General features: G+C 28.9%; 192 protein-coding genes, 1 tRNA gene, 3 rRNA genes, 3 pseudogenes and 1 riboswitch (1 of these 200 cut by a window edge). Of the genes and pseudogenes, 52 read left to right on the top strand and 147 right to left on the bottom strand.

What is annotated here, in order from left to right; genetic code table 11:
- On the top strand, positions 1 to 285 hold the 3' portion of the coding sequence (locus WFJ11_RS06460) for a hypothetical protein (protein WP_338817241.1). 63 nt of this gene lie to the left of the window's left edge; only the last 285 of its 348 coding nucleotides appear in the window; its start codon lies beyond the left edge, outside the window; it ends in the stop codon at positions 283 to 285.
- Between the two features lie 124 nt (positions 286 to 409).
- The gene (locus WFJ11_RS06465; RefSeq protein ID WP_338817242.1) at positions 410 to 619 is read left to right on the top strand and encodes a hypothetical protein; all 210 of its coding nucleotides are present in this window, start codon (positions 410 to 412) and stop codon (positions 617 to 619) included.
- Positions 620 to 704: 85 nt separating this feature from the next.
- On the opposite strand, the gene WFJ11_RS06470 is transcribed toward WFJ11_RS06465, so the two are convergent.
- The 37 genes from WFJ11_RS06470 to WFJ11_RS06650 all read right to left on the bottom strand — a co-directional run bounded on the left by WFJ11_RS06470 (position 705) and on the right by WFJ11_RS06650 (position 40,000).
- Positions 705 to 2,750: a TcaA second domain-containing protein gene (locus WFJ11_RS06470; protein ID WP_338817243.1), complete on the bottom strand. Its 2,046-nt coding sequence runs from the start codon at positions 2,748 to 2,750 to the stop codon at positions 705 to 707.
- A 24-nt stretch (positions 2,751 to 2,774) separates the two neighbouring features.
- Positions 2,775 to 4,523, bottom strand: coding sequence for an oligoendopeptidase F (gene pepF / locus WFJ11_RS06475; RefSeq protein ID WP_338817244.1), 1,749 nt, complete (start codon positions 4,521 to 4,523; stop codon positions 2,775 to 2,777).
- Positions 4,524 to 4,639: 116 nt separating this feature from the next.
- The gene (locus WFJ11_RS06480; protein ID WP_009355095.1) at positions 4,640 to 4,963 is read right to left on the bottom strand and encodes a hypothetical protein; all 324 of its coding nucleotides are present in this window, start codon (positions 4,961 to 4,963) and stop codon (positions 4,640 to 4,642) included.
- 8 nt (positions 4,964 to 4,971) lie between these two features.
- Positions 4,972 to 6,372, bottom strand: a complete 1,401-nt coding sequence (locus WFJ11_RS06485) for a peptidoglycan D,D-transpeptidase FtsI family protein (protein WP_338817245.1) — start codon at positions 6,370 to 6,372, stop codon at positions 4,972 to 4,974.
- Between the two features lie 9 nt (positions 6,373 to 6,381).
- Positions 6,382 to 7,641, bottom strand: a complete 1,260-nt coding sequence (locus tag WFJ11_RS06490) for an FtsW/RodA/SpoVE family cell cycle protein (RefSeq protein WP_293440363.1) — start codon at positions 7,639 to 7,641, stop codon at positions 6,382 to 6,384.
- Complete coding sequence (locus WFJ11_RS06495; protein ID WP_004831845.1) at positions 7,634 to 8,140, bottom strand: FHA domain-containing protein; 507 nt, start codon at positions 8,138 to 8,140, stop codon at positions 7,634 to 7,636. Before WFJ11_RS06495 ends, WFJ11_RS06490 begins: the two co-directional genes overlap by 8 nt.
- 98 nt (positions 8,141 to 8,238) lie before the next feature.
- On the bottom strand, positions 8,239 to 9,759 hold the full coding sequence (locus WFJ11_RS06500; protein ID WP_338817246.1) for an ATP-binding cassette domain-containing protein: 1,521 nt from the start codon (positions 9,757 to 9,759) through the stop codon (positions 8,239 to 8,241).
- A gap of 297 nt (positions 9,760 to 10,056) precedes the next feature.
- Positions 10,057 to 10,995 carry an ATP-binding cassette domain-containing protein gene (locus WFJ11_RS06505; protein ID WP_338817247.1) on the bottom strand — a complete coding sequence of 313 codons (939 nt, stop codon included), beginning with the start codon at positions 10,993 to 10,995 and terminating at the stop codon, positions 10,057 to 10,059.
- A gap of 11 nt (positions 10,996 to 11,006) precedes the next feature.
- A complete protein-coding gene (locus WFJ11_RS06510) occupies positions 11,007 to 11,813 on the bottom strand; it encodes an ABC-2 family transporter protein (RefSeq protein WP_323988195.1) in 807 nt (268 codons plus the stop codon).
- A gap of 1 nt (position 11,814) precedes the next feature.
- Entirely contained in the window at positions 11,815 to 12,573 is a 759-nt protein-coding gene (locus tag WFJ11_RS06515) for an ABC-2 family transporter protein (protein WP_338817248.1), read from the bottom strand.
- A gap of 205 nt (positions 12,574 to 12,778) precedes the next feature.
- Positions 12,779 to 13,708, bottom strand: a complete 930-nt coding sequence (locus tag WFJ11_RS06520; protein ID WP_338817249.1) for a hypothetical protein — start codon at positions 13,706 to 13,708, stop codon at positions 12,779 to 12,781.
- A gap of 179 nt (positions 13,709 to 13,887) precedes the next feature.
- Positions 13,888 to 14,844 carry a hypothetical protein gene (locus WFJ11_RS06525; protein ID WP_338817250.1) on the bottom strand — a complete coding sequence of 319 codons (957 nt, stop codon included), beginning with the start codon at positions 14,842 to 14,844 and terminating at the stop codon, positions 13,888 to 13,890.
- A 65-nt stretch (positions 14,845 to 14,909) separates the two neighbouring features.
- Positions 14,910 to 15,545 carry a hypothetical protein gene (locus tag WFJ11_RS06530; protein ID WP_338817251.1) on the bottom strand — a complete coding sequence of 212 codons (636 nt, stop codon included), beginning with the start codon at positions 15,543 to 15,545 and terminating at the stop codon, positions 14,910 to 14,912.
- Between the two features lie 206 nt (positions 15,546 to 15,751).
- Positions 15,752 to 16,402 (bottom strand): hypothetical protein, encoded by a 651-nt coding sequence (locus WFJ11_RS06535; RefSeq protein WP_323988190.1) that lies wholly within the window; start codon positions 16,400 to 16,402, stop codon positions 15,752 to 15,754.
- On the bottom strand, positions 16,402 to 16,899 hold the full coding sequence (locus WFJ11_RS06540; RefSeq protein ID WP_009354923.1) for a tRNA (cytidine(34)-2'-O)-methyltransferase: 498 nt from the start codon (positions 16,897 to 16,899) through the stop codon (positions 16,402 to 16,404). Before WFJ11_RS06540 ends, WFJ11_RS06535 begins: the two co-directional genes overlap by 1 nt.
- A gap of 10 nt (positions 16,900 to 16,909) precedes the next feature.
- Positions 16,910 to 17,566: a YoaK family protein gene (locus tag WFJ11_RS06545; protein WP_009354553.1), complete on the bottom strand. Its 657-nt coding sequence runs from the start codon at positions 17,564 to 17,566 to the stop codon at positions 16,910 to 16,912.
- A 127-nt stretch (positions 17,567 to 17,693) separates the two neighbouring features.
- Positions 17,694 to 18,872 carry a DUF819 domain-containing protein gene (locus WFJ11_RS06550; RefSeq protein ID WP_009355067.1) on the bottom strand — a complete coding sequence of 393 codons (1,179 nt, stop codon included), beginning with the start codon at positions 18,870 to 18,872 and terminating at the stop codon, positions 17,694 to 17,696.
- Positions 18,873 to 19,059: 187 nt separating this feature from the next.
- Positions 19,060 to 19,572 carry a GNAT family N-acetyltransferase gene (locus WFJ11_RS06555; protein WP_338817253.1) on the bottom strand — a complete coding sequence of 171 codons (513 nt, stop codon included), beginning with the start codon at positions 19,570 to 19,572 and terminating at the stop codon, positions 19,060 to 19,062.
- A 37-nt stretch (positions 19,573 to 19,609) separates the two neighbouring features.
- Entirely contained in the window at positions 19,610 to 21,142 is a 1,533-nt protein-coding gene (locus WFJ11_RS06560; protein ID WP_338817254.1) for a ClC family H(+)/Cl(-) exchange transporter, read from the bottom strand.
- 80 nt (positions 21,143 to 21,222) lie between these two features.
- Positions 21,223 to 21,930: a pseudouridine synthase gene (locus WFJ11_RS06565; protein WP_313961186.1), complete on the bottom strand. Its 708-nt coding sequence runs from the start codon at positions 21,928 to 21,930 to the stop codon at positions 21,223 to 21,225.
- A 1-nt stretch (position 21,931) separates the two neighbouring features.
- Entirely contained in the window at positions 21,932 to 22,522 is a 591-nt protein-coding gene (locus WFJ11_RS06570) for a hypothetical protein (protein ID WP_313961187.1), read from the bottom strand.
- Positions 22,522 to 23,403, bottom strand: a complete 882-nt coding sequence (locus tag WFJ11_RS06575; RefSeq protein ID WP_313961188.1) for a DMT family transporter — start codon at positions 23,401 to 23,403, stop codon at positions 22,522 to 22,524. Before WFJ11_RS06575 ends, WFJ11_RS06570 begins: the two co-directional genes overlap by 1 nt.
- A gap of 33 nt (positions 23,404 to 23,436) precedes the next feature.
- A complete protein-coding gene (locus WFJ11_RS06580) occupies positions 23,437 to 23,901 on the bottom strand; it encodes an 8-oxo-dGTP diphosphatase (protein WP_009354402.1) in 465 nt (154 codons plus the stop codon).
- A gap of 210 nt (positions 23,902 to 24,111) precedes the next feature.
- Entirely contained in the window at positions 24,112 to 25,287 is a 1,176-nt protein-coding gene (locus tag WFJ11_RS06585) for a D-alanyl-D-alanine carboxypeptidase family protein (protein WP_338817256.1), read from the bottom strand.
- Positions 25,288 to 25,296: 9 nt separating this feature from the next.
- Complete coding sequence (gene serS / locus WFJ11_RS06590; RefSeq protein WP_338817257.1) at positions 25,297 to 26,562, bottom strand: serine--tRNA ligase; 1,266 nt, start codon at positions 26,560 to 26,562, stop codon at positions 25,297 to 25,299.
- Between the two features lie 2 nt (positions 26,563 to 26,564).
- Entirely contained in the window at positions 26,565 to 27,749 is a 1,185-nt protein-coding gene (locus tag WFJ11_RS06595; RefSeq protein WP_009355015.1) for an AI-2E family transporter, read from the bottom strand.
- A 9-nt stretch (positions 27,750 to 27,758) separates the two neighbouring features.
- Complete coding sequence (locus WFJ11_RS06600) at positions 27,759 to 28,739, bottom strand: ATP-binding protein (protein WP_313961191.1); 981 nt, start codon at positions 28,737 to 28,739, stop codon at positions 27,759 to 27,761.
- Positions 28,740 to 28,741: 2 nt separating this feature from the next.
- Positions 28,742 to 29,497, bottom strand: a complete 756-nt coding sequence (locus WFJ11_RS06605; protein WP_313961192.1) for a DnaD domain-containing protein — start codon at positions 29,495 to 29,497, stop codon at positions 28,742 to 28,744.
- Positions 29,481 to 30,092, bottom strand: a complete 612-nt coding sequence (locus tag WFJ11_RS06610; protein ID WP_338817258.1) for a GNAT family N-acetyltransferase — start codon at positions 30,090 to 30,092, stop codon at positions 29,481 to 29,483. The genes WFJ11_RS06605 and WFJ11_RS06610 overlap by 17 nt, the downstream gene beginning before the upstream one ends.
- Positions 30,085 to 31,413: a replicative DNA helicase gene (gene dnaB / locus WFJ11_RS06615; protein WP_009354899.1), complete on the bottom strand. Its 1,329-nt coding sequence runs from the start codon at positions 31,411 to 31,413 to the stop codon at positions 30,085 to 30,087. Before dnaB ends, WFJ11_RS06610 begins: the two co-directional genes overlap by 8 nt.
- 3 nt (positions 31,414 to 31,416) lie before the next feature.
- Complete coding sequence (gene rplI / locus WFJ11_RS06620; RefSeq protein WP_338817259.1) at positions 31,417 to 31,863, bottom strand: 50S ribosomal protein L9; 447 nt, start codon at positions 31,861 to 31,863, stop codon at positions 31,417 to 31,419.
- Complete coding sequence (locus WFJ11_RS06625) at positions 31,844 to 33,841, bottom strand: DHH family phosphoesterase (protein WP_338817260.1); 1,998 nt, start codon at positions 33,839 to 33,841, stop codon at positions 31,844 to 31,846. Before WFJ11_RS06625 ends, rplI begins: the two co-directional genes overlap by 20 nt.
- Positions 33,826 to 34,683, bottom strand: coding sequence for a hypothetical protein (locus tag WFJ11_RS06630; RefSeq protein WP_338817261.1), 858 nt, complete (start codon positions 34,681 to 34,683; stop codon positions 33,826 to 33,828). The genes WFJ11_RS06625 and WFJ11_RS06630 overlap by 16 nt, the downstream gene beginning before the upstream one ends.
- 218 nt (positions 34,684 to 34,901) lie before the next feature.
- Positions 34,902 to 35,357 carry a GNAT family N-acetyltransferase gene (locus tag WFJ11_RS06635; RefSeq protein WP_293440409.1) on the bottom strand — a complete coding sequence of 152 codons (456 nt, stop codon included), beginning with the start codon at positions 35,355 to 35,357 and terminating at the stop codon, positions 34,902 to 34,904.
- A gap of 26 nt (positions 35,358 to 35,383) precedes the next feature.
- On the bottom strand, positions 35,384 to 35,779 hold the full coding sequence (locus WFJ11_RS06640) for a hypothetical protein (protein ID WP_338817262.1): 396 nt from the start codon (positions 35,777 to 35,779) through the stop codon (positions 35,384 to 35,386).
- A 5-nt stretch (positions 35,780 to 35,784) separates the two neighbouring features.
- Entirely contained in the window at positions 35,785 to 36,267 is a 483-nt protein-coding gene (locus tag WFJ11_RS06645) for a GNAT family N-acetyltransferase (protein WP_009354972.1), read from the bottom strand.
- A gap of 196 nt (positions 36,268 to 36,463) precedes the next feature.
- Positions 36,464 to 40,000, bottom strand: coding sequence for a hypothetical protein (locus WFJ11_RS06650; protein ID WP_338817263.1), 3,537 nt, complete (start codon positions 39,998 to 40,000; stop codon positions 36,464 to 36,466).
- 235 nt (positions 40,001 to 40,235) lie between these two features.
- On the opposite strand from WFJ11_RS06650, the gene WFJ11_RS06655 reads away from it, so the two are divergent.
- The gene (locus WFJ11_RS06655; protein WP_338817264.1) at positions 40,236 to 40,883 is read left to right on the top strand and encodes a TetR/AcrR family transcriptional regulator; all 648 of its coding nucleotides are present in this window, start codon (positions 40,236 to 40,238) and stop codon (positions 40,881 to 40,883) included.
- A gap of 9 nt (positions 40,884 to 40,892) precedes the next feature.
- Positions 40,893 to 41,900, top strand: coding sequence for an alpha/beta hydrolase (locus tag WFJ11_RS06660; protein WP_338817265.1), 1,008 nt, complete (start codon positions 40,893 to 40,895; stop codon positions 41,898 to 41,900).
- Between the two features lie 277 nt (positions 41,901 to 42,177).
- On the opposite strand, the gene WFJ11_RS06665 is transcribed toward WFJ11_RS06660, so the two are convergent.
- Positions 42,178 to 42,567, bottom strand: a complete 390-nt coding sequence (locus WFJ11_RS06665) for a nuclear transport factor 2 family protein (protein ID WP_009354622.1) — start codon at positions 42,565 to 42,567, stop codon at positions 42,178 to 42,180.
- A 137-nt stretch (positions 42,568 to 42,704) separates the two neighbouring features.
- Between WFJ11_RS06665 and WFJ11_RS06670 the strand changes: the two genes are divergently transcribed.
- Together WFJ11_RS06670 and WFJ11_RS06675 are read left to right on the top strand one after the other, a co-directional pair.
- The gene (locus WFJ11_RS06670; RefSeq protein ID WP_009354538.1) at positions 42,705 to 43,049 is read left to right on the top strand and encodes a winged helix-turn-helix transcriptional regulator; all 345 of its coding nucleotides are present in this window, start codon (positions 42,705 to 42,707) and stop codon (positions 43,047 to 43,049) included.
- 94 nt (positions 43,050 to 43,143) lie between these two features.
- Positions 43,144 to 43,284: a hypothetical protein gene (locus tag WFJ11_RS06675; protein WP_338817266.1), complete on the top strand. Its 141-nt coding sequence runs from the start codon at positions 43,144 to 43,146 to the stop codon at positions 43,282 to 43,284.
- Positions 43,285 to 43,368: 84 nt separating this feature from the next.
- On the opposite strand, the gene WFJ11_RS06680 is transcribed toward WFJ11_RS06675, so the two are convergent.
- Together WFJ11_RS06680 and WFJ11_RS06685 are read right to left on the bottom strand one after the other, a co-directional pair.
- On the bottom strand, positions 43,369 to 44,082 hold the full coding sequence (locus WFJ11_RS06680; protein WP_338817267.1) for a carbon-nitrogen hydrolase family protein: 714 nt from the start codon (positions 44,080 to 44,082) through the stop codon (positions 43,369 to 43,371).
- Between the two features lie 10 nt (positions 44,083 to 44,092).
- Positions 44,093 to 44,578 (bottom strand): GNAT family N-acetyltransferase, encoded by a 486-nt coding sequence (locus WFJ11_RS06685; protein WP_338817268.1) that lies wholly within the window; start codon positions 44,576 to 44,578, stop codon positions 44,093 to 44,095.
- 176 nt (positions 44,579 to 44,754) lie between these two features.
- Between WFJ11_RS06685 and WFJ11_RS06690 the strand changes: the two genes are divergently transcribed.
- Complete coding sequence (locus WFJ11_RS06690; protein ID WP_338817269.1) at positions 44,755 to 46,734, top strand: S9 family peptidase; 1,980 nt, start codon at positions 44,755 to 44,757, stop codon at positions 46,732 to 46,734.
- 64 nt (positions 46,735 to 46,798) lie between these two features.
- On the opposite strand, the gene WFJ11_RS06695 is transcribed toward WFJ11_RS06690, so the two are convergent.
- Together WFJ11_RS06695 and WFJ11_RS06700 are read right to left on the bottom strand one after the other, a co-directional pair.
- Entirely contained in the window at positions 46,799 to 47,449 is a 651-nt protein-coding gene (locus WFJ11_RS06695) for an HAD family hydrolase (protein WP_313961204.1), read from the bottom strand.
- 115 nt (positions 47,450 to 47,564) lie between these two features.
- Complete coding sequence (locus tag WFJ11_RS06700; RefSeq protein ID WP_293440296.1) at positions 47,565 to 48,122, bottom strand: TetR/AcrR family transcriptional regulator; 558 nt, start codon at positions 48,120 to 48,122, stop codon at positions 47,565 to 47,567.
- 159 nt (positions 48,123 to 48,281) lie between these two features.
- On the opposite strand from WFJ11_RS06700, the gene WFJ11_RS06705 reads away from it, so the two are divergent.
- Positions 48,282 to 50,165: a cation-translocating P-type ATPase gene (locus tag WFJ11_RS06705; protein ID WP_338817271.1), complete on the top strand. Its 1,884-nt coding sequence runs from the start codon at positions 48,282 to 48,284 to the stop codon at positions 50,163 to 50,165.
- Between the two features lie 102 nt (positions 50,166 to 50,267).
- Positions 50,268 to 51,644 carry an MATE family efflux transporter gene (locus WFJ11_RS06710; RefSeq protein WP_338817273.1) on the top strand — a complete coding sequence of 459 codons (1,377 nt, stop codon included), beginning with the start codon at positions 50,268 to 50,270 and terminating at the stop codon, positions 51,642 to 51,644.
- A gap of 249 nt (positions 51,645 to 51,893) precedes the next feature.
- On the opposite strand, the gene WFJ11_RS06715 is transcribed toward WFJ11_RS06710, so the two are convergent.
- From WFJ11_RS06715 to WFJ11_RS06820, 22 genes and pseudogenes are all read right to left on the bottom strand, one after another.
- Entirely contained in the window at positions 51,894 to 53,225 is a 1,332-nt protein-coding gene (locus tag WFJ11_RS06715; RefSeq protein ID WP_293440312.1) for a sensor histidine kinase, read from the bottom strand.
- Positions 53,222 to 53,878, bottom strand: a complete 657-nt coding sequence (locus WFJ11_RS06720) for a response regulator transcription factor (protein ID WP_338817274.1) — start codon at positions 53,876 to 53,878, stop codon at positions 53,222 to 53,224. The genes WFJ11_RS06715 and WFJ11_RS06720 overlap by 4 nt, the downstream gene beginning before the upstream one ends.
- A gap of 133 nt (positions 53,879 to 54,011) precedes the next feature.
- Positions 54,012 to 55,391, bottom strand: a complete 1,380-nt coding sequence (locus tag WFJ11_RS06725) for an ABC transporter permease (RefSeq protein WP_293440316.1) — start codon at positions 55,389 to 55,391, stop codon at positions 54,012 to 54,014.
- A gap of 10 nt (positions 55,392 to 55,401) precedes the next feature.
- Positions 55,402 to 56,046, bottom strand: coding sequence for an ABC transporter ATP-binding protein (locus tag WFJ11_RS06730; RefSeq protein ID WP_009354939.1), 645 nt, complete (start codon positions 56,044 to 56,046; stop codon positions 55,402 to 55,404).
- A gap of 10 nt (positions 56,047 to 56,056) precedes the next feature.
- On the bottom strand, positions 56,057 to 57,343 hold the full coding sequence (locus WFJ11_RS06735; RefSeq protein WP_338817275.1) for an ABC transporter permease: 1,287 nt from the start codon (positions 57,341 to 57,343) through the stop codon (positions 56,057 to 56,059).
- A 745-nt stretch (positions 57,344 to 58,088) separates the two neighbouring features.
- Positions 58,089 to 59,078: a hypothetical protein gene (locus tag WFJ11_RS06740; RefSeq protein ID WP_338817276.1), complete on the bottom strand. Its 990-nt coding sequence runs from the start codon at positions 59,076 to 59,078 to the stop codon at positions 58,089 to 58,091.
- 7 nt (positions 59,079 to 59,085) lie between these two features.
- Positions 59,086 to 59,871 (bottom strand): hypothetical protein, encoded by a 786-nt coding sequence (locus WFJ11_RS06745; protein ID WP_338817278.1) that lies wholly within the window; start codon positions 59,869 to 59,871, stop codon positions 59,086 to 59,088.
- Positions 59,872 to 59,901: 30 nt separating this feature from the next.
- Positions 59,902 to 60,699, bottom strand: a complete 798-nt coding sequence (locus WFJ11_RS06750; RefSeq protein ID WP_338817279.1) for a protein-ADP-ribose hydrolase — start codon at positions 60,697 to 60,699, stop codon at positions 59,902 to 59,904.
- Between the two features lie 439 nt (positions 60,700 to 61,138).
- Positions 61,139 to 62,014 carry an SPL family radical SAM protein gene (locus WFJ11_RS06755; protein ID WP_338817280.1) on the bottom strand — a complete coding sequence of 292 codons (876 nt, stop codon included), beginning with the start codon at positions 62,012 to 62,014 and terminating at the stop codon, positions 61,139 to 61,141.
- A gap of 23 nt (positions 62,015 to 62,037) precedes the next feature.
- Positions 62,038 to 62,577, bottom strand: coding sequence for a ClbS/DfsB family four-helix bundle protein (locus WFJ11_RS06760; protein WP_338817281.1), 540 nt, complete (start codon positions 62,575 to 62,577; stop codon positions 62,038 to 62,040).
- Between the two features lie 11 nt (positions 62,578 to 62,588).
- Entirely contained in the window at positions 62,589 to 63,197 is a 609-nt protein-coding gene (locus WFJ11_RS06765) for a GyrI-like domain-containing protein (RefSeq protein ID WP_338817282.1), read from the bottom strand.
- A 59-nt stretch (positions 63,198 to 63,256) separates the two neighbouring features.
- Complete coding sequence (locus tag WFJ11_RS06770; protein ID WP_338817284.1) at positions 63,257 to 64,153, bottom strand: YafY family protein; 897 nt, start codon at positions 64,151 to 64,153, stop codon at positions 63,257 to 63,259.
- 145 nt (positions 64,154 to 64,298) lie between these two features.
- Positions 64,299 to 64,862 carry a flavin reductase family protein gene (locus WFJ11_RS06775; RefSeq protein ID WP_293440335.1) on the bottom strand — a complete coding sequence of 188 codons (564 nt, stop codon included), beginning with the start codon at positions 64,860 to 64,862 and terminating at the stop codon, positions 64,299 to 64,301.
- Positions 64,863 to 64,985: 123 nt separating this feature from the next.
- Complete coding sequence (locus WFJ11_RS06780; RefSeq protein ID WP_338817286.1) at positions 64,986 to 65,450, bottom strand: hypothetical protein; 465 nt, start codon at positions 65,448 to 65,450, stop codon at positions 64,986 to 64,988.
- A gap of 10 nt (positions 65,451 to 65,460) precedes the next feature.
- A complete protein-coding gene (locus WFJ11_RS06785) occupies positions 65,461 to 66,267 on the bottom strand; it encodes a class I SAM-dependent methyltransferase (RefSeq protein ID WP_338817287.1) in 807 nt (268 codons plus the stop codon).
- Positions 66,268 to 66,484: 217 nt separating this feature from the next.
- Positions 66,485 to 69,574, bottom strand: coding sequence for a Cna B-type domain-containing protein (locus WFJ11_RS06790; protein WP_338817288.1), 3,090 nt, complete (start codon positions 69,572 to 69,574; stop codon positions 66,485 to 66,487).
- A 466-nt stretch (positions 69,575 to 70,040) separates the two neighbouring features.
- A complete protein-coding gene (locus tag WFJ11_RS06795) occupies positions 70,041 to 78,482 on the bottom strand; it encodes a GbpC/Spa domain-containing protein (RefSeq protein WP_338817289.1) in 8,442 nt (2,813 codons plus the stop codon).
- A gap of 368 nt (positions 78,483 to 78,850) precedes the next feature.
- Complete coding sequence (locus WFJ11_RS06800) at positions 78,851 to 79,543, bottom strand: cytochrome c biogenesis CcdA family protein (RefSeq protein WP_338817290.1); 693 nt, start codon at positions 79,541 to 79,543, stop codon at positions 78,851 to 78,853.
- Positions 79,533 to 79,832 (bottom strand): annotated as a pseudogene (locus tag WFJ11_RS06805) (thioredoxin family protein); the annotation flags it as partial. The pseudogene WFJ11_RS06805 and the gene WFJ11_RS06800, both read right to left, overlap by 11 nt.
- A gap of 18 nt (positions 79,833 to 79,850) precedes the next feature.
- Positions 79,851 to 80,141, bottom strand: a complete 291-nt coding sequence (locus tag WFJ11_RS06810; RefSeq protein ID WP_425334773.1) for a hypothetical protein — start codon at positions 80,139 to 80,141, stop codon at positions 79,851 to 79,853.
- A gap of 589 nt (positions 80,142 to 80,730) precedes the next feature.
- Positions 80,731 to 81,516 carry a bifunctional hydroxymethylpyrimidine kinase/phosphomethylpyrimidine kinase gene (locus tag WFJ11_RS06815; RefSeq protein WP_338817291.1) on the bottom strand — a complete coding sequence of 262 codons (786 nt, stop codon included), beginning with the start codon at positions 81,514 to 81,516 and terminating at the stop codon, positions 80,731 to 80,733.
- Positions 81,517 to 82,068 carry an ECF transporter S component gene (locus tag WFJ11_RS06820; RefSeq protein ID WP_338817292.1) on the bottom strand — a complete coding sequence of 184 codons (552 nt, stop codon included), beginning with the start codon at positions 82,066 to 82,068 and terminating at the stop codon, positions 81,517 to 81,519.
- A 96-nt stretch (positions 82,069 to 82,164) separates the two neighbouring features.
- On the opposite strand from WFJ11_RS06820, the gene WFJ11_RS06825 reads away from it, so the two are divergent.
- Both WFJ11_RS06825 and WFJ11_RS06830 read left to right on the top strand, forming a co-directional pair.
- Entirely contained in the window at positions 82,165 to 83,487 is a 1,323-nt protein-coding gene (locus tag WFJ11_RS06825; RefSeq protein WP_338817293.1) for a PLP-dependent aminotransferase family protein, read from the top strand.
- Between the two features lie 8 nt (positions 83,488 to 83,495).
- On the top strand, positions 83,496 to 83,900 hold the full coding sequence (locus tag WFJ11_RS06830) for a GNAT family N-acetyltransferase (protein WP_338817294.1): 405 nt from the start codon (positions 83,496 to 83,498) through the stop codon (positions 83,898 to 83,900).
- A 78-nt stretch (positions 83,901 to 83,978) separates the two neighbouring features.
- Here the strand turns inward: WFJ11_RS06830 and WFJ11_RS06835 are convergent, their stop codons facing one another.
- The 21 genes from WFJ11_RS06835 to adhP all read right to left on the bottom strand — a co-directional run bounded on the left by WFJ11_RS06835 (position 83,979) and on the right by adhP (position 108,523).
- Positions 83,979 to 85,406, bottom strand: a complete 1,428-nt coding sequence (locus tag WFJ11_RS06835) for a carbohydrate-binding domain-containing protein (RefSeq protein WP_338817296.1) — start codon at positions 85,404 to 85,406, stop codon at positions 83,979 to 83,981.
- Positions 85,407 to 86,324: 918 nt separating this feature from the next.
- The gene (locus tag WFJ11_RS06840) at positions 86,325 to 87,539 is read right to left on the bottom strand and encodes a HAMP domain-containing sensor histidine kinase (protein WP_338817297.1); all 1,215 of its coding nucleotides are present in this window, start codon (positions 87,537 to 87,539) and stop codon (positions 86,325 to 86,327) included.
- Entirely contained in the window at positions 87,529 to 88,209 is a 681-nt protein-coding gene (locus tag WFJ11_RS06845; protein ID WP_009354435.1) for a response regulator transcription factor, read from the bottom strand. The genes WFJ11_RS06840 and WFJ11_RS06845 overlap by 11 nt, the downstream gene beginning before the upstream one ends.
- Before the next feature lie 146 nt (positions 88,210 to 88,355).
- Positions 88,356 to 89,759, bottom strand: coding sequence for an oligosaccharide flippase family protein (locus tag WFJ11_RS06850; RefSeq protein ID WP_338817298.1), 1,404 nt, complete (start codon positions 89,757 to 89,759; stop codon positions 88,356 to 88,358).
- Positions 89,735 to 91,036 carry an O-antigen ligase family protein gene (locus WFJ11_RS06855; protein WP_338817299.1) on the bottom strand — a complete coding sequence of 434 codons (1,302 nt, stop codon included), beginning with the start codon at positions 91,034 to 91,036 and terminating at the stop codon, positions 89,735 to 89,737. Before WFJ11_RS06855 ends, WFJ11_RS06850 begins: the two co-directional genes overlap by 25 nt.
- Positions 91,020 to 92,057, bottom strand: coding sequence for a threonine aldolase family protein (locus WFJ11_RS06860; protein WP_338817300.1), 1,038 nt, complete (start codon positions 92,055 to 92,057; stop codon positions 91,020 to 91,022). Before WFJ11_RS06860 ends, WFJ11_RS06855 begins: the two co-directional genes overlap by 17 nt.
- A 14-nt stretch (positions 92,058 to 92,071) precedes the next feature.
- Positions 92,072 to 93,061, bottom strand: a complete 990-nt coding sequence (locus tag WFJ11_RS06865) for a sugar-transfer associated ATP-grasp domain-containing protein (protein ID WP_338817301.1) — start codon at positions 93,059 to 93,061, stop codon at positions 92,072 to 92,074.
- A gap of 16 nt (positions 93,062 to 93,077) precedes the next feature.
- Complete coding sequence (locus tag WFJ11_RS06870; protein WP_218015457.1) at positions 93,078 to 93,632, bottom strand: acyltransferase; 555 nt, start codon at positions 93,630 to 93,632, stop codon at positions 93,078 to 93,080.
- A gap of 28 nt (positions 93,633 to 93,660) precedes the next feature.
- Entirely contained in the window at positions 93,661 to 94,764 is a 1,104-nt protein-coding gene (locus tag WFJ11_RS06875) for an NAD/NADP octopine/nopaline dehydrogenase family protein (RefSeq protein WP_338817302.1), read from the bottom strand.
- 9 nt (positions 94,765 to 94,773) lie between these two features.
- Entirely contained in the window at positions 94,774 to 95,835 is a 1,062-nt protein-coding gene (locus WFJ11_RS06880) for a sugar-transfer associated ATP-grasp domain-containing protein (protein WP_338817304.1), read from the bottom strand.
- A 39-nt stretch (positions 95,836 to 95,874) separates the two neighbouring features.
- On the bottom strand, positions 95,875 to 96,855 hold the full coding sequence (locus WFJ11_RS06885) for an ATP-grasp domain-containing protein (RefSeq protein WP_338817306.1): 981 nt from the start codon (positions 96,853 to 96,855) through the stop codon (positions 95,875 to 95,877).
- 15 nt (positions 96,856 to 96,870) lie between these two features.
- Entirely contained in the window at positions 96,871 to 97,809 is a 939-nt protein-coding gene (locus WFJ11_RS06890; protein WP_338817308.1) for a 1-aminocyclopropane-1-carboxylate deaminase/D-cysteine desulfhydrase, read from the bottom strand.
- 1 nt (position 97,810) lies between these two features.
- Positions 97,811 to 99,106 carry an ATP-grasp domain-containing protein gene (locus WFJ11_RS06895; RefSeq protein ID WP_338817310.1) on the bottom strand — a complete coding sequence of 432 codons (1,296 nt, stop codon included), beginning with the start codon at positions 99,104 to 99,106 and terminating at the stop codon, positions 97,811 to 97,813.
- Between the two features lie 22 nt (positions 99,107 to 99,128).
- On the bottom strand, positions 99,129 to 99,767 hold the full coding sequence (locus WFJ11_RS06900) for a sugar transferase (protein ID WP_338817311.1): 639 nt from the start codon (positions 99,765 to 99,767) through the stop codon (positions 99,129 to 99,131).
- 14 nt (positions 99,768 to 99,781) lie between these two features.
- Positions 99,782 to 100,996, bottom strand: coding sequence for a DegT/DnrJ/EryC1/StrS family aminotransferase (locus tag WFJ11_RS06905; protein WP_338817312.1), 1,215 nt, complete (start codon positions 100,994 to 100,996; stop codon positions 99,782 to 99,784).
- Positions 100,997 to 101,040: 44 nt separating this feature from the next.
- Entirely contained in the window at positions 101,041 to 101,679 is a 639-nt protein-coding gene (locus tag WFJ11_RS06910; RefSeq protein WP_313961573.1) for a polysaccharide biosynthesis tyrosine autokinase, read from the bottom strand.
- Between the two features lie 16 nt (positions 101,680 to 101,695).
- Complete coding sequence (locus tag WFJ11_RS06915) at positions 101,696 to 102,364, bottom strand: Wzz/FepE/Etk N-terminal domain-containing protein (protein ID WP_009354758.1); 669 nt, start codon at positions 102,362 to 102,364, stop codon at positions 101,696 to 101,698.
- A gap of 16 nt (positions 102,365 to 102,380) precedes the next feature.
- On the bottom strand, positions 102,381 to 103,679 hold the full coding sequence (locus WFJ11_RS06920) for an LCP family protein (RefSeq protein WP_338817313.1): 1,299 nt from the start codon (positions 103,677 to 103,679) through the stop codon (positions 102,381 to 102,383).
- A gap of 385 nt (positions 103,680 to 104,064) precedes the next feature.
- Positions 104,065 to 104,793 (bottom strand): pyruvate formate-lyase-activating protein, encoded by a 729-nt coding sequence (gene pflA / locus WFJ11_RS06925; RefSeq protein ID WP_338817314.1) that lies wholly within the window; start codon positions 104,791 to 104,793, stop codon positions 104,065 to 104,067.
- A gap of 90 nt (positions 104,794 to 104,883) precedes the next feature.
- On the bottom strand, positions 104,884 to 107,130 hold the full coding sequence (gene pflB, locus WFJ11_RS06930) for a formate C-acetyltransferase (RefSeq protein WP_338817315.1): 2,247 nt from the start codon (positions 107,128 to 107,130) through the stop codon (positions 104,884 to 104,886).
- Positions 107,131 to 107,509: 379 nt separating this feature from the next.
- A complete protein-coding gene (adhP, locus tag WFJ11_RS06935; protein ID WP_338817316.1) occupies positions 107,510 to 108,523 on the bottom strand; it encodes an alcohol dehydrogenase AdhP in 1,014 nt (337 codons plus the stop codon).
- Positions 108,524 to 108,928: 405 nt separating this feature from the next.
- Here adhP and WFJ11_RS06940 point away from each other — a divergent pair, with 405 nt between their 5' ends.
- Entirely contained in the window at positions 108,929 to 109,804 is an 876-nt protein-coding gene (locus WFJ11_RS06940) for a 5'-nucleotidase, lipoprotein e(P4) family (RefSeq protein WP_313961577.1), read from the top strand.
- 187 nt (positions 109,805 to 109,991) lie between these two features.
- Here WFJ11_RS06940 and WFJ11_RS06945 read toward each other — a convergent pair whose 3' ends face one another.
- The 13 genes from WFJ11_RS06945 to WFJ11_RS07005 form a co-directional block, all read right to left on the bottom strand.
- Positions 109,992 to 111,365, bottom strand: a complete 1,374-nt coding sequence (locus WFJ11_RS06945; RefSeq protein WP_338817317.1) for an aminopeptidase — start codon at positions 111,363 to 111,365, stop codon at positions 109,992 to 109,994.
- 72 nt (positions 111,366 to 111,437) lie between these two features.
- Positions 111,438 to 112,739 carry an HAAS signaling domain-containing protein gene (locus WFJ11_RS06950; RefSeq protein WP_338817318.1) on the bottom strand — a complete coding sequence of 434 codons (1,302 nt, stop codon included), beginning with the start codon at positions 112,737 to 112,739 and terminating at the stop codon, positions 111,438 to 111,440.
- Positions 112,732 to 113,043 (bottom strand): PadR family transcriptional regulator, encoded by a 312-nt coding sequence (locus WFJ11_RS06955; protein WP_009354874.1) that lies wholly within the window; start codon positions 113,041 to 113,043, stop codon positions 112,732 to 112,734. Before WFJ11_RS06955 ends, WFJ11_RS06950 begins: the two co-directional genes overlap by 8 nt.
- An 867-nt stretch (positions 113,044 to 113,910) precedes the next feature.
- Positions 113,911 to 114,828, bottom strand: a complete 918-nt coding sequence (locus WFJ11_RS06960; protein WP_009354776.1) for a tRNA 2-thiocytidine(32) synthetase TtcA — start codon at positions 114,826 to 114,828, stop codon at positions 113,911 to 113,913.
- Positions 114,829 to 114,835: 7 nt separating this feature from the next.
- Positions 114,836 to 115,318 carry a 23S rRNA (pseudouridine(1915)-N(3))-methyltransferase RlmH gene (rlmH, locus tag WFJ11_RS06965; protein WP_269752528.1) on the bottom strand — a complete coding sequence of 161 codons (483 nt, stop codon included), beginning with the start codon at positions 115,316 to 115,318 and terminating at the stop codon, positions 114,836 to 114,838.
- A 1-nt stretch (position 115,319) separates the two neighbouring features.
- Entirely contained in the window at positions 115,320 to 116,108 is a 789-nt protein-coding gene (locus tag WFJ11_RS06970) for an MBL fold metallo-hydrolase (RefSeq protein WP_338817321.1), read from the bottom strand.
- Positions 116,109 to 116,191: 83 nt separating this feature from the next.
- Positions 116,192 to 117,298: an acyltransferase family protein gene (locus WFJ11_RS06975; RefSeq protein ID WP_338817323.1), complete on the bottom strand. Its 1,107-nt coding sequence runs from the start codon at positions 117,296 to 117,298 to the stop codon at positions 116,192 to 116,194.
- 68 nt (positions 117,299 to 117,366) lie between these two features.
- Complete coding sequence (locus WFJ11_RS06980) at positions 117,367 to 117,657, bottom strand: hypothetical protein (protein ID WP_338817324.1); 291 nt, start codon at positions 117,655 to 117,657, stop codon at positions 117,367 to 117,369.
- Between the two features lie 124 nt (positions 117,658 to 117,781).
- Complete coding sequence (locus WFJ11_RS06985) at positions 117,782 to 119,791, bottom strand: hypothetical protein (protein WP_338817325.1); 2,010 nt, start codon at positions 119,789 to 119,791, stop codon at positions 117,782 to 117,784.
- 146 nt (positions 119,792 to 119,937) lie between these two features.
- Positions 119,938 to 120,162 carry a putative Se/S carrier-like protein gene (locus WFJ11_RS06990; protein WP_039868584.1) on the bottom strand — a complete coding sequence of 75 codons (225 nt, stop codon included), beginning with the start codon at positions 120,160 to 120,162 and terminating at the stop codon, positions 119,938 to 119,940.
- Positions 120,162 to 120,368, bottom strand: coding sequence for a sulfurtransferase TusA family protein (locus WFJ11_RS06995; protein ID WP_004831973.1), 207 nt, complete (start codon positions 120,366 to 120,368; stop codon positions 120,162 to 120,164). Before WFJ11_RS06995 ends, WFJ11_RS06990 begins: the two co-directional genes overlap by 1 nt.
- 17 nt (positions 120,369 to 120,385) lie before the next feature.
- Positions 120,386 to 121,489, bottom strand: coding sequence for a YedE family putative selenium transporter (gene yedE / locus WFJ11_RS07000; RefSeq protein WP_338817327.1), 1,104 nt, complete (start codon positions 121,487 to 121,489; stop codon positions 120,386 to 120,388).
- 4 nt (positions 121,490 to 121,493) lie between these two features.
- Positions 121,494 to 122,636, bottom strand: coding sequence for an aminotransferase class V-fold PLP-dependent enzyme (locus WFJ11_RS07005; RefSeq protein ID WP_009355060.1), 1,143 nt, complete (start codon positions 122,634 to 122,636; stop codon positions 121,494 to 121,496).
- Between the two features lie 693 nt (positions 122,637 to 123,329).
- Between WFJ11_RS07005 and WFJ11_RS07010 the strand changes: the two genes are divergently transcribed.
- From WFJ11_RS07010 to pcp, 3 genes are read left to right on the top strand one after another with little or no spacing between them, the layout of a single operon-like run.
- Positions 123,330 to 124,019: a DUF969 domain-containing protein gene (locus tag WFJ11_RS07010; protein ID WP_009447684.1), complete on the top strand. Its 690-nt coding sequence runs from the start codon at positions 123,330 to 123,332 to the stop codon at positions 124,017 to 124,019.
- Positions 124,000 to 125,001, top strand: a complete 1,002-nt coding sequence (locus WFJ11_RS07015; RefSeq protein WP_009447583.1) for a DUF979 domain-containing protein — start codon at positions 124,000 to 124,002, stop codon at positions 124,999 to 125,001. Before WFJ11_RS07010 ends, WFJ11_RS07015 begins: the two co-directional genes overlap by 20 nt.
- An 11-nt stretch (positions 125,002 to 125,012) precedes the next feature.
- Positions 125,013 to 125,654, top strand: coding sequence for a pyroglutamyl-peptidase I (pcp, locus tag WFJ11_RS07020; protein ID WP_009447689.1), 642 nt, complete (start codon positions 125,013 to 125,015; stop codon positions 125,652 to 125,654).
- A 621-nt stretch (positions 125,655 to 126,275) separates the two neighbouring features.
- On the opposite strand, the gene WFJ11_RS07025 is transcribed toward pcp, so the two are convergent.
- Both WFJ11_RS07025 and WFJ11_RS07030 read right to left on the bottom strand, forming a co-directional pair.
- Positions 126,276 to 127,163: a GNAT family N-acetyltransferase gene (locus WFJ11_RS07025; RefSeq protein WP_338817328.1), complete on the bottom strand. Its 888-nt coding sequence runs from the start codon at positions 127,161 to 127,163 to the stop codon at positions 126,276 to 126,278.
- Positions 127,163 to 127,534 carry a nuclear transport factor 2 family protein gene (locus WFJ11_RS07030; RefSeq protein WP_338817329.1) on the bottom strand — a complete coding sequence of 124 codons (372 nt, stop codon included), beginning with the start codon at positions 127,532 to 127,534 and terminating at the stop codon, positions 127,163 to 127,165. The genes WFJ11_RS07025 and WFJ11_RS07030 overlap by 1 nt, the downstream gene beginning before the upstream one ends.
- Before the next feature lie 321 nt (positions 127,535 to 127,855).
- On the opposite strand from WFJ11_RS07030, the gene WFJ11_RS07035 reads away from it, so the two are divergent.
- Positions 127,856 to 129,058 (top strand): MFS transporter, encoded by a 1,203-nt coding sequence (locus WFJ11_RS07035; protein WP_338817331.1) that lies wholly within the window; start codon positions 127,856 to 127,858, stop codon positions 129,056 to 129,058.
- Positions 129,059 to 129,397: 339 nt separating this feature from the next.
- Here the strand turns inward: WFJ11_RS07035 and rrf are convergent.
- The 4 genes from rrf to WFJ11_RS07055 form a co-directional block, all read right to left on the bottom strand.
- Positions 129,398 to 129,513: ribosomal RNA gene (rrf, locus tag WFJ11_RS07040) — 5S ribosomal RNA — on the bottom strand.
- A 69-nt stretch (positions 129,514 to 129,582) separates the two neighbouring features.
- A 23S ribosomal RNA gene (locus WFJ11_RS07045) occupies positions 129,583 to 132,483 on the bottom strand.
- Between the two features lie 33 nt (positions 132,484 to 132,516).
- Positions 132,517 to 132,592 (bottom strand) — tRNA-Ala (locus WFJ11_RS07050).
- Positions 132,593 to 132,791: 199 nt separating this feature from the next.
- Positions 132,792 to 134,317, bottom strand: a 16S ribosomal RNA gene (locus WFJ11_RS07055).
- Together the 16S, 23S and 5S rRNA genes with 1 tRNA gene alongside form the textbook arrangement of a ribosomal RNA operon.
- A gap of 183 nt (positions 134,318 to 134,500) precedes the next feature.
- Between WFJ11_RS07055 and WFJ11_RS07060 the strand changes: the two are divergent.
- From WFJ11_RS07060 to WFJ11_RS07085, 6 genes and pseudogenes are all read left to right on the top strand, one after another.
- Positions 134,501 to 135,745 (top strand): annotated as a pseudogene (locus WFJ11_RS07060) (DUF4368 domain-containing protein); the annotation flags it as partial.
- Between the two features lie 80 nt (positions 135,746 to 135,825).
- Entirely contained in the window at positions 135,826 to 136,023 is a 198-nt protein-coding gene (locus tag WFJ11_RS07065) for a hypothetical protein (protein WP_338817333.1), read from the top strand.
- 81 nt (positions 136,024 to 136,104) lie between these two features.
- Positions 136,105 to 136,476, top strand: a complete 372-nt coding sequence (locus tag WFJ11_RS07070; protein ID WP_003030991.1) for an EXLDI protein — start codon at positions 136,105 to 136,107, stop codon at positions 136,474 to 136,476.
- A 169-nt stretch (positions 136,477 to 136,645) separates the two neighbouring features.
- On the top strand, positions 136,646 to 136,984 hold the full coding sequence (locus WFJ11_RS07075) for a hypothetical protein (protein ID WP_051346961.1): 339 nt from the start codon (positions 136,646 to 136,648) through the stop codon (positions 136,982 to 136,984).
- Positions 136,882 to 137,775: pseudogene (locus WFJ11_RS07080) on the top strand (MobA/MobL family protein); the annotation flags it as partial. The gene WFJ11_RS07075 and the pseudogene WFJ11_RS07080, both read left to right, overlap by 103 nt.
- Positions 137,776 to 137,857: 82 nt before the next feature.
- Entirely contained in the window at positions 137,858 to 138,667 is an 810-nt protein-coding gene (locus tag WFJ11_RS07085) for a class I SAM-dependent methyltransferase (protein WP_235048329.1), read from the top strand.
- On the opposite strand, the gene WFJ11_RS07090 is transcribed toward WFJ11_RS07085, so the two are convergent.
- The 11 genes from WFJ11_RS07090 to WFJ11_RS07140 form a co-directional block, all read right to left on the bottom strand.
- Positions 138,606 to 138,854 (bottom strand): hypothetical protein, encoded by a 249-nt coding sequence (locus tag WFJ11_RS07090; protein WP_029950529.1) that lies wholly within the window; start codon positions 138,852 to 138,854, stop codon positions 138,606 to 138,608. The genes WFJ11_RS07085 and WFJ11_RS07090 overlap by 62 nt on opposite strands.
- 87 nt (positions 138,855 to 138,941) lie before the next feature.
- On the bottom strand, positions 138,942 to 139,094 hold the full coding sequence (locus WFJ11_RS07095; protein WP_269721150.1) for an acyl-CoA dehydrogenase family protein: 153 nt from the start codon (positions 139,092 to 139,094) through the stop codon (positions 138,942 to 138,944).
- Positions 139,095 to 139,246: 152 nt separating this feature from the next.
- The gene (gene glpK, locus WFJ11_RS07100; protein WP_338817334.1) at positions 139,247 to 140,749 is read right to left on the bottom strand and encodes a glycerol kinase GlpK; all 1,503 of its coding nucleotides are present in this window, start codon (positions 140,747 to 140,749) and stop codon (positions 139,247 to 139,249) included.
- A 9-nt stretch (positions 140,750 to 140,758) separates the two neighbouring features.
- Positions 140,759 to 141,418, bottom strand: coding sequence for a hypothetical protein (locus WFJ11_RS07105; RefSeq protein WP_313961498.1), 660 nt, complete (start codon positions 141,416 to 141,418; stop codon positions 140,759 to 140,761).
- A gap of 1 nt (position 141,419) precedes the next feature.
- Positions 141,420 to 142,271 carry a hypothetical protein gene (locus tag WFJ11_RS07110; protein WP_338817335.1) on the bottom strand — a complete coding sequence of 284 codons (852 nt, stop codon included), beginning with the start codon at positions 142,269 to 142,271 and terminating at the stop codon, positions 141,420 to 141,422.
- Positions 142,272 to 142,961 carry a 5'-methylthioadenosine/adenosylhomocysteine nucleosidase gene (locus tag WFJ11_RS07115; RefSeq protein WP_338817336.1) on the bottom strand — a complete coding sequence of 230 codons (690 nt, stop codon included), beginning with the start codon at positions 142,959 to 142,961 and terminating at the stop codon, positions 142,272 to 142,274.
- 666 nt (positions 142,962 to 143,627) lie between these two features.
- On the bottom strand, positions 143,628 to 145,391 hold the full coding sequence (locus WFJ11_RS07120; RefSeq protein ID WP_338817337.1) for an oligopeptide ABC transporter substrate-binding protein: 1,764 nt from the start codon (positions 145,389 to 145,391) through the stop codon (positions 143,628 to 143,630).
- Between the two features lie 496 nt (positions 145,392 to 145,887).
- Positions 145,888 to 147,651, bottom strand: a complete 1,764-nt coding sequence (locus WFJ11_RS07125; protein WP_338817338.1) for an oligopeptide ABC transporter substrate-binding protein — start codon at positions 147,649 to 147,651, stop codon at positions 145,888 to 145,890.
- A 379-nt stretch (positions 147,652 to 148,030) separates the two neighbouring features.
- On the bottom strand, positions 148,031 to 149,101 hold the full coding sequence (locus WFJ11_RS07130) for a hypothetical protein (RefSeq protein ID WP_338817339.1): 1,071 nt from the start codon (positions 149,099 to 149,101) through the stop codon (positions 148,031 to 148,033).
- Complete coding sequence (locus WFJ11_RS07135) at positions 149,091 to 150,080, bottom strand: DUF1700 domain-containing protein (RefSeq protein WP_338817341.1); 990 nt, start codon at positions 150,078 to 150,080, stop codon at positions 149,091 to 149,093. Before WFJ11_RS07135 ends, WFJ11_RS07130 begins: the two co-directional genes overlap by 11 nt.
- A complete protein-coding gene (locus WFJ11_RS07140) occupies positions 150,073 to 150,396 on the bottom strand; it encodes a PadR family transcriptional regulator (RefSeq protein WP_293439880.1) in 324 nt (107 codons plus the stop codon). Before WFJ11_RS07140 ends, WFJ11_RS07135 begins: the two co-directional genes overlap by 8 nt.
- Before the next feature lie 423 nt (positions 150,397 to 150,819).
- Between WFJ11_RS07140 and WFJ11_RS07145 the strand changes: the two genes are divergently transcribed.
- The 3 genes from WFJ11_RS07145 (at position 150,820) to WFJ11_RS07155 (ending at position 154,362) form a co-directional block, all read left to right on the top strand.
- On the top strand, positions 150,820 to 151,176 hold the full coding sequence (locus tag WFJ11_RS07145) for a Spx/MgsR family RNA polymerase-binding regulatory protein (RefSeq protein WP_009354935.1): 357 nt from the start codon (positions 150,820 to 150,822) through the stop codon (positions 151,174 to 151,176).
- An 18-nt stretch (positions 151,177 to 151,194) separates the two neighbouring features.
- Positions 151,195 to 152,931 carry a M3 family oligoendopeptidase gene (locus WFJ11_RS07150; protein WP_338817342.1) on the top strand — a complete coding sequence of 579 codons (1,737 nt, stop codon included), beginning with the start codon at positions 151,195 to 151,197 and terminating at the stop codon, positions 152,929 to 152,931.
- 186 nt (positions 152,932 to 153,117) lie between these two features.
- Positions 153,118 to 154,362: a hypothetical protein gene (locus tag WFJ11_RS07155; protein WP_338817343.1), complete on the top strand. Its 1,245-nt coding sequence runs from the start codon at positions 153,118 to 153,120 to the stop codon at positions 154,360 to 154,362.
- A 171-nt stretch (positions 154,363 to 154,533) separates the two neighbouring features.
- Here the strand turns inward: WFJ11_RS07155 and WFJ11_RS07160 are convergent, their stop codons facing one another.
- The 3 genes from WFJ11_RS07160 to WFJ11_RS07170 form a co-directional block, all read right to left on the bottom strand.
- Entirely contained in the window at positions 154,534 to 155,946 is a 1,413-nt protein-coding gene (locus tag WFJ11_RS07160; protein ID WP_009354392.1) for an aspartate ammonia-lyase, read from the bottom strand.
- Between the two features lie 35 nt (positions 155,947 to 155,981).
- Positions 155,982 to 157,346 (bottom strand): class II fumarate hydratase, encoded by a 1,365-nt coding sequence (fumC, locus tag WFJ11_RS07165; RefSeq protein ID WP_338817344.1) that lies wholly within the window; start codon positions 157,344 to 157,346, stop codon positions 155,982 to 155,984.
- Between the two features lie 937 nt (positions 157,347 to 158,283).
- Positions 158,284 to 158,700, bottom strand: coding sequence for a hypothetical protein (locus tag WFJ11_RS07170; protein WP_009354952.1), 417 nt, complete (start codon positions 158,698 to 158,700; stop codon positions 158,284 to 158,286).
- Between the two features lie 197 nt (positions 158,701 to 158,897).
- Here WFJ11_RS07170 and WFJ11_RS07175 point away from each other — a divergent pair, with 197 nt between their 5' ends.
- Complete coding sequence (locus WFJ11_RS07175; protein WP_009354437.1) at positions 158,898 to 159,482, top strand: Ltp family lipoprotein; 585 nt, start codon at positions 158,898 to 158,900, stop codon at positions 159,480 to 159,482.
- Between the two features lie 261 nt (positions 159,483 to 159,743).
- On the opposite strand, the gene rpsI is transcribed toward WFJ11_RS07175, so the two are convergent.
- From rpsI to WFJ11_RS07190, 3 genes are all read right to left on the bottom strand, one after another.
- Positions 159,744 to 160,133 (bottom strand): 30S ribosomal protein S9, encoded by a 390-nt coding sequence (gene rpsI, locus WFJ11_RS07180; protein WP_313961509.1) that lies wholly within the window; start codon positions 160,131 to 160,133, stop codon positions 159,744 to 159,746.
- Positions 160,134 to 160,156: 23 nt separating this feature from the next.
- Positions 160,157 to 160,591, bottom strand: coding sequence for a 50S ribosomal protein L13 (gene rplM, locus WFJ11_RS07185; protein ID WP_009354317.1), 435 nt, complete (start codon positions 160,589 to 160,591; stop codon positions 160,157 to 160,159).
- A 211-nt stretch (positions 160,592 to 160,802) separates the two neighbouring features.
- Positions 160,803 to 161,546: a glycerophosphodiester phosphodiesterase gene (locus tag WFJ11_RS07190; RefSeq protein WP_009354547.1), complete on the bottom strand. Its 744-nt coding sequence runs from the start codon at positions 161,544 to 161,546 to the stop codon at positions 160,803 to 160,805.
- A gap of 128 nt (positions 161,547 to 161,674) precedes the next feature.
- Positions 161,675 to 161,763, top strand: a riboswitch (TPP riboswitch).
- Positions 161,764 to 161,802: 39 nt separating this feature from the next.
- On the opposite strand from WFJ11_RS07190, the gene WFJ11_RS07195 reads away from it, so the two are divergent.
- A complete protein-coding gene (locus WFJ11_RS07195; protein ID WP_338817346.1) occupies positions 161,803 to 162,450 on the top strand; it encodes an energy-coupled thiamine transporter ThiT in 648 nt (215 codons plus the stop codon).
- Positions 162,451 to 162,620: 170 nt separating this feature from the next.
- Here the strand turns inward: WFJ11_RS07195 and WFJ11_RS07200 are convergent, their stop codons facing one another.
- The 3 genes from WFJ11_RS07200 to WFJ11_RS07210 all read right to left on the bottom strand — a co-directional run bounded on the left by WFJ11_RS07200 (position 162,621) and on the right by WFJ11_RS07210 (position 167,448).
- Positions 162,621 to 163,865 (bottom strand): SHIRT domain-containing protein, encoded by a 1,245-nt coding sequence (locus WFJ11_RS07200; RefSeq protein ID WP_338817347.1) that lies wholly within the window; start codon positions 163,863 to 163,865, stop codon positions 162,621 to 162,623.
- A 268-nt stretch (positions 163,866 to 164,133) separates the two neighbouring features.
- Entirely contained in the window at positions 164,134 to 165,327 is a 1,194-nt protein-coding gene (locus tag WFJ11_RS07205) for an MSCRAMM family protein (protein ID WP_338817348.1), read from the bottom strand.
- Positions 165,328 to 165,396: 69 nt separating this feature from the next.
- On the bottom strand, positions 165,397 to 167,448 hold the full coding sequence (locus tag WFJ11_RS07210; RefSeq protein ID WP_338817349.1) for a pilin N-terminal domain-containing protein: 2,052 nt from the start codon (positions 167,446 to 167,448) through the stop codon (positions 165,397 to 165,399).
- A gap of 402 nt (positions 167,449 to 167,850) precedes the next feature.
- Between WFJ11_RS07210 and WFJ11_RS07215 the strand changes: the two genes are divergently transcribed.
- Complete coding sequence (locus WFJ11_RS07215; protein ID WP_338817350.1) at positions 167,851 to 170,463, top strand: SpaA isopeptide-forming pilin-related protein; 2,613 nt, start codon at positions 167,851 to 167,853, stop codon at positions 170,461 to 170,463.
- 120 nt (positions 170,464 to 170,583) lie between these two features.
- On the opposite strand, the gene WFJ11_RS07220 is transcribed toward WFJ11_RS07215, so the two are convergent.
- The 9 genes from WFJ11_RS07220 to WFJ11_RS07260 form a co-directional block, all read right to left on the bottom strand.
- On the bottom strand, positions 170,584 to 171,417 hold the full coding sequence (locus WFJ11_RS07220; protein ID WP_338817351.1) for a class C sortase: 834 nt from the start codon (positions 171,415 to 171,417) through the stop codon (positions 170,584 to 170,586).
- Between the two features lie 17 nt (positions 171,418 to 171,434).
- Entirely contained in the window at positions 171,435 to 172,313 is an 879-nt protein-coding gene (locus WFJ11_RS07225; protein ID WP_338817352.1) for a class C sortase, read from the bottom strand.
- A gap of 8 nt (positions 172,314 to 172,321) precedes the next feature.
- Positions 172,322 to 173,221: a class C sortase gene (locus tag WFJ11_RS07230; protein ID WP_338817353.1), complete on the bottom strand. Its 900-nt coding sequence runs from the start codon at positions 173,219 to 173,221 to the stop codon at positions 172,322 to 172,324.
- Between the two features lie 148 nt (positions 173,222 to 173,369).
- Complete coding sequence (locus WFJ11_RS07235; RefSeq protein ID WP_338817354.1) at positions 173,370 to 174,908, bottom strand: ABC-F family ATP-binding cassette domain-containing protein; 1,539 nt, start codon at positions 174,906 to 174,908, stop codon at positions 173,370 to 173,372.
- A 141-nt stretch (positions 174,909 to 175,049) separates the two neighbouring features.
- Complete coding sequence (locus WFJ11_RS07240; RefSeq protein ID WP_338817356.1) at positions 175,050 to 176,567, bottom strand: C69 family dipeptidase; 1,518 nt, start codon at positions 176,565 to 176,567, stop codon at positions 175,050 to 175,052.
- 365 nt (positions 176,568 to 176,932) lie between these two features.
- Positions 176,933 to 177,721: a peptidoglycan amidohydrolase family protein gene (locus WFJ11_RS07245; RefSeq protein WP_338817357.1), complete on the bottom strand. Its 789-nt coding sequence runs from the start codon at positions 177,719 to 177,721 to the stop codon at positions 176,933 to 176,935.
- Between the two features lie 8 nt (positions 177,722 to 177,729).
- A complete protein-coding gene (locus WFJ11_RS07250) occupies positions 177,730 to 177,864 on the bottom strand; it encodes a YvrJ family protein (RefSeq protein ID WP_009354656.1) in 135 nt (44 codons plus the stop codon).
- A 48-nt stretch (positions 177,865 to 177,912) separates the two neighbouring features.
- A complete protein-coding gene (locus tag WFJ11_RS07255) occupies positions 177,913 to 178,128 on the bottom strand; it encodes a DUF2922 family protein (RefSeq protein WP_009354829.1) in 216 nt (71 codons plus the stop codon).
- A 10-nt stretch (positions 178,129 to 178,138) separates the two neighbouring features.
- Entirely contained in the window at positions 178,139 to 178,324 is a 186-nt protein-coding gene (locus WFJ11_RS07260; RefSeq protein ID WP_009354849.1) for a hypothetical protein, read from the bottom strand.
- A gap of 156 nt (positions 178,325 to 178,480) precedes the next feature.
- Here WFJ11_RS07260 and WFJ11_RS07265 point away from each other — a divergent pair, with 156 nt between their 5' ends.
- From WFJ11_RS07265 to WFJ11_RS07275, 3 genes are all read left to right on the top strand, one after another.
- Positions 178,481 to 179,167: a lysoplasmalogenase family protein gene (locus WFJ11_RS07265; protein ID WP_338817358.1), complete on the top strand. Its 687-nt coding sequence runs from the start codon at positions 178,481 to 178,483 to the stop codon at positions 179,165 to 179,167.
- Between the two features lie 254 nt (positions 179,168 to 179,421).
- Positions 179,422 to 180,582: a CD0519/CD1768 family membrane protein gene (locus tag WFJ11_RS07270; protein WP_293439898.1), complete on the top strand. Its 1,161-nt coding sequence runs from the start codon at positions 179,422 to 179,424 to the stop codon at positions 180,580 to 180,582.
- Between the two features lie 126 nt (positions 180,583 to 180,708).
- Positions 180,709 to 183,099: a KAP family P-loop NTPase fold protein gene (locus WFJ11_RS07275; protein WP_338817359.1), complete on the top strand. Its 2,391-nt coding sequence runs from the start codon at positions 180,709 to 180,711 to the stop codon at positions 183,097 to 183,099.
- Positions 183,100 to 183,133: 34 nt separating this feature from the next.
- On the opposite strand, the gene WFJ11_RS07280 is transcribed toward WFJ11_RS07275, so the two are convergent.
- Genes WFJ11_RS07280 through rpiB form a run of 3 tightly spaced genes read right to left on the bottom strand, consistent with a single transcriptional unit; the run spans position 183,134 to position 184,971 of the window.
- Positions 183,134 to 183,562, bottom strand: a complete 429-nt coding sequence (locus WFJ11_RS07280; protein ID WP_338817360.1) for a hypothetical protein — start codon at positions 183,560 to 183,562, stop codon at positions 183,134 to 183,136.
- A 9-nt stretch (positions 183,563 to 183,571) separates the two neighbouring features.
- A complete protein-coding gene (locus tag WFJ11_RS07285; RefSeq protein WP_338817362.1) occupies positions 183,572 to 184,531 on the bottom strand; it encodes an NAD(P)H-dependent glycerol-3-phosphate dehydrogenase in 960 nt (319 codons plus the stop codon).
- Between the two features lie 8 nt (positions 184,532 to 184,539).
- The gene (rpiB, locus tag WFJ11_RS07290) at positions 184,540 to 184,971 is read right to left on the bottom strand and encodes a ribose 5-phosphate isomerase B (RefSeq protein ID WP_338817363.1); all 432 of its coding nucleotides are present in this window, start codon (positions 184,969 to 184,971) and stop codon (positions 184,540 to 184,542) included.
- A 222-nt stretch (positions 184,972 to 185,193) separates the two neighbouring features.
- Here rpiB and WFJ11_RS07295 point away from each other — a divergent pair, with 222 nt between their 5' ends.
- The 3 genes from WFJ11_RS07295 (at position 185,194) to rsmG (ending at position 188,954) form a co-directional block, all read left to right on the top strand.
- A complete protein-coding gene (locus WFJ11_RS07295; RefSeq protein WP_338817364.1) occupies positions 185,194 to 185,748 on the top strand; it encodes a sigma-70 family RNA polymerase sigma factor in 555 nt (184 codons plus the stop codon).
- 613 nt (positions 185,749 to 186,361) lie between these two features.
- Positions 186,362 to 188,248, top strand: coding sequence for a tRNA uridine-5-carboxymethylaminomethyl(34) synthesis enzyme MnmG (gene mnmG / locus WFJ11_RS07300; RefSeq protein WP_338817365.1), 1,887 nt, complete (start codon positions 186,362 to 186,364; stop codon positions 188,246 to 188,248).
- The gene (rsmG, locus tag WFJ11_RS07305; protein ID WP_338817366.1) at positions 188,241 to 188,954 is read left to right on the top strand and encodes a 16S rRNA (guanine(527)-N(7))-methyltransferase RsmG; all 714 of its coding nucleotides are present in this window, start codon (positions 188,241 to 188,243) and stop codon (positions 188,952 to 188,954) included. The genes mnmG and rsmG overlap by 8 nt, the downstream gene beginning before the upstream one ends.
- Positions 188,955 to 189,763: 809 nt before the next feature.
- On the opposite strand, the gene WFJ11_RS07310 is transcribed toward rsmG, so the two are convergent.
- Both WFJ11_RS07310 and WFJ11_RS07315 read right to left on the bottom strand, forming a co-directional pair.
- Complete coding sequence (locus WFJ11_RS07310) at positions 189,764 to 194,941, bottom strand: VaFE repeat-containing surface-anchored protein (RefSeq protein ID WP_338817367.1); 5,178 nt, start codon at positions 194,939 to 194,941, stop codon at positions 189,764 to 189,766.
- A 450-nt stretch (positions 194,942 to 195,391) separates the two neighbouring features.
- Complete coding sequence (locus WFJ11_RS07315) at positions 195,392 to 196,675, bottom strand: SH3 domain-containing C40 family peptidase (RefSeq protein ID WP_009354815.1); 1,284 nt, start codon at positions 196,673 to 196,675, stop codon at positions 195,392 to 195,394.
- Positions 196,676 to 196,980: 305 nt separating this feature from the next.
- Between WFJ11_RS07315 and WFJ11_RS07320 the strand changes: the two genes are divergently transcribed.
- From WFJ11_RS07320 to WFJ11_RS07350, 7 genes are all read left to right on the top strand, one after another.
- Positions 196,981 to 197,775 (top strand): ParA family protein, encoded by a 795-nt coding sequence (locus WFJ11_RS07320; protein WP_338817368.1) that lies wholly within the window; start codon positions 196,981 to 196,983, stop codon positions 197,773 to 197,775.
- Positions 197,775 to 198,605: a ParB/RepB/Spo0J family partition protein gene (locus WFJ11_RS07325; protein ID WP_293439767.1), complete on the top strand. Its 831-nt coding sequence runs from the start codon at positions 197,775 to 197,777 to the stop codon at positions 198,603 to 198,605. The genes WFJ11_RS07320 and WFJ11_RS07325 overlap by 1 nt, the downstream gene beginning before the upstream one ends.
- 4 nt (positions 198,606 to 198,609) lie before the next feature.
- Positions 198,610 to 199,758 (top strand): aminotransferase class V-fold PLP-dependent enzyme, encoded by a 1,149-nt coding sequence (locus WFJ11_RS07330; RefSeq protein ID WP_338817369.1) that lies wholly within the window; start codon positions 198,610 to 198,612, stop codon positions 199,756 to 199,758.
- On the top strand, positions 199,758 to 200,255 hold the full coding sequence (locus WFJ11_RS07335) for a DUF4446 family protein (protein WP_338817370.1): 498 nt from the start codon (positions 199,758 to 199,760) through the stop codon (positions 200,253 to 200,255). Before WFJ11_RS07330 ends, WFJ11_RS07335 begins: the two co-directional genes overlap by 1 nt.
- A complete protein-coding gene (locus WFJ11_RS07340) occupies positions 200,255 to 201,133 on the top strand; it encodes a diacylglycerol/lipid kinase family protein (RefSeq protein ID WP_338817371.1) in 879 nt (292 codons plus the stop codon). The genes WFJ11_RS07335 and WFJ11_RS07340 overlap by 1 nt, the downstream gene beginning before the upstream one ends.
- A gap of 9 nt (positions 201,134 to 201,142) precedes the next feature.
- On the top strand, positions 201,143 to 202,114 hold the full coding sequence (pta, locus tag WFJ11_RS07345) for a phosphate acetyltransferase (RefSeq protein ID WP_338817372.1): 972 nt from the start codon (positions 201,143 to 201,145) through the stop codon (positions 202,112 to 202,114).
- A 193-nt stretch (positions 202,115 to 202,307) separates the two neighbouring features.
- On the top strand, positions 202,308 to 202,754 hold the full coding sequence (locus WFJ11_RS07350; RefSeq protein ID WP_338817373.1) for a GNAT family N-acetyltransferase: 447 nt from the start codon (positions 202,308 to 202,310) through the stop codon (positions 202,752 to 202,754).
- A 3-nt stretch (positions 202,755 to 202,757) separates the two neighbouring features.
- On the opposite strand, the gene WFJ11_RS07355 is transcribed toward WFJ11_RS07350, so the two are convergent.
- Positions 202,758 to 203,231: a hypothetical protein gene (locus tag WFJ11_RS07355; RefSeq protein ID WP_338817374.1), complete on the bottom strand. Its 474-nt coding sequence runs from the start codon at positions 203,229 to 203,231 to the stop codon at positions 202,758 to 202,760.
- A 153-nt stretch (positions 203,232 to 203,384) separates the two neighbouring features.
- Between WFJ11_RS07355 and WFJ11_RS07360 the strand changes: the two genes are divergently transcribed.
- From WFJ11_RS07360 to WFJ11_RS07390, 7 genes are all read left to right on the top strand, one after another.
- Positions 203,385 to 204,065: a response regulator transcription factor gene (locus WFJ11_RS07360; RefSeq protein WP_338817375.1), complete on the top strand. Its 681-nt coding sequence runs from the start codon at positions 203,385 to 203,387 to the stop codon at positions 204,063 to 204,065.
- A gap of 2 nt (positions 204,066 to 204,067) precedes the next feature.
- Positions 204,068 to 204,970 carry a sensor histidine kinase gene (locus tag WFJ11_RS07365; RefSeq protein ID WP_338817376.1) on the top strand — a complete coding sequence of 301 codons (903 nt, stop codon included), beginning with the start codon at positions 204,068 to 204,070 and terminating at the stop codon, positions 204,968 to 204,970.
- Between the two features lie 9 nt (positions 204,971 to 204,979).
- On the top strand, positions 204,980 to 205,258 hold the full coding sequence (locus tag WFJ11_RS07370) for a GIY-YIG nuclease family protein (RefSeq protein ID WP_269722541.1): 279 nt from the start codon (positions 204,980 to 204,982) through the stop codon (positions 205,256 to 205,258).
- Between the two features lie 525 nt (positions 205,259 to 205,783).
- On the top strand, positions 205,784 to 206,389 hold the full coding sequence (locus tag WFJ11_RS07375) for a hypothetical protein (RefSeq protein WP_338817377.1): 606 nt from the start codon (positions 205,784 to 205,786) through the stop codon (positions 206,387 to 206,389).
- A gap of 640 nt (positions 206,390 to 207,029) precedes the next feature.
- On the top strand, positions 207,030 to 207,680 hold the full coding sequence (locus tag WFJ11_RS07380) for an MmcQ/YjbR family DNA-binding protein (RefSeq protein ID WP_338817378.1): 651 nt from the start codon (positions 207,030 to 207,032) through the stop codon (positions 207,678 to 207,680).
- A 163-nt stretch (positions 207,681 to 207,843) separates the two neighbouring features.
- Positions 207,844 to 208,608: an ABC transporter ATP-binding protein gene (locus tag WFJ11_RS07385; protein WP_269754182.1), complete on the top strand. Its 765-nt coding sequence runs from the start codon at positions 207,844 to 207,846 to the stop codon at positions 208,606 to 208,608.
- A complete protein-coding gene (locus WFJ11_RS07390; RefSeq protein WP_338817380.1) occupies positions 208,598 to 210,589 on the top strand; it encodes an ABC transporter permease in 1,992 nt (663 codons plus the stop codon). Before WFJ11_RS07385 ends, WFJ11_RS07390 begins: the two co-directional genes overlap by 11 nt.
- Positions 210,590 to 210,664: 75 nt before the next feature.
- Here WFJ11_RS07390 and WFJ11_RS07395 read toward each other — a convergent pair whose 3' ends face one another.
- On the bottom strand, positions 210,665 to 211,702 hold the full coding sequence (locus tag WFJ11_RS07395) for a choline kinase family protein (RefSeq protein ID WP_338817381.1): 1,038 nt from the start codon (positions 211,700 to 211,702) through the stop codon (positions 210,665 to 210,667).
- A 427-nt stretch (positions 211,703 to 212,129) separates the two neighbouring features.
- Here WFJ11_RS07395 and WFJ11_RS07400 point away from each other — a divergent pair, with 427 nt between their 5' ends.
- From WFJ11_RS07400 to fni, 3 genes are read left to right on the top strand one after another with little or no spacing between them, the layout of a single operon-like run.
- Entirely contained in the window at positions 212,130 to 212,672 is a 543-nt protein-coding gene (locus WFJ11_RS07400) for an isochorismatase family protein (RefSeq protein WP_338817382.1), read from the top strand.
- Positions 212,673 to 212,683: 11 nt separating this feature from the next.
- A complete protein-coding gene (locus tag WFJ11_RS07405) occupies positions 212,684 to 213,745 on the top strand; it encodes an LCP family protein (RefSeq protein WP_338817383.1) in 1,062 nt (353 codons plus the stop codon).
- 11 nt (positions 213,746 to 213,756) lie between these two features.
- Positions 213,757 to 214,773: a type 2 isopentenyl-diphosphate Delta-isomerase gene (gene fni / locus WFJ11_RS07410; protein ID WP_338817384.1), complete on the top strand. Its 1,017-nt coding sequence runs from the start codon at positions 213,757 to 213,759 to the stop codon at positions 214,771 to 214,773.
- Between the two features lie 56 nt (positions 214,774 to 214,829).
- On the opposite strand, the gene WFJ11_RS07415 is transcribed toward fni, so the two are convergent.
- The 7 genes from WFJ11_RS07415 to rpmH form a co-directional block, all read right to left on the bottom strand.
- Positions 214,830 to 216,074, bottom strand: coding sequence for an MFS transporter (locus WFJ11_RS07415; protein ID WP_338817385.1), 1,245 nt, complete (start codon positions 216,072 to 216,074; stop codon positions 214,830 to 214,832).
- 403 nt (positions 216,075 to 216,477) lie between these two features.
- Entirely contained in the window at positions 216,478 to 217,848 is a 1,371-nt protein-coding gene (mnmE, locus tag WFJ11_RS07420) for a tRNA uridine-5-carboxymethylaminomethyl(34) synthesis GTPase MnmE (protein WP_293439785.1), read from the bottom strand.
- Between the two features lie 119 nt (positions 217,849 to 217,967).
- Positions 217,968 to 218,678: an RNA-binding cell elongation regulator Jag/EloR gene (jag, locus tag WFJ11_RS07425; RefSeq protein ID WP_009354566.1), complete on the bottom strand. Its 711-nt coding sequence runs from the start codon at positions 218,676 to 218,678 to the stop codon at positions 217,968 to 217,970.
- A gap of 17 nt (positions 218,679 to 218,695) precedes the next feature.
- Positions 218,696 to 219,394, bottom strand: coding sequence for a YidC/Oxa1 family membrane protein insertase (locus tag WFJ11_RS07430; protein ID WP_009354979.1), 699 nt, complete (start codon positions 219,392 to 219,394; stop codon positions 218,696 to 218,698).
- Positions 219,395 to 219,403: 9 nt separating this feature from the next.
- Positions 219,404 to 219,616, bottom strand: a complete 213-nt coding sequence (gene yidD / locus WFJ11_RS07435) for a membrane protein insertion efficiency factor YidD (protein ID WP_009355122.1) — start codon at positions 219,614 to 219,616, stop codon at positions 219,404 to 219,406.
- Positions 219,613 to 219,954 carry a ribonuclease P protein component gene (gene rnpA / locus WFJ11_RS07440; RefSeq protein WP_293439786.1) on the bottom strand — a complete coding sequence of 114 codons (342 nt, stop codon included), beginning with the start codon at positions 219,952 to 219,954 and terminating at the stop codon, positions 219,613 to 219,615. Before rnpA ends, yidD begins: the two co-directional genes overlap by 4 nt.
- Before the next feature lie 70 nt (positions 219,955 to 220,024).
- Positions 220,025 to 220,159 (bottom strand): 50S ribosomal protein L34, encoded by a 135-nt coding sequence (rpmH, locus tag WFJ11_RS07445; protein WP_004832453.1) that lies wholly within the window; start codon positions 220,157 to 220,159, stop codon positions 220,025 to 220,027.
- A 402-nt stretch (positions 220,160 to 220,561) separates the two neighbouring features.
- Here rpmH and WFJ11_RS07450 point away from each other — a divergent pair, with 402 nt between their 5' ends.
- Positions 220,562 to 222,109, top strand: coding sequence for an ABC transporter ATP-binding protein (locus tag WFJ11_RS07450; protein WP_323988763.1), 1,548 nt, complete (start codon positions 220,562 to 220,564; stop codon positions 222,107 to 222,109).
- Positions 222,110 to 222,594: the final 485 nt, after the last annotated feature.

Here is a 222,594-nt window from a genome sequence, read left to right on the forward strand (position 1 = left end):
TCAGCAAAAGGAGTAAAAATAGAACAACTAAGCGATAAATCTTTTATCTCAAAAGAAAAGGCATTTACCATTAAAGAAACTAAGGATAATGAAAATTCTTCTAATTCAAAAAAATATCATTTAGTTATGTATGAGAAAATAAACTCTGGTGCTGGTTATATGATATATGAAAATGCAAAAATATCTAAAAAAGATGGAAAAGAATTTATTACAGCTGATAATTTGGATTTAGATTTAGAAATAATAAATGACAAAACGATAAAAGACACAAAAAAACAATCTTGAATATAAAGAATCTAAGCAAGGAGAATTCCCTGATAATTTAGATTCAGTTAATAAGATAAAAATTACAGAAGATATAAAAAATATTTCCAATAAAAGTTTTATTTCTGATTCAGGAGTTCAGATTGTGTTCGCTGTAACAGAAAATGGACAGGCTAATTTATTTATTAAAGAAAACGGAAAAGAAACCCACTATTCAAATGCTAATTTAAAACAAGAAAATGGAAAAACTTATATTACTGCTAATGATTTAAAAAATAAATTTGTTTACTCGTCAATCAGTAAAATCATTGATGAAGACACAAAAGTCGAATATAAATTGAACACTAAAAAATAAAACACAAAAAAACTTAAAGCTCATCTAATTAACTTAGATGAGCTTTTTGTAAACTTTCAGAGATTATATCAATTCAACAGTTTTTCTATCTTGCAATCATATCTTTTGATAAGTCAACACTTTTTATATTATTTCTTGTAATTGTCCTTGTTGTGAAACCCCAAATATTACTGTACCAATTTTTCTTTTCTTTATCATAGATAAAATGGAACCCTACTGTAGATTCTACAGGAGTAATTGATGACAGTTGTGGTGGTTTATTATTTTGAGGATAAGTTGTCTCTTGAACTAATAGATGTCCACCTATATACATTTCATAAGTGTCACCATGTTCTCTAATTTCAAAAGAATTGAGGTCAAATTCCATTGATGGATAGCCTCCGACATATTCCCTTCCACTATTTATCAATGACTCTACTCTTCTCTTTTCAACTCCTAATGATGGATCTGTCATTATAGTCAATAAACTTGCATCTTTCTTACCTCTTGATTGAACATCTTCTCTCAACAATTCAATAGTCCTTGAAATTGCAACATTTAAAAGTCTTTTATCTGTAAGAGATGTGCTTACATTTATTTTACCTTCACCAGAATAAGTTACTCCTTCTGATATAGTATAACCCCAAGGCATTTTTGTTACTACTTTTAAAACATCTCCCTCTTTTATATTAGTTCCTGATAATTTATTAAATTCTTTTACAGTTAACTCTGTATTTTTATCATTTACAAATAAAATACTATTTTCATCTCTTGTTAAAATTTTAAATGAACTTTCTTTTGAATTGGTATCTAGTTTTTCAACTTCATTCGCTAATTGATATTCCGTTCCAGCTCCATAGGACACAGTTTTAACGCTAGACTTTTCATCATAGAAAAGAGAAAATTCTTCTTTTAATTTCACATTATTATCATAATAGAAAACTGTATATTTGCCAGGAAATAGTTCATATTCCTTATCTGAAATAGCCTCTTCTTTACCATTTAACAAAATAGAAGTTTGAACCTCTTCATTTTTTTCGACTTTCAACTTTATCGGATCTAAACAAATTTTATAATCATCAAAAAGTCCTAAAACTTTTCCACTTTTTTGAAGTCTAACAGGTCTATTACTCTTGTAATTTTCATCTTTCTTTAGATTTTCAGCATCCTCTTTAAGCCATTTTGTAATTGTAGCTAACTTCGTTTCATCTTCTTCAAACATAGAAATCAAATTTTCTGCCTGATTCTTATCTATGACTTTATCATTAAAAACAAAGTTTGATGTGTAAAATCCTATTTTTTTAGATTCAACTCCTGATAAAATACCAGGAAGTTTAACTCCAAGTGAATGATATGCCTTAAGTCCAAAGAAACCAACAGTTGAAATTGCCAAAATTATAGTAAAAGCAAAAATCATCTTTAAAATCTTTGGCACTTTTGGCATATCATACTTAATTGTCTCTTTTTTCTCTTTATTATCTACTGCCTGATAATACTCTTTTTCTTTAGGTTTATCTTCTGGCTCAGGAGTTTCAATAGGCTTTTCTACTTCATTTTGTTCAACACTTTGGATTGGTTTTTGAGAAATTTCTTCCTCTTGAGAAATTTCTTTTTCTTCACCATCAGTATCTTTTAAAACTTCTACATTTTTTTCCTTATGAGTCTCTTTATTTTTATGTTTAGAGGATTTACTCCCTCTACGACGTCTTTCATGTAGAGGAACGACATTCCCATAAATTAGTTGAAGCCTTTGTGTTTCTGTTAAAATCGCATCTTCGTCATCTTTATCTTTTTCTTTATTGTTTTCTTCTTTATCTTTTTCTTCGTACTTTTCTTCCTTGTTCTCTTTTTCTTTTTCAGCCTTTGATGTAATTTCTGCTTTTTCTTCATCGGTTGAAAAAGTATGGTCTTCCACTTCTGAATTAATAAGATTTGATTTAAAGTCTAAATCATCGACTTTGTCCGTTTCTTGAACTATATTATCCTCTGGTTCTGTAGTGGATTCGAGAACATCTTCTTCAGAAATTTCTTTTTCGGAATATTCTTCTCTCCATTGAGAATAGTCTGATAAAATAGACTTGTCAAATCCCCCCTCTGAAAAATTTGAAGAATTTTTTTCAATTTTATTCTTTTTATTATTTTTCTTAGACACGAAAAAAACCCTCCTTAAATCTTTCTAAGCTTCTAATTCTTTTTCTAGTTCGTCAACTAAACCTTTGAAAACATCTAGAGCTTTATTGATAGAATTTTTATCTTCCATATCTATTCCTGCGGCTCTTAATTGTTCTATTGGTTGATGTCTACATCCGTCTTTTAAGAAATTTCTATAACTCTTTAATGCTTCTTTATCTCCCTTAACTACTCTGCTTGATAAGAAACTTGCAGCACAGAAACTTGTTGCATATTTATATACATAGAAATTAGTGTAGAAATGAGGAATTCTCGCCCATAAGTAATTAGCTAATTCACTCTTTTCAACATTTTCTCCATAATATTTGTCATTTAATTCACCCATGATTCTTGTGAAATCATCAGCAGTTAAGGCATTTCCTGCTTCAACTTCTAAATGTGTATTCTTTTCAAACTCACCAAACATAGTTTGTCTAAATACTGTTCCTATAAACATATTTATATAATAGTTTAAAATATAAATTTTTTCGTGTTTATCTTTAACATTTTTCAACATATAGTCTAATAAAGTTAATTCATTAAAAGTTGATGCAACTTCTGCAACGAAAATCTTATATTGAGCATATAGATAGTCATTGTCTGATTTTGAATAATAACTATGCATTGAATGTCCAAATTCATGAGCTAATGTAAACATACTATCTAAAGTATCTGTATAATTCATTAGGATATATGGATCTGTATCAAAGCTTCCCCATGAATATGCTCCACCAGCTTTTCCTTCTCTTGGATAAACGTCAACCCAACGATCATCAAAGCCTCTATTTAGAACTTCAATATAGTCTTCTCCCAATGGTTTAAGACCTTCAGTTATTAGTTCTCTTGCCTTTTCATAAGGATATTTTTGGTCAAATTCTTTTTCTAAATTGATAGAAACATCCCACATATATTGTTTATCTTTCTTTAATGCTTTCTTTCTTAATCCATAATATTTATGAAGAGATGGCAAATATTCTTCAATACTTTCTATCAAAGAATCATAAACTTTTTCAGGAACACAATCTTGGAATAATTCCATATATCTAGCTGAAGGATAGTGTTTAACCTTAGCAAGTATTGTTAAATTCTTAATTGCACTATATAGTGTTGTTGCATAAGTATTTTTGAAACTTGAAATAGTTCCATACATTTTATCAAATGCTTCTTTTCTTACTTCTTCGTTTTCATCTAAAAGGAAAGTATTATAATTTCCAGGAGTTAATTTTTCTCCATCTTTGCTATCAATTTTACCATAATCAATATCAGCAAAACTTAACATATAAAAAGAGCTTTGACCTGTTCCCATCATTTCACTAGTATTTGCAAGAAGCTTTTCTTCATCTGCACTTAATGTATGAGGTTTAAATCTTAAAATATTATCAAAAAACACTCTATACTTTTCGTTATCTCCCTCTTTGTAAAAGTTTTCTAATTCTTCATCAGATAAACTCATTAAGAAAGGATCAAAAAATGCCATAGCTGAACCTACTCTTGTTCCTAGTGAATTTACTTCTAAAGCTAATTTTTGAGATTCAGGAACTCTACTATCTTCATCTCTTTTCATATATGAATAAGTATATAATTTTTCTAAAAGTCTATTAGCCTTTTCAGATAATTCCATTATATTTTTTAAGTTTTTAATAGTTTTTTCTTCTTTTAATATTTTTTCAACATATTCGTCACAAAGTTTTATCTCTGCTCTTGCTTCATCTGAATTCTTGTAAATCTTTTCCAAAGACCAATTATATTTTTCCATCATATCCTCCAAATAAAAAAATTAAAATTTCACACATTAATTTTACCACTTTTTTCACTTTTTATCAATATTTTTATAAAAAAAAGAATGTTTGCACATTCTTTTTCAAAAAATTTTTATTCTATTGTATATTCAATCCAGCCTTCAGATTTTCTTTTGATTACCTCTCCAATTCCTGCTGAAACTATTTGAATATTTTTCTGTTCATAATTTGGTTTTAATCCATTTAAAGCATTTTTACATAGTTTAACTTGTAAACTCTCATCTTTAAAAAACTCATCTTCCTCTAAAAAATGTGTAACAACATTTCCGGCACAAACTATTTCAATCTCGCAAGTATCTCCCATTTCTTCACAATATCTTCTGTAATTTACTATTTTTGCCTTTAGTTTGTCTATAAGTTTTAACCTTTCAATTCTAAATAGCACCTTATAATTCATTCTTACTCCTAATATCCAAGTTCTATAGCTTTATTTACAAGTTTTTTTACAAGAGGAATCATTTCAGCAGCAATTTTGTTTTCTTCTTCAAAAAATGCAGTACAAACAATTGTAGGATTATCTACCGGATAAAAAACTGTTACCCAAGAGTGAATTTTATCCTTTGTTTTTTCTGCAGTTCCTGTCTTACCAGCAACTTTCTTTCCTTTTACAAATCCAACGAAATTTTTATCTCCTGAAGATTTCAAATAATCTTTCATTGTATCCATTACTTGTTTATCAGCAACTTTTGATAAAACTTCTGGTGAAATTTTTTCAATTATTTTTCCGCTTGGATCTAAAATTTCACTTACAATATGAGGCTTCATCATATTTCCACCATTGGCAATTGCACTTGTATACATAGCAACATGTAATGGAGTAACTAAGTCTTTTCCTTGACCAAAAGCACCAGTAGCAAGCTCTAAAGCTGTTGATTTCTCATTGTATGGTATTGGAGAAATTGCAGTTTTTAATTCAAAAGGAATTTCTTGACCAAACATAAATCTTTTACTTACATCAATCATTGAATCAACACCAATTTTTTGTACTTGATCTGCAAAATATGTGTTTGAGGATTTTACCAAAGCTTTTCTCAAATCTATATTTCCATTAGCTTCCTTTGCATAGTTATTTATTTTGTAATGGTCGATAGTTGTTGACCCCTTATCATTGTAATTTAAATCTTTTCCACTAAGCTTTTCAAGTAATGCCGTTCCTGTTATTAGTTTATAAACAGAACCTGGTGTAAAAAGGCCAGAAGTACTTCTTGCTAAAAGTGGAGCATTTTCTTCATCAGCAATAATATTTGCCCAATTAGATTCTATTGTATTCGGATCAAAAGTCGGCATATCAGCCATTGTAATTATTGATCCTGTTTGTGGATTCATCAAAATCATTGAGCCCTTATGACCCTTCAAAAGAGAAAGAGCATATTGTTGTAATTCCGTATTTGTAGTCAATTTTACTGAATTACCCTCTTTTTGATCAACCAAGATTTTCTTTAATTCTCCGATAGGAGTTTTATCTTGTTTATTTAAAAGAGTTGTATTAAATTTCTTTTCGATTCCCGTCTTTCCATACTTCTTACTATTATATCCAACAATATGGGCATAAGCTTCCCCATAAGGAAAGTATCTATATTTATCTCCTTTATCATCAGTTTTAGTTTCTGCTAAAATATTTCCATTAGAATCGAGAATATTTCCTCTTTTTAATTTATTATCATCAACCCAATTTCTTTTATTATCTTCATCATTTTTAAGTTTATCTGCTTTTGCAACTTGAAAATAAGTCATATATCCAAGAATTAAAATAAATAATAAACTTATAAATGTTAAAACTCTTTTATATCTTTTTATTTCAATCATAATATTCTCCTATATATTCTCTTCAGAGGCATACTGTAAAATTCCCAGAGCGATGAAACTTGAAAGAATTGAAGAACCTCCATAGCTGACAAAAGGAATTGTTATTCCTGTAAGAGGAATAAGCTTTAGAATTCCTCCGAACATTATCAAAGACTGAAAAGCGAAAATTAATGAAAGACAAAAAGCTACATATTTGTAGAATTTATTATGTTGTTCCATAGAAGTTTTTAAGCCTCTATATGTTAAGATTAAGAACAACATAACTACTCCCATTCCCATTAAAATTCCCATTTCTTCACAAATACTTGCAAATATATAGTCACTTTCTGCAAATGGAATATAATCAGGTCTTCCAAGTCCAAGACCTTTTCCAAAAAATCCACCACTTGCAATCGCATAGAAACCTTGAATTATTTGATAGCCCATTCCGTCGGCATATTTAAAAGGATCTAGCCAGATTTTTACTCTTACCTTAACATGAGTAAACAAAACATACCCCAAAATTGCTCCAAAAGAAAGAACTAAAAGATTCGCAAGTATATACTTTCTATGTGGTTCGTACATATACTGTGCAAAGATAAACACCCCTGAAAACACAAGTACAGTCCCTAAGTCTTTTTGTAAAAATAGAAATCCTAAAAATGTGTAGAAAAAGAAATGTAAACTATATTTTTTAAAAATATCTTTTTCAAACTTTTCTCTATTTTTATAATAAGCTGCAATGAGGAAAACAAAAGCAATCTTTATAAGCTCAGATGGTTGGAAAGCAAAATTTTTCCCCAATCTTATCCAGTTTTTTGCCCCATTAATTCTACTGCCCAATAGGAATGTTGCAATAAATAAAAGATACGAAATTCCAGCATAAAAATAGTACATTTTGCTCCAGATTCTTATATATTTTAAAATTAAATATATAACCCAAAAGGCTACAATGCCTATACAAAACCAAATAATTTGTCTATATGCCAATTTATTATTCAGCCTGTAAATTTCTAAAATTCCAATAGAAAAAAGCATATTTGCAATAAGCATTATATAATAATCGCCTCTAGTAAACTTTTGTACCAATTTTCCAGAAATATATACAAAACCAATCAAGGCAATCATAAAAAACAACTTAGTTTTGTCAAAATTCGCAAAATCCCTAGCCATAATTAGAAATAGCCCTAAAATCTGAAAGAACAACAATAGTCCCTGAATGCTCTTTGTGCTGACATAGGAATTTACATTTAAAGTTCTAAATCTTGACTTTAATTTTTTACTAATCATCATCAACTTCCTCATTTACAAATAAGAACTCAATTCGACCAACGTCAATCAAATCCTTATCTTTAAGTTCAATAGCCTCTGTAATTGGTTCTCCATTAAGTAAAGTCCCATTTGCAGAGCCTAAATCTTCAATATAATAAATTCCGTCTTCTTTAATAATTCTCATATGTTTCTTAGAAATAAATTTATCATTTATTACAATATCATTAGAATCACCACGACCTAAAGTTGTCTCATTATTTATATAATAATGTTCATGAACTTTAAAAGGAAGACTTTCCTTTCTGTTTATAAGTTTTAGATAGGTATTAGAAACCTCACTCATTTCACTTGTTGTGCTAATATCAAAATATATCATTTTAATTATATTATAAATAAAATAATAGATAATAATTACAAAAATATATTTAAAAATAATTGCCATTAAATCATATAGCTTTAAATTTCCAAAGGTTTCAACTGAAAAAATACCCTCCAAAATATCAAAAATTTTATCCATATATCCTCCGCTTTTATGTTAAAATCTGATTTTATCAAACTTTATTTTACCATAAATACAAAAAGTAGTCAAAATTTTGCTAAAATGTATTTTCTCTTTTAAATTACTAGTTCCAATCCATTTTTGGTAAGTTTGTAAACTTTATCACAAACCTCATTAATATATTTTTTATCGTGAGAAACTGAAATTATTGAACCTTTATATGATTTTAATAATTTTCTGATTTCAACTGAGGAAAAAGGAGATAAATTTCTCGTAGGTTCATCTAAAATCAAAACTTCAGGATTTTCTAAAATCATTTTTAAAAAGTAAATTTTCGCCTTTTGTCCTCCTGAAAGTGATTTTAAATTGTGAAACATCTCATCAGGAGTAAACTTCATTGAACCCAAAAATGTTCTAATCTTTGTAGTTTCTTCCTTTTCATAAGTCTTACTCAAATAATCTATAATACTCATATCAACATTCATTTTATCATCATAATTCTGAGGCATATAGGCAATCTTTACATTTTTCTTTACATTTTTCAAAATTATCTTTAAAAGAGTTGTCTTTCCTATTCCATTTTCTCCGATTATACAGATTTTATCAGTACCAAATACCTTTAATTCCAAATTTTCACTCAAAATTTTAGAACCGATGACAAGTTTTTCCAAATTCAAATCTAAAATTTCCTTTTTTGTTGAATAATTTACATTTTCATCAAATTTTACAAAAATAGATTCTTCATAATCGGGAAAATCAAGTAAATTCTCCTTTTCTTTTTCAAGTTTTCTACCGATAGATTTTACAGTATGCATTTTTATTTTCAGCTCTGTCCCCCAAAAATCATTTTTTGTACTTCTGATTTCATGTTGCACTCTTTCATATATTTTCTGATATTTTCTTTGTTTCTTATCAAATTCTTCTCTTTGTTTTTTTGCAATTCTCTCCTGTCTTTCAATAGCATTACCTCTGTTTTCAACATAATTTTCATAATCCAACTTTTCAATTGAAATCTTTGGCTTTTTCTTTCTCATAAGTTGCTCAATATGAATAATTACATTTGCACAATTTTCAATCAAATCCTCATCGTGAGAAATAAAAATTATTGGAATATCAATATTTTTTATAAAATTCTTAAGCCATTCAATAGAATTTATATCCAAATCATTACTAGGCTCATCCAATAAAAGACAAGTCGGTTCTTTCATAAGTTCGCAAAGCAAAATAAATTTAATTCTTTCTCCACCTGATAATTCACTTATCTTTTGCTTTTCATTTATTAAATTTTCATCAAAATTTAACTCCTTTAACAATTTATAAAATAAATTGTAGTCAAAAAATTCTTCTTTAATCTTATTTTCAAGATAATACTTTGTTGAAAAATCTAAAATATTGGTTTCCAAAATCTGTGGTAAATATCCAATAACTTCATTAGACTTATTTATATATCCACTTATTTCTGCATATTCTTTTAAGCCCTCATCATCAACTATCGCCTTTAAAATACTGGACTTTCCATTTCCCTCTTCTCCGATTATACAAACTTTCATTCCATTTTCTAAAGAAAAACTAAAATTTTCAATTACTGTTCTTAAATCTTTCACTAAATATATCGTTAAATTTTTTATACTAAGCATATATCCTCCTAAATTAAGCCACAAAAAAATGGCAATCTACTTATTGCCATTTCAACATTCATTTTGCAACTCAAAAAGGAGTCCTACAAAGAACACAAAAAGGAATGCATAACTAAAATGGCAACAAAAAACTAAGCTCTAAAAAGCTATTAAATTTCTGTCTCATAATAGTTATCTAATTAACATTCCTTCCTCCTGAATTTTTTATTAATTTTTGATATATCTCTACATCACTTAAATTTTAACACAAACAAATTAAAGTGTCAAATTATTTTTTATTTTTATCTATTAAATCCTCTACTTTACTATTTGTAACAAGACATTTTCTAAACTATTCTGACTAAATTCTATATTCAACAAGTTATTGTCATTAGCCAAAAGTCTAATTAAATTTGATCGACTAAAAGATGCAATCACTGATAATTCTATAAAATTCTCAGCCTGTTTTATAATAATTATCTCATTTCCTATATATTCTTTTATATTATCAAATTTAAACATCCCATAAAAGTTTATTTTAACATTGGTTCTTTCTAAATCCTTATTAATAATATTTTTTATTTTATCTCTTAAGATAACTCTTCCCTTTTCTAAAAAAAGCATCTCATCACACATTTGAACCAAATCTTCAATATCATGACTAATCAAGAATAAAGTAACGTCATTTTCTTCTATATATCTATTCAGATATTCTATAATTTTGGCTTTAGATTTAAAGTCTAAACCTAAAAAAGCTTCATCATAAAATAAAATTTTTGGACTATGAATTAATGATGCAATTATTTCAATTTTAATTCTTTGTCCCAAACTAAGTTTTCTAACTTGTCTATTAACAAAACTCTCACAATTTAATTCAGCTATACTCTTATCTATAATCTTTTTTGCCTCGAATTTATTTACTCTGTATAACTTAGAAAAAACTTCAAAATTTTCCAAAGGAGTTAAATCCTGCCACAATCCACTTCTTTGTCCCCAAATCACTGAAATATTTTTTACATATTCCTTTCTATCTTTAATAGGATTAAATCCCATAACATTTATCTTTCCCTCATTTGCACTCAAAACTCCTGATAACAATTTAATAAATGTTGATTTTCCCGAACCATTTAATCCACAAATTGTAATTTTTGAACCTTTTTTAATGGATAAATTTTCTATTTCAATATTATAATTTGATAATTTTTTTCTAAAAAAAGATTTATCATATGAATACTTTAAATTGTTTATTTCAATCATAATGCTAACTCCTAATTTCCTTTACTAACATAAAATCTTCTTAAAATTTTTATAAATATTTTTTTTATGATATACAAATAACTTATCGAAATCAACAATGAAATAAAAATCGAAAGAATAATACTTCCATAAAAATCACAAGCAAAAATTTTATTCATTGGTATATAATAACAAAAATATATTGGTATAAAATAAATCAAAAAAGTTTGTACCATCTTATTCAACATATTTGTAGGTATATAAGAAATAAAAGCTGTCTTATCTACAAGTATTTCTGATATTAAATTCCTTTTTTTAAAAATAAGTGTAAAAATTGAAGAAAAAATAAGTAAAGAAATGAAAAGTAAAACAACGGATATTACTATAAATAGTATAAAAACACTAACATATAATTTATTCATTTCAATATTTAATTTTGAGATAGATAAAACAAGTAAAAATATGTAAGAAATAATTCCAGAAAGTCTTCTCAAGAAAAATTCGTTACCCATAATCTGTAAAAAAACACCTAAAGGTTTAACAAGAATTATGTCTAAAGAACCATTTTCAATATAATTGTGAAAATTATCAAATCCTCTTGCAATCATTCTTGCAAAATCATAAGATAACATAATAATCGCATACCCTATAAAAATATTATATTGAGTCCAATTTCCTAAATTTCCAAATTTTTTTATTAGTATATCAACAGCAATTATAGGAATAAAGGCATATATAGACCAAATTATTAACTGAACAAAAAAATCCAGCTTGTACTTTAATTGGCATTTTATACTAATTTTTATTAAAATAAAATAATCTTTTAATGCCTGTAACATCTTAACCCCCTATATGTCTTTGAAATTTTAATATTTTTTCACTTATAATTAAATTAACTACATAGAATAACAAAATCCATATAATTTGACAAAGCATCAAATTATTTCCGTTTTGTGAACCAAATAATAATTGAATTGGCGTATTTACTATTGATGCGAAAGGTAAATATTGTATAATTCTTATATATGCATCAGGCAAAAAAACAATTGGAATCATACTACCTGAAAGCAATGCACATACCGAATGAAATAAGGCTTTTATTGCACTATTTTTTTGTGTAAAAACAGTTAAACTATATATAAAAATTGTAAATTCTGTCGCTAAAATTAAACTTAATATATAACTTAACAAAAATATAATATAATTCAAATGTATTCCTGAATTCAAAAAAAACAAAGCACAAACAATTGGAATAAAGCTATAAATTACTCCAAAACTTACCGAAAAAGATAATTCTTCAAAAATGAATTGTGATATATATCTCAAAGGTCTAATTGCATATACTATGTAATCTCCATTAATAATTTTATCAGAAAATATGGGTGTACGATATATTGAACATGTGATAGAAATATATGATGAAAAAACAACATATATAATAATTTTAAAATCACTATACATATTATTTTGAAATGCATAAATAACTGATAATTGTAAAAAAACATTTACAAAAATCATCAAAAAAGCAAAAAAATACATTCTCTTATAATTTTTAATTGTTAAAATTGATGCTAAAAAATATCCCCTCAAAATTTCCACTCCAATTATAAAAAAATTGAGACCTAATCATAGCCTCATTTTTAGTGTTTATATATAATTGCTAATGACATAGAATTATGTTCTTTACACTAATATCAAGCTAAATTATACAATTTATTAATATGAAAGTCAATACATAATAATATTAGAATCTGTAATAATGATTATACAAAAAAATGGCAATCATTAAATTGCCATTCTATAATTATTTTTTAGGAACTTCAACAGTTGATGAAGATTTGATAGTTTTAATAGCTTGTTTTGCTATTTCAATCATATCTTGTTCTGTTAGATATCTTGCCTTTCCAGTCTTTTCATATGGACCATAAGGAAAAACTTTATATTCAAAACGCATTTTTAAAAGTGCTTTATCACTGATTTCATATGTCAAGCTAAATTCTGAATCATATCTTTCTTTAGGCTTGTATTTATTATATGATTGATATGATATTGAAGCTCTATGTTCTCCGCTTTCAACAATAGGAACTCTAACCCATTCTTTGCGTGCTTCTAGAATTTTATCACTTTCTTCTAGATGGACATCATATGCATTTTTATCTACTGTTCTATGAATTGAAATACCATGAGTAATTTGCGCATTCATTTCTTTATTTCCTGTATAAAAATATCCTTCTCCGCCACCGCCTGGACTAGAAAAAACATATTCATTTTCTTTAATTAAAGGTGCAATATCTTTAATAAGGACATCCGCTTTTCTATCTTTACTTGGGTCAATTTGCTCTCTAACTGTTTTACCTTCATTTGTATTTTGTACAATAAAATGATTGTTAGTAATAGTGTCATTAGGTAATTCAATTTCGACAGTAGCTACAAAATTTCCCGGAATAACATTTCCTGCAATATTGTCATGATAACCCAATCTAATAACTGATGTTTCTGTTTTGTTAAAAGGCCATTCTTTTTCGTTTTTTTCAAATGTTGAACCTTCTTTTTTAACTTTAACAGCATTTTTTTCATCATCATCTAATTCTTGTTCGTTTTTACTTTTAGAATCATCTTTTTTTGTTTCTTCTTTTTGAGTAGAATTTTCAGAAGCTTTTTCTTTTGGTTTTGAACAGCCTACAAATGCTAATAAGGCTAATCCACAAATAAGTATTTTTCTAAAATTTTTCATATAATACCTCCGTTATTTTAATATTATAATCTAAAAAAAAATTATAGCACAAAAGAAATAAAGTGTCAAAATAAACTTTAAATATAATTATTTTATATTTAGTATTAAATTTTTAGAAAAATAAACACAAAAAATGGCAATCATTAAATTGCCATTCTATAATTAGTTTACATCGTATTTTATTTATAATCAACTTTTGTAGTTGATGTGGATTTGATAGTTTTAATAACCTGTTTGCCTATTTCAATCATATCTTGTTCAGTTAAATGTCTAGTCTTTCCTCGATCGTGATATAGACCTGTTGGTAGTAATTGATACCAAAATTCAAGATGTAAAGTTGAAATATCATCAATTTCATATGCAAAATAAAAATGTGAATCTGTTCTTACTTCGGGATTAACTTCATTATAAGCCTTATAGTATATTGATGCTCTATGCTCTCCACTTTCTACAACATGTGCTAATGCCCACTGTTTTTCTTTTTTCATCTCTTCAGCACAATCCGCAAGATAAGTATCATAAGCATTTTTATCTTTGGTCCTATTAATAAAAATACCATAATCAACCATAGCATTAAGTTTATCATTCCCAGTAAAAAACGAATGTGATGGTAAACCTCCAGTTGCAGGCGAATCAATATACTCATCAGGCTTTATTACAGATGCAATATCTTTCACAGTAACAGCATCGTCTTTACCTTTACTATCATCAATGTCATCTCTACCTAATTCATGTTTGCTTTTTTTTAGAATATCAGTTGAATTGTACATTAATGTATCATTAGGCAATTCAATATCTACAGTTACTAAATATTTTCCATCTATAACTTTGCTTGCACTATTAAAATCATATCCAAATGTAAGAACAGATGTTTCAGTTTGATTAAAAGGCCATTCTTTTTCGTTTTTTTCAAATGTTGAGCCTTCCTTTTGCACTTTTACAGCATTTTTTGCGTATTCATCCATTTTCTTTTCTTCTTCAGTTTTTTCTTCATCTTTTTTTGCTTCTTCTTTTGTTTCTTCTTTTGTCTCTTCTTTTTGTGTAGAATTTTCAGAAGCTTTTTCCTTTGGTTTTGAACAGCCTGCAAATACTAATAAGGCTAATACACAAATAAGAATTTTTTCAAAATTTTTCATATAATACCCCCGTAATTTTAATATTATATTTTACAAAAAAATTATAGCATAAATGAAATAAAGTGTCAAAATGAATTAAAGCAAATAAGTATTCCTGCTATTATAAGCACTAAAAAGATTACCAAAATAATATTTTTTCTTTTGGTTTTTTTATCTTCGTATTCATCAGCAGATTTTTCAAAATCTTTAAGTATATCTCTAGGAATTGAAATTCTATTTACTTCTTTTTTTGCTCCGTCTTTATAAGTATAGTAAAGTTGTTCTCCATCTATCATTTCATAGGAATAGTTTCCAATACTATAACCACTTGTATAATCAGACAAACTAGAATTTGATTCAGGGATAATACTTTTTTCTGTAAACATCTCTGGATCTAAATTATCAACTAAAGTTTTTGCTTTTTCTAAATCAAAATTATATTTGTTTTTTACATACTTTACAGCTTCTTCTTTTCTATTTTCTCTTATCAAAGCATATAAATCATTATCATATATCCTAGAAATAATTGAATTTTTAAACATATCGTGAAAGTCTTCTTTTGATAATCCATGGTTTTTTCCTTCAAAATATTCCAAGGTTTTTGTCATCTTGTCAACTGTTTCTTTTGCGTCTTTAAAATCCATATTATATTTATTTTTAACATACTTTACAGCTTCTTCTTTTCTTTTTTGTTTTAATAAATCATATAATACTTTGTCCATTACTCACTCCGATATAATCTAAGTAAATTTTCAAACTTTTTAAATTTCGAAAAATATTCTACATTATCGTAGGTTATTTTTACTTTTTGTATTTGCAAAATAAATATTTGAATTTGGATTTTTTCGTAAAAAACTTTGATTTCTTCAGACAAAAAGTTTTAACTTATCTTAATAATCAAAGCTTATTCTTTTTAGAATGTCAAATTTTAATTAAAGTAAATAAGTATTCCTGCTATTACTATAATTAACAGAATCCCCAAAATAATATTTTTTCTTTTTGTTTTTCTATCTTCATATTCTTCTGAGGATTTTTCAAAGTTTTGTTCAAAGCCTTTTAGTATATCTCTAGGAATTGCAGTCCTATTGACTTCTCTTTTTTCTCCATCTTTATATACATAGTAATGTTGTTCTCCATTTCTCATTTCATAGGAATAGCCTTCACTAGTATAATCATTTCCATAATTAGAATTTATTGACTTTGATGCAGAAATGATATTTTTTTCTGTAAATGTCTTTGGATCATTTATATCTAAACTATCAACTATATTTTTTGATATTTTTAAATCAAAATTATATTTTTCTCTTACGTATTTTATAGCATCTACTTTTCTATTTTCCTTTACCAAAGCATATAAGTCATCATCAGATATTTCAGATTCCTCTAAACTTCTATTTTTATACAATAAATCTTCTTCTGATAATTCAAGATTTTTCTCATCAAAATATTCAACTTTTTCTATCAACTTATCAACTGTTTCTTTTGCACTTTTAAAGTCCATATCATATTTATTTCTAACGTACTTTACAGCTTCTACTTTTCTTTTTTGTTTTAATAATTCATATAATTCTTCGTCCATTATTCACTCCAATTTAATCTATGTAGATTCCCAAACTTTTCAAGTTCTGAGAAATCTTGTTGCCTTAGCGCTTCATATAAAACTATTCCAACCGAATTTGATAAATTTAGGGAACGAATTTCTCCCCACATCGGTATCCTTACACAATGTCCTTCGTTTTTAACTAAAATTTCTTCAGGTATTCCTTTACTCTCTTTCCCAAACATAATATAATCATTTGGAGAATATTCTACCTTATCATAGGTTCTTTTTGCCTTTGTGGTTGCAAAATAGATATTCGCATTCGGATTTTTTTCATAAAAATCTTCAATATTTTCATAGACAAAAAGTTTTAACTTATCCCAATAGTCAAGTCCTGATCTCTTTACCATTTTGTCATCAAGTGAAAAACCTAAAGGCTTTATCAAATGTAATTTAGTGTCGGTTGCGACACAAGTTCTTCCAATAGCTCCAGTATTAAAAGGAATTTCCGGTTCTAATAAAACTATATTAAACAAAATATCCTCCTTATTTTTCTCTATCTATAAACATAATAAATACACAAATAATAAGCGAAAAAGCACTTAGTAAAATAGTTTTAAATCCTAAAATATTACTAAATTTACTACCTATAATCGCCCCAATAATAAAACATAATATAACTCCAAAATACATTAAACTATATTCTAAAAACTTTTTATTTTTTGTATAAAAATACTCAGCTAAATTGTGAGTTCCACCTCTTAAATTTCCAATACACATTGTTGTAGAAAAATCTATTCCACGTACTTTTTTAAAACTTTGAACTTGTATTCCACAAGCAAAAGATGTCATTGCATTTGCTGTTTCGTTCATATTTTCGGGAATAAAAGCCACACAAATAAGTAAAAATATCTCAAAAATAACGGCATTTTGTCGCCAATGTAATTTATAATCCCCTTTTTTTCTAAATAAATCAGCTAAAAAAATTCCAAGAGTAAAAAATGATATTGGAAAAGCATATTTTAAGCACATTGCCCAATTTCCTTGAGAAGCATGAACACCTAATAACAGCATATTTCCAGTTTGTGCATTTGCAAAAACTTGTCCTCTTAAAAGGTATGAATATGCATCCATAAGTCCACCGCTTAATGCTAAAAATATTGCAACTTCAATCGATTCGGACATTTGTATTGCTTTTTTCATATAAAACTCCTTCTCAAACATTCACAAAATAGTATATACCAAAAAAACTTTTTTTACAAGTTTTTATTATCTGTATTTTCACAAAAAAGAATGGTCTATAAAATAGACCATTCCATTAAAACAATTTTTAAGCTAACATCGTCAAGAATTTTGCAACTCCTATACCAAAGAAAGTTCCCGTTATAACCCCAATTAATGCCATTAATACAGCTATTGGAACCAATGATTGTGAATATGCCGCTGCAAGTACTGGTGAAGAAGCTACTCCACCTATATTTGAAAGAGAAGCTATACCACAAGTAAATAAATCAAGTTTGAATACTTTTCCAATTATAGCCATCAAAATTCCATGAATTATAAGGATTACAAAACCTGCTAAAATATATGCTGGAGCTTGAGTAAGTTCTAAGAAATTTGCATTTGATGCAATTAATCCTATTAGCATATATAATAGGACATTTGAAACTTCAGGAGAACCTGGAATTCTTGCAAGTGGTGTCATTGCGAAAATAACTCCTAAGATTGTAGTTATGATTATAGTCCAACCTGTTGCTCCCATAAATGCAAGTGCAGGAATTTTTACCAATTCATTTCCCATTATTGTTGTAACTGCTGTAACTCCAAGTGCAACACTCAATAAGAAAAATATATCTTGGAAAGTTATCTCTTTACTTATTGATGAAAATTTTGCAGTTAAATGTTCATTAATATTATCAATTTTTGAAGTATCAGCCTTTGTCCACTTGTTAAATTTATCTGCAAATGGAACTAAGAATAATAGGAACATTATCCATATTGAATAATCTATTGAGTCAATCAATAGTGTATAACCCATTCCTGAGCCTTCAAGTCCTACTGCCTGTTGTACCGCAACCATATTTTGTGTTCCACCAACCCAACTTCCAGCTAGTGCTCCAAAAGTTAAAGGTGCATTTGATGCTAGGTTTCCCTTGAATATAAGAAATGCCACAACAAAACCAATCATTATAGTAAATGTTGCAGTAAAAAATGAAATTATCATTCTAGGGCCTAATTTTGCTATATCTCTAAGGTCAGCTCTCAACAACATTAAAAATATCATTGAAGGTAATATTGCATCTTTTAAAACACTTCTAGCTTTAGATACACTTTCTACGTTCATATCCCATACACCTAATGTTGATAAAATCATAGCACCAAAATAGATTATAACCAATGCAGGAATATATTTAAAAAATACTCCATTTTTAAACTTCTTTTCCAAGTAAATCACTATACCTGAAACAAAAAATAACAGTGCAACAAATTGAAATCCATCTGTAATCATAAAAAACCTCCTAAAATATATTTTCAATAAGAAAAAACCAAAAAATATTTTTGATGATTATTTTCTTATTAATTTTATTTTATCACTATAGGCAATCGTTGTCAAATATTTGATAATAAATATCTATTCTCGTTTTGCTTTACTGCACAAAAAAATGATTAGACTTTAATCTAATCATTTTAAAAAACTATTTATTTAAACATAATATAATTGACGTTTCATAGTCTCCATTAGGATATTCAAATGGATTTATTAAATCTTTAAATCCTAGTTTATGATAAAAATTAATTATTTTATCATTATTAAATTTCTTAGTGGATAATAAAATTTTATCTCCTTCAAAATTTTCAATAAGACATTTCATCAATTTTTTCCCATATCCTTTACCTTGATATTTTTCAATAACTGCTAATTCATTAAGTTCAAAAGTGCCTTTATACCAATCAATTCCACTTGGTAACTGTGAATCCACTTGCATTGCCCACCAATTTTCTTTTAAAAAGTCAAAGCCATATACAAATCCGATTAACTTATCATCCTCAAAGGCTCCAACAATTTTTATATTATTTTTTAAACTACCGTCAATTCTAGTAATTAAAAAATTAGCAGAAAAATCATCAGTTTTAAAAACTTCTTTGTATATATCGGAAATTTCTCTTTTATATTTTTCAATTTCTTCTAAAGTTAATAATTTAATCATAAGACCCCCTAACAATTCTAAAAGTATTCTTTATTTTTTAATTATTTTGGCAAATTTTTTGTAATGCGTTAAATGTATCAAATAATTTATTTTCACTTACGAGTACATTTATAACATCCCCATTTATTATTGTAGTTTCCCCATTTGGTATTATTTCTTCAACTCCTCTGTCAATATTTACAATTAACATTCCCTTTGGAAATTCTACTTCTTTTATTTTCTTGTTTTCTATCTCACTTCCGATTTCAACAACTATACTCATAGTCATTTTTTCTCCATCTTTTGAACTTGCAATATGTTCTCTTTCCATTAATCTTTCTAAAAGATATTCATAAATAGGTAATGATTTTAAATAATTAGGTATGGAATAAGTTATAAGACAAACTATTGAAAGAGGCAATAAATAGGAAAGATTACCAGTCATTTCAAAGATTAAAATTATTGAAGTAAGTGGTGCTCTAACTATTGCAGTCAAATATCCTGCCATTCCAAGAATAATAAAACTATTTATATAAATTGGATCTATGATTTTCCCAAAAATTGTTCCGATTGTAGCTCCTAAAACTAATATCGGAAAGAAAATTCCACCTGGAACTCCTGAACTAAAGCAAATTATTGAGAATAATAATTTTACTATAAAAAGTAAAATCAACATATAAATTGGAAAATCAACAGTTTGTAACTCTTTCATCAAGAAACCGCCACCACCTAATAAATTAGGTGTAAATATTAAAATTACTATAGGTAATAGAAAATATGGAATTAATTTAAATTCTTTCCTTAACTTAAGTCCGTCTTGAACTTTCATAAAAAATTCCATCAAAAATATATAGAGAACTCCTAAAAGTGATAATACCACTGCAAATAAAATCAAAGTCCAGTAATTTACTAATGGCAATTTTTCAGACAAATTAAAATTAAAGACAGTTTCTGTTCCATATAGTATTTTTGAAACTAAATCCGAAGTTATTGTTGCTGCCATACAAACTACTAAAAGTTTTTTACTAATATGTCGATGTACTTCTTCAACTGCAAATAAAATTCCTGCAACAGGTGCATTAAATGCAGCAGCAAGTCCTGCACTTGCTCCACAAGTTATTAAAAACTTTTCAACTGTTTTGTTTTTCTTTAATTTTCTTGAAACTAATTTTCCACTCATTGCCCCTATTTGAATTGATGGACCTTCACGACCAACTGAAAAACCTGCCAAAGCAGTTAAAGCTCCTCCAAAAATTTTTGCCAATAAAACTCTTACTGGATTAGGATTAATATATCCCTTTATTTCCGCTTCAACTTGTGGTATTCCTGAACCCCCACAAAATCTTGACATACTCTTAATCTTTGTAACTAAAAAAGAAATAAATATAAGTGCTATAAAGATAATCGGATAAATATAAAAATGACTTCTACTTATATTTATGATTCCTCCTATAATTATTTCTATTCCATGAATAACATAACGATAGAAGCTGGAAAATCCACCCGCAACAATCCCTACTAAAATTCCATAAAACAGTAATTTTAAATCCTCTTGTCTATGATTATTACTAACATTCTCTATACTTTTCATAAAAACTCCTAAAATAAATATCTTATAATTATTTTATCACAAAAATAACAATAAAAAAAGTTTTGACAACAATCAAAACTTTATCTAAATATTTCTTCTAATTCGCTATTTGTAATTTCTCGATACTCTCCAAGTTTAAGACTATCGTCTAAATTCAAATTTCCAATGCACACTCTTTTGAGTTCAACAACTTCATTTCCCACATATTCCAACATTCTTTTTACTTGATGAAATTTTCCTTCGGAAATAGTAAGGTAAATTTCTTTTTCTGAAATTTTTTCAACCTTTGCATTTTCTGTTGTAAAATCTTCTTTTTCAAAGTAAATTCCATTTTCAAGACTTTCAATCTGTTCACTTGTAATATCATCTCTTAAAGTAACAAAATATTTTTTATTTACTTTTTTCTTTGGATTTGTTACATTGTAGGAAAATTTGCCGTCATTTGTTAAAATCAAAAATCCTGTCGTATCTATGTCAAGTCGTCCAACGGGAAATAATTCCATATTAGAGTACGGAAATTCTAATAAATCTAAAACTGTAGGAAGTTTTGTATCAAAGGTTGCACTGATAAAGTCCTTTGGTTTATTCAACATCAAATAAGTAAATTCCTTATAGATTACTCTTTCATCATCAAACAAAATTTCATCTTTTTCAATGTCAACCTGTGTATTTGGATTTTTTTCAATCTTTCCATTCAGCTTAACTCTACAAGTTTTTAAAAACTTTTTAACTTCACTTCTTGAGCCAATTCCCATATGACAAAGGAATCTATCAATTCTAATCTTCATTTTATCTTGTAATTAGCTTATTGCTATCGGTAATATTTTTATATTTTAGTGAATATTTTTCAAAAAGACCATTTACAAAAGCCTCTCTAAGTTCGTGATATACAGAAACTTCCATATCAAATTCATTAAAATATTGTTTGTGAATATCATTATATAGTACGAATTCCAATTCGTTTTCTTCTTCTCTAATTACAGAAATTGAAACATCACAAGGAAGTCCGTCAAGTAAAGTATCCATTAGCAATTCATAAGCATCTTGTAAGGTTGAAATTTCATATTCTGGAAAACTTGTTCCATATTCAAAAGCAACTTTTTTAATTTCTTCAAGAGAAACTCCCTTATCTAAAAGTTTTTTTACAACATAAGCAAATCTTATTTCAACATTTGAAACCGCTGTATGTAACCAACCATGAATATTACTTTGATCGATTACTTCTTCTAAGTCTTCAGAAATCAAAGCAGGAAATAGACTTTCTACTTCGTCTCTCTCTTCTTTATTCAAAAATTTTTCTTCAACTGCAAAAGTTAATTTTTGTGCAATTAAAATCTTATCATACATCCAAAAATGTATTGGTGCTAAAAATGCGCTCATTATTTTTTTCTCCTTCTCAAATCATTGTTTATAGATAATAGCAACACAGCTAAAACTATCAATCCACAACCTATAACTTTAAAAATAGTCATAGATTCGTTAAGAAAGATTATACCCAAAATTACACTTGTTATCGGTTCAAATGTACATAAAATGGAAGCAGTTGTAGCTCCACAATATTTAACCCCTAGTTGCAAAAAAGCATTCCCAAAAATTGAAGTTAAAAATGAAATTAAGATTGTAAGTCCCCAAGCCATTGGTGTAAGTGCAAAAGTAAGTTGTCCACTAAACTTTCCAAGGGCAAAAAGACCTACGATATTAAATAAACTGATATATAAGGTGCATTTAAAAGGATCCATATGTTTAAAACCACTTTTATCCAAATATACCAAGAATAAACTATATGTTACACCTGATAAAGCAGCTAAAAATATTCCTATTGCACTTCCTCCAGTAACTTCATCAACCAACAATACAATACCTATCATTGAAAAAACAAGTGCTGACATCTTCTTTAAAGTAACTTTTTCTTTAAAAAATAAAATACAAATAAAATAAACAACGCAAGGATAGATAAAATGTATAGTCGTTGCCATTCCTACAGAAATATAATTATAGGAACCATAAAGTGCTGTTGTGGTAATTCCTATACCTAAAAATGAAAGCACAATAAAATGAAGAAATTCTCTTTTAGTAATCTTCATAGGAGTTTGATTTTTTCGCATCCCTGCATATAAAAATGGCAATCCAAGCAAAGCTCTTAAGAAGGTAAGGGTAATTGCATTGTTCCCTCCGTCATAAGTAAGTTTTGCAAGTATTGGTGTAAAACCAAAAACAAATGCAGAAATAATTGTAAAAATAATGCCTTTAATAAAATTCATAACTACCTCCTAACTTTATAATATTTACTTTCTCTAAAAAAATATTTCAGATACAATTTCGTCATTTTGACCCCATTTTACCATCAATTCCGTATAATCATCATTTAAATATAAATCAAAAATTTTATCTATACAATAGCTCTTTCCATCAGCATTTTTAAACTCTTCTATTCCCATCCAAAAGAGTTTTCCTTCAACATTGTTTTCGATTAATTCTCCTGAAAAATCTTCTGTATAGTATAAAAAACCTAATTCTCTTACATCATTAATTTCGTCAATCCAACTGACAGTTCCCTTTAATTTAAGATTTTTTACATTTAATCCCGTCTCTTCAAAAACTTCTCTTACACATGAATCATATAGAACTTCACCTTTTTCAACATGTCCACCAACAAAAGTAAGACCTTCCCAACCATGTTTTTTTACTTTATCTAAAATTAAAATTTTATCATTATCTCTATCATAAATCATACACATATTTACTAAAACTGTTTTCATAAATCCTCCAATAATAATATGGTACAAAATCACCACTTTATTATTATATCATTTAATACAGTAAACATACAATAGATAACTTTATCGAGATAATAAAAAGTTCAAAATTAATTAATAATTAAGAATAATAACAAAAATTTAATTTAGACATTATTGCAAGATTTTGCACAAAAAAAATCCGACTTTAAAGTCGGATTTGTCTTAAAATTTTTATGGTAAAATTGTTTCTACTACTTCAAAAACTGTTTTGAATAATCTTCCAACTCTTTTAACCATACCTGCTTTTGAATAGTCTTCTTTAGCAACTAAATCAACTGTTGCAACTACTTCTTTAGAATTTTTAATTTTTATTTCTCCAACCTTATCACCTTTTTTCAATGGAAGTTTAACATCTCCTACATTTACTTCAGTTTCGTAGTTTATGCCTTTCATTGATACTCTTTCAAGATCTTCTTTAGCTACTAACTCGATATAACCTTGATTTGCTGATTTTACTTCAACTTTTTTTACAAATTTTTCAGCGTCCACAAGTTTTCTAGTTTCTATATTTTGTTTTGCAAAATTTAGCATATCTTTCATATATTGAGCTCTATCAGCTTTTGTTTTTGCTCCCATTAATACAGAAATTATTCTAAATTCAGATTCACCCTTTGTGATTTTCATAGTAGAAACTAAACAATATCCAGCTTCATCAGTATGTCCTGTTTTTAAACCATCTACACCTTCAACTTGTCCAACTAGAGGAATAGTACTTTCTTTTTTAAAGTTTCTTGCTGGTTGTTCTAAAACAGTAGTCTTAGCATATTCTAAAACTTCAGGATATTTTTCAATTATAGTTTTTGCTAAAGTAAAAATATCTCTTGTTGACATTTTATTATCTTGTCCGTTTTTTGTAAGACCAGAAGCATTTGTAAAAGTAGAATTTTCAAGACCAAGTTCCTTTGCCTTTTCATTCATCATTGTTACGAATTTACTTTCAGTTTCTCCAACAGCTTCAGATAATGCAACCGCTGAGTCATTTCCTGAGACAATCATTAATCCATCAAGTAAATCTTTAATAGTGATTTCTTCGCCTGCTTTTAAATTCAAACTAGATCCTTCTTCAGCACTTGCAGTTGTAGATATTTTAACTTTATCTTCTAATTTAAGTTTTCCTTCAGCGATTTTTTCTTTAACTAAATAAAAAGTCATAAGTTTAGAAATACTCGCTACTGGTAAGGCTTCATCAACATTTTCCGCAACAAATAAAGCTCCTGATTTTGCATCTCCAATTAAGGATGCAGTAGTTTTATTTTCAATTCCAAATATTGCATAGGACTTAGCTGTCCCTACAAAGCAAATCGAAAAAATTAATATTAAACTTAGTAGTGTTTTTTTTAATTTCATAATACTCACCTATTTTCTTATCTCATCCAAACCCATATATTTTCTTAAAACATGTGGAATTTCTACACTTCCGTCTTCTCTTTGATAATTTTCCAAAACAGCTGCAAAAGTTCTTCCCACAGCTAATCCTGAGCCATTCAAAGTATGAACAAATTTAACTTTTCCATCTGTATCTCTATATCTAATATTAGCACGTCTAGCTTGAAAATCTTCAAAATTTGAGCAAGAAGAAATTTCTACATATCTTCCATAACTTGGCATCCAAACTTCTATATCATAAGTCTTTGCACTTGTAAAACCAATATCTCCAGTGCATAAACAAACCACTCTGTATGGAATTTCTAAGAGCTTTAGAATTTCTTCGGCATCATTTGTAAGTTTTTCCAATTCATCATAACTATTTTCAGGATTTACAAATTTAACCATTTCAACTTTATCAAATTGGTGATTTCTGATTAAACCCCTTGTATCTCTACCTGCTGAGCCCGCTTCTTGTCTAAAACAATAAGTAAAAGCTGTATAGTAAGTTGGAAGTTTTTCAAACTCTAAAATTTCATTTGATAAAAGATTTGTAACAGGAACTTCAGCAGTTGGTGCTAAGAACATATCCTTTGAAGGAACATGGAACATATCATCTTCAAACTTTGGTAATTGTCCTGTTCCATACATTGAATTTCTGTTAATCAAAACAGGAACTCCAACTTCTTCATAACCTTGTTCACTGTGTAAATCAAGCATAAAATTTATTAGTGCTCTTTCAAGTTTTGCACCCAAACCTTTAAATACTGAAAATCTTGATCCAGATATTTTAACTGCTCTTTCAAAATCCAAAATATCTAAATCTACACCCAAATCCCAATGAGCTTTAACTTCAAAATCAAATTTTTTAGGTTCTAAAAATTTTCTAATTTCAACATTATCTTCATCACTTTTTCCAATTGGAATTTCTTTATTTGGTGTGTTTGGAATACTCATAAGTTCTTTTCTAATTTCTTCGTCCAAATCTTTAACTTTAACATCAAGTTCTTTAATTTCATCAGAAAGTGCTTTCATTTCCTTGAAAAGTTCAGAAACATCTACTCCCTCTTTTTTCAATTTTGGAACTTGTTTTGAAACTTCATTTTGTCTTGCTTTTTTATTTTCAACTTCAAAAATTATTTCTCTTCTCTTTTCATCAAGTTCAAGAACCTTATCAATATTGTAATTTCCAAAACGAGAATTCAAGCTTTCGATAATTTCTTCTTTATTAGTTCTTATTCTCTTTATATCTAACATAATTAAACCTCTTTCTTTTCAAACTCTTCCGCAGGATTTTTTATAGAGTATCCTTTTTTAATCAACCTAGCTTCTATATATTCCTTTAATGTTGTATAAATTACAACAAAAACTGGTACGGAAAGTAAAAATCCTAAAACTCCAAATAAACTTCCCCCAAGTACCAATGCAAATATAACCCAAAACGAGCTTATTCCTAAACTCTTTCCTGATACTCTTGGTGATATTACATTCGCATCTATCATCGACACAATTACTACAATTACCATAAACCATAAAACTGTATTGAAAGTCGATGTAAAAAGTAATACGATAACTATTGGTACAGCTCCAAGATAACAACCAAACCATGGAATTAAGTTTGTAAAACCAAGTATAAATGCAAATAATAAAGCATAATCAATCTTCATAAATAATAAAATTATGTAAAAAGATATACCAACTATTATTGCTCCAATACCCTTTGCTAAAAGATAAGACCTTAAAGTATAATCAAATCTCTTAACAATCTTAAAAGTTGCCCTGTTTGTTCTTTCAGGAAAAACTGCTATCATAAATTTTTTCAAAATTCTTGAAAAGTTTTCTTTATCATATAATAGATAGCCTGATATTATTATAGCTAAAATTATATTTAAAAACAAGGATATAACTCTAGTTGCAAAAGTTGCAACCCAAGAAATCATATTTGTCAAAAATGTTGTTGAAAAAGCTGCGAACTCTGTCAATTTACCATTGATAAAAGTCCTAATTTCTGAACTTATCTCAATATTTTGTAACATATATTTTGCCTTTTCCACACCCATATCTATAAAAGCTGGAGTTCTTTCAACAAAAAGCGTTATATTAGAATAAAATTGTGGGATAATATATTTTAAAAGTAGAATTATAAAAGCAAAAAATACAAAATAAGTTATAATCATTGCGAACATTCTAACATATTTAGCTTTTAATTTCTTAAAAATTTCAATTTTCAAAATATATTTTTCAAAAAACTTTACAAAAAAGTTTAGAACATATGCTATTGCTCCACCTATTATAAATGGCATCAAAATATATTTTATATTAGAAGTATATGAAATTATGGATTTCATATTAGAAAATATAAAATAACAAAGTATTGAAATAGCAAATATTAAAACTCCGGTTATAACATTTACTGTATTCTTTTGTTCCCAGTTAAATCTCATAACTACCTCCTATAATTTTATATTCTTACCAATTTTATCTCTTAAGTCAAAAGGTGGAAAAACAAAGAATTTAAAATTTCCCCTAATTCTACTTGCCACTCTTGAATCGTAGTATTCTGCTAAGTCATATTCTAAAAGATTTGATGTTATTACTGTATTCAAGCCATTTTCAAATCTATAATCTAAAAGCGAACTCAAAAAACTATTATTATTTTTATTAGTAATTTCATTTCCAAGGTCATCAATCACTAAGAAATCAACATTTCTTATAAAATCAATTCTATCCTGTAATTCCTTTTTGTCTCTATAAAAACTGTAACTGTAATTAGACATGAGCTCAAAAAATTCAGTTGCAGTAACAAAACAAGCTCTCTTACCCTTATCCAACATATAGTTTACCATTGCCGATGCGAAATAAGTCTTTCCAGCACCACTTTTACCATAAAAGAAAATTCCATAATCTTTTATTGTAAAATTATCACAGTATTCTTTTGAAAAAGAAATTAATTTTTCTATATATTCTCTGGAATTTACAAGCCTATTTGCATGCTCAAAATTGCCTTCAAAGAGAGAAAAATCAAAATTAGAAAAATTTTGCTCTCTTTTCTTGCTTGAAAAGCCACTTTCTAAAACTCTATCCTCAACTAAGTCATTCATTATACAGCTACAGACAGAGCCATTATAATATCCTGTATCTTTACATTTTTCACAGCAATAGAATTTATTTAGATAATCTTTTGAGAAGCCATTTTTCAAGAGTAATTCATTGATATTTTTTTCTAGTATATCAAATTCTTTTCTTTCTTCTATACAATCAATATTAGCTAGTGTTGACTTCATAATTTTTGTGGCTAAATCATTTCTCTTCGATATTAAATTTTCAATATTGTCAATGGAAGAATAGACTTTTTTTTGTCTTTTTTCTTTTATTTTCTCTCTTAATAAAGGTCTTTTACTAAGACTTTTTAAAACTAATTCATCTAAATTCATAATTAATACCTATCGAGTAATTCTGTTGTATCCGAATTCTTATTTTCTTTAAGTTTTTCTCTTTTCTCTTCTTCTGTTAAAATATCTTCTTTTTCGATATATTTTTTAGTGTTTTTACTGTATCTCTTAATTTTATTTTTATCTTTATTTTCAAGGAAATACTTCAAATCTTCTACAGTTGAAATATTATTATCTCTCTTCCAAGCTCTTAGAATTCCAATAACATATTTTACAGACATACTCTTTCCCATGTTATTAGCATATTCATAAGCCTTATAAACTAAATCCATACCATGACCAGTTTCTTCAATATGTGAAATGATTTCAGTTATTTCGTGAGGCTTTAAACTTAAACCTGTAAGTTTTTCAATTTTATTGAAATATTCTTTATTATCAATCATTGGTTTTTCTTTTTCTTTTTCTACATTGTCGTCATAGACTCCACCTGCATAAAGAGCAAAATTGTTTACAAATTCAATCTTTTCTACATTTCCTTTTTTATCCAAAGTATAATCTAAAAGTTGATTATTTTTCCAATATTTTAAAGAATTCATAACTTGAACTTCGGAAAATCTAAGTTCTTCTGCTATACATTTTATAGACAATTCGCTTTTATATGATCCAAAAAGTCTTTTATATAAAAACAAATAAACCTTTAAGGAAATTTCATCAACTATTGGCAAGTAGTTATCCAAAAACATATTCTCAATAGGAGTTACTCCGGGTTGAATTATTGACTTTTTAAAACTTATTTCCACTCCTATCCCACCTTTCTAAAAATTTTAATCTATCTAATTTCATAGTGAAAATTTTTGAATAAATTATATTATTTTTTTCTTCAAAATATTCCTTAGTTTCTTCATATCTCTTTAATTTTTGCATTTTTTGAACTTCAAAATCTCCAAGAAATTCACTTATTTTTTCAAAGCCAATTTTTTCATATAAATGTATTGCTCTTTGATTAAAAGCATTTACATTTAGCCAAATAGAATATTTATCAAAATTTTCAAAATAGTATTCTAAAAACAGTCTAAGAGATTTAAATCCATATCCTTTAGAGCAATATCTTTCATCAAAAGACAAAGAAAGCTCATAATTACTGTTTAAAAAACTAATTTTACTTATAGAAATATATCCTATCATAGTATCTTGTAAAAAAATAGCAAAATAATTGTTCTTTTTCGATTTTATTTTCTTTTCCCATTTTTTAATTTCTGATTCAGTCAAAAAACAGAGATTATAATCAGTTAGCAATATATCCTCATAAGGAGAGAAATTTTTGAAACCTTGAATATTGTTCTTTTCAAATTTTTTAATCTTAATGTCATCATCTTCAATTAAAAAATTATTCATTGAAAAGCTCCTTATCTCTATCAGTTTGTAAATCCAAAAATCTTGAGTACTCTTTAATAAAGTTAAGTTTAATACTTCCAATTTCACCATTTCTATGCTTTGCTATAATCAATTCAATTTCATTTTGTACTTCTTCTTCTTTTTCTTTATCTTGATAATCTTCTCTGTTAAGTAAAATTACAACGTCAGCATCTTGTTCGATTGCCCCTGATTCTCTTAAATCACTAAGTTTCGGCTTTCTACCACTTTTTTCACTATCACGAGATAACTGACTCAATGCTAGAATAGGAACGTCCAATTCCTTTGCTAATGCTTTTAAATTTCTTGAAATAGTAGAAATTTCTTGTTGTCTATTTTCATTTCTTCCCTCAGAAGTCATAAGTTGTAAATAGTCTATCATAATAAAGTCAAGACCGCTATCAGCTTTAAGTCTTCTACATTTACTTCTTAGTTCAGTTATAGAAATTCCTGCAGTGTCATCCATATAAATAGATTTCCCAGCTATAATAGAGCTCGCTTCAAAGACATCTTCCCATTCAGTTATATCTCCACTCATAAATTGTTTTGAATTTACAAGAGAAAGAGAACTTAACATTCTTTGAGCTAATTGTGTTTTACTCATTTCCAAAGAAAAAATTGCTACTTTATAATCCTTTAGGGCAGCATTTAAAGCTATATTTCCTGCCAATGCTGTCTTCCCTACAGATGGTCTTGCTGCAAGTAAAATTAAGTCTTTTTTTTGCATTCCAAGTAATATCCTGTCCAAGTCTGCGAATCCTGTAGGAACGCCGGTCAAAGAACCTTTTATTTTACTTCTTTCATCAAGTAGTTCAATAACCTCTTTTAGAGTATCTTTTATATGAGTAAGTCCTGTTCTACTTTCATTTTGTGACAATTCAAAAATTTGACCTTCAATTGACTCTAAAACTTTGTCATAATCTTCATTTTTATATGCTCTATCTTTTATACTATCAAGAATAAAAAGTAGATTTCTAGTATCTGATTTATCCTTTACAATCTTACAATAATTTTCTATATTTGAAGGAAAAGCAACAGCATTTACAATTTCAACAACTCCAACAATTCCATTATTTGATTCTGTATCAAAACCCATTGCTTCCATTTTATTGATTACTGTAATTGGATCTACATTTGTATTTTCTCTTGATAATTCCAAGATTGCACTAAATATATCTCTATGCCAACCTAAATAAAAATCTTTTCTCTTTAATTTTTCAAAAACAAACTCTCTTTTATTTGGCTCTGTAATCATTATCGACAAGACGCATTTTTCAGCTTCTAAGTCGTAAATATTATGCATAAATTACTCCTTTTCAATAGAAACCTTAACAGTTGCAACTATTTCAGGATAAACTCTAACTGGAACTGTCAAAGTGCAAAGTGATTTAATATTTTCCTTTAATTCTATTTTTCTTTTGTCAATTTCAATTTTATGTTGTTTTTTCAAGGCATCACTAATATCTTGAGAAGTTATTGAACCGAAAAGCTTATCTCCACTTCCTGTTTTAGTCTTTATAACTACTTCCAATTTTTCTAAAACATCTTTTAATTCTTTTGCATTTTTTATGTTTTCAGCTTCTATTCTCTTTAATTCAGCTTGTTCTTTTTCCCAGATTTCAAGATTTTCTTTTGTGGCTTCTTTAGCTAAGCCATTAGGAATCAAAAAGTTCCTAGCATATCCTGTCTTAGCATTAACAAGCTCACCAGCTTTCCCAAAACTCTTTACATCTTTAATCAAAATTACTTTCATCTATATCTTCCTCCAATAAATACTCATCTATCGCTTTCTTTAATTTTTCAATTGCTTCGTCCATTGAACAATCAAGTCTAGCACCAGCAGAAGTATAATGTCCACCTCCACCAAGTTTTTCTAAAATTAATTGAACAGAAATTTTTCCTAAACTTCTTCCACTTATATGAATTTGTCCAGAAACAATAGTTAAAACGAAACTACATTCAATGTCTAAAACTCCAAGCAAATCATCCGCTGCCTCTGCCGCAATTAGCATTGACTCTTCAATTTCTTCTGGAAATACACCAATACAGATATAATTTCTATATGATATTGCATTGGATAAAACATTTGATTTTAATTTTATAGTATTAAAATTATCCTTGAACAAATGTTTTACAGCGATACTATCCGCTCCAAATCTCTTCAAATAGGATGCCATTTCAAAAGTTCTTACTCCAGTTTGGTAATAGAAATTTTTAGTATCGACTACAATTCCTGCAAGCAGTGATTCTGCAATTACTTTATCCAAATCAATTTTTTCAAACATATAGTAAATTATTTCAGTTACAAGTTCACAAGCTGATGATGCATAAGGTTCAAGATATGTTAACATAGGATTTTCAACAAAATCTTTTCCAATTCTATGATGATCAATAACTACAATTTTTGAAGTTACATCTAATAGGTATGGAGCTTCTGTTGAAACAGTCCTTGAATTGTCAACCAGTATAACTAAACTTGTATCCTTACATATATCATATGCTTTTTCTGGAGAAATCATCATTTCTACATAGCTAGGTTCAGTATTACTAATCCTATCATAAATATTTCTAATTGTAACAGGAACATCCTCTAAAACCATATAACAATCTTTTTTCAACTCTTTACAAATTCCCATAACACCAAGAGCAGCCCCAAAACAGTCCATATCAGGATTCTTATGTCCCATTACAAAAACTTCTGAAGATTCTCTAATTATATTTTCAAGTGCTTGGGAAATAACTCTTGCCTTTACTTTATTTCTTTCAACACCTTTATTATTTTTTCCACCATAAAATTCTAAATCTTCTCCATTTTTAAAGACAACTTGAGCTCCACCACGTCCTAAAGCCATGTCAAGAGCGGTTTGAGCTTCCTTATATCTTTCAAAAGGATTATTTCCACCAAGACCAATACCAATACTTAAAGTGGGTTTTATATTACCTGTAATTTCTAGTTCTCTTAATGTTTCTATTATACTGAATCTATCGTTTCTAATTTTTTCTAAAATAGAATTACTTGAAATAACTATATATTTCCCAGAATCATATTTTCTTACAATTGCTCCTAGATTTGAAAAATAACTTATAATAAGTTTATCCATTTCAGCAGTCAACAATGTCTTAAAATCTTCATTTGTGTTATTACGAACATCTTCGTAATTATCTATATAGATTAAAATAGAATTTAAAGTATCATCTTCATATTGCTTTTGCAATTTTGAAAATTCTAAATTATCTATTAGATAAATTATTACATTAACCTCTCCATTGTCCTCGTCTTTTACAACATTATAGTAAACTAAGTAATCAAATTTTTCTGTTTTCCAATTAACCTTTCCTGATACAGTTTTTAAAACTTCGGAAATATTAAAACTTGAAATTTTAGAATTAATATCTATTCCAATAACATCTTTTCCTGAAAAAAGCACTGAAAACTCTGGACTATACCATTTAACTCTACCTTTGTTGTTAAGAACAGCAATAGGAAATGGCATTTTGTAAACTACTTCACTTGCAATATTATCCAAGGAATCTCTATGCTTCTTCATATCTTCATCATATTCTAGATTTTTATTCTTTACATAGTATAAAACTAAAATAAATGAAATAAAAGTTAATATAAAAGATACAATCCCAAATATAAATTGAAAATAAAGAACAAAAGCTGAGATTAAAACCATAAATAAAAATAAAATATAAAAATCTGATAATTTAACTATTTTCTTTCCCATTTCATACCTCTCTTAATTGAACTATAAATTCCATATATGAAATAACCTAAATACACAATAGCAAAAAATATTGAAATAATACTAATAGAATTTGCTAAAATAGCACTATATTTCGATTTTAAAAACACATTAAATTTTATAAATCCTTGAACTATCATAATTTCTATAAACATTAGCATTAAATTATACGTAATCAAAAAAACTTTATAGTATTTTTCAATTCCAAAAATACTAGCAAAAAAGATTGCTAATGAAACACATATACCAAATAATGGAAATTTAGAAGAATATATCATAATCATATCATCCGAATCTCTATTTAATTTATAAATCTTTTTAGATAAAAATGAATACCCTAAAGAGCAAAAAACAAAAGAAATCCCAAATGAAATTGCAGGGTAAATTGTCTTCATGGTTTCAACAAAAGCTTCTACACTTCCTATTCTTAAAATTTCTTTGTAATCCTTAAAATTATCTAATAATTCTGCCATTGTCTTTAAAAATGCCTCATAAGCATTTGAGTTTAATTCTAAAAGCATAAAATCACTTACTAGAAGCATTGCCATAGCAATTGCGCTTCCAAACATAATTTTATAGCCGTCTACACCTTTATCCATTCCTTTTATAAATATGAAAGAAATAATTACAGGAATGAGCGCAGTGAAATTTCCTAAAATCATAATAGATAATATTGAATACATTCCAGCCGATAAGATATACATCCTTAGATTTGATTTTTTATATAAAATTACCATTGGAACAAAACTTAATAAATTTAAGATAGGAAACAAAACCATTCCTATAGCCAAAAAATAATATAAAAATACTTTTTTATCTTGCATTTTAAACCTCTATTTCATAAACTAACTTTAATAAATTTTCATTTATTAATTCTCTATAACACATATTTTTTAAAATAATATAGTCTTTATACAAATGCATAAAGTTACTAATATTATACCATATTTCCGATTATAAATAAATGCGTTGAAAATTTAATTTTGACAAAGAAAAACAGCAAATCTTTTGAATTGCTGTTAAAAAAGTTTCACGATAAAATTTATCTATATTTTTTCATTATATACTTAAGTTTTGGCGTTTCAATAACTTCATCAATTTCAAATCCAAGTTTAGTATAAAGATTTTTTGCATTTTTATTAGAATCGAAAACATTTAAAGAAATACTTTTTATATTTTCATCTTTAAAAATCAAATCTATAAAACTCCTTATTGCCTCTTTTCCAAAACCCATTCCTTGCTTTTTAGGATTTATTATAATTCTACCAATATGTATATTATCTTTTTCAATTCTTATTTGCTGAATCATTCCTAAAAATTCATCTTCATTGAATATGGAAAACACATTTTCCATTTCTTTAATTTTATCATAAGTCAAAGGATATGAAATTTTTAGTCCCATCCATTGTTCTTGAAAAGCCTCTCCTCTTTCATTTGACCATTCACATAATAGTGTGGCATTTTCTTTTCTTAATCCTCTTTCAAATCTAATAACCATATAAAACCTCAATTTTATTATAATTTTTATTTTCTATACAAATAATTTTCTGCTTTAGATTTAATATATTTATTTCTAAAAGTAATAGATATAGCTAGTGGTAAAATTATAAGAGGTAGACAAAAAGCAACTCCCGCAATAGCTAAAGTTTTATATTGACCTCTCCCGTGTAAATCCTTCTTCATTCCGTTCAAAGAATCTGCAAAATAATTTAAAATTGATCCATTATTTACCATTGATAACAAAACAAACTCTACTATAACTAATGCTATAAATATAAGAGCTGTCCATCTTGCAGCAACATTGCATATCTCTATTCTTTTTTCTATACTTATATCTTCTGCATTTTGAATATTCTTAAACCATTTTTTTGCTCTTTCTTCCTTTGTCATATCTATTTCTCCTATAAATTTAAATTTCATCTATCTTAAAGTTTTAGTATTGCAATAACTTCATCTCCATCCATATCTCCATTTTCTACAAAACCAAATGAATGATACAACTCTTTAGCAATTTTATTTTCAGGTTCATAAGATAGCCAACAATACTCCGCTTTACCACAAGGAAATGATTTAATAAAATCTAAAGCAAGTTTCATAGCTTCTTTTCCAAAGCCTTTTTGTTGATAAGTCTCATCAATCATCAAACGCCACAGATTATAGTTTTCCTTTGCTATATTCGGAACATTTTCCCAAGTTTCATCCACATCATATCCAATCATCAGAAAACCAACAGGTCTATCGCCATCATAGATTCCAAACGGAAAAACAACACCATTTGATGTAATAGTTAAATATGCTTCAATAATACTTACGTCATTAGATGCTACAAAATTTTTTTGCGATTTAGACACTTTTAATTTAAGTATCTCCCATATATTTTTCCTATTTATTTTTTCTAAATGAAGCATATTACCTCCAAATTTTTTTAATTTATTTTACTTTTATTATAACACAAGATTATTTATTTATATATCTATAATAGTTATTATACTATATTTTCAATTATAAATAAATGCGTTGTAAATTTAATTTTGACAAAGAAAAACCCCAAATCTTTTGTTCTGATTTGGGGATTTACATTATAAGCTAATTACATTTTGTTATCTATTTTTTCTTTTTTGAATAAAGAAAACCTACTAAACTTGTTACTGCTAACAATATACTTGAATTTGAAATATTAGTTTTTGGAATACCTTTGTTACTTTTTGTATTTTTTTGTTTTGTTTGTTTAACTTCACTCTTATCTTTTTTATCGTCTTCCTTCTTATTTAAAACATGAATTTGTGTTTTGGCATAACCATTTTTAAATTTAAACTCAAGATTATGATTTCCTTCTGCTAAAGAATTTTTAAATTCATTAGCAAACTCTACGATTGTACTACCTGATTTTAAAGTGTACATTGATGGGTCAACAAGCTTGCCATCTAAATATACATTTTCAAAATTTTTAACATCTTCATCCAATCTAAAGTATAATTTATGGCCATCATTTTTCGTTACAGTTTGATTTTTACCATATAAAAATTCAATTACCTTAGGATTGTTGTTATTTTGTTTATCTGATGAATTATTATTCTTTCCTTTTTCGAGCTTAGCTTTTAAAGAATTAACTTTTTCTTCAAGTTCTTTTATTTTTTTGTTAAGATCATCAATTTCATTTTGTTTTTTACTTCCGGATTGCTTTGCCTTTTCTAATTTTTGCTTGGTTTCTTCAAGCTCTTTTTTAGTTTTTTCTAAATCTTGGCTAGTTTTTTCAAATTCCTGTTCAATTTTTTCAAGCTCTTTTATCTTTTTGCTAAGCTGATCAATTTCATTTTGCTTTTTACTTCCAGATTGTTTTGCACTTTCTAACTCTTGCTTAGCTTTTTCTAATTCTTGCTTGATTTTTTCAAGTTCTTTTTTAGTTTTTTCTGAATCTTGTTTGGCTTTTTCAAATTCTTTTTTAGTTTTTTCAAGCTCTTTTTTAGTTTTTTCAAACTCATTTTTTGTTTTTTCTGAATCTTCCTTAGCTTTTTTAAATTCCTGTTCAATTTTTTCAAGTTCTTTTATCTTTTTGTTAAGCTCATCAATTTCATTTTGTTTTTTACTTCCGGATTGTTTTGCACTTTCTAACTCTTGTTTGATTTTTTCAAGTTCGTTTTTAGTTTTTTCTGATTTTTGCTTAGCTTTTTCAAATTCCTGTTCAATTTTTTCAAGCTCTTTTATCTTTTTGCTAAGCTCATCAATTTTATTTTCTTTTTTACTTCCAGATTGTTTTGCATTTTCTAACTCTTGCTTAGCTTTTTCAAGTTCTTGTTTAATTTTTTCAAGTTCTTTTCTAGTTTTTTCTGAATCTTGTTTTGATTTTTCAAGCTCTTGTTTGATTTTTTCAAGTTCTTTTTTTGTGTTTTCTAAAATTCTTTCAAGTTCTTTTTTTTCTCTTTCTCCAACTATTGATGGAGCATTTTCTGTACTTAATTTATCTAATAAGTCTTTATTCGGAGCAGTATATCCATTCCAATTTGGTGTTTCATTTTGAAGTTTAGAGTCTTCAATCGAATTTGTAGATTTTTTACCATCTATTGCATATCCTTTTGTTTTTTTGTCAATAGTTATTGAGTCAAGTACAGCTTTTCCACCTTCATTCTTACTCATATAACTATTTCCACCATGCAAATATGCATTATCAACAGTAATTGTTCCATTACCTGAAACTCCATTTCCACCTTTGCCTGAAAATCTACCATTTCCTCCAACAGCAATTAAAGTTCCTTTTCCTGCTACTGTTCCCTCTAATTTTAAAGCATCTCCTCCATTACTTGTAAGAGCATAGCGACCGCCTGCAAAAAGTCCAAGTTTTGCATCTTTTTCAATAGTTAATGTTTTACCTTTTGCAATCTCCATTGCTCCTTGTCCTTTATATTGTTCACCTGTAGGAGCTTCATCTCCACGTATAAATACATTACCTTTTATAGTTGCATTACCTTGAACACTCACAACTGGAGTTTGTATATGTTTTGCATTTTTTCCATCAGTTAAATAATTGGCATTTGAATAAATAACAGAGTTTTGTAATGTTGCACCATCTTTTAAAATAATTTGACCATTTATAGAAGATCCACTTGCAAAACTCTTATGATAGTCATCATAATTTACTTCAAGAGTTCCACCATTTTCAACTGTTATTTTTCCATATAATGATGAATCCGAAAGATTAAGTTTACCACCGTCTTTTACTACAATATTTACAGAACTTAAAATTTTCATATTTATAAGATAAAGTTCACCCGTAACAATTAAAGTTTGAGTGGTAGCTTTATTTTCTTCAATTGGATAGCCTAGTTCAGAATATTTTCCACTCTCTCTTGAGCCAAACCAAAGTTTTAAATTTTTTGGAACAGTTACTTCTTCTTTATCTTTTCCAAACTTTTTGATTACCCAAGGTTTCATATCCCATTCTTTTTTTGTAGTAGGGTTTTTTAAAGTTTTAAATTCTTTGTCTACCAATCTTTCTTCAAGTGTAACTTCATTAGAATCAAATACTTCAAAATCTAATTCATTTGATTTTAGCTTTCCATCTTTTGATTGTACAAAAACCTTATAATTTCCTTTTTTAGAAGGAATTCCAGATAATTTGATACTATTGTCCATTTTTGAATATTTTGCTATCATACCGGAATCATCAGAAATAATTTTTGCTTCTAATTCTAAATCATGTTTTAATTCTTTTGCATCTTTAAAGTCTGAATCTGCTGGTGTTTCTTTTTCAGTATAAGCAATTTGTAATTTTACATTACTGTTTTTATTTGAATTTACTCCACCACCAGTAGCAGATGAAATAGCATCATATTTTTGTTGCCCAATAATTGCCGCTTCAAATGAGCCTACAATTCTTAAATGATATTTTTTAGAATAATTATTATCTTTTTTAACAAAAGAATTTCCATTTCTTTCAAATGAAACAGAAGATTCATCATTGAAAACAAATTTAACTATATGTCCGTCTGGCACTTTTTGTCCAAGATACAAAACTTTATTTTCTTCATCTATAAAGTAATTATTTCCAAAAACAGCTGATTTGCTACTTGTCTTCCAATATTCAACATTATTCACAAAAATCTGCTTAATTTGTGTAATCTTATCTTTTAACTCAAGAGAATATTTATTTTCAAAGTTTGATTCATTAATTGCTTTTAATGAAAATTCATTATTTTCTTTATTATCAGGAGTTTCATTTGGTGTAGAAGGTTTTTTATTGTTATTTTCTTCTATTTTTATAAAATTATCTCCATCTTTTTTAAATGAAATAGTACTTTTATCTTTAAACTCAATTTTTATAACTTCTTTATCCTTTGGATTAAGACCAAGGTATAAACAGTTATCTGATAAATCAACAAAAAATGTCTTTCCAAATACTGCAGTTTTATAATCTTTTTTTACATATTCATTATTTTCTACAAAAATTTTTGTTATTTCCTTTAATTTATCTTTAGGCGTAATTTCATATTTATCACTACTTCCAAATCTACCTTTGATAAATTTTAAAGAAATATCATCTTTTTGTTCTTGTGTTGTCGTTTTTGCATTTAAAACTTGCATTTGACTAATTGGAATTAAGCACATTGAAAGGCTTAAAACAATTGCCGTAAATTTTTTCTTCATATAAACCTCCAAATTTTTAATATAGATTGATTTGCAATATCGTTTAAATTATATTATATAATTATATTTGAAGTCAAGATATTTTTATAATTTTTTTAATAAACCTTTTGAAGGGATTTAATTATACACATTTTTAAAATTTTTAATTTAGTTTAATTAGCATTGACTAATTAGTCAAATGATGATATAATTTTATTGAACGAAATTGACTATTGAGTCAACAAAGGAGGCGTTTATGGTTACTAAAAATTTTGAAAAAATTTCAGAAGATAAAAAACAAATGATAATAAATAAAGGGATAAAAATTTTCTCAGAGTTTTCATTTGTGGAGGCAAAAACTGATTTAATAGTTAAGGAAGCTGGTATTTCTAAGGGTTTATTATTTTACTATTTTGATAATAAAAAGAATTTTTATCTATATCTACTTAATTATGCAGTAGATTTATTGACACAGAATTTAGAATGTAAGACATATTATGATTTTTTCGATAACATTTTTAGTATTATGGATAAAAAATGTAATTTAATAAAAAAATATCCTAATGAAACTAAATTTTTAAATATGGCTTCTAAGGAAACAAGCAAAGAAGTTGACAAAGAAATTAAGGATATTTTTAGTGAATATCACAAAAAATCAAATGAAAAATTAAAAAAACAAATTTCTAATTCTATTAAAATATTTAACTTAAGAAAAGATATTGATCATGAATTAGTTGTGGATGCTTTATCTTTATATATTGATGCGATTGTTATAAAACATCTCAATCTATATCAAGATAATCCAATGGATTTATTCGACAATTATGATGAATTTAAAAATAGTATTAGTAAATATCTAGGTTTAATGCTTAATGGATTTCTTAATACAGATTGTTTAAGATAGGAGGATAAAATGTTTTATAAAAATCCTTATGAATACTTATCTGGAAAACTTGAAAATAAAAAGCTAATTAATGCTGGTTTTTCAGAAAAAACTTATGACACAGGTACTGTTAAACTTAACTATGTAATTGGTCCAAAAAACGGACCAAGTTTGTTGCTAATTCCTGCTCAAATAGGAATGTGGGAGAGTTATAAAAAAGTACTAATACCTTTATCTAAAATTTTTCAAGTTTATTCAATAGATATAAGAGGACATGGAAAATCTACTTGGACACCTGGTTATTATTCTTGGGAAATTGTAGGTGAAGACTTAAAAATGTTTATCAAAAATGTAATAAAAGAAAAAGTACTTATAAGCGGAAATTCATCTGGGGGTATTCTTGCCCTATGGTGTGCAGTTAATATTCCTGAATATGTTTCTGGAATTGTTCTCGAGGATGCCCCAATTTTTTCTACGGAGATGCCAAGATTTAAAGAACAAGATAAATTTGTTTACAATGGATTAAAACATCTTGTTGACAAAATTGGAAATATTGAAGACAGAGATTTGGCGGATTATTTTAGAGATATAGAAACACCCGCATCTGATAAGAGAATTAAAAAAATTCCAAACTGGTTTGCTAATTGTTTATCAAAAAAGATAAAAAAATTTCAAAATAAATACCCTGATAAACCCATTACAGTAGGATTCCCAGATAGTTTACGACTACTTATTAAATCATTGTCTATGTTTGATCCCGATTTTGCTAGAGCTTTTGTTGATGGAAGATTTTATGATGGGATTAACCACGAAGAAGCCTTTAAAAAAACAAAATGTCCAATAATGCTTATTCACGCTGACTGGAAAAGATATGAAAATTTTGGACTTGTAGGAGCTTTTGATGAAGATGATGCTAAACATGCAATTTCTTTAGCTCCACAAATTATATATAAAAAAGTTTCTGCTAATCATGTAATTCACGCTTTTAAACCTAAAAAATTTATTGAATTATTAACTGAATTTAAAGAAAGTATATAAATTTATTAATCTATTTAGAATAAAAAGAGCTGATAGCTAAGATTTAAAATCTATAATCAGTTCTTTTTCTAAAATTCAGTATAAATTTTTATTGTGAAACAACAAGGTTCTCGGTACCCACCCGATGCAAAGCATCGTGAAAGGCTGGGGTTCTTATTGCGAAACAACAAAAGAGAAGACTTATATATTTTGATATAAAATCTTCTCTTTTTAAAAATTTGACATTCATTATTTTATTTTACATACCTCTTACATTTTGTTATAAAAATAAATTCACCTATTTCCAAAATTTATCTTCTTCCTCTTGTTGTTCTGCAAAAGTCCATACTTCTTGTATTTTTCCATTCTCTATTCTAAATAAATCAATACCAGGGTCATTTAGTTTTTCATCTTCTTTTTCAGCTAAAGAAACAACACTTGCAACAACAAAACAATCATTACTTGCAGCCCAATTTGTAATTACTCTAAATGTCCCATTGCTTCTTTTGGTAAATTCTCCTAAACGTTCTCCCAATGCCTCTTTTCCTTTAACAATTCCTGAAAGTGGACCTTCTCCTCCCATATGCCATACAATATTATCAGACATTGTTTCAAAAACCGATTTAAAATCTCCCTTCAATAATGCTTCTGTATAAGCATTGTATACTTTCATAATTTCACTTTTCATAGCCAATCTCCTTTCTTTTTGAGGATTGAATTTCCTCTTACTATTATTATACTTTTTAAGTCTTGACTTTAAAAGTACGAACATTTATAATACATAGTATCTGATTCGATACTATAACACATGTTAAGGAGGTTTTTATGTCAACTATTTATGATAAATGCCCTTATGTTACTACTCAGAAGGTTTTACAAGGAAAATGGGCAATTGTAGTTTTATATCATTTAAGTACAGGTACTAAAAGATTTAATGAACTTGAAAGATTAATTCCTGAAGTTACTCGAACTGTTTTAACAAGGCAATTGCGTCAATTAGAACAAGATAAATTAATCAAAAGAAAAGTTTTTGCTGAAGTACCTCCTCATGTTGAATACTCTTTAAGTACATTAGGTACTAAATTTCAGAAAGTTTTGAACGAAATAGAAATTTTTGGACTAGATTATATTTCTGAACTTAACAAAATTAATAATCTAAAAAATAAATAAACTTATATATACTTAATTTTGTCGTTGATTTATTTACATGAGATTTATAATATAAATCAAGTTCTCATGTTTTCTTATAATACTGTTTTTTATTATGGATAAAAAATGCAATTTCATTATCTCCACAAAATCTCCACAAATTATATGTAAAAAAGTTTCTACTAATCATCTAATTCACGCTTTTAAACCTAAAAAATCTACTGAATTATTAACAGAATTTAAAGAAAATATCTAACTATTTTAAAAGAAAAAAGAGCTGATAGCTAAGATTTAAAATCTCTAGTCAGCTCTTTATCTAAATTTCATAATATTTTTTGCTTTATATTTCTACAAATAAAATATCTTCTTTATCCAACTCTAAACTCTTTTCAATTTTTCCATTTTTAAAATAATATGCCCCACCAACGCTTATTGGCTCTTCTTTTGTGATTGAATTTACCAAAAGGACATTATCTGATACCAATTTAGATTGCTTTGCATAATCGGATTGTTCAGTATTTTCCCATTCCTCTTTTGTGAAATTACAATACACAGGCCAAAGTAAAATTCCATTTGTTTTAAATTTTTCAGGACAAATCCACATATCGCCACATAGTGCAATTTTAAATTCTCTATTCTTATAGATAAAAGATGCTGAAATCTTTCCTTCACAATAATGTTCATCGGTAATTGAATATTCTTTCCAATTTTTAGTAATTCTTCTATAGTTGTGAATTATTTTTCCTTTTTCAATTACTACAAAAGAAGAAAAAATTTGCTCTCTTTCTCTTTCGATATATCCGATACCAAGATCAATATTATATTTTTCACTAAGATTTTTTAGTTTATCCATTATAAAAGAATCTTTTGTAATTGCAATATTTTTATCTATTTCATAATTCCAAGAAAGCGAGTCAAATCCTTGTAAAAAAGTTTCTCCAAAACAAAGCAAATCAGCTTTTCCATTATCAGAGATAATCGCCTTTTCTATTTTTTTAATATTATATTCAATTTCTCCATTGTTAAATTCGTAAGAAACCAATCCTATTTTCATAATATCTCCATTAAAATATTTTTGACATCATATACTCATCTACATATTTTCCATTTACATACATTGTCTTTTTCTTAGTGCCTTCAATAGAAAATCCCATTTTTTCATATAATTTTATTGCCGACACATTTTCACATTCAACAGTAAGTTCTAATCTTATAATTTTGTTTTTAACCGCCCAATCATCAAGCATTTGAAAAAGTTTTGTTCCAATTTTTCTATTTTGGTAATCTTTTTGTATTCCAATTACAATATAAGCAATATGTCTAATTCTCCTAAAAGCTCCTCTTTCCGCTGATAAAAAGCCTACTATTTTATCATCCTCTATTGCTCCTAAAAATAAATTATTTTCATCTTTTAAATTTTTTACAAGTTTTTCCTCATTCCAAACTCTTTCGTCAGGTTCAAACATCATAAAATTTGTTTCGCTGTCAATAATTTTTAGACAATTATAAAACTCTCTAACATCTGTATCTATCAATCTTCTAATTTCCATAATAATCTCCATTTTTAATTTCATTTAATATATTTATTTTATCATATAATTATAATTTATCAAAAATTATTTTTTTGTAATTTTTTTCTTTTTGTAGTATAATCAAACTGCAAGGATTATACATTAAAATTTTTTAATTAATGTTAATCATTGTGAATTTAGCTTAAGGAGGCAATATGAAAAGTATAAAAATTGATGAATTTAAAAACTTTAAATTTTTAGGAAATTTACATTTAAGTAAAGATGAAAAAAATCTATTTTATTCCGTTTCTAATATGAATTTAGAAAAAAATTCTTATGAACACAGAATATATAAAATGGACTTGGAAACTAAAAAGTCCTTCGTTTTTACTAATGGTGCTAAGGAAAGTTCTTTTATTGAACTTTTAGACGGTTCTATTCTTTTTGCAAGTGATAGAGAAGACAAAAAAGAAGACTCAGATATAACTAAATTTTATAGAATATGCCCTTTAGGTGGCGAAGCTGTTTTAGACTTTACTATTCCTGCTTTGGTAAATAGAATAAAACAAATAAATGACGATGAATTTTTAGTTTTGGCTAATTTTAATAGAACAAAAGAATTAGAAAAAATTGAAAAAGAAGAAGAAAAGGAAGATAGTAAAGAAAAAACTTATGACGATTCTAAGGATTATCTTGTTGCAACTGAAATTCCTTTCTGGGGAAATAATATTGGCTTTACAAATGAAGACAGAAGTAGGCTTTATCTTTTTAATAAAAATACTTCTGAATTAATTCCTTTAAGTGATGATATCACTGATATTTATGGTTTAGAAATAAATGAAAATAAAACTAAAGCTGTATTTATAGCAACATCTTATACAGGAAAAATGCCTCTTGTAAATGAAGTTAAAATTTTAGATATTAGTTCTAAAGCAGTAGATATTTTAGCAAAAGACTATTCTTTCGAATATGCTAACTTTATAGATAATGAAAATATTGTAGTTAAAGCTTCAGATATGCAAGAATATGGTTTAAATGAAAATTCAAATATTTATATTATAAATATTAACAATAAGTCATTTGAAAAGATTGTAAATGATAATTTTGATATGTGTATGCATAATTCTGTTGGTACTGATATGAGATTAACTGGCGGAAAAAGTACTTTAGTAAAAGACGGATTTATGTACTTCATAAATACTGAGGTAAATAGTTCATATATTTATAGAATTGACAAAAATGGAAATCTCGAAAGATTAAACGAAAAATCAGGTTCTATAGATTGTATTGACGTTTCTAAAGATGGCAAAATTTATGCCATTGCATTAAAAGACTCTAATTTACAAGATGTTTATGAAATTTCTAGAGAAGAAGAAAATAGAATTTCTTTCCATAATGATACTACTGAATATTCTCTTTCAGAAATTGAAGAAATTACTTTTACTAATGACGGAATTGGTTTTATCGGATATGTTATGAAACCTGTTGACTATGATCCAGAGAAAAAATATCCAGGTGTACTTCATGTTCATGGTGGTCCTAAAACAGTTTTTGGAAAAGTATTCCATCACGAAATGCAATTTTTAGCAAATAATGGCTACTTTGTATTTTTTACAAATCCTAGAGGTTCAGATGGTAGAGGTAAAGAATTTGCTGATATTCGTGGAAAATATGGAGAAATTGACTTTGATGACCTAATGAAATTTACTGATTCTGTAATTAAAAATTACCCTGCACTTGATGAAGAAAGACTTGCAATCATGGGTGGAAGCTATGGTGGTTTTATGACAAATTGGGCTATCGGACATACAAATAGATTTAAAGCTGCTTGTTCACAACGTTCAATTTCAAATATGACTTCTGAATTTTTACTTACAGATATTGGATATTATTTCATAGATGACCAAATCTCTGCAACTCCTTGGAATAATTATGAAAAATTATGGTATCATTCCCCACTTAAATATGCAAATAAGGCACAAACACCAACTCTTTTCATTCATTCAGATGAAGATTATAGATGTTGGATACCAGAAGGAATTCAAATGTTCTCTGCACTAAAATATCATAATATACCTGCGAGACTTGTAATGTTTAAAGGTGAAAATCATGAACTATCAAGAAGTGGTAAACCAATGCATAGAATAAGAAGATTAAAAGAAATATTAGAATGGTTTGATAATTATTTAAAATAATTTAGAAACTTTAAAGAGCTATGTTAAATTTTTCAACATAGCTCTTTTTTCATCATAATTTTATTTAAAGTCCAATTTTTTTCAAATTTTCAACGGAAATTGTATCCATTTTATAGTCAAAGTCTGTTGTTCTTTCAAAAAATTCTCCATTAGTCAAAGGTTCATAAACCAAAACTGTTTTTATTCCCCTTTTCTTTGCCGTTTTTAATGGAGCTTCGGTATCATCAAAAAATATTATGTCGTCAACATCTGCATTGTGTTTTTTTACTGCCCAATCATAATATCTTTCATCATCTTTTAAATATCCACAATCATCGCAGGTTTGGATATAGTTAAAATACTTCATAAGTCCTGTTCTTTCTAAACAATTTTTACAAAGTCCTATATTTGTAGCCGTATTCAAAGAAATCTTATAGCCTTTTTCTTTTAAGTAATCTAAGGCATTCATTACATTTTCTTTTGCTCCGTAAATTTCATCATATCCTTCTTTTACATATTTTAAATTTCTGGCATAAATTTCATCCGGAGTTAAATCAAGATTGAAATAATTTTTAATTGCTATTCCTCTTGCATAAAGTTTTTTTCCTTTAAACAACTCTTTTAGTTCATCAGTTTCTTCTAAATTCATCTCTTTAAGAAAATATTTACAACTTCCGAACCAACCCCCAATAGAATCAATTAAAGTTCCGTCCATATCAAACATTACACACTTCATAACTTCCTCCTGATATTAAATATATAATTATGATAAAACAAATATTGATTTATCACAATACGCAAAGCTCTATTCATTTTATCATATTTTAGCTAATTCCTCAAATCATTATATACTAAATTATAGGATCTACTACTCTAAAAAAGTAATCTGCAATTTCTTCTGGACTATCTTCCATTTGATCTTTAATCCACCATTTTACTGTTTCCACAAATGAACAACAAATATGATTTTTCAAGAATTTCTTAAACTTCTTATCTTCAATATTATCGATAAAAATATATTCATCTATTACCTTAAATAGATAAGTTTTAAAATATTCTAAAAACAATTCATTACTTTCACAACTTAAAACCTTTATAAACTCTTCCTTATTTTCCTTTAAATGATAAAGTATATGTGTAATTAAAATTTTAGGATTTTTGTTTGAATTTTCAAAAATTTTTGAACATTCTCTACTTAAATCATTAGAAAATATATGTTCAAACAACTCACGACAAATTTCTTTTAATAAATCATCTTTTGTTTCAAAATGAGAATAAAAAGTACTCCTACCTATATCTGCCAAATCAATAATTTCTTGAACTGTTATTTTATTATAATTTTTCTTGGATAAAAGCTCAGTAAAAGCCATAAAAATTGCTTTTCTAGTTTTAATTTGCTGTCTATTCATAAAATCCTCCATACATTTTTAAAAAAATGTTCAAAGTATTACTATTTTAATTAATTGCTTATTGATATATAATATCTATAGTGATACAATTAAATCAAACAAAGTGTTCGTTATTAAATTAATTGTAGCATTATAAACAGAAAAAATCAAGGAGGACTTATGATAAATAAAATTTCAAAATTATTCAGTGGTTTACACTTTACTATCATTTCAATAGTATTTTTTATACTAAATGTTGTCTTAAATCTTTTAAAGATAGAAACTGCATTTAAACCGGTATGGATAAGTATTGTTATATCTGCTTTCCCTTTTTTAGTTGGGGCTATTAAAAATATAGTAAAATTTAAAATAAAAAATTCACTTTTAATCACAATTGCAGTAATCGCATCCGTATTTGTTGGAGAATATTTTGCAGCAGCTGAAATCGCAATTCTTATGGCAATCGGAGAACTTTTAGAAGACTATACAGTTGACAGAGCCAAAAAAGGTCTTAATGATTTAATTTCTTCCGCTCCAAAAAAAGCAAAGAAACTCATTAAAACTAATGATTCTTATACTGTTAAAGAAGTTCCGATTGAAGAAATTGAAAATGGAGATATAATCAGAGTTATGCCTGGGGAAATAATTTCAGTTGATGGAATTATAAAAGAGGGTTTTTCTTCTATTGACCAATCAATTCTAACAGGAGAAAGTTTACCTGTAGATAAAACTGTTGGAGACGAAGTTTTCTGTGGTTCTATGAACTGTTTTGGAAGTATTGACATCATAGCAAAAGATGTTGAAAATTCTTCCTTACAAAAATTTATCGACTTGGTTGAAAGAGCAGAAAAAGAACAAACTCCTATGCAAACAGTAATTGACAGACTTGCAGTTAAACTCGTTCCGACTGCACTTTTAATTGCAATTGCAACTTTTGCAATAATGATGTTATCTAATTTTGATTTATACACTTCAATAAATAGAGCAGTTACGGTTTTAGTTGTATTTTGTCCTTGTGCCCTATTCTTATCAACTCCAACTGCTGTTATGGCTTCAATCGGTCAAGCAAGTAAACATGGTGTTATAATAAAAACATTTAATGCCCTTGAAAAACTAGCAAAAGTTAATAAAATAGCTTTTGACAAAACTGGAACCTTAACTTATGGGAAGTTAAATGTAAATGATATAGAAAATTTTTCAGAGTTTTCCGATGAAACAATAATGTCCTTAATTTCAAGTTTAGAATCAAAAAGCGAACATCCTATTGCAAAATCAGTAACAGAATATCTAGATGAAAAAAATATAAAAAAAGAAAATGTTGAAAATTTTAAAATGAAAATTGCAAGAGGAATCGAAGGAGAGATTTTAGGAAATAAATATTTCTGCGGAAATGAAAAATACTTTAGAGAAAATAATATAAATGTCAAAGACAATATAAAAGAAAAAATTGAAAAATACTCAAATGAAGCTAAAAATATAATTCTTTTTGGAGATGAAAAAGAAGTTTTATCAATCGTAACTCTATCAGACACTCTAAGAGAAAATGCTAAAGAAATGGTAGAAAATTTAAAAAGCTTTGAAATTGAGCCACTACTTCTAACTGGAGACAATCTTTTAACTGCAAAATACTTTTCAGACAAAGTTGGAATAACAGAAGTAAAGGCCGAACTTTCTCCCGAAGAAAAGTTTGAACATATAAAAAATCTAAAAGAAAATAATGTCGTTTGTATGATTGGAGACGGAATCAACGACGCTCCCGCTCTTAAACTTGCAGATGTTTCGGTTGCAATGGGAAAAACAGGAAGCGACATTTCAATCGAAAGTGCTAATATTGTACTAATGGGACATGATGTTTCAAAAATAGTTTATCTAAAAAAACTCGCCAATGCAACAGTTAAGACGATAAAATTCAACATAATAATATCACTTTTAATTAACTTTGTAGCCGTAATCTTATCTGTACTTGGAGTTTTAAATCCATTAGTTGGTGCAATAGTACACAATCTAGGTTCAATACTCGTAATTTTAAATGCGTCATTACTATACGATAGAAAATTTAATTAGAAACCTTTAAGAGAAGCAATTTTGCTTCTCTTTTATCATTGCAAAAAGACTAAAAATATGTTATTATTTTAGAATGATTTTAGACTTTTTACGGAGGATATAATGGTTAAAAGCAATGAAATAGATATGATAAATGGAAAGACCTTGAAAAAAATGATATTTTTTTCAATTCCAATTATTTTTACAAGTGTTTTTCAATTACTTTTTAATACAATAGATATAATTGTTGTTGGACGTTTTTCTGGAAGTGCTGCACTTGCAGGAGTTGGAGCAACTTCATCATTAATAAATTTACTCGTAAGTTTATTAATTGGAATTTCTATGGGAATAAGTGTAACGATGGGAAAATATTGTGGTGCAAGAGATTATAAAAATGCATCCGATACTGTTCATAATGCAATCGGACTTGCAATTGTTTCTGGAACAATTTTACTTTTTGTAGGGCTTATCGCTTCAAGACCTATGTTACATCTAATGGGAACACCTGATGAAATTATTGATTTATCAGCAATTTATATGAGAATAATCTTTTTAGGAAGTCCCGCAGCTGCCATTTATAATTTCGGAGCGGCACTTTTAAGATCCATTGGAGATACAAAAAGACCTCTTTTCTTTTTAATAGTTTCAGGTATTTTAAATGTTTTTTTAAATTTATTTTTTGTTATAGTACTAAATATGAGCGTTGATGGAGTAGCAATAGCAACAATAATTTCTCAATATGTTTCAGCTATTATGATGATATTATTTTTAACAAAAAATGTAGGTTATATGCATCTAGATTTGAGAAAAATAAAATTGCAAAAAGATAAAGTTATTAGTATTTTAAGAATAGGACTTCCAGCTGGACTTCAAGGCATTGTATTTAGCATATCAAATGTGTTAATTCAATCTTCTATAAATACATTTGGAAAGCTCGTTATCGCAGGAAATACAGCAGCAATAAATATTGAAGGCTTCGTATATATGTCAATGAATTCAATTTATCAGTCAACACTTAGTTTTACAAGTCAAAATATGGGAGCAAAAAAATATCATAGAATAGATAAGATTTTATTGCAAGGTCTTGGAATTGTTGCAGTAGTTGGTCTTGTACTAGGTGTTGGTGCATATTCTTTAGGAAATATTCTACTTGGAATATTTACAGATGACCCAGAAGTAATTATGTATGGACTTAACAGAATGAAAATTGTTTCAGCAACATACCTACTATGTGGACTAATGGACGTAACAGTTGGTTCCTTAAGAGGAATGGGATACTCCATTTTACCAATGATTGTGTCTTTAACGGGCGCTTGCCTATTCAGAGTAATTTGGATATTTACTATATTTCAAATTTATAGAACTCAAGAATCACTTTACATTTCTTATCCGATTTCATGGATATTGACAACTGCAGCACATATATGTTGCTACTTAGTGATAAGAAAAAAATTATTAAAACAAAATAATGAAAACAAAAAAGGAGCTCTCGCTCCTTAAGAGTACAGATATTATCTGTACTTTTTTTGTATAAAATTTGAACTTCATAATATTTTTAAATAAAAATAATTTTGCTGTTTTAATAGTGTATGTATCTACGATACATTTACTTTTGCTAAAGCAAAAGTATGAGATCTTTCGACTCCGTTTCACTACGCTCAAGATGACGTATAAAGAAGAACCCTTGTTTAATAGCTAGACGTGAAAAGTATATAAACTTATAATGATATACATATAAAATCAAAAATCTTATTTATCCATATTCCCGGATAATTCTATTAAAAATACAATTCCTATTTCATTTTTTTCTACTTTGTATTTTATTCCGTAGTTTAATAAGATGTTTTTTACAATGTATAATCCTAAACCATTGCTGTTTTCTTTGTTTAGGTTGAAATTTATTTCAAATATTTTATTTACATCTAAATCTTTATTGTCTTTGTAGGAATTTTCAACATAAAGCCAGTCATCTTTAGTTCCGATGTTTATTACCCCATCTTCGTCGGAGTATTTAACTGCATTGTTTATCAAATTGGATAGAACAATTTTAAGTGCAGTCATTCCTATATAGATTTTTTCGTTTTTCAAATTATTATTGACTTTGATATTTCTATTATTTGCAAGTAGTATATATTGTTTTAGAACATCTTCTAATACGTCATTAACAACTATTATTTCTTCATCATCTTTTAAATGTTCAAAGGAAGAAACTGATAGCATTTGCGAAATACTTCTTGTTAAATGGTCAACTATATCTATACAATTATCAATGTATAAATCTCTATTTTTATATTTTCCAATATTGTATTTCATATTTTCTAAAATTATTTTTAAGCTAGCTAGAGGTGTTTTTAATTCATGGGATGTTCCTCTAAAAAAATCATATTTTAGTTTTTCCAATTTTACTATTTCTTCATTTTTAAGTTCTAAATCATCTATCAATTTTAAAAGAGTATTATACAAATCATTAATCTGTTCTTTTAATTCCCCAACTTCGTTTGTAGAATTAATATTCAAATATGCCGTTCTGTCTAGTCGCATCATCTTTTTTGTCACATTTTTTATTTCATTTATGTTATTGGTTATCGCCTTTGCATATATAAGTGAAATTATTATTGAAAATATAAAAGAAATAAATAAAGAATATGGTAAAAATTTAAAGCTAAGTTCTTTTGCATCTTTTTTCATATCAGCAGTAGAAATAAATTGAATGGATATTTTTTTACCATCTTTTAATTCTATTTCTCTTTCTTCAATGATTAAAGAATTGTTGCCACTCTTTAAATCAACATTGATGTCATCACCAATTTGTAATTCATTGTCCTCACCTTGTCCCTTTATTACAGCTTTTATATCACTACTTTTTGAGTAAAAGTCCAAAGATTGTTCAACAAACTTCATATCTTTTCCTTTAATATTCTCGGAAATTTCGTCAGCTTTTGCATAGAGCTCTTGCTTTCTAGTTTCCAAATAAGTTCTAGGAAAAATAAAAAATACCAGCAAATGTATTAAAACTATTACAGTCCCAAGAATTCCAAATGTCTGTAGAAACATTTTTGGAAATATTTTTAAATTCTTCATTTTCTCTCCAATTTATAACCTACGTTCCTAATTGTTACAATACAATCTAAACCTAGTTTTTTTCTCAATTCTTTTATATATACATCTATAACTCTATCAAAAGGAATTTCATCAGTTTCTTTCCACACATTATCTATTATTTGCGCCCTAGTCAAAGCATGTCCTTCATTTTCCAATAAATATTTTAATATTTCAAGTTCCTTTGCATTTATGTCTATATCTTCTCCGTTAAATTTTGCGGTATAACTTGCAAAATTAACCTCTGCACCTTTATATTCAAATTTTTCTTGTCCACCATAATGTCTTTTAATTAAGGAATCAATTCTAACTTTTAAAACCGGTAATGAAAAAGGCTTTTCCATATACCCATCTGCTAAACTTGAAAAAGCATTTATCTTATATTCTTCATCATTAAATGCCGTCAACATCAGAACAGGTAATTTACTTTTTTTTCTGATTTCTTTTAAAACTTCCAATCCGTTTAGAAAAGGAATTTGAATATCTAAGATTACTAAATTAATTTCATTGTTATTAAAATATTTTAAGGCTTCCTGTCCATCTTTTGCTTGAATGATGTCATAACCGAATTCAGATAAATATTCAGAAATTCCTTCTCTGATTATTTGATCATCTTCGACAACAAGTATTCTCATAAGCCCTCCTTTTTATATAAAAATATCCTTATACTATTTTACCATAAAAAGCAAAAATTATCGATGTATATACATCGATAATTTCTGTTTCTTGTACAATAATATTGTAAAATTCCTCCCATAGGATAATAAGCTATTTTGTATCTATTAATAATTCTTTTGGTTTCTTTCTTAAGATATTTGAAGAAGAGATTACCAAAGCTATCGCAAGTACTATTGTCATGAACAATACTACATAAAGAAGTGCTCTTGGATTAATTACTACATCTAAACTTGATAATGTTTTATTAAATCCGTCAACTTCTGCACCACCACCTAATTTTGTAGTTGATGATTGTTTTGCAATTTGTTTTGCAATACCTCCTGTAACTTTCTTTAATATACTATTTCCTAAAATTTTTCCTGTATATCCAGCTAAGAAATATGACCCTATGAATGCTGGTATTGCAACGAAAAGTAATTCTACTGCAAATTGTCCAAATATCTTTGTTTTAGAAATTCCTATTGATAACAATACTGCAATTTCTTTCTTTCTAGCATTCATCCACAAGAATAATAATAATGTAACTACTATACCCGCAAATACTAGAGAACCAATGAATAATTGATTTGCAATTGAATATATTCCTGAAATAGATTTTTGTAATGCAGGGAAGTTTGAAGAACTCTTAATTAGATTATAAGATTTCCAGTTAATATCTAACTTTTTAAGATCTTTTATTACTTGATCTAAATTTCTATTCCCTTTTATAAAGAATGTTGCATCTTGGTATGTCGCTGTATCTTCTGTATTTCCATATACTTTAGCTGCTGTATGAACATCTGTAATTAAAGTATTTTCATAAAGTTCTTGTGAGTAAGTTACTCTACCTTTTCCATGTCCATCAAAAAGACCTTTAATTTCTACTTCTACAGTTTCATTAGCTTTCTTTTCATTATCTGCATCATATAAATTGGATTTTAATTTAATTTTATCTCCAACTTTTAAATTATTCTTTGCAGCTAAATCTTTATGCATTAAAATTTTATTTTTATCTTCACTAGTTAAATGTTCACCTTCAACTAATTTATACGCTCCTGAAACAAATTTTGTCTCTTTTTCAGAACTATTTACACCTGTTAACATAACTGCTCTTTTAAAATTCTTAGCTCTTTCAGCAGATTCGTTTTGAGCAGCTCCCGGTGCTTCAACTATATCTAAATTGTCATCAAGGTTAGCAACACTATTGATTCTCTTAACAAAATTATCCACATGTCCTGAATCAACAATTTTCTTTATGTCTTGACCTCTTACATTACCACCACCTCTGGCAGTCCCTTGATTTACTCTTCTATTTATTTCCATTGTAAAACTATTTGTAATATTTTTAAAAGTTTCTTCTGATGCCTTATTTGTAGCATCTTTTATAGATAAACTTATCAAGCTAAGTGCTGACATTGATAAGATAATTAGTAATATAATTAATGATTTTAAACTCTTTCTTGTTACATACGCAAAAGCATTTTTAAACATCGCCTACCTCCTACTTACTTTTTGTTACTTCTTTTAATCTCTTATTATTAAGCTCAAGTACCGTATCAGCTGCACTTGCAACTTCTTTACTATGAGTTACTACTATTACACATTTATTTCTTTCTTTAGCTAATTTCTTTAAAACTGCAATTATTTCTCCAGCAGTAGTTTCATCCAAGTTTCCTGTAGGTTCGTCTGCCAAAATAACTGGAGCTTCTGATACTAAAGCTCTTGCTATAGCAACTCTTTGTTGTTGTCCACCTGATAATTTCATAACATTTCTTCTAACTTGAGTCTTATCAAGTCCTAACTCAAGTAATATATCTTCAGAGGCTTTACTATTTACTAATCTAATATTTTCTAATGGTGATAGATAATCTATAAGATTATAGTTTTGGAATACAAGAGAGATATTATTCTTTCTGTGATTACTATAACCTGCTTTTTCTATATTTTCATCTTTGAACAAAATTTCTCCGCTGTTAGGTTTGTCCAATCCCGCTAATAACGAAAGTAATGTTGACTTTCCTGTTCCGGATTTACCTATAATTGCATAAAATTTTCCAAGTTCAAATCCTTGATTTATTAATGATAAAACTTTTTCTTTTGAATTTGCATAACTATATGTTACATTTTTAATTTCTAATATGTTCATTTACTTCCTCCTAACTAATTTGTGATAAAATTTCTTTCGGTTTCTTAATTAAAATCAATCCTGATGCAAAAACTACTGATAAAAGTATAATTAGCACCAATATTCCATAACTTTGTGCAAAAGTTATTAAGCTTTCAACATTATATCCATTACTTACAAAATTAGAAGTAATTGATGTTGTATCCTCAGAACTAATCAATCCACCAATAATTTGATTTACTACCAGATTTCCAAATATCAAAGATACAAGAATTGCTGGAAGTGATATAAATATTAATTCCAATATAAATTGACCAACAATTTTAGATTTACTAACCCCAATGGATAATAAAATTCCAATTTCGTAAATTCTTTCTCTTAACCATAGTATTAGTATTAATGAAAGAACTACAGAACCACCAATCATAATTGCAAAAGTCATTATTCTAATAATATGTTTAACACCGTTTAATGACTCAAGAGCATCTTTAAAGGCATTTGCTTCCTTATCAACTGTATAAGATTTTTCCCAATCGACATTAAGTTTTTTAACTTTATTTATAGCCTCGTCCATACTTTCAGGAGTTCCTGAGAAAAATGTCAACTTATTTACTAGTTGTTTATCTCCTTCGGCATTTAAAGCTTTTTGAGCAGAATCATAATCAGTAAACATTGTGTTTTCGCTTAAGTCTGAAGTTAATCCAGTTTGTTTTTCCTGTTTCTTTCCTGAAAAAATCCCAACAATTTCAAATTCATGTTTCTTGTTACTCTTGTCAGTTTGATTAGGATCTATAAATTCTAAACTAATTTTGTCACCTATTTTTAATTTGTTTTTTTCGGCAAACTCTTCATGAACTAATATCTTGTCTTTATCATTTTTTTCAATATTTCTTCCCTCTTTTATTGAAAAAACTCCACTGTTAAATAAAACATTCCTTTTTACATTGCTTGTAGCTTGTATTGATACAACATTTTTTAAATAACTTGGAATATCATCTCTAGTGATTTGTTGTCCACTATCTACAGCATTTGTATTTGACAATTTTGCTAGACCTTCATATTGAGAAACAACTTCTTCAATTTCCTTTATATTTTCTAGTCCTTTAAAATCATTTTTGTCAAAATATCCTTGACTATCTTTTTTGGCTATAGTTGATGAAGAATTTGAAGATTTATATAAAGACTTCTCCATACTAGAACCCGATTTCAAAATATTTAAACATGCATACAAGCAAGAAAGCACTACTGTCAAAATAATAAAAACAATAAAAGTTCTATTCTTTTTTCTTAAAACATATGCTATCGCATTTTTTACCACTTTCTTATTCAGCTCCCCTCTCTCAAATTTATTTTATATTTTAGGATGTCCCCCTTAAATTCTAAGTAATTAGAAATTTATCATTCCTCCTTAACACTATGTATTTTCTTTACAGTAGCTATTTTAAACTAGATTTATGAAATATTTATGAAATGAAAATGAAATATTTATGAAATGAAAAAAATTTTTAATTTTTTTGTAAATTTAATGGCAAAGGGGCTTTATGAGGTCTTCAGAGGCTATTGTATCAAATAACACAATGACTCCGTCAGGCCTAGTTTTGTTTGCAAGCACTGGGCTTTAGGAGATCTCCAGAGTCATTGTATCAAAGATACAACGACTCCGTCAGACCTACTTTTGTTTACAAGTAAATAAAGTTAGGGCTAGATTGACTCCGTTACACTATGCTCGAGATGACGTGTTAGATGCTTTCCCTATGCAACATACTATGACGTGAAGTCTTTTATTTTTATATAAAATTTTCAATTATTTTTTTGATACCTTTTATTTTTTTTAAAATATTTCTTTTGAAATTTGAAGCTTATTTACTTTTAACGGTAAGCTCTTAAACGAAGATTCTTACTTATACGTCATTTTGAGCGAAGCCGAGAAATCTCACACTTTTGTTGCAAACAAAAGTGAATGTATCGTAGATACATCCAAAAAACATCCTAACTTTACTTCTTATTTACACAAAAAAAGAATACTCTTAAAAAGAATATTCCTTCGTAAAACTATTAACTTATTATTTCATAATTTTCTTTAGTATTTCTCCAATATCTCCGTCAATACAAATACTTCTGTCTTTTATTTGTTCAGGACAAAAAGCTTCTTTATAATTAATACAAGCATAAATTGAATTTTTATTTTCCATAGTCATTTGCCAGAAAGGATATTTTATTATTACAGGAGTATTATTTCCAACACCCAACTCTAAAAAGAGTATATGTTTATCTTTATACTTTTCAAGAAAATTATAATATTCTCTTGATGCTCTATGCCATCCTTCATCTTCGACAAATGAACTATCAGCACGAAGATTCATTGTAACATCAGAGCCATCATAAGGACATTTTGGAATTAAATCAGTTGGAATTTTCATTAAAATCTCCTTATTTTCTGGCACTTCAAAAAATCCTTCTGTATTTTTCTTAAATCCTTGAACTTCTATCGCCTTTAGAACCCATTCTTCATTATCATAGGTCTTTTGGTTTTGTGGATTTACACTTTGAAATAATCCATAATCACCTTGAGTATAGAAAAGACGTTTTTTATCAAATCCTGCCCTTTGAAATTGATGATCTACATTTGTCGTAATAACAAAATATTCTTTGTCCTTTATAATGGAAAACAAATCCCTGTAAACAGGTTTTAGTGGTTCGATATATCTATTAAAATATATATGTCTTGCCCACCAAGCCCAAAGTGTTTCTCTATTCGGAAAAGAATAAAATCCACCTGAATACATATTACTTATTCCAAATTTTTTTGAAAAATCAAAGAAATATTTTTCAAATCTCTCTCCACTATAAGTCAAACCTGCCGAAGTTGAAAGTCCTGCTCCTGCGCCTATAACAATCGCATCAGCATTTTCTATTTCATTTTTTAAAAATTCAATCTTTTCTCTATTTAATTCACTTTCAGAAGATATGTTTTTCCCAACAGTCTTTAATCCCTTAAGTCCCATTTGAATACTTTCTCTGTATCCATCTGTTTTATTATAATTTTCTTTCATATTTTACCTACAAATCTAAAATCCTTTTATATTCTCTTATATCGGGCTCTTTTCTATCTATGCACCATTCTTTTATAACTTTTATAAGTTCAGATTTATCTTCTATAAATGTTTGATATACCCCACAGTTTTTTTCTATTTCAAAAATATAGGCATCTATTTCATTTGAAATTTTCTTACTAAATAATGAAGAAAAAAATCCCTTATTTTTATAACATGGAGTACATTGGATAAAATTACCTTGTTTTCCATCAGTTTCATACCAAATGGTAATGAATGTTAGTCCTCCATTTTCATTTACTCGGTCAATATCATTAAATGTTTCAATAAAGTTTTCAATATTCTCCCAATCACATTCGAAGTCGTCTGTACTTTCTGTTCTACATTTTAATATATCAATCCCTTTGCAGAAAATCGCATCGCTACTTTGAGGATTATAAATTCCTACGCCATATTCATCCGCAATACTTTTTACAAATTCCAATGCCTCATCTTCAACATTGTATGAGAATGCACAATACGCTCCATTCTTTCCTAAGCTATAATCAGTCAAATGATTTTCTGAATCCTCTGTTGCATAGGCAATCTCATCAGGCAAAGCATACTCCCCACTTATTGGTGGAAATTTTTCAAACATTTTTTTAGCCCAGCAGGCAATTACACGAGAACATCCCTCTAAAGATTCATAATCTTTATTTTCTTTATATTCTGTGAACTCCTCCTGATAAGCAAATACATCCAAAGAAGTTTTTATTTCTTCTCTTTTTTCAAAGACAAATAAATCAAAACTCATAACTATCTCCTTTTGTTATTTATAATAATATTATATCATTTTTTCATAATATTTTTTATCTTCATCTTTGAAAACATTAAAAATAATTCTATCCATAGCTTTTGGATATTTTAAAACCCATTTTTTAGTTGTTTCAATTGCAATCTCTGCTGCTCTTTCTTTTGTAAAACGAAATTCTCCTGTTGATATACAACAAAATGCTACACTTTTAAGTCCATTTTCTAAACACATATCCAAAGTTTTTTCGTAACATTCAGCTAATTCTTTTTCAAGCTCTTTAGTAAGCTCTCCATAAACAATTGGACCAACTATATGAATTACTTTTTTTGAAGGTAGATTATAGGCATCTGTAAGCATTGGAACAGCAGTAGGCTGTTCATAATCTTTCCCATATTTTTTCTTAAGTTCCTGCATTTTTTCGTTACATTCTGCCCTTAGTTGTATTCCTGCAAAAGTATGTATTTGATTATCAATACATAGATGCATTGGAGCCCAACATCCAAGCATTATTGAATTAGCTGCATTAACTATTGCATCAACCTTAAGTCTTGTAATATCTCCCTGCCAAATGGAAAAAACATCTTTAATAATTGGAATATCCTTAAGCTCTACAATTCCCTTTTCTTCTGCGCAAAGTTTTAAATATTCATCTTGAACTTTCAAAACTTCATCATCCATTTTTCTTGGCATACGGATATTCATAAGAGAACGTAAAACGACCTTTTTTTGAGTTTCAGCCTCAGGGATTTCCATATTTTTATAATTATCCGAATCAGCTATAAATGCTTTTACTAAAAAATCCAACATTTGTTCTTTATTTCTATTCATATAATCACCCTCTTTTTACTATATTACCCAAATGAAATATTTATAATTCTATTTTACATCTTAAATTAGATATATGAAATATTTTAAAAATAAACGTTTTGGTTTATTTACTTTTAACGTATAGCTCCTAAACAAAGCATTCTTCTTTATACGTCATTTCGACCGAAACGAAGCATAGCTGAGTGTAGTCAATCTAGCCCTAACTTAGATTATTTACTTGTAAATAATCTATAGTAGGTCTGACGCAAAGATTGTCCAAATCTTTGATTTGGGTACAATCGACTGCGGAAATCTCACACTTTTGTTGCAAACAAAAGTGAATGTATCAAAGATACATACACTACAAAAATATCATATTTTTACTTCTTATTTCAACAAAAAAAGAATACTCTAAAAAAGAATATCCTTTCGTAAAATCTATTAATTTATTTAGTTATTATTACAAATCAAAAATACTAAGTTGTTTGGATATTTCTTTTTCTTCAAATGTATTTAAATAGCTAAAAATTTTATTATAATCATGCATAATTTTTTCGTTTTCACAGAAGTCTCGAAAAATTTTCATAAGTCTATAATTATTTCTACTATTCACAACATAAAAATTACCAAACTCTCTAATATATCTATCTTTAAGATGTGGGAAGTGTTTATCTAATTTAGAATAAAAATATTCCCTATTTCCATCTCGCAAGGTAAGTCCCATTCCAAAGCAGAGAATTCCTTTTACCTTTGCCTCTTTGCAATAATTTAAAATGCCAATAACATTTTCTTTTGTATCATTAATATATGGTAAAATCGGAGTCATCCATACTACCGTAGGTATTCCTGCTTCTCTTAATTTAATCAAGGTTTCAACTCTTTCCTTTGTAGTGGAAACATTGGGTTCAATTATCCTACATAATCTTTCGTCATAGGTTGTGAGTGTCATTTGAACAACGCATTTTGTCTTGGAATTAATCTCTTTTAACAAATCCAAATCCCTAATTATATTTGATGACTTTGTAATGAGTGTAAGTCCAAAACCATATTTATTTATTGTTTCTAATGCTTTTCTTGTATAATTAAGTTTAAGTTCCTCATTAATGTAGGGGTCAGTCATTGACCCCATACCAATCATACATTTTTTTCTTTTTCTTTTAAGTCTATCTTCCAAAAGCTCTATTGAATTTTCTTTTGCTTCAATATCTTCAAAACTGTGATTCATCTGATAGCATTTACTTCTTGAATCGCAATAAATACAGCCATGTGTACAACCTCGAAACAAATTCATTCCGTTTTTAGAAGATAATATTCCCTTTACTTTTACAAAATGCATCCTAATCCCTTTTCTATTTAGAATTAATTTTTACAATTCTTTTGATGTGCTTTAAGTTTCTTAATCGCCCAATCATAATGACTTGAAGTAGAACTTACAAAATATGAACCCAATGTACTTCCTCCAACCCATTTAAAAATATTTTTAGAGAACAATTCTTTATTTGAAAACTTTTCGGCCAAAGCTATAACATCATTATGAGATTTATTCAGCATTTCCGTTGCCTTTTCCAAAGGAGTATTTTGATGTTTTTTCCAAAATTCTACATTCATATCTCCATAAGTTTTCCAATTATAAGGCTTTGGTATAAACGGCTTTTCTTCGCCATTTTGATTGGAATTTACCCAATTTAAAATTAACATATGCCATTCATAAAGATGAATTAAAATATCCCTTAAATTCTTATCTCTTTTCCAATGTGCCTCTTTCTTTTTTACATCAGCCGAAAAGTCAAAAGGAGTATTCAGCTCTTTTTCTGACAATTTAGAAATCAATTCATTTAACTTTCCATAATTTTCTTTTGCACTAATAAGAAAATCTTCTTTAGTAGTTGGTCTAGCCATAATAAACCTCCTTATTTCACAGTATATCTTAATATTGTTTTCAGTTTATCTTCTGCAGTTCGATTTTTATTATTTAAGTATATTTCTGTATGAAGATTTTCACTTCTCTCTAATTTCATTTCACTTGCAAAATTATCCAGTTTTTCAAAGGACTCTATCTCTGTATCAAAACTACCGATATGCAAAATCTGAATTGACTTTTTACTCTCAATACAATCAAAACTTACTTCATCATATAATTCGTTTGGCTTTTTCTTTTTCACTTTTTCAAAAGCTAACTCAAAAATTTCCTTTGTAATAAAATAAGGTTGTTTAATCATAATTGTATATTTCAATTTATTCTTATCAAATTCCTCATCATCTGATTTCTTCCAAATTCCCTCTAGTGGAAATACAGTAAAATCAGAGTATTCCAGTTCTTCTTTTTTCATATTTTTAAATAACATCTTTATTCCATATGCTAGAGAGTACAAAGCAGAAACCCTATTGGAAAAGTCGCTCTCATTTGGATTACCCTCTCCCTTAATCATAATATAATATGCACTTGGAACTTCAATCAATTGTGGTTTTTGTTTAACACCATATAAATATTTTTCGCTTTTCTTCCATTCGTATTTCATAGTAAACCTCCTTTGTATCTTATATATTAATTATACAAAAGATTACATGACACCTCTTGTCATATTATATATTTTTTAGACATTTTACTTATCTTATCTCTAATTTTATTTCTAATTTCTATAGGAGCTAAAACTTCTACGGATTCTCCAAAAGAGAAAATATAATTATAAAGATTATAGTCATTCGGAAGCTCTATTTCTGCATATAAATTACCTTTTTCATCTTCTTTAATATCTCTCATTTCATCATAAATCCTAAAAGCTACTTTTCTATCAAATTTTAATTTAACACGGACAGTATCTTTATATTCCATTTCTTTTATTAGCACAACATCTTCAAAACTTTCTTCAAAATTTTCATCAAGAATTTTTAAATCCCTAATCCTTGATAATTTAAAATATCGAAATTCTTTTCGAAGTAAACAAAAGGCATAGACATACCAATCCCAACCCTTAAATAAGAGTCTAATTGGCTTTACTTCTCTACTTGTCTCTTTTTCATTGCTTGAAAAATATGTAAAGCTAATAATATTTTTATTTATAATTGCTGATTTTATATCATTAAATAACTCGTCATATTCATTATCTTTTTGCCAATTTGTAAAATCAACTTCAATCCAATTTGTATTTTTAATTTTGAAAAAGGCAGATAATTTTGTTAATAGCTCATTTTCATATTGTTTATTTATTCCCTCTAAACCTTTTAATGCAACTAAAATCTGTTCCTGTTCTTTTTCAGAAAGCAAAGATTTTTTTAACACAAAATCATCTGCTATCTCTATTCCTCCACCTTTTCCCTGAGTGGCATAAATCGGGATTCCAGCAGAGCTAATCACATCAATATCTCGATATATTGTCCTCACTGATACTTCAAATTTTTCAGAAAGTTCATTTGCTGTAACTTTTCCTTTTTCCAAAATATAATATAAAATTCTAAATAATCTGCTATCTCTCATTTCTTAACATCACCTATGACTATTATATCACAACCTGACATTAATTGTCATATTATAGAATTTGAAAGAAAAAAAACAGTAAATATTTTTCAATTTACTGTTTCTTAATTTACTATAATTTATTATTTTATATTGGCAAAAAGATTTATCTAAGTTTTAATCCATCTTTATATGCTTCGCCAACTCTTCCACTTACTTTATAATAACCATTTGTATAAGGATCAAAAGCAATTGCTTCTAGTGAGTCAATATCCACCTTATCTCCCTTTAAATTTGCTTCTTCAACAGAAGTTCTAACTACTTTCCCAATAACTCCAAGACCAGTAGTATCGCTTTGATATTCTACGAATTCACATTCTATTGCAATTGGAAATTCATTGATAATAGGAGCATCCACAATTTCTGATTTTGTAAAAGTCATACCTGACTTTGCAAACTTATCTTTTTCTTCTTTTCCACTAACTACACCAAACCAATCTGCTTCAACCACATGTTTTGCATCAGCTATATGAATGACGAATCCTTTACGTTTCTTTATATTTTCTACAGTTTTATGACCTTCACTTAAATTTAAAGCTACCATATCATAAGAAACCATAGTTCCCCAAGCTGCATTCATCACATCAACTGTCCCATCTTCATTAAAAGTAGATACCATTAATACTGGCATAGGGAAAATAGCATGTGTTGTTTTAATTTGTTTTTTCATTTTGAATTCCTCCTTATACTTTTTATTAAAAAATTCAAATTTTTTAACAAATTTTAAATTACTTATTCTTTTCTACTAATAGTTAAAGCTAATTTATTAGTTGTTCTTGCTTAATAAATCATATTATTGTACTTTTTCTATCATTTCTTTAGGAAAAAGTTCAAAAAGTTTTTCCATAAATAATTCTAAATCTTTTATATTATTACTTTTTACAATAATACTATCACCTTTACAGTTAAATATATACCCAAAATATTTACCCTTTACAAAAAATGAATTAATCAGTATTGGCTCTATCTCGTTTATTTCAGAAAAATATAACTTCTTTTCCTTATTATTTCTTTTAAATACAATGCCATTTTCAAAAAGAACAATTTCACTCCATAGTTCAAATTCTGACGGTAATATAAATTTTCTACTACTTTTTGATACAAATAGCTTTTTTCCAAGTGGTTCGGAAGATAAATTATTATTATTTAAAGTTAGTCTTTTTAAATTATATTTTTTTGCTTTTGGAGGATTAAACATTAAATATAAAAACGCTAATCCAAGTAAAATTAATATCCCTAAAATAATAAACTTGTACATAACTTCTCCATTAATTTAATTTCAAATGAATAACCTTTGTCCTATTCCACTTATCTGAAAAATACATAAATAGTTTAGTTATTATTTTTGCATTTGAACAGATTTTCAATGCTCTAGCAAAAAAGCCTTGAACATCTATTAATTTTGTATCAGTTAGCTCTGTAAACTCAGTTACATTGTCAATACTAAAATACATTTGTGCATTTACATTACCAGTTTTCTTAACATATCTATTTGCAATTTTAAGTCCTTTTGTGTTAGTTGCATCAAAGACCAACTCTCCTTTGGGAAGAAGAGATTTCATTTTTTTAACCATTTCCACAATTTTTTCTTTATTAAAATATTGATAAACTCCAGAAACTGCAATCATAGTTGGCAATTCTGTATCTATTTCTTTTATCCATTCAAGAGTAAACATATCTCCGGAAATAAGCTTTTCGTTCTCGGCATTTCCGAGAATTCTATTTCTAATTTCTATAACGCTAGGTAAATCTACTTGATAGAAATTAGCTTTTTTATTGTTAATTCTATTGTAAGCAGTCTCTAGTCCTGCACCTAAAAATACAACATTACAATTCTCATTTTCTTCAAGAAATTTAATTATCTTTTTATCTATTACATCTTGTCTACAAACACTTGCCATATGAAAATATTCACTAGCATTTTTTTCAATAAGATTTGTAGGAATATATTGCTTTAATGACAATGCTTTTTCATCATAAAAATAGTTTGGAAATTTTTCAGAAGCAAATATTCTTGCAACAAGAGGAATATATAAAGTATCTTCAACACCGCTAAGTAAATTCTCCTTATTCATATTCTCTCCTTTCTAATTATCATCTTTTACTATATTTTACTACAATTTGATATGGTCTTTCAAGTAAAAATTTTAATGCTGTTAACTAATCATTTAATCTAAACAATATATTTTTTGTTACAAAAAAGAAGAGCATCTTTTTGATGCTCTTCTCGTAACAGTATCTCTACCTACTAAATATTCAATTATCTTTTACTATTTAAAAGAATTTCTAAAATTAATCTTCTTTTTTCTTTCTTCTAAATCCTGCAAATAAAACAGCTCCTGATAATCCAACTAAAGCAGTATATAGAACTGAAGAACTTCTTAATCCTGTTTGTGGTACTCTTGGTTTAGGTTTATTTGGTGTTCTTACATTAGTTACTACAAAACCTTCTTTTACATTTCCTGTAATAACTGTCTTATATCCATTACCAACTTCAACTTCCTTGATTGTATATTCAATTTTCTTTCCATCTTTATATTCATCAAGGCCTGTGAAATTTCCTGTCCACTTATTATCTTTAGATAATTTAAGTGTCTTTCCTGTTTCTTTTCCGTCAGCAAGTAACTTAATTGTTACACTATTAGGTCTCTTCTTATCTTGGTCATTTTTATCATCCCAAGCTTTTGTTACTTGAACAGATGTCTTTCCTGGAGTGTATGAATTCTTAACATTGTAGTCTTTAACTTCTGTAGTATATCCTTCTACCTTTTCTTCTGAAATAGTGTAGTTGATTTCTTTTCCGCCTTCATACTTGTCTAGATTTTCAAATTTCCATTTCCAACCTTCTGCTTCTGTAACTTTCTTAGAGCCTACTTTCTTTCCATTTCTTAATAGATTGATTGTAATTTCTGTAGGTCTCTTTCCGTCTTGGTTATTTGCATCATCCCAAGTCTTTGAACCTTCAACAGATATTTTTTCAGTTTCTCTTGTATTAGTTACTGTAAATCCATTTTCTGCAGTTCCAGTAACAACACTTACATAACCATCTTTAAGAGCTTCTTCCTTGATTGTATATTCGATTTTCTTTCCATCTTTATATTCATCAAGATCAGTGAAACTTCCTGTCCACTTATTATCTTTAGATAATTTAAGTGTCTTTCCTGTTTCTTTTCCATCAGCAAGTAATTTAATTGTTACGCTTTCAGGTCTCTTTCCATCTTGGTTATCTTTATCTGCCCAAGCTTTTGTTACTTGTATAGCTGTTTTTCCTGGAGTGTATGAATTCTTAACATCATATCCTTTTACTTCTGTAGTATATCCTTCTACTTTTTCTTCTGAAATAGTGTAGTTGATTTCTTGCCCATTTTCATATTTGTCAAGATTTTCAAATTTCCACTTCCAACCTTCAGCTTCTGTAACTTTCTTTGAATCTATTTTTGTTCCATTCTTTAATAGATTAATTGTTATTTCTTTAGGTCTCTTTCCATCTTGATTGTTATTGTCATTCCAAGTCTTTGAGCCTTCTACAGATGTCTTTTCTGTTTCTCTCTTGTTTATTACATTAAATCCTGTTTCTGAAGTTTGTGCAATAAATCCTGAATATCCATTGCCAACATCTTCTTCTTCGATTGAATAAACAATTTTCTTTCCGTCTTTGTATTCGTCAAGTCCAGTAAAGCTTCCTGTCCAATTATTTGTTTTTGTTAAAGTAAGAGTCTTATCTGTTGCAACTCCATCAGCTAATAACTTAATTGTTACACTTTCAGGTCTCTTTCCGTCTTGATTTTCTTTATCTTCCCAAGCTTTTGTTACTTGAATACTTGTCTTGCTAGGTGTGTAAGAATTCTTGATATTATGTCCATTTATTTCTGTACTATATCCATCTACTTTTTCTTCTGAAACAGTATAATTAATCTTCTTACCTGTCTTTACATTGTATTCATCAACATTTTCAAAAGTATAATTCCAGTTACCATCACCATCTGGAGTTACTTCTTTTGTTTGAACTACTTTCTTATCATCATCAAGTAAATTTACTTTGATTTTTGCAGGTCTCTTTCCGTCTTGGTTATTTGAATCATCCCAAGTCTTTTTACCAGAAATATTAATCTTAATTCTCTTATTAGTAATTGTCTGTATTGCTCCACCTTTAGGTGATACTATCAATGTAAATTCTTCTTCATTTAAAAGATATCCAGTAGGAGCAGTTTTTTCTTTTACTTTATAAGTTCCTGAAGTAAGAGAACTAGAAGTTATAGTTCCATCAGCACCTGTTTTTAATTCAAACTTCTTTCCATCTGGAGCTGTAACTTCGAAAACTGCATTTGCTAATTTAATTGTATTATCTTCAGCATCAACCTTGATTAATTTAATCTTATTAGCTAAATTACCTGTTCCAGAACCACCAGATTCTGCAGAAATATGGGTTCCACTTGTAGTTGTATTAACTTCATTTGAAGTAATTTTTACATTATTATGAAGTGTAGTTCCCGGTGTATAAGTTGTTTTGTAAATAAGACGATATTGGTCACCCTTTACTTCCCCTAAATTAATTGTAAATGTCTTTTTATCAGCAGAAAGTGTGAGTTTGCCATCCAAATTTACATTTTCATAAACTTTTGAATAATCTCCTATACTATTATATTCAACACGAACTAATTTAAAACTACCCGGAATATATGTTTCATCTCCAGTTCCACCAGTTAAATGGTCAGTTATAACTGCATTAGTCAAATGTGCTTTTTTGTAGTTAACTCTAACCCACCATTCTGCTTCATTCGCATTAGCTCCGGATTGTCCCCATTTAGCAAGCATTTCATCTTTTGGTAATTCTTTTGGCCCTTCTACAGTTATCTCTGTAGGAGTAACTTTACCATTAACTGTAATGTCAAATTTGTTCTTTTCATTTTTCTTAACTTGTTCTTTATCAAATAGTGCAGCTAAACGTACATTTCCTTTAACATTTTCTTTACCTTTAACCCATTTTGTAAAAGTAACTCGAACCTTTCCACCTTTATCGCCAGGTCCAGGGATAACCTTAGCTTTTGCAATAACAGTCTTACCATCTTCACCATAAATATTAAATTCTGTTGCTGTTGTATCAGAAGGGAATTTCATCTTATCTGGCAATGTAATATCAAAATAATCTCCCTCGTTCAGATTTGCTCCGTTTGAACTAGCATCCCAATCCATATTTAAGTAGAATCTATCACTCACAAATACTTTATCTACTTTTTGTCCACTTAAATTTTGAATTTCAAACTTTTTAATTGTTGCTTCAACTGGCTTTCCTTCGGCAACAACAGTTGAACTAACTACTTGAAGAATCATTCCCACAACCATTACTAATGATAATAGGGTTTTATAAATTTTTCTTCTCATATAATTTTCTCCTTTCCATAAGAAATCTAAATTAAAAAATTACTAACTTTTCAATTTACATTGCATATAAACTTAGGTTTTATCTGCAATGTAAACAATAAAGAAACTCTCCAAATTGCTGAAAATTTATTAATTTAATTAAAATTTTAGTACTTTGTATTATATCACAATTAATTAAAATTGTCTATACTTCAAGTGGTTTTAAAAAAATAACGACTTTTCTCTTATATTATTCAACAATTGTAGAATTTATATATAAATTTTTAATATTTAGATTAAAATATATATTTTTTCACCTACCATTATATATATATATATATATTATGTCAAGTGATTTTAATAATTTAATATAAATAATCTCTATATTATATAAAAATTTAGAATAATAAATTATTATACAAAAAAAAATTGGGATTATGCTTCCCAATCTTTTCTTTCTTTTTATCAAATATTAACTTTTAAGAAACTATTTCTTTCTCTTTCTTCTATATCTGATCTTCATTCCTCCAAGTGCCCCAGCTGATAATCCTAGTAATACTGTATATAATCCTGTATTTACTCCATATCCTGTCTTTGGTACTTGTGGTCTTGGTCTTAATGGTGTTGGATTTGTAGTTTCATTTGTTTCATAATTATTATTTCCATCAACTACATTTGCCTTGTTTACTATCTTTTCGCCATTTACATCAGAATTTACTTTTACTTTGAAAGTAACTTCGAATGTTTCTCCATCTGCTACCTTTTCCTTAGTCCAAGTAATTTCTCCATCTTTGTAAACTCCGTTATTATCTGCAGAACCTTCTACATATGTTGTATGTTCCGGAATTCTATCCTTTATTACAACCTTTTGTTCCTTACCTGTTGTATTCTTGTAAGTTACTTTGTAAAGTAATTCTTGTCCTGCTTTTACTCCCTTACCATCAATACTTGTCTTATCATCTTTACTATCAAAAACATCTTTTACTGGTTTTGTTGGTGTTGGGTTTGTAGTTTCGTTTGTATCAAAGTTGTTACTTCCATCTACTACATTTGCTTTGTTTACTATCTTTTCACCATTTACATTATCATCAACTTTTACCTTAAAGCTAACTGTTAAAGTTTCTCCATCTTCTACTTCTTTAACCCACTTTATTGTTCCATCTTTTTCTTTTCCATCATTATCTGCAGAAACGAATTTTGTATGTTCTGGAATCTTGTCAGTTATTGTTACAGTTTGCTTACTTCCAGTTGTGTTCTTGTAAGTAATTTTGTAAAGTAATTCTTGGCCTGCTTTTACTTCATTGCCATCAATACTTGTCTTATCATCTTTACTATCAAAAACATCTTTTACTGGTTTTGTTGATGTTGGATTTGTTGTTTCGTTTGTATCAAAGTTGTTACTTCCATCTACTACATTTGCTTTGTTTACTATCTTTTCGCCATTTACATTTTCATCTACTTTTACTTTGAAAGTAACTTCGAATGTTTCTCCATTAGCTACTTTTTCTTTTGTCCAAGTGATTTCTCCATCTTTGTAAATTCCGTTATTATCTGCAGAACCTTCTACATAAGTTGTATGTTCTGGAATTCTATCCTTTATTACAACTTTTTGGTCTTTTCCTGTAGTATTTGTATAAGTAACTTTATAAAGTAATTCTTGGCCTGCTTTTACTACTTGTCCATCAATACTTACACGATCATTTTGTGGTTCAAATACATCCTTTACTGGCTTTGTAGGTGTTGGATTTGTTGTTTCATTTGTATCAAAGTTGTTATTTCCATCAACTACATTAGCTTTGTTTAAAATCTTTTCGCCATTTACATTGTCATTTACTTTTACTTTGAATGTAACTTCAAATGTTTTACCATCAGCTACTTTTTCCTTAGTCCAAGTAATTGTTCCGTCTTTATATACACCATCATTATCCGCAGAAACAAATGTTGTATGTTCTGGAATCTTATCAGTAATAGTTACTGTTTGTTCTTTTCCAGTAGTATTCTTGTAAGTAATCTTGTAAAGTAATTCTTGGCCTGCTTTTACTTCATTACCATCGATGCTAGTTTTGTTATCGCTAGGTGCAAAAACATCTTTTACTGGCTTTGTAGGTGTTGGATTTGTTGTTTCGTTTGTATCAAAGTTGTTACTTCCATCAACTACATTTGCCTTATTTAAAATCTTTTCGCCATTTACATTGTCTTTTACTTTTACTTTAAATGTAACTTCGAATACTTCTCTATCAGCTACTTTTTCCTTAGTCCAAGTAATTGTTCCATCTTTATATACACCATCATTATCTGCAGAAACAAATGTTGTATGTTCTGGAATCTTATCAGTTATTGTTACTTTTTGTTCTTTTCCAGTAGTATTCTTGTAAGTGATTTTGTAAAGTAGTTCTTGGCCTGCTTTTACTTCATTACCATCAATACTTGTTTTATCATCTTTACTATCAAAAACATCTTTTACTGGCTTTGTAGGTGTTGGATTTGTTGTTTCATTTGTATCAAAGTTGTTATTTCCATCAACTACATTTGCTTTGTTAAGAATCTTTTCGCCATTTACATCATCATTTACTTTTACTTTGAAAGTAACTTCAAATGTTTCACCATCAGCTACTTTTTCTTTAGTCCAAGTAATTGTTCCATCTTTATATACACCATCATTATCCGCAGAAACAAATGTTGTATGTTCTGGAATCTTATCAGTTATTGTTACTTTTTGTTCTTTTCCAGTAGTATTTGTATAAGTAATCTTGTAAAGTAGTTCTTGACCTGCTTTTACTTCATTACCATCTATACTAGTTTTGTTATCGCTAGGTGCAAAAACATCTTTTACTGGCTTTGTAGGTGTTGGATCTGTTGTTTCATTTGTATCATAATCATTATTTCCATCAACTACATTTGCCTTATTTAAAATCTTTTCGCCATTTACATTATCTTTTACTTTTACTTTAAATGTAACTTCGAATGTTTCACCATCTGCTACTTTTTCTTTAGTCCAAGTGATTGTTCCATCTTTGAAAATTCCGTTATTATCTGCAGAATTTTCTACATAAGTTGTATGTTCTGGAATCTTATCAGTTATTGTTACTGTTTGTTCTTTTCCAGTAGTATTCTTGTAAGTAACCTTGTAAAGTAGTTCTTGGCCTGCTTTTACTTCATTACCATCAATACTAGTTTTGTTATCACTAGGAGCAAAAACATCTTTTACCGGCTTTGTAGGTGTTGGGTTTGTAGTTTCATTTGTATCATAACTATTGTTTCCATCAACTACATTTGCTTTGTTAAGAATCTTTTCACCATTTACATTATCATTTACTTTTACTTTAAATGTAACTGTTAAAGAATCTCCATTTTCAACATCTTTAACCCACGTAATAGTTCCAGAATTTTCTTTTCCATCATTATCTGCAGAAACGAATGTTGTATGTTCTGGAATCTTATCAGTTATTGTTACTGTTTGTTTCTTTCCAGTAGTGTTTGTATAAGTAATCTTGTAAAGTAGTTCTTGGCCTGCTTTTACTTCATTACCATCTATACTTGTCTTATCATCACTAGGGCTAACTACATCTTTTACTGGCTTTGTAGGTGTTGGATTTGTTGTTTCATTTGTATCATAATCATTATTTCCATCAACTACATTTGCCTTATTTAAAATCTTTTCTCCATTTACATCATCATTTACTTTAACTTTGAAAGTAACTTCGAATGTTTCACCATCTGCTACTTTTTCTTTAGTCCAAGTGATTTTTCCGTCTTTGAAACTTCCGTTATTATCTGCTGAACCTTCTACATAAGTTGTATGTTCCGGAATCTTATCAGTTATTGTTACTGTTTGTTCATTACCAGTAGTATTCTTGTAAGTAACTTTGTAAAGTAGTTCTTGACCTGCTTTTACTTGGTTACCATCTATACTTGTCTTATTGTCGCTAGGTGCAAAAACATCTTTTACTGGTTTTGTTGATGTTGGGTTTGTTGTTTCGTTTGTATCATATTTATTATTTCCATCAACTACATTTGCTTTATTTACTATCTTTTCACCATTTACATCAGCTTTTACTTTTACTTTAAATGTAACTTCAAATGTTTCTCCATTAGCTACCTTATCTTTAGTCCAAGTAATTGTTCCATCTTTGAAACTTCCGTTATTATCTGCTGAATTTTCTACATAAGTTGTATGTTCTGGAATCTTATCAGTTATTGTTACTTTTTGTTCCTTACCTGTAGTGTTTGTATAAGTAACTTTATAAAGTAACTCTTGTTCACCCTTTACAACTTGTCCATCAATACTGATACGATCATTTTGTGGTTCAAAAACATCTTTTACTGGTTTTGTAGGTGTTGGGTTTGTTGTTTCATTTGTATCATAATTATTATTTCCATCAACTACATTTGCTTTATTAAGAATCTTTTCACCATTTACATTATCATTTACTTTTACTTTGAAAGTAACTTCAAATGTTTCACCATCTGCTACTTTTTCTTTAGTCCAAGTAATTGTTCCATCTTTGAAAACTCCATTATTATCTGCTGAGTTTTCTACATATGTTGTATGTTCTGGAATCTTATCAGTTATTGTTACTGTTTGTTCTTTTCCAGTTGTATTTGTATAAGTAACTTTGTAAAGTAGTTCTTGACCTGCTTTTACTTCATTACCATCTATACTTGTCTTATTGTCGCTAGGTGCAAAAACATCTTTTACTGGTTTTGTAGATGTTGGGTTTGTTGTTTCATTTGTATCAAACTTATTATTTCCATCAACTACATTTGCTTTGTTAAGAATCTTTTCACCACTTACATTATCATCAACTTTTACTTTAAATGTAACTTCGAATGTTTCGCCATTAGCTACTTTTTCTTTAGTCCAAGTAATAGTTCCATCTTTGAAACTTCCGTTATTATCTGCAGAATTTTCTACATAAGTTGTATGTTCTGGTATCTTATCAGTTATTGTTACTTTTTGTTCCTTACCTGTAGTATTTGTATAAGTAACTTTGTAAAGTAATTCTTGACCTGCTTTTACTTCTTTACCATCAATACTAGTTTTGTTATCACTAGGAGCAAAGACATCTTTTACCGGCTTTGTAGGTGTTGGATTTGTTGTTTCGTTTGTATCGTAACTATTATTTCCATCAACTACATTTGCTTTGTTAAGAATCTTTTCACCATTTACATTATCTTTTACTTTTACTTTGAATGTAACTGTTAAAGAAGCCCCATTTTCAACTTCCTTAACCCACGTAATAGTTCCACTGTTTTCTGTTCCATCATTATCTGCAGAAACAAATGTTGTGTGTTCTGGAGTTTTGTCAGTTATTGTTACTGTTTGTTTCTTTCCAGTAGTATTTGTATAAGTAATTTTGTAAAGTAATTCTTGGCCTGCTTTTACTTCTTTACCATCAATACTTGTCTTATTTTCTTTACTATCAAATACATCTTTTACCGGCTTTGTAGGTGTTGGATTTGTTGTTTCGTTTGTATCATAACTATTATTTCCATCAACTACATTTGCCTTATTTAAAATCTTTTCTCCATTTACATTATCATCAACTTTTACTTTGAAAGTAACTGTTAGAGAATCTCCATTTTCAACATCTTTAACCCACGTAATAGTTCCGCCATTTTCTGTTCCATCATTATCTGCAGAAACAAATGTTGTGTGTTTTGGAGTTTTATCAGTTATTGTTACTGTTTGTTTCTTTCCAGTAGTGTTTGTATAAGTAATTTTATAAAGTAATTCTTGTCCTGCTTTTACTTCTTTACCATCGATACTTGCACTGTCATCTTTGCTATCAAAAACATCTTTAACCGGCTTTGTAGGTGTTGGATTTGTTGTTTCGTTTGTATCGTAACTATTCTTTCCTTCAACTACATTAGCTTTATTAAGAATCTTTTCGCCATTTACATTGTCATCAACTTTTACTTTAAATGTAACTTCGAATGTTTCTCCATTAGCTACTTTATCTTTAGTCCAAGTGATTTCTCCGTCTTTGAAAACACCATTATTTGTAGCTGATCCCTTTACAAATGTTGTATGTTTCGGAATCTTATCCTTAATTACAACATTTTGTTCTTTTCCAGTAGTATTCTTGTAAGTAACCTTATAAAGTAATTCTTGTCCTGCTTTTACTTCGTTACCATCGATACTTGCTTTATTGTCTTTGCTATCAAAAACATCTTTTACTGGCTTTGTTGATGTTGGATTTGTTGTTTCATTTGTGACAAAACTGTTTTTTCCTTCAAGAACATTTGCCTTATTTAAAATCTTTTCTCCGCTTACATTGTCATCAACTTTTACTCTAAATGTAACTTCAAATTTTTCGCCATTAGCTACTTTTTCTTTAGTCCAAGTAATTTCTCTGTCTTTGTAAACACCATTATTATCAGCAGAGTCTTTAACATAAGTTGTATGTTCAGGAATCTTATCAGTTATTGTTACATCTTGTTCTTTTCCAGTTGTATTTGTATAAGTAACTTTGTAAAGTAGTTCTTGTCCAGCCTTTACTTCGTTACCATCTATACTTGTACTGTCATCTTTGCTATCAAAAACGTCTTTTACTGGCTTTGTTGATGTTGGGTTTGTAGTTTCGTTTGTTTCGTAATTGTTATTTCCTTCAATAACATTTGACTTATTAAGAATTTTTTCTCCACTTACATTATCATCAACTTTTACTTTAAATGTAACTTCGAATGTATCTCCATTGGCTACTTTATCTTTAGTCCAAGTAATTTCACCATTTTTATAAATACCGTTATTATCTGCAGAGTCTTTAACATAAGTTGTATGTTTTGGAATCTTATCCTTTATTACAACCTTTTGTTCTTTTCCAGTTGTATTTGTATAAGTAACTTTGTAAAGTAGTTCTTGACCTGCTTTTACTTCTTTACCATCGATACTTGCTTTATTATCCTTACTATCAAATACATCTTTTACTGGTTTCTTTGGTGTAAATACTTTTACTGGTTTTGATTCAACTTTATAAACATTGTTTATATTGATATCAAATTTATTTTCGTATTTTGTTCCTTCTTTTGTTACCTTACCTGTAATTATAGGTGAAGTTACTTTTGCTTCTTTTGTAAGGTCTCCGTTTATTTTTTGTAATAAACTTTCCTTTGCTGTAAATTTAAGAACTCTTGTTCCTTCTGTATATTCTACATTATAATCAACATTCTTAGCTTGAGTTCCTGCTAAATCAAGTTCATAACCTTCAGGTAATGTATCAGTAAAAACTAAGGATTTTATTTCTTCATGTCCTTTTGGAAAAGCAGAAGTATTTAATTCAAAATTTACTACTGAACCTGTTTTTACTACACTATTATTTATATCTTGATTATTTTCATTAAGCACTTTCTTTTCTACTTGTGATTTTACATAAAGCACACTGTAGTGATAAGTAACTTTTGTATCCGGTTTTTGTGGTTCTTCTGGTGGTGTAGGTTTAGTTGGCTTATTTGGTTCCTTTGCTTTAATTTCAGGAATACCAATCGCACGAACTTTACCATTTAAAGAATACCAAATGTTAGGTTTTTTACCTTCTTTATTATCTTTATTTGGAACTATAGGACCATAATCTGGACCATCTAAAATTTTTGTAGCAGAAGCTGCCCCAAGTGTAATATAATTTTTACTACCTTGTAATCTAACTACACCAGCACCATACCATGAATTTTCTGCATCAGCAGTATCCCAACCTGATCCAGGTTCACTTGGACGTTTATACATAGAATGTTTACAACCACCTTCACCTTGTTTAAAGTTCAAGCTTTCAGTTGCATAAATCAAATTACGTTTTGTATCTTCGCCTACTGTTGAACCGGAAATTTTTACAAATTGTCCTGGCATATAATCTTTAGCAAGCTCTATAGAATTGTGTTCACGGTTAAGAGATGCGACTGACATTAACGCATCTTGAAATTCAACTGGATTTCCATCTTGATCATAAAAAGTGAATTCATTTTTAACAAAAATGGAAGTATCTTTTTCAGTGTCGCCTGTGTAAGCAGATGCGAATATCCCAAGTGTTGGGTCTGTAAAGATTCCTAACCATGCCTTAGTATTCTTAAAAGCTGAGTCTGAAGTTAAAGTATATTTAAAAACTATTTTTGAGATTTTTTTACCATTGTAATAAGTTTTTTGAAGGTTTGTATATGTGGCTGTTACACTTTGTCCCTTTTGTAATAGAACTGTTGCCCATTTTACCGTACCATTATTACTAACAGTAGTTTTCCATGAAGATTTATTGCCGATATTTCCATACAATTCCGTGTTATTTATAATACCACCGGCAGCTTCCAAATCTTTAACACTCATATCATCTAATTGCAATGTTTTTTCTGTATATTTAGGTGTCTTACTAAATGCCTTATCAACTGCATTAGCTGATACATAACTTCCTTGATTCTCAGATAGAGTTAACTTTGCATCTGGCTCTGAATCATATACAAGTGTTTTAGCATATGGAGAAGACAAAAATCCAGGATTATCTTTATTCTTTTTGTAGTCTTCTAATGCCTTTTCCATTTCTTTTTTTTCTTTTTCGTATTGCTTTTGAAAATCATCATACTCTTTTAAGTATTTTTTATAATCTTCCTCATATTTAGCTAAATCTTTATCATATTGTGCTTTTTTCTTATCGTATTCTGCTTTTTTAGCATTATACTCATCCAATTTAACTTTTGTTTCTTTAATTTTTTTAATCTGAGCTTTATAATCAGCATCAATTTCCGCTAATTTAGCATTAGCCTCTGCATTAGAGCCAACAGAACCCTTATCTACTACAGAATCTTCTGTAATATCTAACCCAGAATCCTTTGCTTCCTTTACAGCTTTATCCAACTCAGTTCTATCAGCTTTTACTTCTATTCCCTTAATTGGATCTGCTGCATAAGCCTGAGATGCGATTGGCATAATCAATGAAACTATTGCCATTACCGATACAAGCTTATTAATAAATTCCCTTTTCTTCACTATTCAATCCCCTTTCCATAAGAAATGTTTTTTTAATAATTGCTTTTTAACTATAATTTTTAAAAATCTCAAAAATTTTCTAACATTCTAAATAATATTTAATAAAAAATGTTACCTCTTATATTTTATCACAAATAACAACAAATGTCTACATTTTTAAGGCTTAAATCGTTTGAAATCATGTATTTTTAATAATTTATATATAAAAACCATAAAAAAGAACTTAGTTTTTACTAAGTTCTAATTTTTGTAGAACAAAAAAGTTCCCAAAAACCCATCCAACACAAACATCGCAGAAGGGTGAATTAATTTTATCCTAAAATTTTTAATTAAAAGCCTAAATATAAGAAATATAGACCTATAAGTAAAATTATTATTCCAAAAACTATTTTTACAATATCAGAAATTTTTCCGTAAGATTTATTTGACATTACTTTTCCTACAAATCCTGTACTTGTTCCTGCAATAATTACTAAAATACTGTTACCTATTGAATATAGCAAGAATAGTAATACTCCCCAAAGTAAACTTCCTTTCGAAGCAACAATCGCAAGTAATGCAACTAAAATTGGAGTTGAACAAGGACTTGAAAACAAACCTGCCATTATTCCAACTACCAAGGCTCCTATATATCCAGTCTTTTTACTTTTATTAGTCAAAATTTTACTTGGAACTACATTTATTATCTCCCATGTTTGTAATGCCATTAAAATCATAACAACTCCTAAAAATATATTCCAAAGTTGTCCTGATTGATTAAAAATCTTACTAAGTAAAGCTGCTAAAACACCTAAAGTTGTATAAGTTATTGCCATTCCAATGGCGAATACAACAGAAATTTTAAAAGCTCTTTTAGTGTCATCTTCTTTTGTACCAGTCATAAAACCAATAATCAAAGGAATTGATGCAAGTGAGCAAGGTGAAATAGAAGTTAGTATTCCTCCAAGTAATGCGAGGATTGGAGCTAAGATACCAAAAGATTTCAATCCTTCTCCAATGATATTCTCTAAATTATTTAACATTCTTCAACATCTCCTCAATAACTTGCTTTAATTCTTCATACTTAACAACACCTTCTGATCCACCAAATTTTAACTCGCCAGTTTTCTTATCTTCATAAGCAACATAACTTATTTTCTTCGCCAAATCTCCCTTTGCTTCATAAGGTGTTCCATCTGCATTGAAGTAAAATAAAGTAGGTGTTACTCTTACAGGAAATTGTGATGCAAATGCTTGTTGTTTTCTAAGGTCAATAGTTTTTATTATTACTTTATCTTTATATTCTTTTCTCAGTTTTTCCAAAACTGGGTGCTGAACAGCACAAGCATGTCATCCATTTTGGCTAAAGTCTAAAATCATTACTTTTTTTTGACTTTTTAGACTTTCTAAAGTTAGATTCTCATCTGAATTAGAGTTTTTAGAATCTGAACTGTTTTTGTTGTCGTTACTACTATCATTTTTATTGTTATTGTTATTAGATTTGTTTTCTGTGATAGCATTATTTTTGGAGTTTTCATTACTATCATCTTTATTGTTTTTATTCATATAAAAGTTTTTAAAAATGAAAATTCCAAAAACTATAACGAACACTGAGCATAAAACTGCAATCTTCTTTTTCATAGTTCTCTCTCCTTTTAGAATTTGATAAAATTATACCCTCTAATAAAAATGAATAATCATAATCAAGAAGAAGTATGATAAAAAATTTTCTATTTTCTTTAAATTTAGTTCATATGACTGTAGAAATTTTATTTGATTATTTGCAAGCAGGGATATTTAGGAGATATTGTATCATTGTACACAATGACTCCGTCAGACCTACTTTTGTTTTGATAGCACGGAGCCTTAGGAGATCTCTCCACTCCGTTTCACTCCGGTCGAGATGACGTATAAGAAAATATCTTCGTTTCATAGCTAAACGTTAACAGTAAATAAACTTCAAATTGTCTTTATAACTATAGTAGAACAAATAAAAATCTACATCATAGTATTTTAAAAATATAAATAAACTAAATAATTCACGTCATATCACTTGGAAAAGAAAATCTTCCCAACACGTCATCTCGACCGAAATGAGTGAAACGAATGAAGTGGAGAGATCTCATAGTTTTGCTTGTTTACAAGCAAAAGTAAATGTATCGCAGATACATAAACTACAAAAATCCAATATTTAATTAAATTTTGGTAGTTTTTCCAAACAAAAAATAGGCTATCCGCCTATTTTAAAGTTTTCTAATTGTATTTCATTTAATCCATCTTGTTTTTCTTGTTTTCTAATATTTTCAGTTATTAAATTTTGGATTTTATCGATTGAATTTTCTAATTTCTCTCCTCTTATCAACTCACTTGCTACAAGTGAAGAAAATACATCACCCGTTCCACAAATTTTTATATCAATTTTTTCACTTTCAAACCATTTTATCGAGTTTTCGCAAAAATACAGAGTATTAAGTTTATTCTTTTCTTCAAAACTTTTGATTAAAATTCGTTTTGATCCCATTTCAGATAGTTTTTTTGCAATTTTTTCTATATCTTTTCTTTCTATTTCAGAAAATATTTTGTTGTATTCTGTTAATAAAATAGCCTCTGTGAGATTTGGTGTTACTATATCTGCAAAATTCAAAAGTTCTCTATAAAAAGCTATTTGTTTGACTGTTGTACCAGAATATTTTACTCCATTATCTCCAAGTATTGGATCTAAAATGACTTTCCCTTTAAAATTTTGTAAAATTTCTTTTATTATTACAAAAACTTCATCATTATCAATAAATCCAATATAAATTGCATCAACTTTCTTAATTTCAATGACTTTTTGAACTATTTCAGAGAAATTTGGAATATTAAAACTGATATAATCCTTATAACTCATATTAGATGAGAATATTTTGGTTGGAACTCCAAACACTTCATGACCATTTTGTGTTAATACTGAAATATTTGCTTTTAATGCCATATTTCCAACTACACAGTAGTCATTAAATACTAAAATTCTCATTTATCTTATACTCTTTTTCAAAATTGGCTTTAAAGCCTTTACCAATATAACAGCAATTAAAACTCCAACGACTGCATTAACTGATGAAGCCCATAATCTTTGTAGCCCTTTTGCAATTGCTCCTGCTTGTGGTAATCCTTTAACATAAATATCAGATATATAACTTTTAGATAAATATAAAATTACATAAGTGACAGCTCCTGTTATTGAACCTATTAAATTTTTCTTAAAGTCTTCTGCTTTTGCTCCGTTTGAGTATGCGATTTTACCACATATGAAAGCCATTAAAAATTTAAATGTAAATGTAAATGGTGCAGAAGGTAGATAAATTGGATTTATTAAATCAAAAATTGCTGAGCCCATACCAGATGCAAGACCGCCTGCAAGAGGTCCTAATAAAAGTCCACATAATAGGCAAAATCCATTTCCGATATGTACTCTAGTTGCACTTGCTCCAAGTGGTATTTGGATTTGGATTTGTGAAGCTACAAAAACAACCGCTGCCATTACTCCTATTAATGTTATTTTTTTAATACTTAATTTGTTTTCCATATAAATTGCTCCTTTGTTAATTCTAATCAAATATAGTATAATATAGATATTGATACTGTTTGTAGTATCAAAATAATATTTTTTTATGGTGTCAGAATGTTAATATTAAATAATGGTGTACTCTATATGCAAATATATGAGTATTTTAAAAACGAGATAATTAATGGAACTTACAAAGCTAATAAAAAACTTCCTAGCAAGAGAAATCTTGCAAAAGAGTATAATATCTCTTTAAATACCGTGGATAACGCCTATTCAAAACTCTTGGAAGAAGGATTTATTTACTCGAAAGAAAGACAGGGTTTTTTTGTTTCTGATGTTGGAGAGCTTTATGTCTTAGATAGCAAGCCAATTCACATAACAAAAGAAGAAGAAAATATCGAATATGATTTCTCATACAGTGGTGTAAGTGAAGAATTTCCTTATAAGATATTCAAAAAAATATCTTCAAATATTTTCGACAATAAAGATATTTTAGAGAAAGTTGATTATCAAGGTTATCTTCCACTTAGAACACAAATTTCAGAATATCTTGATAAATCAAGAGGTTTTAAGGCCGACCCTTCACAAATTGTAATTTCAAGCGGATCTGAATATCTTTTCCAAATTATTTTTAAATTGATTTCGGGAAAATTTGGAATTGAAGACCCAGGATACAACATGCTTTCCAATATCATGGATACAAATGATATAAATTATGAATTTATATCAGTAGATGAAAATGGAATGAATTTAACAAAATTAAAAAAATCAAAGTCAGATTTTTGTGTTATTACTCCAGCTCATCAATTTCCAACCGGTGTTATAATGAATATGCAAAGACGTGTTGAACTCTTGAATATGAAAAGGATAAAATATGTAATCGAGGACGACTATGACAGTGAATTTAAGTATTCAAAAAGACCCGTTCCAGCATTAAAATCAATTGATGTGAATGATAAAGTGATTTATATTGGCTCTTTTTCAAAGTCAATCTCTCCAAGCTTTAGAGTGAGTTTTATGGTTTTACCATTCGATTTGGTTGAAAAATATAATAAAATTTTCAAATTTTTCATCTGTCCCGTTTCAATTATGGTGCAAAAAATGCTTACAACTTTTATAGAGTCTGGGGAGTTTGAAAAACATCTTAACAGAATGAGAAAAATCTACTCTAAAAAACGACAACTATTAATGGATATGTTAAACGAAAGAAAAGATATCACTATAAGAGGTGCAGATGCGGGGCTTCATATTGTTTTAGAATATCCAAAAACTTATTCAGAAGAACATATTATAAAAAAAGCAAAAGAAAAAAAGATAAAAGTTTATGGACTTGGCTCTTATGGAACAAAAAGAGAAATACCTTCAATTTTATTAGGTTTTGCAACACTTAGTGACGAAAAATTAAAAGAGGGGATTAAATTATTCCTAGAAATATAGGAGGTTTTATGGAATTTAAGGAGTTTGATTATAATAAGTATTTTGAAGAAATAAAGAGAATCTTTAAATCTGCAAACTGGTCTGCATATCTAAAAGATGATGAAAAACTAAAAAGAGCTTTTAAAAATTCACTTTATCTTTTAGGTGCTTTTGAGAATGATAAATTAATTGCATTTATTCGTTGTGTTGGAGATGGCGAACACATATTACTTATTCAAGACTTGATTGTAGATTCTGATTACTATAGGCAAGGAATTGGAACAAAACTATTTAAGTATGTTTCAGATAAATATAAAGATGTTAGAACTTTTTGCCTTTTTACAGATATTCACGATATTAGAGATAATGAATTTTACAAGTCTATGAAAATGGTTAGGATTGAAGAAAAAGATATGATTTCATATATTAGATAGTTTTATTTTCCATTAAAAAAGCTGTGAATTTTTTCACAGCTTTTTACAATCATCAGTTACTTTTTCCATCTATTTCAATTATTTTTCAACAAGTTCGGCAGATTTATAATTTATCTTATCTAAGAAAACGTCTAAAGTCTGATTCCCTGCCACTAAAGTATATTTATTATTTTCTTTTATCCCTTTTGTACTCACTATAACAGTTTGATATTCCGATTTTGGTTTATATTCTGTTAAGGTTTTTCCTGATTCATCCAAAACTTTCAGATTTTCTTTAGTTTTTTTGTCAAATTTCATCAACATACTTCCCTGAGTTGAAGAATCTCCAAAACTTTTAACTGTTGAAGAATTTCCAGCACCTACAAAAGTTCCTCCACTTATTTTAGCAGAGCCTTCATAATTCAGTACTGAATTTTCGCTGTTATTTGAACTTTCTACAATAGTTTCTCCTCCAGTTACGGAAATATCACCCTTAGAATTTAATCCATTTTTTTCGGAATAAACACTAACTTTTCCACCACTTATTTGTATATGTAGAGAATCTGGCTCAGTATCTTTTTTGCTACTTGCAAATATGCCATCATCTTTCGAAACAACCTGTGTGTTTCCGCCTCTTATGTCTATATTTTCGCTTTCGATGCCGTTATCTCCACTTTTTATATTTATATTTCCATTGTTTATTGTAACTTTTGAATTTGAATTTATTCCGTCTTTTCCAGCGGAAATCTTAAATTTTCCATTTGCAATATATACTCTGCCTTTATTACCATCTCCAGAAGCTTTTAATCCTGTACCTTTCTCGCCAGACTTAATATCATATTTACCATCGGCTATTGCTACAGAATTATTAGCACTTACAGTATTTCCAGCAGTATCCATTGCATACTTTCCATCTACAAAGACTACCTTATCTTGAGATACAATTCCTCTACCATAAGGTGAGAAAAGATTTAAAATTCCTGTACCGTTAAAACTTAAATCACTCTTTGAAAAAATAACTGAATCCTTGTTGTCCTCTTTATTATATTCACCTTTTAGTTCCAATTTATTATTAGTGTCTGATGCTAGAGTAATAATAGTCTTTTTAGCATTTTCAACTAAAATAGGACTTCCTTTAGATGAAGAAAGATCAACTCCCTTCAAGACAAGTTTTACTTTATCATTACTTTTTGCATTAACTACAATTTGACCATCATCGAGTTTACCGGTTAAAATATAAGTTCCTCCTGCAGAAATAGTTATAACATTTCCAGAAACACTTACATTTTCTCCTTTTATTTTAGAAATATCACTTAAATTCAAAATTGTACTATTTTTTTCATCGACCATCGCATCATAATCATCATCAGCAAAAATATTTGACTTGGCATTTGAATTAGTTCTATTTACTTTCATATTTTGCATCGAATGTGTATTGGTTTCTTTTGTAGGTTTACTACAAGCTACCAAACAACCAGACAATATAGCCAAACTGAATAATTCAACTACCAATTTATTAGCCTTCATATGTCCTCCTTAATACTATTTCAACACAATTAAATTCTTATTCATATTTTGTAATTACATTTTACAAAAGTAACCTTTGATTAACCTTAAATATATTTTTATTTTAAAAGATATTTTTGAGTAAGAAAAAATGATGTATCAAGGAAAATTATATGATAGGAAGATTAACATAAACATTAAATTATACAAATTAGACTACAATAATTGATGTATCTACGATACATTTCACTTTTGCTTTTACATAAGCAAAAGTGTGAGATTTTCACAGTCGATTGTACTCAAATCAAAGATTTGAACAATCTTTGTGTCAGACCTACTATAGATTATTTACAAGTAAATAATCTAAGTTAGGGCTAGATTCATTCCGCTTCGCCACAGTCAAAATGACGTATTTGGAGAAATCTTCGATTAAGAGCTGAACGTGAATGGTAAATTATCTTCAAAAAGTATTAAAAAGTTCGAAAAAAGGTAAGAATTATTAAGAATTATTTGAAAAACCAATTAACTCACGTCATAATTCTTGGCAAAGAGAATCTTCCCAACACGTCATCTCGACCGAAATGAGTGAAACGAATGAAGTGAATCTAGTCCTAACTTTGCTTGTTTACAAGCAATAGTAGGTCTGACGGAGTCATTGTGTACAATGACTCTGGAGATCTCATAAAGCCCAGTGATTATATATGTAATGATTGTAGTTGACTATACTTTAATAAAAAAATGAGATTTCCCTATTTCGATTCGCTACAGTCGAAATGACGTATAATGTAAATATCTTTGTTTAAAAGCTAGACGTTAAAAGTAAATAAACTTCAAAATGTATTTAAAAGTTCGAAGAAAATTATTTAAAATTATATATTAAAGAAAACACAAAAAAGAGCCATTAATTTATTAACAGCTCTAATCTATATTATTCAATTTTTATAATTTAACTGTAAAAACAATTTTTTCTCCATCAAAACTGTCAGCAGAAATTTTTCCCTTATGTTTTAAAACAATTGATTGAGCGATAGAAAGTCCAATTCCATATCCTCCAGTTTTACTATTTCTTGAACTATCAGTTCTGTAAAATCTTTCGAATAGGATATTATAGTTTTTAATTTCTAAATTGTCTGCCTCATTTTCTACAGTAAATACTATTTTTTTATTTTGCCTTGTTAGTCTTACATTTATATCACTATTTTCTTTTGCATATTTGATAGCATTATCAAGCAAAATTCCTATGACCTGTCTAATTAATTTTTCATTTCCTTTAAAAGAAATTCCATCTTCAATATCTGTGACTATATTTTTATCCAAACTTAAAGCATAATCTTTTACATCTGTAACACAATCATTAAGCACATCAGAAAAAGAAAAATCTAATTTATCTAAGTCATCGGATTCTTCAAGTTTAGTAAGTGAAATCAAATTACCGATAAGTCCATTTAATCTATTTACCTGCTTATGAATATTTCCTGTCCACTTACTCTCCCCACCTTCCATTTCAAGCACATCTGCACTTGTCTTTATTATAGCAAGCGGTGTTTTTAACTCGTGGCTTGCATCTGTGATAAAAGCATTTTGCTTTTCATATGCTTGAACCATAGGTGCAACAGCTTTTTTTGATAAAACATATGAAAAGAATGTAACAAGTCCTAAAACTAAAAGGCTTATAATAACACTATTTCCAAGATTTGAATAAAAGACATCAAAATCTTTTACAACATCTACAAAGGCAATCAACTTTCCCTTATCCGTATTTTCAACCATATATTTAAAACCCTTGTAATAGCCACTATGTTTTCCTTTTGCTAAAACTGTTTTTGCATAATCAACAGCATCAGAAGCACTTGTAAAAAAAACATCATCTGTATTAACTGTTACAATATTTTTTTGATTATCTGTTCTAACTGTAAAAAATCTGTTAGAAAAGTTCTTAAGATATAGTGTCTTTTTTTCGTCAGCATTTTCATTAACTACTGCAAAACTTGGCATAACTCCATTATTTTCAATTAATGTTTTTAGTAGTTCATCTGAACTATGTTTAAGATTATAGAAGTTAGCAATATTTACAAAAGCCATAATTGCCAAAACTACAATGGAGATAATTCCAACTGAAAAATAGATAAACTTTTTTCTAAGTTTACTTTCCATTTATAGCCTCCAAAGAGTAACCAACATTTCTAGTTACTTTTATCTCAACATCTGCATCTAGTTTTGCAAGTTTCTTTCTAAGATATGAAATATAAACCCAAACGACACTTATATCAGAATCTGTATCATAACCCCATATTTTATCCATAAATGTATCAGCTGAAATAATATTTGAAGGTGTTGACATTAACATTTCAAGCATTTGAAATTCTTTGTTTGTAAGTTTGTAATTGCCCTTTTCTGATGACAATTCAAAAGTAGTTCTATTTAAAGTAATATTTCCAAATGTCAAAACATTGTCTGTTACATTTTCTTTTCTTCTAGTTATTGCTCTAAGTCTAGCGAGCAATTCCTTAACTTCAAAAGGCTTAGTAAGATAGTCGTCTGCTCCACTATCAAGTCCCACAATCTTATCATCAAGTTCAGACTTTGCAGTAAGCATAATAACTGGAATACTATTTCCATTTTCCCTTATAGTTTTTAAAACAGTAATACCATCAACTTTCGGCATCATAATATCTAAAACAACAGCATCATAGTTTTCCGCTTCCAAATAAGTAAGAGCTTCTTCTCCATCATAAACGACGTCAACAGAATACTTATTACCTTTTAGAATAGCACAAAGACCATCTGCCAAATCAATTTCATCTTCACAAATTAAAATCCTCATAAAAACACCCCGTATTTTTTCTATACTTTTTTTCTATACTATAACAGTATAACCTTAAAACAACTTAAAATCAAGTATATAAAAACTGCACCATTTTCTTAAATTCAAGATTTAGGTGCAGTACAAATTTTGTAATTTAAAAATATTTATCCTCTCAACAATTTCTTGATTCTCTTTTTGTTTATAAATAAAATATATACAAACAAAATCATATATATTACAAATAAAATATATCTAATAATATTATTTTTGTAAATCAACTCAAAAATTAAAATCATTGGAAAAGAAATTGCTAGACAAGTAAGAATTGTCTTTAAATCAAAAAGCTTCTTATATCCCAATTTACATATAGTATTATAATGAATTAAAAATAATACCACATATCCTGCTAAAGTCGTATATCCTGCAGCAATATAGCCATACTTTCCTATAAAAATATAATTCAAAACAATATTAACAATTGCTGCAACTGTAGTTCCCATTGCAACAACTTTCATTTTCTTTTCAAAAAATTCTACTTGAACAAACATTGTATATGCGAATTGGAATAAACAACCAATAATCAAAGGCGGTAAAACACCAACACCTTCAATATACTTTTTTCCACCTAAAAATAACATAACTTCAGGGGCAACTAATAGTATTCCAACAATCATTACAAAGAACAGTCCAAAATATTTAGTTGAATATTTTTTTATTAATCTTTTATTACCTTGTTTTAAATTATCGAGAACCCAAGGAGCCCATGCCTTGTTCATTGAATCCAATAGAGCATAAATTATTACAGTAATTATATAAGCAACACTGTAAATTGCAGTATGCTCTGTCCCTGCCATTTTGGTAAGCATAATCCTATCAGAAGAACCTAATACAATCAAAGATAATTGATGTGGCACTAGAGGTAAACTAAAAAATAAAGCATATTTAAGATACGATTTTTTTATAGTCTTCCCTCTTTTAACAATTAGAATATACATAAATAGTCCAATGACTACATAAGGAATGTATTGACCATAAACTCTTCCATCTAATTTATTATTACAAAGAACAACTAAGAAAACGGAAAGTAAACTTGTAGATACTACAATTAAACCCGTTAATAATGAAAATGCCTTATATCTATAAAAAGCTCTTTCAGTTGTTATGAAATTATAAAATGCCTCTTGAAAAAGAATAAATAAGAATATTATATGGAAATATTTTTTATCTATTCCTGTAAAAGCACTTATCTGATTACCAAAAATCAAAAAAACTATATAAAAAGAAATTGTTATTATATTCGATAAAACTAGAGCTGAAAAAGAATAACTAGGCAAATCCTCTTCGTAATCAAGTTTTGCTCTAATTATAGAAGAATGTATATCACATGCAAAAAGGATAGACATTACAGCTACCCAACTCGCAATATTATTATATTGTCCATAATCATCTTTGCTCAAAACTCTGGAAAAAATTGGTGCAGTAATAAATGCAATCGATCTAAAAAGAAAATTGCTTATCGTATACCATATTCCTGATTTTAAAACTACATTTCCTTTAACCTTTGACATACTTCCATCCTTTTATTGTTTCTATAATACTTATATAAAATAGCTATCATAATCCAAAACTCTGTTACATACCAGAAAGATAAAGATAAGAATAATTGGCAAGAAACTGTAAAGAATACTATATAGAGTTCTCTCCAAAGTCTATCTTTACATAAAAACATCTTTATTGTCTGAATTAATAAAAATACTAGAATTCCAACTCCTACTAATCCAAAACTACATACCATTTCTAAAACTATATTATGTGAATATCCTACAAAGTGTTCAGGAAATACAAAAGGTCTATCTCCATATGCACCATAACCAAATACCCAGTTATCTTTTATTGCTTTTCTAACTAATGTCCAAATTTCATTTCTACCACTATCGTCCGTGATACTTGATTCAAGTAGTTTTGTTATAGTTCTAGTTTTCAAACCAAGATTTTGGAAAGTATTTATAAGAAAATCATAAATTTCATTTTTAAATAAAAATATAAGTCCTAAAACTCCAATTATTATAGTTATTTTTTTCAAACTTTTTCTTTTATTATCAAGATGTATTGAATTAGAAATAGCCATAAAAATTAAAAATAATATTGGTAAAAACAATGCACCTCTTGAGCCTTGAAAAAATATCATTCCTATACAAAGTATGCTTAAAAGCAAGTCTTTTGGTTTTTTTTCTTTCATATAAACGTAAAGAAAAACTATTGTAGGAAAAATCAAAGTATATCCAAAACTCAAACTATATAATCTTGTTACCTTTGCTCCCACATGGTTTACGTCAACCCAATATCCACGAATAAGTCTTGGAATATAAACTGAAATAAATATCTTTAAGAAATTTAGATATGAAAAATTTTTAATTATTTTATAAAAATCTTTAGGATCATCTAAAATGGAAAAAAACAAAAGTGCATAAATAGCTGAATCCGGTCTAAAAACTCTTAACAATCCATATTCTTTTCTAAAATAGAAATATCTATATTGAGGAAAAAATACATAATTAATTAGAAAACTCAATGCAGAAAAAATATAAATTAAGAAAAATAATTTACTATCTTTTAATATCTCTTTATCTTCTCTATAATATCTTATTAATAAAAGTATTGGAAAAGAAGCTACTGCGAATAATACAATTTCTCTAGGATTTCCTTCAATATTCAATCTATGAAGAAAAAATCTAGCTGCTGTAAGAAAAAAGTCGCTAAGTAACCATAAAAATACCAATAATTTAGGAAAATTTTCTTTAGTTATTGAAAAATGTAATCTTCTTTCTCTAATACTTAAAAGCATTTTTTAACTCCTGTAAAAATAGTTCTACTTCTTCTTCTTTTGTAGACCAACTTGTTACTAATCTTATCTCAGTATGTTCTGAATCTATCTTCTCAATTGTTTCCCAATCAAATTTATCTTTTAATTTAGCTAATATTTTATTAGGAAATACAAAAAATTGTTGGTTAGACGGGCTTTCAATTCTTGATTTCAAACCTAAATCTAAAATCCCTTTTTTTAACTTAATTGCTAATCTATTAGAATAAGCACCAATATTCTTATAAAGGTCACCTTCCATTAGTCTTTCAAATTGTAATCCTAATAACCAACCTTTAGCTAAAACTCCGCCTCTTTGCTTTGCAATATATCCAAAATCTTCTTTTAATCTATCATTAATTATTACAAGTGCTTCACCAAATAAAGCCCCATTTTTTGTTCCACCTATATAAAAAGAATCACATAATTCAGCTAGCAACTCATAAGTAACATCAGAGCAATCAAGTGCACTTGCAAGCCTTGCCCCATCACAATATAAATACAAATTATGTTTATCACAAGCTTTTCTTAAATTATAAAGCTCTTCTTTTGTATAAACTGTTCCTACCTCAGTCGTTTGACTTATGTAAACTAATTTAGGTTTTACAATTAGTATTCCTGCATGGTCCCAATTTTGCTCTCCACAAGCTTTTTCAATATCTTCAACTGTTACTTTCCCATCTTTTCCTGTAACTTCAATACACTTGTGTCCTGTTGCTTCTATGGAACCAGTTTCATGAACACATATATGTCCTGTCTTTACAGCTATAACAGCTTCATGGGGACGTAAAAAAGCACAAATTGCTACCAAATTAGTTTGAGTTCCGCCAGAAAAAATACGAACATAGGCATTTTCATTTTTTATTTTTTCTCTAATCAACTTTATAGCATTTTCAGTATGATAATCTCTTCCATAAGGATTGTTATTTTCAAAATTATTATTAATCATTACTTCTAAAATTTCGGGACAAGCCCCATTGCTATAATCGTTAACAAAACTTATCATAACATTCCTCCGAATTATAATTCATCCAAATATTGTTTATAATAAGGCCATCTTCCCTCTTTAGTAGTAATTTGTTCGGCATCTGGGTCAGCACCAGGATTCCCTTCAACTAATTCTACTTTATAATCCTTAGTTATTACAACATCCCAACCTATATATCTCATATCAAGAACTACTTTTGCAGCCCTTTTAATCGTATCTACAACTTCATTCCAAATTGGAACTTGGAAGCCTACTATTTGAGTATTTGAATCTGGATGGAAGATATGCCAATCATTATTTTTATCTAAACCTTTAGTACAAACTATTCCAGTTTTTGGATCTACATAAGAAGCAATTCCCATATGATGAAAATTATCCGCTATTTTACCTTTCCTCCCAATTCTTAGTAATGCACCAATTATTTCAACTTCACCATTAGCTCTAACAAAAGAAACTACTCTTATACTATTTATAGAAGTATCATTAAAATCAGACATTTCCTTGCATTGATTTAAAGATTCTTCGCAAAGAATATTTTGTTTTTTATACTCCTCAAAGCATTTTTCTACATCTTCTATCTCGCTAACAGAAACTTTCTTTACTCCTAAACCAAACATTCCACAAGGGTCTTTTGCAAAAAAGGTATCCTTACCATCTAAAAATTTAATAAAGTCTGATAAGTTTGCATCTTTTGTATCTATCCAATCTCTTTGTAAAAAATCAGCAAACTTCTTATCAAATTCAGGTTTTTGGTCAAAAATATATCTATGTTCTGGATTATTTGCTCTTTGCATCATCTCTATTAATCTTCCATGAACAAAATATTTTCTTCTTTCTGGTTTTGTCTTCCAATAAAAACCATATTGAATATAGTCGAGCAAATATACTCCATGAAATTTCCATTCTACAACAAAATCAAAGAAAACTCTTATCTTCTTAAAAAATGATATATCCTCTGGTAAATTAGATGTTATATCTCTATTAAATCTTGATATTTTACTAAATAAACTTTCTCTTTCCATAATTTTTCCCAATACCTTACTTATTTTTTATTTTATAAAATTGTTCCCAAATTTCATCTTCACATTCTTTAGAAATTTCTTGTTTCGACTTATTAAATTCATGTTCTAGCTTAAATTCTGCACGTTTTTTAACTAAAGATTCAAAATCTCCTATTACTTTAGCAGGTACTCCTCCAACAACAGAATTATCCGGAATATCTTTAGTAACACAACTTCCTGCTGCTATTACAACATTATTTCCAATTTTTACATCATACATAATCTGTGAATTAGAACCGATAAATACATTATCTCCTATATCTATACAACCTACTTTTTCAGTAAATTGTCCTCTGCCAAGTCCATTTAACATGTAATGTATTACATCATGAGTAACAAAATTAACTCCTGAAGCAATCCAAACATTATTTCCAATGCTAATTAAATTAGGATACAACGGTATTTTTCTTGAATTTATCATCACTCTATTTCCACATTTTCTAAAAACATTATGTTTTTTCAAATATTCAACTCTCTTCATTGGTGATTTTATAAAAAGAGTTCTTAAAATCATAAAATATCTGGAGCTCATTTCTACTCACTTTCATTTTTAAAAATTTTTATAAACAATCATTTAATATTTTTTTAATATTTTCTTCTCCAAGTCTTTCCGGTGTTCTTCCATTTGCTCTCATATCCACACCTAAAGCTGAACTTGCAATTTCTATTAGAGAAGTTGCTATCGGAGTTTTTATTCCTAAAGATTTTCCTAAAGATTCTAACATTACCAAGCCTTGAGGAACATCTTCAGTTATATATCTAGAATTAACATTTGTCGGAGCCTTTGCTCTTGTAGGCATAGAAGCATAAGCAAAGAAAACTTCTTTTGCATCTTGACTGTCATCTAATGAATTTCTAAATTTACAAGCTTCAACATAGGACATTCTTTTTAAACCTAATTTTTCTAGAATATTCATTTTTTCATCATCCAAAGCTTCCAAAATGTTCCAAACATGTTCTGTAAAAGCATAGTGATACATGCAAAAATTTTCTTTCATAGAGTCAATCATTGGAATACTTAAGACGGAGCCGATAGTATGTACTATCATATTAGGATTATGCAATCCAGCTTCTGCTACATTTTTTAAATAGTGGAAAGGAAATCCTAATTTTTCCAGTTTTTCTTTGGCATATTCTAAATTTTTCACAGGATATACTCCAAGTGGATTTCTTACATTTCTAAAACCAACTCTAAATTTCCCGTTTTCAATTATTCTTCCGTCAATAAAAGAGCTTTGCGCTTCAACTATTGTAATATCTTTTTTGCAATATTTTAAAAGATATGCTGTTGAAAAATATCCAGGATTTATTAGAATGATTTGTCCATCAACTATATATTCAGATACTCTTTTTATGACCTCTTCATGATAATTAGTTTGAATATAGATTAAAACTATATCCATTTTTGAAATTTCAGACAAATCTCTTGTAACTTTGGAAATATAACCTACTTTTTCTACCTTTTCCTGTTCATCAGGATTCATACAACCGTCATCTCCAAAGTCTATTAGAGTCATTTTTCCATTATTTTTTTCAAGATAATTAAAATTGTCATCATGTATAGAATTAGATGTCTTTATTAAAGTAACATCCAGTCCTCTATATGCCATATCTCCTGCAACTGCACAGCCTCCATTGCCAGCACCTACAACAGCTACTTTCATAAATTCCTCCTAATTTTGACTATATTGTAAAGTTTTTGTTATAAAAACTTCTTCTAATACTTCATCTGTTAAATCTCCAAATGTAGGACCAAAAGTTATTTGATTAGCTCCTGGTGTAACATTGTATTCAATGAAAACCGGATCTCCACTTTCATCAATGCTAAAGTCCCAACCAATTAATTTAAAATGAGCTAATTTTCTATGTTCATTTTTAACTATTTCTATAACCTTATCAAATGAAGGTACAAATCTACCCTTAAATTCAATTCCTTCATCAGTTTTTTCAATCCATTCAGCTTTTCTATTTACTCCCTTTTCTTGAAGTGTTCCGTCAGGATTAATTACACAAGCATATCCACCTGCACCAATATTGTCAACTCTAGCACCTTTTGCTCCAATTCTCAAAATAGATGAGAGTATATGAACTTTTCCTTTAAAGAAAAATGAAATTACTCTAACTGTATTTAGAGATGATTCATTTAATTCATTTAAAAGAGCATGCTGTTTTACAAAATCTTGAGCAATAAAATTTGCTTTAAGGTCATCAAAAGCCTGTGAAATAATTTCTCTTTTTATATTATTTTCATCAAAAAAAGTTATAAGTCTTCCTTCGCCGCTATCTATAGACGGTTTTAACATAAATTTATTTTCTTTTAAGCAAATATCCACCGCTTCTTCTTTAGTTATCGGATTAAAATCGGCATCATAATAGACACTTGCTATATTCATTATAATTGTTCTTGGTCTTTTTATATCTCTAAACCAAACTGAATGAAGACATTTATCTTCTCCAAATCTTCTAAATTGCGGGTTACTGAAATACGGAACTATAACTCCATAAAATAAATCATCAGGTATGTATCTAGGATCTAAATCATGACTTCTATCCCAAAAGATTTGATACCACATTTTGGCGGGTTTTAGCCCATATTTTTTCCAATAAGGTATGACTATTTTTTTATAGTCTTCTGTACAGTCATATCCTCCATTCATCCTTTTTAATCTTAATTTTGCAGACTTTTCTGGCTTTATGTTTTCTAAAAGTTGATTCCATAAAAAAATTAAAATCATCTATTTTTTTTCTTACTCCACTTCTCACAGAAATTCTCCTTATCTAATGATTTTTACTTCATTATATTTCATCATATATATATTTTCATCATAGTTTCCAATTTCAACTTCATTTTTTATTCCCTTTAAGTTAGAAATAATCATCTTCATATGATTACATCCACTTTCATAAGCATGAGGATAACCGCCGCCAAATCTTGGATTAACTTCTGAAATGTAATATTCTCCATCAATTTCAAAAATGTCAATATCTATTTGTCCTCTATATCCTGCAGATTTTACGAAATTCTTAACTAAAGTAAATAGTTTTTCATCTTTAAAAGATACTGACTTATCAGTTTCTCCTGCTCTCATAAGCAATTTTTTCTTTGCAAAAATCGAACAAATTTCTCCACTTATTAAATCTATATAGACATCAACTCCAAATTCTTGTCCTTTTAAAAATTCTTGAATCATTAAATTATCAGAATTTTTAAATAACAAATCTAAAGTTTCCATATTTTCAACTTTATTTATTGCGACTGATGCACTTCCCTTAATGGGTTTTACAAAAACAGGGAAGTCAATTTTGTTATTTTCATAGTCTTTTATAAATTCTTCTCTATTATCATAGCTTTTTGCAGTTTTATATCCATTTTCAGTCAACCAATTAAACATTCTAATTTTATCCAAGCTCATTTCACATAATTCATAAGGAGAACCTATAATTTTTACTCCTAATTCTGCAAATTTTGCTTCATTTTTAGCTAATAGAGATAGTTCGGGATCTATTAAACTTAAAACTCCAGAAATTTTTTCTTTTTTGCATATTTCTAAAATTCTTTCAATATATCCATCTGAAAAAATCCCCGGAACAATATAAAATTTATCTGCTTCATAAATGGAAGGAGCTAAATTGCTCATATCTGTTGCAATTACTTTTCCCGTTCTATTTCCATTTTTATCTACAAGATTTCCTTTAAAATATTCAATTATCTTATTTCTCGTCCCTGAACTCAAGACTAAAACATTAACTTCCATAATTTCTCCCATAAATTATATATTTTTATTTTTTAAATAATCAAAAAACAGCGGTGTTCCACCAGTATGAATAAAAAGTATATTTTTACCTGAAATATTATTTTTTTCAATATACTTCTCCATTCCATTATATGCCTTTGCAGTGTAAGTTGAATCCATCGGAATCCCATAATTCGAAATCATATTTTCTATGGTCTTAGAAATATCATCATTCATATTTCCATATCCATTTCCTACATAATCATCAACAAATATTGTTGACTCTTCTATTAAGCTTGAATCTTTTTCTATATTTTTTTCGCTAAAATATTCATAAATACTTGATAATACAATATCTCTTCCTCTTGGATTTTTTCTGGCAATACTAATTCCGACAATTTTTCTGTTATCATTATTAATCAATTTTCCACAAACAAGACCTGCCTGAGTTGTTCCAGTTCCTGATGCAAAGAATATATAATCAAAAGTAATTCCATTTTCTTTTTCATATTCTTTTATTTCTTCATAGCAATCTACATAGGCTCTTGTTCCCAAGTTTCCATGTCCACCACCTTGAATAAAATAAGGCTTCTTACCAGAATTTTTCAAAGATTCTAATGTTTTCTCTATTGTATCAGATACTTCATTTACAGAAACAACTTGGATTTTAGCATCAAATAAATTCATCATACTTTGATTGAAAGTCTCTTCAAATGCTTCTTTAGGACTGATTATATAACATTCCAATCCTCTTTGTTTTGCCATATTTGAAATTATTCTGCAATGATTAGAGCTTCCGCTTCCATAGGTTACAACAGAATCAAAATTTCCTCTATCAATTTCATCAAAAAAATATTTTGCTTTTCTTGCTTTATTTCCACCAAATGAAAAAGGGATTAAATCCTCTCTTTTCATACAAATAAAATTAGAATTATAATCTCCCAATCTATGAATACAAGTTTTATATTTTTTCATATTATTCCTTATCTACAACTTCAAATTGTATAAGTCCTTCTTTGTACTCTTTTCTTAAAGTTTCAAAATCAGTGTAGTGAATGTATATATTATCTCCAGATTCATCTGTTATTGTCAATAATTCATTAACTTTTTTTATAGTATCACACATTTCTTCACAATCTTTGCCATAAATTTTGACAATTCCCATATTAACATTTGCTCTTACGGAGTCACCTTGTCTTTTAGGCATATCAATTACAACATTATTTAATTTTAAAACTTCATCAAGACCTTCCATTTTGTCTACGACCGCTTCATGAGTAGTAAATAAATCATAAGCTCCAGCACATTTAATATAAGCACTGTCTAAAGGCTTAGGAAGATCAGATTTTTTATGTTCCTTTCCTAGAGCAAATTCTATCATCCATTTATAAGTATTAAATCCTGAAATTTTTTCATGAACTGCATATATTCCCGGGCCCGCAAATCTATGTCCCATTTCTAAAGCATAAAAATGTCCGTCATTATCATACATTAATTCAGTCCAAGCTATTCCATTTTTACAACCTGCATCTTTAAAAACTTTAATAAGAGGTTCGTTTACCTCTTCTAAATATTGTTTTAAGTGACAAGAAGATATATATTCTATTGAATATAAATTTTCTGCCATTCTCGGTTCATGATGCATAGAAGTATAATATGAAAGCACAATTTCGCCATCAGCTATTACATAATATCCTGTGTACTCTCCACCTTTTAATTGTTTTTCAACGATTATATTTTCATTATCTGATATTGCTCTAGCTTTTTTATATCCTTCAATTAATTCTTCTTTATTATTACAGTAGCTCATACCTCTGTTTCCACTTTTGTCTACAGGTTTTACTACTACGGGATATTTAATATTCTTTAAACTATCTTCAGATAATTCATCATTAAGATGATAATCTTCCGCAACTCTAACACCATGTTTCAAGCATAAGTCTTTAAATTTTCTCTTATTCCTTGAAACTTCCCAAGCATTATCGCTTGAACAGTATAAAGGCAAGTCTAGTCTTTTACAGATTTCTCTACAATTTTCAATGTTAAATTCACTAGCTCCAGCTAGAATACCGTCTATATTTTCTTCTTTTATTTTTTTTATCAAAATTTCAATATCAGTAGTGCTAATATTCCACGCTTCATCTGCTATTTCCTTTGTTGGAGAAGTTGTCATCAAGTCTGTAACTATTACATAGACACCCATTTTCTTGGCTTCTTCAACTAAGTGAACGGTACTAAAATCACTACCTAATATTAATAATTTTTTGCCCATAAATCTCTCCAATTTTGCTTATTTACATTGATTTTCTATAGTCATCAAAACGTCCAATTTTATTATCAGAACCTTGAATAATATCTGATTTTTTTACAACTTTACCAATAGTTTGAAATACAATACTCAAATCTCCAGTAAAACTAATATTATTCACATAATCTATATCATAACCTAAAGTTTCTTCCCAAGAAGATGCATTTCTACCATTAATTTGAGCCAATCCACTAAGTCCCGGTCTTACATCATGTCTATGCATTTCTTTTTCTGTATAATAGGGAATATATTCTTCTAAAAGAGGTCTTGGCCCTATTATTGCCATATCTCCTTTTAGAATATTAAATAATTCAGGCAATTCGTCTAAAGATGTGGCTCTAAGTCTTTTTCCAAAAGCAGTTAATCTTTCAGAATCAGGAAGCCATTCGCCATTTTCATCTTTTAAATCTTTCATAGTTCTGAATTTGTAAAGTTTAAATATTTTTCCGTTTTTCCCAGGTCTATTTTGTGTAAAAATTACTGGACTTCCAAGTTTAATTCGAACTAAAATAGCTACGATAATTAAAATTGGAGAAAAAATTATTATTGCAAAAAATGAAAGAATAATATCTAATAATCTTTTTATGAAATTTTCATAAACTTTTGTTTTTCTTTTCCTATCCAAAGTTATACATCCCTTTATTTGAAACAATTTCTAATAATTTTAATAATTTTATCTTGTTCTTCTTTTGTCATCTTATTATCGCTTGGCAAACAAAGTCCTCTATGGAAAATATCTCTACTAACGTCAATACTTTCATCATACAACCCATTTTTAGTAATAAAAATATTGTCTTTATATATAGGTTGCATATGCATTGGTTTCCAAATAGGTCTGCTTTCAACAACATATGTTCTTAAAGTATTCAAAATTTCAATTGGACAACTCTTTCCACTTTTCTTAACATAATCTGCCTCAAGGTCTCCAATATTTTGTTCGCACATGGCTTCTTTGTCAATGATTATACAAGATAGCCAAAAATTAGGAACTGATTTTTCTTTATCAAATGGATTCATCTTTAAAGGTAATCCTTTAAGTCCCTCTTTGTACCTTTTATATATTTCAGTTTTTTGTGCTATATGTTCTTCCAAATAAGGCAGTTGACCTCTTACAACACCAGCGACAACATTACTCATTCTGTAATTGTAACCAATTTCATGATGTTGATACCAAATAGTGTCCTCTCTTGATTGTGTAGACCATTTTTTAACTTTATTTGCCAACTTTTCGTCATTAGTTAAAAACATACCACCTGAAGTCCCTGTTATTATCTTGTTTCCATTAAAAGACAAAATATTAAAGTTGTTTTCTGTTCCTATAGGTTTTCCTTTATATGTAGCTCCTAAAGCTTCTGCAGAATCTTCAATTAATATCGCATTATGCTTCTTACATATAGACTTTATCTCATCTAATTTTGCAGGAACTCCATATAGATGTACCAAAATAACACATTTGACATCAGGATAAAGTTCAAATGCCTTTTCAAGAGCCACTGGATCCATATTCCAAGTATCATACTCAGTATCTATGAAAATAGGTTCACCACCTTCATAAACAACTGGATTTACCGTTGCACTAAAAGTCATATCTGAACAAAAAACTTTATCCCCTTTTTTTATTCCAGCACTCTTAATAGCCAAATGCAAAGCTGCAGTTCCGGAAGAAAGAGCGACTGCAAATTTACAATTTAGTTTGTCAGTGATAATTTTTTCTATTTGATCGATATTTTCTCCGATAGTTGACATCCAGTTCGTGTCATAAGCCTCTTTCATATAATCCAATTCTAATCCATGCATAGTAGGGGAACTCAGCCATATTCTCCTATCAAAAACTATGTCAGTTTCATTTCCCATTTTAATAAATATCTCCTATCCGTAAATAAATAAATGCTCCTATCTTAATGCTTAGTCTTTATTTGTACTTGATTTAAAATAATTCCTAAGACATCAACCCCTATATTCTCCAATTTTGATTTAGAATGTAATATTTCTTCCTTATTTGATTTTCCAGATTCAACAAATAAAATACTTGAATCACATTTTCTTGCAATTAATGATGCATCAATACTTGAGTTTAAGTCCGGAACATCAATAATTACTAAGTCGTATTCTGAATTAATATATTCAAAAAATAAATTAATTCTATCATTTTGTAATAAATCAAGAGGATTCTTTGTAGAATCTCCAGCTAAAATAACATCAAAGTTATCCAATTCTGTTTGGAATACAATATCATAAAAATCTGTTTTATATTCTAAAAAGTTTCTTAATCCAACAAGATTTTCTTTAAATTTAAAAAGTCTATCCTTATTTAATTTTCTAAAGTCGCAATCTACGTAAAGTACTCTTATCCCCAATTTAGCAAATGAAAATGCAATATTAAGAGCATTTTTACTTTTTGTATTACTTTGTTTTATTGATGTTGCAACTATAGTCTTAAAATTCTTATTTTTTAAAATGATATTAGTCCTAATAGTATTGTAATAATCTTCTACTGTTGTATTTATTACATTTTTAGTAGATATTCTCTTTTTCATATTTTCGCTCTCCTTATTACAAATTGTCCTTAGGAATAATACCTAAAAGTTCTGTATCTAAAATATCATTTTTCAAGTCATCTCTTGAATAGATTTTATTATCAAAAAGTCTAATTAATAATTCTATCAAAACAAAACCTATTGCAGTAGCAAAAAAGTACATAAGTGATTTTTTTATAATATGTCTTTCAACTTTTTTTGGTTCGCTACTTTCTTCTAAAACTCTTACTTCTGATATCTTTAAGTCTGAAACAACTTTTTTTGAAGATATTTTTATGAAGGAATCCATTATTTCTTTCATTTCTTGTACATTTGTACCTCTTATTGTAGCAGTAATAATTCTGCCACCGTTTGAAGATAATAGAAGTTTTACTTTTAAATCTTCAAGATCAATTTTTTTGTCTTGATTTTGTTCGATAACTTCTTTTAACATTCCTTCAGATTTCATATATTCTCTAACTTCTCTACTTAGATATTGAAGATTTGAATAATTTGTTATATTTTCTTTTTCTACAATATATATCTTTGAAGTTATACGATATTCAGCAGGTGTGATAATTCCAAGATATATGATTGTCATAAGAGCAACAGCACAAGATGTTATTAAAATTATAAATCTCTTTTGAAAAACTTGGCTGAACACTTTACCAAAATCAATATCAATTTCTACAAATGATTTTTCCATAATTCCCTCTCAATATTTATTTTCCTTGTAATACACTTTGTATTTTACTTTTACAGTTTTCTAAACTTTGTTTATCAACTTCCATCATATAAAGTTTATATCCAGGCATTGCATAGGATGGCAAACCTGTCTTTCCAACTCCATTAAGTGCTTGAGATTCTATTTTGAAGTCTTCTCCTGAATCGATTTGTTGATTTACCAATTCCATAATTTCACTAACCGGCATGTCAGTTTGAACTGAAGAAGAAAGCTCATCCAAAATTGAACTAAAATTACTTAAGGCTGCCTTTGAAGTCATTTTCTTTATTATTGCAGCTATAACTTTTTCGTGATTCTTACCTCTATCTCTATCCCCATCTGCAAGATTATATCTTTCACGAACAAAGCCTAATGCTTTTTCAGAACTTAGATGAACAGTCCCTACTGGGAAGTGATAATTTCCTATTCTAGAAACAAAATCTTGATCATTATATACATCAATTCCGCCAACTAAGTCAATTAATTTCATAAAAGTTGTGAAATTAACTCTAGCATAATGTTCAATGTTTATTCCATATAAATTTTCTAAAGTTTTAACTGAAGCCTTTACTCCATAAATTCCTGAGTGAGTCAATTTGTCATATTGATTGTTTCCACCACCGGCAATTTTTACATAAGCATCTCTAGGTGTTGTAGTTAAAACAATCTTATGTGTCTTTTTATTAACTGTAATAAGAACATTTACATCACTTCTTGATACTGTAGTTATTGGACCATAAGTATCTATACCGCTTACATATATATTGAAGCTATCTTTTCCTGTAACTTCTTTATCTTTCTTTTCTTCTTTTACTTCTTCAACAATTTTGTATTCATATATTTTTTTTACCTTATCAAGATAATCAGGATAAGCATTTGCTATTAAATCTCCATGAGCTGCATTTAACACCATAACTTGAGATTTCCCTGAAATTAAATCTTCATATGCTTGTAAATATGACTTAGTATCTTGAATATTTAACTTTACATTTGCTTTTTCTTCAACTTCTTTAACTAGTTTATCAATATTTTCTTTATCCAACTGAGTTGGTGCAAGAACTTTACCCTTAACATCGTTAATACTATTCATATCACTATCTGCACGAACCAAGACAACCATAGTATTTTCAGTTACTTTTGCATTTTCATTTAATTTATTAAATAAGTTAAGCCCTTTATTCATATAATTAAATGCAAATAATGTAACTATTATAAAGAATGTTGAAATAATAGTAGTAAATATTTTTCCTTTACGAATTATATTTAACACCAATAATAAAATTAAAATAATTGCCATAAAAGCTAAAATAATATAATTAATTTTTTTGAAATTTAACAGATTATACTTAAACATAATAAATAAATCTGTAATCGTAAAAAATGACAAAATAGCAAAAAGGATCCAATTAATAACCATTAGAATCTTTCCTTCAGCTCTTTTGCCCCCAGCCTGCATATCCAATTTTCATTCCTCCTAAAATTGTATAATAAAAATTCACCTTATTATAACATAAAATTAAGAATTTTTCAACATATTTTAATATATTTTACATAAAAATTAATCAAATGTTGTATAAATATTCATAGACATGAGAACCCCAGCCTTCCACAATGCTTTGCATCGGGTGGGTTCCCAGGAACCTTGTTATTTCACAATAAAAAAAGTCATCAAAAATGATGACTTAGTTAAAATTTAATTTATGTCTTACATAACTTTCAAGCATAACAGCTTTTTCTTTATTCATTGCAGGTACACCTTTTAGTTTGTAATCTTTTCCGAGTTCTTTATACTTTTCTACTCCCATTATATGATATGGTAGTATTTCAACTCTTTCAATTTTATCTCGATACGGTTTAATTATTTCTATTAGTTTATCCATTGATTCTTTATTATCAGTAAAACCTGGAACCATAACATGTCTAAACCAAATTTTTCCTTTAAAATATTTTTCCACATAATCTAGAAATGTATAGAAACCATCCATTTTTTGTTTTACCATTTCCAAATAGCCTTGGTTTGAAAAACTTTTTACATCTAAAAGAATTGTATCTGTATTTTCTAAAATTTCTTTAAAATACTTTTCATTTCCATAACCACTTGTGTCAATACAAGTGTTATATCCATTTTCTTTTAATAATTTTAGAGTTTCAGCAAGAAATTCTCCTTGTAAAAGAGGTTCTCCACCAGAAAAAGTTATTCCTCCATTATCTCTATAATAGGTCTTATATCTTTTGGCTTTAGACAGCACAAAATCAGGCGTTATCTCCGTACCGCCTTGCAATGCTTGAGTATCTGGGTTATGACAGTAAAGACATCTAAGAGGACAACCTTGTAAAAAGAAAATTGTTCTTATGCCTGGTCCGTCAACAAGCCCCATTGTTTCAATTGAGTGCAACCTGCCTATTACCATAAAATCACCTTTTAATTATTATAAAAAAATGTAGAAAAAACAAAGCAGGACAACCTGCTTTGTTTATTTTATCATTTACTTTGCAACTTTTTAACGACTTTCGTGGAAAGTTCTATGAATTACTTCCATTTGTTGTTCTTTTGTAAGTCTGTTAAATCTAACTGCATATCCAGAAACACGAATTGTTAAGTTTGGATATTTTTCTGGATGATCATAAGCATCCATTAAAGTTGCTCTATCAAGTACATTAACATTCAAATGGAATGCTAATTGTTCAAAATAACCATCCATTAAGTTTGTTAAATTAACTTTTCTTTCATCTTCACTCTTTCCTAAAGCTGTTGGAACTATTGAGAATGTATTAGAAATACCGTCTTGACAGCATCCAGCAAAAGGAATTTTTGCAACTGAGTTAAGTGATGCAATTGCACCTGTCTTATCTCTTCCATGCATTGGGTTAGCTCCTGGTGCGAATGGTTCGCCTTTCTTTCTTCCGTCAGGAGTTGTTCCTGTCTTTTTACCATAAACTACGTTTGAAGTTATAGTTAAGATTGAAAGTGTATGTTCAGAATTTCTGTAAGTAGGAGTTTTTCTAAGTTCTTCCATAAATCCTTCGATAACTTCTACTCCTATTGAGTCAACTCTGTCATCATCATTTCCGTAAGTTGGGAAATCTCCTTCAATTTCAAAGTCAATAGCTAATCCGTTTTCGTCTCTTATTGGTTTAACTTTTGCATATTTAATTGCACTTAATGAGTCAGCTACGATTGAAATACCAGCTACACCAAATGCCATATATCTATGAACAAAAGTATCATGTAGAGCCATTTGTCCAGCTTCATAAGCATATTTATCATGCATATAGTGAATTGTATTCATTGTATTTACATAAAGTTTTGCAACTTTTTCTAAAACTAATTTATAGTTAGCATAAACTTTGTCAAAATCTAAAACTTCATCTTTAATTGGTTCAATACCATCTAAAACTTTGATTAAAGAACCATCTTTTGCTCTCTTCATTTCATCAACGCCACCGTTAATAGCGTAAAGAAGTGATTTTGCAAGATTTGCTCTAGCTCCAAAGAATTGCATTTGTTTACCAATTACCATTGAAGATACACAACAAGCAATTGCATAGTCATCTCCGTGAACTGGTCTCATTGCATCATCATTTTCATATTGTAATGAACCTGTTTGAATACTCATTTTAGAGCAATAGTTTTTCCAAGCTTCTGGTAAATCTAAACTCCAAAGAACAGTCATATTTGGTTCTGGTGAAGAATCTAAATTAGTTAAAGTGTGTAAAATTCTAAAAGCAGTTTTAGTAACTAATGTTCTTCCGTCAAGTCCCATACCACCTAAAGATTCAGTAACCCAAGTAGGATCTCCAGCGAATAATTCATCATATTCAGGAGTTCTTAAATGTCTCATCATTCTAAGTTTCATAACGAATTGGTCAATTAATTCTTGAGCTTCGCTTTCTGTTAAAGTTCCTTCATCAATATCTCTCTTGATGTAGATATCTAGGAAACCACCATTTCTACCAAGGCTCATTGCAGCTCCGTTATTTTCTTTAACAGCTGCTAAATACGCAAAATATAACCATTGTATAGCTTCTTTAGCATTTGTAGCTGGAACAGAAATATCATAGCCATATTCCAAAGCCATTTTCTTCATTTCATCTAAAGCTCTGTATTGTTCAGAAAGTTCTTCTCTAAGTCTGATAATTTCTTCTGAAGCTAATTCGCTTTCTAATTTTCTAAATTCATTTAATTTATCTTCTCTTAATCTGTCAATTCCATAAAGAGCAACTCTTCTGTAATCTCCTATAATTCTTCCACGTCCATAAGCATCTGGAAGACCTGTTAAAAGACCAACAGTTCTAGCTTTTCTCATTTGAGAAGTATAAGCGTCAAAAACACCTTGATTGTGAGTTTTTCTAAATTCATTGAAATATTTTTCAATTGTTGGATCCATCTTTAATCCGTAAGCATCTAAAGAATTTGTAACCATTCTGTATCCGCCATAAGGATTTACGATTCTCTTCATTGGTTCATCAGTTTGGAAACCTACAATCAATTCATTTTCTTTATCTAAATATCCAGCAGGAAAATTATTAATTCCTGAAACTCTTGTAGTATCAACTTTTACAGTCTTTGTTCTAACTTCTTCTAAGATTAAGTCTTCAGCTTTTTTCCATAAGTTCTTAGTTCTTTCAGTTGGTTCAGCTAAGAAACTTTCATCTCCTTCATAAGGTGTATAATTTAATTGAATGAAATCTCTAGTATCAATATTTTCATTCCAATTACCTTTTTTAAAACCTCTCCATGCGTCCATAAAATCATCTCCTATATTTATATTCATTATGTAATTTATTTACTATATATATAGTATATACCCAACTAAATCTTCCGTCTGTGATTGTAATCACAAAAAGATAATTTTTCAAACATTTTCACAAAATTTTCAAGTTTATTTTACATTGTGTAAATATATTTAAATTACTACAAAGTAAAATTAATTACTTTTATGTATCGTTTTCATATTGCTTACAAAGATATTAATATTTTTAACAAATTTACAACATTACTATAAAGTTTTTTAGTTTAAAATTTTTTTGTGGTAGCATCATAATACTAAAAATTACATAAATATCATCAATAATATTTTATTTAACAAAAAAAGGGGCTTAAGCCCCTTTATAAATTTACATATCTTACATTTTCATATCTATAACCATACGACCTGTAATAACTCCGTCTTCCATTTCTTTGAAAATAGCAGGGGCATCTTCTATTGGACGTTTTTTAACAACTGGAACAACCATTCCTTCTGCACCGAATTGGAATGCTTCTTCTAAGTCTTTTCTTGTTCCTACAAGTGAACCAATAATTTCAATTCCGTCAAGAACAGTTTTAACTATAGATACATCCATTGTTTCTGATGGCAATCCAACAGCTACAACTATTCCCCCAGCTCTTACTGAATCAATAGCTTGGTTGAAAGCAACTTTTGAAACTGCTGTAACAACAGATGAATGACAACCACCTGTTTTTTCTTTAATTACTTCAACAGGATTTTCTTTAAGTCCATTTATTACTATATCAGCTCCACATTTTTTTGCAAGAGCAAGTTTATCATCATTTATATCTACAGCTACTACATGAGCATTAAATACTTTCTTTGCATATTGAATAGCTAAGTTTCCAAGTCCACCAGCACCATATAGAGCAATCCATTGACCTGGTTTTAGTTTAGCAGCCTTTATTGCAGCATAGCAAGTAACACCTGCACAAGTGATACTACTTGCTTGAGCTGGATCTAATCCATCAGGTACTTTAACAGCATAGTCAGCAGTTACGATACATTGAGTAGCCATTGCTCCATCAACTGAGTATCCTGCATTTTTTACAGTTCTACAAAGAGTTTCTCTTCCTGTATTACAGTATTCACAGCAACCACAGCCTTCATAGAACCAAGCAACGCTTACTCTATCCCCAACTTTTAAAGATTTAACACCTTCTCCAAGTTCTTTTACAATACCGATACCTTCATGTCCAAGAACACGACCTGGAACTTTTCCAAAATCTCCCTTTGCAACATGCAAGTCAGTATGGCAAACTCCACAGTATTCAACATCTATTAACGCTTCTCCATAACCTGGTTTTCTTATATCTCTTTCAACTAATTCAACCCAAGTTCCTTCTTTATTAACAACTACAGCTTTCATAAAAAAACCTCCTTAAAATAATTATTATATTTTTTGTAATTTAAAAAAATCTAAATTTTTTTAATATTATCTTTTTACAGCCCTATTATAACTCTATTAATAAATGATGTCAACAACTTTTAACAAAATATTTTAAAAATGTTTTGGTTTATCGTATTATTGATATTTTTAACAAATAACGTCATTAAGTAAAAATATATTTTAATTTTTTGTTAAATCTAATCTAGTTAATAAATTTTTTTGCTAATAATATAAATAAGTTTTTAAATATTAGTTAATTCTTAGTTTTTTGGAGTAAAGTTAATTCCCACAGTCTATCTTTCTATAGGTGAAAATATATTGATTATCAAAAATATGTTATGATATAATAGTTTTGTAAGATTGTAATAAATTTAGGAGGATATTATGTTTAAGAAAAAATCTAGTTTATTACTAGCAATGCTGTTATTATTAAGTGCTTGTTCTGCACCAGCTAAAAAAGAAGCAGAAACACCTAAACAACAAACTGAAACTCAAGAGAAAAAAGACAATGTCAATTTGCCTAATCAGGGTTTAATGGCTGTTGCTTGGTATCAAACTTCTGCTGAAGCCAAAGCGCTTTATACTCAAGGCTATAATGCTGCAAAAAAATCTTTAGAAGAAAAAATCAAAAATAATACTAAAGGCGAAAAATTGGCTGTTGTCTTAGATTTAGATGAAACTGTTCTTGACAACTCACCTATTCAAGCTTATTATGCAGCTAATGGTAAATCATATCCAGAAGGATGGCATGAATGGGTTATGTACGGAAAAGCCGAAGTTGTTTATGGAGCAAAAGAATTTTTAGATTTTGCAAATAAAAATGGTGTTGGAATTTATTATGTAACAGATAGAAATGCAGAAACTGAATTTGAAGCTACTAAGAAAAATCTTTTAGAAAAAGAGCTTCCTCTACAATCCGATGATAACTTGATGTTAAGACCTAAGGGAGAAAAAGGTAAAGATGGAAGACGTAAAAAAGTTGAAGAAACTCATAAGATAGTTATGTTAGTTGGAGATAATTTGCTTGACTTTGCAACTCCTGAAGACAGCTCATTAGCAGGAAGAGATAAATTCGTTAAAGATCATGCAAAAGAATGGGGAGATAAATATATAATGTTACCAAATCCAATGTACGGAAGTTGGGAAGGTACTCTATATAATAATGATTTTAAAAAGTCTGATGAAGAAAAAGATAAACTTAGAAAATCAGCTCTAAAAATATTTAATGTTGAAAAAAATACAGTTGAGGACTATAAATAGAAATTAAATTACAATTTTACAAATTAAATTACAATTTTACAAATTAAATTACAATTTTACAAATTAAGACTAGCTACTTTTGATTTATTTCATAATGTAAATAATTAAGAAATAGATTATTCTACAACAAAAACCCACCCGCTTGATGTTTAACATCTTTCAGGTGGGTTTATTTTTATCTTAAATCTTATAACATAAATGCCTTATATGCTTTATAACTCATATAAACATCTATTTTACTTGTAACTTCATATGGTGAGTGCATACTCAATGTAGCAGGACCTGCATCTAAAACTTCTGCGCCATATTTTGCAAGAAGTAATGCGATTGTTCCTCCACCACCTTGGTCAACTTTACCAAGTTCTGAAGTTTGCCATACAACATTGTTTTCTTTAAATACTTTTCTAACTTCTGCTAAAAATTCAGCATTTGCATCACTTGATCCGAATTTTCCACCGCTTCCAGTATATTTACAAATTGAAATACCTGAACCGATAAATGCAGAGTTCATTTGTTCACTAGCATCCGCAAAGTCAGGATCAAAACCCGCTGCAACGTCTGCAGATAATACTTTAGAATTCTTTAATGAACGATTAACTTTTAATTGACAAAATTCTCCTTCAAGATTTACAAGTTCAGTCATTGTATTTTCCCAGAAATATGATGCCATTCCTGTATTACCCATTGAACCTATTTCTTCTTTATCCATAAATAATCCACAAGCTGTTCTCTTTGGATTTTCAATTTCAAAAATAGCACGCATTGTTGTAAAAGCACATACTCTATCATCTTGACCATAGCTTAAAACCATTGATCTATCAAGTCCTAAATCTCTAGCTTCTCCTGCTGGTACAATTTCTAATTCAGCAATTTTGAAATCTTCTTCTTCAAAATTATATTTTTCTTTTATTAATTTTAGAACATTTTCTTTAACAGCATCTTTTTCAGTATCCTTTAGAGGCATATTGCCCATTAGAATATTCATTTGTTCTCCAACTAATGCTTCACGAGCTGTTTTTGCTAATTGATTTTTTGATAAGTGAATCAATAAATCTGTTACACAAAATACTGGATCGTCTTTATCTTCACCAATGTGAATATCAATTTTTTCTCCAGCAGAATTGTAAACAACCCCATGAATTGCTAAAGGAATTGTTGCATATTGATATAATTTAACTCCACCATAATAATGAGTTTTCATTTTTGTTAAATTATTCGCTTCATACAAAGGATTTTGTTTAACATCTAAACGTGGACTGTCAATATGCGCCCCAACGATATTTAGTCCATTTTCTAAAGGTTCAGTTCCCATTACAAAAAGAGCAACTGACTTATTTTTATGATTTAGATAAAATTTATCTCCAGCTTTGAATTTTTCTCCTGTTTTGTAAAGTTCTTCTAAATCTCTAAAGCCTTTTTCTTTTGCTTGACGAATAATTTCTGAACAAGCAAGTCTTTCTGTCTTTGCAACTGTCAAAAACTTTTTATAGTCTTCACAGAAATCAAAAACTAAATTTTTTTCTGCATCTTCAATTTGTAACCATGCACTCTTGTTAGTCATAACCTTCCTCCTAATATAAAATATTTTACAAGACCATTATAACATAATTAAGGTAACAAGTAAATTATTAACCTAATTTATGGTAACTTTTCCTGCTTCACAATTAATCTTCATATTAACATCAGAAGCTCTGTTTTTTCTTCCATTTTTATCAAATCCGGCAAAGGATTCTCCAAAAATTCGTAAACTTCCCATTTCTACATTGTATTCGTATTCTATTTCTCCATACAATTTATCAACATCAAGTGTAGCATTTCCAGCTTGAACATCAAGTTCGAACATATCTTGATATTCAACATCTCCTTTGATATTTCCAGCATTAACTTGAACCTCAAAGTTTTTAACTTCTAGATTTTTTAAAGTTGCATTTCCAGCATCTATTTCCAATTTAAAATCTTTAAGTTCTAAGTCTTTCATCTTAACACTTGAAGCACTTATTTCCCCTCTAATTGAAACATTTTCAGGAACATAAATTGTAAGAGAAGAATCTTTAATAAAATCACCATCAATTATAATTCCTTTATCATCAAGATGTCCAACTAAACCCTTATTATAAATTTTCAATTTATTTTGAGATTTTTCACAATACAATTTAGTACTTTTTAAATTTCTTGACTTCACTCTTACTGTTTTATCATCACTTACTTCAAATTTTGCACTTAAAGCACTAAAATCAATTTCTATTTCATCAATATCTTCATAAAAAGAATCAATATTTATATTTGAGTTATCCATATCTTCCTCCTCATAAATTTCATAATCCTCATCATCATTAGATTGATAATGAACTCTAGCATATTTTTTAGTATATTTACCAGGATTTTTTGAAATATCCTTAACCAACATTCTATATAACCATTTTATTAACCATCCAAAAACATATAATAAAATGATAAATAATAATAATCTTCCACCCCAAGTAATAATTAATTCTGGTTTAAAAATAATAGAAAACGGCAAAGTAATTAAAGAAATTATTAATCCTATAACGGAAAACACAATCCAAACCGCAAAGAAAACACCAGCAATTGCAAAAATTGGAACTAGGAATGGAAATATTGGAAAGAATGGAAGTGATAAAATTCCAAGTAAAACAAGAGATAATTTTTTTATAACAAGAGCCATTTTTTTCCAAAAACTTCCCTTTTTATCTCCACTTCTTTCATTTCTCTCTTCTTCTATCTCAATATCTTCTGCTAAAATTTCCATTGCAATTTTTCTTGGATTTCCAAAGCTTTCAGGGACTTCATCATCAAGACCAATCCCTTGTTCATCAAACATTTCATTATAAAAATTTTCTACATTTTGTCTTTCTGTACTCGAAATATTTTTCAGATAAGACATAAGTTTTCGCATAAAAGTTCTTCTATTCATCATTACCTCCAACAATTTGATTTACTTGTTCAACATATAAATTCCACTTCTTCTTATTAAAATTTAAAACGTCTCGTCCTGCTGCAGTTATTCGATAATACCTTCTGTTTCTACCGTCAAAAGCAACATCATAACTATCCAAAAGACCATTTTTTAAAAGTCTTCTTAAAACCGGATATAGAGTTGACTCTGAAATTTCAATGGTAGCCATTAGTTTCTGAGTAATTTCATAACCGTAAGTATCACTTCGATTAACAATCGCAAGAACACAAAAGTCTAAAATTTCTCCTTGAATTGAAAACATAACTACTCCTTTCTATCAATTATTATTAACTTACTTATATTATATAACGTATAGTATATAAAGTCAATATATTTTTTGGGATTTTTGTTATCTTTTAAAAGTATAGATTAAAGATGATTTTGTTAGAGCCTTATGAGATTTCTCCGTTTCGCTTCGCTACAGTCAAAATGACGTGTTAGGGGCTTTGCTTTGTTAAATAATATGACGTGAAATATTTTTTAAGTAAAATTTTTAAAAATAAATGAAGTTTATTTACTATTAACGTTAAGCCCTTAAATAACATTTCTTCCCTTATACGTCATCTCGACCAAAATGAGTGAAACGAATGAAGCGGAGAGATCTCATACTTTTGCTTTAGCAAAAGTAAATGTATCGAAGATACATCAATAATTTATTAGGATTTCTTTCAGAAATACTATTGCTTGTAAACAAGCAATAGTTGAGATCTTTCGACTTCGCTTCACTTCGCTCAAGATGACGTGTTGGGGGCTTTTCTTTTCAGAGTAACATGACGTGAACTATTATGATTTATACAATTTTTAGTAATTTCAATTTTATTTATTTTACTCTTATGCTTTTTAACATTTATTTCCCATTAACATCTAGCCACTTAACAAAGTTATTCTCCTTATATGTCATTTCGACCGAAATGAGTGAAACGAATGAAATGAATCTAGCCCTAACTTTGTTTACTTGTAAACAAAAGTAGGTCTGACGGGGTAATTGTATCGTTAGATACAATTACTCTGGAAATCTCATAGTTTTGCTTACTCGTAAGCAAAACTAAAATGTATCGTAGATACATAGATTACAGAAACAAAAAAACAGCGAATTCAAAAATTCACTGTTTACATTTTTTGCATTTATTTACTCATAAAATGGATTGTCATTTTCGTATTTTTCGTTAAAATCGACTTTATGTCCATTTATTTCATAGCCTAATAGTAAATTTATGTTTACATTTTCGGCTGCTCTAAAAATTGAGCTGTCGACATTTTTAAAGTCTTTTTTCAAGTTTTCGATTAAGTCTTTTATTTGATATCTTTTGTTTCCAATTTTTTTAGCTGCAACCATACAAGCACAATTTAAAGGCATAAGTCCTGTTGACTTCATCCACCTTATTATATATTCTTCTTCTATAAGATATAGAGGTCTTATTATTTCCATATCTTCAAAGTTTTTCGCCTTTAGTTTAGGTGGCATTGTCTTAAAACTTCCAGCACATAATAAGTTAAGCATTGTAGTCTCAATGACATCATTAAAATGATGACCTAATGCCAATTTGTTACAGCCAAGTTCTTTAGCTTTTGCATATAGTGAGCCCCTTCTCATTCTTGCACACATATAGCAAGGATAATCTCCTGCAATTTTGTCTGCAACTGCAAAAATATCAGCAGGATAATATGTAAGAGGAATTTCAAGATATTTTGCATTTTCTAAAAGTAACTCTTTTATGGACGGATGATAACCCGGATCCATCGCAATAAATTCAAGTTCAAAATTATCTTTTCCATTCTTTTTAAGCTCTTGAAAAAGTTTTGCCATAATCAAGCTGTCTTTTCCACCTGAAATTGCAACCGCAATCTTATCTCCGTCTTCTATTAAATTGTATTCTTTAATCGCCTTTACAAATTTTGACCAGATATGTTTTCTATATCTTTTTATCAGCGACCTTTCAATATCTTTAAGTTCAGCTCTTTCATTTTCAGGAAAAAGAACAGGACAAGTCGCCTGTAAATTATTTTCTCTATTTTCCATTATATCTTTTATTTCCTTATTTTCCATATTTCTCCTATTTATGATATATTTGATTGTTCATAATTTTAAAAGCTCTGTAGATTTGTTCTAATAAAACAACTCTAAATAATTGGTGTGGGAGTGTAAATTTTGAAAAAGAAAGTTTGAAATTACTTCTTTTCTTTATTTCATCTCCTAGTCCGAAACTTCCACCGATTACGAATATAAATTTTGAGTTTCCGTCATTCATTTTATCTTCTAAAAATTTTGAAAAGTCTTCACTGCCTATTGATTTTCCTAAAATTTCAAGGGTTATAACAAAATCGGAATCTGAAATTTTATTTAAGATTCTTCCCTCTTCTTTTTTTAATACATTTTCAATTTCCAATTTACTTGGAGTTTGTGTCAAAATTTTTTCTTCAGGAATTTCAATAATTTCAATTTTTGAAAAGGCTGAAATTCTCTTTTTATACTCATCACAAGCATCTTTGAAAAATTTTTCAGATAGTTTTCCTACACATAAAATTTTTATATTCATATTACACTTCCGTTATACTGCTGTTGTCAAATCTCTTTGCAACTTCTAAATTCGTATATTGTATTACATTTTCTTTATTTAAAATTCCGAAAACTTCGTCATAAGCTAGTTTTTCTTCATTATTGGTTTCGCTTAAATGTCCAAGATATACCTTTTTGCATTTGTCAGTTACAACTTCGGAGAGTACATTTCCACTTGTAACATTTGAAATATGTCCGAAATCTCCCAAAATTCTCTGTTTTAAATTATAATCATAAGGTCCTTTTTTAAGCATTTCCAAATCGTGATTTGCCTCAAAATAAAAAATCTTTGAACCCTTAATTTTTTCTTTCATATGGTTTGTAATAATTCCCGTATCAGTTAAAAGACTAACTTTTCCATAATCTGTATTAAAGACAAAACCCATTCCTCTTGCACAGTCATGAGAAATTTCCAAAGTATATAAATCAAAAAGAGAAAATTTGTGTTTCTTTTCAGTGCCGATAACAACAATATTTTCATCTTTAATTTTACCTAATTTAGATGCTCCGGCAGTCAGTGTTTCAACATTACTGCAAATCTTGATATCATAACGTCTGGAGAGCACTCCTGCACCTCTTATATGATCAATATGTTCATGAGTTAAAAATATTAAATCTATCGTGCTAGGATCTACTCCTAAGCATTTAAGATTGCTTTCAATTTTCTTGCCACTAAAACCTGCATCTATTAAATATCTTCTATTATCAACTTCTAAAAAGCAACAATTTCCATCGCTCCCGCTAAAAAGCGGACAAAATCTTAAACCCATATTTCCTCCATTCGTACAAGCTTTATTTTATCATATTTTTGACAAAAAATCCAAAATTTTACATAAAAAAATTAGGCTTTCACCTAATTTTTATCAATAAAACTTAATCTCTTTTTTAATTCTAATTTTTTAAATAATTTTTCTCTAAAATAATCTACAAATATACATACTACAAATATCACAATATCAGTTATTAAAATATAAAATAGCATTTTTAAAGTTGAATAGTTTAAAAATGTTGCAGATTTTCCAACAATAAATCTTTTGCTAAACACTTCATGTTCATGAATTAAATAAACCGAAAAACAAAGTGGCGAAAGAAATGAAATTATTTTTCTCCACGATTTTACTTTCAACTTTGAAAATATTATTAGTAAGGATATTCCCGATAGAAGCATAGTAGAAGATGTGTAGGAGATTAATGTAAATTTAAAATCTGTAACTCCTTTTAAATCTAAATAACTTGTCAAATATGCACTTCCTAATTCTAGAATAATACAAAAAGCAAATAGAATAATCATAGAATTATTAGAAAACTTATTATGCAAATTGTATTTTTTGATAAATCCACCAATTAAGTATAATACCATTAGCCACACAAAACTTGAACCATTTCTTGTAAGGAAAATGTCCCCTGCATAAATAAAAGGTAGTACAGAAATTATAATTATAATCATAATAATTGAGTTTCTAAGAAGCTTGTATTCCATATTTTCTAATGCCGAATTTAATATTGGCATAAAGAAGAACAGACAAAAATATGCTGTAAAATACCAATATTTTGAATTTACAACTGGAAAACAAAATGTTATAAGAGTTTTAAAATTAAAATCTACAATTCCAAAAATACAGCCAATCAAGTAAAGAGAAATAGAATAAAAAACAACTCTTAACCATAATAAAACTATATTAGAATATTTGTATTTGGACTCTATTCCTACAAAACCTGAAATTAAGGCATAACAGTTCACAGCCACATAACAAATTATCTCTAAAATCCATACAATATTGTATTTTGCACTTAAGAAATATAGATTCTCACTTCTTAAAATTCCACCATACCAAAAAACATGTAAATTTACAATCATAAACATTGTAACAATTCTAAGCAAGTCAATTCCATAATTTCTGTCTTTCATTTTCGGATTCTTTATCAAAATTTCTACCTCACCATATTCAATGACAATCAAAACTTACTAAAATTAATTTCCCAACAACATCAACTTTTTTTGCATATCATCTCTCTAGTAAACCATTTTTAAACAGCAAAGTTACTAACTTTATATTTTCTTTCAAAATATATCTTACCATTTTCATCTTTTGCTATTCCCGTATGTTTTTTACCATCTTTAAAGAAAAACCTTGCTGTTCCGCTATCGTACCACCAGTTTGCCGGTTTTCCATTTTCATCATAATATATATTTCCAATATAAGTTAATTTATTTACATTATCACTTGAATTTTCGGCAACAAGTAGATTACAAAAGCCTAAATTAAGGATTAATAATAAAGAAAAAAACATTAAGAATTTCTTTTTAAATATTTTCACTTACTCCTCCTAAAAAATAAAACTAATCTATCAGAAATTATATAATAGTTCAACAAAAATGTCAAAATAACATTTTTTATATAAAAAGCCATCTTAGATCAAGATGACTTTTATAAATAAATTTTTATTTTTCTACTGACGGTGGATAGCCAAATCCTACTGGATGATGTTTACAATAAGTTTCAATCCAATATTCCAAAGTAACGATTCTTTTATAACCAATACTTTCCATTACTTTTCCATCACCAATATATATTCCAGCATGTCCATACTTACGTCCCATCCAACTTCCACTACTGCTACTTTCAACAGCTACAATCATTCCTACTTTTAGTTTGGAAATATCTGAAGTAAAAGTATATTTTCTATACAATTCATTAGCATTTCCACCTAAATATCCTAGTCCTGCATTTTGATAAACTCTTGAAACCCATTTAGCACATAGATTTCTACCTGGAGAACTTGTATTATATGCTGCATTTAAAATTCTCATCTGAACTTCCTTTGAAGCCATATAATAATTTCTATAACTTTTATATTTTCCTTCTACAAAATCCATTTCGCCGTTACCATCAACAGCTTTTCCTGTATGTTTTTTACCATCTTTGAAGAAGAACCAATCATATCCATCATCATACCAACCATTTGCAGGAAGTTTATTTCCATCATAAAAAATTTCGTTTATATAAGTTTTTCCTTCTGACTCTAGACCATCTTTATACAATTTTTCTTCATATATTCCATTGGCATATTTTCCATTTATAAAATATCTTTTACCGTTTCCATCTATTCCATATCCTGTAAATTTCTTTCCATCTCTAAAGAAAAACCAAGCAGTCCCATCGTCACACCACCAATCAGCAATTTTACCTTCTCTGTAAAAGATTTTATCTATATAACAATTTGCATATTTTCCATTTACAAATTGCATTTCACCATTGCTATCTTTTGCAAGTCCTGTATGCTTTTTTCCATCTTTAAAGAAATACCATGAACTTCCATCATCATACCACCAATTTGCTGGCTTTAAATTTTCATCATAGAATATTTCATTTATGTAAGTTTGCCCTTTAGACTTTAAACCATCTTTATATATTATTTCATCGTATTTCCCGTTAGCATATTTTCCATCTACAAAATATCTTTTTCCATTATCATCAATTCCATATCCTGTATGTTTCTTACCGTTTTGGAAAAAATACCATGCATTTCCGTCATCACACCACCAGTTTGCTAGCTTTCCTTCTTTATAAAAATTTTTATCTATGTAACAATTTGCATATTTACCATTTATAAACTGCATTTCGCCATTTCCATCTTCTGCAAGTCCTGTGTACTTTTTACCATCTTTAAAGAAATACCATGCACTTCCATCATTGTACCACCAGTTTGCAGGCATTGCATCATCTCCATAGAATAAGTCTCCAACATAAACTCTTCCTGATGACTTTACTCCATTTTTATAAAGGACATCTTTGTAAATTCCACTTCCATATTTTCCTTTAACGAAATATTTATAGCCACTTGCATCTTTTTCAATACCTGTAAATTTTTTTCCATCTTTAAAGAAATACCAAGCAGATCCATCATCATACCACCAGTTCGCTGGCTTTCCTTCTCTATATAAAATTTTATCTATATAACAATTTGCATATTTTCCATTTACAAATTGCATCTCGCCATTTCCATCTTTTGCAAGTCCTGTATGCTTTTTACCATTTTTAAAAAAATACCATGCATTTCCGTCGTTGTACCACCAGTTCGCTGGCTTTGAATCATCTCCATAGAAAATTCCATCCACATAAACTCTTCCTTTTGATTTTACTCCATTTTTATAAAGAACATCTTTGTAAATACCAGTTCCATACTTTCCATTTACAAAATATTTAGATTCACTTTTATCCTTTGTAAAACCAGTAAATTTCTTTCCATTTTGGAAAAAGTACATTTCTTTTCCGTCATTATACCATCCATTTGCAGATTTTCCATTTTCATCATAAAAAATATTTTCTACATAAACTAATTTTTTCCCATTATCATTTATATTTTCAGCAAAAAGTTTATTATTACATCCAAAAACAAAAACTAATAACAGAGAAAAAACCATTAAAGATATTTTTTTAAATGCTTTCATTTCATCCTCCTAAAAATATAATTAATCTACCAGTCATTATATAATAGTTAAATAAAAATGTCAAATGAAAATTATTTTTATAAAAAATGCTCAAAGTTTTTTCAAACAAAAAAGTCATCTTTAAAATTAAAGATAACTTTTTAAATCTAAATTTCTTTACATTCTTCCCATTCTATGTCTTCTTTTTCTAAAAGTTCTAATAGAGTTGACTTTAAAATGGGACTACATTCCCATGCAATCCCACAACCTGCTGATAAAACTCTTGGTACAGGGACAAGTTTTCCTGAAAGGTTATTTTCTTTACATACACTTTCAGTTGCCATTGCCTCTGCAGTCGTATAGAATGTTGTATACAGCTTAGTCTCTTTCATTATTCTACAATAATTTCAAAGTCTAATCCAACTTCTTTTACAGAAGTTTTCTTGCCTTGGCTGTTTGCAAAATGAGTGATATTTTTTACAACATGTGCTTCACTAGCTAAGACTTTGTAAGTTTCGTTTTTATTTTCTTTAAGGGCATCTTGTAAGATTAAAACTGGTTCTGGACAAGATAATCCTCTAACGTCTAATTCTTTCATATCTATCTCCTTAAATTTTATCTATTTTTTTCTTTTTTTAATCCATATAAAGCTACTATAAATAGTACAACTATTGAAGCAATAACAAATATTTGTCCATTTATTCCTGGACCACCTGCTGCTGCTTTGATTCCTTTTTCTACATTTTCAACTGCAGCTGCTGCTCCTGCTAATTTGAAATTATGAGCAAAGGCAGCTCCCACGAACATTCCTAGTACAGTTATAACTGAATCTGAAGAACCTGTTCCTGCAAGAACTAATTGTCTTAATGGACAACCTCCAAGTAATACTGCACAGAAACCTACTGCATACATAGATAATATATTCCAAATTGTTTGCGCATGAGCTACAGGTCCAAAAGCAACAAATTTAAAGTTGTTTGTAGCTATATTATAAACTAACATAACTATAAAAATTCCACCAATAACTGAGAATAATCTGAAATCTTTTAGTAAAATAATATCTCTAAGTGATCCAGCAAAACACATTCTACTTTTTTGTGCAATTATACCAAATATAAGTCCTACTCCAAGTGCTGCATACCATACTGCATGCATACTTCCAGGTCCTTTTTGGCTAAATGCATAAAGAGATGGAACAGCAATAACTAAAGCAAATAATCCTGCTACAACAATTGGTAGTACATATCCATTTTCTTTTTTAACAGGATAAGCTCTTCCTAAGCTAAAGCCTTTTCTTAAGAAGAATGCCCCTGTTGCAACTCCTGCTGCAAATCCTACTAATCCTACATAAGAACTTATATCTCCTGCTGACATTCTTAAAATCATTCTTAAAGGACATCCTAAGAATACAAGAGCACAAACCATCATTATTACACCTAAGAAAAATCTTATAACAGGTGATGAACCACCTGTAGATCTGTATTCTTTTGTAAATAATGAAATTAAAAATGCACCTAAAATAATACCTACTATTTCTGGTCTAAAATATTGAACCACTTCAGCATTATGGAACTTCATAGCTCCAGCAGTATCTCTAATAAAACAAGCTATACAAAAAGCCATGTTTTTCGGATTGCCTAAATATGCAAGTAAAGCTGCTCCAAGACCAGCGATAATTCCCAAAGTCAACAACCCTTTTTTAGTGTTAAAAAAACGCATTTGATTACCTCCTATCCTCTATAATTTTTTTAATCGCGTTTATAGCAAGCTCGACCTCATCAAAAGTATTTGAATGAGAAAAGCTAAATCTAACCATACCCTGTTCAACAGTACCAAGTGCCTTATGAATAAGTGGTGCACAATGAGCCCCCGGTCTTGTTGAAATTTTATACTCTTCATATAAAATACTGCTTACTTCTGAAGAGTCCATATCTGAGATATTTAAAGATACAATTGGAGCCCTAAACTCTGTTTCAAAATCCCCATAAACTGTAACTTCAGGAAATTTACTAACCCCATCATAAAATTTCCTTGAAAGTTCTAAAGCTCGTTTTGTTAAATTTTCAATTTTATTATTTAAAAGATAGTCAATAGATGCATGAAGTCCAGCAATTCCATGTGAATTTAAAGTACCAGCTTCAAGTCTTGTTGGCATCTTGTCAGGTTGAAACTCATCATAGCTGTGAGTTCCACTTCCACCAACTATAAAAGGTCTTATGTACACTTCTTCTCTGACACATAAAGCACCTGTTCCCTGTGGTCCAAGCATTGATTTATGTCCTGTAAAACATAGAACATCAATATTCATCTCTTTCATATCAATATCAAATGCTCCTGCAGTTTGAGAAGCATCTACTATAAAAAGAAGATTATTTTCTCTACAAAAATCTCCATATTTTTTTAAATCTGTAATATTTCCAGTAACATTTGATGCATGAGTTATAACTATAGCCTTAGTATTTGCTTTTATCAAAGATGGAATTTCTTCGAAATTCAAAACTCCTTTTTCAGAAACTCCAATATAACTGACTTCGACACCTTTTTCTTTTAGATAATGTATAGGTCTTAAAACAGAATTATGTTCAGAAACAGAAGTTATTATATGATCATTTTCTAAAAATAATCCATTTATTGCAATATTTAAACTTTCTGTAGCATTTTTTGTAAAAACAACCTGACGAGAATTCCCAACATTAAACATCTTTGCTATTTTTTTTCTAGTTTCAAAAACTATTCTATCAGCACTTAAACTCTCCTCATAAACTCCACGAGAGGAGTTCCCAAAGCTTTTCATTGCATTCACTACTGCATCAATAACTTCTGCAGGTTTATTTTTTGTTGTAGCTGCATTATCAAAATAGATCATCTTAATCCTCCTTCGTGAAAAAAATTATTATTATAAAAATTTATAATTTTAATTAGATTAAAATTTTATTTACTTATTAGATATTAAAAAGAAAATAAAATTTCAAGATTGTTTTCTTTAATTAAATTTATCATAACGGAAACAATCTTATAATAGGTTTATCATAAGGCATAATCCTATTAGTATTATATCAAAATTCCCTTTTGATTATGATTTATTGTAATTTTGATGAAAGAAGAACCTCACCCCTCCTCGATGCTTTGCATCGGGTTGGTGCCCAAGAACCTTGTTGCTTCGCAATTAAAATATATTTACCACAAGGCGTAAATATATTATAATTATATATCAATATGGCGACATTGTCAAATTTTACTCATATTTCAATAAAAATATCTAAATAAATTATATTTTTTAATAAGTTTTATCGTTTAAATTATATAAACCGTTAATTTATCTTAATTAACATATTTATTTAAATTACAATATAGATATTATAACTTTTTTATTAAAAATATTTATCGATTAAAATGTAAAATATCGCTAAAATATTGTAAAATTCCTATTTTAAAAACATATAAATTATGATATACTATACTTAGTTACTTATATATTAGAAAATATTCATTAAGTATAGTAATGAAGAATTTAGATTTTTTTATAAATAAGTAATAATAAATTTTATAGGAGGAAGATATGCAAAATTATTTAGTTTTAATCGGTATTGTAATTATTGTTGTTGGTTTTGTTTTAAAACTTGATGTAATTTCTGTAGTTTTAATCGCAGGTTTCGCAACAGGTCTTGCCGGTGGAAAAGGAATTCTAGAAATTTTGAATATTATAGGTAAAGGATTTGTCGAAAACAGATATATGAGTTTATTCTTTACAACACTTATCGTAATAGGTATTATGGAAAGAAATGGTCTTAAAGAAAAGGCTGCTGACGGAATACGAAAAATCAAGGGTGCTAGTGCTGGTTTAGTTATCTGGTTATATTTATTCATCCGTTGGTTAGCTGCAATATTTTCTTTACGTCTGGGTGGACATGTTCAATTTGTAAGACCTTTAATTTTACCAATGGCGGAAGGTGCTGCTACCAAGACAGTTGACCTTACTGAAACTAAACTAGAAGACTTAAAAGGTTTAGCTGGTGCTGTTGAAAATTATGGTAATTTCTTTGGACAAAATGTATTCCCTGTTGCTTCAGGTGTTTTGCTTATTGCTTCAACACTTAAAGATAAAGGATATGCTGTCGAAGGTTCTGATATAGCATACTATTCTCTATTTGTAGGTATTGCAATGATTATATTATCAGTTATTCAATGTTTCTTATTTGAAATGAAACTTAGAAAGGATGGTGTAAAAAATGTTAAAGTGGATAAGTAGTAATACATTTTTTATTGATGAATTCATTTATATTCTTTGTGGGTTAATTTCAATTTTAACAGCATTTAGAGCTTTAAAGAATAAAGAGTCAAGAATTGGTACATTTATTTTTTGGTTTTTAGTTGGAATTATATTTGCTTTTGGAGGATTCTTAATAAAATATCTTCCTGATCAAGGTGGAATCATAGTCGGCGCTATGCTTGTTGCTTGTGGATTTCTTACTCTTACAAAACAAGTTAAAATCGGAGAATTCAACCCTCCATCTGAAGAAGAAAGAAGAAAAAATGCAGATAAAGTTGGTTGGAAAATTTTTATTCCAGCATTGATTATGGCAGGACTCGGATTTTTTATGTCACAATTTAAATCATTTAAAATTGTAATCGGAACAGATGCTAAGGGTAAAGATTTAATTTTTGGATTTTCAACTGCACAAGTTTTAGGAATTTCGGCAATAATTGCTTTAATTCTAGCTATTATAATTGCTAAACCTAAAGTTGAAGATATGAAAGAAGATACTTCTAGACTTTTGATGCAAGTAGGTTCATCAAGTTTATTACCTCAACTTTTAGGTGCACTTGGAATTGTATTTACAGCTGCTGGTGTAGGTAATGTAATAGGAGAATTTGCTGGTGGTATTGTAGGCGGTGGCGGAAGAGTTGCCGGAGTTGTTGCTTACTGTTTAGGTATGGTAATCTTTACTATGATTATGGGTAATGCCTTTGCTGCATTTACTGTAATCACAATCGGTGTTGGTATTCCTTTTGTAATCGCACAAGGTGGAAATCCTGCTGTAGTTGGAGCTTTAGGTATGACTTCTGGTTACTGTGGAACACTATTAACTCCAATGGCTGCAAACTTCAACATTGTTCCAGCCGCTATTCTAGAAACTAAAGATAAATACACGATAATAAAGACACAGGCACCTATGGCTCTTGCAATGATTTTAGTTCATATCGTGCTTATGTTAGTACTAGCATTTTAGGAGATGATTAAATGAAAATATTAGTTAGTGGATTTGACCCATTTGGTGGAGAAAAAATTAATCCTGCAATTGAGTCTGTAAAATTATTACCAGACGAAATTAAAGGGGCAAAAATAATTAAAGTAGAAATTCCAACAGTAGCAAGAAAGAGTTTAAAGAAACTTGAAGAAGTTATTGAAATTGAAAAACCAGATGTAGTTTTAAGTATAGGACAAGCAGGTGGTAGAACAGATATTTCAGTAGAAAGAGTTGGAATTAATATGGATGATTTTAGAATCAAAGATAATGAAGGAAATCAACCAATTGATGAAAAAATCGCTAAAGATGGTCCTGATGCATATCTTGTAACTATTCCTATAAAAGCTATGGTTCAAAAAATGATTGAAAACAAAATTCCTGCTTCTGTTTCAAATACAGCTGGAACTTTCGTTTGTAACCATGTTTGCTACGGAATGGCACATCTTGCAAGTACAAAATATCCGAATATGAGAACAGGCTTTGTTCATATTCCATTTTTACCAGAACAAGTTGTAGATAAAAGAAATATGCCATCAATGCCATTAGAATTGATTGCAAAAGGATTAGAATATGCAATCGAAGCTATCGTTGAAAACAAAGAAGACATTAAGGTAGAAGGCGGAGCAACACATTAAAAAACAAAAAGGTTAGAGAAACTAAAAACTCTAACCTTTTTTATATAGAATAATGTCATTTTTATATAAATCCCTTACAGGACTTACTATTATTTGTAACCAAATAATCTAAGTTAGACCTAGATTGACTCCGTTGCACTTCGCTCAAGATGACGTGTTGGGAGAATCCCTATGTTAAATACTATGACGTAAAATATTTTTCACTTTATTAATTTAATGAGAATTTACACTTAACGTCTAGCCATCAAATAAAGATTCCCCTTTATACGTCATTTCGACCGTAGTGAAACGGAGCGGAGAAATCTCATACTTTTGCTTTAGCAAAAGTGAATGTATCGTAGATACATCATAATATCAACTTTATTACTTCTAATTCAAGTAAAATATACTATAAAAATTATAGTAACAATTATAGAACTTTGTGAAATATTCAAATTCATTGTATCATTTGATAAAACGATTCCGACAGAACTACTATTACTTGTAAACAAAGTTAGATCTAGATTGACTCCGTTACACTTCGCTCAAGATGACGTGTTGGGAGAATTTCTATGCTAAATACTATGACTTGAAATATTTTACTAAATAATAAAAATTTTTTCAATATTATGAATGTAAAAACTACAGAACTTTTTTATCATAGGCAAGTCTTTCAAGTTCTCCTTGCAATACTACTTCACCGGTATATTTATAACCACAAGAGATAATAAAATTTCTCATTTTTTTATTGTCTTTATGGGTATCAATTCTTAAATCCATTCTCTTTCTCTTTGCAAAATTTTCAACATATCTCATCATCTTTCTGCCAAAACTCTGTTTTTTGTATTTATTAGAAGTTGCTACCTTATGAATACTGATATAAGGAATTGAAGTATTCCATTTCCCATTTATACTTTCATAATCTTCATCTATTCCTTCAACCAAACAAACTGTAGAAACAATTTTTCTATGATATTCTAAAACATATAGGTCTATTCCCAAATGTTCATCAATATCTTTAAAACTTGGAACATATTGCCCTTGCCATTGATCAACTCCATCAGTTTTTAGTGCTTCTGCTCCTTCAAGATATATTTCTAATATACTTTCTCTATCTGACTCATTAGCCATTCTAAATGTCAAAACTTCATATTTTAAATTTAAAGAAACAAATAAAGAAAAGAAAATTATACTCATAACTAAAATACCAAAGATAATTCCAACAAGATACTTTATATTAAACTCAAAAATTGAATCAAAAAACAAATATACAAATAAGAACTCAAATTCAAAATTTATAATATTCAACATATTTAAAATATTCTTATAAAATTTATTCGAAATAGTATAACTTATAGAATTTATGTATTTAAATCCAATCTTAAAAGCAAATTCAATTAACATTAAAACAATAAGTAAAATGTAATCTCCAGTAGAGGCTTTAAATGAAAGCCCAAATATAAACATAATAACTAAAAAAATTAATTTAAGATAATCAGATAAATTTTTATTTTTGCAAAATGAATTCATTACTTTATTTTAACTCCTATATTTTTAATAATTCTCCATTGAGGAATTTTCCCATTATCTCCCCAATACTCATCAAGTTTGATAATTTTGTCGTTTTCTAGCAATATAAAGGAATTAACATAAAACGAAGATTTATCAAAGACATTTATTACCTTTGCAACTGCAATAAGTAAATTTCCAATTTGTTCAACTCTTTCAACTTCTCCACCCCATTTATCAGGATAAGTGCAATTAACTTCTATAAATTCATCAACAGTAAATCTTTCATTAGTATTATGCCAATCAATATAAGCATCTTCATTAAAAAATTTTTTAATCTCCAAAGCATTTTGACTTAAAACCAAATCAAAAAATTTATAAACATCGAACATATTTACTCCTTTTTTCTATAATAATTTTATTAAATTTATATATAATGTATATTATACTTAAAATAAAATGAAAATTCAAATTAGTTTGAATATAGTTCTTTTTATAAATTAAATTTATATTTTAGTTTAATATTTTGTACAAAAAATTATTTGAAATATATTATAAATAATTTTGATTTTTTATTCGAATTATGATACAATGTGCTTAAAATACAATGCCAGTATTATAAAACATATCTTATAGATTTGTAATGGAGGATGTCCTGCTGAAAGAATAAAACAGCAAAAAACGTTGAATATAGAAAACAGGAGAGATGATAGATGTCAGTTTTAGAATATAAATTTCTTAAAATAAATAATACTAATAAATTTAAAGTTTATTTAATTACTTTCATTTCTAATTTTATTTTATTCTATTCTCCAATAATTTTTTTATTTTATAAAAATTTTGGAATAGACATATTCAAAATAGGTATTATTTTTTCAGTAACCAGTATAAGTAATATAATTTTTGAAATTCCTTTTGGACTGTTTGCAGATAAAAAATCTCCGAAATTAAGTGTATGCATCGGTTCTGTTATGATAACTCTCTCTCTAGTCGGATTATTTTTCAGTACGAGTTTTTTCCAATTTTTAATATGTGCAATTTTTATGGCTGTTGGAGATGCCGGAATGTCCGGAGCAAATAGTGTTTTGTTAATGAACTTACTTGAAAGAGAAGAAGAAGTGTTTGAAATTTCATCAATATCAAGTGGAATTTCAAACATTCTTGGTGGACTCATAATAGGCTTTATATACAATATCAATATACGACTTCCATTTTTAATTTCGATGGTTTTATCAATATTGAATTTATTTTTGTATCTATCGATATCTGAGAAACATATAAATACTGAAAAAGAAAAAGTTCAAATAGAAAATGTAAATTTTAAAACTGCTTTTTTTATTTTTAAAAAACAAATTTTCATATTTCTAATATTATTACTTTCATATATTTCCATACCGCAAGTTGCAATTTATTTTCCCGAGTATCTGGACTTTTTCAAAATAAATTCAAAATATATCGGAATTATGTATATGATTGCAAATATAATTAGTATGTTCGGAACAAAATTTCATCAAATTTATTTAAAAAAATATAATCCCATGGTAAAACTTAAATATTGTTTTTTATTTTTAATGATTTCTACATTTGTGATGTGGATTTCGAAAAATTTTTTTGTTTCCATGTTTTTTTATGCAATATATAGATTTATAACAGGCTACTTTTACTTACTGTTTTCAATGTATATAAATTCAAAAACTGATTTACACTACAAATCTACAATATTATCAATAAAAAATGTAATTGTACAAATTGCATTTATACTAAGTGATCCTTTAGTTACATTTATAATAAAGGAATTCGGAATTAGCAGAAGTTATTGTTTTGCTTTCATTTCTATAACAGTAATATTTTTGATTGTATTATTTTATAAAACAGGCGATCCGAAAGAAACACTTTTTGAAAAGAAACCTGCTTAAATATTTGACAACTGAGAATAAAAAAATTTAAAAACTGTTTCCATCAGTTTTATATTTCGACTTTTATAAAAAAAGTCGAAGAGTTTTTACTCTTCAACTTTAGTTGTTAAAACAAAAAAATCATCCATTCATTGGGATGATTTTTTTGTTTGGCTATTTTCTATTCTCCCAGTACGAGATGTACTAGCACCTTCGACGTTTAGGAACTTTCGCTGTCGAAACTTGCCATTTGTTTCACAAATGGAGTTTCTTAGCATCTGACCTACGACGCAATCTCAGATTGCTGTTAGGTTCTAAGCTTTCAACAAAAAAATCACTCTTTTGAGTGATTTGTGATTTGTTTGGCTGTTTTCTATTCTCCCAGTACGAGATGTACTAGTACCTTCGACGTTTAGGAACTTAACTTCTGTGTTCGGTATGGGTACAGGTGTATCCTCCTAGCTATCACAGCCATACTTGTTTACTTTTTCTTTTCTTTTCATATATTTCTGTTTAAAACCCTTACAACTAAAGAGTATATATTTCTGGTCAAGCTTTCGATTTATTAGTATCAGTTAGCTTTGATGTTGCCACCTTTACACCTCTGACCTATCTACGACATTTTCTGTATCGAATCTCTCTTGCATTGCTGCAACAGGAAATCTCATCTTGAGGGGGGCTTCGTGCTTAGATGCCTTCAGCACTTATCCCTTCCAGACTTAGCTATTCAGCATTACCATTGGCATGATAACTGATACACCAGCGGTCTGTCCATCCCGGTCCTCTCGTACTAAGGACAGCTCCTCTCAAATTTCCTTCGCCCACGATGGATAGGGACCGAACTGTCTCACGACGTTCTGAACCCAGCTCGCGTGCCTCTTTAATGGGCGAACAGCCCAACCCTTGGGACCTACTCCAGCCCCAGGATGAGACGAGCCGACATCGAGGTGCCAAACCTCCCCGTCGATGTGAACTCTTGGGGGAGATAAGCCTGTTATCCCCGGGGTAGCTTTTATCCGTTGAGCGATGGCCCTTCCACTCGGTACCACCGGATCACTAAGTCCTAGTTTCCTATCTGCTCCACTTGTTGGTGTCGCAGTTAAGCTCCCTTTTGCCTTTGCACTCTTAGAATGATTTCCATCCATTCTGAGGGAACCTTTGAACGCCTCCGTTACTCTTTAGGAGGCGACCGCCCCAGTCAAACTGCCCAACTGACAGTGTCCTTATACTCGCTTCAGAGTATCAAGTTAGAAATTTAGTATCAAAAGAGTGGTATCCCAACAGTGACTCCACGAAAACTGGCGCTCTCGTTTCTCAGTCTCCCACCTATCCTGTACATTTAATACCAAATTCCAATGCCAGCCTACAGTAAAGCTCCACGGGGTCTTTCCGTCCTATCGTGGGTAAGTCGCATCTTCACGACTACTACAATTTCACCGGATCCTTTGTTGAGACAGTGCCCAAATCATTACACCTTTCGTGCGGGTCGGAACTTACCCGACAAGGAATTTCGCTACCTTAGGACCGTTATAGTTACGGCCGCCGTTTACTGGGGCTTAAGTTCTATGCTTCGATTGCTCTTACATTTCCCCTTAACCTTCCAGCACCGGGCAGGTGTCAGCCCCTATACTTCATCTTTCGATTTAGCAGAGACTTGTGTTTTTGGTAAACAGTTGCTTGGGCCTATTCTCTGCGACCACTCTATGCTCTGGGCGTATGCCCTTCACATCTAATGGTACCCCTTCTCCCGAAGTTACGGGGTCATTTTGCCGAGTTCCTTAACAAAGGTTCTTCCGCGCGTCTTAGGATTCTCTCCTTGCCTACCTGTGTCGGTTTTGGTACGGGTATCTTCTCACTCAATAGTACCTTTTCTTGGCAGTTTGGAATCTGTTGCTTCACTACTTATTTTTCGCTCCCCATCACATCTCGATATTAAGAATAGGGATTTGCCTCTATTCTCTACCTACTTGCTTAGACGTGCTCTACCATTCACACGCTCAACATATCCTCCTGCGTCAGTACTTCTCTCAAACATTCAAAGATAGTACAGGAATCTCAACCTGTTGTCCATCGCTTACGCTTTTCAGCCTGGGCTTAGGTCCCGACTTACCCTGAGAGGACGAGCCTTCCTCAGGAATCCTTAGGCTTTCGACGGGAGGGATTCTCACCCTCCTTTTCGCTACTCATGCCAGCATTCTCTCTTCTGTAAAGTCCACTTCGTCTTCCAACTTAGCTTCACCCCTTACACAATGCTCCTCTACCACTAATTTACATTAGTCCACAGCTTCGGTATTAGATTTTAGCCCCGTTCATTTTCGGCGCTCTACCACTTGACCAGTGAGCTATTACGCACTCTTTAAATGTATGGCTGCTTCTAAGCCAACATCCTGGTTGTCTAAGTAGTAAAACATCCTTTACCACTTAATCTATATTTAGGGACCTTAGCTGGTGGTCTGGGCTCTTTCCCTTTTGACTATGAAGCTTATCCCACATAGTCTGACTCCCAATCATCATTTATCAGGTATTCGCAGTTTGATAACTTTCGGTAATGTCTAACACCCCTACGGTATTCAGTGCTCTACCCCCTGTAAACTAAATTGAGGCTAGCCCTAAAGCTATTTCGAGGAGAACCAGCTATCTCCAAGTTCGATTGGCTTTTCACCCCTATCCACAAGTCATCCGATAGCTTTTAAACGCTACCCGGTTCGGTCCTCCATGAAATTTTACTTTCACTTCAACCTGCCCATGGATAGATCACCTGGTTTCGGGTCTATGGCATACGACTTATTCGCCCTATTCAGACTCGGTTTCCCTACGGCTCCGTAACTTCATTACTTAACCTTGCCGCACACCATAACTCGCTGGCCCGTTCTACAAAAAGTACGATATCATCTCTCTTAAGACTCTATCTGCTTGTAGGCATAAGGTTTCAGGTTCTATTTCACTCCCCTCCCGGGGTTCTTTTCACCTTTCCCTCACGGTACTATTCTCTATCGGTCACTGAGTAGTATTTAGCCTTAGGGGGTGGTCCCCCCATATTCACACAGGATTTCTCGTGTCCCATGCTACTCTTTCTAAGTCAGAATAAGTCTGATTTCGTTTACAAGACTTTCACTTTCTTCGGTTGATCTTCCCAGACCATTCAACTATCTTTCTTCTTCCTTAACTTAATTTGGGCTCTTTCCATTTCGCTCGCCGCTACTTTGAAAATCGAATTTTTTCTTTCTTTTCGTCTGGCTACTTAGATGTTTCAGTTCACCAACTATTCCCTCTTATTGCTATGTATTCACAACAAGATACTTGAGGTTTGCTCAAGTGGGTTTCCCCATTCGGACATTCCCGGATCACAGGATATTTGCTCCTCCCCGAGACTTTTCGCAGCTTGTCACGTCCTTCTTCGGCTCTCAGTGCCAAGGCATTCACCTTATGCCCTTGGTCGCTTGACCAGAAATATATTTCTCTTTAATTGTCAGGTTTCTTGGTGGAGATGAGGAGATTCGAACTCCTGACCCCCTGCTTGCAAGGCAGGTGCTCTCCCAACTGAGCTACACCCCCAAAATGTTTTTTTCGATAGTAAAAAATATTTTGAAGGTCTTGCGTGCCCCTTTTTCTTTTATACTATCATTTTGGTATTTTCTTTTAGTTAGCCTTACAGCTTTTGGTTTAAAATTAAAAATTTTAAAAAAAATATGAACCAAAAAACAGTGATAAAACTAAGAATTTTAATTGAACTGTCGTTCTTTGTACTCCTTAGAAAGGAGGTGATCCAGCCGCACCTTCCGATACGGCTACCTTGTTACGACTTCACCCCAGTCATTAACCCTACCTTCGACGCCTTCCTCCTTGCGGTTAGATCGGCGGCTTCGGGTATTGCCAACTCCCATGGTGTGACGGGCGGTGTGTACAAGACCCGGGAACGCATTCACCGCGACATTCTGATTCGCGATTACTAGCAACTCCGACTTCATGTAGGCGAGTTGCAGCCTACAATCCGAACTGAGATTGGTTTTTAGAGTTTTGCTTAACATCACTGTCTAGCTTCTCGTTGTACCAACCATTGTAGCACGTGTGTAGCCCAAGACATAAAGGGCATGATGATTTGACGTCATCCCCACCTTCCTCCGATTTGTCATCGGCAGTCTCTCCAGAGTCCCCATCATTACATGCTGGCAACTGAAGATAAGGGTTGCGCTCGTTGCGGGACTTAACCCAACATCTCACGACACGAGCTGACGACAACCATGCACCACCTGTATAGCTGTCCCGAGGGACTTATCAATTTCTCAATAACTCAACTATATGTCAAGCCTTGGTAAGGTTCTTCGCGTTGCTTCGAATTAAACCACATGCTCCGCTGCTTGTGCGGGTCCCCGTCAATTCCTTTGAGTTTCAGTGTTGCCACCGTACTCCCCAGGCGGAATGCTTAATGTGTTAACTTCGGCACCGAGATTTGACTCCCAACACCTAGCATTCATCGTTTACGGCGTGGACTACCAGGGTATCTAATCCTGTTTGCTCCCCACGCTTTCGTACCTGAGCGTCAGTAAAAGTCCAGAAAGTCGCCTTCGCCACCGGTATTCCTCCTAATATCTACGCATTTCACCGCTACACTAGGAATTCCACTTTCCTCTCCTTCACTCAAGCCTTCCAGTTTCAAGTGCTTAATGAGGTTAAGCCTCACGCTTTCACACCTGACTTAATAGGCCGCCTACGTACCCTTTACGCCCAATAATTCCGGACAACGCTCGCCCCATACGTATTACCGCGGCTGCTGGCACGTATTTAGCCGGGGCTTCCTCCTATGATACCGTCATTATCTTCTCATAGGACAGAGCTTTACGATTCGAAAACCTTCTTCGCTCACGCGGCGTCGCTGCATCAGGGTTCCCCCCATTGTGCAATATTCCCCACTGCTGCCTCCCGTAGGAGTTTGGACCGTGTCTCAGTTCCAATGTGGCCGTTCATCCTCTCAGACCGGCTACTGATCGTTGCCTTGGTAGGCCTTTACCCTTCCAACTAGCTAATCAGACGCGAGCCCATCTTACACCGATAAATCTTTTACCCCTAAGCCATGTGGCTTTGTGGTCTCATGCGGTATTAATCGTCGTTTCCAACGGCTATCCCCCTGTGTAAGGTAGGTTGCTCACGTGTTACTCACCCGTTCGCCACTTTCATTTCATTTCCGTCCCCGAAGGGCTTTCCACAAAAATCACGTTCGACTTGCATGTGTTAAGCACGCCGCCAGCGTTCGTCCTGAGCCAGGATCAAACTCTCTATTAAAAGTTCGTCTGCTCTCGCTGACTTTTTTACACCTAAATTATTGTTTTTCTTTGTACTCTCAAAGTTTTTATCACTGTTTACTTTTCTTGATTCGTGTCACTCTTGTTGCGACCTTAATATTATATCACTTGGATATCCCTTTGTCAACACTTTTTTAAAATTTTTTTAAAATTTTCTTAGACGGGTAAAAACAGAAATCAGATAGCCGTTTATCTGAAAGACAAAGAAATACTAACCCCAACCTTTTATATGAAACAGCAAGGCATAGGAAGCGCAAAAAGCAGAACACTCAATCAAGAGAACCGCTATAACTAGAACAAAGCAACCCTAACACGCATACTGAAAAGACAGGAGTGTTGTGGCGATGTAGTCAACTTCAAGACTAAAAGCATCATAGGGATAAAAGAAACCACTATGTCGATAAAGATAAGTGGCAAATCACTTCCGATGTGCATGAGCCAATTACCGACCGAGCCACCTATGAAAATGTACAGCGGATATTAAAAAACGCACCTGTCAAAAGACCGAACAGAGATGGAGAAATCCACCCATTATCGGGATTGATGTACTGTAAAGATTGCGGAACAAAAATGCACATTCGCATCATACACAAAAATGGAAGAGTACAGCATGTAACCTATTGCAGTGAATATGCCAAAGGGAAAGCAAAGCACTCCAAATACAACTCCCCCACACCGCATTGATGTTGATGAGGTCATGGAAACGCTCAAAGAAGTTTTACGAAAGATAGGCAAGTTTTCATTCACAAACAAATCAGAGTTTGAAGCACTGGTAAAAAACAGTCTTGCCAAAGAACAGACTGAAGAAGTCAAGAAAAATAAAAAGCGTATGCCACAAATCACAGACCGAATGGAACAGATAGAAAGAGTGATGAATAAGCTCTACGAAGATAATGCACTTGGAAATATGGATACAGAACGCTATGAACAGTTATCAAGAAAGTATGCAAAAGAATATTACACCTTAAAAGCAGAAAAAGAAGAAATCAAAGAACGCTTATCCGAATATGAAAATGCAAACAAAAGAGCAAAGAGATTTATCAGACTTGCAGAAAGCTATTCCAACTTTGAAGAACTTACCCCCACCATTATCAATGAGTTTATCAGTAAAATCATAGTACATGAAAGAGATGTAAAAAGAGCAAAATATATTGTTCAGCGAATAGAGGTTTATTTTAACTATATCGGAAAATTTGAAAATGAACTTACAAAACAGATAGAGCCGACAGAACAAAAAATGATACAGATGAGGAAAGAAATCGAAGAAGCCAAGAAAGAAAAAGCATGAGCCTACCATAAGGCATATTCCAAAGAGTACCGAGCCAAAAACATTGAAAAGTTTAGAGAGTATGAGAAAGTAAAAGCACGAGAGTACCGAGCAAAAAAGAAGTTACAAGCAACAACCTAAAACGAAATATCAACCAATACGAAAAGAGGTTTCCTAAGTACAGGAAATCTTTTTTTGTGCAAGTAAAAAGGAGGAATTGAATGACTGAAAAGGAAAAAACAGATACCAAAGAAATAAAGCCAAAGGAACAACCACAAAAAAAGCCTGACGGCATACTAACAAAAAAGATAAATGGAAAGACCTTTGTAACCGAGATAAATTTTGATAAAAAAAGCAAGAATACTTTTCAAGATAAGCTGTTTAAGGTAATAAACTCTAAGAGAAATAGTAGTGAGTGAGGAAATCCGATAGTAGAAAAAACGCATTAAAAATGTTATAATATTCTCCAGTATAGGCAACAAATTTAAGGAGGAAAGATTATGGATTATAAGGAAATAAAGCTTAATGTTTCAAACAATAAAATTAAAGAATATAAGCAATTTGAGGGCTTAAAATTATATTCTGATATTTTTAAATCTGAAGATGAAAAGGTATTGATTAACAAAAGAATATATGTTACAAAAAAACAGAATTATGTTTATTACGAAAGAACAGATGTAAATTGGAATTATTGGTCAAGCGAAAGAAATTATAATTCAACATTTAATCCGGAGAATGATAGTAAACACAACATTATATTTGAAGTTTCATCAGAATTAAGTGATTTTATTAAATATTTGGGAGAAGAAATAATTCGGAAGATTGAATTGAAACAGCACAATGGAGAAATTGTTGAGATATTAGATATTTGATTGTGTTATGAAGAATGAAGCATTGACTGAAAATATAATATCTACTCAAGCACGTAAAATTCCTATTTTTAGTAATATCAATTAAATAAAAAATAGTATAAAAACAGTAAATCAAAAAAGGTTTACTGTTTTTTCTTTGCTAAAAAATAAAAAGAGAGGAAAAGACAAAATGAAAAACATAGAAGAAAAAATTTTAATGGCAGAAGAAAAAATCAAGCAGTTACAAAACAAAAGAAAAAAGCTCATCAGCAAGCAGAAGCAGGAAGAAAGAAAAAAAAGTGATAGAAGGATATATGAAAAAGGAGCAGTCTTTGAAAGTATCTTTACTGAAAGTAAGAACTTAGAAATGGCAATTACAAAACAAGAAAAATCAATACAACAGATTGTAATGAGCAAGGTAAAGCAGAAGAGTGGAGAAAAGCATGGGCAAACATTACAAACAAATATCTTGAGGAAAACAGCATACAGGAAAAAGTGGATCACCGTTCTTATCAAAGACAAGAAATAGAACAAATACCGACCATTCATTTAGGTGTATCAGCAACCCAAATGGAGAAGAAAGGCATAGCCACAGACAGAGGAAATATCAACAGAGAAATCAAACATCAAAATGCGATTTTAAAAGAAATCTCAAGAAGAATAAAAGCATTACTAAATTGGATAAGAGGAATAGGCAAAGAAGAAAAAACAGAAAACGAAAATATAAAATTCACCCTTCCACCCAAAGAAAATCTGTTATCCATCTTTGAAAATCTTATCCATAAAAATGCAGATAAGAATAATGCAGATTTAGAGAAATATATTGAAAGTTATCAGTTACTCAAAGAGAAAAACATTACAAGTATCAATCAATTAAAAGAAAGCATTACTAATTTACGAGATAAGAATTACAAGACCACAAGAGTCTTAAAAGATACCGAGAAAAAGATTGATGAAAAAATACAACTCATCGACCAGTCAGAAAAATATTTGAAGAATAAAGACACCTACAAAGTCTATGCAAAATTAAAGAACAGTAAACAGGAAGATTTTTATAACGAGCATACGGCGGAGCTTATTTTATTTGAAAGTGCAAAGAAATATTTGAAAGAACATTTAGGAGAAAGTAAGACCTTAGCCATCAGTAAATGGAAATCAGAACTTGCCACTTTGAAGAAAGAGAAAAAGAACCTATACAGTCAAATATTGGAGATACGAGAAGAAGTTGAACAGGCAGAAAAAGTTAAGACCTGTATAGAGCAGTTAGGGGAACAAGAAAAGCAACTATCACAGAGTAAGAGCCAAGATTTAGGACTGTAAGAAAAATTAAAAAAGTGATATAATATTAGTTAGTGTAGACTAACAAATCAAAATATGTAGGAGGTGTTTACATTTGGGAGAAGTGGAACTACAAGAAAAAATAAAACCTGTTTTAAATGGTTCTGCGGAAACGATGCTTCAGAGTTTTTATGCAAGAGCACAATATTCCAAGAACAAAAGGCATAAATTTTATGACGCTAAAGCGGTGGAATTGGTTGAAAAAATTGATTACGATTTTACTGCTGCCACAAATGATTCTCTTATGGGCTATGGCGTGATTGCAAGAACGCTTGTCTTTGATGAACTGGTAAAAGCGTTTATTGATGAAAATCCAACATGTACAGTCGTAAATATTGCTTGTGGACTTGACACGAGATTTTATCGAATGGATAACGGACAAATCACATGGTACAATGTGGATCTGCCTGAAACCATTGAAGTAAGAAATCAGATTTTTGCAGAATCCGGCAGAGTTTCAAACATCGGTATTTCAGCAACAGATTCGGCGTGGGCAAAAGAAATAAAAGCAGATGGGAACATTCTGTTTATCATTGAGGGCTTGTCAATGTATTTGACAAGGGAAGACAATGCCCAAATGCTCCGAATTATTAGAGAGAATTTTGACAATGCTTATGTTCTTATGGAGTGCCTGTCAAAAAGGTGGGTGGCGAAAGAAAATGTTGAAAAGTCCATACAAAAAACCGGAGCAAAATTCATATTTGGAGCGGATTCCTTTGATGATATTAAGGATATTGCAAGAGGTTTCCGTAGTGTAAAGGATGACGATATTACAAGGGGGATGTCTGCTTTATTTCCAGTGCTTAAGCTTATTAACTGGTTGCCGGTTGCTCACAAACTATCACAGAAAATCTTGATATTTGAGAAGGTGTGATGTTACCGTCTTGATTGTCATCATGTTCTTCTAATTGTGTTTGTGATTTGAAAACATATACTCCACTTTCAAATTCACTTCTAGCAAGTGAAAGCATTCTATTATTTTCAACTACTTCTTTAACAATAAATTTTTTAAAGTCTTCTTCTGCAAATGTTAATATAAATTTAAGAGCAACATTATGCATTGTATATCCTAACCCAACTGTTGCAGCACCTTCAACAAATGCTTGACTAATAAAAGCTTGTGCCTCTGGTCCTGCACATTCTCCGCCCTATTCAGCAGGAACTAAAACTTTAAAAAATCCTTCTTCTTTGATTTTGTCAAATATTTCTTTTGGAAACTTTCCTTTTTCATCAATTTCTTCGGCTACTGGTTTTATATATTTATCTGAAAACTCTTTTGCCCATTTATAGTAATCTCTCATCTCTACCTCCTAAAATATGATTATTAAGATTATACACTTGGAAATCAATTATAACATTAAAATTTTCTATGATAGTTTTTAATCATTAATAAAATTTATGGAACTAATTACCAAAAAAGAGCTTAGTTTTTTCTAAGCTCTTTTTCACTACATTATTCTTCATCTTTATCCCAGTCAAAAGTTCTTTTAACAGCCTTTTTCCAACCTTTAAGTTTTTTGCTTCTATTTTCTTCACTTAAAACAGGATAAAATGTCTTGTCTTTTTTCCAAATATTCTTTATTTCATCTGTACTTTTCCAAAATCCAACAGCAAGTCCTGCAAGAAATGCACAGCCCATAGCTGTCGTTTCTAAGATTTCAGGTCTTATTACTTCTGTATTTAACATATCAGATTGAAATTGCAATAAGAATCCGTTAGCACTTGCTCCACCATCAACTTTTAAATTTTGAATTTTTATATTTGTATCTTCTTCAATACAATTAAATACATCTACACATTGATAAGCTATTGATTCGAGCATTGCACGAATGATATGTTCTCTTTTAGTTCCTCTAGTAAGTCCGAATATAGCTCCTTTAGCATTCATATCCCAATAAGGTGCTCCAAGCCCTGTAAATGCAGGAACAATATAGACACCGTCAGTATCATCTACCAAATTTGCATATTGTTCAGATAAGCTTGCTTCATAAAGCAGTCTTAGTTCATCTCTAAGCCATTGTATTCCAGCTCCTGCAATAAAGATACTTCCTTCTAATGCATATGTAACTTCACCATTTAATCCCCAAGCTATTGTAGTAAGGAGTCCGTTTTTAGATTTTAATACTTCTTTTCCTATATTCATCAAAAGAAAAGCTCCTGTTCCATAAGTTATTTTAGCCTCAGCTTTTTCAAAGCAATTTTGTCCAAAAAGAGCAGATTGTTGATCTCCAATTACAGAAGCTATAGGAATTTTAGCTCCACCAAATGTGTATTCATCAGTATAACCATAAATTTCACTTGAATCTCTAACTTCGGGTAGCATAGATTTTGGAATATTTAAAATTTTTAAAATGTCTTCGTCCCATTGTAAAGTATTTATATTAAATAACATTGTCCTCGAAGCATTTGAATAGTCAGTTATGTGAACTTTTCCTCTTGTTAAGTTCCAAACTATCCAAGTATCTACAGTTCCGAATAATAACTCACCATTTTCAGCCTTTTCTCTTGCTCCCTCAACATTATCTAATATCCATTTTATTTTTGTGGCGGAAAAATAAGCATCAAGTTTTAGTCCGGTTTTTTCAAAAATCAGACTCTCATAACCATCTTTTCTTATTTGTTCGCAAATTTCTGCAGTTCTTCTACATTGCCATACAATTGCATTATATATTGGTTTTCCTGTAGATTTTTCCCAGATAATTGTAGTTTCCCTTTGGTTTGTAATTCCAATGGCTTTAACTTCATTAGGTCTTACAAAATTCTTTTCTAAAACTTCTCTGCAAACTCCAGATTGAGTCGCCCAAATATCCATTGCATCATGTTCAACCCATCCTGCTTTTGGAAAAATTTGTCTAAATTCCTTTTGTGATATACCCTTTATATTTCCACTATGATCAAATAAAATAGCTCTTGAGCTCGTCGTTCCTTGATCTAACGCCAAAATATATCCGTCCATAAAAACCTCCTAAGCTCTTATATCCATACTTAATATCCATTTTTTATTCATATTTGAAAGTATTAATTTCAATATGACAAGCAATAATAGTATAGTAATCAATACAATATTTGTGCAATAATCATAAATTACAGGATAAATCAATCTATATATATAAGTTATAAGTATAAGAACTATTGAGTATGCATATTTATAGAAAGCTTTATTTATACCTTTTCCTTTTTTCATAGAGATCTTTTTGTAAATCAAATCTAAAAATGTAGCAAATTCTACAACAAAAGTAATTGCTAAATAAACAACAAGTAGATATAGAATTGTATCTAAGTATATGCTGTCAGTTAACAAACCTGCATAAAAAATCTCATATACAACAAATAGTATAAAAAACACAAGTCCATAAACTATACAACTCATTGTTTTAATCTTAGCTATTTTTTTTCTACTAAATCCATTTATAAAAAGTTGATTGAATATATTTTTTTTCGAGAAAACAAAAGTCAAAAAGCTTGCCGTTAATATTGACATAAACACTTCAGCATTTAAATATATATCAATACTTAAAATTTTTGCAAAAGCTAAAAATACGAGTTCACATATAACAGAAAATACTATTCCAATTAAAAAAGTGTCGAATAATAATTTTAAGGTAAATAATAGTCCCTTTCTCAATTTAATGACCTCCTTCAGATGCAGTAATTGCTTCATAAAGTTCCTTCAAAGATACAGTTCTACTTCCATGTTCTTTAATTTCGTCTTCATCTTTTGCTAAAATATAGACATTTTTTAACTTAGAAAAGTTTTTTACATCTCTAACCGCCAAAATATTTTTCTCCTTAGCAATATCATCTATAAATTCAATAGAAACAGAAATAGAATAAACCATTTTTTCAAGCTTTTCTCTACTTTCAAAAAGCACTACTTTTTTATCTTTAATAATAATTATATAGTCAAGATAATCAAAAAAGTAATTTACATTTTTACTGTGGATAATCGGTGTATAACCCATTCTTTTGTAATTGCCCATTAAAATATCACTTAATTTTCTAATGTCTAAACTTGAAAGTCCAATTTCCGGCTTATTAAAAAGAAGATACTTTTTTTTCATACATATTGTAACAATAGTCTTAAAGATTGTACAGTTTTGAACATTCTCTTCAACTTTAAACTTCTTATCAAGATCGAGCTTAAAAGATTCACAAAGTTCTAGTGCATAAGCTACATCAAAATCCGAATTAAAATCTGAAATAGTCTTTAGAATTTGTCTTAGAGTATATCCACTATAAAATTCCATTTTTGGACACATATAAATCAAATCTCTAGCATTTTCAGGTTCTTTTTCGTCAATTAAAACAGTACCATCATCTTTGAAAGTATAATTACATAAAATATTAAAAATTGTAGTTCCACCAGAATTGATTCTTCCCAAAACGCCGTAAGTCTTTCCCTCTTCAATTTCCAAATTAAAATCATCAATTGCTACAAATTTTCCATAATTTTTCTTTAAATTCTTAATTTCAATCATTTATATTTCCTCTATAATATCTAAAATAATACTCTTAACAACTTTTGCTGACTCTAAAACAAAGGTTTCAAAATCACAATCCGCCTCTTCATTTGCATTGTCGGATATTGAACGTAGAGCCAAATACCTAACATTATTCAAATGACAAGTATGCACAATGGAGCAACTTTCCATTTCACAACAAAGAGAGTTAAAATTTGCTTTTATTCTGTCTTTAATTTCTTTTTTAGCTACAAAAATATCTCCTGTCGCTATAATTCCTTTAAAAATTCTATCTTCAGGTAAAACTTTTTTCGCCTTTTCATAAGAAATATCCACTAATTTTTTATCAGCAATAAATTTAACATCACGAAGCGCAGGAATTTGTCCCATCACATAGCCTGCTTCTGTGCAGTCAAAATCGTGATAAAAATATTCTGTGCCTATAACCAGGTCGCCTATTTTTACATCATTGTCAGTTGAACCAGCGACTCCTATATTTATAATAATCTCAGGAGAAAAGTTGTCTATCATACTTTGAGTATAAATTGCAGAATTTACTTTTCCAACTCCACAAATCCCAAGTACAACTTCCTTATTAGAAATATTTGCTAGATAAAAGGTAAAACAGCCTCTCCTTACTTTTTTTGTTTCAATTTTATCTATAATTTCCATTAGCTCTTCATCAAGAGCACTTATAATCCCTATCATACAACCACCCCTTATATTTTTATATTATAATTATCTTTTTATTTTATATATATATTAATTGTATCATACTTTTAGGGATTTAAAAAATTTTTTTGAAACTTTTTATTTTTTTAAATTTTATTTAAGGTTTCTATGGCAAAATATATATATCCTATCCAAAAGAAATAAATATTTTTTAAGATTAGATTTACTTTTAAGCAAATCTAATTCATCATAATCTCCTAATAATCCCCAAAAACAAAATGGAGAATATGAACTTAGGCTAAAAGCCTATTTAGCCATAGCCCTTTTTGATAATTTTTTTAGGCTAAGGCATTTAAATTACAAGTAATCTAATTGATTAAAATTAAGTTTACAATTTTAAGTAAATTTAATTTTAATCAAACTTTACTTTTTAAAATGAAAATAGCATAATTTTCTTTTTAATAAATTTTCCTTAAGAATTATGATGTATCAAATTTATCTTTTTTAATTTAAAGATATTCATTTGAATTGCATCATAATTCTTTTTTTATGGAAATTTAATGGTATTTATATTTAAAACTTTTTTAAAAAACTTAAGACTTTCTTCTACGACGATTTACATCGGACGTAATTTCAAGAGCCTTATTGTTTCGCAATAAAAAAGAAACCACAAAAGTGGTCTCTTTATTTTTCTTTTAATTTCTATTTAATAGGTTCTTTTGCTGTTACTTCAATATCAGAATTGGTAAAGTCTGTACCAGGAGTTATATCATATTTCTTAACTCTGTTATTTACAGCAGTTATGTTCTTTCTAAATAGTGTAGGAATAACTGGTGCATTTTCAAACATATAGTTTGCAAATTCTTTGTATGCTTTAGCTCTGTAATCTTTATCGACAGCTTCATAAGAGTTAATCTTATTTAAAATTGCATCTAATTCAGGAGTTGCATATCTACAGAAGTTGAATTTTGCATTTCTTGAATAGAATCCTGATGGGTTAGGATTTGATCCAGTTCCCCAACCACCCATGTAAACATCAATTTCAGGGTCATCAGCATCTAATTTATCATAGAATGAGTTAAATTCTATAAGTCTTCCGTTAGTCAATTCAACATCTAAGCCAATTTGTTTCCATTGTTGGATATAGTAGTTAGCTATAGGTTCAGCTGTAGCCCCACCTGACATTGATGCGAATTTAATCTTTAATGGTTTACCATTTTTATCTTCTCTTATTCCGTCACCATTAGTATCTTTGTATCCTGCTTCATCAAGAAGTTTCTTAGCTTTTTCTAAATCGTAAGTATAACCTTTTAATGAATCATCATAGTATTCTTTGAATGCTGGAATCATAAGTTGAGTAGCATTTCTTCTTAGACCTTGGTAGAATTTTTCACCAACAGCATTGTTATCAAGTGCATAACCCATTGCTTGACGTAATTTTACATCTGCCATTTTAGCATTAGGATCAGTTACAACTTCTCCTTTTTCTTTATCCCATTTACCAAGTTTAAATCCTAAATAAGTATATCCTAAATCGTCTTGAACACCAATCTTAACATTCTTTAATTCTTTAACTTTTGAATAAAGGTCTGAGTTTAATCCAACTGTTAAGTCATATTCACCAGATTGTAAAGCTGCAACGATTTGTGCTGATGGAACAATTTTCCATATAACTTTTTTAATCTTTGGTTGACCCTTATAGTAATAAGGGTTAGCTTCGAAAACAACTTGTTGTCCTGGAACTATTTCTTTAATATAGTATGGTCCAGGTGATAATGGATTCTTTCTAGTAATGTCATGAGATTCTTGATCCTTAATAGGAATATCTTTTAACTTATGACTTGGAACTGGTTCAAAAGGAATTCCACCGCCCCAAAGGATACTTGGAGTAAATTTCTTGAATGTTAATTCAAATTTCTTATCGCTAATAGTTTTGAAGCCAGAGATTTCTTTACTTTCACCTTTATTATATTCTTCTATACCTTCTAAGTTTCTCATATCTGCGTCAAAACGAACGCCTGTATAGTCTTTATGAGCTATAATTTTATAATATTCTAAGAAGTCTGCGGAAGTAACAGGAGTTCCGTCATTCCATGTATATTTTTCATTTATTGTTATAATTGCTTTTCTTTCTTCAGGTTTGAATTCAACGTCAGCACCGCCACCGTTTTTTAATCTGTAGTTTTCATCAATTTTGAATGTACCGCCTGCACAGTAGTTCAAAATTTCCAAATCTGGGTTACCACTTGCAAAAGCTTGGTGGAAAATACCAGTAAATGGTGAGTCACTAATATGTGCAACCTTAAGAGTTGCATCTTCTACTGGAGTTCCTTCATTTTCGATAACCATATTGTCTTGAACCCCTACTTGCTTGTCTTCGTTTTTCTTTTCACTCTTACCGCCACACGCGGAGAATAAAAAAGATGTTGCTAAACATAGAGCAACGATTTTTGATAATTTTTTCATATCTAAATCCCCCTTTATGTATTTACACGACCTATCCATCGTGTAGTAAACGATTAATTACTTTACTAATCGCACACTTCGTTGTGTTAGATAAAAATACAAGTTTAAGAAGGGCTTTGCCCTTCTTTTCTTTGTTTTTCTACTTAACTTTATCATATTATACTATATAAAAAAACTTTTTGCAATAGTTTTTTAGCATAAATTGTAGTTTTTTTAAATTTTTAGTTTAATTATTGAACAAATTAGAGTAAATATCTAATAAAAATAGATTTTTTATAAATTTTATTTTTAAATTTTTTGTTGTAAAAACGTATTCTTCGACTTTAAAATTTTATCCCGTTAACATCACAAATAATATTGCTCGTATCAATTTGCTCAAAAAATAAAATATAATTTTTTATAGAATTTTTCGTATAAATTTTATATTATTAAACTGATCTTTCACAAAAAAAGTGCCAATGATTTCTCATTGACACTTTATACAAGTATTTAAATATTATTTTATAGGTTCAGGTGCTGTTAATTCAACATCAGAAATACTAAAAGTAGTACCCGGAGTTGTATCCCATTTTTTAACTCTGTTATTTACAGCAACTATAGATTTTCTAAATAGAGTAGGAACAACTGGTATATTTTCAAACATATAGTTTGCAAATTCTTTGTATGCTTTTGCTCTGTATTCTTTATCAACTGCTTCATAAGAGTTAATCTTATCAAATATTGCATCTAATTCAGGTGTTGCAAATCTTGAGAAGTTATATTGAGCTTTTCTTCCGTAAAGACCTGTAGGGTTAGGATTTGATCCAGTTCCCCAAGCAGCTTGATAAATATCAATTTCAGGATCATCGGCTTGAACTTTTTCATAGAATGAGTTAAATTCTATAAGTCTTCCGTTAGTCAATTCAACATCTAAGCCAATTTGTTTCCATTGTTGGATATAGTAGTTAGCTATAGGTTCAGCTGTAGCCCCACCTGACATTGATGCGAATTTAATCTTTAATGGTTTACCATTTTTATCTTCTCTTATTCCGTCACCATTAGTATCTTTGTATCCTGCTTCATCAAGAAGTTTCTTAGCTTTTTCTAAATCGTAAGTATAACCTTTTAATGAATCATCATAATATTCTTTAAATGCAGGAATCATAAGTTGAGTTGCATTTCTTCTTAGACCTTGATAGAATTTTTCACCAACTGCATCATTGTCAATTGCATAAGCCATAGCTTGACGTAATTTTACATCTGCCATCTTAGCATTAGGATCTGTTACAACTTCCTTCTTTTCATTATCCCATTTACCAAGTTTAAATCCAATGTAAGTATAAGATAAGTCATCTTGTACACCAATTTGAACATTCTTTAATGCACTTACTTTACTATAAAGGTCAGCATTTAAACTAACAGTTAAATCATATTCACCTGATTGTAGCGCAGCAACGATTTGAGCTGATGGAACAATTTTCCATATAACTTTTTTAACCTTTGGTTGACCCTTGTAGTAATAAGGGTTAGCTTCGAAAACAACTTGTTGTCCTGGAACTATTTCTTTAATATAGTATGGTCCAGGTGATAATGGATTCTTTCTAGTGATATCATGAGCTTCTTGTTCCTTAACAGGAATGTCTTTTAACTTATGGCTTGGAACTGGTTCAAAAGGAATTCCACCACCCCAAAGTATACCAGGATTGAATTTCTTAAAGTGAATTTCAAATTTCTTATCACTCAAAGTTTTAAAACCTGAAATTTCCTTACTTTCACCTTTATTATATTCTTCTATACCAACTACATTTCTCATATCATCATCAAAACGAACACCTGTATAGTCTTTATGAGCTATGATTTTATAGTATTCTAAGAAGTCTGCGGAAGTAACAGGAGTACCATCATTCCAAGTATATTTTTCATGTATTGTTATAATAACTTTCTTTTCTTCTGGTTTAAATTCAATATCTGCACCGCCACCATTTACTAATCTGTAGTTTTCATCAGATTTAAATGTACCATTAGTGGAGTAAGCCATAATTTCTTGATCCGGATTACCACTTGCAAAAGCTTGATGGAAAATTCCAGTAAATGGAGAATCACTTACATAAGCAATTTTAAGTGTTGCATTCTCAACTGGTGTTCCTTCATTTTCAATGACTAACTTATCTTGAACACCAACATCTTTTGTTTTGTCTTTATTGCCAGTCTTACCACCACATGCAGATAATAAAAATGTGGTTGCTAAACATAGGGCAACAATTTTGGATAATTTTTTCATACTAAAATCCCCCTTTATGTATTTTTTAGACATATATGTCTTAAATTTAGCGAATATTTTGTTAATGATTCTTCGCTAACCTTGTTATACAAAAGATTATAATTAAGATTACTATCTTAAAATCTTTTTATATCTCTATATAACTTTATCATATTATACTATATTTAAAATATTTTTACAATACTTTTTTAAAAAAGTTTGTATATTTTTCTTATTTTTATTTTATTAACTAAATATAATGTAGCAAAACTGTTATGAAGTTCACTTACAAAGTCTATTAAAAAATGCAGATTAATTTAATAATCTGCATTTTTTGTGAAACTACAATGCTTCCAGATACCTACCGTTGCGAATCATCATGGAAAGATTGAGTTCTTTTCTATTTAATTTCTTTTAAGTCCGATATTTTATCTAATTTACCTTTAATTAAAGAGTTATCCAGTGAAGTTCTAAATATTTTTTCACTTTCAATATTTATTACTTTTCTTGTAGTTTTTTCATTTTGCTTTGATTCATTTATTACAAAACTTTTTTCTTCTCCATTAATCTTATATTTAACTACAATTTCTCCAGATTTTGGCATTCCTTCAAGAATAACTTTTTTTGCACCAGTAATATTTAAATCTGTCGTCAATGAATTTATATCTACTTCGACAAAGTCTTTGACATTTTGTGTATCTATATTGACTATTGGCAAATCATCATACTCCACATCGTAAGAATTCTTATATCCTGATATAAGTAATTTTTCAATATTTGTAGTAGTATAATTCAATGTTTTTAAGTTCATCTTTGGAATTTCAATTTTTTCGTCATTTACGTCTTTAATAGTGAATTCATTAAATTGATTAAGCATGTTCTTAATAGGACTTCCAGAAAATAAATTTTTATCATAGGCACTGTAAGTTAACTCTTTTTTTAATAATTCATTATTTTCACTTCCATTTACTGTTCCCATAATTTCAATAGGATTTTTGACCTCAATAACTATTTTAGTTTTATCTTCTTTCTTAGAAGGGCTTATAAGGGAATACGAAAGTTTATTATACATTACTGAATTATCAATAAATTTACTTACATAATCAAATCTTGAACTTTTATCGTCATCTATTCTTTTCGTTATGACATCAATTTTATTATTATTTTTTTCATCAAAGTTTGCTTCATTATCAAAATATTTATCTTTATAGGTTACTGTTATACGATTGTATTCATCTTGACTTTTCTTTATTTCAACATTATAACCCTCATATTTGCTTAAATCTATATATTTTATTTCTTTTTCAGTTTTTAAGATTTCTTTTGAAATGTAAGTTAATTTTTTCTCAATTTCTTCATCCGCTCTTCTTTGAACTTCACAAAGCATTTTGTAAGAGCCTGTAAAACCAACGGCAATTAAACAAAAAGAAACTAGAGCCAATACTTTTATTTTAAAATATTTACCTTTCATATTCGTCCTCCTTTGTTTTTTGTCCATAAACTCTTGAGTACATAAATTTTATTTTAATCCAGTCATTATATTTTAAAACTAATCTATATATAGCTAGAGAATAATATTTTATCAAGATACTCATAGCTATGAAAAGTCCTATCGCAAGCATTATCGGAAATACTATCCAAAAGATGTTGAGTGAAAGTGCTGATAATGCAGAAAGAGTGTATGGAGTTAAGAAAATTGCAAGTCCTACTCCAAACAAAGTTATCCCTACAAAGAAAAACCATATTCCACCTAGAATTATTAGGACTATTGCAAAGAGTAGTGAAATTATTATAAGGAAAAACATTCCTTTTGATAAGATGAAAATCAAAACAAGGTTTAGAATAGCCATAATTAAAGCTAAACTAAATCCCATATCCAAAATGTTACTACTTCCTGCAAAAGCTAAGGCAAAGTAGAATAGCATAATTAAAATATTTACTAATGTTAGAAACTTCCCTGCCTTCGTTTGAATACCTTTATTTGTTCTAACCAAGAATGACATTGAGATGATATATATTCCTAGCATTTCTGTAAGAGCAACTAAAAATCTAAATCCTAGAACTAGCTCTATTACTGAAAAAATAGCTAGGAACATAAATGCAAAAATTCCATATTTTTCTACGAATTTATCACATTTATTCTCCATTATTTCGATTTCTCCTCTTGAGCTCTTTTCTGAAAGACCTTTTTCAAACCAATTATCGAATTTTCTAGTTAAGTTTGTAAAAAATCCTTCTTTTTTTGAAATATTTCTATCTTCAGCTCTAAGTTCTTGAACTATTATTTTAGGAGAGCCAAGCTCCAAAATTATCTCTTGCTCATTTTTTCCATCTAATTTAGCATTTAAAAAATACTCTTCATAGTCTCTTAAAATATCTAAACTTTCCTCTTCTGAGTAATATTGCAAAAGATAATCCTTTAATACATCTAAGTAATCAGCCTTATTCATCTTTTTCACCTCTTTTCAAAATACTGTCCATACCAGTTTTTAGTTTTTCCCATGATTCTACTTGATTTTTATAATGTTCCATTCCAGAAACAGTAATTCTATAGTATTTTCGCGCAGGGCCTTCGTTTGACTCAACTATATAAGTTTCAAAAAAACCCTCTTTACTTAGTCGCCTGAGAATTGGATATATGGTGCCCTCGCTTACTTCAATGGATTTTGAAATGTTTTGAACAATTTCATATCCATACATATCTTTATCCATTAGAAAGCTTAAAACACAGAGATCCAACAGACCCTTTTTAAATTGAGTATCCATTTTTACCTCCTTTATTGGTTATTTATTCTATATCGGAATTTATTCGTTTTACTATCTTATATATATCATATCACACTATTATATATTACACAATACCTTTTAATACCTTTTTACTAATTTTTTTTAGTTTTTTCTTTATTTACTTTAACTCTTTGTTGATTTTATTTAAAATAAATGTTAGAATTAAATCGTTGCTAAATTATTCTATAAAAGGATATAGTTTAACGTTTTTTCTTAAACAACATTTTTTATATTTTATAATTATTTCTTTTTAACTTAATTTAAGGTTATTGTAATAAAATGGGTATGTTGTTATAAGATGTAAAGTTTATAAATATGTATAAGTCTGTCAAAATGGACAATTTACATTTTAATAAATCTTTGATTAATATATAATAATCAAGTATAATGGGAGGTGTTATAGTGAAACTTTTTTTCGAATATCCAAATTGCACAACTTGTAAAAGAGCAAAAAAATTCTTAAAGGAAAATGGAATTGATTTTAAGGAAATAAGCCTTAAAGAAGAAACTCCTACTAAGGCTCAAATAAAGGCTGTTCAAGGTAGTATGGGATTAAAGAGACTTTTCAATACGAGTGGTAAAACTTATAGAGATTTAAAATTAAAAGAAAATTTTGATGATCTTTCAGTTGATGAAGCCATTAAATTATTGGTAAAAGATGGTTCTCTTATTAAAAGACCTGTTTTAATTGATGAAGAAAATAAAATTTTCCTTATCGGTTTTAAAGAAAACGACTGGAATGTTTTACTTAAAAAATAATATATAAAGGAGAAAATTATGGATCAACAATATTCTTTAGTTGAAATTTATCCTTCTTATGAAAGTGCTGAATTTCAAAACGATTTCAAAAAAATTGATACTTTGCTTACTGATTTAGGGAAACTTAATTTAGAAGACAATTTAGAAAGTGTTAAGGCAGTTATTAACATACTTGAAGAAGTTAATACTACAATTTACAGAGTTTTTTCATTTATCGAGCTTAACCAAGCTATAAATACAACTGATGAAAAGACAACTTACTACAGCAATAATTTGAATGCAAAACTTTCAAATTATGCAAAAACTTTTACAAAAGTTGATAAATTCTTAGGTTCTATCACTGTTGATATTACTAAAGATGAATATTTAAAGAACTATGAATTCTTCTTTAAGAATAAAAAAGATGCTTTAAAACATGTTTTGCCTGAAGATATTGAAGAAGTTATCGCAAAAATGAAACTTTCAAGCTCAAACGCTTGGGAATTTATGTTTAATTTCTTGACTTCAAAGGCATCTATAGAGTTTAGAGGCGAAGAAAAAACTTTAAGTGAAATTAGAAACTTAGCTTATTCTCCAGATGCAAATACAAGAAAAGAAGCTTTTTACAGTGAATTGAAACTTTACGACAGCATAAAAGATTCAATCGCATTTTCTTTAAATAATATTAAACAAGAAGTTAATACAACTTCAAAGATGAGAGGTTTTGAAACTGCTCTTGATGAGTCTTTAGAAAATGCAAGATTGAAGAGAGAAACTTTGACTGCACTTTGGTCAAGTATTGACGACTACCTACCACATTTTAGAAGATATTTTAAGCATAAAGCTAAGCTTCTAGGATATGAAGGTGGTTTAAAATTCTACGACTTATTTGCAAGTATTGGAGAGAGTGATAGAACTTTCACAGTTGAAGAAGCTCAAGAATTTTTATTGAAACATTTTGCAACTTTTTCAGATGATATGGTAAAAATGGTTAAAGAGGCATTTGATAAAAATTATATTGACTACTTCCCTAAAAAAGGAAAAGTTGGTGGAGCTTTCTGTAGCAATCTTCCATTTATTAAACAATCAAGAGTTATGATGAACTTTGACGGAAGCCTTTCTTCTGTTTTAACTCTTGCTCATGAATTAGGACATGCATATCATGGACTTCATGTTGAAAATCATCTACCTTTAAATTGGGATTATCCAATGCCAGTTGCTGAAACAGCTTCAATTTTCAATGAAAATTTAATTATGTCTGCAGCATTAAATGAAGCATCAGATAAAGATAAAATTACTTTGATGGAATCTCAAATCTCTGACTGTGCTCAAATCACTGTTGATATCTATTCAAGATTTTTATTTGAAAAAGAAGTTTTTGAAAGAAAACTTGATCACTTTATGATGAGTGAAGAATTAGAAGAAATTATGAGAAATGCTCAAGAAAAAACTTATGGAGATGGATTAGATCCAGAAACTTACCATCCATTTATGTGGGCTTGTAAACCACATTACTATTCAGCAGGTTTCTCATTCTATAACTACCCTTACTCATTTGGCGGACTTTTCTCAAGAGGCCTTTATGCAATTTACAAAGAAAATCCTAATGGCTTTGTAGAAAAATATCAAGAACTTTTAGAAGCAACTACAATCAATACTTGTGAAGATGTTGCTAAAGTTATGAATATTGATTTAACTAAGAAAGATTTCTGGTTAAAATCTCTTGAAAGCATAAAAGAAGAAATTGATGAATTTATAGAATTGACAAATAAATAGTTAAAATATTAATGGCGATTTTTAATCGCCTTTTTTTTGCCTAAAATTAGTTGGGTTTATTTAAACTACTCTCAATTTAAAGCATTGACTTTAGATTATTGCTATGTTATGATATTCATAGTTACCAAAACGCTTAATTACTGATGTTTTGGTAAATTTTCTAAACTATATGAACGGCGGTGCTTTATGAAATTTAAGAAATTATTTATTTGTATATTAGCCTTTTCTTTACTTTTGACTTCTTGTACAAGTAAATCAAAGAATAATTCAAATTCCAAAAACACTAAAGAAACGAAAAAAGAGAGTATTGAGAATGCAAGTTTCGATGAAGAGATAAAAAAGGTTGAAATTCCAAAGAATGCAACCGAATTTAAATTTTTAAATTATAATGCAGAGAATAATAAACTCTATTTTAGATATACGAGTAATGGTAATATAGTCTATGCTTCTAAAAATATAAAAGATGATATTACAGATATAATTTATGAAATTAAAGGAAATGAAAAGACAAATATGTATGCCATTGCAAGAGATGGTGTTATTGATGAAACACTATTTATAGTTAAGGTCAATGACAAAAATGTTGCAAAAGGTGAAAATAAATTTTCTAATGTATATGAGTATAATTATATTGTTATCGATAAAAATAAAAATGTGCAAAAATACTTTAATGAAGATAAAGCTGAGATATCTGGCGATTATCAAGTATATAACAAAATGCCAACAGTTACGATTGATGGACGTAATTTGACTTTAACTTGCGAAAATACCATTGATAATAATATTATAAAGTCATATATTCTTCAATTTAATATTGACGGTGCAAGTTTGAGATTACTTGAAGAAAAAGAGTTAAAGACAGAAAATAAGAAACTAAATGGAAGTTATATTAAGTTTGCTGGTGGTCTTGGAAATGAAATATATTACCAAGTGTTGAATTATCAAAATGACGATAAGATGGAAGAAGGTTCTTCAGATATTTATAAGCGTACTTCCCCTAGTGAGTTTAAAAAAGTTTTAGAATTAGATAAAATAAAGAGTCCTCAAAACGCTAAAAATGGAAAAACTTTATTCGTTTCAGGAGATGACAAGCTATTATTTACAAGTGGCTATGTGCTTGATGATTCAAAATACAATACAGGCAAAGTATTCAATCTATCAAATATGCAAAGTACAGATATTCCTGATGTAACAAATGGAATGGACATTGTAGATGCTTATAAAATCAACGATTTATATTTGCTAGATAATACTTATACTGCCTACGTTTACAATAGTGACGGGAAATTATTACTTAAAAAGACATATAGAGATAAAGAAAAGTCTATTTCAAAAATAGAAGTTACAAATAACTGTATTTCCTACTTAGTTAAAGAAAATGAGGATTCAAAAGAAGCAGAACTTCATATTCTTAAACTTAAAACAAAATAAGACCCCCACCCTTCCACGATGCTTTGCATCGGGTGGGTACCCGGGAACCTTGTTGTTCCACAATAACAACCCCACACTTCCTCGATACTTTGCATCGGGTGGGTACCCGGGAACCTTGTTGTTCCACAATAAAAAAATAAAGGACATTCGTTTGAATGTCCTTTTAATATATTAGTTTTTCTTTGCAATACCTGGTGTAGTCATTGAGAATACATCTAAGATATTATCAATTTCTTCTTCAGTCATAATTTTTTCTGAAATTAAAACTGCTTTTACAGGTAAATTTTGTTCAATAGCCTTATGAATTACTTCAACTGATTTTTCATATCCAATATGTGGAGCAAAAGCTGTTACAATTCCATAGCTATTGTGAACCATATTTTTAGTTCTTTCTGCATTTGCAGTAATTCCTAAAATACAGTTATGAACAAATGTACTTGCTGCTCTACCAATTGTTTCAACTGATTCAAATAAGTTATAGAAAATAACTGGTTCAAAAGCATTAAGTTCAAGTTGTCCTGCTTCTGCAGCCATTGTAACTGCAAAGTCATTTCCTGCACAGTTGAAGGCAACTTGAGAAACAACTTCAGGAATTACAGGATTTACTTTTCCTGGCATAATTGAACTTCCAGCTTGTCTTGCAGGTAAATTAATTTCTGCAAAACCACAAGTTGGTCCTGAAGACATAAGTCTTAAGTCATTAGCTATTTTAGACATACTGATTGCACAGCTCTTTACAAGACCTGAAACATGAACAAAAACATCAATGTTTTGTGTTCCGTCAATTAAGTCTTCTGCTTGAACTAATTCCATATCTGTAACTTGAGCAAGATTTTTTACAATCTTATCCATATAACTTACATCAGCATTAAGTCCTGTTCCAATTGCAGTTGCACCCATGTTTACTGTTTTTAAAACTGTACATGCTGTTTTAAATAATTTAATATTTCTAGAAATTCCTGTTGCATAAGCTCTGAATTCTTGTCCAAGTCTAATAGGAATAGCATCTTGCATTTGAGTTCTTCCCATTTTAATAACATCATCAAATTCTTCAGCTTTTACAAGTAAAGCACTTTCTAATTCTTTTAAACTTTCAATTGTTTCGCCTAAAAGTCTGATAAGAGCAATTTTACCACTTGTTGGATAAACGTCATTTGTAGATTGTCCCATATTTACATCATCATTAGGATGAATTATTGAATAATCTCCAAGTTTTCCACCTAAATGTTCAATAGCGATATTTGCAATTACTTCATTTGCATTCATATTATGGCTTGTTCCTGCGCCCCCTTGAATTGGGTCAACAATAAATTGATCTAAATATCTTCCCCAGATAATTTCATCACAAGCATAAACTATTGCATCCTTTTTCTTTTCACTTAAAACTCCCGCTTCAAAGTTTGTAATAGCACAAGCTTTTTTGATTTCAGCAACTGATTTAATCATTTCAGGATTTGTTTTTCTTCTTGTAATCTTGAAATTTTCTGTTGCTCTTTGAGTGTGAATTCCATAATAAGCATTTTCTGGAATTAAGCTTTCTCCAATACAATCGTGTTCAACTCTGTATCCTTGTTTTGCTTCCATAGTATCTTCTTACTCTCCTTTATATAAATTATATTTTAAACCATTTTTTTAGGGTCAACAATTTCATCGAATTCTGACTCTGTTAAATAACCGAAATGTAAAACTGCTTTTTTTAATGTTGTATTTTCCTTAAAAGCATATTTTGCACATTGACTAGCCTTATCATATCCAATATATGGATTAAGTGAAGTTACTAGCATTAAAGATTCATTCAAATATTTATTTACAACTTCTTTATTTACTTTTATTCCTCTTACACAGTTCTTAACAAAAGATTCCATTGCATCTGAAAGTAAATTTACAGATTCAACAAAACTGTGAATAATAATAGGCATATATACATTAAGCTCAAAATTTCCTTGAGATGCACAAAAACTTATTGTAGTATCATTTCCTAAAACTCTTGCGCAAACCATTGTCAAGGCTTCTATTTGAGTAGGATTTACCTTACCAGGCATAATTGAACTTCCAGGTTCATTTGCAGGAATTTCAATTTCTGAAAAACCGCAACGTGGTCCACAAGCTAAAAATCTTATATCATTTCCAATCTTGATTAAATCCATCGCAAGTGCTTTGATAGCTCCATGAGAAACTACAACAGCATCTTTCATTGTCAATGAATGGAAGAAATTTTCAGCAGGTTTGAAGTCCTTGCCTGTAATTTTTGAAACATATTTTGCAACAATGTTTTTAAAGTTTTCTTTGGTATTAATTCCTGTACCAACCGCAGTTGCTCCAAGTGAAATTTCTAAAAGACCTTTTCTAGTAAATTCAATATATTCAAGACATTTTTCAATAGAATTTCTATAACCACTAAACTCTTGAGAAATCTTAATAGGTACAGCATCTTGTAGATGAGTTCTACCAATTTTGATAATATTGCTATTTGCATCTTCAAAAGCTTTGAAAGCTGAAATCAAAGTTTTCATTGACGGAATAAGCTTTCTGTCAATAACATCTAAACAAGCAATATGTAAAGCTGTTGGAAAAGTATCGTTTGAACTTTGAGATTTGTTTACATCATCATTTGGGTGAATTAAAGTTTTACCCACCTTTTGATTTGCATAATTTGCAATTACTTCGTTCAAATTCATATTAGTTTGAGTACCGCTTCCTGTTTGAAAAACTACAAGTGGAAAATGTTCATCAAGATTTCCACTATAAATTTCTTGAACAGCATTTTCTATTGCAGAAAATTTTTCCTTGTTTAAATCCCCAAGCTCATAATTAGCCATAGCACAAGCATACTTAACAGTAGCCATCGCTCTTATAACTTCGGTTGGCATTTTGTAATTTCCAATTTTGAAATTTTCAAAACTTCTCTGTGTAGTAGCTCCCCAAAGCTTATCACTTTCTACCTTTATTTCTCCAATAGAGTCTTTGTAAATCTTATAACTCATTAGAACCCTCCTATATTTAATCAATTTTTATCTTTTGAAAATAAAGTTAATTTATTTTTATTAAATATTTATTAAAAATGGACAAAAAAAATTAATCCTTTTAATTAAAATTAGTTTTTTAAAAATATATAATTTTAAAACCTATTTCATCATACTTCTCCCTAAACTTTCTATCCTAACTGAAAAGTATGATATATCATAATCTTCTTTTTGATTATTTTTTTTGAAGATTATGATGAAATTAATATGTCTTTACGCCTTGTGGTAAAGACAATTATACCATAATTCCCTTTTGATTATTTTTTTATGGTAATTATGGTGAAATTAATAGTCTTTACAAAAAGTTTTCTTCACTATTATATTAATTATATCATAATCTTCTTTTTAATTATTTTTTAATGAAGATTATGATGAAATTAATATAGTTTTACCATCAGGCGTAAAACTATATTAATTATAACACAAAAAAAACAAAATGTTTAACATTTTGTTCATTTTTTGTTAGTTATTTATTAAATAACAATTTATTGTTATAGTTTACAACTGCTTCATATTCATATACTCAAATTAATTTACAATTATTGATACTTATTTATTTCAGAAATACTATTGCTTGTAGAAAAGCAAAACTATGAGATTTTCACAGACGATTGTACTCAAATCAAAGATTTGAACAATCTTTGCGTCAGACCTACTTTTGTTTACAAGTAAACAAAGTTAGGGCTAGATTCATTTCGCTTCGCTACAGTCGAAATGACGCATAAGAGAAATTCCTTAGTTTAAGGGCTAGACGTTAATAGTAAATTAACTTCAAAAATTATTTATGATTTATAAATATTCTATATTTTAAAAAACTTTTATTATAATTAATAAGCAGTCTTATAACCAAAATTGAATACAAGACAAAAGCAATTATAAAACGAATTTATAATTGCTTTTAATATTCTAAAATTTCCATTGCCTTTAAATATTTATTTCTTCTATTAATATCTTTTTCTGTTATAGTTTTTAATCTTTTTAAGTTTGAATTATGCCTTAAATCTGACAATTTTACAGCCAAAGCTATTTTATTGGTCTTTACTCTATTTATATAGTCAAAATACTCCTCGTCAGCATTATGTGTTAAAAGTAAAATGGCTTCCATTTGCTCTTTATCTAAAAATTTAAAATCCTCTATACTATACAATTCACTATCTTCAAGTACATCATGTAATAAAGCTACAGTTTTTGCTCTAACTCCATTAACTCCCAATGCAACATTTATCGGATGAAAAATATAACATCTACCCGCTTTATCTTTCTGTCTGATATGTGCTCTTAACATAATAACAAATGCTTTAAATAATTTAAACATAATTCCTCCTTTATAAAAAACAATACAATATTTCTATACCCTTTTTAAAGTCATAAGCATAAATATTAAATCTTATTTATTTAAGAAATACTATTAATAATAAATAAAAGAATTAGTCAATCTTTATGACATACCTGCTTTTGACTGTTTAGTTTATTCTATGGTATAATGAATTTATAATTTTTTAGGAGGAAATAATGAAAAAAAATATAACAATTTTATTAGTTGGTTTATCTTTAGTGGTTGTTTTTGGAATCTACTATTATTCAAGTAAAAAAGATTCTTCATCAAAAAAACAAGATACAAAGGTAACAACCGAACAAAATACTCAAAAAAAGAAAGAAACAGAAAAACAGATAGATAATTATAAAAAAGAGAAGGATGAAAAAAGAGAAAAGCAAAAAATAGAAGATGAAAGAATTGAGAAAGAAAATAGAGAGGCTGTAAAAAAAGCAACTGCAAATGGAAATATTCCTCAAGAGTACAAAGAAGCTCTAAAAAAAGCTCAACATTACTCTCATTATATGTATAGATCTAAAAAATGGATATATTATCAACTTAGTTCTACAAATAAAGACGAATTAGTCAATGGAGATGGCTTTAGCAAAGAAGCAGCACAATATGCGGTTGATAATTTAAATGTTGATTTTAAAGAACAAGCTGTAAAAAAAATTGATGGATATAAGAATTTTGATTTGAAGCAGATTAGAGATTTTATGATTGATGTTGAACTATTTAGTGAAGAAGAAACGGAGTACGCAATTAAACATTTAAAAAAATAATTTAGATAAAAAAAAGCAATAGAACTATTACCTTGATAGAGTGAATTATCACTCTATTTTTTATTATAATTTTGTATGCTACTTGTATGCTACTAGTAAGTTTTTATACATTTTTTAGCTTTTTAAAATAATTTAAGCAATAAGAACCCCACCCTTCCACGATGCTTCGCATCGGGTGGGTGCCCGGGAACCTTGTTATTTAACAATAATAAAAAAAGTGTTGGAAAATACGTATTTTCCAACACTCCAAATTTTTTTGTCTTATCTCTTTGAGAATTGTGGGCTTCTTCTTGCCTTTTTAAGACCATATTTCTTTCTTTCTTTCTTACGAGGGTCTCTTGTTAAGAAACCAGCTCTTTTTAATACAGGTCTTAATTCAGCAGAAACTTCCAATAATGCTCTTGCAATACCATGTCTGATTGCTCCAGCTTGTCCTGTAAATCCGCCACCTTTAACATTTACATAAACGTCGAATTTACCAAGACTTTCTGTTATTTCTAAAGGTGCTTTTGCAGTAACCTTTAAAGTATCATAATCAAAATATTCATCTATATCTTTTTTATTAATAACAAATTTTCCATTTCCAGGTGTTAAGAAAACTCTAGCTACTGAAGTTTTTCTTCTTCCTGTTCCTATATATTGAGTTGCCATATATGTTAATCTCCTTTCTATTCCTATTCACTTAATGTTAAAACTTCAGGTTGTTGTGCTTCGTGATTGTGTTCAGGACCTGCATAAACCTTTAATTTCTTGAACATTTGTCTTCCTAAAGTATTCTTTGGAAGCATTCCCTTAACAGCTAATTCAATAACTTTTTCAGGTTTAGTTTGTAACATTTTTTCATAAGAAATAGCTTTTAAACCATTTGAATATCCAGTATAGTATCTATGTTCTTTTTGTTGTAATTTCTTACCAGTTAATTTAACTTTTTCAGCATTAACAACAATAACATAATCTCCCATATCGAATGATGGTTGGAATCTAACATTTTTCTTTCCTCTTAAGATTGAAGCAACTTCAGTTGCAAGTCTACCTAAAACAACGTCTTTTGCATCAACTACATACCATTTACGATTTACATCGCAAGGTTTTGCTACGTAACTTTTCATTTCATTCCTCCTTAATTCTTTTTACAATATTGGGTTATTTAGACATCGCTACCCAGCGATTTTGTAGGCGAGGACTTATTAATCGCAACCTCGACTGCTATGCGATCGATATTGTAAAAAGACAAGGCTTTTTAAATATCATGTATCCAAAAGTGATACTTGAACATTATATCATAAATATATACTAATTGCAATACTTTTAAAGATTTTTTTATAATTCTTTTAAAACTTTTGATGTTAAATCTGGATAATTTCCAATTAGAGCATCTACTCCCATTTCAACTAGATACTTCATTGCTTTTTCATCATTTACTGTCCAAGTATTTATTTCAAGACCCATCTTTTTAAATTCTTCTACCCAAGATGGCTTTTGTAAAAGCATATAATATCCCGGATGAACAGCTTCGTGCTTAATACCTCTCATATATTCAACTGTATTCATCATTGGACTTTCAAAGAGAAGTCCTGTCTTAAAAGTAGGATCAATTTGTTTGCAAAGTTCCATTGACTCATGATTAAATGAGGATAAAATTACATCATCCTTAAGTCCAAACTCTTTTACCATTTTAATAACAGCCTCTTCAAGTCCATAGTAAAAAACATAGTTATTTTTAAGCTCTAAATTTACAAAAAGTTTATTATCCTTTACAATTTGTAAAAGCTCATCTAAAAATATAATTTTTTCTCCTAAAAACTCGCTTCCTTTATGTGAGCCAAATTCCATTTGCAAAAGCTCTTTTGAAGTCAAGTCCTTTATAAAACCACTTCCGTTTGAACAAGTTCTGTCAACAGTATCGTCGTGAATTATTACAAGTTTTTTATCCTTTGTCATATGGACATCAGTTTCAAAACCGTCACAATCAGAATGTTCAATAGCCTTTAAAAAGGCAATTTTTGTATTTTCAGGATATTTTCCGGAAAATCCCCTATGGGCTAAATTTAATATTTTTTTCATAATATCTCCTTAATTTCTACTTAAAATATATTTAAGTATATCACTTTTAAAAAATTTACTCAATAAGATTTTATGTTTAATGGATTACCAAAGGGGTAAAAGATTAAAGTATATAAATACAAAATATTTTTATTCGCTAGGGGTGCTACTAAGCTGAGAAATACCCTTTGTACCTGATTCAGTTAATACTGACGTAGGGAAGTTGAATAGTCTTTTTTTGTGGACTTTCTAGTGAATATCTTAGGAGGTTTTTTTTATGGAAAATTTTGGAAAATTTTTCTCAAGTACTGCTGGAAAAACAACTATTATATTGTTGATTTCCTTTGCTTTTTTATTTTTTGTCTTTTATTTTAGGAGAGATGAAAAAATATTTTCTACAAAAGCACTAACTTACTCTGCTATTTTATTAGCTCTTGGAATTAGTGCAAATCAAATAAAGTTTTTAAGCCTACCACAAGGTGGAAGTATTACTTTATTTTCAATGATTTTTATTGTTTTCATTGGTTATATGTTCGGACTTCGAGTAGGACTTATAGCAGGTATAACTTTTGGACTTTTAAATTTATTGATTAAGCCTGAAGTTTATACCCCATTTCAAGCAATTATCGACTATATCCTAGCATTTGGTTCTCTTGGACTTAGCGGATTGTTTGCAACTAAAAAAGATAAATTAATACCTGCTTACCTTATTTCAATTACAGGAAGATTTATCTTTGCAACATTATCAGGTTATGTATTTTTCGGAGCCTACGCACCAGAAGGTTGGAACCCACTATTTTATTCAATCTGGTATAATATTTCATATATCGGAACTGAAGGTGCTTTAACAGTCGCATTACTTTTAATACCACTAGTAAGAAATACTTTAGAAAAATTAAAATCAAGTAATTTTAAAACAAATTAATTTTTAGGGATAAGAACCCCACCCTTCCACGATGCTTTGCATCGGGTGGGTGCCCGGGAACCTTGTTACTTCGTAATAAAAAAGGCTAGTTGATGCTAGCCTTTTTCTATTTTATTAATATTTTTTTCTTATATCAACTATTTTAATAATAAAATAATTATTTTTAAAAATTATCTAATCCAAGCTCCAGAATTATCAAAAGTATAATCTACATTTCTTATTCTAAGCGTTTTGCCTTGAGCGATATATCCTCCTTTTTGAGCATAATACCACTTACCACCAACAAAAATCCATTCATTTTCTACAATATATCCGTTAGATTTAGCATAGAACCAGTTTCCGCCTTCATATACCCATTGATTTTCAGCAATGTATCCACCTGACTTAGCGTAGAACCAATTTCCACCTACGTATACCCATTCTTTTTCTGCTATGCTTCCATTAGATTTAGCATAAAACCAGCTTCCGTCTTTATATACCCATTCACTTTTTGACATTGAACCAGTTGCTTCTAGATAGTACCATTTTTCATTGTCTTTAACCCAGCTATCAGCAATCATATAACCATCTTTGTCAAATAAATACCATTCATTATTTATGAATTTCCAGCTGTCTTTAACTTTATACTTTCCATCGGCTGATTGATAACTCCATTTTCCATTATCATTTTGAACCCATTTATAAGCTTGTGGATCTGGTTGTTCTTGATTGTCTTCTACAAATTTCCATTCACCTTGTAATCTTAAATCTTCATTTTCAACTATTGCTTCATTTTCTATAGGTTCAACTTGATTATTTTTTGGAACCTTCCAAGTTATAAACTTCCAAGTTCCTCCTTCTACTTTTACATCATCAAATTTTGGAAGAGTTATTTTTGTACCATTTGGAACGTCATCTTTATTTGCAGGTTTTTTATTTTTAACTGCTTCTGGTAAATCTCTATCGTCAGGGACTGCAATAAATCTATATACTACCTTAAATTTATTTACTTGACCCTCTTTTTCAAACTCCCAAACTCCTTGTAATTTGATATCTTCGTTTACAATTTGAACTTCATTATTTACTACTGTTTTAGTTCCGTCTGAATTAACTTTTTCCCATCTTTTGAATTTCCAAATTCCACCATCAGCCTTTACTTCTTTAAAATCAGTTTTAAGTTTATATTTAAAACCTTTTGGTGCGTCAATGGCTGATTGTGGAATTTGGTTTTCTACTCCATCTGGTAATTTTTTACCTGCTGTCCCTGATACAAATGTAGGTATTACATCATATTTTTTCTCAGCCTCTCTCCGATTAATAAAATTTGTACCAACATTATGAGCTTTTTCACTCTTTTCTTGCTCTGCAAAACTTACGTTCGGCAATACTGCAACTAACATTGTAAGAATAAGAATTTTTGAACTTATCTTCTTCATTTTTCCCCCTTTTTGTTAAAATATTTTACTATTAGAACTTAATTACATTATTTTAGACAAATGAAATTAATCTAATATAAGTAATTATGATAATAGCAATTAATATTATAACATAAATCCTCCTTTTTGTGCAATTCTCAATAACAAAAAAAGAGCTAGTAGTTTTACTACTCAGCTCTTTAGTAATTTTCTATTTAAAATCTCTCTAAATCATCGCCATATACAATATCTTGCAATGCTCTAGCAATCTTATTAATATTAAAATTGATTAATTTTGTTTACTCTTTCCTTTTCTGTTAATAAAATATCCAGTAATAAAAATTACTATACCACCAACAGTCATAATTAAAAATAGAATATCTCCAGTTTTTGGAAGTCCTCTTCTAAACGGTTTATTTTTTATAATTGTTGCCTCATTAGTCTTTGAATTTGCATCTATTTTAAATTCAATACTTTCTGAAAGCAAACTATAACCTTTTGGAGCTTTTGTCTCTACTAAGTAGTATGTTCCAAAAGGAAGATTTTCAACTTTGAAACCTCCGTTTTTACCAGAAACAAGTACATAATCTTTACCATCTCTTTTAAAAGGAATAAATTTATTTCCATCTTTTATCATTACTTTAAAATGAGCACCTTCAAGGAATTTCGGATTTTTACCACTTGAAACTTTAACAAATAATTTGTCTCCGGTTTCTGCTTTTTTGTTTATTACTTTAAGAGACATCTCATTTTCATCAACGATTTTAAATGAAGTATCTCTCTTGTCTATTACATAGCCTGAAAGCGGTTCAATTTCTCTAAAGAAATATTCTCCTAAAGGTAATTTATCAATAAAAATCTGTCCATTTTTATCTGTATAGAGTGTTCTTGTTGAGCCCTCTTTGTCGTATGAGTTTTCTGTTAGTGGAACTTCGACATCTCCATTAGCAGTTATCATATATAATTTAAAACCTACATTTTCAAGAGGGTTATTTTCTTCTGATATTTTTAAAAGTCTTACTTTTCCTAAAATATCAGGTATTTTTATAATTGTTTTAGAATAAATTGTATTTCCGTCATCAGGAACTTTAAAAACAAAAGGTGATATTTCATAATCTCTTGAATTATCTGAAACTTCTCTAACATAATAAGTTCCTTTTTCAAGACTTAAAGTAATTCTTCCATCTACATCACTTTTAGATGTTTCTGTAAAATTACCATTTTCTTTACTTATATCTTCATCTTTTAAATCTTTTAGTTCTTCGATAATTTCACTTTTTTCTTTATTAGCATAACTGTCTTTAAGCTTCCAAACTTTTAACTTAGTATCTCTTATAGGTTTTTTCTCTTCTTTTCCCTTTTGAGAAATCAAGAAAATATCTATAGTTTCAGATGCAAATACTGTTTTGCTAATAAAGCCTATATTCAGAAGCAATACAAAAGCCATTACAATAGATATTAAATTTTTCGTAAATTTTTTCAATGCTTCTTCTCCTTCAACTAAAATTATATCAGGAGAAAACTCCTGATATAATTATTTAATTTTTATAGATTATTTTTCTTCAGCATTTCTTCTCTTCATTGCATAAACTGCAACTCCCATAAGAGTAATACCAATAACAGTGAAGATAACTGTACCTACTCCACCTGTTTGAGGAATAGTAACTTTTTTATTTATAACTTTTGTTGCATCTGTCTTACCAGCTTGATCTTGAGAATAATTAATATCCCCAGCACTTGAATAGGAATTTGCATTCACTTCAAAATCAATTTTTCCACTTAATAACGCATAACCTTCAGGAGCTCTAACTTCTTTTAGTTTGTAGTTTCCTGCTAAAAGACCTGCAACTTCAAATTGACCATCTTTGTTAGAAGTAAATTTAACAGCCTTAGCTTCAGTAGTCCATTCATAGTCAGTTCTTACTTTTAAGAATGCTTTATCACGAATAACCTTAGCTTCTTCAATTTTTTCTTTAGCATCTGTTCCTGCTTGACCTTGTTGTTGATCAGTAGGTAAATCATTATAAGCCTTTATTGCATCATCATATTTCTTTTGAGCTGCTGTATAAGCATCTCTGTCAGCTTTAACTGTAGCAGAGTCTTTTAATCCTAAGAATTTACCATCTGCATTTTCAACAACAAATTCAGCACCAGCTAATCTATCAGTTCCATTTTCACCAGTTTTAACAAATTTCTTTCCATAAGTTACTACTTCTGGAGAAGTTGGAATTACAGGTACAGGACTGTCAGGAGTTTTTGTGTTCTTAACAGTAACCTTTCCATCTTCAGTTTTATATTCAGGAGTATATCCAGCAACAATTTCTTTTACATAGTATTTTTTATTAGCATCTAAGCCTGTAAATTTGTGATTAAAATTGTCCTTTTTAGTAACACTATCTACAACCTTATCATCTCCAGCAGTTGCACCTTTTTCATATAAGTAATATGTTACAGTAACACCAGCAGGAGCATTTCCTTCAGCCCAACTCTTTGTAACTTCTATAGAATTATCCTTTGGAGTTACTTCATTTTCTCTTGGGTCTTTGAATTCTCTTACTTTATTATCATAATCAAATTTAACTTGGTTCTTATCTGGAGTATCAACTACAGCTTCCCCATTTAAAATAGCTTTATATTTTAAAATAAATTCAACTTCACCTTTTTTAGTAGCATCTTCAATTTTCTTAAGTCCATCAGCTTTGAAATTTAAAACAAATCCGCTGCCATTTTCTGTTAATTCATAATCAGTTCCAGAAGTTAATGTTACATCTTCAGCAGGTTCTAATACTTTAACAGTAAGTTCTAAACCTTTTTTGTAAGTAAGTCCTTTAGTCATAGTATCTTCCCATCTTAAAGTCTTATATTTAGCATCTTTTGGAAGTTTAGTTTTTACTTCGTATGGAACTTCATCACCAATCATCTTATTTACATTACCCTTTGGTTGTTCTGCCTTATTATAATCTGTTTGTCCTTCAAGATTCTTATCAACTTGAGGCTTTTCTTGAACATTCTTTGGATAAACATGAGCATTTTCAATAACTCCGTCTTCTTTAACCAAAGGTAAAGTTATAAGAACTGGTACAGCTTTTTGAGAAGTTAATGTTTCTCCACCTTTACCAACATAAGTTGATTTTTCTCTAATTTCAACTATTTGGTATTCACCGGCAGGAAGATTTGTAACATCAAAGTCTTTACCAGTAGCTGTTGTAAGACCACCTAAAATGTTAGGATCATCTAATCCAGTAGCATCTGATCCATCACTTTTGATGTATTTCCATTCACCAGCATTATTTTTCTTTTGCCAAGCAAAATAAACACCAGGAATTTCTTTTACAGAATCAGGATGTCCACCACCAATTTTTGATAAAATTTGGTTTAGTTGGTTAAGGTCTTGAGTTCCATTGTAACCACCTTTTTTAACTTTTTCACTATCCCATTTTTCTAATTCATCTTTTGTCTTTAAAAGTAATTTATGCAAAGTTACTTTTTTTGTTCCATTTCCTTCAGCGCTTACTTTTGCAGGTGAAAACATGGATGAAAACATTCCGATAACCATTGCAAATGCTAACACACTTGAAACAATCATCTTAGTTATTTTTTTCATAACTAATCTCTCCTCCTATAAATAAATTCTTATAATTTTTGAGCTTACATAAGTAAAATTTGACTTATTAATGTCAAATTTTTGCAAATTATACTCTTATAAATTTAAATTTTATGAATATCTATGCTAAATATTCTATAATTTCACGATAAGTATATCATTAATTCAGAAAAAAAACAATAGAAAATCCAAATATTTTATAAATTTGTAAGTTTAATAATTTTTTTACTCTTAGGGATTGATTTTATTTTAAATATGTTGTAAACTGATAATGGTTAATTTTGTAGAAAAAAATTTCGAAGTGAATATTTATGCACAATAGTAAAAAAACAATGGTATTTTGTTTTTTGTTCATATTATATTTACGATTAACATATATTTATTTTCGGGGAAGGTAATGAAATGAAATCGAAAAAAGTCTTAATTAGTTGCTTTTTAGTTTTAGTTTTTTTATTTCAATTTACATCATCAGCTTTTGTTAATGCCGAAATAGGCTATACAACAAATCAAGAAGGAACTTTTCCAACTGATTATGATGAAATAGATGGTCTTATTAGAAATGCTAAAAATCAACCAATAGATTATGAAGATGCTAAACTGTCCAAAACTGTTAGCAAAGGCGAAAGGGATGGAGAGTTTTATGTAGATTTAAAAATTGAGGGAAAATATAAAGAAGAAGATATTACTAAAGATATTGTAATTGTTTTGGATAACTCCAACTCAATGCAAAGAAATAATCGTGTTGGTATTGCACATAAAGTACTAAGTGAATTTACTAAGAATGTTCTTAAAGATGGAAAAGGAAAAGTAAGACTTGCCTTAGTAACTTATGGTACTGATGTATTCGACGGAAGATATGTAGGTCATGCTGCGCGCCCTGGATATTCATCTGATCTTTGTGTTAAACATTTTACAACAAATCCAAATGAAATTATAAATAAAGTCCCTAGTAATATTCCTACAACTCGAGGTCAAACATATCTTGGAGGAACATTTACACAAGCGGCACTTAAAGAAGCTCGTCAGATTTTAAGTACAAGTAATGCAAAGCAAAAAATAATAGTACATTTGACTGATGGTATGCCTACTAATTCTTATGAAATGACTTCGATAGACAGAGACGGAGCACAATTTTCTAATACCATAAAGGGAACTGGGCTAACTTACTTTTTAGGACAAAATTTTGCATATGAACATAATGCTTATAGTGTTTGGAATCCATTAACTAATAGTAATCTTTATGTGAATAACCACGGTATTCCAACATCTTATGAAGCTAAAAAGTTTACTAAAGATATTGCAACTTATACAATCGGTATTGAACTTGCACAAGAGAAATATAATGGTGGAAAATATTATCCAAGTGGAACACTTGAAAAACCTGATATTGTTAAGTTGATGAAGAGCATTTCAACTTCACCAAATCATTATTACGATTCTGCTAATGTAAATCAACTAAGCTCTATACTTAGCAAAATAGAAAAGGACATTCATAATACAGTTGTTAATGGAACTGTAACAGATCCTATGGGGCAAATGGTAGATTTAAACTTGTCTAATCCTGAAAGCTTTAAACTTACTGCATCTAACGATTCTATTTTAGAAGCTGTAGATATTAATTATAGTAAACATACAAGACAACTTACTTTAACTGGTTTGCATCTAGGAAAGGATCAATGGGTTAATTTAAGGTATAAGGTTAATTTAAGAACAGAAGATAAAGATTTTAAGATAGGGAAATTCTATCAGGTTAATGGTCCAACAAAATTGGTTCCTAAGGATAGCAACCCTAATAAATCTATCGATTTTCCAATTCCTTCTGTAAAAGCTGAGTATTTAGATATAAATGTAGAAAAGATTTGGAAATATAAGAGTGGTAATGAATTACCTGAAGAAATGCGAAAAGATGTTAAGATAAAGCTTATAAGGAAGTCGACTAATCCGAGAGTTCCAAATTCTAAAAAAGAAACAGTAATTGCTGAAAGAACTCTAAATAAAGCTAGTGATTGGAAGAATAAATTCGAAAAATTAATACCTTTTGACAATCTTGGATATTCTTTTGAATATTATGTTAAGGAAGAAGCTTTATCAAAAGACTTTGAAACTAAGATAGAATATTCAAATAATAAAAATTTCATTCAATCAACATCTGGAGATGTTAAGATAACAAATATAAAAGATATTGAAATTGAATTTTTAAAGTACAAAAAAGAGGGAAATAATAAAATTCCTATTGAAAATATTGAGTTTGAATTATATAAAAAGTCTCAAAATGGAGAATATGAAGTTGTAACTAAAGATAATAAGAATGTTATTTCAAAGTCTGGTAATGACGGAAAATTCAAATTTAACGGACTTGAAGTTGGAGAATATGCAATTAAGGAATTAAAAGCTCCTGAAGGATACCGAACTCCTAAGGATTTTGTAAGATATTTCAAAGTAAATAAAAAAGGTGAAATTGAATACGATAATTCAATATTTTCATCTAAAGAAGCTTTTTATAATATCGAAAACAAGAAACTTACTCCAATGTACTTTATGTTAAATAAAGTGAATCTTTTAGGCGAGTTGATTAAAGAAGGAAACTTGGAATTAGAATTAAAAGGAAGTTCAGGAAAGACTGAAATTTACGATTTAACTAAGAGTACAGCAGATGGCTTTAAGTTTGAAATTCCACTTGACTTTGAAAGTGGTACTTACATTCTTACTGAAAAGAATGCTCCTATGGGATATAAAAAATCAAATATTGAATATCACATAAAAATTGATAATGAAGAAAGAAAAATAATTTTAGAAAAAGAAGTTCAAAACGGAGTTTCTACAGTTAAAAATATTGTCTTATACCAAGAAAATGGAGAAGATATAGAAACTAAAAATCTCAATATTACAAATGAAAAAACAGTATACCCTCATACAGGTGGAAGTGGAACAGCTTTGTTTATCATAACGGGAGTATTATTTATGGTATGTTCTGCTGGAGCATATTATATAGTTCAAAAGAAAAAATCAATTTAGTAAATTAAAAAATTTATAAAAAAAGACCTTAAGTTTTAAAACTCAAGGTCTTTTCTATTGCGAAACAACAAGGTTCCCGGGCCCCCACCCGATGCGAAGCGTCGTGGAAGGGTGGGGTTCTTATTTTCTTTTTATTAAAAATTTTATAAATTTATATCCTGTAAAGATAAATACAATCCACAATCCTCCAGTAATAGAGTATACAAAAATAGACATATTTTTTACATCTTTATTTATTTCTTCTTTTTTTTCAACTTGTTCCCCAGTATTTTCTACTAATCTTTCACAATTTACAAGCATTCGATAAGGGCTTGGTGGAATTGCAGGGTCACAAGTAAGCAATGTCAAAATATCCTTATCTTTTTCTGGTTCTAATTTTTCCCACTCATAAGGTTTTATAATTTCCGTATTTGAAACTACATAAGTTAATGTTTTTCCAGCTCTTTCGATATAAACTTTATCGCCTTTTTTCAATTTAGAAATATTTAAAAACATTACATCTTTATACCAACCTCTATGTCCCGCGATTACACTTCTATTCCCATTTCCTCCAGTTGGGAGTGCTGTTCCGTCAATATGCGCAACACCATTATCTAGATGTTTATAGGAGGCATCAAGTCTTATAGGTTTGTATAAATCTATGGCAGGAATTCTTATATATGCAAAAATTCCATCAGGATCTCCTTTTTTAAATTCATAAACAGTGTTATATTCTTCATTGCTAAAAGGATCTACAATACTTGAACTTTTTACATTGTTATTATACTCTTTTATTGAATTTTCAAGTTGAGTTTTTTCCTCTTCACTCATTTTTTCTTGAAGTAACTTAAACTCTTCATACATGGACTTTTGCCTATAATTATTAAACACCAAATTAGTAAAAGTGTATAATGGAAGTGAAATTCCTATAATCATAATCAAATATCCAACAATTCTTACTTTTTTACTTTTCATTTAATTTAACCCATTCTTTACAATTTAAGCTCTTTAATTCTCTTTCTAACATCCATATATTTCTTAAAATTATATAAGAAAATAATTAGTGCTATTATAAAAATCATAAGTAACCAATAAAAATATTTTCTGAAAAAACTTCTTCTCTTGCTAACATTTTTTGCCTTATCAAGTGGAGTGTATTCAATCCTATGCCCTCTAACTAAAAGTCTATGTGAATTAACCATATAAGGTGTACAAGTCAAAAGGGTTACATAATCCTTTCCGCTTTCAACCAAAATTGGAGAAAAATCTGATGGCTCAACAACCAAAATCTGATCAACTTCATAAGCTAAAACAGTTTGAATATTGTGAATGAAGAATACATCCCCTTTTTGTAATTTATCCAGCTTTGTAAAAAGTGCAGCAGTTGGAAGTCCTCTATGAGCAGTGATTACTGAATGTGTACCTTCTCCACCCACAGGAAGAGAAGAACCCTCTAAGTGACCTGCTCCTTTTTGCAAAATATCTTCTGATGTCCCTGCATAAATCGGTAAATTTTCATCAATCTTAGGTATTTCAACATGACCTATCAACTCTCCAACTTGTAACATTCTCGCATACTCCGCTACTCCCCTATTTTTTTCTTCTTTAGAATAAGGGTCAGAAAGTTTGGAAGGATCAAGTGTTGAATTATATGCCTTAGCAAGTTTTATTCTCTCTTCTATTTCTTCCTTAGAGAGTTTTCCCGCTTCCTTTTCAAAGTTTTCAATACGCTTTCCACTATCAACTCTATAATACCATTGAGATACAAAAGGATAAATCATAATGCAAAATCCGATTAAAAAGACGAAGATAAAAGGAAGTTTTGTCTTTTTCCAGCTTTTGCCTTTAGCTTTATTATCTTTAATTTTCATAAAAACCTCTATTTAATATTATCTACATCTATTTTTTCTAGTTTTTTACTAATTTTTTTCCTCTTTCTAACATAATACAAAGTGGAAATAATTAAAATTACAAGTAAAAATAAAATAAAGTAGAATAAATACATATACCAGATATTCTTTTTGCCCTCCAATAACTCCTTATCAACAAGGTCTTTGTCATATTCAACTCTATGTCCCCTAACCAATAATCTATGAGTATTAATCATATAAGGTGTACAAGTTAAAAGAGTAGCATAGTCTTTTCCTTCGGAAATAAGTAAATCATCAAAAGTTGAAGGCTCAACAACTTTGATTTGATCAATCTGATAAGCCAAAGTTTCAGCGAAATTATGAATATAAAATTTATCTCCAATTTGAAGTTTTAAAAGATTTGTAAATAAAGTTGCTGTAGGAAGTCCACTATGTGCAGTTATAACAGTATGTGTGTTAATCCCACCAATAGGAAGAGATGTCCCTTCCAAATGACCTGCACCTTTTTGAAGAACTTCTTCATCAGTTCCCGCATAAATTGGCACATCAACATCAATGGCAGGTATCTGAACATGTCCGATGTATTCGTGAATTTCAATCATTCTCGCATACTCAGCCTTGCCCTCTTTCTTTTTTTCATCAGAATAAGGGTCATTAGTAACTTCATTATGCAAAGAACTATTATATGCCTTTGCTAACTCCATTCTTCTTTTAACTTCTTCTTTTGACAATTTTTCTTTTTCGCTGTCAAAAGTTGAGATAACATTTTTTGATTCAACTCTATAATACAATCTAGTGATTATAGGATACATAAGTATCCCAAAACCAAGTAAAAAAACTAAAATAAAAGGCCAATTACTTTTCTTTTTGGACTTTTTCTTAGAAATTTTTATATCTATATCACTCATAAAAACTCCTTAAAAATATTAATTATTTAATATCAAAATATTAACAATTTATTAAATAATTCAAAAACGCTTAATTATGATTATATTATTTTTCTCAGAAAAATACAAGAGATAAAAGCATAAAAAAACCGTCATAGTTGACGGTATTTTATAATAGTGAAAAATCTTCCATATTCCAAATTTCTGTCGCTATTTCTGTATAAAAGTCTTTTTCGTGAGAGATTAAAAATATTCCACCCTTATATTCCTTTAAAGCTCTTTTTAATTCTTCCTTTGACTCTGGGTCAAGATGGTTTGTAGGTTCGTCAAGCATTAGAATATTTGTCTTTTCATTTAAAATCTTACAAAGTCTTACCTTTGCCTGTTCTCCTCCGCTTAAAACTTTCATCTGTGATTCGATATGCACAGTTGTAAGAGAACATTTTGCCAGGGCAGCACGAATTTTAAATTGTTCCCAACTTGGAAATTTCTCCCACATCTCATCAATTGGAGTATTGTTATTTTCGTAATGCTCTTCTTGTTTAAAATATCCTATTGCTAAGTTTTGACCAAAAGAAACAGAACCTGAAATAGCTTTAATATTTCCAAGAATTGTATTTACAAGAGTTGTCTTACCAAGTCCGTTTGCTCCTACAATGGCAATCCTATCTCCTCTTTCCATACGAAGATTTAAAGGCTTACTTATAGGCTTGTCATAACCTATTACCAAATCTTCTGTTTCAAAAATTAATCTGCTTGTAGAAGGAGCTGTTTCAAAATAAAATTCAGGCTTTGGCTTTTCTCTTACAAGCTCAATCTTTTCCATTTTATCAAGTTTTTTCTGTCTTGACATTGCCATATTTCTAGTAGCAACTCTTGCCTTATTACGTTGAACAAAGTCCTCAAGTTCTTGAATTTCCTGTTGTTGTTTTTTATAAGCCGCTTCAATTTGTCTTTGTCTCAACTCTTTCAGTCTTAAAAACTCATCATAATCTCCAACATATCTATTTACTTCACAATTTTCAACATGGTAAATCAAATTTATTACAGAATTTAAAAATGAGATATCATGAGAAATTAAAATAAAGGCGTTTTCATAATTTTGTAAATATCTTCTAAGCCAATTTATATGCTCTTCGTCCAAGTAGTTAGTAGGCTCGTCAAGAAGCAAAATATCAGGCTTTTCTAAAAGCAATTTTGCAAGTAAAATCTTTGAACGTTGTCCACCCGAAAGGTCACTATCAAGCCATTCTTTAATTCCCATATTATGAGCAATTTCATCAATCTTGGAATCAATCATATAAAAGTCATTCGTTTCAAGTAATTCTTGAAGCTCCGCCGCATCAAGCATAATATCATCAAGTTCTTGACCTGATAATTCACCCATTTTCATATAAATATCATTTAATTCACTTTCAACTTCAAAAAGATACGAAAAGGCTGATTTTAAAACATCACGAACAGTCATATTCGCACCAATTACAGAATGTTGGTCAAGATAGCCAATTCTTACTCTCTTTGCCCATTCGATACTTCCCTCTTCAGCTTCAAGTTTTCCAGTAACCAAATTTAGAAAGGTACTTTTGCCCTCTCCATTTGGTCCAACAAGTCCTATATGTTCACCTTTTAAAAGTCTAAAATTTACATCTTTAAGTATTTGACGACCACCAAAACTGTGGCTCAAATTTTTTACAGTTAAAATACTCATTTCTTCTCCTTTTAGTATAGCTCTACATATTTTACCATATTTTTCAATTTAAGTAAAAATTTAAACAACTAATTAAAAGGACATATATTTCAACAAAAAAGCCGTCATTTCTGACGGCAATTTAGTCTTTTTTAAAGTCTTTTAAGCATCTGATCTTGAAAATCCGTTTTTCATTTCACAACTTGCTGTGAAAAGTGTTTTATCAAGTAAATCATTTGTTTGGTCTTTTACAAAATCTGTTATCTCATCATTTGCTTTTTCTAAAAATTCATGAACATTCTTTATCTTTGATTTTTTCTTCAAAAATTCTTTATCATATTTATTCAAGAATTCACGACATTTTGATTGAACTGCATTTTGATATCTTTCAACATGAGAAGCAGTTGATGGAAAATGCGCATCGCAAAGTGCTCCGATAATACGATTTATCCAATAGAAATTATCTGTTGAAGGAGTAAGAGTTGTATTTTCCAAATATTCAGGTGTTTTAGTAATATTTGCATAATATGGAACAATTGCATTAAATACATTTGAACCGAAGGATAGCCACTCAATACTTCTAATTTCTTCAGGCATATAAGGTCTTATTTGAACCAAAGCCAAAACATCATTACGATTTATACCTATAGGTCTAAATTTACCCCTTTGTGATAAATCTCCATTCTTTAGATATGGGTCATAAGGAGTTCCTTGATAGTGATTAGACATAATATATTTAACATCTTCTATTGTAATCTTCTTTTCAGGAATCATGCACCAAGGAAGATTATCACTATGTGGCTTAAACTCAGCATCTTCTCCATCCCAATCAAAAGTATTTGGATTGAAATATCTTAGCATTACCCAAGCACGAGGTGTGTTGTAAGTATGATCCGCATCAGAATGACTTCCAAAAGCAACTCTCGGATTGAAAGGTTCTTCATAATCCTCATCATAATCTTCATCAAATTCATCAATCAATTTGCCAAGAGATAAGTCAAGGAAATTCTCTTCAACAAATTCTTTCAAATCTGATGAACACATAAATTCTTCTTTTGCTCCGTAAGCATCTTCAAAATCAAAATGATCAAGTCCGAATTGATTTGGCATTACAACATAAACCTCGTCAGGAACTCTTCTTGCTATCCAGTGATGACCGCCGATTGTTTCAAACCACCAAATAGAATCTACATCTTGAAAAGCAATTCCGTTACTTTCATAAGTTCCATATTTTTCTATTAATGCACCAAGTCTTTCAACACCTTCCTTAGCACTATTTATATAAGGAAGAGTAATTACAACAAAATCTTCTTCACCTATTCCACCTTTTTTTATAATGTCAGGTTCAAATTCCACTAAAGGATCTGCTCCCAAAACTCTTTCATTTGTAGTAATAGTTTCTGTTGCAGTCATTGAAACATTTTTTTCATTAACACCACAAGCTCCCCAGACTCCACGCCATTTTTTTACATTTGGAAGACAAGTATAACGCATTGGATTTTTAGGCAATTCAATTTTACAATCTGTACGAACAGATTTATAATGAATTGGTTGATCCTTAGGCTCAACAACGATAAATTTTTTTGATTTAAACATTCCCGCTGAAGAATCTTCAATACGAGCAACCAAAGTTGAACCGTCATAACTTGCTTTTTTACCTATAAGAATTGTAGTACACATAACAAACCTCTCTTTCTAAATAATAGTTATTATTAACTACAATTATATTATAACTCAAATTAACAAAAAAGTAAAAGTATTTTTTTGTTTCAAAAAAACTTAAACATTTCTCCTATTTTAAATTATGAATATAATGAAAAATAAAATGCTTCACGTCATAGTGCTTTTGCAAATAAATGCACCTAACACGTCATCTCGAGCAAAATGAACGAAGTGAATGAAGTCGAGAGATCTCACGCTATTATTTGCTTGCAAATAATAGTAAGTCCTGCAAAGGACTTAACAATAAATTAAGCTCAAAATATTTCACAACAAAAAAAACAATTAACGGTAACTCTCCATTAATTGTCTTTTATAATATAAAACTATTTACTTTTTAATAATCTGTTGACTTCCTTTTGTACTTCCTCATAATTGTATCCTGCATTTTCAAGTCTTGCACGTCTTAATTCGCCATTGCCCCAGTTTCCTTGAATGACTTCTTTCGCAACTTCTCTTATAGCTTTTTCATTTATAAAAGCTCTGTAATCAACCCAGCCTTTTAATTCCTTTACATAGTAATAACTTCCCCATTTTCGAGTTAAAGTTACTTCTTCTCCTTGATGATTTTGAGTTGTTCCAATCATACTTTTATCTTCACAAAACCAAGGTAAGCTGTCGATTGAATAGAAGCCTTTAATTTTACTCTTTATATCCAAAAGCTCCATATATTCTCCTTCATTTTGAAATTCTTTTAATCTATATACAAAATAATGTGGTCTGCCTGCATAAACCCAGAGTTTATCGTGATTATCTACAGAAATTCCATTTGCAGAATAATTACAATGAATAATTCTATTTTCGTCAATGAAAATTCCAGTATGTCCAAAACTCGCGCTATTATTTTCCTTTTTTCCCCAGATAAAAATATCTCCTCTTTTGGCATTCCAAGGAAGATTATCTGTTATCTTTTCAAAACCATTCTCTGTAAGCCATGAATGTTCGTGTTTGGTGTCAATAGTCCAACCATTGCTTTTTGCCCCTGCAGACCTAAGTGCATAATATATGGAAGATGAACAATCATAACTGGAAGATCCATTCCTATTTTGCATAGAATAAGAAACCTTGCCTTTTCTGTTTTCAAACCACTTTATCGCCTTTTCAATATCTATCATAAAAACTCCTATTTAAGTTTAACAACTAATTCATTTATAGCCTTTGTAAGTTCGTCAATCTTCTTTTCAAACCTAAGCAATAAGAATACAGAAAGAGCAACAGGAAAGCCTACATTTGAAATACTTGCAATTATATTTTCCATTTTTTCCTCCTATCTTAAGCAAAAAAAAGACCCAAAGGTCTTTTTTTACTAGATTACTGTTACTTCATCATAGCTTGTTGAAATAATATTAGCCTTTTTAATTCCAGTAACTTTTAAATTATCCTTAGCCAAAACTGACTTATAATCAAAAGTTTTTATAATATCAGAAGCTTCATCTGCTGATATATTTTTTATATTAGAAATTGTAAATGCCATATTTTTTCCATCCTCTAATATTAGAGTCATACTTAATGTTTTCTTCATACTTTACCTCCTATTCTAAAGTTGTTTCTACGACTTTAATTGTTTCTTTTCTTGTACCGTCAATAAATTTTTCAACGAATTCTCCTAATTTCTTTAAATTTTCATCAGAAGATTCACTTTGAATATTCTTAACAGTCACACTTCTCTTTTTAGAATTAGCAAGGTTAAAACTAACCTTTAAATACTTTTTAGCCATATCTTTTCTCCTTTTTTATTTATTTTGTAAGCCTTACACTTATATAATAAAATTTTTTAGAAAAAAGGGGGGATAAGGTTTATTTATTATTCCTTTAACTTGTTTATAGCGACTTTTTATGTTAAAATAATTAATACTAAGAAATTTGGAGGCAATATGAACAACGGGATATTTAAAATTATTTCGTACCTGATTTTATTAATTTATACATTATTTACCTTTGGTAATTTATATATGATATTACAAAAAAAGAATACGGAAAGAAATTTTTTCAATGTATTATTAATGCCATTATTGGCATTATTCTATTTTTTTAGATTTAAAAATCACGATATTTTAATATATCTAGCTATTTTATTCTTCTGGTTTGGAGATATTTTATTCACTAGAAGAAATAAGAAAAACATAATTATGGGTCTTCCTTTATTTATTATCGAAATGACTTTTTATATAATAAAACTCGTAAATTTCATAAAAATAACGAATTTAAACTATTTACTTACAATATTACTAATGGTATTGTATTTTGGATTTGTAGCTTTTGAAATTATTGTTTCATTTGAATATGCGAGTGAATACTTTAGAAAAGATATAATATATCTTTATGCATTTGCATTTTTTAATGCAACTCTTTGTATTTTGACTATTTTAACTGGAATTTTCAATTACAGAAGTGGTGTATTGTTTTTGATTTTCGGAAGTAATCTATTCCTTATATCAAACTCATTATTTTTGTTTGTTGCATTTATTAAAAACAATAGATTTTTTAACATCTGTACAACATTTACCTATTCAATTGCAAAATTTCTTTTAATAATGGGTTTTGGACTATTGTTAATATAAACGACTGTATTCAGTCGTTTTTTTGTGAAACAACAAGGTTCCCGGGAACTCACCCGATGCGAAGCATCGTGAAAGGGTGGGGTTCTTATTGTGAAAACACATACATTTTTACCTTAAAAAAATTTAACTTTTCAATGCTTTAAAAATAAAAAATATTTTATTAAAAACCTTTATAAAAACTACTTTTTCCATTGTGTTTTTATACTTTTTATGGTAAAATAATTTCAGTATTTATTTATCGGAGGTATATTGAATTGGAAGAAAAGAATATTGGAAGATTCAAAAAAGATATTGGACTCGAAAACTTTCTTTGCCTTGGTTTATTCCTAACTTTTTTTATCTTAATTGGTAGAAAAATGGGTGGAATAAATATGATCAAAACTATGATGAATACAGGTTTTGACTTGCTTATGAACGTATGTCTTTACTTGATGGCGATTGCCGTATTGGCTGGAGCAATTTCAGGTCTATTCTCTGAATTTGGAGTAATAGCTCTTGTAAATAAACTTCTGTCAAAAATTATGAAACCTATTTATGACTTACCAGGAGCTTCATCTCTAGGTATGTTAAACTGTTACCTATCAGACAACCCTGCTATCTTAACATTAGCACATGATGATAACTTTAGACGTTATTTCAAAAAATATCAAATGCCAGCTCTTACAAATCTTGGAACTGCTTTTGGTATGGGTCTTATCACTACAACTACAATGATGGGACTTAATGTTGAAGGAGCTGTTACAAGTGCTTTAATCGGTAACTTGGGAGCAGTTATAGGTAGTGTAGTATCTGTTAGACTTATGATGCTTGCTACTAAAAAAATGTATGGAACGACTGAATATGTTGAAGTAAAATCAAGTGTTGAAATTCCAGAAAACTCAAGAGTTGTTAGAGAAGGTAGTGCAGGTTCAAGATTCATCCAAGCTATCCTTGATGGTGGAAAAGTTGGAGTTGATATGGGACTTTCAATTATTCCTGGCGTTGTAATAATTTGTACATTAGTTATTATTCTTACAAATGGACCTGGAGCTGAAGGAGTCTATACTGGGGCAGCTAACGAAGGTGTTGGCATTCTTCCATGGATAGGATCAAAATTATCTTTCATACTTAATCCATTATTCGGTTTCAGCTCTCCAGAAGCAATAGCAGTTCCAATAACTGCATTAGGCTCAACAGGAGCAGCAATAGGAACAGTTGCAAAAATGGCAGCAGTAGGAAAAGTTTCTGGAAACGACATTGCAGTATTCACTGCAATCTGTATGTGCTGGAGTGGATATATCTCAACTCACATTGCAATGATGGATGCACTTGGAACAAAAGAAGCAACAGGAAAAGCATTAATCAGCCATACAATTGGTGGATTAGTTGCCGGAGCTGCAGCACATATTTTATATATGTTGTTCCATTTATTCTAAAAATTACAAATTTTGGTAGCATTTTAATGCTACCTTTTTTATGCCTTAATTTATATTTAATAAAATTATCCTTTATGATATAATAATCTTATGTTTATGTAAAAAATTAATGTAAGGGAGAGAGTTATGGAAAAGGAAAAAAAGTATTTTAAAGAACATTATAGAAAACTAAAGAAAAAAACAAAAAATTTCATTAGACCAAAAAAGAGAAAATACTTAGAATTAAAGAAGAGAATCAAAAATCCAATTATTTCTCTAAAATACTATAGAGAAATAAAGAAAAAAATTAGCTTAAATTCTATTATTATTTCATCAATCTTAATAATAATTTCATATTACCTATTTAAAGATGCTATTTTATCTATTATAAATAATATCGTATATAATTTTAACAACAAATATTCCCTACAATTAAATTATGAATTATTTAGAAAAATCCCTAATATATTTTACCTTATTCTATTATTTTACTTTATCGTTTTTTGTAAAAAACATATAACTTCAAAAAATATTAATATAATTGATAAAATAATTATATATACTATAATTTTTTCATTAGTTTCTTTATTAGTAGTTAAAATAAAAAATGAAGTATTTTTGATATTTATATCATTTTTATTTATACTAATAATTAGATTTATCTTTTATACTATAAACAATAAAGAAAAAAATATCAATAATATAAGAACTTTAGTTGATATTTATAATGGAGATTATTGCTTAATCGGTTTAGTACACATGATAATTAAAGATAGTGACAAAATCAGAGAAGATTTGTTTGAAAGAAATCAAATTATTGATAACCTATGCTATTCAATAATAACTTCAATAGATTCTATAGATTGTTTTACAATTGGAGTTGTAGGAAATTGGGGAAGTGGTAAAAGTACGATTTTAGAATTAACAAAAAAAGCTATGAGAAAAAAATTTCTAATAGATTATGATGTAGTTATAATTGATGACTTTGACCCATGGGCGATTAAATCTCAAGACTCTTTAATTTTAGCAATGTATAATACAATAATAGAAAATTTAGGAGAAAGTATTGGATATTTTAAAAGAAAAAAAGTTCAGAATGCACTTATTAATATATCTACAAGTGTTCCATATATTGGTAAAGGAATTGGAAACTTTTTTGATAATAGAGTTGATGATTATACTGAATATAAGGAAATTAAAAACGAATTGGAAGAAAAATTGAAGAAATCAAATAAACGTTTTGTTTTTATTATAGATAATTTAGATAGAATGAATTCAGATAATATAATTTTTCTACTAACTCTTATAGAAACTCTTTTTAAATTACCAAGAATAACATATATTGTAGCTTATGATAAAGACAGATTAAAAGATATTTTTAATAAAAAAACAGACAAAATTGACCCTCAATATATCGAAAAGATTATTAATAAAGAAATCAAAGTCCCAGAAATTAGTAATCTGGAAAAACAACGAATATTTTATGATTGTTTAAAAAACTTAATGGTATATGATAGTGATTACAAATGTAATAGTTCAATTAGTAATCAAAAGATTGAAGATATTAACAATGATATCTTAACAAAAGTTGCTTTAAAATTTAATAATACTAGAGACTTTATAAGATTTTTAAATTTTATAATATATGATATTCTTTTTACACCCTTGAACCGATTAGATTTTCTAATTATTAAATTAATAGAGTTTTTGGATTATCAGTTATACAACAAAATTTCAAAAAATAAAAATTTCATTACTTCAAAAGTTGAAAATATAAATTATTGTACCGAAAAAGAAATAGCATTTTTTAAAGAAATAAAAGAAAGTGAATTTTTTGATTTGCTACAACTATTATCATTAAAATCAACAAATTTTTATAATTTGGTAAAAGACTCTCCTGAAGAAAAAAATCCTATTTGTGATATTAATTCAGAAATTTTAAGAGGTTCTATTTGTAATAATGATAGCTTTGAAGATTATTTTTCTTCTAATATATTTACCAAAGAATATAAAGAATTAATACAGTGCTTTAAATTAGCAAATAACGTTGAATATAATATAATATCGGAGTTTTTTAATAAAAACAATAAATATTTAGAATATTATTATCTTAATTCTTTATGGAAATATTTATTAAACATCATTTCAAAAAAAGATTCATCTACAGAGTACTTTAGAATGGGCTTATTCTGTTATTTTATAAATAAATCTAAATCTTATTTATATTGTAATAACGAGAATAAAAGTTCAATAAGTTCTATGATGGATCAAATTTTCCGTTTAATATTTGGATTAATAAAAGAATTTCCTTATTGGGAAGATGAACTCTTTTCTAAAAAAGAAGTATTTTCCTCAAAAGAAATTAAGCAATTTTTAGAAAAACTAGAATATTCGTATGATTCAGAGATATATAGACAAACTATGCAAAATATAGAGAATATGTTAAAATTAGAAGAAACAATATATAATAAAGAACTTACCAATGCAATAAAAATTGCTTTAAAAGAAATAGAGAACGATAAAAACAATATAAAATAAAGGAGTGAAATTCACTCCTTTTTTATTACTTTAATTACTTTATTAATTTATTCTTTTTAGCGATTTTTTTGATTTTGTCTAAGTCGCTTTTGTCGTATTCTTGTCTTAAGTCTCTAAAGATTTTAAAGTTTACCATTATGGTCTTTCCGCTGTTTTCAATTGAAAAACTTCTTATTCTATCCCATCTGTAGAGCTTCGCAACTAATTGCCATGGGTGAATAATCCCTCTTTCACTTATTCCTGCACTTATAAGGCTTGTAAAGAAAGCTAGCCACCAAGATAAAACAATTATATAGCCCACTAAGTCGTTTTTTAATTTATATCCTGCAAATAGCATAAGAGCTAATGCAATTATTAGAGTCATTAATGTAAATTTTGTAAACTTTACTTTTATGATACAAGTTAGTCTCCGATAGATGTTAAAAAGACATAAAAGTAAAGGAATTAAAATTAACGGTAACATAGTTTCTCCTTAAAATTCCATTTTTATACTTCTTTTAAAAAGATTGTCCAAAATTTCTTTTGGGTCTTTTTTATTATATATTATTTCATAAACTGCATTTGTTATTGGCAATTCAACGTCGTATTTTTCGGATAAGTCCATTAATGCCTTTGTTGTGTAATAACCCTCTGCAAGTTTTTCAAAACTTTCTCCTTTTACAAATTTTTCACCAAATTTTCTGTTATTACTAAATTCGGAAAAAACAGTAGCTTCATAATCTCCAAGATGACAAAGTCCATATGCACAGCTTTTATCTCCACCCATTTTTTCAATAAGTCTTGCAATTTCTCTTGTTCCTCTTGACATCAACGCTCCCTTTAATGAGCTTAAATTAAATCCGTCAAGCATTCCCGCAGCGATACCTATTACATTTTTTGAAGCTGCTCCGATTTCATTTCCCAAGAGATTAGTTCCATAGTAAAATCTAATTAAATTACTTGAAAAAGAATCAACTAATTTTTTAACCAATTCCCTATCGTCTGAGTCAATTACCATGCAATTCGGAATTCCATTTGTAAAGTCTTGAACATGTCCCGGTCCAATCCAAGCACCACAAGAGTAATTTTCTCCTAGAATATCTTTTACAATTTTTGTAGGAGTAAAACCTGTTTTTATTTCAATTCCCTTCATACAGAGAATAATTGGAATATTTTTCTCTTTAAAAAGGTCTTTATTCTCATTTAATAAATCTCTTAAGCCTTGAGTTCCAACTGAAATAATGATTAAATCTTTATTAAAAACATCATTTATATTAGTTGTTAAAGAAATTGACTTAGGAAGTTCAAGAAAATTATTTTTCCTATTCTCTAAAAAGTTTTTCATCTTTTCTGAAGTTTTTCTACCATATAAAGTAACTTCATTCCCTATTTTATCTAAATACCAAGCTATGAAACTTCCCCATCTTCCACAGCCTATAATAGCAATTTTCATAAAATCTCCTATTTTTCTTCTAACATGTCTATTCTTTTTTGATGACGACCACCCTCGAAGTCCTCTTCAATAAAAGTTTTTACAATGTCTTTTGCTAGTTCAATTCCAGTAACTCTTGCCCCCAAACAAAGAACATTTGCATTATTATGTTTTCTTGTCATTCTAGCTGAAAAACTTTCACTACAAAGACCTGCACGAATTCCTTTAACCTTGTTACAAGCTATTGAAATTCCGATACCTGTTCCACAAATTGCAATTCCTAAAGAATTTTTATTTTCTAAAACTTTTTTACAAACAGCTTGCCCAAAAAGTGGATAATCCACGCTTTTAGTTTCATCTGTTCCTACATTTATAACTTCATGTCCCATTTCTTCTAAAAATTTTACTAATTCATTTTTCATTTCAACTGCGGAATGATCATTACCTATTATTATCTTCATACAACTCTCCTTAATTGCTATTTAATATAACTAATAATAATATATTTCTTAAGTATAGTCAAGTATTTAAGTAACTTATAAAGATACTATATAGTAAATAATATAAATTTAAGTAACTTTATAATTGACCCAAGGTTAAAAAAGTGATATAATAATACCAAGAATTAGCAAACTTAACCCAACAACTTAAAATACCGTCATGTCTTAAAATCAGGAGGAAAGATGTACGACAGAGAGAAAATTATAGAAGATTTTAGCCCTTTGATTAAAGCGAGTATAAAAAAGTATTTTGCAAATTACATAAGTTATGAAGATGCGTATCAAGACGGAGTTGTAAAAATTTTGGAGCTTTTGGAGAGCTATAAAGGTGGTGGAAAAGTTTCACTTGAATGCTATTTAAAATATCAATTAAAATTTTTTTATATGCAAAAATTTTTTAAAAGAAAAAAAGAAACTGAAAAGACATATTCTAAAATATATCAGACAAAAGATGATGAGACAATTGAAGTTTTGGAGCTTATTGTTGATGAAAATGCAGATACACAAAAAGATGTTGAAACAAATGAATTGAATAAAAAGATAAGAGAAATTGTGTCCACTCTCCCCCAAAAGCAAAGAGAGGTTATAGAATACAAATTTTATGAAAATTTAAAAAATAAAGAAATTGCGGAGAGAATGAAAATAAAGGAAGACACCGTTAAGGAGTATTATAAAATAGCAAAGAAAAAACTTAAAGTTAAATTTTTAGAAAATGAGATAGATATTAGAGAGTTATAGTGTTTAGATATCAACAGGATGTATCTACGATACATTTACTTTTGCTAAAGCAAAAGTATGAGATTTCTCGACTACGCTCGAAATGACGTATATAGGAAAGTGCTACGTTTAACAGCTTAACGTTAGAAGTAAATAAAATTTAAAGAATATTTAAAATTTTATATAAAAATAAAATGTTTCACGTCATAGCACTATGTAAAGGAATTTTTCTAACACGTCATCTCGACCGAAATGAGCGAAGCGTAGTCAATCTAGCACTAACTTTGTTTAAAAGTTGCATAGAAAACAAAATAATTCACGTCATAGAACTTTGCAAAGAGATGCTCTAAACACGTCATCTCGACTGTAACGAAGCGAAGCTGAGTGGAACGGAGAGATCTCACTACAATTATTTGTTACAAATAATTGTAAGTCCTGCTAAGGACTTGTATAAAAAACAATATATAACTGTAATAGATATTTCTTAAATCCATTTTACAATTATATTTCTATTCCCCCATATTCCGAAAAGGACTCTTTTGAGTTCTTTTTTTGTATATTTTTATGAAATTTTTACAATTTTGTGGTAAAATATAGTATGTATATTTATGTAGATTTTTAATAAGGAGAAAAAATGACAAATTTTATAGATGAAAAATATGATGTTGTTGTAATCGGTGCAGGTCATGCCGGTTGCGAAGCAGGTCTTGCAAGCGCTAGACTTGGACTTAAGACTGCAATTCTTACAATAAGCATGGATTCAGTTGCCGATATGCCCTGCAATCCAAATATAGGCGGTACAGGAAAAGGCCATTTAGTTCGTGAAATTGACGCTCTAGGCGGAGAAATGGCGATAAATATAGATAAGACTTTTATTCAATCCAGAATGTTAAATACGTCAAAGGGTCCAGCTGTTCACAGTTTACGTGTTCAAGCAGATAAAAAGATGTATCATACTGAAATGAAAAAAGTTTTAGAAAACGAAAAAAATATAGATTTAATTCAAGCAGAAGTTAAGGAAATTTTAACGGAAAACAATGAAATTACAGGAGTTTTAACGACTTCAAATGAAATCTTCCCTGCAAAGGCAGTTATCATCTGTACGGGAACTTATCTTAAATCTATGATTTTAATTGGAGAAAACTGTTATGAAAGTGGTCCAAACAACTGGAAATGCTCTACTTATTTAAGTGATAGTTTAAGAAATTTAGGTATTCCTCTTAGACGTTTCAAGACCGGAACTCCTGCAAGAGTTCATAGAGATTCCATTGACTATTCAAAAATGGATATTCAAAAAGGAGATGACAATATAATTCCATTTTCCTTTATGAATGAAGGAAAAGATATAGGAAATCATAAGGAAGATTGTTTTTTAACTTATACAACTTTGGAAACTAAACAAATAATTGAAAAAAATCTTCATAGAAGTCCTATGTATGCAGGAATTGTAAAGGGTATAGGTCCAAGATATTGTCCTTCTATTGAGGATAAAATCGTACGTTTTAATGAAAAAGACGAACATCAAGTTTTTATTGAGCCGGAAGGTTTGGATACTTCTGAAATGTATGTTCAAGGTGTCAGCAGTACTCTTCCCCTTGAAGTTCAAAAACAGATGTATAAAAGCATTTTAGGACTTGAAAATGTTAAGATAATGCGTCCTGCTTATGGAATTGAATATGATTGCATAGATCCGACGATTTTAAGGGCTACTTTAGAACATAAGGATATTAAAAATCTTTTCTTTGCAGGTCAAATTAATGGAAGCTCCGGTTATGAAGAAGCTGCAAGTCAAGGTATTATCGCAGGGATAAATTCAGCAATGAATATTTTAAGAAAAGAACCTTTTGTGCTTACCAGAAGTGATGCCTATATCGGAGTTTTAATCGATGATTTGATTACAAAAGGAACTGATGAGCCTTACAGAATGATGACTTCAAGAACTGAATACAGACTTTCTTTAAGACAGGACAATGCAGATTTAAGACTTACAGAAATGAGTTATAATATAGGTTTGGCAACTAAAGAACGTTACGAAAAATGCCTAAATAAAAAGACTTTAATAGAAAACGAAATAAATAGATTAAAGTCCTCTATCTTAACACCAAAGGAAAATACTAATAATGCTTTAGAAGCATTAGGAAGTATGAAACTTAAAACTGCAATAAGCCTTTATGATTTAATAAAAAGACCTGAATTAGACTATGAAATAATTAAGGATTTAGATACAACTCGTGAACCTTTGGATAGAGAAATAAAAATGCAAGTTCAAACGATGATTAAATATGAGGGTTATATCGAAAAACAAAGTCAACAAATAGAGGCATTTAAAAAACTTGAAAACAAAAAACTTGAAAATATTGACTATAATTCCCTATCAGGTCTTAGAATTGAGGCTGTTCAAAAACTTGCAAAATTTAGACCTGAAACAGTAGGACAAGCGAGTAGAATTTCAGGAGTAAGCCCTGCAGATATAAATGTTTTGCTTATTCATCTTGAAACTCAAAGGAGAAAAAATGGATAATTTAAAAAGTTTAACTCAAAAAGAAAATATTATTTTAAGCGATATAGCTTTGGAAAAGTTTGAAATTTACAAAAAATTAATTCTGGAATGGAATGAAAAAATAAATTTAACAGCTATTACAGATGAAGAAGCTATGAATACAAAACATTTTTTAGATTGTCTATTGCTTACAAAAACTGGACTTTTTGATGACGATAAAACTGTTTTAGATGTAGGAACTGGTGCAGGTTTCCCTGCAATTCCACTTAAACTATATAATGAAAATTTAAAAATAACAATGTTAGATAGCTTAAATAAAAGGATTAAGTTTTTAAATATCGTAATTGAGGATTTGAATTTAAAAAATATAGCGGCTATTCATGGTCGTGCAGAAGAAGTCGGAAGAAAAGAAGGCTTTAGAGAAAGTTTTGATATAGTGAGTTCAAGAGCTGTCGCTTCCCTATCTTTACTTTTGGAATTTACAATTCCATTTTTAAAAGTAAACGGACTTTTTCTTGCAATGAAAGGGCCTTCATATCTTGAAGAAGTTGAAACTTCAAAAAATGCACTAAAAAAATTAAATTGCAAATTAGAGAATGTATTGAATTTTAAAATCGAGCAAAATGGAGAAATTTCAGAAAGAAATATTTTGATTATTAAAAAGGTAGGAAAAACTCCGAATAATTTTCCAAGAAATATGGGACAAATAAAGAAAAAACCGTTATAAAAGAGTAAAAGAAGGTTGAAATACCTTCTTTTTTTTTAGAATATTTTATAGAAAAGTAGACTTCTAGTACAATCCACCGACAGTACTACTTTTATTTACAAATAAAATAAAGTTAAACCTAAATAATATTAACGTATTTATTCTAAATATATCGACTATGAAAATCTAAATCATAAGCATTGGGCTTTATGAGATCTCTCCGCTCCGTTACACTTCGGTCGAGATGACGTGTTGAGGTGTGTTTTCTCTGCAAAATAATTCGACGTGAAACATTTTATTTTATATAAAATTTTTAATACCATTTGAAGTTTATTTACTGTTAACGTCTAGCTATTAGACAAAGTATATTCCCTTATACGTCATTTCGACTGTAGCGTAAGCGAAACGAATCTAGCCCTAACTTTTGTTGTTTATTCATAAACAACAAAAAGTAGGTCTGACACAAAGATTTTTCAAATCTTTGATTTGAGTACAATCGACTGTGGAAATCTCATACTTTTGCTTTAGCAAAAGTAAATGTATCGCAGATACATCGATATGAAATTTTCATACTAAATGAAGCTTTAGAAAATTTACATAGTAATTATAACTAACATTTTTATTTTTTCAAGTCCTTTACAGGACTTACTATTATTTGTAAGCAAATAACAGTGTGAGATCTCTCCACTTCCTTCGTTTCACTCATTTCGGTCGAGATGACGTGTTGGGAGCTTCTCTTTGCAAAGTCCCATAACGTGAGTTATTTCTGTTTAAATACAAAAAAATGAAGGTCGTTACTGACCTTCATTTTTTATTGTTTAATCTTTCGATTATTTTGATCTTTTTCTACGTTTAGAATCTAATAATGCAACTAAAGCTCCTGATCCAAGTAACATATTTACATATGCTGTTAAGTTTGAACCTATATTTGTCTTAGGTAATCTAGGTTTCTTCAATAAGATAGTTTGATCTGCATCATTAATATCTCTATGAGAAGCTATTTCTCTTCCTTTTTCATACATTGTTTCAAATGCTACTAGTTTACCTTGTGTTAAATATTTAGCTTCAACAACTGTACTTAATTCAATTGTACCATTACTCTTTTCAGCAACAAAAGTTTTTTCAACAGTTAATGGCTTACCATTTACTAATAATTCTTTTCCTGTAGCTTTATCCATCCAAACAAGTTTAACTGTATATTCTTTACCAACAACTAAATTAGTATAATGAACATAGTCTGTTAATGTCAATGATTGTTCAAGAACTGCTTCTTTCTTACCATTAACCTTAGCTTCTGTCTTTAATTTAGATTTTGGTTGATTTACTCTTACAGTTTGATTTTCATCATCTATGTCTTTATGTGCTGCTACTAGAACATTGTCCTTGTACACTTCTTCAAAAGCTACTAATTGTGTATCTTTTTCAAAGTTCTTTGCATCTAAAGTTACGCTTAATTCGATTTCGCCGTTTTCTTGTTCAGCTACAAATTCTTTTTCTGCTGTAACTTCTTTTCCATCTACTAAGAATGGCTTTCCTGTTTCCTTATCCATCCATACTAACTTAGCTTTATAAGTTTTTCCTACTATTAAGTTCTTATACTTAACAACATCTGTTAATACTACTTTGTTAGTTGGTGCATCTTCTTTTTCGCCATTTACTTTTGCTTCTGTTTCTACTGTTGGTTTCTTACGGTCTGTTATTGTAACTTTTCCACCTTCTGATTTTACTATATCATCTTCTGCTACTTTTGTTACTTTTACATTTCCGTCTTTGTCAACTTCAAATTCTATATCTGTTACTGTTAAGTATCCTTCTGGCGCTGCTTCTTCATGGAATACATATTTTCCTGGTAACAAGTTTAATTCTTTTGCTGTATCTGTTGATTCCCAGCTTATTGTATTAACCTTTGTTCCATTATCATTTATCAAGTTTGTTCCATCTGCTGACTTAACTGTTATCTTTGCTCCAGCTAATTCTGTTCCACCCAAGTCTACTTTACTTACTTTTACTGGATTGAAGTTTTCTCTTACCACAACTGATTGATCAACATCATTTATGTCTTCGTGTGCTCCAATTTCAACATTATTTTCAAATAGCTTTTCAAATGCTACTAATGTTGTATCTTTTTCAAAGTATTTTGAATCTACATTTACACTTAATTCAATTTCACCTTCGCTAGCTTCAGCCACAAAAGTCTTTTCTGCTGTTAATTCTTTTCCATCAGCTAAGAATGGCTTTCCTGTTTCCTTGTCCATCCATACTAACTTAGTTGTGTAAGTCTTTCCAATTACCAAATTCTTATAGCTTACTTTATCTGTTAATGTTAATTCGTCTTTTGCTTTTACTTCCTTTTCTCCATTAACTTTTGCTTCAGTCTTTAAGTCTGGTTTTGGTTGTTTTACTTTTACTGTTTGATTTTCATCATTTATATCTTTATGTGCTGCTACTAGAACATTGTCCTTGTACACTTCTTCAAAAGCTACTAATTGTGTATCTTTTTCAAAGTTCTTTGCATCTAAAGTTACGCTTAATTCGATTTCGCCGTTTTCTTGTTCAGCTACAAATTCTTTTTCTGCTGTAACTTCTTTTCCATCTACTAAGAATGGCTTTCCTGTTTCCTTATCCATCCATACTAACTTAGCTTTATAAGTTTTTCCTACTATTAAGTTCTTATATTTAACAACATCTGTTAATACTACTTTGTTAGTTGGTGCATCTTCTTTTTCACCATTTACTTTTGCTTCTGTTTCTACTGTTGGTTTCTTACGGTCTGTTATTGTAACTTTTCCGCCTTCTGATTTTACTATATCATCTTCTGCTACTTTTGTTACTTTTACATTTCCGTCTTTATCAACTTCAAATTCTATATCTGTTACTGTTAAGTATCCTTCTGGTGCTGCTTCTTCATGGAATACATATTTTCCTGGTAACATGTTTAATTCTTTTGCTGTATCTGTTGATTCCCAGCTTATTGTATTAACCTTTGTTCCATTATCATTTATTAAATTTGTTCCATCAGCTGACTTAACAGTTATCTTTGCTCCAGCTAATTCTGTTCCACCTAAGTCAACTTTACTTACTTTTACTGGGTTAAAGTTTTCTTTAATTACAACAGATTGAGCTTCATCATTAATATCTTCATGAGCAGCTACTTTTACACCATTTTGGAACATCTCTTCAAATGCTACTAATTTAGTTTCTTTAGTGAAATAATTTGAATCTACAGTTACATTTAATTCTACTTCACCATCTGCTTGTTGAGCTACAAATGTAGTTTCAGCTTTAATAGGGTTTCCTTCAGCTAAGAATGGTTGATTAGTTTCCTTATCCATCCATACTAAATTAACTGTGTAAGTTTTTCCAACTATTAAATTCTTATAGCTTACTTTATCAGTTAAAGTTAATTGACCTTTAGCTTTTACTTCCTTTTCTCCATTAACTTTAGCTTCTGTCTTGATTGAAATTTCTTTACGGTCTGTTATTGTAACTTTTCCGCCTTCTGATTTTACTATATCATCTTCTGCTACTTTTGTTACTTTTACATTTCCGTCTTTGTCAACTTCAAATTCTATATCTGTTACTGTTAAGTATCCTTCTGGTGCTGCTTCTTCATGGAATACATACTTACCAGCTCTTAATTTCAATTCTTTTGCTGTATTTGTTGATTCCCAAGAAACTGAATTTACACTTTTACCATTATCGCTAATTAAGTTTGTTCCATCAGCTGATTTAACAGTTATCTTAGCTCCCGGTAATTCTGTTCCACCTAAGTCTACTTTACTTACTGTCACTGGATGATATTTATAATCATCTACCATTGAAATAATAGTTGTTGAACCATCAACTTTTACAGTAGTTCCACTTACTGATCCATCTTTATTTACTGTAAACTTAATTGTAGTAGCTAAAGAGAATCCTTCTGGTGCTGCAGTTTCAACAAATGTATAATTACCAGGTTCAAGAGTTAATTGCTTAGCAGTTCCATCTGATATCCATTCTACTGATGGTACTTTAACTCCATTTTCTTTTATTGTAGCTCTTCCGTCATCTGAGCTCAATTTAATCTTTGCTCCTGCTAATTCTTTTCCCGCAACGTCAGTTTTTCTAAATTTAAAGTCATATTCCTTTGGTGTGAAAGTATTCTTTACATTCATACCTGAAACTTCAGAAGTATAACCTTCCGGTACCTGTACTTCTTTTACAGTATAAACTATAGGAATATCATCTCCGTTTGCATCACGTTTATCTGTTCTGTATTTAGGCAAATCTTTAAATTCATATTTCCAATCTCCGTTTTGATCCGGCTTTACAATTTGAGTTTTGCCAGGTACATCCTTCCCGTCAGCAACTAATTGGATTGTAATTTGTGATGGACGAACATTATAACCGTCGTCATTTACCCAAGTTTTTCTACCACAAATATTTGTTAAAATACGTTTATTTTTAACAGCTACAGTTGTTAATTTATTTAAATCTGGAGTAAATTCCAAGTTTTCACTTGTTGATTCAACTTGATATCCAGGAGGAGTACTGATTTCTTTTAGTACATATTTCTTAATAGGATTCAATGTTGTTTTAGAAATAGCTTCCCCATTATCTCCTGTAACCATTGTTTCAATTAATTCATCTGTATCTTTAACTCTAATTTCAAATTTCGCTTGTGGAAGTTTAATTTTAGGGTCAATTGCATCTACTTTAACAATCTTTACTTTTCCCTTATTTCCTTCTCCTGTTCCTGAAGAACTAGCTGAATTAAATCCGCCATGATACTCTTTATGAATTCCATCACCTTTTAAAATAACTTTATTGACAATTTTATCATCAGGATAAGTGGTTTGATAACGTAATTGAAAACTCTTTTTTCCCGGACTTCCTATATTCAGTGTAAAGGATGACTTATCCCCATTAAACTTAATCATTGAATTAAGTTCAGCTTGAGAATATTCCTTAATGACTTTCGTTACCTTTCCAATATTATCATATTCTACTTCTTTAAGCACTATCGTGCCATCCAAATATTTTGCTCCAGCTGGAGAAAGTTCATCTGATATAAAAGTATGTTGTAAATTAAGTCCTTTAGATAAATTAATTCGGACAACCCATTGAACCTTTTGTTCAGCCTTGTCTGGGTCGTATGCATATTTAGCTAAGGTTTCACCGTCCAATGTTCCTGGTTTATCTATATGAATCGTATGGGTAATAGGTTTTCCATTTACAGTAATTGTAAAAGTATTATTAGCATCAGTTTTTATTTTAGAACTTACAAATGATGCTTCTAATTTCATTGTCCCTTTAACATTATACAATCCTTCTACCGATTTAGTAAAAGTTACAACAATTTTTCCACCACCACCATTTACAGCGTTGATTTTACCTTTTGCTACAACAGTTCCACTAGTATCTACTAAATCAAACTGTGTAGCTGAGCCAGATAATGGAAATTGCATTTGTGTTGGTAATTGTACTTCAAAATAATCATTCTCTTTAATAGAATTCCCATAACTTGAAGCATCCCAATCAAGCTCTAAATCAAACTGATCAGCTGAATATAGTTTAGTAACTGGTGGATCTCCTAATTGATGCTTAAATTTATAAATATTAAAACGTGTTATTGATACATTTGCCTTAAGTTCTCCTCCACGCACGTTTCTACTCAATGCAAAAATCTCATTATTGAGCATTTTATCTATATTGTTATTTTTTTCTACCTTATTTACTTTTTTTTCTGATGTTTTACCAGTTGCATTTGCCATTTCTTCTTTGTTTTTTTCAGAAGATAATACTGCTGGCATATTTTTTTCGGTAGATTTTCCCTCTTTTTTATCTTCAGTCTTAACATCTTTTTTCGTGTTAATTTCTGCTTTGTTTGATGAGAAGTTCTGTTTCTTTTCGGATATATTCTTGTTATTTGCCATATCTTTTGCATATGATAAATTGGTACCAATTCCTGGAACAAGAATGTTAAACACCATAAGTAGTGCTAACAAAAAACAACTCCTTTTTTTCATTTTTTATATTCCCTCCTTATAAAATAAATAAATATACAATAAATAAACCTTCGTTTGCTTCTATATTATATCAGAATAGTAAACAATTGTCTATAGTTTTTGTAAAAAGTCATATAATAAAACGTTTTTATTTATAAATTTTGATAAAAATTATTATAAGTTATTAATTTATCAATTTATTTCAAGAGATATTTTACAATGCTTCTCTTGTATTAATGTTGTTTTACACTTATTTTTACATCGTACAGAGAAATTTAGTTATAAGAAATTCTTAATTAATTTTCAAAAATTTTCACATGATAATATTATCCTAAACATTTATTGTAAATTTAATATATGTTAAACAACTTCCTTCTTTATATATAGTATTATTAGTTATTTATGTTTCACAAATATTTTTTTCACAAAAAAAGACGGTATTAAACCGTCTTAATTTCAAAATTCAAAGAATTATTTTATAAGTCTAGTAGCTCCAACGAAAGTATTTCCAAAATAGCTTCCAAAAAGTTTACTTACAATAACACCAGTTCCTGGAGTTGATGCATGAACAAACTTGTTGTTTCCAATGTAAATACCAACGTGACTAATTCTTCCACCACCATTATTAAAGAATACTAAATCTCCTTTTCTTAATTCTGATGATGATACTCTAGTACCATAATTAATTTGAGTATATGATGTTCTACTTAAATTAATTCCTACTTGTTTGTAAACATAATATGTTAATCCTGAACAGTCAAATCCAATGTTTGGATTAGATGTTGCCCAGATATATGGTTTACCAACTTGTGCTAATGCTAACTCAACAACTGTATCTATGTCAGCATTATAAGTTTGGTTTTCTTTCTTAGATGAACTATTTGAATTTGAACTATTTTGTTTCTTATTTTCTTGTTTTGGTTGTTCAACTTCTGGTTTCTTATCAGAAAGATAAGTTTTAATTACATAACCAGTCTTTCCATTGAAATTGAATTCTACCCATTCACCTTTATCAATACCGTTAACTTTTTCGCCTTTTGATAAAATACCAAGTTTAGATGAAGTAGCAGATTGTTCAGATCTAACATTTAAGTTTTCTGTAGCATAAAGGCTTACTTTCTTAACTGTAGCTTTTTTAGCTTCTTCTGCTTTCTTTTCATCAGCTTTCTTAGTTTCTTCTGCTTTTTTAGCTTCCTCAGCCTTCTTAGCTTCTTCTACTTTTTTAGCTTCTTCTGCCTTCTTGGCTTCTTCTGCTTTCTTTTCAGCTAATTTAATTTCAGTTTCATTCTTTTCAGGTTCAACAGTTTCTTTTGTCAAAAGTTCAACATCAATAGTTCCAACTTTATCATCAACTGAAACAGTTGCCATCTTGTCACCACTCATTTCAACTTTAACAACAGAACCTTTTTCAACCTTAATAGTTTCTTCTGTATTATTGCTTAAAACTGGTTTTATTTCTGTAGATTCTTTTACATAATATGCATTTTCCTCTAACTCTGGCATTTTAGTATCTTCTTCAGTAACTAATGAATATATTTTATTTTGTTGTTCTACTTTTTCTAATTCTGAAACAGAAGGAGTTCCTAAGGCCATACTTAAATTGCTAACTAATGTTTTATTTACTTCCTCAATATTTGTACTATGAATTTCAACTGCAACTTTGTCTGCTTCGTCTGCATAAGATATTGCAGCTGGTATTCCAGTACAAACTAATGCACACAACATAGAAGTTGTCAAAACTTTCTTAATTTTCATAATTACCTCCTAACTCATAGACACATTTTACACCAACTATTGAAAAAAGTCAATAAAAAGTTACAAAAAAATTACAAAAGGTTACAAATAAGTTACAACAGAATATTTTTTTATTGTTTCACGTGAAACAATAATTTTAAACTGCAAGTGTTTCACGTGAAACATATTTTTTAAATAAATTTTCTTAAATTTAAAAAAATACATAAAATTTATGGTATAATAATTATGTTAATAATATTAAAAACGAATCATTATATAGTATATATTAATGAAAGTTTAGAAAATTAAGCAATAAGGGAAGTGTTATGAAAATTTTTGATGCTTTTAAAAAGAAAAGAGAAATGAGAGTAATCTCGATATTTAACCAAAAAGGTGGGGTTGGCAAGACAACAACTGTTGTAAATTTAGCGTCAGCATTAGGTTTTAATAGAAAGAAAGTTCTAGTAATTGATATGGATCCACAAGGAAATTCAACTTCCGGATTGGGAGTTGAAAACACCGAAACAACAATTTATGATGTTTTAACTCATGAAAAGGAAATAAATGATACTATCCAAAAGACTAAGTCTAAGAATGTAGATATTATTCCTGCAAATTCTGATCTTTGTGGCTTAGAAATTGAACTTTTAAGTGTAGATAAGAAAGAATATTTATTACAAAATGAAATAGGTAAAATACCACCTAATTATGATTTTATCATTATTGACTGCCCACCATCATTGGGAGTATTGAGTATTAATGCTTTAGTTTCTTCTCAAAGTGTTCTAATTCCAATACAGTGTGAATATTATGCTTTAGAAGGTGTAAGTCAATTAATGAATACTGTTAATATAATAAGAAAGGGTTTAAATCCTGACCTTGAAGTAGAAGGAGTTCTGCTTACAATGTTCGACTCAAGAAATAACTTATCTGAAGATGTAAAGAAAGAAACAGAAAATTATTTTAAGGATAAACTTTTTGATACAGTTATTCCTAGAAATATTCGACTTGCTGAAGCACCAAGTTTTGGAGAGAGTATAATATATTATGATAAAAATTCTAAAGGAGCTATAGCTTATTTGTCTTTAGCTAAGGAATTAATCAAGAATAGGAGAAAATAATGAAGAAAAAAGGTCTTGGTAGAGGTCTAGGTTCTCTTTTAAGAGAAGAAGACTTTATTACTGATGAGAATTTATTAACTGTTGAGTTGAATAAATTGATGGCTAGAGAAGATCAACCGAGAAAAAATTTTGATGATGATAGTTTAGAAGAATTAGCAAATTCTATAAAAGCTGATGGTGTTATTCAACCTATAGTAGTTAGAAAAGTTAATGATAAATATGAAATAATTGCTGGTGAACGTAGATTTAGAGCTTCAAAACTAGCGGGATTAGAAAAAGTACCTGTTGTTGTTAAGAATGTTACTGATAGAAAAGCCAGAGAACTTGCTTTAGTAGAAAATATTCAAAGAGAGGATTTAAATCCAATTGAAGAAGCTATTTCTTTAAAAACTTTAATGGAAGAGTATAAACTAACACAACAAGAGCTTTCAGATATAATAGGCAAGAGTAGATCTTACATTGCAAATAATCTAAGACTGTTAAATCTATCAGATTATATTAAAGAATATTTAATTCGTGGAGAATTAAGTCCTAGTCAAGGAAGAACTTTACTTTCTTTAGAAACTGAAGAAGAAAGAAAAAAATATCTTGATAAACTACTTGTTAAAGAAGTTAATATTAGAGATGTTGAGAAAAAGGCTAAGCAAAGTAAAAATAAGAATGAAGATATTTTTATAAAGGATATTTGTGAGAGATTAACTGAAGTTTTAGATGCAAAAGTTAAAATTCACGAAAAGAAAAAAGGTGGTCAAATAGAAATAAGCTATCTTAATGAAGCAGATTTACAAAGAATAATAGATAGCCTGATGAATATATATAATTTGGAGTAATAATATGATTTATGTAGATAATGGAGCTACCACTTTTCCTAAACCTAAAATAGTAACAGATAAAATTATGGAATGTTCTTTAGGATATGCAGGAAATCCTGGACGTAGTGGTCATAAACTTGCTATGAAGATGGATTTAGAAATTTATGAGACAAGAGAAAAAATCTGTAAGCTAATTAATGGAAATGAAGTTCTTAATGTGATTTTTACTTTTAATGCTACAGATAGTTTAAACTTAGCAATAAAGGGTGTATTAGAAAAGGGAGATCATGTAGTAACTACATCAATGGAACATAATTCTGTTCTAAGACCTCTTAATCTGCTACGAAAAGATGGTATAATTGATTTAAGCATTGTATATGCTGATAATAAAGGATATATAGAACCACAAAAAATTTTTGATGCAGTAACTCCTAATACTAAGATGATTGTAACTACTCATATGTCTAATGTATTTGGAACTATTGTAGATATAAAAAGTATTGGAGAATTTTGTAGAGATAATAATATACTTTATCTTGTAGATGCTGCTCAATCTATTGGAGTCTTAGATATAGATGTTCACGATATGAATATCGACTTGCTTGCTTTTCCAGGTCATAAAGCTCTTTTTGGACCAATGGGGACAGGTGCTCTATATATAAAGGAAGGTATTAAAGTTAAACCTTTAAAACAAGGTGGTACGGGAAGTTATTCTCATAGTATAGATCAACCAGAATTATATCCAGACAGTCTTGAAAGTGGAACACCTAATGGAGTTGGTATTATAGCTTTGGGTAAAGGAATTGACTTTATAAATCAAGTCGGTCTTGAAAATATAAGAAATCATGAAATTAGTTTAAAAAATCATTTTATAGATTTATTAAAGGATAATGATGATATTATACTTTATGGGACTCTAGATGACAGGCAAGGTGCAGTTGTAAGTTTAAATGTTAAGAATATGGATAGTTCAGAAGTTTCTTATATCCTAAGTGATGAATTCGACATTTATACAAGACCTGGTTTCCATTGTGCGCCACTTGCTCATAAGTCTTTAGGCACGGATGAATTAGGAGCAATTAGATTTAGCTTTGGATATTTTAATACTATCGAAGAAGTTGAACAATGTGCAAATGCTCTTAAAAATATAATAGAAAGGAATAAAAAGTAGTGAATTCAATATTAGAATTTTTAAATTCACATTCAGGGTTGTTTTTAATAATCCTGTTAATTGTCTTAATATTTATGTTGTATCAATACAACCAAATTAATAAAAAGCTTAGTATTCAAAAAAGAAAATATGATATGCTTTTGAGAGGTAGGAGCGATTTAAATATGGGAGAATTGATTCAAGCTCACTCACAAGATATTTTTGAAATAGATAAAAAAGTAAATGAACTGGCATACGAAGTAGAAATTGCAAAAAAAGGTTTTGCACTTCCAATACAAAAAATTGGTTTCGTGAAATATGATGCTTTTCATGACTTAAAAAATAAATTATCTTATTCAATAGTATTATTAGATGGCTATAATGATGGTTTATTATTAACTACTATCTATGGTAGAGAAAGTTGCATAACTTATGCAAAAGAAGTAAAATCAGGGATAGTAAATCAAGAACTGTCAAAAGAAGAAGTTGAAGCATTAAGGATGGCATTAGAAAAATAATGAGAAAATTGATGTTTATTTTAAATCCTAATGCATCAGGTTTTAAAAAATTTGATTTTAAGGATGCTATAGAAAATTATCTTAAAGATAAAAACTTAGATTTTGATTATGATATTAAATGCTCAACCAAAGAAGGTGAATCCGTTTTTATTGCTGAAAATGCAGTTAAAGATGGTTTTAATGAATTAATCGCGGTTGGTGGAGATGGAACTATCAACGAAGTAGGCGATGTGGCTATAAAAAATAATTTAAAGCTTGGAGTAATTCCTGCGGGCACAGGAAATGACTATATGAATAGTCTGAACGAATCTTGTAATTTTGTAGTTTGTATGGAAAAAATTATAAGAGGAGAAACTATATTAGTTGATTACGGCTCATTTGTTGATAAGACTTTTTTCAATGTTGCCTGTGTAGGTTTTGGTGCTGAAGTTAATATCTACGCACATAAAGTAAAAAAGTTAATACCAAGTGGTTTTGCATATAAAGTAGCAATTCTTCTTGCCTTATTTGGACACAAAAGAAAGAGATATAAGATAATCGTTGACGATGTTGAATATGAGGATGACTATTTTTTGATTGCAATAGGTATTGGAAGTAAATTTGGGGGAAAATTAAATTTACTGCCATCAGCTGATATGCAAGATGGTCTTCTTGATGTTTGCGCAATTAAATACAAATCAAAATTTGATATAATTAAAAAAATAAAGACAATCGTAAATGCAACTCATGTAAACGAGGACATTACTTCTTATTTCAAAGCTAAAAAAATAAAAATAATTTCAGATAATATCGAAATTAACTTTGACGGAGAAGATTTGACTGTAAATGATGAAGTTGAATTTATATTAAATGATAAAAAAGTGGAATTAATAATGTAGGGGGTAATTATGAATATTTTTGAAGAATTAACAGCAAAGATTAAAGGAACAAACAAGAAAATTGTATTTCCTGAAGGAGAAGATAAGAGAGTTTTAGGTGCTTGTGTTAGATTAAAAAAAGACGGTTTACTAACTCCGATAGTTCTGGGAAATGTTGAAGAAATCAAAAAAACAGCTAAGGAATTAAATGTTTGTATTGATGATATTGAAATCATTGATCCTTTAAAAGCAGAAGATTTTGACGAATTAGTTGAAAAATTTGTTGAACGTAGAAAAGGCAAAAATACAAAAGAAGAAGCTGAAACATTTTTAAAAGATGTAAATTACTATGGAACAATGATGGTACAAGTTGGAAAAGCTGACGGAATGGTTAGTGGTGCTGTTCACTCAACAGGAGATACAGTAAGACCTGCACTTCAAATCGTAAAGACTAAACCAAATGTTTCAAGAACAAGTGGAGCAATGGTTATGCTTGGAAAAAATGGTGAAAGATATGTATTTGCAGACATTGCTATCAATATTACTTTAGAAGCAAAAGAATTAGCTGAAATTGCCGTTGAAACTGCAAAAACAGCAGAATTATTTGGCATAGATCCAAAAGTTGCAATGCTTAGCTTCTCTACAAAAGGTTCTGCAAAACACGAACTTTCACAAAAAATTGCTGACGCTACACAAATGGCGAAAGAATTAGCACCAGATTTATCATTAGATGGAGAATTACAATTCGATGCTGCAATAGTCCCATCAGTAGGGGAACAAAAGGCAAAAGGCTCAAAAGTTGCAGGACACGCAAATGTATTTATTTTCCCTGATTTACAATCAGGAAATATAGGATACAAAATTGCACAAAGACTTGGAGGCTTTGAAGCAATAGGACCAATCCTACAAGGACTTAACAAACCTATATCAGACCTTTCAAGAGGTTGTAACGAAGAAGATGTTTACAAACTTGCAGTAATTACTGCTGCACAAAGTATTTAATAAATTTTTGAAAAACAAAACCGACGTGGTTTTGTTTTTTTGTGGGGAAATTAGTATTGAAGCTTTAATTATTTAATGTATCGTAGATACATCAAAACCAAATTGCAATCAATATAAATAAAATATTTATATTAACAAGTGGAGATTTTCTTTAAAATTTGGTAAAATGTAATAAACAAATTTGGAGGTGCTTATGGAATTTTTAGATACTTCTTTTTTACAAAATGATGAAATAAAATTAGTTTTAGAAAAAACTTATGCCGGAAATTTAGCTATCAACTGGGTTCCTGCATATAGTTTCTATATATGCGACTTAAAAGGAAATAAAATGGGGAAATGTGATTTGAGAATTGGATATAGTGAAGGTCTGTATTATGGTGGACATATAGGATACACAATTGACGAAAAATACAGAGGTCATCACTATTCAGCAAAAGCCTGTAAGCTCCTTTTTGAACTAGCAAAAAAGCATGATATGGAATATTTGTATATCACTACAAATCCCGATAACCACGCTTCAAATAAGATATGTGAATATTTAAATGGTGAATTTTTAGGCATCTTTGAATTGCCCGAAGATAATGATATGAGAATAAACGAAAAAGAAACACATAAAAGCATCTATAAATTTGTGTTATAATATTTATTTTATTTCATAATCAATATGACGTTTTTTTAATTCTTTTAAAAAATAGTCATATTTTTTTTGCTCTTTATCCTCTGAGATATGTCCGATTCCAAAAGTATATCTAAAAAATCTACTTTTTAATTTGATAGCTACCTTATAAGCACGATTGCTTCTATATTTAGAAGTAGATATAATTTTTACACCTTCAATATTATCTGTATCAATAGGAAATAAATGATTTGAAGTGTATAACTTATCGCCTTCAAAATAACAAATAATTTCGTTGTGAAATTTTAATTTAAAAAGAATTCTAGTAAGAATAATATATGCTAAAATGAAATAACCTAAAATTGATAAAGAAAAAAATATATATGTACCAATGTATAAATCATTATAAGATAAGACAGTATAGGCTATATAAAAGCCTGAGCACAAAAACAATATAAAAATTATTCCTATCATTAAATATATTCCAAATTTATTTTTCATTTTTTACTCCTATTTCTAATTTAATTTTATTATAATAATTCTACCATATTTGCTTTTAGATGACTACATTTTACTTTAACTAAAATAATAATTATGCTATACTTATTTAAAGAAATTTAATTTTACTATAAAATCCTCAAAGGAGTGATATTTTTGAAAATTTTAATTGTCGAAGATGATGAAAATATATTTGAAATGTTGAAAAAGGAACTTTTGCTTTGGAATTATGAAGTAAAGGGGATTTCAAATTTCAATCAAATAGTCGAAGAATTTGTCGAATACCAACCACATTTAGTTTTAATGGATATTATGTTGCCATATAATAATGGCTATTTTTGGTGTGAGGAAATTCGTAAACATTCAAATGTTCCAATTATTTTCATTTCTTCAAAGAGTGAAAATATCGATATTGTAATGGGTATTCAATTCGGAGCTGACGACTACATAACTAAACCAATAGATTTGAATGTAACTTTGGCAAAAATCAAAGCAATCTTGAGAAGAAGCTATGATTTTACAAAGGACTTTGAATTTTTAAGTTTTGCAAATGTGTTTCTATATATGGATAAGAATATCATTAAATATAATGACAACGAGGTTTCCCTTACAAATACGGAAACAATGATTTTGGAAACTCTTTTTAAAGCCAAAGGTGGAGTTGCTTCAAGAGAGTCAATTATGGAAAAATGTTGGCATGGAGATGATTATATTGATGACAATACTTTAGCAGTCAATATAACAAGACTTAGAAAGAAATTTGCAGATATTAAACTAAATGATTTTATCCAAACCAAAAAGGGAAGTGGATATTATCTAAATTCTAAAACGGAGTAAAAATGGATAAATTTAAAAATTATATTTCAAAAATTTTACCTGTAACGGTAACAACTTTTTTTATACTATTAGTATTCTGGGTTGTTTTTTTACTTATGAATTTAAGCTTTGAAAGTTACTTTTTAGCTTTCGAAATAGTGGTTTTTTTCTATATGATATATCTTGTATTTATGGCATTTTTAAATAAAAAAGAGGAAAAACTAAAAAATCAGATACAAGAACTTGAAGAAGTTAATTTAAATTTAAGAAATGACTTTTTAGCAAAGGAAAAAGAATTACAAGAGTATTTTTTAATTTGGATTCATCAGATTAAAACTCCAATAACTGCAGGTAAATTAATCTGCGATGGCGATATTGAAAATGAAAATGTAAAAAATATAAAAAAAGAGTTGATTTATATTGAAGACTATACCAATATGGCTTTAAGCTATCTTAAAATGGCTAATCACAATACGGATATGGATATATCACTTGTGAATTTAGACGATATTATTAATCCTTTAATCAAAAAATATGCCATTCTCTTTATTTCAAACAATATAAAACTTGAATACAAAAAACTTAATGTAAAAGTAATTACAGACAGCAAATGGTGTATGGTAGTAATTGAACAACTTTTATCAAATGCAATAAAATATACTAAGAATGGGATTGTTTCAATATCTTTTAACGAAAAAGAAAACTATCTTGAAATAAAAGACAATGGAATTGGAATTAAGGATTCGGATCTTCCAAAAATTTTTGATAAGGGATATTCAGGATTTAACGGAAGACAAAATCAGAAATCAACAGGAATAGGGCTGTTTTTAGTGAAACAAATTTTGGATAAACTAGGACAAAAAGTTAAATTGGAGTCAAAATTAGGCGAAGGAACAAGTGTAAAAGTCTATTTTAATATAGATTAGGAGAAAATTATGTTTTATGTATATATAATTTCTAATAATTTTAGAAATGTTTTGTATATTGGTGTTACAAGAAATCTTGAAAGAAGATTATATGAACATAAAAACAAATTACTTGATGGATTTTCTAAAAAATATAATTTGAATGTATTACTCTTTTATGAAACTACAGAATATGCTTTAGATGCAATCGCTCGAGAAAAACAGTTAAAGAAGTGGAATAGAGATAAAAAATTTGCCTTGATTAAATCTGTAAATCCTGAATTAAGAGATTTATCAGAAGATTGGTGATTTTTTATACGAGTCCTTTACAGGACTTACAATTATTTGTAAACAAATAATTGTAATGAGATCTCCAGAGTCATTGTATCAAAAATACAACGACCCCGTCAGACCTACTTTTTGTTGTTTATTCATAAACAACAAAAGTTAGGGCTAGATTCATTACGCTTACGCTACAGTCGAGATGACGTGTTAGGGGCATTCTTCTTCAAAGCACTATGACGTGAATTGTTTTGTTTTCTATGCAATTTTAAAAAATTTTTGAAGTTTATTTACCATTTACGTTAAGCTATCAAACGAAGATATTTCCCTTATATGTCATCTCGACCGAAATGAGTGAAACGAATGAAGTGGAGAGATCTCATACTTTTGCTTTAGCAAAAGTAAATGTATCGAAGATACATTCAATACATAAATATCCTAATATTATTTGTATTTGAATAATATTATGTTTCTTAAAAATTTTTAAGAAATTTATTACTTGGTGAAAAAAATATATTAAAAAATAGAGATTTGCATATATAGGAAAAACAAATGGAAATAAAAAGAGTTACAGAATACAATAATCCCTTATTTTCACAAATTGTTTTAAATCAAAGGGGTGCCTTTTTAATTGACGAAGAGCCTTATGAAATTGAAATAATTTCTAATGACAGTGCTTTTGTGAGAGGAAAAAATAGAGAAAATTATAAAAAACTCATTGAATATTTTAGATATTATTCTCCGCATATAAATAATTTTTTTGATGAGAATAATAAAAAAATTATTTCTTTTGAAAAGAAATCAGTTTTAACTTTAGAAGTGGATAAAATTCAACCATCTCAATTTTACATTGATGAAGATAAATTAAATGCCCTTAAAAGTTTTATTAAAAATTCTAAGGATATTGTAATTCAAGTTGTAAAATCCGATGAGGGATATATCTGTGTTGATGGGCATACGAGGCTATTTATTGCTTTTTTAAAGAATTTTAAAACTGTTCATGCCATAGAAACTGAATTTGAAGACGATACCAACTACTTTGTTTCTCAAGCAAAGAAAAGAAATATCTTTACAATAAAAGACTTAAAACTTGTATCTCATGGTGATTATAAAAATTTGTGGATTGATTTTTGTGATAGCTATTTTAATATAGATTAGGAGATTTTTATGTTTTATGTATATAAGTCCTTTACAAGACTTACAATTATTTGTAAACAAATAATTGTAATGAGATCTCTCCGCTTCATTCGTTTCACTCATTTCGGTCGAGATGACGTGTCAGGAAGATTTCTTTACAAAGTGCTATGACGTGAAATATTTAGTTTTCAATGCAACTTTTAAATAATATTTGAGACTTCTTTACTTTTAACGTCTAGCTCTTAAACAACGATTAACCCCTATACGTCATCTTGAGCGGAGTGCAACGAAGTCGAAAGATCTCATACTTTTGCTTTAGCAAAAGTAAATGTATCGTAGATACATTTAGAAATTTTAATTTTTATTTCTTTCAGAAATACTATTGCTTGTAAACAAGCAATAGTTGAGATCTCTCCGTTCCGCTAACGCTACAGTCGAGATGACGTATTTGGATTATTTTATATTCAAAGCATTATGACGTAAGTTGTTTTATTTTCTATATAACTTTTAAACAAAGTTAGAGCTAAATTCATTACGCTTACGCTCCAGTCGAAATGACGTGTTGGGAGGTTATCAATGAAAGTACTATGACGTGAATTTTTTGTTTTCTATGCAAAATTTAAATAAATTTTGAAAGTAGATTACTAATAAGGAGAATTTTATGTTTTATAATGAGATATTTGATAAAAATATTTTTAATTCTAAACTTGCAATTGCATATGGTTTTTCAAAGACTGGAGATTATTATGTTTTACAATCAGATATTGATGTAGAAAATTTTAATGTGATTGTTAAAATAGGCAAGGACTCTTTTGAGGTAAATGTTATTGAATTACCTTTTAATGAAGAATATGTTTTATTTAACGTTCTTGACAGCAAGGGTAAATTTGTTTCAAAAATTAGAAAAAAAGTTAATGAACTTATTGAGGATATTGTAAATTGCTGTTTTTCATCTTTGGATTATAGAAAATTATTACTAGACTATGTAAAGGAAAAATACGGAACAATTCCAGAAGAACCTTGGGAAGATAATAATCATGCGACGATAAAGACTCCAAATAGTAAAAAATGGTATGGAATTTTTATGTCCATTCCTTATAAGACTTTGGGATTGGATAAAAGCGGAAAGATTGATGTTTTAAATGTAAAACTTAATCCTGATCTTATAGAAAATCTAATTGATAAAAAGCATTTTTTCCCTGCCTACCATATGAATAAAAAATACTGGATTTCAATCGTTTTGGATTCAGATACAGATTTGAATTTGGTCAAGAGCTTAATTGACGAGAGTTTTAAATTAGTTGAAAAATAGCCTAGTACTAATCTTGCTATTAGAACTGTTTTTAACAAACATTTCAATAACCTTACAAAATTGTAAGGTTATTTTTGTTTTTGTAATATTAGATAAATGTTAGGCGTAAAAATTTTTGCTAAAATATTATTGTAAACGAAAATAATATTTTTTGGAGGTAATTATGAATATATTAGATGTTAAAAATTTAAAAAAGATTTATGGAGGAATGGGACGCGTAAAGACTGAAGCCCTTAGAGATGTAAATTTTTCTGTTGAAAAAGGAGAATTTATAGCTGTTATGGGAGAATCTGGAAGTGGAAAAACAACTCTTTTAAATATAATAGCAACATTGGATAAGGCAACTGAAGGATCAGTTTTTATTGGAGGAAAGAATGTAAATTCTTTAAGCAATTCAGAAGTTGCAAGTTTTAGACGTGAAAAGTTGGGATTTGTTTTCCAAGATTTTAATTTGTTGGACTCTTTTTCAAATAGAGACAATATTTATCTTCCACTTGTTTTATCAGATGTTAAACCTGCTATAATGAATGAAAAAGTGGGAGAGATAGCTCCTCTCTTAAAGATAAGTGAAGTTTTGGATAAATATCCTTATCAAGTTTCAGGAGGACAAAAACAAAGAGTTGCAATAGCAAGAGCAATTATAACTAAACCTGATTTGCTTCTTGCAGATGAGCCAACAGGAGCATTGGACTCAAAGTCTGCTGATATAGTTATGAAAACTTTCTGCGATATAAATAACAGTGGACAAACAGTTTTAATGGTTACTCATTCTGTAAAATGCGCTGCTTTTGCAAAAAGAGTAATTTTCATAAAAGACGGTAGAGTTTATCACGAAATTTATAAAGGTAGTGACGACAACTTAACTTTTGCTGAAAAAATAAATCAAGCTCAAATCATGTTAAACGGGGTGAATAACTATGAAAAGTAAAATGGCTTCAAAATTTGCTTTTAGAAATATGAAGGCGAATGCTTTGCTTTTAACTCCATTTTTAATAGCAAGTAGTATTATGGGAACTCTATTTTTTGTAATGGCTTCCCTTGGACAAAATCATTATATAGAAAAAAATCATGAATATGTAGCAATCCTTATAAAATTTGGAATTTTTATAGTTGGAATTTTCACATTTATATTTATCCTGTATGCCAACAGCTTTTTAGCAAAGAGGAGAAATAAGGAATTTGCCTTATATGGTATTTTAGGTTTAGAGAAAAAACATATTGCTAAAATTATTTCAATAGAATATATACTAAACTTTTTGACAGTTAGTTTCTTTTCAATAACAGGTGGATTTGTTCTTGGAAAATTAGCATTTGTTCTACTTAACAAAATAACTAAAAATATGACTGCAAAAATAATGGACTATAATTTTTCAATTTCTTCTGCAATATTGACTTTAATATTCTTAGCTATAATATTTATATTGATATATTTAACAATGATATTTAGAATTGGAAAATCAACTCCTATAGAACTCCTTTCAAAACAAAAAAAGGCGGAGGGAGAACCGAAAAGTAAGTTTATCCTTGGAACTTTAGGCTTTATAATTCTATGTGCTGGATATTATCTTTCAGTTACTTCAAAAGGGAATCTCAGTAGCTTTTTTGCGTTTTTCCCTGCTGTTATTGCTGTAATAATCGGTACTTATCTGGTATTCATCGCCTTTAGTATTTTAGTTTTAAAATTATTAAAAAGAAATAGAAATTTATATTACAAAGCAAAAAATTTCCTTTCAATATCAGGAATGTTATACAGAATGAAATCAAATGCAGTTTCACTTGCAAGTATTACACTTCTTTCAACTTCAATTATAGTTACTTTAGCAACAACATTGACTATAAATTCAAGTATAAAAGACCTTACAGATTCTATTCATCCTAATGATTTTTATTTATCCTCATCAGTAACAGGAAATAATAAAGATATACTAGCAAATGGAGAAGAAAGGAAAAAAGAAATCTTAAATATTTTAAACAAAGAGTTAAAAGAAGATGAAAAAATTAAAAACCTAACAGTCAAAAAAACTATAATGAATCCTGTAATAAATGAAAATGGAAAGATTACTCCTTTAGGTAAAAGACAAGCATTATCAGCATTTTTAATCGTTGAAACATTGGAAGATTTTAATAGAAACAATAATACTAATTATACTCTTAATGATGATGAGGTGATATACTCCTCTAACTCTAAAAAGCTTAATAATTATGATAGTATGGATTTTGCTGGAAAAAATTATAAATTAGTAAAAGTAAAAAACTTATTTCCTATGAGCATATCTGCTGAAGGGATGATAATTATTGTAAAAGATAATGAAACTTTTATAAAAATGTTAGAAGAATATACTTTTAATTATAATGAAAAACAATTAAAATATAACCTAGACTTTAATTTTGATTTAGATTCTGCTGATAAAGAAGCTTTTTATTCAAGATTACAAACAGATTATAACATATTTGTTCAACAAAAAGATGTATTTAGTCATTCTTTGTCTTCAAAAGCTGAAGTTGATGCTTTTGCTTATGAACTAAATGGCGGTCTATTATTTTTCGGAATGATTGTTGCATTAATTTTCATAACAGGAACTGTGTTAATCACATATTATAAACAAATTTCTGAGGGCTTTGAAGATAAACAAAATTACCACATAATGAAAAATGTAGGACTTCCTGACTCAATAATCAAAAAGAGCCTTAGAGTACAAATATTGTGGATTTTCTTCTTACCACTTATAGTAGCAACAATTCACTCAATATTCGCCTTTCCAATCCTATACAATATACTTGGAGGACTTGGATTTAAAAACATAAAAATTTTCACAATGAGTTTTGCTACAATTGTACTTTGTTTCTCTGTAATTTACTTTATAATCTACTCAATAACTTCAAGAGTTTATTATAAAATTATAAGATAAGAACCCCTCCCTTCCACGATGCCTTGCATCGGGTGGGTGCCCGGGAACAATAATATAAACAAAAAAATCACTGTTTTACGCAGTGATTTTTTCTTGTCTATTTTTATTTTTCTTTAGCCATTTTTCAACGATTTTATAATAATCTCTAGCATATTCATATTGTTTTGTAGAATATTCTCCAAAATGAATACCGAAGTCTAATTTGTATTCGCACCAGTTGCTCCAAAGTAGTCCACAACAAGCAATATAGGCATAAATTTTTATTTTTGTAATCTCATCTACTTCGCCGTTGAAATAAATGTCTATCAAATTGTCAACTTGATTTTTGTCATATAGAGAATAGATACAGAACATTGCAATATCAATATCCGGATCTTGCATGGCAGCATATTCCCAGTCGATTAAACGGAGAGTTCCATCAGTTGCAAATAAAAAATTATCACAATTTGCATCTATATGAGTTAAACATTTTGGCTTTCTATTTTTTTCTATAAATTCTTGTAGCGAAAAAATCTTTTTCTTCACTTCTTCATAATCTTCATAAATAGAATTTTTATTTTCCCACAAAGATTCGTAGAAATTAATTTTTTCAAAAACATCGAACTCATGACCTACTTCTAAACCTAAAGAATGTAATTCTTTTATTTTATCCATACACTTTCTTAAGTCATCATGATTTTTATCATCACAATTTCTTGAATTTTCAATAAATTTTGTAATCTTATATCCATTGTCTGCATTAATATAAATTAATTCATCACAAATATTTTTATCTTTAATTAAAGAATAAACTTCCGCTTCTTGAACTCTATCTATAAGTTCAGAAGTTCCCTCTCCAGGTATTCTCATAATATATTTTTCGTTATTTACTGTAAATATAAAGGAATTATTTGTCATTCCCTTTTTTAAAACTTCAATCTCTTGAATATCATCAATATCAACATTTAAAGCCTCACAAATAATTGAAATTGCTTTTATATGTGTGTTATTAATGGCTTTTCTAATCTCTTCTAATTCTTCTTTAGAATATTCATTTATCTTGGATAAATCAATTTGGTTACTATATTTATTTATGTAAAGACTCTTTAGTATATCTAAATCAATTTTGTTCATAATTCCTCCTTTTTTATCCCTGTCTGAACATTATATATTAATATCAGTAAAAAAGCAAATTTTTAGTAAAATTAGTTTATAAAGTTGAAAAAAATATCCATATTATGATATAATAAACCTAGTTTTATGCTATGATGTATATTATACTTTCCATTTTTGAAAAATTTTTAAAGGTAAAGTATGATGAAATTAAGTTTTCTTTTTAGTTTAGTTTATGGTAAACTTAATTTTAATAAACCTAGTTTTACGCAAGATGGTAAAACTATTAATATTTCATCATAATTACAAAAAAATTATCATTAAATAATTATGGTTAATATATTTAACTACTTATAATATAATTTATCAATATAATTATAAGTAATGGTTTGATTTTCAAGAATAATTGTGATAGAATGATTATTCAATTTTAGATTTGGAGATTTTTATGAAAATTGAAAATACAATTTTACTGGTATTAGATTTTCAAGAAAAATTAATGCCAGTTATACAAAACAATGAAAACATTGTAAAATACACGAATATTTTGATTAAGTCCTGCAAAGAACTTAATATTCCTATAATTTATACGGAACAATATCCAAAGGGACTTGGCGAAACTGTTTTGGAAATTAAAGAGTCTTTAAAAGACTCAAAAGCAAAGCATTTTGAAAAGAACAGTTTTTCAGCCTATCCACTTATTAAGGAAGAAGTTTTAAAACTTAAAGAAAAAGGAAAAACTTCAATTATTGTTGCAGGTGTAGAAACACATATTTGTGTATATCAAACTATAAGAGATTTAAAGAGTAACTTTGAAATTTATGTTCCCTTTGAAACTGTAGGTTCAAGAAATCCTGAAAATTATACGAATGGCTTGGACTTAATTAGAGAAATGGGAGCAAGTGTTACTAATGTCGAAACTATACTTTTTGATTTGATTAAAACATCAGAACACGGTAGTTTCAAACTAATCAGTAAATTGATAAAGTAAGGGAGTTTTATATGAAAAAGAAATTTATAATAACTTTTATTCTATCCTTAGCTCTATTTGGAGGAATTTTTTGGGTTGCAAATAAAGTTTTGGATATTATGGAGTTAACTTCAAAAGTAGAATTTGTAGGTAGCGATTTAGGCGAAGGAAATAATATTGAACAACGTGTTGAAAATGAACTTTTATTCTTAGTTTTAGGTTTAGATAGTGATGATTTCAGTGGTGTTACAACTGAGCAAAACAGAACTGACACTATGATTTTATGTAAAGTTAATTTTGAAACAGGAAAGATTGATATTCTTTCAATCCCTCGTGATTCAAGAGTTATGGTTAATGGAAAATTAGATAAAATAAATCATGCTCACCACTATGGTGGTCTAAAAATGGCTGTAAAAACTACAAGAGATTTCTTAAATTTAGACATAGACTACTATGTAAGAGTAAATTTCTTCTCTGTTAAAGATATTGTAGATGCCCTTGGTGGTGTTGAAGTCGATGTCCCTGTTCAAGTTGACGTTGCAGAAGATGATGTCCACTTAAAACCAGGTAAACAAATTCTAAATGGAAAACAAGCTCTACAATTTGCAAGATTTAGAGCAGGATATATAGAAGGTGATGTTGGTCGTGTTAAAGCTCAACAATTACTTATAAAAGCATTAGTTAAAGAGTTGACTAAAGCTAAAAATATTGCAAAAATCCCTGAAATTTTAGAAGTTGTTAAAAAGACTGTGAATACTAATATTCCTTTCTCTACAATTACAAAATTAGCTTTAAAAGCAAATAATTTAAGTGTAGATAAAATGAATACTCAAATAGTTCCAGGAGAATCTGCTTATATAAACAATATAAGTTATTTCGTTCCTAATCGTTCAAAATTGAATGCTCTTGTTAAAGAGATGTTCAGTGATTATCTACTAAGTCAAAATAACAATACGCAAGTAGATACAGACGAAAAAAAGAATAACAATAACAATAACAACAACAATAAGAATAATAATACTAACAATAATAAAACTAATAATAACAATAAAACTAATACTAATAAAAACAACAAAAAGAACAATAATAGATAATTAGGGTGAATATGGAAAACGAGAGAAAAAAAGAACATTTGGAAAATTTTTTAAAGAGCAATTTCAAATCCAATACTCTATTTGACAATGTATATATTGAACATTTTGCGTTGACTGATTTAAATTTTGACGAAATTGATACATCAGTAAACTTTTTAGGAAAAAAATTGTCTTTCCCACTTCTCATAAATGCAATGACAGGTGGAGCAGAGACTTCCTATGATGTTAATGAAGACTTAGCGAGACTTTGTAAAAATTTTAATATAGCATTTGAAAGTGGCAGCCAAAAGGTTGCCCTACAAGATGATGAACTTGTAGAAACTTTTACAATAGTAAAAGATATTTTAGATGAAAAAAATATAATAATTTCAAATCTTTCTGCATTATCAAGTCTTGAAGATGCAAAAAAAGCTGTTGAAATGTTAAATTCTGACGCTATTTCTCTCCATCTAAATCCCGCTCAAGAGATTGTTCAATTTGAAGGAGATAGGAATTTCAAAGGAATTTTAAAAAACATTGAAAATATTGTGAAAAATTTAGAAGTTCCAGTAATCATAAAGGAAACAGGTTGTGGAATATCTAAAAAAACTTGTGAAAAACTTTTGAATGTTGGTGTAAAATACATTGATATTAGTGGTTATGGTGGAACAAATTTCATTGAAATTGAAAATTTGAGAAGAACGGACTTAGATTTTACCAATATCTACGGTTGGGGAATTCCAACTGCAAAATGTATAATAGACTGTAGAAAAGTCTCAAAAGACTTTACTCTAATAGGATCTGGTGGAATTAAAACCGGAGAAGACATTGCTAAGGCGATTATACTCGGTAGCGATATGATTGCTATTGCTGGGGAAGTATTAAGATATTTAATTCATGGTGGATATAAATTTGCTGAAGATTATTTAAAATCTCTAATCTATCAAACAAAGATGATTATGTTACTTCTTGGAGCAAAAAATATTGAAGAACTTAAACAAGTTGAATACAAAATATTTGGAAAATTAAAAGAAATATGTGAATATTAAAAAATGAGAGTTTTGATAACTCTCATTTTTTTATAAATTATTTTAAGGGGGATTTCTTAAAATTCTTTTGTCTTTAAATCTACTTTTAAAATATATGGTAAAACTACAAGAACCATTAATGCTATTCCTGAAATAATAAATATATTTGCACTTTTAAAGTTATCAAATAAAATAGAATAAAATAGTATTCCAAGAGGCATTAGTAGTTGACATCCTGTCTCTATGATACTAAAAACTCTACCTTGGTATTCATGTGGAACAGCCTTAGTAAGCCAAACCATTACCGGAGTATTTATAAAATTTGCAATAAAATTAACTCCAAAAGCAAATATCATAAATATTATAAAATATGAAAAGATACTAAGCTTAAATAATAATGCAATTCCTAAAAATAATAAAACTCCAACTGTTCCTCTAAGCCATTTAAAAGAAAACTCTAAAGGACTTTCAATATCATCCATCATTGATAAGATTATTGATGAAACTATTATTGCTACAGGAAAAGCTGCATTTATAATACCATAGAGATAATCTGAAATCTTAATTTCATTAATCAAAACATAGGGAAGTCCAACCGAAACTGAAGCAAAAAGGAAATTTATGAACATTGCAAAGAAAATAATAAAAACTAAAACTCTTTTATCTCTTATATATCTGATTCCTTCAACGAACATCTTTAAAACTTTCTTTTCTTCATTATTATCTGATTCTTCAGTTTTAATAAGATTGAAATTTATAAAAAGTACAATTAAAATTGTTATAAACTCGATAACAGCTTCCAAAAGTACAAAATGGATTAATTTTAATTTTGTAAGTAGAAAAACCGCTAAAATTGGAGAAATTATATAAACTCCTGAAGATGCAATCTGTTGAAAAGATTTTACCTTTTGAATATATTCTTCACATACAACCCTCTTAACTGAAGATGAAAAAGCATTATTTAAAAATTGATCCGCAACCTTTAAACAAATTAACAACATATATGTATTAATTAAATTAGTCTCAGCATTAGAATTTAAACTTAAAGCATATAAAATCAAACTTACAATGCTAAAAAGTTGAGCAATTACAATTACAATCTTCTTATTGTATTTATCTATAACAGATCCCACAAAAGGAAGCAAAACAAGTGCAACCAAAGGTCCTATAACTTGAGAAATACCAAAATTTAAAGCAGATTCAGTCTTTTTCAAAATTAAAAGTCCAATAATGAATGACAAAATAGAACTACCAAAGTTTCCAGTTATAGTTGTCAATATTAATTTTATCATCTGTTTTCTTGATTCTTTTAAAATATCCATGACTTTTACCTCTTAATACTTTTTTTTGATTATATTATATAATGTATAATATACTATGTCAATAGTTTTTTATGATTTTTTATATAATGGAGGATTTGTTGGGGGAATTTCTTTTCAAAGTGCTATGACGTGAATTATTTTGTTTTATACACAATGTTTTAAATACTATGTTATGAGAATTTAATTCGTTTCTATAATATTTATAAAAATAATTTGAAGTTTATTTACTTTTAACGTCTAGTTACTAATCAAAGGTATTTCTTTATACGTCATTTCGACCGGAGTGAAACGGAGTGGAGAAATCTCACACTATTGCTTGTTTACAAGCAATAGTAATGTATCGTAGATACATCAACTACAGCAAACTAATCCATCCCTAAAAAAAAGACGGTTTTCACCGTCTTTATTTTCCTATACAGAAATTTGAAAAGATATTATCCAAGATGTTTTCAGAAATATTTTCTCCGATTATTTCTCCAAGCACTTCGTAAGCTCTTCTTAAATCCACTTCGCAACAGTCGATAGGCACCATATTTTTTAAATCTGCATAGAAAGATTTTAAATATTCTAATGAGCTCTTTAGACTATTTTCATGTCTTACATTTGTGATTAAAGCCTTGTCTTTAATCTCTATTTTGCCGTCGAAGAACATATCTATAATTGCCTGTTCAAGTTTTGAAATTCCTTCATTTTTTAGAGCGGATATTTCTATTAACTCAAAATTTACCTTTTCTTTCAATTTTTCTTCATTCAATTTTTTATCCAAATCTACTTTATTTAATATTCCAATAGATTTAGTTGTATTTGCAAGATTTATTATCTTTTCATCTTCTTCGTCAAGTTCTCTTGAAATATCGAATAGTACTAAGTTTAAGTCCGAATTTTCACTTGCTTCGATAGATTTTTGTACTCCAATTTTTTCAACGACATCAGCAGTATCTCTGATTCCTGCAGTATCATTTATATTTAACTTAATTCCTGAAAGCTCAATGTCTTCCTTAATCAAATCTCTCGTAGTTCCTGCAATATCCGTTACAATTGCTCGTTCCTGTCTTAAAATTCTATTTAGTAGGGAAGACTTTCCAACATTAGGCTTACCAATAATTGAAACATTTATTCCGTCTTTTAAAATTTTTCCTTTATTAGACTCTCCAAGTAATTCTTCCATTTCAGCCATCAATTTCTCAGTCTTTAAAATTACATTATCAAAAGGTAATTCCTCCTGCATATCTTCTGTAAAATTGATAGAATACTCAACAAAACTTAAAATATCTAAAAGTTCTTCTCTAAATTCTTTAATCTTTTTACTCAAATGTCCTTCAAGTTGATTAATCGCACTCTTATGAGAAAATTCTGTTTTTGCCTTTATTAAATCAATAACTCCTTCAGCTTGGGATAAATCAAGTCGTCCATTTAAAAATGCCCTTTTCGTAAATTCTCCCTTTTCTGCAAGATCTGCTCCATTTTCAAGACATAAATTTAAAACCCTTTTAAGACATACAATGCCCCCATGAGTAAAGATTTCAACTACATGCTCTCTCGTATAAGTATGAGGTGCAAACATAAAACAAACCATAACTTCATCAATGAGTTCATCTTTATCGTAAATATGACCATATTTCATCATTCTATTGGATTTTTCATCTATTTCTTTTTTATCCTGAGGTTTGAAAAATTTTTTTACAATGTCTATCGACTTTTCACCACTAAGTCTTACAATTCCAATACCTGATTCGCCTGTAGCAGTAGCAATAGCAACAATAGTATTTTCCATAATTTCTCCTTCTATAAGAACCCCACCCTTCCTCGATGCTTTGCATCGGGTGGGTGCCCGGGAACCTTGTTGTTCCACAATAGAACAAAAGAACGCCTAAACGTTCTTTTAATTGCATATTAAAATTTAGGTTTAATAACAACCTTTCTATGTGGCTCTTCACCTTCGCTCACAGTAAATACACCTTTCATATTGTGTAAAGTTGAGTGAACAATTCTTCTCTCATAAGCATTCATAGGTCTAAGTCTCATAACTTTTTTATATCTAATAGATTTTTTAGCAAAAGTCATTGCCATTTCTCTGATTGATTCTTCTTTTCTCTTCTTATATCCATTTATATCTAAGAAAACTCTCTTTTCTAAGGAAGTATTTCTTCTAGCAAAAATACTTACAATATATTGAATACTTTCTAAAGTTTCTCCAGATTTTCCAATCAAAACTTTAAAATCATCAGATTTATTTATATACAAATTGACAGCTTCTTCATCTTCATCAAAAGTTATTTCACCGTCAACTCCCATTTTCAAAATTAAGTCTTTTAAAAATCTTTCAATTTTTTCTATATCTTCGCTTTTAGCGGGAACTTCTTTTTTACAACAAGTTTCTTCAACAACTTCATCAACAACTTCTTCTATAAACTCATTATAATTTTCTTCTTTTTCTTGTTTTAAAGAAACTTCAACTAAAGCATCTCTTGAACCAAAGCCCAAAAAACCACTCTTTGGTTTTTCAATTACTTTAACATCAACATCTGAAATATCTGCTGATAATTCTGCTAAAGCAAGTTTAACAGCTTCATCAACAGTTTTTGCTGATTTTACAACAGTCATTCTTTTGCTCCTTTCAACTAATTACTCATCTTTTTATTTTCGTAAGCAGTCAAAGCTAATCTCAATAAAATTTCTACAATATTTGTCATAGCCCAATAAAGTGCAAGCCCAGCAGAGAAACTCTTAGCAGAAATAAATATTACTAATGGGAATATATATTTCATAGTTTCCATAGATTTTGCACCAGGATTATCCTGTTGATCTCTATTACTCAAATCAAGGTAAACATATTGAGTAATTGCATTTATCAAAGGAAGACCATATAAAAGTGGGTCTGGTGCTGACAAATCCTTAATCCAAAGGAAATTTTTCATAACATCTGCATTTGCATCCCCAAAAATATATAACAATGGTTCTCTCATTACTGCAAACATTGCTATAACTAAAATAAAGTTAAAAATTAAAGGTAAACAACCACCAAGTTGTTTAATTCCATGTTCTTTATTAAATTCCATAAGTTTAAGATTCATAGCTTGTGGATCATGTTTATATTTTTCTCTTATCTTTTGTTGCTCTTTAGCAAACTTTGCTTGAATCTTTTGATTTTTTATACTACTTAAAAATATTGGGAAAAGTACAATCTTAAAAATTATAGAAATTATAATAATACTAATCGCTAAATATGAAATACTTGAAGGCTCATTAGGTAAAATTGAAGCAACTCCTTCATAAATAAATTTTAATACAGATCCCATTAAATTTCTTAAAAATGCCATTTATTCCTCCTATTTTAGTGGATCATACCCACCTTTTCCAAAAGGATTACATCTTAAAATTCTCCAAATAACTAAAAAACTTGCCTTAAAAAAATTGTATTTCTGATACGCTAAAATCGCATATTCCGAACAAGTCGGTGTAAATTTACATTTTCCATGTCCCCAAAGGCCAGAAATATATTTTCTATAGAATTTAATTAATAAAATCATCAATTTTCTCAATTTAAAACCTTCTTTAAAGCATAATTTATAAGTCTTAACAAAGACCTCTCAAGTTCAATGTAATCAATTTCTAAAGTGTTTTTTTTCGGTAAAATTACCATTTCATAACCTAATCCTAAATCACAAACATTAAGTCTTATTATCTCTTTTATTCTTCTCTTAATCAAATTACGTTTATTTGCTTTTCCAAACTTTTTAGTAACGGAAACACCGAACTTAACTTTTTTTCTATTTGTCGGTCGGATAAAAATGGTAAAATCTTTATTCCAAAAATTTTTTCCACGCTTGTAAACAGTTTGAAACTCTCTATTTTTTCTTAATCTAATTTCCTTATTCATATATCATCTTTCCATGCTTCAAACACAAAGCAAAAAGCTGAATTTTAGAAAAGGCCACACTAATGTTGGCCTATGCTGATAAAACTTTTCTATTTTTAAGTCTTCTTCTCTTTAATACAGCTCTACCTGCTTTTGTACTCATTCTCTTTCTAAAACCATGAATTTTACTTCTTTTTCTTCTATTCGGTTGATAAGTTCTTTTCATAATATAGATGACACCTCCTTATTATAATCACCTTTAGGTTATTTAATAAAACACTACCATAGATTATAAGCTATTTTAAGTATAATTGTCAAGTAAAAATATAAAAATTTTATAAAATTTTTTACAACAAAACTAGCCAAATCAAAATAATTTTGTTTTTATATTTAACTATTTACTTTTAATATAAAAGATGATATCATTAGTTTAAAGTGATATTAGAATTTATTGAAAATAAAAGATTATATTTACGAAGTTTTTAGAGGATAAAAAAATGAAAAATAATTATACATTTAGAAAATTAATAAGAATACTCTTTTTGCTTTTTATATTTTTGACTGTATTTTATAGTTTACATATAATGCAATAATATCAAAAAATTTTTTAAATAGGGAGGATTTTATTTTGAGTTATTTATGTTTTTTAGTTATAATGATAATTTTGTCATTAGTTTCAGTTGTATTTAGTCTGATTGCACCGATTATGGTTCAAATTTGGAGTAAAAGTGTAGAGGGAATTACTATCTATAGAATTTTACTTTTATCAATAATTATGGCTGTTTTTATGCTAATAAATATTTTATTTATTGTAATAAAAGAACATTATTCAAGAAAGTTAAATAGAGAGAATTTTTTCGACTATCTAAAAGATATTTTAACTTTAAAATATGATTACATAATTTCCGAAGGAATAATGAAAATTTTGGATAAGACAATAATGAGTGTTAACAATATTTATCTGTTTATCACAGGGGATAATATCAAATTAATAACAAATTCACTCGTTATGGTAGTTGTTTCTGTTTGGATTTTATATATTAATAAATACATATTTCTCGCTTGTTTAGTAGTCATTCCTATAAATATTTTAGGCTTTGCCAAGATAAACAAAGTACTATTGGGAAAATCTAGAAATATGGAATTACAGGTTACTACAGGCTGGCAAAAAGTTTTATCCGTCATATCAAATACTGAATATATAAAACAACAATCTAATCCAGATATTATTAAAAATTATTTAAGTGATACTGTAGATACTATTTACAATTCAATGTCTGATGTAAATATGTATTCTGTAAGTACTTCTACCTTAATTCACAGTATTAATTCAATTTTTCAAACTGTTATATTAACTTATGGTGTTTATAATTTTGCCTTTGTTGGACATGATTATTTTTCATTGATGATACTTATGATTTTAATTCCAACATTTTTTAATACATTAAGTTCTCTTGTTGGCTCAAAACTAAATAAAAGAAATTTCACAATAGCTAAAGAATTTAAGGACAATTTAGAAAAGATGAGTGAAGTTTATAATGGAAGTAATCTTGAAGAAATAAAAAATATTTCCTTTAATATTTCAGAATTAAAACTTCCTACACATAGTATTGATGTTAATATTGTCGGAGAATTTTCAAAAGGAGATATAATCAGAATAAAGGGAGACTCCGGTAGAGGAAAGAGTACATTCTTAAAATCAATTATTGGCTTTAGAGAAAATGACGGAATTTTTATAAATGGAAATAATATAAATTCATATAATTTATTAGCTTTAAGAAATAGAATTGAATATATGGGTCAAGATGCTTATGTTTTTCAAGGCTCTTTAGAGGACAATTTATTTTTCGGTATAGAAAATTATAAAGATAAAATTGACAGCCTAAAACAAGATCCGCTCTTAAAAACTATCTTCTCGTCTAAAGACTTGGACTCTGATATTTTTAACTTGGGTGCTGATTTATCAGGAGGAGAAAAACAAAAAATTGCTTTAGCAAGAGCAATTAATTCCGATGTGGATATACTTCTATTAGATGAAATCACTTCAAGCATTGATAAAGAAAGTTCTGTTGAAATTTACAACAGAATAAAAGAAATATCAAAAGATAAAATTATTTTTATAATTTCTCACGATGATATTGTGGATGATATTTGTAATAGAGAAATTTTAATATAAAATCAATCCATTTGCTTTTTGCAAGTGGATTTTTTGTGCAATAAATTTTAACGTAATATTTTTGTTTATATATTTACAATAATTTGCATATTAAATGCAATAAATTTGAGTTTTTTTTGGATTTTTGGTATAATTTAATTGTGAAAAGATGTGTAAAATTTTTTTAATATTAAAAAATTATTAAAAATTTTCAATAAAATTATCTACAAATTATTTTTTTACAAAAATGTAATATGTGGATAAGTAGAATAAATATGTGGATAAATTGTTTATTTTTTACTAATAAATATTTTATAATTTAACAAAATTTGAAAAAATACAATTTATTTTATAAACAAAATAACTTTTATAAAAATGTGGATAACTTTTTAAAATATTTAATTATCTTTTTAAAAAGTCTTTATTAATATTAAAATTTCAATGTTTTAAAAATTTTATCTGCTGTGGATAAATATGTTAATAACTTAGAAAATGGGGAGTAGTTT

Source organism: Parvimonas micra (genome assembly GCF_037482165.1).
Taxonomy (GTDB): Bacteria; Bacillota; Clostridia; order Tissierellales; family Peptoniphilaceae; genus Parvimonas.

What these genes read in the sequence shown, in the direction of transcription:
- fni (WP_338817384.1), top strand. Translation starts at nt 213,757, where the DNA reads ATGGAAAACGAGAGAAAAAAAGAACATTTGGAAAATTTTTTAAAGAGC.
- WFJ11_RS07330 (WP_338817369.1), top strand. Translation starts at nt 198,610, where the DNA reads ATGATTTATGTAGATAATGGAGCTACCACTTTTCCTAAACCTAAAATA.
- WFJ11_RS06565 (WP_313961186.1), bottom strand. Translation starts at nt 21,930, where the DNA reads ATGAAGATTAGAATTGATAGATTCCTTTGTCATATGGGAATTGGCTCA.
- rplM (WP_009354317.1), bottom strand. Translation starts at nt 160,591, where the DNA reads ATGAAAAGTTACGTAGCAAAACCTTGCGATGTAAATCGTAAATGGTAT.
- WFJ11_RS07030 (WP_338817329.1), bottom strand. Translation starts at nt 127,534, where the DNA reads ATGTTCGATGTTTATAAATTTTTTGATTTGGTTTTAAGTCAAAATGCT.
- WFJ11_RS06850 (WP_338817298.1), bottom strand. Translation starts at nt 89,759, where the DNA reads ATGTCAAAGGTTAAAGGAAATGTAGTTTTAAAATCAGGAATATGGTAT.
- WFJ11_RS07120 (WP_338817337.1), bottom strand. Translation starts at nt 145,391, where the DNA reads ATGAAAAAATTATCAAAAATCGTTGCTCTATGTTTAGCAACATCTTTT.
- WFJ11_RS06950 (WP_338817318.1), bottom strand. Translation starts at nt 112,739, where the DNA reads ATGAATAGAAGAACTTTTATGCGAAAACTTATGTCTTATCTGAAAAAT.
- rnpA (WP_293439786.1), bottom strand. Translation starts at nt 219,954, where the DNA reads ATGAATAAGGAAATTAGATTAAGAAAAAATAGAGAGTTTCAAACTGTT.
- WFJ11_RS07380 (WP_338817378.1), top strand. Translation starts at nt 207,030, where the DNA reads ATGTTTTATAATGAGATATTTGATAAAAATATTTTTAATTCTAAACTT.
- WFJ11_RS06580 (WP_009354402.1), bottom strand. Translation starts at nt 23,901, where the DNA reads ATGAAAACAGTTTTAGTAAATATGTGTATGATTTATGATAGAGATAAT.
- WFJ11_RS06815 (WP_338817291.1), bottom strand. Translation starts at nt 81,516, where the DNA reads ATGAGAATTTTAGTATTTAATGACTACTGTGTAGTTGGAAATATGGCA.
- WFJ11_RS06915 (WP_009354758.1), bottom strand. Translation starts at nt 102,364, where the DNA reads ATGGAAAAATCATTTGTAGAAATTGATATTGATTTTGGTAAAGTGTTC.
- WFJ11_RS07010 (WP_009447684.1), top strand. Translation starts at nt 123,330, where the DNA reads ATGCAAAATTATTTAGTTTTAATCGGTATTGTAATTATTGTTGTTGGT.
- WFJ11_RS06520 (WP_338817249.1), bottom strand. Translation starts at nt 13,708, where the DNA reads ATGAAAAATTTTAGAAAAATACTTATTTGTGGATTAGCCTTATTAGCA.
- WFJ11_RS07015 (WP_009447583.1), top strand. Translation starts at nt 124,000, where the DNA reads ATGTTAAAGTGGATAAGTAGTAATACATTTTTTATTGATGAATTCATT.
- WFJ11_RS06790 (WP_338817288.1), bottom strand. Translation starts at nt 69,574, where the DNA reads ATGAGAAGAAAAATTTATAAAACCCTATTATCATTAGTAATGGTTGTG.
- WFJ11_RS07395 (WP_338817381.1), bottom strand. Translation starts at nt 211,702, where the DNA reads ATGAACAAAATTGATTTAGATATACTAAAGAGTCTTTACATAAATAAA.
- WFJ11_RS07315 (WP_009354815.1), bottom strand. Translation starts at nt 196,675, where the DNA reads ATGAAAATTAAGAAAGTTTTGACAACTTCTATGTTGTGTGCATTAGTT.
- WFJ11_RS06890 (WP_338817308.1), bottom strand. Translation starts at nt 97,809, where the DNA reads ATGAAAAAATATAAAACTTGTATTCATAGATTGGGAGATTATAATTCT.
- WFJ11_RS07320 (WP_338817368.1), top strand. Translation starts at nt 196,981, where the DNA reads ATGAAAATTTTTGATGCTTTTAAAAAGAAAAGAGAAATGAGAGTAATC.
- WFJ11_RS07155 (WP_338817343.1), top strand. Translation starts at nt 153,118, where the DNA reads ATGAAATTTAAGAAATTATTTATTTGTATATTAGCCTTTTCTTTACTT.
- WFJ11_RS07355 (WP_338817374.1), bottom strand. Translation starts at nt 203,231, where the DNA reads ATGAAAAATAAATTTGGAATATATTTAATGATAGGAATAATTTTTATA.
- WFJ11_RS07350 (WP_338817373.1), top strand. Translation starts at nt 202,308, where the DNA reads ATGGAATTTTTAGATACTTCTTTTTTACAAAATGATGAAATAAAATTA.
- WFJ11_RS06560 (WP_338817254.1), bottom strand. Translation starts at nt 21,142, where the DNA reads ATGAAAAGTATAGAGAATGTTAGTAATAATCATAGACAAGAGGATTTA.
- WFJ11_RS06765 (WP_338817282.1), bottom strand. Translation starts at nt 63,197, where the DNA reads ATGAAATACGAATGGAAGAAAAGCGAAAAATATTTATATGGTGTTAAA.
- WFJ11_RS07365 (WP_338817376.1), top strand. Translation starts at nt 204,068, where the DNA reads ATGGATAAATTTAAAAATTATATTTCAAAAATTTTACCTGTAACGGTA.
- WFJ11_RS06990 (WP_039868584.1), bottom strand. Translation starts at nt 120,162, where the DNA reads ATGAAAGAGACTAAGCTGTATACAACATTCTATACGACTGCAGAGGCA.
- WFJ11_RS06725 (WP_293440316.1), bottom strand. Translation starts at nt 55,391, where the DNA reads ATGTTTAAAAATGCTTTTGCGTATGTAACAAGAAAGAGTTTAAAATCA.
- serS (WP_338817257.1), bottom strand. Translation starts at nt 26,562, where the DNA reads ATGTTAGATATAAAGAGAATAAGAACTAATAAAGAAGAAATTATCGAA.
- WFJ11_RS07310 (WP_338817367.1), bottom strand. Translation starts at nt 194,941, where the DNA reads ATGAAAAAAAGGAGTTGTTTTTTGTTAGCACTACTTATGGTGTTTAAC.
- WFJ11_RS07230 (WP_338817353.1), bottom strand. Translation starts at nt 173,221, where the DNA reads ATGAGTGATATAGATATAAAAATTTCTAAGAAAAAGTCCAAAAAGAAA.
- WFJ11_RS06505 (WP_338817247.1), bottom strand. Translation starts at nt 10,995, where the DNA reads ATGATTGAAATAAACAATTTAAAGTATTCATATGATAAATCTTTTTTT.
- WFJ11_RS06745 (WP_338817278.1), bottom strand. Translation starts at nt 59,871, where the DNA reads ATGAGTTTTGATTTATTTGTCTTTGAAAAAAGAGAAGAAATAAAAACT.
- WFJ11_RS07160 (WP_009354392.1), bottom strand. Translation starts at nt 155,946, where the DNA reads ATGGAAGCAAAACAAGGATACAGAGTTGAACACGATTGTATTGGAGAA.
- WFJ11_RS06530 (WP_338817251.1), bottom strand. Translation starts at nt 15,545, where the DNA reads ATGGACAAAGTATTATATGATTTATTAAAACAAAAAAGAAAAGAAGAA.
- WFJ11_RS07385 (WP_269754182.1), top strand. Translation starts at nt 207,844, where the DNA reads ATGAATATATTAGATGTTAAAAATTTAAAAAAGATTTATGGAGGAATG.
- WFJ11_RS07130 (WP_338817339.1), bottom strand. Translation starts at nt 149,101, where the DNA reads ATGAAAGGTAAATATTTTAAAATAAAAGTATTGGCTCTAGTTTCTTTT.
- pflA (WP_338817314.1), bottom strand. Translation starts at nt 104,793, where the DNA reads ATGGTAATAGGCAGGTTGCACTCAATTGAAACAATGGGGCTTGTTGAC.
- WFJ11_RS07170 (WP_009354952.1), bottom strand. Translation starts at nt 158,700, where the DNA reads ATGTTTAAATTATTTAAAGCATTTGTTATTATGTTAAGAGCACATATC.
- WFJ11_RS06585 (WP_338817256.1), bottom strand. Translation starts at nt 25,287, where the DNA reads ATGAAATTAAAAAAAACACTACTAAGTTTAATATTAATTTTTTCGATT.
- WFJ11_RS07415 (WP_338817385.1), bottom strand. Translation starts at nt 216,074, where the DNA reads ATGGATATTTTAAAAGAATCAAGAAAACAGATGATAAAATTAATATTG.
- WFJ11_RS06630 (WP_338817261.1), bottom strand. Translation starts at nt 34,683, where the DNA reads ATGCAAGATAAAAAAGTATTTTTATATTATTTTTTGGCTATAGGAATG.
- WFJ11_RS07140 (WP_293439880.1), bottom strand. Translation starts at nt 150,396, where the DNA reads ATGGATACTCAATTTAAAAAGGGTCTGTTGGATCTCTGTGTTTTAAGC.
- WFJ11_RS07200 (WP_338817347.1), bottom strand. Translation starts at nt 163,865, where the DNA reads ATGAAGAAGATAAGTTCAAAAATTCTTATTCTTACAATGTTAGTTGCA.
- WFJ11_RS07115 (WP_338817336.1), bottom strand. Translation starts at nt 142,961, where the DNA reads ATGATAGGGATTATAAGTGCTCTTGATGAAGAGCTAATGGAAATTATA.
- WFJ11_RS07210 (WP_338817349.1), bottom strand. Translation starts at nt 167,448, where the DNA reads ATGAAAAAAATAACTAAGATGATTGTTTCAAGTGTGTTAGCATTTGCA.
- WFJ11_RS06810 (WP_425334773.1), bottom strand. Translation starts at nt 80,141, where the DNA reads ATGAAAAAGAAGATTGCAGTTTTATGCTCAGTGTTCGTTATAGTTTTT.
- WFJ11_RS06700 (WP_293440296.1), bottom strand. Translation starts at nt 48,122, where the DNA reads ATGAATAGACAGCAAATTAAAACTAGAAAAGCAATTTTTATGGCTTTT.
- WFJ11_RS06820 (WP_338817292.1), bottom strand. Translation starts at nt 82,068, where the DNA reads ATGGAAAACAAATTAAGTATTAAAAAAATAACATTAATAGGAGTAATG.
- WFJ11_RS07265 (WP_338817358.1), top strand. Translation starts at nt 178,481, where the DNA reads ATGAACAACGGGATATTTAAAATTATTTCGTACCTGATTTTATTAATT.
- WFJ11_RS06800 (WP_338817290.1), bottom strand. Translation starts at nt 79,543, where the DNA reads ATGTTAAATAATTTAGAGAATATCATTGGAGAAGGATTGAAATCTTTT.
- WFJ11_RS07340 (WP_338817371.1), top strand. Translation starts at nt 200,255, where the DNA reads ATGAGAAAATTGATGTTTATTTTAAATCCTAATGCATCAGGTTTTAAA.
- WFJ11_RS07400 (WP_338817382.1), top strand. Translation starts at nt 212,130, where the DNA reads ATGAAAATTGAAAATACAATTTTACTGGTATTAGATTTTCAAGAAAAA.
- WFJ11_RS06525 (WP_338817250.1), bottom strand. Translation starts at nt 14,844, where the DNA reads ATGAAAAATTTTGAAAAAATTCTTATTTGTGTATTAGCCTTATTAGTA.
- WFJ11_RS07240 (WP_338817356.1), bottom strand. Translation starts at nt 176,567, where the DNA reads ATGTGTACTACAATTCTTATAGGTAAAAAAGCAAGTTATGACGGTTCA.
- WFJ11_RS06550 (WP_009355067.1), bottom strand. Translation starts at nt 18,872, where the DNA reads ATGATTACAGATGGATTTCAATTTGTTGCACTGTTATTTTTTGTTTCA.
- WFJ11_RS07175 (WP_009354437.1), top strand. Translation starts at nt 158,898, where the DNA reads ATGAAAAAAAATATAACAATTTTATTAGTTGGTTTATCTTTAGTGGTT.
- WFJ11_RS06730 (WP_009354939.1), bottom strand. Translation starts at nt 56,046, where the DNA reads ATGAACATATTAGAAATTAAAAATGTAACATATAGTTATGCAAATTCA.
- WFJ11_RS06875 (WP_338817302.1), bottom strand. Translation starts at nt 94,764, where the DNA reads ATGAAAGTAGCTGTTGTAGGTGCTGGCAATGGAGGCTGTGCAGTTGCA.
- WFJ11_RS06825 (WP_338817293.1), top strand. Translation starts at nt 82,165, where the DNA reads ATGTTAATATTAAATAATGGTGTACTCTATATGCAAATATATGAGTAT.
- rlmH (WP_269752528.1), bottom strand. Translation starts at nt 115,318, where the DNA reads ATGAATATAAAAATTTTATGTGTAGGAAAACTATCTGAAAAATTTTTC.
- WFJ11_RS06625 (WP_338817260.1), bottom strand. Translation starts at nt 33,841, where the DNA reads ATGGGAAAGAAAATAGTTAAATTATCAGATTTTTATATTTTATTTTTA.
- WFJ11_RS06880 (WP_338817304.1), bottom strand. Translation starts at nt 95,835, where the DNA reads ATGATTTTAATTTTTTTATGGAATCAACTTTTAGAAAACATAAAGCCA.
- WFJ11_RS07065 (WP_338817333.1), top strand. Translation starts at nt 135,826, where the DNA reads ATGACTGAAAAGGAAAAAACAGATACCAAAGAAATAAAGCCAAAGGAA.
- WFJ11_RS06910 (WP_313961573.1), bottom strand. Translation starts at nt 101,679, where the DNA reads ATGAAAAAGAGAATATCTACTAAAAATGTAATAAATACAACAGTAGAA.
- WFJ11_RS06660 (WP_338817265.1), top strand. Translation starts at nt 40,893, where the DNA reads ATGTTTTATAAAAATCCTTATGAATACTTATCTGGAAAACTTGAAAAT.
- WFJ11_RS07430 (WP_009354979.1), bottom strand. Translation starts at nt 219,394, where the DNA reads ATGGCATTTTTAAGAAATTTAATGGGATCTGTATTAAAATTTATTTAT.
- WFJ11_RS06595 (WP_009355015.1), bottom strand. Translation starts at nt 27,749, where the DNA reads ATGAGATTTAACTGGGAACAAAAGAATACAGTAAATGTTATAACCGGA.
- jag (WP_009354566.1), bottom strand. Translation starts at nt 218,678, where the DNA reads ATGACTGTTGTAAAATCAGCAAAAACTGTTGATGAAGCTGTTAAACTT.
- WFJ11_RS06840 (WP_338817297.1), bottom strand. Translation starts at nt 87,539, where the DNA reads ATGGAAAGTAAACTTAGAAAAAAGTTTATCTATTTTTCAGTTGGAATT.
- WFJ11_RS06945 (WP_338817317.1), bottom strand. Translation starts at nt 111,365, where the DNA reads ATGACTAACAAGAGTGCATGGTTACAAATTGAAGATGCAGAAAAAAAT.
- WFJ11_RS06695 (WP_313961204.1), bottom strand. Translation starts at nt 47,449, where the DNA reads ATGAAGTGTGTAATGTTTGATATGGACGGAACTTTAATTGATTCTATT.
- WFJ11_RS06995 (WP_004831973.1), bottom strand. Translation starts at nt 120,368, where the DNA reads ATGAAAGAATTAGACGTTAGAGGATTATCTTGTCCAGAACCAGTTTTA.
- WFJ11_RS07280 (WP_338817360.1), bottom strand. Translation starts at nt 183,562, where the DNA reads ATGTTACCGTTAATTTTAATTCCTTTACTTTTATGTCTTTTTAACATC.
- WFJ11_RS07190 (WP_009354547.1), bottom strand. Translation starts at nt 161,546, where the DNA reads ATGAAAAAAATATTAAATTTAGCCCATAGGGGATTTTCCGGAAAATAT.
- WFJ11_RS06680 (WP_338817267.1), bottom strand. Translation starts at nt 44,082, where the DNA reads ATGAAAATAGGATTGGTTTCTTACGAATTTAACAATGGAGAAATTGAA.
- WFJ11_RS06715 (WP_293440312.1), bottom strand. Translation starts at nt 53,225, where the DNA reads ATGAAGAATTTAAAAATATTTCCAAAAATGTTTCTACAGACATTTGGA.
- WFJ11_RS06785 (WP_338817287.1), bottom strand. Translation starts at nt 66,267, where the DNA reads ATGAATAAGGAGAATTTACTTAGCGGTGTTGAAGATACTTTATATATT.
- WFJ11_RS06665 (WP_009354622.1), bottom strand. Translation starts at nt 42,567, where the DNA reads ATGAAAAGTGAAATTATGAAAGTATACAATGCTTATACAGAAGCATTA.
- WFJ11_RS06670 (WP_009354538.1), top strand. Translation starts at nt 42,705, where the DNA reads ATGTCAACTATTTATGATAAATGCCCTTATGTTACTACTCAGAAGGTT.
- mnmG (WP_338817365.1), top strand. Translation starts at nt 186,362, where the DNA reads ATGACAAATTTTATAGATGAAAAATATGATGTTGTTGTAATCGGTGCA.
- WFJ11_RS07375 (WP_338817377.1), top strand. Translation starts at nt 205,784, where the DNA reads ATGGAAATAAAAAGAGTTACAGAATACAATAATCCCTTATTTTCACAA.
- rplI (WP_338817259.1), bottom strand. Translation starts at nt 31,863, where the DNA reads ATGAAAGTAATTTTGATTAAAGATGTAAAGAGTTTTGGGAAAGCTGGT.
- WFJ11_RS06760 (WP_338817281.1), bottom strand. Translation starts at nt 62,577, where the DNA reads ATGGCTAGACCAACTACTAAAGAAGATTTTCTTATTAGTGCAAAAGAA.
- WFJ11_RS07220 (WP_338817351.1), bottom strand. Translation starts at nt 171,417, where the DNA reads ATGAAAAGTAAAAAAGTAAGAATTGTTGGATATTTGATTATGATTATA.
- WFJ11_RS06835 (WP_338817296.1), bottom strand. Translation starts at nt 85,406, where the DNA reads ATGAAGGCTAATAAATTGGTAGTTGAATTATTCAGTTTGGCTATATTG.
- WFJ11_RS07295 (WP_338817364.1), top strand. Translation starts at nt 185,194, where the DNA reads ATGTACGACAGAGAGAAAATTATAGAAGATTTTAGCCCTTTGATTAAA.
- WFJ11_RS06655 (WP_338817264.1), top strand. Translation starts at nt 40,236, where the DNA reads ATGGTTACTAAAAATTTTGAAAAAATTTCAGAAGATAAAAAACAAATG.
- WFJ11_RS06755 (WP_338817280.1), bottom strand. Translation starts at nt 62,014, where the DNA reads ATGCATTTTGTAAAAGTAAAGGGAATATTATCTTCTAAAAACGGAATG.
- WFJ11_RS06705 (WP_338817271.1), top strand. Translation starts at nt 48,282, where the DNA reads ATGATAAATAAAATTTCAAAATTATTCAGTGGTTTACACTTTACTATC.
- mnmE (WP_293439785.1), bottom strand. Translation starts at nt 217,848, where the DNA reads ATGGAAAATACTATTGTTGCTATTGCTACTGCTACAGGCGAATCAGGT.
- WFJ11_RS06940 (WP_313961577.1), top strand. Translation starts at nt 108,929, where the DNA reads ATGTTTAAGAAAAAATCTAGTTTATTACTAGCAATGCTGTTATTATTA.
- WFJ11_RS06845 (WP_009354435.1), bottom strand. Translation starts at nt 88,209, where the DNA reads ATGAGGATTTTAATTTGTGAAGATGAAATTGATTTGGCAGATGGTCTT.
- WFJ11_RS06775 (WP_293440335.1), bottom strand. Translation starts at nt 64,862, where the DNA reads ATGAAAAAACAAATTAAAACAACACATGCTATTTTCCCTATGCCAGTA.
- WFJ11_RS06885 (WP_338817306.1), bottom strand. Translation starts at nt 96,855, where the DNA reads ATGGAAGTTAATGTTTTAGTCTTGAGTTCAGGGACGAGAAATAAGATA.
- WFJ11_RS07195 (WP_338817346.1), top strand. Translation starts at nt 161,803, where the DNA reads ATGGAAAATTTTGGAAAATTTTTCTCAAGTACTGCTGGAAAAACAACT.
- WFJ11_RS07225 (WP_338817352.1), bottom strand. Translation starts at nt 172,313, where the DNA reads ATGAAAATTAAAGATAATAAAGCTAAAGGCAAAAGCTGGAAAAAGACA.
- WFJ11_RS06545 (WP_009354553.1), bottom strand. Translation starts at nt 17,566, where the DNA reads ATGAAAAAAGCAATACAAATGTCCGAATCGATTGAAGTTGCAATATTT.
- WFJ11_RS07095 (WP_269721150.1), bottom strand. Translation starts at nt 139,094, where the DNA reads ATGAGAGATTACTATAAATGGGCAAAAGAGTTTTCAGATAAATATATA.
- WFJ11_RS06570 (WP_313961187.1), bottom strand. Translation starts at nt 22,522, where the DNA reads ATGAGCGCATTTTTAGCACCAATACATTTTTGGATGTATGATAAGATT.
- WFJ11_RS06685 (WP_338817268.1), bottom strand. Translation starts at nt 44,578, where the DNA reads ATGGAAATTAGAAGATTGATAGATACAGATGTTAGAGAGTTTTATAAT.
- WFJ11_RS06650 (WP_338817263.1), bottom strand. Translation starts at nt 40,000, where the DNA reads ATGAAGAAAAAATTTACGGCAATTGTTTTAAGCCTTTCAATGTGCTTA.
- rpsI (WP_313961509.1), bottom strand. Translation starts at nt 160,133, where the DNA reads ATGGCAACTCAATATATAGGAACAGGAAGAAGAAAAACTTCAGTAGCT.
- rsmG (WP_338817366.1), top strand. Translation starts at nt 188,241, where the DNA reads ATGGATAATTTAAAAAGTTTAACTCAAAAAGAAAATATTATTTTAAGC.
- WFJ11_RS07390 (WP_338817380.1), top strand. Translation starts at nt 208,598, where the DNA reads ATGAAAAGTAAAATGGCTTCAAAATTTGCTTTTAGAAATATGAAGGCG.
- WFJ11_RS06960 (WP_009354776.1), bottom strand. Translation starts at nt 114,828, where the DNA reads ATGGAAAATAAGGAAATAAAAGATATAATGGAAAATAGAGAAAATAAT.
- WFJ11_RS07150 (WP_338817342.1), top strand. Translation starts at nt 151,195, where the DNA reads ATGGATCAACAATATTCTTTAGTTGAAATTTATCCTTCTTATGAAAGT.
- adhP (WP_338817316.1), bottom strand. Translation starts at nt 108,523, where the DNA reads ATGAAAGCTGTAGTTGTTAATAAAGAAGGAACTTGGGTTGAATTAGTT.
- WFJ11_RS07405 (WP_338817383.1), top strand. Translation starts at nt 212,684, where the DNA reads ATGAAAAAGAAATTTATAATAACTTTTATTCTATCCTTAGCTCTATTT.
- WFJ11_RS06645 (WP_009354972.1), bottom strand. Translation starts at nt 36,267, where the DNA reads ATGCTTCATTTAGAAAAAATAAATAGGAAAAATATATGGGAGATACTT.
- WFJ11_RS07025 (WP_338817328.1), bottom strand. Translation starts at nt 127,163, where the DNA reads ATGAATTCATTTTGCAAAAATAAAAATTTATCTGATTATCTTAAATTA.
- WFJ11_RS06865 (WP_338817301.1), bottom strand. Translation starts at nt 93,061, where the DNA reads ATGGAAAGAGAAAGTTTATTTAGTAAAATATCAAGATTTAATAGAGAT.
- WFJ11_RS06860 (WP_338817300.1), bottom strand. Translation starts at nt 92,057, where the DNA reads ATGATAAGTTTTGTTAACGATTATAGCAATGGGGCTTGTCCCGAAATT.
- WFJ11_RS07110 (WP_338817335.1), bottom strand. Translation starts at nt 142,271, where the DNA reads ATGATTGAAATTAAGAATTTAAAGAAAAATTATGGAAAATTTGTAGCA.
- WFJ11_RS06710 (WP_338817273.1), top strand. Translation starts at nt 50,268, where the DNA reads ATGGTTAAAAGCAATGAAATAGATATGATAAATGGAAAGACCTTGAAA.
- WFJ11_RS06600 (WP_313961191.1), bottom strand. Translation starts at nt 28,739, where the DNA reads ATGAATTTAGATGAATTAGTTTTAAAAAGTCTTAGTAAAAGACCTTTA.
- WFJ11_RS07260 (WP_009354849.1), bottom strand. Translation starts at nt 178,324, where the DNA reads ATGGCTAAAAAGTATTTAAAGGTTAGTTTTAACCTTGCTAATTCTAAA.
- WFJ11_RS07275 (WP_338817359.1), top strand. Translation starts at nt 180,709, where the DNA reads ATGGAAAAGGAAAAAAAGTATTTTAAAGAACATTATAGAAAACTAAAG.
- WFJ11_RS07125 (WP_338817338.1), bottom strand. Translation starts at nt 147,651, where the DNA reads ATGAAAAAATTATCCAAAATTGTTGCCCTATGTTTAGCAACCACATTT.
- pta (WP_338817372.1), top strand. Translation starts at nt 201,143, where the DNA reads ATGAATATTTTTGAAGAATTAACAGCAAAGATTAAAGGAACAAACAAG.
- WFJ11_RS06720 (WP_338817274.1), bottom strand. Translation starts at nt 53,878, where the DNA reads ATGAGAATACTTGTTGTCGAAGATGATCAAATAATCAGAGAAGGAATT.
- WFJ11_RS06675 (WP_338817266.1), top strand. Translation starts at nt 43,144, where the DNA reads ATGGATAAAAAATGCAATTTCATTATCTCCACAAAATCTCCACAAATT.
- WFJ11_RS07135 (WP_338817341.1), bottom strand. Translation starts at nt 150,080, where the DNA reads ATGAATAAGGCTGATTACTTAGATGTATTAAAGGATTATCTTTTGCAA.
- WFJ11_RS06970 (WP_338817321.1), bottom strand. Translation starts at nt 116,108, where the DNA reads ATGGGTTTAAGATTTTGTCCGCTTTTTAGCGGGAGCGATGGAAATTGT.
- WFJ11_RS06490 (WP_293440363.1), bottom strand. Translation starts at nt 7,641, where the DNA reads ATGATTAGTAAAAAATTAAAGTCAAGATTTAGAACTTTAAATGTAAAT.
- WFJ11_RS06920 (WP_338817313.1), bottom strand. Translation starts at nt 103,679, where the DNA reads ATGGCAATTATTTTAATTTTATTATTGGTGTTAAATATAATTCGTAAA.
- WFJ11_RS07235 (WP_338817354.1), bottom strand. Translation starts at nt 174,908, where the DNA reads ATGAGTATTTTAACTGTAAAAAATTTGAGCCACAGTTTTGGTGGTCGT.
- WFJ11_RS06750 (WP_338817279.1), bottom strand. Translation starts at nt 60,699, where the DNA reads ATGAATAGAAATAAAGAACAAATGTTGGATTTTTTAGTAAAAGCATTT.
- WFJ11_RS06895 (WP_338817310.1), bottom strand. Translation starts at nt 99,106, where the DNA reads ATGGGCAAAAAATTATTAATATTAGGTAGTGATTTTAGTACCGTTCAC.
- WFJ11_RS06985 (WP_338817325.1), bottom strand. Translation starts at nt 119,791, where the DNA reads ATGAAAGCATTTAAAAAAATATCTTTAATGGTTTTTTCTCTGTTATTA.
- rpmH (WP_004832453.1), bottom strand. Translation starts at nt 220,159, where the DNA reads ATGAAAAGAACTTATCAACCGAATAGAAGAAAAAGAAGTAAAATTCAT.
- WFJ11_RS07070 (WP_003030991.1), top strand. Translation starts at nt 136,105, where the DNA reads ATGGATTATAAGGAAATAAAGCTTAATGTTTCAAACAATAAAATTAAA.
- WFJ11_RS06780 (WP_338817286.1), bottom strand. Translation starts at nt 65,450, where the DNA reads ATGTACAAGTTTATTATTTTAGGGATATTAATTTTACTTGGATTAGCG.
- WFJ11_RS07325 (WP_293439767.1), top strand. Translation starts at nt 197,775, where the DNA reads ATGAAGAAAAAAGGTCTTGGTAGAGGTCTAGGTTCTCTTTTAAGAGAA.
- WFJ11_RS06500 (WP_338817246.1), bottom strand. Translation starts at nt 9,759, where the DNA reads ATGCTTAGTATAAAAAATTTAACGATATATTTAGTGAAAGATTTAAGA.
- WFJ11_RS06955 (WP_009354874.1), bottom strand. Translation starts at nt 113,043, where the DNA reads ATGTTTTCAATTCAAGGAGAAATTTTAGACTTTTGTGTTCTTGCGATT.
- pcp (WP_009447689.1), top strand. Translation starts at nt 125,013, where the DNA reads ATGAAAATATTAGTTAGTGGATTTGACCCATTTGGTGGAGAAAAAATT.
- WFJ11_RS06795 (WP_338817289.1), bottom strand. Translation starts at nt 78,482, where the DNA reads ATGGCAATAGTTTCATTGATTATGCCAATCGCATCTCAGGCTTATGCA.
- rpiB (WP_338817363.1), bottom strand. Translation starts at nt 184,971, where the DNA reads ATGAAGATAATAATAGGTAATGATCATTCCGCAGTTGAAATGAAAAAT.
- WFJ11_RS06635 (WP_293440409.1), bottom strand. Translation starts at nt 35,357, where the DNA reads ATGGTTATTAGATTTGAAAGAGGATTAAGAAAAGAAAATGCCACACTA.
- WFJ11_RS07215 (WP_338817350.1), top strand. Translation starts at nt 167,851, where the DNA reads ATGAAATCGAAAAAAGTCTTAATTAGTTGCTTTTTAGTTTTAGTTTTT.
- WFJ11_RS07075 (WP_051346961.1), top strand. Translation starts at nt 136,646, where the DNA reads ATGAAAAACATAGAAGAAAAAATTTTAATGGCAGAAGAAAAAATCAAG.
- WFJ11_RS06830 (WP_338817294.1), top strand. Translation starts at nt 83,496, where the DNA reads ATGGAATTTAAGGAGTTTGATTATAATAAGTATTTTGAAGAAATAAAG.
- WFJ11_RS06770 (WP_338817284.1), bottom strand. Translation starts at nt 64,153, where the DNA reads ATGAGAGATAGCAGATTATTTAGAATTTTATATTATATTTTGGAAAAA.
- WFJ11_RS07370 (WP_269722541.1), top strand. Translation starts at nt 204,980, where the DNA reads ATGTTTTATGTATATATAATTTCTAATAATTTTAGAAATGTTTTGTAT.
- WFJ11_RS06640 (WP_338817262.1), bottom strand. Translation starts at nt 35,779, where the DNA reads ATGAAATTTAAATTTATAGGAGAAATAGATATGACAAAGGAAGAAAGA.
- pflB (WP_338817315.1), bottom strand. Translation starts at nt 107,130, where the DNA reads ATGGACGCATGGAGAGGTTTTAAAAAAGGTAATTGGAATGAAAATATT.
- WFJ11_RS06610 (WP_338817258.1), bottom strand. Translation starts at nt 30,092, where the DNA reads ATGAATAATTTTTTAATTGAAGATGATGACATTAAGATTAAAAAATTT.
- WFJ11_RS06535 (WP_323988190.1), bottom strand. Translation starts at nt 16,402, where the DNA reads ATGGACGAAGAATTATATGAATTATTAAAACAAAAAAGAAAAGTAGAA.
- WFJ11_RS07250 (WP_009354656.1), bottom strand. Translation starts at nt 177,864, where the DNA reads ATGGAAAATATAATTGCAAGTATTTCAAATGTAGGCTTTCCTGTTGCT.
- WFJ11_RS06495 (WP_004831845.1), bottom strand. Translation starts at nt 8,140, where the DNA reads ATGGATAAAATTTTTGATATTTTGGAGGGTATTTTTTCAGTTGAAACC.
- WFJ11_RS06510 (WP_323988195.1), bottom strand. Translation starts at nt 11,813, where the DNA reads ATGTTACAGGCATTAAAAGATTATTTTATTTTAATAAAAATTAGTATA.
- WFJ11_RS07090 (WP_029950529.1), bottom strand. Translation starts at nt 138,854, where the DNA reads ATGCATAATGTTGCTCTTAAATTTATATTAACATTTGCAGAAGAAGAC.
- WFJ11_RS07245 (WP_338817357.1), bottom strand. Translation starts at nt 177,721, where the DNA reads ATGATAGATATTGAAAAGGCGATAAAGTGGTTTGAAAACAGAAAAGGC.
- WFJ11_RS06870 (WP_218015457.1), bottom strand. Translation starts at nt 93,632, where the DNA reads ATGAGCTCCAGATATTTTATGATTTTAAGAACTCTTTTTATAAAATCA.
- WFJ11_RS06575 (WP_313961188.1), bottom strand. Translation starts at nt 23,403, where the DNA reads ATGAATTTTATTAAAGGCATTATTTTTACAATTATTTCTGCATTTGTT.
- WFJ11_RS07005 (WP_009355060.1), bottom strand. Translation starts at nt 122,636, where the DNA reads ATGATCTATTTTGATAATGCAGCTACAACAAAAAATAAACCTGCAGAA.
- WFJ11_RS06905 (WP_338817312.1), bottom strand. Translation starts at nt 100,996, where the DNA reads ATGGGAAATGAAACTGACATAGTTTTTGATAGGAGAATATGGCTGAGT.
- WFJ11_RS07255 (WP_009354829.1), bottom strand. Translation starts at nt 178,128, where the DNA reads ATGAAGAAAACATTAAGTATGACTCTAATATTAGAGGATGGAAAAAAT.
- fumC (WP_338817344.1), bottom strand. Translation starts at nt 157,346, where the DNA reads ATGAGTTATAAGATTTACAAAGACTCTATTGGAGAAATAAAGGTAGAA.
- WFJ11_RS07285 (WP_338817362.1), bottom strand. Translation starts at nt 184,531, where the DNA reads ATGAAAATTGCTATTATAGGCTGTGGAAGATGGGGAAGTTTCATAGCT.
- WFJ11_RS06740 (WP_338817276.1), bottom strand. Translation starts at nt 59,078, where the DNA reads ATGAAAGAAAATTATAATAAAACAGATGGATACAGAGAAAGTATTCAA.
- dnaB (WP_009354899.1), bottom strand. Translation starts at nt 31,413, where the DNA reads ATGCATAATATTTACGACTTAGAAGCTGAAAAATGCGTCTTGTCGATA.
- WFJ11_RS06480 (WP_009355095.1), bottom strand. Translation starts at nt 4,963, where the DNA reads ATGAATTATAAGGTGCTATTTAGAATTGAAAGGTTAAAACTTATAGAC.
- WFJ11_RS06855 (WP_338817299.1), bottom strand. Translation starts at nt 91,036, where the DNA reads ATGCTTTTAAGTATTAGAGAAAGAAGATTACATTTTTCAATAACTAAA.
- glpK (WP_338817334.1), bottom strand. Translation starts at nt 140,749, where the DNA reads ATGGACGGATATATTTTGGCGTTAGATCAAGGAACGACGAGCTCAAGA.
- yedE (WP_338817327.1), bottom strand. Translation starts at nt 121,489, where the DNA reads ATGCGTTTTTTTAACACTAAAAAAGGGTTGTTGACTTTGGGAATTATC.
- pepF (WP_338817244.1), bottom strand. Translation starts at nt 4,523, where the DNA reads ATGGAAAAATATAATTGGTCTTTGGAAAAGATTTACAAGAATTCAGAT.
- WFJ11_RS07035 (WP_338817331.1), top strand. Translation starts at nt 127,856, where the DNA reads ATGTCAGTTTTAGAATATAAATTTCTTAAAATAAATAATACTAATAAA.
- WFJ11_RS06555 (WP_338817253.1), bottom strand. Translation starts at nt 19,572, where the DNA reads ATGATTAAATTATTAACTTTAGAAGAAATTGAAAAATATAAAAGAGAA.
- WFJ11_RS06485 (WP_338817245.1), bottom strand. Translation starts at nt 6,372, where the DNA reads ATGATTGAAATAAAAAGATATAAAAGAGTTTTAACATTTATAAGTTTA.
- WFJ11_RS06690 (WP_338817269.1), top strand. Translation starts at nt 44,755, where the DNA reads ATGAAAAGTATAAAAATTGATGAATTTAAAAACTTTAAATTTTTAGGA.